At 67.5% G+C, this 226,434-nt stretch carries 194 protein-coding genes and 2 tRNA genes (2 of these 196 running past the window's edge); 128 read left to right on the top strand and 68 right to left on the bottom strand.

All coding sequences use genetic code 11. The features are described from left to right. The 3 genes in view from gmhB to AC3WR5_RS06935 are tightly spaced (at most 34 nt apart) and all read left to right on the top strand, a layout consistent with a single transcriptional unit that may run on beyond the window. Positions 1-53 carry the final stretch of a D-glycero-beta-D-manno-heptose 1,7-bisphosphate 7-phosphatase gene (gene gmhB, locus AC3WR5_RS06945; protein WP_141291433.1) on the top strand. 586 nt of this gene lie to the left of the window's left edge, so only the last 53 of its 639 coding nucleotides appear in the window; its start codon lies off the left edge, out of view; its stop codon occupies positions 51-53. Positions 54-87: 34 nt separating this feature from the next. Further along, positions 88-846 carry a lysophospholipid acyltransferase family protein gene (locus AC3WR5_RS06940; RefSeq protein WP_492483016.1) on the top strand — a complete coding sequence of 253 codons (759 nt, stop codon included), beginning with the start codon at positions 88-90 and terminating at the stop codon, positions 844-846. Positions 847-865: 19 nt separating this feature from the next. Further along, positions 866-1,804 (top strand): M48 family metallopeptidase, encoded by a 939-nt coding sequence (locus AC3WR5_RS06935; protein ID WP_492483014.1) that lies wholly within the window; start codon positions 866-868, stop codon positions 1,802-1,804. Here AC3WR5_RS06935 and AC3WR5_RS06930 read toward each other — a convergent pair whose 3' ends face one another. After that, positions 1,805-3,637 (bottom strand): sigma 54-interacting transcriptional regulator, encoded by a 1,833-nt coding sequence (locus tag AC3WR5_RS06930; RefSeq protein WP_492483012.1) that lies wholly within the window; start codon positions 3,635-3,637, stop codon positions 1,805-1,807. Between the two features lie 293 nt (positions 3,638-3,930). Between AC3WR5_RS06930 and AC3WR5_RS06925 the strand changes: the two genes are divergently transcribed. The 8 genes from AC3WR5_RS06925 (at position 3,931) to AC3WR5_RS06890 (ending at position 15,065) form a co-directional block, all read left to right on the top strand. Further along, positions 3,931-5,394 carry a benzaldehyde dehydrogenase gene (locus AC3WR5_RS06925; protein ID WP_492483568.1) on the top strand — a complete coding sequence of 488 codons (1,464 nt, stop codon included), beginning with the start codon at positions 3,931-3,933 and terminating at the stop codon, positions 5,392-5,394. Positions 5,395-5,425: 31 nt separating this feature from the next. After that, on the top strand, positions 5,426-6,193 hold the full coding sequence (locus tag AC3WR5_RS06920; RefSeq protein ID WP_141290435.1) for a coniferyl-alcohol dehydrogenase: 768 nt from the start codon (positions 5,426-5,428) through the stop codon (positions 6,191-6,193). Between the two features lie 96 nt (positions 6,194-6,289). Further along, positions 6,290-8,029, top strand: coding sequence for a DUF1302 domain-containing protein (locus tag AC3WR5_RS06915; protein WP_492483010.1), 1,740 nt, complete (start codon positions 6,290-6,292; stop codon positions 8,027-8,029). A gap of 23 nt (positions 8,030-8,052) precedes the next feature. Next, positions 8,053-9,417 carry a DUF1329 domain-containing protein gene (locus tag AC3WR5_RS06910; RefSeq protein ID WP_492483008.1) on the top strand — a complete coding sequence of 455 codons (1,365 nt, stop codon included), beginning with the start codon at positions 8,053-8,055 and terminating at the stop codon, positions 9,415-9,417. Then, positions 9,417-10,442, top strand: coding sequence for a WD40/YVTN/BNR-like repeat-containing protein (locus tag AC3WR5_RS06905; RefSeq protein ID WP_492483006.1), 1,026 nt, complete (start codon positions 9,417-9,419; stop codon positions 10,440-10,442). The genes AC3WR5_RS06910 and AC3WR5_RS06905 overlap by 1 nt, the downstream gene beginning before the upstream one ends. 15 nt (positions 10,443-10,457) lie before the next feature. After that, positions 10,458-12,974 (top strand): efflux RND transporter permease subunit, encoded by a 2,517-nt coding sequence (locus AC3WR5_RS06900; protein ID WP_492483004.1) that lies wholly within the window; start codon positions 10,458-10,460, stop codon positions 12,972-12,974. 10 nt (positions 12,975-12,984) lie between these two features. Further along, positions 12,985-14,112 carry an ABC transporter substrate-binding protein gene (locus AC3WR5_RS06895; RefSeq protein WP_492483002.1) on the top strand — a complete coding sequence of 376 codons (1,128 nt, stop codon included), beginning with the start codon at positions 12,985-12,987 and terminating at the stop codon, positions 14,110-14,112. 17 nt (positions 14,113-14,129) lie between these two features. Beyond that, positions 14,130-15,065: an alpha/beta hydrolase gene (locus tag AC3WR5_RS06890; RefSeq protein ID WP_492483000.1), complete on the top strand. Its 936-nt coding sequence runs from the start codon at positions 14,130-14,132 to the stop codon at positions 15,063-15,065. Here AC3WR5_RS06890 and AC3WR5_RS06885 read toward each other — a convergent pair. Continuing rightward, positions 15,062-16,054, bottom strand: coding sequence for a PDR/VanB family oxidoreductase (locus tag AC3WR5_RS06885; protein ID WP_492482998.1), 993 nt, complete (start codon positions 16,052-16,054; stop codon positions 15,062-15,064). The two genes, AC3WR5_RS06890 and AC3WR5_RS06885, sit on opposite strands and share 4 nt — an antisense overlap. Before the next feature lie 8 nt (positions 16,055-16,062). Further along, on the bottom strand, positions 16,063-17,106 hold the full coding sequence (locus tag AC3WR5_RS06880; protein ID WP_492482996.1) for an aromatic ring-hydroxylating dioxygenase subunit alpha: 1,044 nt from the start codon (positions 17,104-17,106) through the stop codon (positions 16,063-16,065). Positions 17,107-17,220: 114 nt separating this feature from the next. Here AC3WR5_RS06880 and AC3WR5_RS06875 point away from each other — a divergent pair, with 114 nt between their 5' ends. Then, positions 17,221-17,907, top strand: coding sequence for a GntR family transcriptional regulator (locus tag AC3WR5_RS06875; protein WP_492482994.1), 687 nt, complete (start codon positions 17,221-17,223; stop codon positions 17,905-17,907). A 193-nt stretch (positions 17,908-18,100) separates the two neighbouring features. Here the strand turns inward: AC3WR5_RS06875 and AC3WR5_RS06870 are convergent, their stop codons facing one another. Further along, positions 18,101-18,829, bottom strand: coding sequence for an aspartate/glutamate racemase family protein (locus tag AC3WR5_RS06870; protein WP_492482992.1), 729 nt, complete (start codon positions 18,827-18,829; stop codon positions 18,101-18,103). 155 nt (positions 18,830-18,984) lie between these two features. Between AC3WR5_RS06870 and AC3WR5_RS06865 the strand changes: the two genes are divergently transcribed. The 5 genes from AC3WR5_RS06865 to AC3WR5_RS06845 all read left to right on the top strand — a co-directional run bounded on the left by AC3WR5_RS06865 (position 18,985) and on the right by AC3WR5_RS06845 (position 24,147). Beyond that, positions 18,985-20,004 (top strand): ABC transporter ATP-binding protein, encoded by a 1,020-nt coding sequence (locus AC3WR5_RS06865; RefSeq protein WP_492482990.1) that lies wholly within the window; start codon positions 18,985-18,987, stop codon positions 20,002-20,004. 81 nt (positions 20,005-20,085) lie between these two features. Beyond that, positions 20,086-21,399 carry an ABC transporter substrate-binding protein gene (locus AC3WR5_RS06860; protein WP_492483566.1) on the top strand — a complete coding sequence of 438 codons (1,314 nt, stop codon included), beginning with the start codon at positions 20,086-20,088 and terminating at the stop codon, positions 21,397-21,399. Positions 21,400-21,415: 16 nt separating this feature from the next. Continuing rightward, entirely contained in the window at positions 21,416-22,321 is a 906-nt protein-coding gene (locus AC3WR5_RS06855; RefSeq protein WP_492482988.1) for an ABC transporter permease, read from the top strand. A gap of 118 nt (positions 22,322-22,439) precedes the next feature. Then, complete coding sequence (locus AC3WR5_RS06850) at positions 22,440-23,291, top strand: ABC transporter permease (protein WP_492482986.1); 852 nt, start codon at positions 22,440-22,442, stop codon at positions 23,289-23,291. A gap of 64 nt (positions 23,292-23,355) precedes the next feature. Then, positions 23,356-24,147, top strand: coding sequence for a GntR family transcriptional regulator (locus AC3WR5_RS06845; RefSeq protein WP_492482984.1), 792 nt, complete (start codon positions 23,356-23,358; stop codon positions 24,145-24,147). Here the strand turns inward: AC3WR5_RS06845 and AC3WR5_RS06840 are convergent. Then, positions 24,072-25,196, bottom strand: a complete 1,125-nt coding sequence (locus tag AC3WR5_RS06840) for an MBL fold metallo-hydrolase (protein WP_492482982.1) — start codon at positions 25,194-25,196, stop codon at positions 24,072-24,074. The two genes, AC3WR5_RS06845 and AC3WR5_RS06840, sit on opposite strands and share 76 nt — an antisense overlap. 160 nt (positions 25,197-25,356) lie before the next feature. Here AC3WR5_RS06840 and AC3WR5_RS06835 point away from each other — a divergent pair, with 160 nt between their 5' ends. The 9 genes from AC3WR5_RS06835 to AC3WR5_RS06795 all read left to right on the top strand — a co-directional run bounded on the left by AC3WR5_RS06835 (position 25,357) and on the right by AC3WR5_RS06795 (position 33,736). Beyond that, a complete protein-coding gene (locus AC3WR5_RS06835; RefSeq protein ID WP_492482980.1) occupies positions 25,357-25,854 on the top strand; it encodes a MerR family transcriptional regulator in 498 nt (165 codons plus the stop codon). A gap of 135 nt (positions 25,855-25,989) precedes the next feature. Next, positions 25,990-26,754, top strand: a complete 765-nt coding sequence (gene can / locus AC3WR5_RS06830; RefSeq protein ID WP_492482978.1) for a carbonate dehydratase — start codon at positions 25,990-25,992, stop codon at positions 26,752-26,754. Positions 26,755-26,796: 42 nt separating this feature from the next. Beyond that, positions 26,797-28,617, top strand: a complete 1,821-nt coding sequence (gene aceK, locus AC3WR5_RS06825; protein ID WP_492483564.1) for a bifunctional isocitrate dehydrogenase kinase/phosphatase — start codon at positions 26,797-26,799, stop codon at positions 28,615-28,617. A 43-nt stretch (positions 28,618-28,660) separates the two neighbouring features. Beyond that, entirely contained in the window at positions 28,661-29,839 is a 1,179-nt protein-coding gene (locus AC3WR5_RS06820; protein ID WP_492482976.1) for an acetyl-CoA C-acyltransferase, read from the top strand. A gap of 1 nt (position 29,840) precedes the next feature. After that, complete coding sequence (locus AC3WR5_RS06815) at positions 29,841-30,503, top strand: LysE family translocator (protein ID WP_492482974.1); 663 nt, start codon at positions 29,841-29,843, stop codon at positions 30,501-30,503. Between the two features lie 31 nt (positions 30,504-30,534). Then, positions 30,535-31,209, top strand: a complete 675-nt coding sequence (locus tag AC3WR5_RS06810) for a phosphatase PAP2 family protein (protein ID WP_492482972.1) — start codon at positions 30,535-30,537, stop codon at positions 31,207-31,209. Position 31,210: 1 nt separating this feature from the next. Beyond that, positions 31,211-31,909, top strand: coding sequence for an SDR family oxidoreductase (locus AC3WR5_RS06805; RefSeq protein ID WP_492482970.1), 699 nt, complete (start codon positions 31,211-31,213; stop codon positions 31,907-31,909). A gap of 31 nt (positions 31,910-31,940) precedes the next feature. Beyond that, positions 31,941-33,071 carry an acyl-CoA dehydrogenase family protein gene (locus AC3WR5_RS06800; RefSeq protein ID WP_492482968.1) on the top strand — a complete coding sequence of 377 codons (1,131 nt, stop codon included), beginning with the start codon at positions 31,941-31,943 and terminating at the stop codon, positions 33,069-33,071. Between the two features lie 32 nt (positions 33,072-33,103). Further along, positions 33,104-33,736 carry a chorismate--pyruvate lyase family protein gene (locus tag AC3WR5_RS06795; RefSeq protein WP_492482966.1) on the top strand — a complete coding sequence of 211 codons (633 nt, stop codon included), beginning with the start codon at positions 33,104-33,106 and terminating at the stop codon, positions 33,734-33,736. A 2-nt stretch (positions 33,737-33,738) separates the two neighbouring features. On the opposite strand, the gene AC3WR5_RS06790 is transcribed toward AC3WR5_RS06795, so the two are convergent. Further along, a complete protein-coding gene (locus AC3WR5_RS06790) occupies positions 33,739-35,148 on the bottom strand; it encodes a serine hydrolase domain-containing protein (protein WP_492482964.1) in 1,410 nt (469 codons plus the stop codon). Between the two features lie 112 nt (positions 35,149-35,260). Here AC3WR5_RS06790 and AC3WR5_RS06785 point away from each other — a divergent pair, with 112 nt between their 5' ends. From AC3WR5_RS06785 to AC3WR5_RS06730, 12 genes are all read left to right on the top strand, one after another. Beyond that, entirely contained in the window at positions 35,261-35,947 is a 687-nt protein-coding gene (locus tag AC3WR5_RS06785) for a 2-hydroxychromene-2-carboxylate isomerase (protein ID WP_492482963.1), read from the top strand. Then, positions 35,934-37,118, top strand: coding sequence for a YbfB/YjiJ family MFS transporter (locus AC3WR5_RS06780; protein ID WP_492482961.1), 1,185 nt, complete (start codon positions 35,934-35,936; stop codon positions 37,116-37,118). The genes AC3WR5_RS06785 and AC3WR5_RS06780 overlap by 14 nt, the downstream gene beginning before the upstream one ends. Before the next feature lie 23 nt (positions 37,119-37,141). Then, entirely contained in the window at positions 37,142-37,657 is a 516-nt protein-coding gene (locus tag AC3WR5_RS06775; protein ID WP_141287571.1) for a YbaK/EbsC family protein, read from the top strand. A gap of 50 nt (positions 37,658-37,707) precedes the next feature. Beyond that, complete coding sequence (locus AC3WR5_RS06770; RefSeq protein WP_492483562.1) at positions 37,708-37,944, top strand: DUF1289 domain-containing protein; 237 nt, start codon at positions 37,708-37,710, stop codon at positions 37,942-37,944. A 36-nt stretch (positions 37,945-37,980) separates the two neighbouring features. Beyond that, positions 37,981-38,634 carry a hypothetical protein gene (locus AC3WR5_RS06765; protein WP_492482959.1) on the top strand — a complete coding sequence of 218 codons (654 nt, stop codon included), beginning with the start codon at positions 37,981-37,983 and terminating at the stop codon, positions 38,632-38,634. A gap of 13 nt (positions 38,635-38,647) precedes the next feature. Continuing rightward, on the top strand, positions 38,648-39,628 hold the full coding sequence (locus tag AC3WR5_RS06760; protein ID WP_492482957.1) for a hypothetical protein: 981 nt from the start codon (positions 38,648-38,650) through the stop codon (positions 39,626-39,628). 82 nt (positions 39,629-39,710) lie between these two features. Beyond that, the gene (locus tag AC3WR5_RS06755; RefSeq protein ID WP_141287574.1) at positions 39,711-40,028 is read left to right on the top strand and encodes a hypothetical protein; all 318 of its coding nucleotides are present in this window, start codon (positions 39,711-39,713) and stop codon (positions 40,026-40,028) included. Between the two features lie 264 nt (positions 40,029-40,292). Continuing rightward, a complete protein-coding gene (locus AC3WR5_RS06750) occupies positions 40,293-42,071 on the top strand; it encodes an MFS transporter (protein WP_492482955.1) in 1,779 nt (592 codons plus the stop codon). A 155-nt stretch (positions 42,072-42,226) separates the two neighbouring features. Continuing rightward, positions 42,227-43,555: a hypothetical protein gene (locus AC3WR5_RS06745; protein ID WP_492482953.1), complete on the top strand. Its 1,329-nt coding sequence runs from the start codon at positions 42,227-42,229 to the stop codon at positions 43,553-43,555. Position 43,556: 1 nt separating this feature from the next. Then, the gene (locus AC3WR5_RS06740; protein WP_492482951.1) at positions 43,557-44,708 is read left to right on the top strand and encodes a hypothetical protein; all 1,152 of its coding nucleotides are present in this window, start codon (positions 43,557-43,559) and stop codon (positions 44,706-44,708) included. A gap of 178 nt (positions 44,709-44,886) precedes the next feature. After that, positions 44,887-45,030 carry a hypothetical protein gene (locus AC3WR5_RS06735; protein WP_170200855.1) on the top strand — a complete coding sequence of 48 codons (144 nt, stop codon included), beginning with the start codon at positions 44,887-44,889 and terminating at the stop codon, positions 45,028-45,030. Positions 45,031-45,189: 159 nt separating this feature from the next. After that, positions 45,190-46,566 carry a chloride channel protein gene (locus AC3WR5_RS06730; protein ID WP_492482948.1) on the top strand — a complete coding sequence of 459 codons (1,377 nt, stop codon included), beginning with the start codon at positions 45,190-45,192 and terminating at the stop codon, positions 46,564-46,566. On the opposite strand, the gene AC3WR5_RS06725 is transcribed toward AC3WR5_RS06730, so the two are convergent. After that, on the bottom strand, positions 46,542-47,624 hold the full coding sequence (locus AC3WR5_RS06725) for a substrate-binding domain-containing protein (RefSeq protein ID WP_141287575.1): 1,083 nt from the start codon (positions 47,622-47,624) through the stop codon (positions 46,542-46,544). The genes AC3WR5_RS06730 and AC3WR5_RS06725 overlap by 25 nt on opposite strands. Positions 47,625-47,797: 173 nt before the next feature. Between AC3WR5_RS06725 and AC3WR5_RS06720 the strand changes: the two genes are divergently transcribed. From AC3WR5_RS06720 to fdhD, 6 genes are all read left to right on the top strand, one after another. After that, positions 47,798-49,483, top strand: a complete 1,686-nt coding sequence (locus AC3WR5_RS06720; protein WP_492482946.1) for an OFA family MFS transporter — start codon at positions 47,798-47,800, stop codon at positions 49,481-49,483. Between the two features lie 260 nt (positions 49,484-49,743). Then, positions 49,744-50,214: a formate dehydrogenase subunit gamma gene (locus tag AC3WR5_RS06715; protein ID WP_231012002.1), complete on the top strand. Its 471-nt coding sequence runs from the start codon at positions 49,744-49,746 to the stop codon at positions 50,212-50,214. Beyond that, a complete protein-coding gene (locus AC3WR5_RS06710; protein WP_492482944.1) occupies positions 50,211-51,809 on the top strand; it encodes a formate dehydrogenase beta subunit in 1,599 nt (532 codons plus the stop codon). Before AC3WR5_RS06715 ends, AC3WR5_RS06710 begins: the two co-directional genes overlap by 4 nt. Before the next feature lie 54 nt (positions 51,810-51,863). Beyond that, on the top strand, positions 51,864-54,755 hold the full coding sequence (gene fdhF / locus AC3WR5_RS06705) for a formate dehydrogenase subunit alpha (protein WP_492482942.1): 2,892 nt from the start codon (positions 51,864-51,866) through the stop codon (positions 54,753-54,755). Positions 54,756-54,818: 63 nt separating this feature from the next. After that, positions 54,819-55,055, top strand: a complete 237-nt coding sequence (locus tag AC3WR5_RS06700; protein WP_141288157.1) for a formate dehydrogenase subunit delta — start codon at positions 54,819-54,821, stop codon at positions 55,053-55,055. A 64-nt stretch (positions 55,056-55,119) separates the two neighbouring features. Next, complete coding sequence (gene fdhD / locus AC3WR5_RS06695; RefSeq protein WP_492482940.1) at positions 55,120-55,962, top strand: formate dehydrogenase accessory sulfurtransferase FdhD; 843 nt, start codon at positions 55,120-55,122, stop codon at positions 55,960-55,962. Positions 55,963-55,990: 28 nt separating this feature from the next. On the opposite strand, the gene AC3WR5_RS06690 is transcribed toward fdhD, so the two are convergent. The 3 genes from AC3WR5_RS06690 to AC3WR5_RS06680 form a co-directional block, all read right to left on the bottom strand. Continuing rightward, positions 55,991-56,431, bottom strand: coding sequence for a hypothetical protein (locus tag AC3WR5_RS06690; RefSeq protein WP_492482938.1), 441 nt, complete (start codon positions 56,429-56,431; stop codon positions 55,991-55,993). Positions 56,432-56,555: 124 nt separating this feature from the next. Beyond that, positions 56,556-60,113 (bottom strand): AfsR/SARP family transcriptional regulator, encoded by a 3,558-nt coding sequence (locus AC3WR5_RS06685; RefSeq protein WP_492482936.1) that lies wholly within the window; start codon positions 60,111-60,113, stop codon positions 56,556-56,558. An 84-nt stretch (positions 60,114-60,197) separates the two neighbouring features. Then, positions 60,198-61,529, bottom strand: a complete 1,332-nt coding sequence (locus AC3WR5_RS06680; protein ID WP_492482934.1) for a DEAD/DEAH box helicase — start codon at positions 61,527-61,529, stop codon at positions 60,198-60,200. Positions 61,530-61,692: 163 nt separating this feature from the next. Between AC3WR5_RS06680 and AC3WR5_RS06675 the strand changes: the two genes are divergently transcribed. Both AC3WR5_RS06675 and fghA read left to right on the top strand, forming a co-directional pair. Next, positions 61,693-62,793 carry an S-(hydroxymethyl)glutathione dehydrogenase/class III alcohol dehydrogenase gene (locus AC3WR5_RS06675; protein WP_141288326.1) on the top strand — a complete coding sequence of 367 codons (1,101 nt, stop codon included), beginning with the start codon at positions 61,693-61,695 and terminating at the stop codon, positions 62,791-62,793. 2 nt (positions 62,794-62,795) lie between these two features. After that, on the top strand, positions 62,796-63,689 hold the full coding sequence (gene fghA / locus AC3WR5_RS06670; protein WP_492482933.1) for an S-formylglutathione hydrolase: 894 nt from the start codon (positions 62,796-62,798) through the stop codon (positions 63,687-63,689). A 9-nt stretch (positions 63,690-63,698) separates the two neighbouring features. On the opposite strand, the gene AC3WR5_RS06665 is transcribed toward fghA, so the two are convergent. Both AC3WR5_RS06665 and AC3WR5_RS06660 read right to left on the bottom strand, forming a co-directional pair. Continuing rightward, the gene (locus tag AC3WR5_RS06665) at positions 63,699-64,679 is read right to left on the bottom strand and encodes a hypothetical protein (RefSeq protein WP_492482931.1); all 981 of its coding nucleotides are present in this window, start codon (positions 64,677-64,679) and stop codon (positions 63,699-63,701) included. Between the two features lie 142 nt (positions 64,680-64,821). Continuing rightward, a complete protein-coding gene (locus AC3WR5_RS06660) occupies positions 64,822-66,483 on the bottom strand; it encodes a vanadium-dependent haloperoxidase (protein WP_492482929.1) in 1,662 nt (553 codons plus the stop codon). On the opposite strand from AC3WR5_RS06660, the gene AC3WR5_RS06655 reads away from it, so the two are divergent. Further along, the gene (locus tag AC3WR5_RS06655) at positions 66,482-67,189 is read left to right on the top strand and encodes a response regulator (RefSeq protein WP_492482927.1); all 708 of its coding nucleotides are present in this window, start codon (positions 66,482-66,484) and stop codon (positions 67,187-67,189) included. The genes AC3WR5_RS06660 and AC3WR5_RS06655 overlap by 2 nt on opposite strands. On the opposite strand, the gene AC3WR5_RS06650 is transcribed toward AC3WR5_RS06655, so the two are convergent. Beyond that, positions 67,179-69,482, bottom strand: coding sequence for a hybrid sensor histidine kinase/response regulator (locus AC3WR5_RS06650; protein ID WP_492482925.1), 2,304 nt, complete (start codon positions 69,480-69,482; stop codon positions 67,179-67,181). The genes AC3WR5_RS06655 and AC3WR5_RS06650 overlap by 11 nt on opposite strands. A 45-nt stretch (positions 69,483-69,527) precedes the next feature. Then, entirely contained in the window at positions 69,528-70,523 is a 996-nt protein-coding gene (locus AC3WR5_RS06645; protein ID WP_492482923.1) for an ABC transporter substrate binding protein, read from the bottom strand. 151 nt (positions 70,524-70,674) lie between these two features. Here AC3WR5_RS06645 and AC3WR5_RS06640 point away from each other — a divergent pair, with 151 nt between their 5' ends. The 7 genes from AC3WR5_RS06640 to AC3WR5_RS06610 all read left to right on the top strand — a co-directional run bounded on the left by AC3WR5_RS06640 (position 70,675) and on the right by AC3WR5_RS06610 (position 89,748). Continuing rightward, the gene (locus AC3WR5_RS06640; RefSeq protein ID WP_492482921.1) at positions 70,675-71,838 is read left to right on the top strand and encodes a phosphatase PAP2 family protein; all 1,164 of its coding nucleotides are present in this window, start codon (positions 70,675-70,677) and stop codon (positions 71,836-71,838) included. A gap of 57 nt (positions 71,839-71,895) precedes the next feature. After that, positions 71,896-72,669, top strand: a complete 774-nt coding sequence (locus tag AC3WR5_RS06635; protein ID WP_492482919.1) for an SDR family oxidoreductase — start codon at positions 71,896-71,898, stop codon at positions 72,667-72,669. A 192-nt stretch (positions 72,670-72,861) separates the two neighbouring features. Continuing rightward, positions 72,862-75,669: a hypothetical protein gene (locus AC3WR5_RS06630; RefSeq protein WP_492482917.1), complete on the top strand. Its 2,808-nt coding sequence runs from the start codon at positions 72,862-72,864 to the stop codon at positions 75,667-75,669. 243 nt (positions 75,670-75,912) lie between these two features. Next, the gene (locus AC3WR5_RS06625) at positions 75,913-81,828 is read left to right on the top strand and encodes a beta strand repeat-containing protein (protein ID WP_492482915.1); all 5,916 of its coding nucleotides are present in this window, start codon (positions 75,913-75,915) and stop codon (positions 81,826-81,828) included. 185 nt (positions 81,829-82,013) lie between these two features. After that, a complete protein-coding gene (locus AC3WR5_RS06620; RefSeq protein ID WP_492482913.1) occupies positions 82,014-84,740 on the top strand; it encodes a beta strand repeat-containing protein in 2,727 nt (908 codons plus the stop codon). 227 nt (positions 84,741-84,967) lie between these two features. Next, on the top strand, positions 84,968-88,282 hold the full coding sequence (locus tag AC3WR5_RS06615) for a beta strand repeat-containing protein (RefSeq protein WP_492482911.1): 3,315 nt from the start codon (positions 84,968-84,970) through the stop codon (positions 88,280-88,282). A 65-nt stretch (positions 88,283-88,347) separates the two neighbouring features. Continuing rightward, on the top strand, positions 88,348-89,748 hold the full coding sequence (locus AC3WR5_RS06610; RefSeq protein ID WP_492482909.1) for a hypothetical protein: 1,401 nt from the start codon (positions 88,348-88,350) through the stop codon (positions 89,746-89,748). A gap of 12 nt (positions 89,749-89,760) precedes the next feature. Here AC3WR5_RS06610 and AC3WR5_RS06605 read toward each other — a convergent pair whose 3' ends face one another. The 4 genes from AC3WR5_RS06605 to AC3WR5_RS06590 form a co-directional block, all read right to left on the bottom strand. Continuing rightward, on the bottom strand, positions 89,761-91,536 hold the full coding sequence (locus AC3WR5_RS06605; protein WP_492482907.1) for an MFS transporter: 1,776 nt from the start codon (positions 91,534-91,536) through the stop codon (positions 89,761-89,763). Between the two features lie 111 nt (positions 91,537-91,647). Beyond that, the gene (locus AC3WR5_RS06600) at positions 91,648-92,157 is read right to left on the bottom strand and encodes a DUF3016 domain-containing protein (RefSeq protein WP_170201019.1); all 510 of its coding nucleotides are present in this window, start codon (positions 92,155-92,157) and stop codon (positions 91,648-91,650) included. 92 nt (positions 92,158-92,249) lie between these two features. Continuing rightward, positions 92,250-93,320 carry an AI-2E family transporter YdiK gene (ydiK, locus tag AC3WR5_RS06595; protein ID WP_492482905.1) on the bottom strand — a complete coding sequence of 357 codons (1,071 nt, stop codon included), beginning with the start codon at positions 93,318-93,320 and terminating at the stop codon, positions 92,250-92,252. Between the two features lie 121 nt (positions 93,321-93,441). Next, a complete protein-coding gene (locus AC3WR5_RS06590) occupies positions 93,442-95,223 on the bottom strand; it encodes a methyl-accepting chemotaxis protein (RefSeq protein WP_492483561.1) in 1,782 nt (593 codons plus the stop codon). A gap of 270 nt (positions 95,224-95,493) precedes the next feature. Between AC3WR5_RS06590 and AC3WR5_RS06585 the strand changes: the two genes are divergently transcribed. Both AC3WR5_RS06585 and AC3WR5_RS06580 read left to right on the top strand, forming a co-directional pair. Further along, positions 95,494-98,424 carry an adenosylcobalamin-dependent ribonucleoside-diphosphate reductase gene (locus tag AC3WR5_RS06585; RefSeq protein WP_492482903.1) on the top strand — a complete coding sequence of 977 codons (2,931 nt, stop codon included), beginning with the start codon at positions 95,494-95,496 and terminating at the stop codon, positions 98,422-98,424. A 145-nt stretch (positions 98,425-98,569) separates the two neighbouring features. Next, on the top strand, positions 98,570-99,364 hold the full coding sequence (locus AC3WR5_RS06580) for a DUF6250 domain-containing protein (protein WP_492482901.1): 795 nt from the start codon (positions 98,570-98,572) through the stop codon (positions 99,362-99,364). Positions 99,365-99,407: 43 nt separating this feature from the next. Here AC3WR5_RS06580 and AC3WR5_RS06575 read toward each other — a convergent pair whose 3' ends face one another. Beyond that, complete coding sequence (locus AC3WR5_RS06575) at positions 99,408-99,743, bottom strand: type II toxin-antitoxin system RelE/ParE family toxin (protein ID WP_492482899.1); 336 nt, start codon at positions 99,741-99,743, stop codon at positions 99,408-99,410. Beyond that, the gene (locus AC3WR5_RS06570; RefSeq protein WP_492482897.1) at positions 99,740-99,991 is read right to left on the bottom strand and encodes a type II toxin-antitoxin system ParD family antitoxin; all 252 of its coding nucleotides are present in this window, start codon (positions 99,989-99,991) and stop codon (positions 99,740-99,742) included. The genes AC3WR5_RS06575 and AC3WR5_RS06570 overlap by 4 nt, the downstream gene beginning before the upstream one ends. A 169-nt stretch (positions 99,992-100,160) precedes the next feature. Here AC3WR5_RS06570 and ahpC point away from each other — a divergent pair, with 169 nt between their 5' ends. Next, complete coding sequence (gene ahpC / locus AC3WR5_RS06565; RefSeq protein WP_141287820.1) at positions 100,161-100,724, top strand: alkyl hydroperoxide reductase subunit C; 564 nt, start codon at positions 100,161-100,163, stop codon at positions 100,722-100,724. Between the two features lie 241 nt (positions 100,725-100,965). After that, on the top strand, positions 100,966-102,540 hold the full coding sequence (gene ahpF, locus AC3WR5_RS06560) for an alkyl hydroperoxide reductase subunit F (protein WP_492482895.1): 1,575 nt from the start codon (positions 100,966-100,968) through the stop codon (positions 102,538-102,540). Between the two features lie 51 nt (positions 102,541-102,591). Here the strand turns inward: ahpF and AC3WR5_RS06555 are convergent, their stop codons facing one another. After that, positions 102,592-102,843 (bottom strand): cysteine-rich CWC family protein, encoded by a 252-nt coding sequence (locus tag AC3WR5_RS06555; RefSeq protein WP_492482893.1) that lies wholly within the window; start codon positions 102,841-102,843, stop codon positions 102,592-102,594. Between the two features lie 123 nt (positions 102,844-102,966). On the opposite strand from AC3WR5_RS06555, the gene AC3WR5_RS06550 reads away from it, so the two are divergent. After that, positions 102,967-105,561 carry a chemotaxis protein CheW gene (locus tag AC3WR5_RS06550; RefSeq protein WP_231011946.1) on the top strand — a complete coding sequence of 865 codons (2,595 nt, stop codon included), beginning with the start codon at positions 102,967-102,969 and terminating at the stop codon, positions 105,559-105,561. Between the two features lies 1 nt (position 105,562). On the opposite strand, the gene AC3WR5_RS06545 is transcribed toward AC3WR5_RS06550, so the two are convergent. The 4 genes from AC3WR5_RS06545 to AC3WR5_RS06530 form a co-directional block, all read right to left on the bottom strand. After that, positions 105,563-106,012, bottom strand: coding sequence for a VOC family protein (locus AC3WR5_RS06545; RefSeq protein WP_231011947.1), 450 nt, complete (start codon positions 106,010-106,012; stop codon positions 105,563-105,565). 68 nt (positions 106,013-106,080) lie between these two features. Continuing rightward, a complete protein-coding gene (locus tag AC3WR5_RS06540; protein ID WP_492482891.1) occupies positions 106,081-106,956 on the bottom strand; it encodes a helix-turn-helix domain-containing protein in 876 nt (291 codons plus the stop codon). A gap of 18 nt (positions 106,957-106,974) precedes the next feature. Continuing rightward, on the bottom strand, positions 106,975-109,545 hold the full coding sequence (gene cphA / locus AC3WR5_RS06535) for a cyanophycin synthetase (protein WP_492482889.1): 2,571 nt from the start codon (positions 109,543-109,545) through the stop codon (positions 106,975-106,977). Between the two features lie 65 nt (positions 109,546-109,610). Next, positions 109,611-111,821 (bottom strand): cyanophycin synthetase, encoded by a 2,211-nt coding sequence (locus AC3WR5_RS06530; protein ID WP_492482887.1) that lies wholly within the window; start codon positions 111,819-111,821, stop codon positions 109,611-109,613. A gap of 301 nt (positions 111,822-112,122) precedes the next feature. Between AC3WR5_RS06530 and AC3WR5_RS06525 the strand changes: the two genes are divergently transcribed. After that, positions 112,123-114,426: a cyanophycin metabolism-associated ABC transporter gene (locus AC3WR5_RS06525; RefSeq protein WP_492482885.1), complete on the top strand. Its 2,304-nt coding sequence runs from the start codon at positions 112,123-112,125 to the stop codon at positions 114,424-114,426. Positions 114,427-114,436: 10 nt separating this feature from the next. After that, complete coding sequence (locus AC3WR5_RS06520) at positions 114,437-114,931, top strand: cyanophycin metabolism-associated DUF1854 family protein (protein WP_492482883.1); 495 nt, start codon at positions 114,437-114,439, stop codon at positions 114,929-114,931. A gap of 50 nt (positions 114,932-114,981) precedes the next feature. Here AC3WR5_RS06520 and AC3WR5_RS06515 read toward each other — a convergent pair whose 3' ends face one another. Beyond that, complete coding sequence (locus tag AC3WR5_RS06515; protein ID WP_492482881.1) at positions 114,982-116,097, bottom strand: ProQ/FINO family protein; 1,116 nt, start codon at positions 116,095-116,097, stop codon at positions 114,982-114,984. 115 nt (positions 116,098-116,212) lie between these two features. Beyond that, entirely contained in the window at positions 116,213-117,460 is a 1,248-nt protein-coding gene (locus tag AC3WR5_RS06510) for a tetratricopeptide repeat protein (RefSeq protein WP_492482879.1), read from the bottom strand. A gap of 241 nt (positions 117,461-117,701) precedes the next feature. Here AC3WR5_RS06510 and AC3WR5_RS06505 point away from each other — a divergent pair, with 241 nt between their 5' ends. Beyond that, complete coding sequence (locus AC3WR5_RS06505; protein WP_141285157.1) at positions 117,702-118,079, top strand: ribonuclease HepT family protein; 378 nt, start codon at positions 117,702-117,704, stop codon at positions 118,077-118,079. A gap of 60 nt (positions 118,080-118,139) precedes the next feature. Here the strand turns inward: AC3WR5_RS06505 and mobA are convergent, their stop codons facing one another. Both mobA and apbC read right to left on the bottom strand, forming a co-directional pair. Next, positions 118,140-118,763: a molybdenum cofactor guanylyltransferase MobA gene (gene mobA, locus AC3WR5_RS06500; RefSeq protein ID WP_492482877.1), complete on the bottom strand. Its 624-nt coding sequence runs from the start codon at positions 118,761-118,763 to the stop codon at positions 118,140-118,142. A 25-nt stretch (positions 118,764-118,788) separates the two neighbouring features. After that, a complete protein-coding gene (gene apbC, locus AC3WR5_RS06495) occupies positions 118,789-119,880 on the bottom strand; it encodes an iron-sulfur cluster carrier protein ApbC (RefSeq protein WP_492482875.1) in 1,092 nt (363 codons plus the stop codon). Positions 119,881-120,108: 228 nt separating this feature from the next. On the opposite strand from apbC, the gene AC3WR5_RS06490 reads away from it, so the two are divergent. Further along, on the top strand, positions 120,109-120,819 hold the full coding sequence (locus AC3WR5_RS06490) for a peptidylprolyl isomerase (RefSeq protein ID WP_492482873.1): 711 nt from the start codon (positions 120,109-120,111) through the stop codon (positions 120,817-120,819). A 6-nt stretch (positions 120,820-120,825) separates the two neighbouring features. On the opposite strand, the gene ilvA is transcribed toward AC3WR5_RS06490, so the two are convergent. After that, complete coding sequence (gene ilvA / locus AC3WR5_RS06485) at positions 120,826-122,364, bottom strand: threonine ammonia-lyase, biosynthetic (protein WP_492483559.1); 1,539 nt, start codon at positions 122,362-122,364, stop codon at positions 120,826-120,828. A 427-nt stretch (positions 122,365-122,791) separates the two neighbouring features. On the opposite strand from ilvA, the gene AC3WR5_RS06480 reads away from it, so the two are divergent. Further along, positions 122,792-123,220 (top strand): OsmC family protein, encoded by a 429-nt coding sequence (locus AC3WR5_RS06480; protein WP_492482871.1) that lies wholly within the window; start codon positions 122,792-122,794, stop codon positions 123,218-123,220. A gap of 15 nt (positions 123,221-123,235) precedes the next feature. On the opposite strand, the gene coq7 is transcribed toward AC3WR5_RS06480, so the two are convergent. Beyond that, on the bottom strand, positions 123,236-123,859 hold the full coding sequence (coq7, locus tag AC3WR5_RS06475) for a 2-polyprenyl-3-methyl-6-methoxy-1,4-benzoquinone monooxygenase (protein WP_492483557.1): 624 nt from the start codon (positions 123,857-123,859) through the stop codon (positions 123,236-123,238). 262 nt (positions 123,860-124,121) lie between these two features. Here coq7 and AC3WR5_RS06470 point away from each other — a divergent pair, with 262 nt between their 5' ends. From AC3WR5_RS06470 to cyaY, 3 genes are all read left to right on the top strand, one after another. Continuing rightward, a complete protein-coding gene (locus tag AC3WR5_RS06470) occupies positions 124,122-125,108 on the top strand; it encodes a porin (protein WP_492482869.1) in 987 nt (328 codons plus the stop codon). A 186-nt stretch (positions 125,109-125,294) separates the two neighbouring features. After that, positions 125,295-126,242 carry an IS1595 family transposase gene (locus AC3WR5_RS06465; protein ID WP_492482867.1) on the top strand — a complete coding sequence of 316 codons (948 nt, stop codon included), beginning with the start codon at positions 125,295-125,297 and terminating at the stop codon, positions 126,240-126,242. A 368-nt stretch (positions 126,243-126,610) separates the two neighbouring features. Further along, the gene (cyaY, locus tag AC3WR5_RS06460; RefSeq protein WP_492482866.1) at positions 126,611-126,970 is read left to right on the top strand and encodes an iron donor protein CyaY; all 360 of its coding nucleotides are present in this window, start codon (positions 126,611-126,613) and stop codon (positions 126,968-126,970) included. An 82-nt stretch (positions 126,971-127,052) separates the two neighbouring features. On the opposite strand, the gene AC3WR5_RS06455 is transcribed toward cyaY, so the two are convergent. After that, complete coding sequence (locus tag AC3WR5_RS06455; protein ID WP_492482864.1) at positions 127,053-129,449, bottom strand: penicillin-binding protein 1A; 2,397 nt, start codon at positions 129,447-129,449, stop codon at positions 127,053-127,055. A 270-nt stretch (positions 129,450-129,719) separates the two neighbouring features. Between AC3WR5_RS06455 and AC3WR5_RS06450 the strand changes: the two genes are divergently transcribed. The 18 genes from AC3WR5_RS06450 (at position 129,720) to AC3WR5_RS06365 (ending at position 150,078) form a co-directional block, all read left to right on the top strand. Then, positions 129,720-130,799: a pilus assembly protein PilM gene (locus tag AC3WR5_RS06450; protein ID WP_231011952.1), complete on the top strand. Its 1,080-nt coding sequence runs from the start codon at positions 129,720-129,722 to the stop codon at positions 130,797-130,799. After that, positions 130,796-131,416 (top strand): PilN domain-containing protein, encoded by a 621-nt coding sequence (locus tag AC3WR5_RS06445; RefSeq protein WP_492482862.1) that lies wholly within the window; start codon positions 130,796-130,798, stop codon positions 131,414-131,416. The genes AC3WR5_RS06450 and AC3WR5_RS06445 overlap by 4 nt, the downstream gene beginning before the upstream one ends. Before the next feature lie 9 nt (positions 131,417-131,425). Next, complete coding sequence (locus AC3WR5_RS06440; protein ID WP_492482860.1) at positions 131,426-132,130, top strand: type IV pilus inner membrane component PilO; 705 nt, start codon at positions 131,426-131,428, stop codon at positions 132,128-132,130. Further along, the gene (locus AC3WR5_RS06435; protein WP_492482858.1) at positions 132,127-132,660 is read left to right on the top strand and encodes a pilus assembly protein PilP; all 534 of its coding nucleotides are present in this window, start codon (positions 132,127-132,129) and stop codon (positions 132,658-132,660) included. The genes AC3WR5_RS06440 and AC3WR5_RS06435 overlap by 4 nt, the downstream gene beginning before the upstream one ends. Beyond that, the gene (locus AC3WR5_RS06430) at positions 132,657-134,828 is read left to right on the top strand and encodes a type IV pilus secretin PilQ (RefSeq protein ID WP_492482856.1); all 2,172 of its coding nucleotides are present in this window, start codon (positions 132,657-132,659) and stop codon (positions 134,826-134,828) included. Before AC3WR5_RS06435 ends, AC3WR5_RS06430 begins: the two co-directional genes overlap by 4 nt. A gap of 76 nt (positions 134,829-134,904) precedes the next feature. Next, positions 134,905-135,600 carry a hypothetical protein gene (locus tag AC3WR5_RS06425; protein WP_492482854.1) on the top strand — a complete coding sequence of 232 codons (696 nt, stop codon included), beginning with the start codon at positions 134,905-134,907 and terminating at the stop codon, positions 135,598-135,600. Between the two features lie 19 nt (positions 135,601-135,619). Continuing rightward, positions 135,620-136,162, top strand: a complete 543-nt coding sequence (locus AC3WR5_RS06420; protein ID WP_492482852.1) for a shikimate kinase — start codon at positions 135,620-135,622, stop codon at positions 136,160-136,162. 22 nt (positions 136,163-136,184) lie between these two features. Then, on the top strand, positions 136,185-137,294 hold the full coding sequence (gene aroB / locus AC3WR5_RS06415; protein WP_492482850.1) for a 3-dehydroquinate synthase: 1,110 nt from the start codon (positions 136,185-136,187) through the stop codon (positions 137,292-137,294). Further along, on the top strand, positions 137,291-138,475 hold the full coding sequence (locus AC3WR5_RS06410; protein WP_492482848.1) for a deoxyguanosinetriphosphate triphosphohydrolase: 1,185 nt from the start codon (positions 137,291-137,293) through the stop codon (positions 138,473-138,475). Before aroB ends, AC3WR5_RS06410 begins: the two co-directional genes overlap by 4 nt. Positions 138,476-138,544: 69 nt before the next feature. Further along, positions 138,545-139,258 carry a transposase gene (locus tag AC3WR5_RS06405; protein ID WP_492482846.1) on the top strand — a complete coding sequence of 238 codons (714 nt, stop codon included), beginning with the start codon at positions 138,545-138,547 and terminating at the stop codon, positions 139,256-139,258. A 120-nt stretch (positions 139,259-139,378) separates the two neighbouring features. Then, the gene (locus AC3WR5_RS06400; protein ID WP_492482844.1) at positions 139,379-144,124 is read left to right on the top strand and encodes a glutamate synthase-related protein; all 4,746 of its coding nucleotides are present in this window, start codon (positions 139,379-139,381) and stop codon (positions 144,122-144,124) included. A 31-nt stretch (positions 144,125-144,155) separates the two neighbouring features. Beyond that, positions 144,156-145,622, top strand: coding sequence for a glutamate synthase subunit beta (locus AC3WR5_RS06395; protein ID WP_492482842.1), 1,467 nt, complete (start codon positions 144,156-144,158; stop codon positions 145,620-145,622). Positions 145,623-145,919: 297 nt separating this feature from the next. After that, positions 145,920-146,762, top strand: coding sequence for an ABC transporter ATP-binding protein (locus tag AC3WR5_RS06390; protein ID WP_141285342.1), 843 nt, complete (start codon positions 145,920-145,922; stop codon positions 146,760-146,762). Next, positions 146,762-147,541: a lipid asymmetry maintenance ABC transporter permease subunit MlaE gene (gene mlaE / locus AC3WR5_RS06385; RefSeq protein WP_141285340.1), complete on the top strand. Its 780-nt coding sequence runs from the start codon at positions 146,762-146,764 to the stop codon at positions 147,539-147,541. The genes AC3WR5_RS06390 and mlaE overlap by 1 nt, the downstream gene beginning before the upstream one ends. 49 nt (positions 147,542-147,590) lie before the next feature. Then, the gene (gene mlaD / locus AC3WR5_RS06380) at positions 147,591-148,076 is read left to right on the top strand and encodes an outer membrane lipid asymmetry maintenance protein MlaD (protein WP_141285338.1); all 486 of its coding nucleotides are present in this window, start codon (positions 147,591-147,593) and stop codon (positions 148,074-148,076) included. Beyond that, positions 148,073-149,059: an MlaA family lipoprotein gene (locus AC3WR5_RS06375; RefSeq protein WP_492482839.1), complete on the top strand. Its 987-nt coding sequence runs from the start codon at positions 148,073-148,075 to the stop codon at positions 149,057-149,059. The genes mlaD and AC3WR5_RS06375 overlap by 4 nt, the downstream gene beginning before the upstream one ends. Positions 149,060-149,163: 104 nt before the next feature. After that, the gene (locus AC3WR5_RS06370; protein ID WP_492482837.1) at positions 149,164-149,796 is read left to right on the top strand and encodes an MlaC/ttg2D family ABC transporter substrate-binding protein; all 633 of its coding nucleotides are present in this window, start codon (positions 149,164-149,166) and stop codon (positions 149,794-149,796) included. 6 nt (positions 149,797-149,802) lie between these two features. Further along, positions 149,803-150,078 (top strand): STAS domain-containing protein, encoded by a 276-nt coding sequence (locus AC3WR5_RS06365; RefSeq protein ID WP_141285332.1) that lies wholly within the window; start codon positions 149,803-149,805, stop codon positions 150,076-150,078. 73 nt (positions 150,079-150,151) lie between these two features. Here AC3WR5_RS06365 and AC3WR5_RS06360 read toward each other — a convergent pair whose 3' ends face one another. Beyond that, positions 150,152-151,018 (bottom strand): MurR/RpiR family transcriptional regulator, encoded by an 867-nt coding sequence (locus AC3WR5_RS06360; protein ID WP_141285352.1) that lies wholly within the window; start codon positions 151,016-151,018, stop codon positions 150,152-150,154. Positions 151,019-151,090: 72 nt separating this feature from the next. After that, a complete protein-coding gene (zwf, locus tag AC3WR5_RS06355; RefSeq protein WP_141285330.1) occupies positions 151,091-152,536 on the bottom strand; it encodes a glucose-6-phosphate dehydrogenase in 1,446 nt (481 codons plus the stop codon). Between the two features lie 213 nt (positions 152,537-152,749). On the opposite strand from zwf, the gene tal reads away from it, so the two are divergent. The 4 genes from tal to AC3WR5_RS06335 all read left to right on the top strand — a co-directional run bounded on the left by tal (position 152,750) and on the right by AC3WR5_RS06335 (position 156,865). Continuing rightward, entirely contained in the window at positions 152,750-153,703 is a 954-nt protein-coding gene (gene tal / locus AC3WR5_RS06350) for a transaldolase (RefSeq protein ID WP_492482834.1), read from the top strand. Beyond that, on the top strand, positions 153,700-155,304 hold the full coding sequence (pgi, locus tag AC3WR5_RS06345; protein WP_492482832.1) for a glucose-6-phosphate isomerase: 1,605 nt from the start codon (positions 153,700-153,702) through the stop codon (positions 155,302-155,304). The genes tal and pgi overlap by 4 nt, the downstream gene beginning before the upstream one ends. Before the next feature lies 1 nt (position 155,305). Continuing rightward, on the top strand, positions 155,306-155,977 hold the full coding sequence (locus tag AC3WR5_RS06340; RefSeq protein ID WP_492482830.1) for an HAD family hydrolase: 672 nt from the start codon (positions 155,306-155,308) through the stop codon (positions 155,975-155,977). Positions 155,978-156,106: 129 nt separating this feature from the next. Then, positions 156,107-156,865 carry a glycoside hydrolase family protein gene (locus AC3WR5_RS06335; RefSeq protein WP_492482828.1) on the top strand — a complete coding sequence of 253 codons (759 nt, stop codon included), beginning with the start codon at positions 156,107-156,109 and terminating at the stop codon, positions 156,863-156,865. On the opposite strand, the gene AC3WR5_RS06330 is transcribed toward AC3WR5_RS06335, so the two are convergent. The 3 genes from AC3WR5_RS06330 to AC3WR5_RS06320 form a co-directional block, all read right to left on the bottom strand. Next, entirely contained in the window at positions 156,850-157,893 is a 1,044-nt protein-coding gene (locus AC3WR5_RS06330; protein WP_492482826.1) for a GlxA family transcriptional regulator, read from the bottom strand. The two genes, AC3WR5_RS06335 and AC3WR5_RS06330, sit on opposite strands and share 16 nt — an antisense overlap. Before the next feature lie 8 nt (positions 157,894-157,901). Further along, a complete protein-coding gene (locus AC3WR5_RS06325) occupies positions 157,902-158,585 on the bottom strand; it encodes a DJ-1/PfpI family protein (protein WP_492482824.1) in 684 nt (227 codons plus the stop codon). Positions 158,586-158,736: 151 nt separating this feature from the next. Next, positions 158,737-159,345, bottom strand: coding sequence for an isochorismatase family protein (locus tag AC3WR5_RS06320; protein WP_492482822.1), 609 nt, complete (start codon positions 159,343-159,345; stop codon positions 158,737-158,739). 295 nt (positions 159,346-159,640) lie between these two features. Between AC3WR5_RS06320 and AC3WR5_RS06315 the strand changes: the two genes are divergently transcribed. Further along, positions 159,641-160,030 (top strand): hypothetical protein, encoded by a 390-nt coding sequence (locus AC3WR5_RS06315; RefSeq protein WP_492482820.1) that lies wholly within the window; start codon positions 159,641-159,643, stop codon positions 160,028-160,030. Positions 160,031-160,045: 15 nt separating this feature from the next. Here the strand turns inward: AC3WR5_RS06315 and AC3WR5_RS06310 are convergent, their stop codons facing one another. Beyond that, entirely contained in the window at positions 160,046-161,248 is a 1,203-nt protein-coding gene (locus AC3WR5_RS06310) for a M20 aminoacylase family protein (protein ID WP_492482818.1), read from the bottom strand. 72 nt (positions 161,249-161,320) lie between these two features. After that, entirely contained in the window at positions 161,321-162,487 is a 1,167-nt protein-coding gene (locus AC3WR5_RS06305) for an ABC transporter substrate-binding protein (RefSeq protein WP_492482816.1), read from the bottom strand. 241 nt (positions 162,488-162,728) lie between these two features. Between AC3WR5_RS06305 and AC3WR5_RS06300 the strand changes: the two genes are divergently transcribed. The 4 genes from AC3WR5_RS06300 to AC3WR5_RS06285 all read left to right on the top strand — a co-directional run bounded on the left by AC3WR5_RS06300 (position 162,729) and on the right by AC3WR5_RS06285 (position 166,928). Then, positions 162,729-164,807 (top strand): molybdopterin-containing oxidoreductase family protein, encoded by a 2,079-nt coding sequence (locus AC3WR5_RS06300; protein WP_492482814.1) that lies wholly within the window; start codon positions 162,729-162,731, stop codon positions 164,805-164,807. A gap of 19 nt (positions 164,808-164,826) precedes the next feature. Then, entirely contained in the window at positions 164,827-165,978 is a 1,152-nt protein-coding gene (locus tag AC3WR5_RS06295) for an aminopeptidase (protein WP_492482812.1), read from the top strand. A gap of 92 nt (positions 165,979-166,070) precedes the next feature. Next, on the top strand, positions 166,071-166,391 hold the full coding sequence (locus tag AC3WR5_RS06290; protein ID WP_492482810.1) for a polyhydroxyalkanoic acid system family protein: 321 nt from the start codon (positions 166,071-166,073) through the stop codon (positions 166,389-166,391). Between the two features lie 57 nt (positions 166,392-166,448). Next, complete coding sequence (locus AC3WR5_RS06285) at positions 166,449-166,928, top strand: hypothetical protein (protein WP_492482808.1); 480 nt, start codon at positions 166,449-166,451, stop codon at positions 166,926-166,928. A gap of 92 nt (positions 166,929-167,020) precedes the next feature. On the opposite strand, the gene AC3WR5_RS06280 is transcribed toward AC3WR5_RS06285, so the two are convergent. Next, positions 167,021-167,275, bottom strand: coding sequence for an acyl-CoA-binding protein (locus tag AC3WR5_RS06280; protein ID WP_141284925.1), 255 nt, complete (start codon positions 167,273-167,275; stop codon positions 167,021-167,023). A gap of 183 nt (positions 167,276-167,458) precedes the next feature. Between AC3WR5_RS06280 and AC3WR5_RS06275 the strand changes: the two genes are divergently transcribed. The 6 genes from AC3WR5_RS06275 to hisD all read left to right on the top strand — a co-directional run bounded on the left by AC3WR5_RS06275 (position 167,459) and on the right by hisD (position 172,889). Beyond that, on the top strand, positions 167,459-168,397 hold the full coding sequence (locus tag AC3WR5_RS06275) for an ABC transporter ATP-binding protein (RefSeq protein ID WP_492482806.1): 939 nt from the start codon (positions 167,459-167,461) through the stop codon (positions 168,395-168,397). Beyond that, the gene (locus AC3WR5_RS06270; RefSeq protein ID WP_492482804.1) at positions 168,394-169,188 is read left to right on the top strand and encodes an ABC transporter permease; all 795 of its coding nucleotides are present in this window, start codon (positions 168,394-168,396) and stop codon (positions 169,186-169,188) included. Before AC3WR5_RS06275 ends, AC3WR5_RS06270 begins: the two co-directional genes overlap by 4 nt. A 38-nt stretch (positions 169,189-169,226) precedes the next feature. Continuing rightward, positions 169,227-169,511, top strand: a complete 285-nt coding sequence (locus AC3WR5_RS06265; protein WP_492482802.1) for a BolA family protein — start codon at positions 169,227-169,229, stop codon at positions 169,509-169,511. Between the two features lie 104 nt (positions 169,512-169,615). Then, the gene (murA, locus tag AC3WR5_RS06260; protein ID WP_492482800.1) at positions 169,616-170,914 is read left to right on the top strand and encodes a UDP-N-acetylglucosamine 1-carboxyvinyltransferase; all 1,299 of its coding nucleotides are present in this window, start codon (positions 169,616-169,618) and stop codon (positions 170,912-170,914) included. 1 nt (position 170,915) lies between these two features. Then, entirely contained in the window at positions 170,916-171,554 is a 639-nt protein-coding gene (gene hisG / locus AC3WR5_RS06255) for an ATP phosphoribosyltransferase (RefSeq protein WP_141284916.1), read from the top strand. A gap of 15 nt (positions 171,555-171,569) precedes the next feature. Beyond that, complete coding sequence (gene hisD / locus AC3WR5_RS06250; protein ID WP_492482797.1) at positions 171,570-172,889, top strand: histidinol dehydrogenase; 1,320 nt, start codon at positions 171,570-171,572, stop codon at positions 172,887-172,889. Positions 172,890-172,913: 24 nt separating this feature from the next. Here the strand turns inward: hisD and AC3WR5_RS06245 are convergent, their stop codons facing one another. Both AC3WR5_RS06245 and AC3WR5_RS06240 read right to left on the bottom strand, forming a co-directional pair. Then, positions 172,914-173,324 carry a type II toxin-antitoxin system VapC family toxin gene (locus tag AC3WR5_RS06245; RefSeq protein WP_211361281.1) on the bottom strand — a complete coding sequence of 137 codons (411 nt, stop codon included), beginning with the start codon at positions 173,322-173,324 and terminating at the stop codon, positions 172,914-172,916. Continuing rightward, a complete protein-coding gene (locus tag AC3WR5_RS06240) occupies positions 173,321-173,581 on the bottom strand; it encodes an antitoxin (protein WP_141284912.1) in 261 nt (86 codons plus the stop codon). Before AC3WR5_RS06240 ends, AC3WR5_RS06245 begins: the two co-directional genes overlap by 4 nt. A 110-nt stretch (positions 173,582-173,691) precedes the next feature. Between AC3WR5_RS06240 and AC3WR5_RS06235 the strand changes: the two genes are divergently transcribed. The 6 genes from AC3WR5_RS06235 to hisA all read left to right on the top strand — a co-directional run bounded on the left by AC3WR5_RS06235 (position 173,692) and on the right by hisA (position 177,616). Then, positions 173,692-173,925 carry a CopG family transcriptional regulator gene (locus AC3WR5_RS06235; RefSeq protein WP_141284910.1) on the top strand — a complete coding sequence of 78 codons (234 nt, stop codon included), beginning with the start codon at positions 173,692-173,694 and terminating at the stop codon, positions 173,923-173,925. Further along, the gene (locus AC3WR5_RS06230; protein ID WP_492482795.1) at positions 173,922-174,407 is read left to right on the top strand and encodes a PIN domain-containing protein; all 486 of its coding nucleotides are present in this window, start codon (positions 173,922-173,924) and stop codon (positions 174,405-174,407) included. The genes AC3WR5_RS06235 and AC3WR5_RS06230 overlap by 4 nt, the downstream gene beginning before the upstream one ends. After that, on the top strand, positions 174,407-175,492 hold the full coding sequence (gene hisC, locus AC3WR5_RS06225) for a histidinol-phosphate transaminase (RefSeq protein WP_141284906.1): 1,086 nt from the start codon (positions 174,407-174,409) through the stop codon (positions 175,490-175,492). Before AC3WR5_RS06230 ends, hisC begins: the two co-directional genes overlap by 1 nt. Positions 175,493-175,505: 13 nt before the next feature. Next, a complete protein-coding gene (hisB, locus tag AC3WR5_RS06220) occupies positions 175,506-176,117 on the top strand; it encodes an imidazoleglycerol-phosphate dehydratase HisB (protein WP_492482793.1) in 612 nt (203 codons plus the stop codon). Next, positions 176,117-176,776, top strand: coding sequence for an imidazole glycerol phosphate synthase subunit HisH (gene hisH / locus AC3WR5_RS06215; RefSeq protein WP_492482791.1), 660 nt, complete (start codon positions 176,117-176,119; stop codon positions 176,774-176,776). Before hisB ends, hisH begins: the two co-directional genes overlap by 1 nt. A 93-nt stretch (positions 176,777-176,869) precedes the next feature. After that, positions 176,870-177,616: a 1-(5-phosphoribosyl)-5-[(5-phosphoribosylamino)methylideneamino]imidazole-4-carboxamide isomerase gene (hisA, locus tag AC3WR5_RS06210; protein WP_141284898.1), complete on the top strand. Its 747-nt coding sequence runs from the start codon at positions 176,870-176,872 to the stop codon at positions 177,614-177,616. Here hisA and AC3WR5_RS06205 read toward each other — a convergent pair. Then, positions 177,550-177,987 carry a ribbon-helix-helix domain-containing protein gene (locus tag AC3WR5_RS06205; RefSeq protein ID WP_492482788.1) on the bottom strand — a complete coding sequence of 146 codons (438 nt, stop codon included), beginning with the start codon at positions 177,985-177,987 and terminating at the stop codon, positions 177,550-177,552. The genes hisA and AC3WR5_RS06205 overlap by 67 nt on opposite strands. Positions 177,988-178,112: 125 nt before the next feature. Continuing rightward, entirely contained in the window at positions 178,113-178,691 is a 579-nt protein-coding gene (locus tag AC3WR5_RS06200; protein ID WP_141284894.1) for a DJ-1/PfpI family protein, read from the bottom strand. Between the two features lie 135 nt (positions 178,692-178,826). On the opposite strand from AC3WR5_RS06200, the gene hisF reads away from it, so the two are divergent. Genes hisF through AC3WR5_RS06180 form a run of 4 tightly spaced genes read left to right on the top strand, consistent with a single transcriptional unit; the run spans position 178,827 to position 181,130 of the window. Beyond that, complete coding sequence (hisF, locus tag AC3WR5_RS06195; RefSeq protein ID WP_492482786.1) at positions 178,827-179,609, top strand: imidazole glycerol phosphate synthase subunit HisF; 783 nt, start codon at positions 178,827-178,829, stop codon at positions 179,607-179,609. Next, positions 179,606-180,259 carry a 16S rRNA (guanine(966)-N(2))-methyltransferase RsmD gene (gene rsmD / locus AC3WR5_RS06190; RefSeq protein WP_492482784.1) on the top strand — a complete coding sequence of 218 codons (654 nt, stop codon included), beginning with the start codon at positions 179,606-179,608 and terminating at the stop codon, positions 180,257-180,259. The genes hisF and rsmD overlap by 4 nt, the downstream gene beginning before the upstream one ends. 30 nt (positions 180,260-180,289) lie before the next feature. Then, a complete protein-coding gene (gene coaD / locus AC3WR5_RS06185; protein ID WP_141284888.1) occupies positions 180,290-180,796 on the top strand; it encodes a pantetheine-phosphate adenylyltransferase in 507 nt (168 codons plus the stop codon). 43 nt (positions 180,797-180,839) lie between these two features. Next, positions 180,840-181,130 (top strand): YfhL family 4Fe-4S dicluster ferredoxin, encoded by a 291-nt coding sequence (locus AC3WR5_RS06180; protein ID WP_492482782.1) that lies wholly within the window; start codon positions 180,840-180,842, stop codon positions 181,128-181,130. 4 nt (positions 181,131-181,134) lie between these two features. Here the strand turns inward: AC3WR5_RS06180 and AC3WR5_RS06175 are convergent, their stop codons facing one another. The 4 genes from AC3WR5_RS06175 to AC3WR5_RS06160 form a co-directional block, all read right to left on the bottom strand. After that, positions 181,135-181,650, bottom strand: coding sequence for a hypothetical protein (locus tag AC3WR5_RS06175; RefSeq protein WP_492482780.1), 516 nt, complete (start codon positions 181,648-181,650; stop codon positions 181,135-181,137). Between the two features lie 61 nt (positions 181,651-181,711). After that, a complete protein-coding gene (pth, locus tag AC3WR5_RS06170; protein WP_492482778.1) occupies positions 181,712-182,368 on the bottom strand; it encodes an aminoacyl-tRNA hydrolase in 657 nt (218 codons plus the stop codon). After that, a complete protein-coding gene (locus AC3WR5_RS06165) occupies positions 182,365-183,336 on the bottom strand; it encodes a LysR family transcriptional regulator ArgP (protein ID WP_492482777.1) in 972 nt (323 codons plus the stop codon). The genes pth and AC3WR5_RS06165 overlap by 4 nt, the downstream gene beginning before the upstream one ends. A 93-nt stretch (positions 183,337-183,429) precedes the next feature. Then, a complete protein-coding gene (locus tag AC3WR5_RS06160) occupies positions 183,430-184,854 on the bottom strand; it encodes a pre-peptidase C-terminal domain-containing protein (protein ID WP_492482775.1) in 1,425 nt (474 codons plus the stop codon). A gap of 231 nt (positions 184,855-185,085) precedes the next feature. Here AC3WR5_RS06160 and ald point away from each other — a divergent pair, with 231 nt between their 5' ends. After that, positions 185,086-186,198, top strand: a complete 1,113-nt coding sequence (ald, locus tag AC3WR5_RS06155; protein ID WP_492482773.1) for an alanine dehydrogenase — start codon at positions 185,086-185,088, stop codon at positions 186,196-186,198. An 83-nt stretch (positions 186,199-186,281) separates the two neighbouring features. Here the strand turns inward: ald and AC3WR5_RS06150 are convergent, their stop codons facing one another. From AC3WR5_RS06150 to AC3WR5_RS06125, 6 genes are all read right to left on the bottom strand, one after another. After that, the gene (locus tag AC3WR5_RS06150) at positions 186,282-186,902 is read right to left on the bottom strand and encodes a 50S ribosomal protein L25/general stress protein Ctc (protein WP_141287958.1); all 621 of its coding nucleotides are present in this window, start codon (positions 186,900-186,902) and stop codon (positions 186,282-186,284) included. A 151-nt stretch (positions 186,903-187,053) separates the two neighbouring features. Further along, positions 187,054-188,016: a ribose-phosphate pyrophosphokinase gene (locus AC3WR5_RS06145; protein WP_141287959.1), complete on the bottom strand. Its 963-nt coding sequence runs from the start codon at positions 188,014-188,016 to the stop codon at positions 187,054-187,056. Between the two features lie 137 nt (positions 188,017-188,153). After that, positions 188,154-188,230: transfer RNA gene (locus tag AC3WR5_RS06140), tRNA-Gln, on the bottom strand. Between the two features lie 39 nt (positions 188,231-188,269). Then, complete coding sequence (gene ispE, locus AC3WR5_RS06135) at positions 188,270-189,244, bottom strand: 4-(cytidine 5'-diphospho)-2-C-methyl-D-erythritol kinase (RefSeq protein WP_492482770.1); 975 nt, start codon at positions 189,242-189,244, stop codon at positions 188,270-188,272. 13 nt (positions 189,245-189,257) lie between these two features. Next, positions 189,258-189,794 carry an outer membrane lipoprotein LolB gene (locus AC3WR5_RS06130; protein WP_141287961.1) on the bottom strand — a complete coding sequence of 179 codons (537 nt, stop codon included), beginning with the start codon at positions 189,792-189,794 and terminating at the stop codon, positions 189,258-189,260. 77 nt (positions 189,795-189,871) lie between these two features. Continuing rightward, a complete protein-coding gene (locus tag AC3WR5_RS06125) occupies positions 189,872-191,794 on the bottom strand; it encodes a tetratricopeptide repeat protein (RefSeq protein ID WP_492482768.1) in 1,923 nt (640 codons plus the stop codon). 70 nt (positions 191,795-191,864) lie between these two features. Here AC3WR5_RS06125 and mutM point away from each other — a divergent pair, with 70 nt between their 5' ends. The 3 genes from mutM to mutY all read left to right on the top strand — a co-directional run bounded on the left by mutM (position 191,865) and on the right by mutY (position 196,065). Continuing rightward, on the top strand, positions 191,865-192,755 hold the full coding sequence (gene mutM / locus AC3WR5_RS06120) for a bifunctional DNA-formamidopyrimidine glycosylase/DNA-(apurinic or apyrimidinic site) lyase (protein ID WP_492482766.1): 891 nt from the start codon (positions 191,865-191,867) through the stop codon (positions 192,753-192,755). A gap of 220 nt (positions 192,756-192,975) precedes the next feature. After that, positions 192,976-194,988, top strand: a complete 2,013-nt coding sequence (locus AC3WR5_RS06115) for a dynamin family protein (protein ID WP_492482764.1) — start codon at positions 192,976-192,978, stop codon at positions 194,986-194,988. Positions 194,989-195,006: 18 nt separating this feature from the next. Then, entirely contained in the window at positions 195,007-196,065 is a 1,059-nt protein-coding gene (mutY, locus tag AC3WR5_RS06110) for an A/G-specific adenine glycosylase (protein ID WP_492482762.1), read from the top strand. Between the two features lie 21 nt (positions 196,066-196,086). Here mutY and AC3WR5_RS06105 read toward each other — a convergent pair whose 3' ends face one another. From AC3WR5_RS06105 to AC3WR5_RS06090, 4 genes are read right to left on the bottom strand one after another with little or no spacing between them, the layout of a single operon-like run. Beyond that, positions 196,087-196,719, bottom strand: coding sequence for an LON peptidase substrate-binding domain-containing protein (locus AC3WR5_RS06105; RefSeq protein ID WP_492482760.1), 633 nt, complete (start codon positions 196,717-196,719; stop codon positions 196,087-196,089). 20 nt (positions 196,720-196,739) lie between these two features. Then, the gene (gene rapZ / locus AC3WR5_RS06100) at positions 196,740-197,627 is read right to left on the bottom strand and encodes an RNase adapter RapZ (protein WP_141291520.1); all 888 of its coding nucleotides are present in this window, start codon (positions 197,625-197,627) and stop codon (positions 196,740-196,742) included. 58 nt (positions 197,628-197,685) lie between these two features. Beyond that, positions 197,686-199,398: a DNA repair protein RecN gene (gene recN, locus AC3WR5_RS06095; protein WP_492482758.1), complete on the bottom strand. Its 1,713-nt coding sequence runs from the start codon at positions 199,396-199,398 to the stop codon at positions 197,686-197,688. A gap of 2 nt (positions 199,399-199,400) precedes the next feature. Beyond that, positions 199,401-200,276, bottom strand: a complete 876-nt coding sequence (locus AC3WR5_RS06090; RefSeq protein WP_141290084.1) for an NAD kinase — start codon at positions 200,274-200,276, stop codon at positions 199,401-199,403. A gap of 94 nt (positions 200,277-200,370) precedes the next feature. Here AC3WR5_RS06090 and hrcA point away from each other — a divergent pair, with 94 nt between their 5' ends. The 4 genes from hrcA to AC3WR5_RS06070 all read left to right on the top strand — a co-directional run bounded on the left by hrcA (position 200,371) and on the right by AC3WR5_RS06070 (position 204,977). After that, positions 200,371-201,399, top strand: coding sequence for a heat-inducible transcriptional repressor HrcA (gene hrcA / locus AC3WR5_RS06085; protein ID WP_141290085.1), 1,029 nt, complete (start codon positions 200,371-200,373; stop codon positions 201,397-201,399). Between the two features lie 139 nt (positions 201,400-201,538). Continuing rightward, positions 201,539-203,602: a secretin GspD/PilQ domain-containing protein gene (locus tag AC3WR5_RS06080; RefSeq protein WP_492482755.1), complete on the top strand. Its 2,064-nt coding sequence runs from the start codon at positions 201,539-201,541 to the stop codon at positions 203,600-203,602. Positions 203,603-203,649: 47 nt separating this feature from the next. After that, positions 203,650-203,726, top strand: a tRNA-Ile gene (locus AC3WR5_RS06075). Positions 203,727-203,876: 150 nt separating this feature from the next. Continuing rightward, on the top strand, positions 203,877-204,977 hold the full coding sequence (locus AC3WR5_RS06070; RefSeq protein WP_492482753.1) for a PDDEXK nuclease domain-containing protein: 1,101 nt from the start codon (positions 203,877-203,879) through the stop codon (positions 204,975-204,977). A gap of 135 nt (positions 204,978-205,112) precedes the next feature. On the opposite strand, the gene AC3WR5_RS06065 is transcribed toward AC3WR5_RS06070, so the two are convergent. The 4 genes from AC3WR5_RS06065 to AC3WR5_RS06050 form a co-directional block, all read right to left on the bottom strand. After that, positions 205,113-205,634 carry a hypothetical protein gene (locus AC3WR5_RS06065; RefSeq protein ID WP_492482751.1) on the bottom strand — a complete coding sequence of 174 codons (522 nt, stop codon included), beginning with the start codon at positions 205,632-205,634 and terminating at the stop codon, positions 205,113-205,115. Between the two features lie 127 nt (positions 205,635-205,761). Next, positions 205,762-205,917, bottom strand: a complete 156-nt coding sequence (locus tag AC3WR5_RS06060; protein ID WP_492482749.1) for a hypothetical protein — start codon at positions 205,915-205,917, stop codon at positions 205,762-205,764. Between the two features lie 297 nt (positions 205,918-206,214). Then, positions 206,215-207,150, bottom strand: a complete 936-nt coding sequence (locus AC3WR5_RS06055; protein WP_492483554.1) for a 2-hydroxyacid dehydrogenase — start codon at positions 207,148-207,150, stop codon at positions 206,215-206,217. Next, the gene (locus tag AC3WR5_RS06050) at positions 207,150-208,343 is read right to left on the bottom strand and encodes a GNAT family N-acetyltransferase (RefSeq protein ID WP_492482747.1); all 1,194 of its coding nucleotides are present in this window, start codon (positions 208,341-208,343) and stop codon (positions 207,150-207,152) included. The genes AC3WR5_RS06055 and AC3WR5_RS06050 overlap by 1 nt, the downstream gene beginning before the upstream one ends. 142 nt (positions 208,344-208,485) lie before the next feature. Here AC3WR5_RS06050 and AC3WR5_RS06045 point away from each other — a divergent pair, with 142 nt between their 5' ends. From AC3WR5_RS06045 to AC3WR5_RS06030, 4 genes are all read left to right on the top strand, one after another. Further along, positions 208,486-209,970, top strand: coding sequence for an NAD-dependent succinate-semialdehyde dehydrogenase (locus AC3WR5_RS06045; RefSeq protein ID WP_492482745.1), 1,485 nt, complete (start codon positions 208,486-208,488; stop codon positions 209,968-209,970). Positions 209,971-210,402: 432 nt separating this feature from the next. Beyond that, entirely contained in the window at positions 210,403-212,544 is a 2,142-nt protein-coding gene (locus AC3WR5_RS06040; RefSeq protein WP_492483552.1) for a TonB-dependent siderophore receptor, read from the top strand. Between the two features lie 227 nt (positions 212,545-212,771). Then, positions 212,772-213,125 (top strand): cupin domain-containing protein, encoded by a 354-nt coding sequence (locus tag AC3WR5_RS06035; RefSeq protein ID WP_141287476.1) that lies wholly within the window; start codon positions 212,772-212,774, stop codon positions 213,123-213,125. Between the two features lie 14 nt (positions 213,126-213,139). Beyond that, a complete protein-coding gene (locus AC3WR5_RS06030) occupies positions 213,140-214,465 on the top strand; it encodes an NAD(P)/FAD-dependent oxidoreductase (protein WP_492482742.1) in 1,326 nt (441 codons plus the stop codon). 15 nt (positions 214,466-214,480) lie between these two features. Here AC3WR5_RS06030 and AC3WR5_RS06025 read toward each other — a convergent pair whose 3' ends face one another. Further along, positions 214,481-215,398 (bottom strand): LysR substrate-binding domain-containing protein, encoded by a 918-nt coding sequence (locus AC3WR5_RS06025; protein WP_492482740.1) that lies wholly within the window; start codon positions 215,396-215,398, stop codon positions 214,481-214,483. A gap of 107 nt (positions 215,399-215,505) precedes the next feature. On the opposite strand from AC3WR5_RS06025, the gene AC3WR5_RS06020 reads away from it, so the two are divergent. The 4 genes from AC3WR5_RS06020 (at position 215,506) to AC3WR5_RS06005 (ending at position 218,988) form a co-directional block, all read left to right on the top strand. Next, a complete protein-coding gene (locus tag AC3WR5_RS06020) occupies positions 215,506-216,639 on the top strand; it encodes a DSD1 family PLP-dependent enzyme (RefSeq protein ID WP_492482738.1) in 1,134 nt (377 codons plus the stop codon). A gap of 47 nt (positions 216,640-216,686) precedes the next feature. Continuing rightward, positions 216,687-217,658 carry an ornithine cyclodeaminase family protein gene (locus tag AC3WR5_RS06015; protein ID WP_492482736.1) on the top strand — a complete coding sequence of 324 codons (972 nt, stop codon included), beginning with the start codon at positions 216,687-216,689 and terminating at the stop codon, positions 217,656-217,658. 230 nt (positions 217,659-217,888) lie between these two features. Next, entirely contained in the window at positions 217,889-218,485 is a 597-nt protein-coding gene (locus AC3WR5_RS06010) for an Xre family toxin-antitoxin system antitoxin (protein ID WP_492482734.1), read from the top strand. Beyond that, positions 218,482-218,988, top strand: a complete 507-nt coding sequence (locus AC3WR5_RS06005; RefSeq protein WP_492482732.1) for an RES family NAD+ phosphorylase — start codon at positions 218,482-218,484, stop codon at positions 218,986-218,988. The genes AC3WR5_RS06010 and AC3WR5_RS06005 overlap by 4 nt, the downstream gene beginning before the upstream one ends. A gap of 43 nt (positions 218,989-219,031) precedes the next feature. Here the strand turns inward: AC3WR5_RS06005 and AC3WR5_RS06000 are convergent, their stop codons facing one another. The 5 genes from AC3WR5_RS06000 to AC3WR5_RS05980 all read right to left on the bottom strand — a co-directional run bounded on the left by AC3WR5_RS06000 (position 219,032) and on the right by AC3WR5_RS05980 (position 223,784). Continuing rightward, positions 219,032-220,219, bottom strand: coding sequence for an amidohydrolase (locus tag AC3WR5_RS06000; protein ID WP_492482730.1), 1,188 nt, complete (start codon positions 220,217-220,219; stop codon positions 219,032-219,034). A 19-nt stretch (positions 220,220-220,238) separates the two neighbouring features. After that, a complete protein-coding gene (locus AC3WR5_RS05995; protein ID WP_492482728.1) occupies positions 220,239-220,661 on the bottom strand; it encodes a helix-turn-helix transcriptional regulator in 423 nt (140 codons plus the stop codon). Positions 220,662-220,792: 131 nt separating this feature from the next. Further along, complete coding sequence (locus AC3WR5_RS05990; RefSeq protein ID WP_141284217.1) at positions 220,793-221,293, bottom strand: Lrp/AsnC family transcriptional regulator; 501 nt, start codon at positions 221,291-221,293, stop codon at positions 220,793-220,795. Between the two features lie 76 nt (positions 221,294-221,369). Next, positions 221,370-222,782, bottom strand: a complete 1,413-nt coding sequence (locus AC3WR5_RS05985) for an aspartate aminotransferase family protein (RefSeq protein ID WP_141284218.1) — start codon at positions 222,780-222,782, stop codon at positions 221,370-221,372. Between the two features lie 129 nt (positions 222,783-222,911). Next, the gene (locus AC3WR5_RS05980; RefSeq protein WP_492482725.1) at positions 222,912-223,784 is read right to left on the bottom strand and encodes a GNAT family N-acetyltransferase; all 873 of its coding nucleotides are present in this window, start codon (positions 223,782-223,784) and stop codon (positions 222,912-222,914) included. A 330-nt stretch (positions 223,785-224,114) separates the two neighbouring features. Here AC3WR5_RS05980 and AC3WR5_RS05975 point away from each other — a divergent pair, with 330 nt between their 5' ends. Together AC3WR5_RS05975 and AC3WR5_RS05970 are read left to right on the top strand one after the other, a co-directional pair. After that, entirely contained in the window at positions 224,115-225,398 is a 1,284-nt protein-coding gene (locus AC3WR5_RS05975) for an NAD(P)/FAD-dependent oxidoreductase (RefSeq protein WP_492482723.1), read from the top strand. 162 nt (positions 225,399-225,560) lie between these two features. Continuing rightward, positions 225,561-226,434, top strand: partial view of an ABC transporter substrate-binding protein gene (locus AC3WR5_RS05970; protein ID WP_492483550.1) — the 5' portion only. Its footprint extends 644 nt past the window's final position; only the first 874 of its 1,518 coding nucleotides appear in the window; it begins with the start codon at positions 225,561-225,563; the stop codon falls past the right edge of the window.

The following is a 226,434-nucleotide window of genomic DNA, read 5'->3' as shown; positions in this document are numbered from 1 at the left end:
CCGGCACGCACGGCCAGCGGGCGCCCGCCGCGGGCCTGAAGCCCAGCGTTTGAAATTAGAACCCGCAAGGCAGGAGCCTGAAAGTACATGCAACGTTTGGGATGGATGATTCGATCGGCCCTGTTTTTCCTCTGGATGACCGTCACGGTCATCCCCTGGGCGCTGGCCGTGGTGCTGGTCTCGGTGGTGATGAAGGGCACGCCGCTGTACTGGATGTGCGCCGGCTGGCTGAGCACCGCGATCTGGGGCGCCAAGGTGATCTGCGGCGTGAAGTACCGCATCACCGGCATGGAACACGTGCCGACCGCGGCCGACAGCAAGGCTGCCGTGATCCTCGCGCCCAAGCACCAGTCGACCTGGGAGACCTTCGCCTTCCCGGCGATCATGCCGCACCCGCTGTGCTACGTGTTCAAGCGCGAACTGCTGTGGATTCCGTTTTTCGGCTGGGCCATCGGCAGCCTGGACATGATCCACATCGACCGCAGCAAGCGCAACCAGGCCTGGAGCAAGGTCGCCGAGCAGGGCCAGCAGCACATGGCCAAGGGCAACTGGGTCATCATGTTCCCCGAAGGCACCCGCTCGGAGCGCGGTGAGCAGGGCGACTACAAGACCGGCGCCTCGCGGCTGGCCATCACCGCCGGCGTGCCTGTCGTGCCGATCGCCGTCAGCTCGGCCAAGTGCTGGCCGCGCAAGAGCTTCCTGCTGCGCCCCGGCATGATCGACGTCTCCATCGGCCCGCCCATCCCCTCCGCAGGCCGCAAGCCTGACGAACTGATGCGCGAAGTCGAGGCCTGGATCGAGGCCGAGATGCGGCGCATCGATCCCGAAGCCTACGCAGCGCGCTGAATCACTAGAATCGCCGCTCATGGCCCCTCGCCGTGACGCCGCCTTGCCGCGCCAGATGTCCTTGTTCGACCTGATCGACGCGGCGTTCCCGTCGCTGACCGGTGCGTTCACCGCACCGCCGACCCCAGCACCAGCCGTGCTGACCCAGCCGCCTGCTGCCTTGCCCCCGGCGCCCGCACCGGCCCCCGGCCCGCGGCCGTTCGATTACACCCATGCCAAGGCCGACCGCGAGATCCGGCTGGGCGACTGCCGGGTGGGCTACCTGCTGCGCCGCGCGCGCCGCAAGTCCATCGGTTTTTCCATCGGGCCGGACGGGCTGGCCGTCAGCGCGCCGCGCTGGGTCGGCATTGGCGACATCGAGCAGGCGCTGCGCGACAAGTCCGGCTGGATCCTGCGCAAGCTGGCCGAGCAGCGCGAGCGCGGCCGCCGGCTGCAGGCTGCGCGCATCGAATGGCATGACGGCACCAGCCTGCCTTACCTCGGCGAGACCTTGATCGTCGTGCTGGACCCGCGCGCCACCGGTGCCCGCCTGAACAGCGACGCCCAGGCCTTGCCCGGCGTGCCGCGGCTCACGCTGCACCTGGGCCTGCCGCACAACGCCAGCGCCGAGCAGATCCGCGACACGGTGCAGGCCTGGCTGCAGCGCGAAGCCCGCAAGCTGTTCGAGGAACGCTGCGCCCACTTCGCGCAACGCCTGGGCGTGCGGGTCACGCGCATGCGGCTGTCGTCTGCACAGACGCGCTGGGGCAGCGCCTCGGCCGATGGCTCGATCCGCCTGAACTGGCGGCTGGTGCACTTCGGCCTGTCGGTGATCGACTATGTCGTGGCGCACGAACTCGCCCACCTGCGCGAGATGAACCACAGCCCGGCCTTCTGGGACGTGGTGCGTTCGGTCATCCCGGACCTGGATGAGCGCAAGGCGCAGTTGCGCTCGCCGGTGGTGCCGCTGCTGGACTGATCAGCCGGCGGCGGGGTCGCGTGCCCGCTCCAGCCGGTAGGCAAACTGCGCGCGGGTCAAGCCCAGCCGGCGCGCCGCCGCTGCCAGGTTGCCATGTTCTGCCTCGGCGGCCTCGTTGAGCAGCCGCCGCTCCAGCGCCTCGAGCGAAAACGGGCCGCCGCCTGCGCCGTCGCCGGTGCTGCCATTGAGCGCGCCGCTGAGCAACGCCAGCAGTTGCCGCGGTTCGCCGCCGTCCTTGGCCGTGGTCAGCGTGCCATGTGCGCCGATGGCCAGCAGGGCCGCGTCGCTGAGCTGTTCGCGGCGGAACATGTGGGCCACGTCGATGGCGGCGCCGTCCTCGGCCGAGATCACGCCCCGCTCGATCAGGTTCTGCAGCTCGCGGATGTTGCCGGGAAACGCGTAGTGCAGCATTGCGCGCACGGCGCGCTGCGTGAAGCCGGTCGGGTGGCGGCCGTGGCGCGCGGCTTCGCGGCGCAGGAAGTGGTTCATCAGCAGCGGCACGTCGTCGCGCCGCTCGCGCAGCGGCGGCAGGTGGATCGGGTAGACGTTCAGCCGGTAGTAGAGGTCTTCGCGAAAACGCCCGCCGCGCACCTCCTCCTGCAGGTCGACATTGGTGGCCGCCACCACGCGCACGTCCACGCGCAGGGTGCGGGTGCCGCCCACCCGTTCCACCTCGCCCTCCTGCAGCGCGCGCAGCAGCTTGCCCTGGCTGACCAGGCTCAGCGTGCCGATCTCGTCGAGGAACAGGGTGCCGCCATCGGCGCGCTCGAAACGGCCGGGGCGCGACTGGCTGGCGCCGGTGAAGGCGCCGCGCTCGACCCCAAACAGCTCGCTTTCGATCAGGGTTTCGGGGATGGCGGCACAGTTCACCGCGACAAAGGGCTGCTCGGCGCGCGCGCTGATGCGGTGCAGCCGGCGTGCAAAAGCCTCCTTGCCGACGCCTGACTCGCCGGTGAACAACACCGTGGCGCGGGTGGCGGCCACGCGGGCGAGTTGGTGGCAGGCCGAGTTGAAGGCCGAAGACGCGCCGACGATCTGGTGGCGGTCGTCGCCGGTGGCTGCGGCCGGCGCCTGGCTGGCCATCATGTTGGCCAGCGGGCGCGTTTCGTCGGCCGAGCCAGCTTGCGCGGCGCCCAGCCGGCGGAAGTCCTTGGCCTCCAGGTAGCGCAAGTCTTCGCTGACGTCGCCCCAGGCGGCGGCATGGCGGCCCACCACGCGGCAAGCGCTGGCGCCCATCGAGCGGCATTCGATCTCGCGGAAGACCACCAGCTGGCCGAACAGGCTGGTCACATAGCCGGTGGCATAGCCCACCTGCGACCAGCAGGCCGGCTCGGTGCCGATGCCGTAGGCGCTGATGTGCTCGTCGTCCTCGCTGGAATGCTCCCAGAGGAATTCGCCTTCGTAGGTGCCGCCGTCGATGTCGAAGGCAAAGCTCAGCGGCGTGACCTTGACCGCGCCTTCCAGCGCATGCAGCCGGGTGCCGGCCATGAAGACATTGGCGGCTTCGCCCTGCGGCCAGCGCTCGCGTACCAGCTGCGCGTCGCGGGCGCCGGCCACGTAGCCCGCGCGGGTCAGCAGGCCGCGGGCCCGCTCGGTGCCCAGCGTGTCGATCAGCTCGCGCCGCATGTGGCCCATGGCCGAGCTGTGCATCAGCAGCATGCGCTGATCGTTCAGCCAGATCCGGCCATCGCCGGGTGAGAAGAACAAGGACTCGGTCAGGTCGGCGAGCGTGGGCGCCTGGTCATCGGCGTAATGGCCGCTGTCGCCGCGCCGCAGCATCGCGCCGGTCTGCCGGGCCACCTCGGCGAGGGAAATGCGCGGGGGCTTGGCCATGCTTGCCTGTTCATCAAATCATCAATACCGCGGGTTGCGGCTAGCTGAAATTGTTTTCATTTCATAAATATTCAGCCTCCGGTAAAACCCTTTGATGCGACGCAATACTGGGTACAAGGGTAAGTGCCTGGTTGGGCAATGGTTTCACTGTGAAAACAAAGCGTGGTGGGGCGGCCAGGCCGGCGCTGCGGCTGCCGCAGCGCAGGTCCATGGCACAGGCGTTGCAAATTGGGCTTGAGCGAGCCGTGCCTCGCCTGCACCAGCCAAGCGCCAGGAAGCCCCAACCCATGACCATGACGACGACCTCTCTTCTTCAAGCTGCGCCGTGGCGCGAGCATGTGTTCAGCGGTGGCTGGCGCGAGGCCTCGGCGGCGGCCGACGTGGTCGAGCCGGCCACCGGCGAAACCCTGGTCCGTGTCGGCCTGGCCTCGCCTGGCGACGTGGCCGGTGCGGCACAGGCTGCCGCAGCCGCCCAGCAGTCCTGGGCCGCGATGGCGCCGCGCGAGCGCGCTGCGGTATTCCACCGGGCCGCGGCGCTGTTCCAGCAGCATTTTGATGAGCTGGCGCTCTACGTGACCCGCGAAACCGGCGGCATCCTGCCCAAGGGCCAGCATGAAGTGCGTGAAGCAGTGGCCTTCTGCCAGATTGCCGCTGCGATGCCGCTGCAGGCCCAGGGCCAGGTGCTGCCCGCCACGCCAGGCCGCCTCAGCCTGGCCCGGCGGGTGCCGCACGGTGTGATCGGCGTGATCTCGCCGTTCAACTTCCCATTGGTCCTGACGCTGCGCGTGGTGGCGCCAGCGTTGGCCGCGGGCAATGCGGTGATCGTCAAGCCGGACCCGCGCACGCCGGTCAGCGGCGGCTTCCTGATGGCCCGCATCTTCGAGTTGGCCGGGCTGCCAGCTGGCGTGCTGCATGTGCTGCCGGGCGGGGCCGAGGTGGGTGAAGCGCTGGTGACCGATCCCCAGGTGGCGATGATCTCCTTCACCGGCTCGGTCGGCGTGGGCCGCCACATCGGCCAGCTGGCGGGGCAGCACCTGAAGAAGGTGTCGCTGGAACTGGGCGGCAGCAATTCGCTGATCGTGCTGGACGACGCCGACCTGGACATCGCCGCCAGCAACATCGCCTGGGGCGCCTGGCTGCACCAGGGCCAGATCTGCATGGCCAGCAACCGGGTGCTGGTGCACGCCGCCATCGCGCCTGCCATTGCGGAGCGCCTGGTGGCCAAGGCCAGGCACTTGCCGGTGGGCAATGGCGCCACCGGCCAGGTCGCCATCGGCCCGCTCATCGATGCCCGCCAGCGCGACCGGGTGCATGCCGCTGTGATGGCCAGCGTGCAGGCCGGCGCCCAGTTGTTGGCCGGTGGCCAGTACGAGCAGCTGTTCTACCAGCCCACGGTGCTGGCCGGCGTGCGGCCCGGCATGCCCACCTTCGACCACGAAACCTTCGGCCCGGTGGTCAACCTGGTCAGCTTCCAGACCGACGAAGAGGCGGTGGCCTTGGCCAACCTCGGCCAGGGCGGCCTGGCGGCCGGTGTCATCTCGGCCTCGGTGGGCCGGGCACTGGCGCTGGGCCGGCAACTGCGCGCCGGCATGGTCCACATCAACGACCAGACGGTGAACGACGACGCGGTGAACCCCTTCGGCGGCCCTGGCATCGCCGGCAATGGCAGCTCGCACGGCGGCCCTGGCGACTGGGAGCAGTTCTCCACCTGGCAATGGCTGACGGTGAAGGACGCCGCCACGCCGTTCCCGTTCTGATGCCTCGCCCACACATTCCAAGGAGACAGCCGTGAATTTCCAAGGCAAGACCATCGTCATCACCGGCGCCTGTTCCGGCATCGGCGCCGAGACCGCCCGTTTGATGCGTCTGAAGGGCGCCCGCGTGATCGGCATGGACCGCAATGCGCCCACCCTCACGCTGGACGGCTTCATCAAGGTCGATCTGGCGGAGCAGGCCGCGATCGATGCGGCCTTCCGGCAACTGCCCGAACGCTTCGACGCGCTGTGCAACGTGGCCGGCGTGCCTGGCACCGCGCCGGTCGACCTGGTGGCGCGCGTCAACTACCTGGGCCTGCGCCACCTCTGCGGCCTGGCGCTGGAGCGCCTGCCGGCCGGCGGAGCCATCGTCAACATCGCCTCCATCCTCGGCGCCGAGTGGCCTGCGCGGCTGGCGCAGCACAAGGCGCTGGCCGAGGCCACCAGCTTCGAGGCCGGCCTGGCCTTCCTGGCCCGGCATCCGGTGCCGCAGGAAAGCTGTTACCAGTACTTCAAGGAAGCGCTGATCGTCTGGAACGCCGTGCAGTCGCAGCCATGGTTCCTGAGCAAGGGGGTGCGCATGAACTGTGTCGCCCCCGGGCCGGTGATGACACCCATCCTGGGCGATTTCGTGCAGATGCTGGGCGAGGAACGGGTGCAGAAGGACGCGCACCGGATGAAGCGCCCGGCCCTGGCCGACGAGATCGCGCCGGTGGTGGCCTTTCTGTGCGCCGATGAATCGCGCTGGGTCAGCGGCGTCAACCTGCCGGTCGACGGCGGCCTCGCCTCGACCTACCTCTGATCCCAGGCCAGGGACGGAACAAGGCCGGCGCACCAGCACCCGGCCGAAGCAAGCGGCGCACCAGAAGCCGTTCGACTCAAAACCACGGAGACTCCCATGCAACCCACCCGTCGCGTGATCGCGGTGGCGGCCGCGCTCGCGCTGCCCGCTGCCAGCCACGCCTTCCAGATCGACATGCCGGACGACAGCGAGCTGAAGCTGCGCCTGGACCTGACGCCAAAGTACAGCGCCGGCTACCGGCTGAAGGACCCCTCGGCCGCGCTGACCCGGTTCGACGTGGCGGCCGATCCAGGCACCGTCAACGAGGACGATGGCGACCACAATTTCAAGAAGGGACTGATCTCCAGCCGCTGGGATCTGCTCGGCGAACTGGACCTGACCGGGCCGAGCTACGGCATGCGGCTGTCGGGCAGCGCCTGGCACGACAGCGTCTACCTGCGCCCCAGCAGCTACGGCGGCACCCCGATCTATGCCGGCGGCGTGCCCATTGGCGCCAGCACCTCGAGCTCGAACAACTTCAGCGACCAGGCTGCCAACGAATTCCTGCCCGACACGGTGCGCCAGCACGGCCGCGGCAGCGAGCTGCTGGACGCGTTCGTCTATGCCAAAGGCGACCTCGCCGGCATGAAGGCCACGCTGCGTGTCGGCCGCCACACGCTGCAGTGGGGCGAGAGCGTGTTCTTCGGCCAGAACGGCATTGCCAACGCCCAGGGGCCGGTGGACGTGGCCAAGATCGTCTCGGTGCCGGGCTGGCAGTTCAAGGAAGTGCTGCTGCCGGTCGAGCAGGTCTCCGGCTCGCTGCAGGTGGCCGAGGGCGTGTCGCTGGGGGCCTACTACCAACTGCGCTGGCGGCCCAGCAGGATTCCCGGCGTCGGCAGCTATTTTTCCAACCAGGACTACGTCGGCACCGGCACGGTGAACTTCGGCGTCGATGGCAATGGCAACCCCATCCTGCTGGCCTACGACAAGCACCAGGACCTGCGGCCGCGCAACAACGGCCAGGGCGGCCTGCAGCTGCGCTTCAGCCCCACCGGCAGCGACTACGAGTTCGGCCTGTACGCTGCGCAATACCACGACAAGACGCCGGCCGTGCCGGTGTTCGACTTCGCGGGCGGCAATGTGCACCTGGCCTATGCAGAGGACGTGCGCACAGTGGGCGCCAGCGTCACCTCGTCGCTCGGCCAGCTGAACTGGGCGGCCGAGACCTCGCTGCGCTGGAACGCCCCGCTGACCAGCGACCCGGCGGTGCTGGGCCTGGGGCCGGTCGCCAGCTGCGGCAGCACCAGCGCCGATCCGTGCTTCGCCGTCGGCCGCACCGCGCATGCGCAGGTTTCCGGCATCTACGTGCTGCAGCCGGGGCCGCTGTGGGGAGGCGGTGCGGTGGTGGCCGAGCTGGCCTACAACCGCACCCTGGCCGTCACGCGCGACATCTTCGCGGCGGCCGACGGCAGCAGCCAGGGCATCGGCGGGCTGGACCCGAACACCACCAAGGGCGCCTTCGCCTTGCGCATGCTGTTCGAGCCGCAGTACTTCCAGGTGCTGCCGGGACTGGACCTGTCGATCCCTGTGGGCGTGGGCTACAACTTCGGCGGCCGTTCGTCGGCCATCTTCAACTTCGCCGGCGGTGCCAGCAGCGCGGGCGACTACAGCATCGGCCTGAAGGGCACCTACCAGAACGACTGGAAGCTGGCGCTGACCTACACCGACTACTTCGGTACCGCCAAGACCTTCACCGAGACGCTGGTCGCCGGCAGCGGCACGCCGCGCCAGCTCAGCTTCGGCCAGTCGCTGAAGGATCGGGCCTACCTTGCCTTCAGCGTTTCGCGCACCTTCTGAACCGCGCTCCACGGAGTATTCGCATGATCCGCAAGCAATTCCACGCATCCCTACTGGCCGCCGCTGTGGCGCTGGCCTGGGCCGGCAATGCCGGCGCCGCCGTTTCGGCCGACGAAGCCGCACGCCTCAAGACCACGCTGACCCCGCTGGGGGCCGAGCGCGCCGGCAACAAGGATGGCAGCATCCCCGCCTGGGACGGCGGCGTGACCAAGGCACCCGCCGGCTACAAGCCTGGTGAACCCCGGCCAGACCCCTTCCCCGGCGAGAAGCCGCTCTACGCCATCAGCGCGAAGAACATGGCGCAATACGACGCGCGGCTGAGCGACGGCGTCAAGGCGCTGATGAAGCGCTACCCCGACTTCCGCATCGACGTCTACCCGACGCACCGCAGCGCCGCAGCGCCGCAATGGGTCTACGACAACACCTTCAAGAACGCCACGCGGGCCAAGCTGGTCGACGATGGCCAGGGCACCGAAGGCGCCTATGGCGGCACGCCATTTCCCATTCCCAAGGATGGCGACGAGGTGTTCCAGAACCACCGCCTGGCCTGGACCGGCACCTACATCCAGGCACCGGTGCGGGTCTGGGTCGTCACCGCCGATGGCCGCCGCGCCATGGCCTCCGGGGGCACGCAAAGCTTTCGCAAGCAGTTCTACGACCCCGAGGGCAGCCTGGAGAAATTCGACGGCTACTCCCAGCTCGGCAAGTTCTCCGTCAGCGAGCCGGGCTCCAAGGCCGGCGAGGCCATCCTGGCGCACGACAACCTGAACGCCAGCAACCCGCGCGGCCTGTGGCAATACCTGGTGGGCCAGCGGCGCGTGCGCAAGGCGCCCTCCGTGGCCTATGACACGCCCGATTCAGTGACCTCCGGCATCGGCCTGTTCGACGAAGCCTTCATGCTCTTCGGCCCGAACGACAAGCACAAGCTCAAGCTGGTCGGCAAGCGCGAGCTCTACATCCCCTACAACAACAACCGCGCTGCCTCCGCCAAGGTCGCGGATCTCGTCACGCCCAACACGCTCAACCCGAGCCTGGTGCGCTGGGAACTGCACCGCGTGTGGGAGGTCGAGGCCACGCTGGCCGAGGGCAAGCGCCACGTGGTGCCCAAGCGCAAGTACTACGTCGACGAAGACTCCTGGCAGATCATCCTGTTCGACGGCTGGGATGCCAAGGGTGAACTCTGGCGCACCAACTACACGCTCACGCTGCTGGCGCCCGACATTCCGGCGCTGGTGGGCAACATGTTCTGGGGCGGCTACGACCTGCAGACCGGTGCCTACTACCTGAACATGGCCAGCAACGAACTGCCTGCGCAGTACAAGCCGGTGCCGCCACTGCCGCGCTCGTTCTTCAGCCCAGAAGAACTGGCCAACGAAGGAGCACGGTGATGAAGCAGCGCGTGCTGACCATTGCGCTGGCGGCGTGCGCTGCGCTTGCGCAAGCTGCCCCGCCGGCCGCGCTCACCGAGCCGGCGCTGGTCACGCCCAAGGCGCTGGGCGCGGCGATGCTGGCGGTGACGCGGGCCGGCGAGCGGCTGGTGGCAGTGGGCGAACGCGGCACGGTGCTGTGGTCCGACGACGGCGGTGCACGCTGGCAGCAGGCCAAGGTGCCGGTGCAGGCCGCGCTCACGGCGGTGCGCTTTGCCGATGCGCGGGCGGGCTGGGCCGTGGGGCACCTGGGGGTGATCCTCAAGACCGAGGACGGCGGCCGCAGCTGGGCCAGGCAGCTCGATGGCGTGCAGGCTGCCGCGGCCTTGCAGGCCGCCGCGGGCGCCGACGACCGTGCGCAGCGCCAGGCCCAGCGCATGGTGGAGGAGGGGCCCGACAAGCCCTTCTTCGACCTGGAGGTGATCGATGCGCAACACGCCGTGGCGGTGGGCGCCTACGGCCTGGCCTTCGCCACCTCCGATGGCGGCGCGCACTGGGCGCCGCTGCCCACCGCATCCGCCAACCCCAAAAGCCTGCACCTCTACGGCGTGCGGGTACAGGGCGAGCGCTGGTTCATGGCCGGTGAGCAAGGCCTGCTGCTGCACTCGACCGATGGCGGCGCCAGCTTCGCACCGCTGGGCTCGCCCTACAAGGGCAGCTTCTTCGGCCTGCTGGCCGCCCGCACAGGCAGCCTCATCGCCTACGGGCTGCGCGGCAGCGCCTGGCGCTCGGCCGATGCCGGAAACAGCTGGGACAGGATCGAACTCGGCAGCGCCGTGACGCTGCAGGCCGGCATCGAGCGTGCGCCGGGCCAACTGGTGCTGCTCGGCCAGACCGGCGAGCTCTTCGCCAGCCAGGACGACGGCCGCAGCTTCGCTTCGCTCAAAACCCCCGCAGGCCCCTTGCCCGCCGCCGGCCTGGCCACTGCGCCTGACGGCGCCTGGGTCATCGCCAGCCTGCGCGGCATCCGCCGCGCCGCGCCCTGAACAACGGACACCCTCATGCACGCCCCCGACACGCTGGCCGCCCCACCGGTGGTGGCCCGGCTCGAAGACTTCGACACCGCCTCCGGTTCAGCCCCTGAGCGGCTGCTGTTCAACCATCGCCCCTGGGTGATGCTGGTGTGCCTGTTGGCCACGCTGCTGCTGGGCTGGCAGGCCACCCGCCTGACGCTCAGCGCCAGCTTCGAAAAGACCATCCCCACGCAGCACCCCTACATCGCCAATGCGCTGAGCCACCAGGCCGACCTGGGTGGGCAGGGCAATGCGGTGCGCATCGTGGTGGAGGCCAAGGCCGGCACCATCTACGACCCGCACTACCTGGCCGTGCTGCAGAAAATCAGCGACGAGCTCTACGTGATGCCGGGCGTTGACCGGCCGTTCATGAAATCGCTGTGGACTCCCAACACCCGCTGGGTGGCCGTGACCGAAGACGGGCTGGACGGCAACACCGTGATGGCCGACAGCTACGACGGTTCGCCCAAGGCGCTGGCCGAAGTGCGCGCCAACGTCGAGCGCTCGGGCGAGATCGGGCAACTCGTGGCCGGCGACGCCAAGTCCAGCATCGTCTTCGTGCCGCTGCTGGACCGCAACCCCAAGACCGGCCAGGCGCTGGACTATGGTGAACTCGGCCGCCAGCTCGAAGCGCTTCGGGCCAGGTACGACAGTGATGCCATCGGCATTCACATCACCGGTTTTGCCAAGGTGATGGGCGACCTGATCGAAGGCCTGAAGCTGGTGCTGCTGTTCTTTGGCGTGGCCCTGGTGATCTGCGCCGGCGTGCTCTACGGCTACACCCGCTGCGTGCGCAGCACGGTGCTGGTGGTGGCCTGCTCCCTCATTGCCGTGGTCTGGCAGGCCGGCCTGCTGGCGCTGCTGGGTTATGCGCTGGACCCGTACTCGGTGCTGGTGCCGTTCCTGGTCTTTGCCATCGGCATGAGCCATGGCGCGCAGAAGATGAACGGCATCATGCAGGACGTGGGCCGCGGCACGCACCGCGTCGTGGCCGCGCGCTACACCTTCCGGCGCCTGTTCGTGGCGGGCCTGACTGCACTGCTGTGCGACGCGGTGGGCTTTGCCGTGCTGGCGCTGATCCGCATCCAGGCCATCCAGGAGCTGGCGCTGGTGGCCAGCATCGGCGTGGCGGTGCTGATCTTCACCAACCTCGTGCTGCTGCCCATCCTGCTGTCGTACATCGGCGTGAGTCCCAAGGCGGCGCTGCGCAGCCTGCGCGACGAAGTCGGCGAGGCCGGCAAGGCAGCCGGCGATGGCCCCGCCCCGGGGCGGCTCTGGTCGCTGCTGGACGCCTTCACCCGCCGCGGCCCGGCGCTGGCCGCCCTTGCCGTGGCCGGCGGGCTGGCCCTGGCGGGCTACGCCGTCAGCACCCGGCTGCACGTGGGTGACCTGGACCCAGGCGCACCCGAGCTGCGGGCCGACTCGCGCTACAACCGCGACAACGACTACGTCACCAGCCACTACGCCGCCTCCAGCGACATCCTGGTGGTCATGGTCTCGACGCCCGAGGACCAGTGCACCCGCTACGGCACGCTGGCCCAGGTGGACCGGCTCGCCTGGCGGCTGGAACAGCTGCCCGGGGTCGAGTCCACAAACTCGATGGCCGCGCTGTCCAAGCTCGCGATGGTGGGCTACAACGAAGGGCAGCTGAAGTGGTTCGAGCTGATTCCCAACGACAGCGCGCTGGGCGGCGTGCAGACCCGCGCGCCGCGCGAGCTGTTCAACCAGGCCTGCTCGTTCCTGTCGCTGTACGTCTACCTGAAGGATCACAAGGCCGAGACGCTGAGCAGCGTGGTCGAAGAAGTCGAACACTTCATCGCGAACGACGCCGCGGAGGCGGGCCGCCGCGCCGGGCCGCCCCAAGCAAGGCCCGATCCCCTCGGGGGATCGCCCCGCGTATTCGCGGGGCAAGGGGCGCCACCTGAACGCTTCATGCTGGCCGCGGGCCCGGCGGGCATTGCGGCGGCCACCAACATCGTCGTCAAGCAGGCCATGCGCGAGATGCTGTGGTGGGTCTACGGCGCGGTGGTGCTGCTGTGCTGGGTGACCTTCCGCTCGTGGCGGGCGGTGGTGGTGGCGGTGCTGCCGCTGGTGCTCACCTCCATCCTGTGCGAGGCGCTGATGGTGGGCCTCGGCATGGGCGTGAAGGTGGCCACGCTGCCGGTGATCGCGCTGGGCGTGGGCATTGGCGTGGACTACGCGCTGTACGTGCTCAGCGTGATGCTGGCGCGGCTGCGCGCAGGCGAGACGCTTTCGTCGGCCTACCTGCACGCGTTGCGCTTCACCGGGCGCGTGGTGATGCTGACCGGCGTCACGCTGGCCCTGGCGGTGGGCACCTGGGCGCTGTCGCCCATCAAGTTCCAGGCCGACATGGGCATCCTGCTGGCGTTCATGTTCGTCTGGAACATGGTGGGTGCCCTGGTGCTGCTGCCGGCCCTGGCGCACTTCCTGTTGCGTCCCGCTGCTCGCGCCGTGGCGGCGCTGCCCGCTTGTGCCGCGGCCTGAAGTGCACGCCATGCGGATGCGCTGTTTCCGCCTGCTGAGCCTGCTGTTGCTGTGGGCCGTCGCTGCCTTCACGGTGGAGGCCGTGCAGGCGGCATCGGCCATCGTCGTCGGCCAGTCGCTGCCGCTGACGGGGCCTGGCTTTCCGGTTGCCAACCGGGTGCAGGCCGGCGCCAAGGCGCTGGTCGACCGGGTCAACGCGACCGGGGGCATCCACGGCCGCAGGCTGGAGCTGTTGACGCTCGACGATGGCGGAGACCGCCGACGCCTGGCGGCGAACCTCGGCAAGCTGGTGCGCGAACAGGGCGCCGTTGCGGTCGTGAACTGCCTGGGCGAGCGCGCCTGCCTGGAGGCCGCCGCGGCGACCCGCGAACTGGGCGTGCCCTTGATCGGGCCGTTCTCCGGTGCGGCGGCCCTGCGTGCGCCGATGCTGCGCCATGTCTTCACGCTCAGGCCCGACGACCGCGCCGAGGCCGATGCACTGGTGCGCCAGCTGCGCTCCGTGGGCATCGGCCGCGTGGCCCTGCTGGTCGATGGCGACGAGCCGGCGCGCGAGCAGGCACTGGCCGACGCGCTGCAGGCGGCCGGCATCGTTGCGCAACGCCTGACCATGACGCCCCAGCGCGCCGCTCTGCTGACCGCGCTGCATGACCTGGCCGATCTCGGCCCACAGGCGCTGGTTCTCAACCTTGGCCCGGCCTCGCTGGAACTGCTGGCCAATGAGCAGGAGGCGGCGCGCCAGGCCATGCCCGGCACCCTTGCGGCGCTGTCGTCGCCGGGCCTGACCCAGCTCACCCGGCTGCTGCGCGACCGCGTGATCGGCTTCACCAGCGTCGTGCCCGTGCCGGAGTTGTCGCAATTGCCGCTGACACGCGAATTCGAGCGTGACGCAGAAGCCTTCGTCGGCCCGGAGGCGTTCAGCTTCGAGGGCCTGGCGGCCTACCTGACCCTGCGTGTCTGCGCGGAAGCCCTGCGCCGCGCCCGGCCGCCTGCCGACGGTTCGGGCCTGCCCGAGGCCATCGAGTCGCTCGGCCATGTGGACCTGGGGGGCTGGCCGCTGCATTTCGGCCCTGGCCAGCACCAGGGATCCGACCGCGTCGAGATCGGCCTGCGTGGCCGTGACGGCAAATTGAGACGTTGAACAAAGGAAAGAACCCCATGCTTGATCTTCAACTCGGCGCCATGATGGCGCAGGCCCAGGCCGCCGGCATGCCGGACCTGTGCGATCTGCCGGTACAGGCCGCGCGCGGCCTGTACCGGCAGATCCTGGCGTCCGCCGATGTGGCGCCGGCCGATGTGGGCGTGAGCGAGTTTCGCGACCAGCTCGGTGACTCGCCGGTGCACCTGCGCGTCTACACGCCGCACGGCGCCACCGCCGCGCTGCCAGTCGTCGTGTACTGGCATGGCGGCGGCTATGCGCTGGGCGATCTTGATGGATACGACGCCGTCTGCCGGCAGCTGTGCCACGACACCGGCGTGATCGTCGCCTCGGCTGCTTACCGTCTCGCCCCCGAGCACCCCTTCCCGGCGGCGCCGGAAGATGCCTGGGCCGCGTTGAACTGGGTGGCCGAGCACGCGCATCGCTTCGGCGGCGACGCCTCCCGCCTGGCCGTGGCCGGCGACAGCGCCGGTGCCGTGCTGGCCACGGTGGCGGCGATCCGGGCACGCGATGCCGGCGGCCCCGCCATCGCCTACCAGGCCTTGATGTACCCAGCGGCAGCCGGTGGCCACGATGGCGACTTCCCGTCGCGCGAGGCGCACGCGGCCGGCCCCACGCTGACGCTGCGCACGGTGGCGTTCTTCAACGAGCTGTACTTCGGTGCCGCGGCCAAGGCGTCCGACTACCGCGGCGCGCCGCTGCTGGCGCCCAGCCTGGCCGGCCTGCCGCCAGCGCTGCTGCAGCTGGCCGCCCACGACCCGCTGCGCGACGAAGCCATGGCCTATGGCCAAGCCTTGCTCGCGGCCGGCAGCGCGGTGAGCATCGTCGAGTACCACGGCCTGGCCCACGGCTTCGTCAGCATGGGCGGCGGCGTCGCCGCGGCGCGGCTGGCGCAGTTGCAGCTGGCAGCAGCGCTGCGGCAGGCATTGCCCTAAAGCGCCAGCACCAGGCAGGCCGATTTCGAGCGCGAGCAGCAGATCAGCATCTGGTCGTTGGCGGCCTGCTCTTCGGGTGTCAGGTAAGCGTCGCGGTGGTCCGGCAGGCCGGCCTTGACGCCGGTTAGGCAGGTGCCGCAGACGCCTTGCTCGCACGAGACCATCACTGGCACGCCCGCGGCCGTCAGGGCCTGCGCAATGCTCTGCCCCTTGGGCACCTGCACCACCCGGCCGCTGCTGGCCAGTTCAACCTCGAAGCCGGCATCGCTGTCGCGCGGGCCGGCATCGGCGCTGAAGAACTCGCAGTGCAGCTGGGCCTCGGGCCAGCCTTGCGATCGTGCGGTGCCCAGCACCGCGTCGATGAAGCCCTTGGGTCCGCAGACGTAGAGGTGGGTGCCCGGCGGCTGCTCGGCCAGCAAGGCTGGCAGCTGCAGCCGTTGCGCCGGCGCTTCGTCGTCGAAATGCAGCGCAACCTGGGCCGCATGTCGTGCGCTGTCCAGCCGGTCGAGGAAGGCCGCGCGGCTGCGTGAACGGGCACAGTAGTGCAGCGCGAAGGCTTCGCCTGCGGCCGCCAGATGTTCGGCCATGGCCAGCATGGGCGTGATGCCGATGCCGCCGGCCAGCAGCAGGCTGTGGCTGGCCTGCGGCGCCAGCGGGAAGTGATTCCTGGGCGCGCTGATGCTCAGCAACTGGCCTTCGTGCACTTCATCGTGCAGGGTGCGTGAACCGCCGCGCGAGCTGGCCTCGCGCAGCACGCCGATCTGGTAGCGGTGGGTTTCGCCCGGTGCGTTGCAAAGCGAATACTGGCGCACCAATGCGCTGGCGCTGGCGCCGGCCGGGGCCAGGTGCACGTCGATGTGCGCGCCCGCACTGAAGGCCGGCAGCGTGCCGCCGTCCAAGGGCACCAGGTCGAAGGCACAGATGTCGGCCGCCACGGTCTGCTTGCGGGTTACCCTGACGCGCAGCAGCGGCAGATCCGGGGTTTTCATCGCGGCGCTCATCCGGCGATCGGGGCCGGTTGCTCGGCTGCCAGCAGGCGCTCGATGACTCGGCGCGACTGCACGCCGCCAGCGTCGATGTTGAGCATCAGCAGCTTGCGCTCGGGCCAGCGCAGCAGGTTGGCCTGCTGGCGCTCCAGGATTTCCTGGTCTTCGGCAAAGATGCGGCCCTGGCCCTCGCGCACCTGTGCAGTCAGCGCCTCGTCGTCGGGCCGGAAGTGGCGGGCCATGCCCCAGAAATACCAGTGCGAGTGATCGGTTTCGGGTGTGATGAAGTCCACCACGATGCTGGAGGCCTTGCAGTCGTCCGGCGCGTCGTAGCCGCCGCGGCCGGCCAGCGCCACGCCGACCTCGATCATCACGTGCGAGGGCGGCGTGAAGTGGCAGATCTGCCAGCGGTCCACCGGTTGATCGTCGGGCAGTCCATTGGACCGCAGCGCCATCTTCCAGAAGGGCGGGGCTTCGATGCCGTGCATGAATCGGCTGGTGATGACCTCGTCGCCTTCGACCCGGGTGGTGCAGGGCGACTCGTCGATCTCCTTCTGGCCGATGCTGGTGGCATGCACATAGGTTTCGTGCGTCAGGTCCATCAGGTTGTCGATCATCAGCCGGTATTCGCAGCCGATGTGGTACAGCCCGCCGCCGTAAGCCCAGCCCGGGTCTTCGGCCCAGTGCAGGTGAGGGATCTTCGCCGGGTCGGCCTGGGCAGCGTCGCCGGGCCAGACCCAGACGAAGCCGTGGCGCTCGGTCACCGGGAAGCTGCGGATCGCCGGGAAGCCGCGCACCCGCTGGCCCGGCATGGCCACGGTCTTGCCATCGCAGCCCATCTCCAGTCCGTGGTAGCCGCAGACCAGCTTGCCTTCGCAGACCCGGCCCAGCGACAGCGGCGCCCCGCGATGTGGGCAGAAGTCCTCCAGCGCATGCACCTGGCCTTGCTCGCCGCGATAGAACACCAGGCGCTCGTTGCAGATCATGCGGCCCAGCGGCTGCCCGGCCAGCTCGGCCGAGGTGGCGGCCACATACCAGGCGTTTTGAGGGAACATGGCGGTCTCCTGTTCAATTGGATCCATTCGAATGGATCCAATTGTGCAGAATCGATGGGTTGGCAGCAAGGTAAAAGGCTTTCGATGGATCCAATTGAGACTCGGGATTTACCCTTGGGTGGCGCGCCCAGCGTGGTGGCCTCGCTGCGCCAACTGATCATGGCGGGGCGCTATGCCGCCGGCACGCGTCTGGCCGAGGTGGCGGTGGCCGAGCTGCTGGGGGTCTCACGCACGCCCGTGCGCCTGGCCTTTCGCACGCTGGCGCAGGAGGGCTTGCTGCAGCCTGCGGGCAAGCGGGGTTTTGTCGTGCGGGCGTTTTCGGAAGCCGACGTGCTGTGCGGCATCGAGGTGCGCGGGGTGCTGGAAGGGCTGGCGGCGCGCCGCCTGGCCGAGCGGGGATTGGATCCCGTCACCCGCGCGACGCTGGAGGCCTGCCTGGCCGAGGGCGAGGCGGTGCTGGCTGGCGGTACGCTGGGCGAGCCCGAGATCGACCGCTGGTCCCGTCTCAACGAGCGCTTCCATGGCGCCATCGTGCATGCCGTCGGCAGTCAGGTGATTGCCGATGCTATTGCCCGCAACAACCACCTGCCGTTTGCCTCGGCCGACTCCATCGTCATCGATCGCTCGGCGCTGGCCGGCGAATACGAAAAGATCCGCCTGGCACAGGTGCACCACCGCTTGATCGTGGATGCGCTGGCGCGCGGCGAGTCGGCCCGGGCGGAGATGCTGATGCGCGAGCATGCCTATGTCGGCCTGCGGTACGCGCCACTGTTCGGCCTGCAGGGCGCCTCGGCTGCGTGAGCTCGCTGAAATGCGCTGCCATCCTCGAGTGTGAGGATTACCGAACCCTCCAAAGGGGGATGGTTCGCAACAGGTCTTACAGGCAAAGTACAAACATCGCTGTCAACCGCGAATAAGCGTGATCAGGGAAGGTCGCACTGAGTCAGGCCGGTCAGGTTTCTGACCGGCCTATTTTTTCGCCCGGCTTTTTCTCTCACCAGCCCAGCGGTGCTGCCCAGCCGGTGTAGGCCTTGGGCAGCGGCGGTGCATAGTCGCCCACCGCGCTGGTCTTCAAGCCCAGGCCATGCAGCGCCTGCGCCAGTTGCACTGCGGCGGCCACGCCGTCGATCACCGGCACGCCCAGCTTCTGCTGCAGCGCGGCGCACAAGCCCGCCATGCCGGCGCAGCCCAGCACGATGGCGCCGCTGCGGTCGCGCGCCAGCGCCTCGCGCGCGCAGGCCTCGATCTGCGCCATGCTGCCCAGGCCGCCGTCTTCCAGCGCCAGCACCGGGATGTCGGTGCCGTGCACGCCGCGGCAGCGCCGCTCGAAGCCGTACTTGTGCAGCAGGTGTTCGGCGATCACGCAGGTGCGGGTCATCGTCGTCACGACAGAGAAGCCGGTCGAGATCATCGAGGCGACGTGGAAGGCCGCCTCGGCAATGCCCAGCACTGGCGCGCGCGTGGCCTCGCGCGCGGCGTCCAGGCCGGGGTCGCCGAAGCAGGCGATGACGGCTGCGTCTATCGTGTCGCCGGCCAGCCGCATCTGCTCAGCCACGCCGGCTGCGGCAATCGCCTCGTCGAAGAAGCCTTCGATGGACGCCGGGCCGAAGCTGGGCTGCACCGCCAGCACCTCGGTGCCCGGCGAAGCGGCAGCGCGCGCCGCCTCGGCAATGTTCGCGGTCATCGCCGCGGTGGTGTTCGGATTGATCAGCAGCAGCTTCATGGTGGTGCGATTTTGCATACAAAATGAGGACGACGCACCAAACCGGCTGGCGCTGGTGCGGGCCGGGCCGTGGCCCTTGTCTCACTGCCCTGGTGCAGCAAGACATGGGCCGGGCGGTGCACAAGCTGGCACACGCATTGCATACAAAGTGGCACATGAATGCACGCACCGACTTGGAACTCGTGGGCCTCGTCAAACACTACGGCGATGCCGTGGCGGTGGCAGGCATCGACCTCAAGATTGCCGGCGGTGCCTACTGCTGCCTGCTCGGGCCCTCGGGTTGTGGCAAGACCTCGACGCTGCGCATGATCGCCGGCCACGAACTGCCAACCGAAGGCAGCGTGCTGCTGGCCGGCCGCGAGATCACCGAGCTCTCGCCGGCCGAACGCGGCACCGCGATGATGTTCCAGAGCTACGCGCTGTTCCCGCACCTCACGGTTGTGCAGAACGTGGCCTTCAGCGCGCAGATGAAGGGTGTGGCCAAGGCCGAGCGCGAAGCCAAGGCCGGCCAGCTGCTGGAGCTGGTGGCGATGACGCCTTATGCCCAGCGCCTGCCCGCCGCGCTCTCCGGCGGCCAGCAGCAGCGCGTGGCGCTGGCCCGCGCGCTGATGACGCAGCCGCGCGTGCTGCTGCTGGACGAGCCGCTGTCGGCACTGGACCCGTTCCTGCGCATCAAGATGCGTGCCGAGCTGCAGCGCTGGCACAGGGAACTCGGGATGACCTTTGTCCATGTGACGCACTCGCAGGAGGAGGCGATGGCGCTGGCCGACCTGGTGGTCGTGATGAACCACGGCCGCATCGAGCAGGCCGGCCCGGCGCGCGAAGTCTTCGAGCGCCCGCGCACCGAATTCGTGGCCCGCTTCATCGGCGCGCACAACGTCATCACCACACCCGGCGGCAAGCTTGCGGTGCGCAGCGACCGCTGCGAACTCTCGGGCGGCGAAGCGTCGGCCGGTGGCCTGCCGGTGGTCGTGCGCGCCATCGAATACCAGGGCAACCATGTGCTGGTGCACCTGGTGCAGCCGGGCACCACCGAGACCGCGGACGACGACGCGCCGTCTGCCGCCTGGGTCGCCAGCCTGCCCGATGCCAGGTTCCACCAGCAGCCCATCGCCCCCGGCCAGCAGCTTTGGCTGCACTGGACCGAGGCCGACGCGCACCTGCTGGCGGCCTGATTCGCCTGGCGCCTGAATTCAGATCCCTCTTTTCCGTCCCACCCACACACAGCCTGTTTGCTGGAGAACCCGATGAGCGATATGGACCAGACCCCGCCGCAGCCCGTCACGCCGTCCGTCGACGCGACGCCCCAGACCGGCGAGGCCTCGTCGTCCGCCCGCCGCAGTTTCCTGAAGAACGCCAGCGTTGCAGCGGTCGGCATCACCGGCTTCCCCTACGTGCACGCGCAGGAAAAGATCACGCTGCGCTACCTGGGCACCGCGGTGAACCAGGACAAGAAGATCGCCGAGAAGTTCGAGGCCGACACCGGCATCAAGATCCAGTACATCCCGGTCACGACCGATGACGTGACCAAGCGCGCCGTCACCGCGCCGAACAGCTTCGACCTGATCGACACCGAGTACTTCTCGCTGAAGAAGATCATCCCCACCGGCAACCTGCTGGGCATCGACGTCAAGCGCATCAAGAACGCCGACAAGATCACCTCGCTGTTCACCAAGGGCGAAGTCGCCGGCAAGAAGGTGGGCGACCAGGGCACTGCGCCCAAGAAGGTGATGTACCTGGAGAAGCCGGACAGCAAGACCTTCGCGAAGGACGCGACCGGCTTCATGACGCTGATTCCCACCGTCTACAACGCCGACACGCTGGGCATCCGCCCGGACCTGATCAAGCGCCCGATTGACTCGTGGAAGGAGCTGCTGAACCCCGAGTTCAAGGGCAAGGCCGCGATCCTGAACATCCCGTCCATCGGCATCATGGACGCGGCGATGGTGGTCGAGGCCATGGGCCTCTACAAGTACCCCGACAAGGGGAACATGACCAAGAAGGAAATCGACCTGACTATCAAGACCCTGATCGAGGCGAAGAAGGCCGGCCAGTTCCGCTCGCTGTGGAAGGACTTCAACGAGTCGGTCAACCTGATGGCCTCGGGCGAGGTTGTGATCCAGTCCATGTGGAGCCCCGCCGTCACGGCGGTGCGCACCAAGGGCATTGCCTGCACCTTCCAGCCGCTGAAGGAAGGCTATCGCGCCTGGGCCGCTGGCTTCGGCGTGCCCAAGACGGTGACCGGCAAGAAGGCTGACGCCGTCTACGAATTCATCAACTGGTTCCTCGACGGCTGGGCCGGCGCCTACCTGAACCGCCAGGGCTACTACAGCGCCGTGCTGGACACCGCCAAGGCCAAGATGGAGGCCTACGAGTGGGCCTACTGGATGGAAGGCAAGCCGGCCACGCAGGACATCAAGTCGCCCAACGGCGACGTGCTGGCCAAGGCCGGTGCTGTGCGCGACGGCGGCAGCTACGAGGCTCGCATGGGCGGCATTGCCTGCTGGAACGCGATCATGGACGAGAACACGTACATGGTTCAGAAGTGGAACGAGTTCGTGGCTGCCTGACGGCCTGAGGACCGAGATGACTCGCACACGCCGCTCTTCGTCCCGCAGCCTGCTGGCCTGGCTGCAGGCCGCGCCGCTGGCGGCGGTGTTCGTCATCTTCTTCGTCGTGCCGCTGGCGCTGATCGCGATGGTCAGCACCTGGCAGGCGACCGACTACGAACTGATCCCGGCCTTCACCGGCCAGAACTACCTGGACGTCTTCAATGGTTGTGGCCACAGCCTGGTCACCGCCGGTGAAGACGTCTGCGTCACGCTGAAGACCTATGGCTCCACGCTGAAGTTCAGCCTGCTGACCTGGCTGATCACGGCGCTGCTGGGCTTTTCCATCGCCTATTTCCTGGCCTTCCACGTGAAGAGCCAGCTGATGCAGACGGTGCTGTTCATCGTCTGCACCGTGCCCTTCTGGACCAGCAACGTGATCCGCATGATCTCGTGGGTGCCGCTGCTGGGCCGCAACGGCCTGATCAACAGCACGCTGGTCGCGATCGGTGTCATCGAGCAGCCCATCGAGTGGCTGCTGTTTTCCGAATTCTCGGTGGTGCTCGCCTTTGTGCACCTCTACACGATGTTCATGATCGTGCCCATCTTCAACTCGATGATGCGCATTGACCGCGCGCTGCTGGAAGCCGCACGCGACAACGGCGCCAAGCCCTGGCAGACGGTGCTGCACGTGGTGCTGCCGCTGTCCAAGACCGGGCTGATCATTGGCTCCATCTTCGTGCTGGCGCTGGTGATGGGCGACTTCGTCACCGTGGGCGTGATGGGCGGCCAGCAGATCGCCTCGGTCGGCAAGGTCATCCAGGTGCAGACCAGCTACCTGCAGTTCCCGCTGGCCGCGGCCAACGCGATGATCCTGCTGGCGGTGGTGCTGATGATGATCGTCGCGCTGATGCGCTTGGTGAATCTCCGAAAGGAACTGTGAAGTCATGACGACCCCCAGTCCATCTTCGATGGCCAGCCCCCCGAGGGGGCGCGGGCCGGCTTGGGGCGGCCCAGCGCTCGGCCCGCTTGCCGCTGTTCCCCGTCGCGAAACGCGCCCCTTGAGCTTCTGGCTGCTGGGCGCCGTCTTCGCCGCCTTTGTGCTGTTCCTCTACGGCCCGATGTTGGCCATCTTCGTGCTCAGCTTCCAGGGCCCCGAAGGTGGGCTGACCTTCCCGATGCGCGGTTGGTCGCTGCACTGGTTCGCGCAGCTGTGGGAAGGCATTGGCGTGATCGACATTGGCGCCGCGCTGCGCCGCTCGCTGGCGCTGGGCCTCACGGTCATGGTGCTGACGGTGGTCTGCTCGCTGCTCGCGGGCCTGGCCTACCGCAAGAAGCTGCCGGGCGGCAGCGCGCTGTTCTATGTCGTCGTCGCCAGCCTGATCATGCCCAGCATCATCGTCTCGCTGGGCGTGGGCCTGATGTTCCGGCTGCTGGACACGGGCATCAAGACCGTGCTCGAAGCCCATGCGCCCAGCCTCCTCGAAGGCTTCACCAGCACGCTGGGCATGTTCAGCTCCGGCCTGGGCGCGCAGCTGACCTGGACGCTGCCGTTTGGCCTCTTGATCATGTTCGCGATCTTCAACCGCTTCAACCCGGCCTACGAAGAAGCTGCGCGGGACCAGGGCGCCACGCCCTGGCAGGCGCTGCGCCACGTGGTGCTGCCGCTGATCGCGCCCAGCCTGGTCGGCATCGGCATGTTCGGCTTCACGCTGAGCTGGGACGAGATCGCCCGCAGCTCTCAGGTCATGGGCGACCTGAACACCTTGCCGCTGGAGCTGCAGGGCCTGACGACGACCGTGACCACGCCGGTGATTTACGCACTCGGCACCGTCACCACGGTGATCTCGTTTGCGGTGATGGGCCTGACGCTGCTGCTGGTCGCGCTTTGGCGGCGCCGTGGCGCGGCCTGAGCCGGCCTTGCGCGCCACCAGCCAAGCGCTGCGCCGGGCGCTTGTGATTGAGGACAATGCCGAGATGCCCACCCATGTCGCCCATGGCGCCACGCGCCGCCGCCAGGCCGGCAAGGCAGAAGCTGCCGACACGGCGACCCAGCGGGTCTACCAGGGCATCTATCAAGCCATCATCGAGCACCGGCTGGCGCCCGGCGCGCGGCTGCGCGAAGAGGAGCTGGCCGAGAGCTTCAGTGTCTCGCGCACCGTCGTGCGCCAGGCGCTGCAACGCCTGGCGGCCGACCAGATCATCGTGCTGCAGCACAACCGCGGCGCGCAGGTGCCGCATCCGGACCTGGCGCATGCGGCGCATGTGTTCGATGCGCGCCGCGTCGTCGAATGCGACATCGCGCGCCGCCTGGCCGGCAGGCTCAGCGCTGCCCAGGTCAGCGAGCTGAACGGTCTGGTGCAGGCCGAAGCCGCGGCCCATGTGCGCGGCGACGCAGCCGCTGCCATCCGCCTGTCCGGCCGCTTCCACCAGGCACTGGCCGAGCTGGTTGGCAATCCTGTCTTCATCGACCTGATCGACGAGCTGCTGCCCACCACCTCGCTGCTGATCGCGCTCTACCAGCGCGGGGACCGGCCGGGCTGCGTCACGCACCGGCACCAGGAGCTGATCGCCGCGCTCACCGTCGGCACACCCGCCCAGGCCGCCGCCGAGATGCGGCGCCACCTGACCGAGCTGGAGAAGTCGCTGGTCGGCGGGCAGGGTGCCGCGGCCTTGCGCGATGTGTTCGCGCCTTATCGAGAAGCGAGCAACACCTCGGTGCCAGCCGGGGAAGGCGTGGCGGGCGCTGCAGGCAGCACTGGCACGTAGCGCAGCACGCCGTCCTCGTCGCTCGGCAGCGCCCGCAGCCGGCCGGCCTCCTGCAGCGCGTGCAGGTGGGCAATCGCCTCGCCCATCGCGAAGCTGGTCTGGTGCACGTCCAGCGTGCGCTTGAACAGCACCGGCAGCAGCTCGGCGGCCGAGCGCGGCGCTTCTGCACAGGCGGCCACCAGCAGGTCGAACTGCAGCGCATGGTGGGCCTGCAGCTGGTCGATGCGCTGATGCGCGCCGGTGAAGGGCTTGCCGTGCGAGGGCAGCACCAGCGTGTCCGCCGGCAGTGGCCTGAAGCGCTCGATGGACTGCAGGAACAGCGGCAGCGGGTTGGCCTCCGGTTCGTGGCCGTAGACACTGATGTTGGTCGAGATGCGCGGCAGCAGCATGTCGCCCGAGATCAGCAGGTTCAGCGCAGGACAGTGCAGCGCGATGTGCTCGGGCGCGTGGCCGTGGCCGACGATGCAGTGCCAGTCGTTCGAGCCAATGCGCAGCGTCAGCCCGTGCAGCAGCCGGCGGTATTCATCGGGCAGCTGCGGCACCAGGTGCGCGTAGCCGGTGGCATGCGCGCGCACGGCGGCCAGGCGCTGCGGGTCGGTCAACCCGTGGCGCGAGAACAGCTTCTCGGCCTGCGCGCGCATCAGCTCGGGGTCGTTGCGGCAGGCCTGGCCGGCGGCGTAGAAATCGGTGGCGCTGATCCACATCCTGCACCCCCATTGCGCGCACAGCCAGTGCGCCAGGCCCAGGTGGTCCGGGTGCATGTGGGTGACGATCACGCGCAGGATGGGCAGGCCGTCCAGCCCGTGGGCGAACAGCCGGGTCCAGGCTTCGCGCGCCTCGGGAATGTCCAGCCCGCAGTCGACCACGGCCCAGCCGGGGCTGCCGTCCTCGGCCTCGTCGCGCAGCAGCCAGAGGTTGATGTGGTCCAGCGCAAACGGCAGCGGCATGCGCAGCCAGCGCACCCCGGGCGCTACCTCCATCGCGTGGCCGATCTCGGGCAGGGTGTCGCCCCAGGGGTAGCGCAACTGGGCTTCTAGGGCATTGGCCATGGCAGGGAATCCGACAAAGAAAACTTGGAGACGCGACCACGACGGCAAGGCCCCGGCGCGGTAGGCGATGGTCGGCCAACTTTGCCAGCCTGCCTGTCGCCTGCGAGACGGCAAGTCGCGTAGACTTCGGTTCACGTTAACGTAAACGTCAATCCACGTCATGCCTGCTTCCGATCGTCCCTCCCGCGCACGTGCCCAGGCCACCGGTGGCGACGGCCGCGCGGAAGCCGCTGCGACCTTCACCATCACCGAGCTGGCGCAGGAGTTCGACATCACGCCGCGCGCGATCCGCTTCTACGAAGACGTGGGCTTGATGACCCCGGCGCGTGCCGGTCGCAACCGCGTCTACACGCTGCGCGACCGCACCCGGCTCAAGCTGACGCTGCGCGGCAAGCGCCTGGGCCTGTCGCTGCAGGAGATCAAGCAGCTGGTCGACATGTACGACTCCGGCACGGACGCCCGCCCGCAGCTGGAAGCTTTCCTTGGCGTGCTGGCCGAACATCGGCGCCAACTGGCCCAGCAACTGGAGGACATCCAGGTCACGCTGGCGGAAATCGAGCAGCATGAGGCCCGTTGCCGGCAGTTGCTGGCAAAGCCCGAGCCGGCGGCGAAACCTGCTGGCCGTGCCAAGGCCGCGCGCCGTGCTGCGGCTGTTTGAGTCCTGATGCTTTCCAGAGGCCCTCGTGCTTACACTCGCGTCCGGCGTTTGGTGCAATGCAGCAAACGTGGTGGCCCAGCCGGCGCCGTCCCGCTGGCGCCTTGTACCCGAATCGCCTTTTGAAGCCGTCCTGCCATGAGCCAACACCTCGAAGAACTCTTTGAAAGCAACCGTCGCTGGTCCGCCGCCACCGAGGCGCGCGAGCCCGGCTTTTTCAGCCGCCTGCTCAAGCAGCAGACGCCGCAGTACCTGTGGATCGGCTGTGCCGACAGCCGGGTGCCGGCCAACGAACTGGTGGACCTGCTGCCCGGCGAGCTGTTCGTGCACCGCAACGTGGCCAACGTGGTTGCGCACTCGGACCTGAATGCGCTCTCGGTGATCCAGTTCGCGGTCGACCACCTGCGCGTGCAGCACATCATCATCGTCGGCCACTCCAACTGCGGTGGCGTCAAGGCCGCACTGATGGACACCCGCAACGGCCTGGTCGACAACTGGCTGCGTCACGTGAAGGACGTTCGCCGCATGCACCAGGACTTCCTCGAAGGCCTGCCTGCCGAGTACCGGGTGGACGCCTTGTGCGAACTCAACGTGCTGGAGCAGGCCCGCAACACCTGCTACACCACCGTCGTGCAGGACGCCTGGGCGCGCGGGCAGGAAGTGGTCGTGCACGGCTGGGTCTACGGCCTGCACAACGGCCTGCTGGACGACTTGCGCATGACCGTCTCCGGCACCACTGACGTGGGCGAGGCTTATGCCAAGGCGCTGGCCGGCATCCACCGCCGCTTCCTCGGCGCGCCGCTGGCGGCAGAGTCAGCGCAGGCCGCTGCCGCGCCCTTGTCGCCCGCATTGCCGGCAGACAGCAGCGCCGCGCCCGACATGGCCGAACAGCCCGCGGGCTGATTGCAACTTCAGTCGTGCATGCGCCCGCCTGTCCGTCAAACCCTGTTCCCGCAGCAGCTTGACGACAGGCGCGGCTACGGGATCGCCTGCGCGCTGCTGGACGGGTTCGACAAGCACTACCGGCTGTTCCGCGAAGCCAGTGCCAGCGCCAAGCGGCGCTTCGAGCAGGCAGACTGGCATGGTCAGCAGCGTGCGCAGCGCGAGCGCATCGAGTTCTACGACCTGCGCGTGGCCGAGGCTGCCGAGCGCTTGCAGGCCGAGTTCCAGGCTGGCAGGCTGTCGATGGCGATCTGGCAGCAGGTCAAGCTGCACTACATCGGCCTGCTGACGCATCACCACCAGCCCGAGCTGGCCGAGACCTTCTTCAATTCGGTCACCACCAAGATCCTGCACCGGCACTACTTCCACAACGACTTCATCTTCGTTCGCCCTGCGATCTCGACCGAATACATCGAGAACGACGAGCCGGCCGCCACGCCCACCTACCGCTGCTACTACCCGACGCGCGAGTCGCTGCGCGACACGTTGATGCGCGTCATCACCAACTTCCGCTTGCAGGTCGCGTTCGAGGACCTGGCGCGCGACGTGGACGCGGTGCTGGCCGCCATGCTGCTGCGGCTGGACCAGGACGGCCCGTTCCGTGCGCGGGCCAACTTCCAGATCCAGGTGCTGTCCTCGCTGTTCTACCGGAACAAGGGCGCGTATGTGGTGGGCAAGGTGGTCAACGGCTACAGCGAAGCGCCGTTTGCGCTGCCCATCCTGCACCTGGACCGGCCGGAGGGCGCCGCGCCGCAGCTGGTGATCGACGCCGTGCTGTTCGGCGAGGACGACCTGCAGATGCTGTTCAGCTTCGCGCGGGCCTATTTCCTCGTCGACATGGAAATTCCCAGCGCCCATGTGCAGTTCCTGCGCTCGCTGATGCCGCGCAAGCCGCGTGCCGAGCTCTACAACGCGCTGGGCCTGCAGAAGCACGGCAAGAACCTGTTCTACCGCGATTTCCTGGCCCATCTGCAGCACTCCAGCGACAGCTTCCGCATCGCGCCCGGCATCAAGGGCATGGTGATGCTGGTGTTCGACCTGCCGAGCTTCCCGTTCGTTTTCAAGCTCATCAAGGACTTCTATCCCGAGCAGAAGGACACCACGCGCGAGCAGGTGCAGCGCAAGTACCTGCTGGTCAAGCAGCACGACCGCGTGGGTCGCATGGCCGATACGCTGGAGTTCTCCAACGTGGCCTTCCCGCTCTCGCGCTTCGACGAAGCGCTGCTGGCCGAACTGCGCCACTTCGCGCCCAGCCAGCTGGAGTTTTCCGAGCGAGCGTCCGACGGAGGTCATGGAGGCCCGCGCGAACTGGTCATCAGGCACGTCTACATCGAGCGCCGCATGGTGCCGCTGAACATCTACCTGCAGGACGCCACGCCCACCCAGCTCGAAAACGCGGTGATCGAATACGGCAACGCGATCAAGGACCTGGTCGCGGCCAACATCTTTCCCGGCGACATGCTGTGGAAGAACTTCGGCGTGACCCGCGCGGGCAAGGTCGTGTTCTACGACTACGACGAGATCGAGTACCTCACAGACTGCAACTTCCGCCGCGTGCCCGCGCCGCGCAACGAGGAAGAGGAAATGTCAGGCGAGGTCTGGTGGCCGGTCGCGCCGCGGGACGTCTTCCCCGAAACCTTCGCGCCTTTCCTGCTGGGCAACCCGCAGGTGCGCGAAGTCTTCATGAAACACCATGCCGACCTGCTGGACGCCGCGTTCTGGCAAGGTCACAAGCAGCGCATTGCCGCCGGCCATGTGCACGACGTTTTTCCCTATGAGCCGGGCAAGCGCTTCGCCGTGCAGCGCGCCCAGGCGGCAGCCTGAGGCCGCAGCTCTTTCATCACGGCAATCACAGGAGACTCGAAAAATGGCCGATCCCATCGTCATCGCATCCGCTGCCCGCACCCCCATCGGGGGCCTGTTGGGCGACTTCTCATCACTGGCTGCCTGGGAACTGGGTGCCGTCGCGATCAAGGCTGCCGTCGAGCGCGCCGGCGTGCCGGGCGACGCCATCGACGAAGTGCTGATGGGCAACTGCCTGATGGCTGGCCAGGGCCAGGCGCCCGCGCGCCAGGCCCTGCGCAAGGCCGGCCTGCCGGACAGCACAGGCGCCGTCACGCTGAGCAAGATGTGCGGCTCGGGCATGCGCGCGATGATGTTCGCGCACGACATGCTGGCCGCCGGCTCGGCCGAGCTGATGGTGGCCGGTGGCATGGAAAGCATGACCAACGCGCCGCACCTGATGTTCGCGCGCAAGGGCGTGAAATACGGCGCCACCGCCATGTACGACCACATGGCCCTCGACGGCCTGGAAGACGCCTACCAGCGCGGCCAGGCCATGGGCGTGTTCGCCGAACAGTGCGTGGGCAAGTACAGCTTCACCCGCGAGGCCATGGACCAGTTCGCCATTGCCTCCACGCAGCGCGCCAAGCAGGCCAACGAAGACGGCAGCTTCGACTGGGAGATCGCCCCGGTGGCGCTGGCCGGCAAGGGCGGCGAGACCCTGTTCAAGCGCGACGAGGCCCCGTTCAAGGCCAAACTGGACAAGATCCCCGGCCTGAAGCCCGCGTTCAAGAAGGACGGCACCATCACCGCCGCCACCTCGTCCAGCATTTCCGACGGCGCCGCCGCGCTGGTGCTGATGCGCGAGTCCACCGCCAAGGCGCGTGGCCTCACGCCGATTGCCCGCATCGTCTCGCACGCGGTGCATGCGCAGGCGCCGGAGTGGTTCACCACCGCACCGGTCGGCGCGATCCAGAAGGCCTTGAAGAAGGCCGGCTGGACGGCCGAGCAGGTCGATCTGTGGGAAGTCAACGAAGCCTTCGCCGCGGTGACCATGGCCGCAATGGCCGAGTTCAAGCTGCCGCACGAGATCGTCAACGTGCACGGCGGCGCGGTCGCGCTGGGCCACCCGATCGGCGCTTCCGGCGCGCGCATCGTCGTCACGCTGCTGGGCGCGCTGAAGAAGCGGGGCTTGCAGCGCGGCGTCGCGGCGCTGTGCATCGGCGGCGGCGAAGCCACCGCGATGGCCATCGAACTGCTGTGACATGAGCGAACTCGCCGCCGCGCTGGGCCTGCACAGCCTGGGCCTGTTCTCGCTGACGGTGCTGGTGCTGAACGCCACGCCAGGCGTGGACATGCTCTACACCGTCTCGCGCACGCTGACCGGCGGCGCCCGCAACGGCGTGGCCGCGGCGCTGGGGGTGTCGGCTGGCTGCGTGGTGCATGCGTTGCTCGCGGCGTTTGGGCTGGCTGCCTTGCTGGCCGTCTCCAGCCTCGCGTTTGCGACGCTGAAGTGGGCCGGCGCGGCCTACCTGGCGTGGGTGGCGCTGCAAATGTTGCGCAGCGCAGCCCGGCCCGCCGAAACCCAGGCCGCGCAGGCGGCCGAGGCGCGGCAGCGCTCGTTGCCCGCGGTGTTCCGCCAGGGCATGGTCACCAATGTGCTGAACCCCAAGGTGGCGCTGTTTTTCCTGGCCTTCCTGCCGCAGTTCATCGCGCCGGACGCGCCGCACAAGACGCTGGCCTTTCTCGCGCTGGGCGCCTTGATGGTCACGCAGGGCACGTTCTTTTTGCTGGCGCTGGTGGTCGTGTCTGCACGGCTGCGCCGGCTGGGCGGCTCGCCCACGCTGTCGCGCTGGCTGAACGGCCTGGGTGGCGCCTTGTTCCTCGGCCTGGCGGCGCGGCTCGCGCTGGTCGAGCACCGGGCCTGATCCGGTCGAGAATCGCACCCTTGCTGCACTGATGGACCCCGCTTTGAACGCCTGGCATTTCGTGACCCGCTTCGGTGAAGCCCAGATCCTGCTGCCGGCCGCGCTGCTGGTCGGCCTGCTGCTCGCCAGCCGCCCGGAGGGCCGGCCGGCCGCATCACGCTGGCTGGCCGGGCTGGTGCTGGCCACGGGGCTCACCACCTTGACCAAGATCGCCTTCATCGGCTGGGGCATCGGCTCGGCCAGCCTGAACTTCACCGGCGTGTCCGGACATTCGATGTACGCCTCGGCGATCTACCCGGTGCTGCTCGCCGCCTGCGCCGAGCTGCTGATCGGCCGGGGCCGCATGGCCGCTGCGCTGCTGGGTGCGGTGGTGGCGCTGGTGGTGGGGGTGTCGCGACTGGCGGTGGACGCGCATTCGGTCAGCGAGGTCATCGCCGGCTTCATGGTCGGCGGGGCCGTGAGCCTGGCGGTGCTGTTCGCCGAACACTGGCACACGCCGCGGCTGCAGCGCTGGCTGCAGGGCGGCGCGCTGGCGGCCATCGCGCTGTGGCTGTTCGGCGCTTCCGCCTGGTCCCCTCCATCGCCCACGCATGCGCTGGTGACGCGCATCGCGCTGCGGCTCTCCGGCCACGAACATCCCTACACCCGGGCCCAGCTGCTGCACACCCAGCATCAGCGGCTGGACACCTCGACCGCCAGGCTCTGACATGACCGCTGCTGCTGCTTCAAACTTCTCGCCACGCTCGGTGCTGGTCATCGGCGCCTCGCGTGGCATCGGCCTGGAACTGGTGCGCCAGTACAGCCAAGATGGCGCGCGGGTGGTGGCCACCGCTCGCGACGACATTGGGCTGGCCGTGCTGGAGTCTGTGAATGCCAAGGCGCTGAAGCTGGACGTGACCTCGGCCGTGAGCGTTTCGAGCCTCGCTTGGCAGATCGACGGTGAAAGCTTCGATGTGGCCATCGTCAATGCCGGCGTCTACGGCCCGCGCCACAGCGGCCTGCAGTCGCCCACCGCAGCCGAGTTCGATGAGGTCATGCACACCAACGTGCTGGGCCCCATGCAGGTGCTGCCGCAGATGCTGGACGCGCTGGCGCCCGGCGCGCGCGTGGGCGTGCTGTCCTCGCGCATGGGCTCGATCGGCGCGCGCGCGAGCAACGTGGGCTGGCTCTACCGCGCCTCCAAGGCGGCGGTCAATTCCGTGCTGGCCGACACCGCGCTGGCGCTGAAGGGCAAGGCCTTCTGCTGCGCGCTGCATCCCGGCTGGGTGCGCACCGAGATGGGCGGCGAGGGCGCCGACATCTCGCCCGAGCAAAGCGCCGCCGGCATCCGCCAGGTGCTGGCCGGGCTGGACGAAACACGCCACGGCGGATTTTTCGATTACAGCGGCGCCACCATCCCCTGGTGAGCGCAGCACAACACATCCGGAGACAAGAACCATGCTGCTGAGCGAAGAGCACCAGGCGGTGCGGGAGGCGGTGCGCGCCTACGTGCAGGACAAGATCGCCCCGCACGCCGCGCGCTGGGACAAGGAACACCACTTCCCCGCCGAAGAACTGAAGGGTCTGGCCGCGCTGGGCTGCTACGGCGTGGCGGTGCCCACCGATTACGACGGCGCGGGCCTGGACTACCTGGCGCTGTCGCTGATCCTGGAAGAGGTCGGCGCCGGTGACGGTGGCACCTCCACCGTGGTCAGCGTCAACAACTGCCCGGTCTGCTCCATCCTCATGAGCTTTGGCAACGAGGAGCAGAAGCAAAGGTTCCTCAAACCGCTGGCGCGGGGCGACATGCTGGGGGCCTTCTGCCTGACCGAGCCGCACGTGGGCTCCGAGGCCGGCGGGCTGAAGACCATGGCCGTGCGCGATGGGGACGACTACACCATCAACGGCGTCAAGCAGTTCATCACCAGCGGCAAGAACGGCGACGTGGCCATCGTGATGGCGGTCACGGACAAGGCCGCCGGCAAGAAGGGCATCAGCGCGTTCCTGGTGCCGACGAACACACCTGGCTATACGGTGGCCCGGCTCGAAGACAAAATGGGCCAGCACAGCTCCGACACCGCGCAAATCCTGTTCGAGAACTGCCGCGTGCCGGTGGCAAACCGCTTGGGCGAAGAGGGCCAGGGCCTGAAGATCGCGCTGGGCGGGCTGGAGGGCGGGCGCATCGGCATCGCCTCGCAAAGCCTGGGCATGGCGCGCGCCGCACTGGAAGCCGCGCTGCGCTATGCCAAGGAGCGCGTGGCCTTTGGCGTGCCGATCTACGAGCACCAGGCCGTGCAGCACAAGCTGGCCGATTGCGCCACCCAGCTCGAAGCCGCGCGCCAGCTGGTCTGGCATGCCGCGACCTTGAAGGACGCCGGCCTGCCCTGCCTGAAGGAAGCCGCGATGGCCAAGCTGTTCGCCAGCGAAATGGCCGAGAAGGTCTGCTCCGCGGCCATCCAGGTGCACGGCGGCTACGGCTATGTCAGCGACTTCCCCGTAGAGCGCCTGTACCGCGACGTGCGCGTCTGCCAGCTCTACGAAGGCACTTCCGAAGTGCAGAAGATCCTGATCGGGAGGGCACTGGTCTGAGCGCTCGCGATCCGGTCGAGACCTGGACGGTCGTGCCGCTTCGCCGCCTGCGCGCGGCAGCGCCTGCCGGTCGCGCCACGCACGGCCAAGCCAGCGCGCGTGCCACGCGCGGCACGGACCAGCGCTGGCTGTCTGCTCAGGGTTCGCTCACGGTGCACTTGCGCACCGCGCGCCCGCCGCTGTCGGTGAAGGTGCTGGCGCAAGGCCTGCGCCCCTGCAACGCGGGGGACGCGCAGGCGCTGGGCCTGCAGCGCGGCGCGGCGGTGCATGCGCGGACCGTGCTGCTGATCGGCGCCGGCCAGCCGATGGTGTTCGCGCACTCGGTCACGCCGGCTGCGGCCGCCGCGCGTGGCCCGTGGAAGGCCTTGCGTGGCTTGGCGCAGCGGCCGCTGGCCGAACTGCTGTTCACGCGAGGCGACGTGCAGCGCTCGCCGCTCTCGCAGCACTGGCTGCCGGCCGCGCATCCGGTGGCGCGCGCCTTGTGCCGCGCCTGGGCCGAGGCCACTGGCCAGCCTTGCCCGGCGCGCGGCGTCTGGCAGCGCTGGTCCACTTTCAACCGCCAGGGCCAGGCGCTGCTGGTGGGCGAATATTTCGTGCCCGGCCTGATGGCCGGCTGGCCGGCGCGCCAGGCGCAGCGCGCATTGCGCTACCACCGGGCGGACTGAGATCACTCCGGCGTGATCGTCGCGGCGCGCAGGGCGCCGCCGGCTGCGCGGCTGAAATCGAAGTGGAACCACTGCGCGCCAAAGCGCAGCAGGTAGCGCCGTTCGCCATCGCTGCGCTGGCCGCGGTACACCAGCGCTTCGGGCCGGCCGTAGTTGTCCAAGGTGTTCTGCAGGGCTTGCCGCTGCGCTGGCGCGAGCGCGATGTCGGCGCTTGGCGTGCCCTGCTTCAGTGCGGCCAACCAGGCCCGCAGCTGCTGCGTCAAGGCCGGGTCTTCGCCCGGCACCGGCGCGTGCGCGGCGCGGGCTTCGGGGTGCAGCACCTCGAACAGCGAGGCCGACAGCGCCGACGCATTCAGCGCTTCGTGGTTCACCAGCACGACGATGGTCAACTGCTCTGCCGGATACCGCATCAGGCTGGACGAAAAGCCCAGCGTGCCGCCGCCGTGCCACAGCCGTGCATGGCCGGCCTGGCGGTCGACGAAAAGGCCGAAGCCGTAGCCATCGGGCTGGCCGTTGTTCAGCACGGCGGGCGTGGCCATCGCCTGATACGACGCGGGTGAGACCACGCGGCCGCCGGCCAGCGCCTCGGCCCAGGCCAGCAGGTCATCGGCGGTCGACACCAGCTCGCCGGCACCGCGGATCCAGCTTGGCTGGAAGCGGGGCGCGCGCTGCACCTGGCCGGCTTCGGTGGTGTGGCCGCTGGCCAGGTCCGGCCTGCGCAGCGCGCTGTCGCTGGCCCCTGTGTGGGCCATGCCGGCAGGGGCCAGCACCTGCTCGCCCAGCCGGTTCGCAAACGGCTGGCCGCTGACGGTCTCGACGATGCGGGCCAGCAGCAGGTAGTTCGTGTTGCTGTAGCGAAAGCGGCTGCCTGGTGTGAACTGCAGTGGCGCGGCCTGTACCGTGGCCAGTACCTGCTCGAAGCGGGCTGGCGTCTGCGTCGCGTTGGCGGCAAAAGCCTCTGTGCCGGCGAAGTCCGGCAGCCCGCTGGTCTGCTGAAGCAATTGCCGCACGCTGACCTGCGCGGCGGCTGGGAATGTGGGCACGAACTTGCCCACCGCGTCGTCCAGCGAGAGCCGGCCGGCCTGCACCAGCTGCAGCACCGCGGCCGCGGTCATTTGCTTGGTGATGGAGCCGATCTCGAAGGCCGTGTCCTCGTGCATGGCCCGGCCGCTGGCGATGTCCGCCAGGCCATAGGCGCGGCGCAGCAGCAACTCGCCGCCGCGGCGGATCGCTACCACAGCGCCGGGCGCCTGCTGCGTGCGCAGCGCCTCGCGCACGGTGGTGTCGATGGCGGACTCCTCGGCGGCGGAGAGCGGGGCTGCATGCGCTGTCGGCAGATTCAGCGCCAGCAGGGCCGAGAGAGCCAAGGCTTGGAAGTGCCGGCGCGCGGCATTGACGGAAAGGTGCGGCATGGCGCCATGCTAGGCAAGACCTTGCCGCATGCGGTACTGCTGCGACGAAACTGCGCAACCGGGGCATGCACTGTCGCCACGCGCGACGGATCGGTCTATCGTTTGCACGATCATGCCTGCCGCCATCGACTTTTTCTTCGACTTCTCGTCGCCCTATGCCTACATCGCCAACGAATGGATCGACGCGCTGGCCGCGCGTCATGGCCGGCCAGTGCGCCGCCACGCCATCCTGCTGGGCGTGGCTTTCCAGGCCGCCGAATCCACGAGCGCCCCCAGGGCCGGGCTCGCGCCCAGCCCGCCCCCCGAGGGGGTCAGAAACCTTGGGGCGGCCCAGCGGTTTCTGGTGAGCCCGGTATCGCATCCGGTCAAGCGCGAGTACACGCTGCTGGATTTCGAGCGCTCGGCGCGTTTCGAGCGCGTGCCGTATCGCCAGCCCGCGCCGTTTCCCATCGCCACGCAGAACGCCGCCCGCGTGTTCTGGTGGCTGCACGACACGCAAGGGCCGGACGCTGCCGCCGCATGGTCCCGCGCCGGCATGCGGGCCTACTTCACGCGCGGCGTGCCGCTCGACGAGCCGGCCGCGCTGAAGGCACTGGTGGCGGAGACCGGCCTGGACGCCGAGGCTGCGCAGGACGCCTGGGGCGACCCGGTCTGGAAGCACCGGCTCAAGCAGGCCAATGACGACGCACTGGCGCTGGGCGTGTTCGGCGCGCCGTTTTTCATCATCGACGGCGAGCCCTTCTGGGGCAATGACCGCAAGCCGCAGATCGAACGCCGCCTGGCCGATGGGCGGATCTAAGCCTCTCCAACCCTGGCAAGTCATCACCGGCGGTCTCAGCGCGCTGGTGCTGACCGTCGGCCTGGCGCGTTTTGCCTACACGCCGCTGCTACCCGAACTGCAGGTGCAGACGGGGCTGTCCGACCGCAACGCCGGCCTGCTGGCCGCGGTGAACTATGCCGGCTACATGAGCGGCACGCTGCTGGCCGCATGGATAGACGATGCGCGCTGGCGCCATCGGCTCTACAGCGCCGGGCTGCTGCTGGCCGTGCTCAGCACCGCGGCCTTCGGCCTGGGCGACTGGTGGCCCGGCTGGCTGATGCTGCGCTACCTGGGCGGGCTGTGTGGCGCGGCCGGCATGCTGCTGGGCTCGGGCCTGGTGCTGAACTGGCTGATGCGCGCCGGCCGCCGGCCCGAGCTGGGGCTGCACTTCATGGGCATTGGCGTGGGCGTGGCGGTCTCCGCGCTGGCGTGCTGGGCCTTCACGCGCTGGTGGCCGGGCTGGCAGGCGCACTGGCTGGCACTGGGCGGCGTGGGGCTGGTGTTCCTGTTGCCGGCCTGGCGCTGGCGCCCTCCAGTGCCGCCGGCCGCGCCGCCCGCGCACGCCGCGAGCGATGGGGGCGGCCCTTCACTGCGCTGGCTGCTGCTGATGTCGGCCAGCTACTTCGCGGCGGGCTGGGGCTTTGTCGTCAGCGCCACCTTCACCGTCACCATCGTCGAGCGCGAGCCGGCGCTGGCCGGGCATGGGCCGCTGGCCTGGGCGCTGGTGGGGCTCACCGCACTGCCCACGGTGTTCCTGTGGGATCGCATCGCCCGTCGCATTGGCGAGCAGCGTGCGCTGCTGATCGCCTTCGGCGTGCAGGCGGTGGCGGTGTTGCTGCCCGCACTGTCCGGCACGCTGGCCGCGGCGCTGCTGAGCGCCATCGGCTACGGCGCGACCTTCGTCGGCATCGTCAGTCTGACACTGGCGCTGGTGGGCCGCCGCTCGCCGCACAACCCGGGCAAAGCCATGGCGCGGCTGACGCTGAGTTACGGCGCGGCACAGATCGCAGCCCCCGCGCTGTCTGGCGCGATGGCGCAGGCCAGTGGCAGCTTCCATGGTGCGCTGTACCTGACCGCCGCAGTGCTGGCGATGGGCATGGTGCTGCTGGCCTGCCTGCCGAAGTCCGGCGACTTCCCGACCGGGCGCTGAGCGCTTGCCGCCACAATCGCGGCATGAGCGCCGAGATCGAACTTTCATCTTCCGCTGCCGAAGCCCCGCACGAGGGCTTTGCGCTGGTCACCCGCCTGCTGGCCGAGCGTGGCCACCCGCACCTGCCGAAGTGGCTGGACGTGCCGGCCCGCACCTGCCAGGAGGCGGCAGAGGCCTTGGGGCTGGCGACCGGGCAGATCGCCAAGAGCGTGATTTTCCGGCGCAAGTCCGACGAAGTGGCGGTGCTGGTGGTGGCAGCGGGTGACCAGCGGGTGGACGAGAAGAAGGTTGCCGCGCTGGTCGGCCCCATCGGCCGGGCCGACGCGGCCTTCGTCAAGTCGCGCACCGGCTTCTCCATTGGCGGCGTTTCGCCGGTCGGCCATGCCACGCGACCGGTCACGCTGATCGACCGCACGCTGTTCCGCTTCGACGAGGTGTGGGCCGCTGCCGGCCACCCGAACGGCGTGTTCCGCCTGCACCCGGACGAGCTGGTGCAGCTCACCGGCGCGCCGGTGGCCGACGTGGCGCAGGAAGGCTGAGCCCGGTGGACCGCGCCGTCCCCGCCTTCTTGCTGGACGCGCCACCCGTCCTGCCCGCGGATTGGTCCGCTGGCCAGCCGGTGCCGTCGCCTTGCATCTCCGTCTGCCGCATGGATCCGGCCACGGGCTGGTGCGAAGGTTGCCTGCGCAGCATCGATGAAATCATCGCCTGGTCGCGCCAGGACGAGGCCGGCAAGCTGCAGGTCTGGGCCCGCTTGCCCGGGCGCTGGCAACAGCAGCAGGAGGCCTTGTTCGGCTCTTTGCCCCCGTCGCCCGGCGCCAGCTGACCCTGTTCCTCCATTTCCGTCACCCGAGGCCAAAGCATGCAGTTGAATGACCCCGCGCCGTGGCGTGAGGCAGCCCAGGCGTTCTGGGCCTGGCTGTTCGAGCACCAGGCCGAGCTGGACGCCTTGCGCAGTCCCGACGATGTCTTCTGGGACGAGCTGCTGCTGCGCCTGCAGGCACTCGACGACGGCCTGTGGTTCGAGGTCTCGTCGGCCGAGGTCTCGCCGCGCGAACTGGTCATCACCGCACAGGGCGATGTGGACCTGTTCGACAAGGTCGAAACCCTGGTGGCGCTGGCCTCGCCGCTCACCGGCTGGCGGGTCGTCGCGCTGAAACCACCGCTGGGCTTCGACTTTGGCATTCGCTACCAGGGCATCGAGCTGCAGCCGGCCGAGCTGTGGTTCCAGCCGCTGCTGGACGAAGACGCGCCGCACATGCTGGGCCTGCGCATTGCCGTGCCCGGCTTCATTCCCGAGATGGAAGAGGAGTTCGACAGCGGCGTGCTGATCGTGCTGGACACCGCCCTGGGCGAACGCACCGCTGCCACCGAGGTCGAGCTGCTGGAAGTGTGCGAGCTCCCGGCCCATCCACCGGAAGAAGGTTTTTTCCCGCTGCCCGAGCTGCTGGGCTACCTGGCCTGGCGCCAGCAGCAGATGCGGCCAGGGCAGGGTGGCAGCGGCCAGGTCCATTGAGCTGTCTGTCCAGATGATCGTCCCGAGCTTCTGGGCCGAAGGCCGCGCACAACACAAGGCCGAAGGCAGCCAGCACACGCTGCGCCGCTTCGGCTGGTCCGACATCAGCCAGGAAGCGGCTCAGCAGCACGCCGACCAGCGCGCGCAGGAGGCGCTGGCCCGCGCCCTGTCCGGCGAGAAGCTGCCGCCGCGCGACTTCAAGCGGCCGTACAACGGCGCCCAGGGCCTGCCGATCCGCGAGGAAATCGTCAGCCGCCATGGCGAGGACCTGGTGGTGACCCGCAACAGCTACGGCGCGCGTTGCCTGAACACCGCCAAGGCCTTGTTCGTCGACACCGACTTTCCCACCGACGTCGACAAAGGCCTCAAGCGTGCGCTGCTCGGCCTGTTGTGGGGCCTGGCGGCGGTGTTCGGCCATCAGCGGCACTCATGGGTGGCGTTCTTTGCAGCGGCGCTGGGGGCCTGGCTCTTCAGCAGCGTTGTGTCCGCCCGACTGGCGAAGCACCGCATGCGCCATCCGGGGGCGGACGAATGGCGCGCGCGGCAACGCATCGACGCTTTCCTGCTGGCCCACCCCGAATGGCACCTGCGCCTCTACCGCACACCGGCCGGCATGCGCCTGCTGGCCATGCACCGCGGCTTCGACGCCCACGAGCCCGAGCTGCCGCAGCACTTCCAGGCACTGGGTGCCGACCCGCTGTACGCACGCATGTGCCTGAACCAGGGCTGCTTCCGCGCCCGCGTCAGCGCCAAGCCCTGGCGCATCGGCTGGACGGAGCGCCTGCGCCCGCGGCCCGGCGTTTGGCCCGTCAAGCCCGAAAGGCTGCCGGAGCGCGAAGCCTGGATCGCTGCCTACGAAGCGCATGCGGCCGGTTTTGCGGCCTGCAGCTTTGTGACGGCGTTGGGCAGTTCGGTCGTGGACCAGGACTTGCTCATGGTGCAGCAACTGCACGATGAGCTCAGCCGGGCGCACGCAGTCTTGCCGTTGGCCTGAGCCGTCAGCGCCTGGTGCCAGCGCCCGGGCGTGGCGCTAGCATCAGGGCATCGGGCGTGGAAGCAGGGAAGGAGGCGTCGCCATGGGGGTGTTTGTCATCGTGGCCTACAAGCCCAGGCGGGGCCAGGAGCAGGTGCTGCGCAGCTTGATCGACAAGCACTTGCGGGTGCTGGCCGAGCAGGGGCTGGTGAGTGACCGCCCGGCCTATGTGATGCAGGCAGCGGAAGGCACGCTGGTGGAGGTCTTCGAGTGGCGCTCGGCGGAGGCGGTGGGCGCGGCGCATGGCAACCCCGCGGTGCTGGCGCTGTGGGCCGAGTTCGCCGAGGTGTGCGACTACGTGCCGCTGGCCAGCCTGCCGGAGTCGCACACGATGTTTGCCGAGTTCACCGCCCTGGCCTGACCGGGCACCGCAACGCACCAAAGGGCCAAAGCCGCTCGGCGGCGGTTCCGGGCCTTGCACAGCAGGGGTTTGCACCGACGCCATCGGCCCCTGGGACTTTCCCTCGCTAGGCGCCCGTTTTCCGCATGCCGGAACGTGACCCCAGGGTTGGACCTGAGTTTGTCAGTTTCCATTCAGCCTCGCGTCAGAAGCGGGTCAGCGCCAAGGCCAACAGTGCGCAACAGCGAGGCCGTTGGGGCAGCGCTCGGTCATCAGGAGACAAACATGGCAACAGTGGCAATGACACCGACGGTGTCGACCGCGCCGATGACAGCGGAGGAGAAGAAGGTCATCTTCGCGTCCTCGCTGGGCACGGTGTTCGAGTGGTACGACTTCTATCTCTACGGCACCTTGGCCGTGATCATCGGCAACCAGTTCTTCTCGGCACTGGACCCGGCCTCGCGCACCATCTTCTCGCTGCTGGCCTTCGCTGCCGGCTTCATCGTGCGGCCATTCGGTGCGCTGGTCTTCGGCCGGCTGGGCGACATGATCGGCCGCAAGTACACCTTCCTGGTGACCATCCTGATCATGGGCCTGTCGACCTTCATCGTCGGCGTGCTGCCCAACTATGCGTCCATCGGCATCGCTGCACCGATCATCCTGATCGCGCTGCGCATGCTGCAAGGCCTGGCGCTGGGCGGTGAATACGGCGGTGCCGCGACCTACGTCGCCGAGCACGCGCCGCACGGCAAGCGCGGCGCCTACACCGCATGGATCCAGACCACCGCAACCATGGGCCTGTTCCTGTCGCTGCTGGTGATCCTGGGCACCCGCACCGCCATTGGCGAAGAAGAGTTCGCCAAATGGGGCTGGCGCATCCCGTTCATCGTCTCCATCCTGCTGCTGGGCATCAGCGTGTGGATCCGGCTGTCGATGAATGAATCGCCTGCCTTCAAGAAGATGAAGGCCGAGGGCAAGACCTCCAAGGCGCCGCTGACCGAATCCTTCGGCCAGTGGAAGAACCTGAAGATCGTGATCCTGGCGCTGGTCGGCCTGACCGCCGGCCAGGCCGTCGTCTGGTACACCGGCCAGTTCTACGCGCTGTTCTTCCTGACCGGTGCGCTGAAGGTGGACGGGGCCACGGCCAACATCCTGATCGCGCTGTCGCTGCTGATCGGCACGCCGTTCTTCATCGTCTTCGGCACCCTGTCGGACAAGATCGGCCGCAAGCCCATCATCATGGCCGGCTGCCTGATCGCCGTGCTGACCTACTTCCCTGTCTTCCGCATGATCACCGAGTCGGCCAACCCCGACCTGGCGCGTGCGCAGGCCAGCGCCAAGGTCACGGTGACGGCCGACCCGAAGGAGTGCTCGTTCCAGTTCAACCCGACCGGCACCGCCAAGTTCACCAGCTCGTGCGATGTGGCCAAGCAGAAGCTGGCCGGCGCCTCGGTGAGCTATGACAACCTGGAGGCACCTGCCGGCACGCCGGCCTTGATCAAGATCGGCGAAACCGAGATCAGCACTGCCATCACCCCGGAAGACGTCGCCACCGCCAAGGCCGGCGCCGAGAAGAAGCTGGCCGACCTGAAGGCCGCCGCCACGCCGGACGCCAAGGCCATCACCGCCGCAGAAGGCAGCCTGAAGACCTTGAGCGACGACAAGACGGCCAAGGACGCCGTGCTGACCGGCAAGATCAAGGGTGCGCTGAAGGCCGCGGGCTACCCGGACAAGGCCGACCCGGCCAAGATGGACAAGGTCAAGCTGGTCGCGCTGCTGACCTTCCTGGTGATCCTGGTGACCATGGTCTACGGCCCGATTGCCGCGATGCTGGTGGAGATGTTCCCAACCCGCATCCGCTACACCTCGATGAGCCTGCCGTATCACATCGGCAACGGCTGGTTCGGCGGCCTGCTGCCAGCCACCGCGCTGGCCATCGTGGCCCAGACCGGCAACATGTACAACGGCCTGTGGTACCCGATCATCATCGCCGGCGCCACCTTCGTCATCGGCATGCTGTTCGTGCGCGAGACCAAGGACGTGGACATCTACGCGGGCGACTGAGCACGCCGCTTCCCGTCAAGACAAGGCGGCCCTGCGGGGCCGCTTTTTTCTTTCGCGAGCCGATTCAAGGCGAGCTCCTTTCAAGATTCATGAGCCGGCCGGCCAGTGCGCAAAGGCCCATAATTTGGCTGAACTCCCGTTGGGACCTCCCGCACATGACCGAACCCAGCATCTGGTCGTTCCAGGATAACTTTGACTTTCGCCTCGATGTCGACGCGAAAAGTCCCTTCCATTACCCGCTGGAGCAGCATCGGGGCGCCTACAGCCGGCAGCGCATGTTGACGGCCTTCCACCTGGACCCCGCCGGCCAGTTGCGCCCGGGCACCAAAGCCAAAACGGCCGAGGCGGTCTTGTTTGGGGGCCATGTCGGGTGTGGAAAATCTACCGAGCTGCGCGATTACGCCGGCCTGTTCCGGCATGCTTACACGGTGCACCAACTGGAGCTGACCAAGCAGTTGGACATCAACAATTTGCGCTTCAGCGACTTGCTGATCGCGTTGGCGCAAGCGTTGGTGAAAACCTTCGAGGATGCGCAGTTGTCGCTGCGACCTGACCCGGTGTTCATCAAGCCCGTGGTGGACTGGTTCGAGACGCGCATCCTGAAGCAGGAGCGTTTCAAGGACATCGAAGGCGAGGTCAAAGCCGAAATCAAAGCGCAGGGCGGCGTTCCATTCCTGGCCAGTTTGCTGGCGACCATGACGGCCAAGGTGCGCGGGGGAGCAAGCTATCGCGAGGAACTGCGGCGCGAAGTGCGCGATGGTTTCCTGCAGTTGTCGTTGCATTTCAACGCCTTGATTGCGCACGCCAATGGGCTGCTGAGCCATCAGGGCCACGGGCCGTTGCTGTTCATCATTGACGGCACCGACAAGCTCTCGAAAGAAGATGCGGATGCGTTCTTCCATGCGGACGTCAATCAGCTCAGCCAGATCCAGACCAACCTGATCGTTTGCGCGCCGATTTCAGTGCTGCTGGAAGTCTCGGTCACAGCGCAGCGGTTCACGCGTGTGCAGTTGCCGATGGTGAAGATCTTCAATGAAGATGAGACGACACGCGGCGGCGAAGAAGATGCGCTGATCGCACTGGTGTGCAAACGCATGCCGCTGGTGTATTTCGACGATGAGGAAACCGTGCGCTACCTCGTTCAGTGCAGCGGCGGCCACGTGCGTGACCTGCTGCGACTGGTACGGGCAGCGTTCTCGCGCATCACGCAGGACCGCATCACGCGCAAGGTGGCGGAGCAAGCCGTGCGCGACGTGGCCTCCGAATACCAGCGGCTGGTGCGGCAGAGCGATTGGGCCGAATTGGCCCGCATCGACCTGTCGCGTGGCGAGGAAAAGGATCGCACCGACGACCGGCTGCGCATGCTCTACGACCTGGTACTGCTGGAGTACAACAACTACTGGTGGCGCAGCCATCCGCTGGTGCGTTTGCTGCCGCCTTACGCGAAGGCGCGCCAATCTGCCGCGGCAGACGGCGCGGGTTGAAATGAATGCCGACGGCGCCCCAAGCGATGCTGCTCAGGCAATGCCGGATGTCCGCAGCGAGCACGCGGGCAGTTTTGTTCGCCTTGCCGGCCTCTGGACGCGCCGTGACCATTTCAGCCTGGTGCTGGCTTCGGTGGACGCCCCTGCTTACCGTGATGCACTAATCGGAAGACTCAGGCAAATCGCACCGGCGGAGCGCATTGAGTTGGGGTCGGAACTGGGGCCTCACGAATGGTTGATTGGGGCCGAGCGCGCGCAGCTTGCCGGTTCAGGCAGGCTTCATCTGTGTTTCCCGCTGGACAGGCCGCGGGCCGCCTTGTGGTGGCAGCAGGCCAACGTTCTTCGCGAGCGTCTGGCCGACGCGCTGCCTGGCATCCAGGTGCTGTGGCTGTCCGATGCCGACATTGATGCCATGGCGCACCATGCGCCCGATTTGTGGAACTGGCGTGAGATGGTGGTGTCGTTCACGGCCGTTGTCACGAGGACCGCAGAACCTGTTGCGGGTTCGCGTTTCGAGCCGGCTTCAGGCAGCGAGGCTGTCGAAGTCATGGCGCGGGTGCATGCCATCGAGCAATACCTTGGCAGATCGGCCGCGGATGACGCCGGTTCGGCCAACCTGCACCTGGAGGCTGCCCAGGCCTACTGGCGGCTGGGTCAGATGGATCAGAGCACCGATCACGCGAGACGCGCTGCTCTGGCGTTTTCGAATGGCGGTGACGAGTTGCATGCGGCTCAGGCAAAGGCCCAACTGGCGGAAGTCTTCCACCTGCAGGGGCAACCGAACGAGGCTTTGCGATTGCTCACCCGGGAAGTGTTGCCCGTCTTTGATCGATTGGGCGACCTGCGCTCGCGAGCGGTGACGATGGGCAAGATTGCCGACGTGCTGCAGGCACAGGGTGATTTGGAAGAGGCGCTGCGGATCCGGCGCGAAGAACAGTTGCCGGTCTTTGAAAAGCTGGGCGACGTGCGCTCGTTGTTGGTGGGGCGAGCCAAGCTTGCCATCGGCCTGTACGTCCGCGGACAGCAGGCCGACCGCGCCGAGACGAAACAGCTTTTGGCGCAGGCCTACCAGGCCGCGCAGCAAATGCAATTGCCTGAAGCACAACAGGTGGCTCAGCTCTACAAAGATTTCTTTGGGATACCGCCGCCATGAGGCTTTGAATTCAGCTGAGTCATGCGATGTTGGCTCATCGGAGGAGCGCTTGCTTGTGGCCGTGCGCGTCATTCTTGAGCCTCCCCCAGGCTGTCAGCCTCGCGTCGGCTGGTGTTGGGGTGGTGTCAGCGCCGGGCGATAGCCTGCAGGCTTCAAACAACTGACGGAGACAAGGGCGATGTGGAAGCTGGCTTTGGGTTTTGTGGTGTTCGCTGCGCTGGCGCTTTTCGTCGTGATGAAGGCCGGAGATTCGGTCGACATGAGCGGCGAGAAGCACGGGATCGAGTCCCACGCACCGGAGGCCTCGGGCACTGCGCCTTGAGCCCCCCGAGGCCACGCTCCGAGCGGGCCTGCCAACCGCGAAAGAGGCGTGAGGGCCGCCTATCATCGGCGGATGCGGTTGCCGAATAGATTGCCAACCCTCTGGCTGGCCTGGCTGGGGCGGATGTTGCGCGCTGGCCAGTCCCGTGCAGAGGCCGCCGTGCGCAGCGTGCATGGTGTGGCGCCGGACTTCTGGGGCAATCTCCAGCAGGAACTGGTGGCTGGCCGGCAGTGGGTGGACCGCGCGGTGGTGCTCGTCTATGCGGTCCTGACCGGACTGCTGGTGGTGGGCTCCACACTGCTGGCCGAACATGCGTATCAAGCCTTCCTGCTGTTGCGCGGCACGGTACCGGGCGGGCGCTGGTGGGCACTGGCCTGGACGCCTGCGGTCACGGTGCTGGTGCTGTGGTGCACTCGCCGCTGGGCGCCTGGCGCCTTGGGCTCGGGCATTCCGCAGGTGGTGCGGGCCTTGGAAGACGACCTGACGCCGTCGCAGCGCAGCGCGCTGGTCTCGCTGCGGCTGTCGCTGGCCAAGGTGGTGCTGGTGGCCGGTGGCATGTTGGCCGGCCTCTCCATCGGCCGCGAGGGGCCGACGGTGCAGGTCGGCGCAGGCGTGATGGACCATGCGCGGCGCTGGCTGTCGCCGCTGTCGGGCATCGACAGCCATGACCTGATGGTGGCGGGAGCCGCGGCTGGCATTGCCGCGACCTTCAACACCCCGCTGGGCGGCGTGATCTTTGCGATGGAGGAACTGTCGCGCCGACGCGGCATTTCGCACAGCGCGCTGGTGATCGCGGCCATCGTGCTGGCCGGCCTGGTGTCGGTCTCGGTGTTCGGCAACCACACCTATTTCGGCGAGCTGCCGGTGCAGCAGCTGTCCTGGCACCTGTTCTTTCCAGGGCTGCTGGTGGCGCTGGTGGCCGGGCTGGGCGGCGGGCTGTTCTCGCGCCTGGTGGTGGTGTCGATGCGCGGCCTGCCGGACCGTTTCAGCGCCTGGCGGCGCGAGCATCCGCTGCGCTTCGCCGCGGGCTGCGGGCTGGCGGTGGCCTTGATCGGCCTGGTGACCGGCCAGGCCACGGCAGGCGCAGGCTATGCGCCGACGCGCGACATGCTCGAAGGCGAGGCGCAACTGCCCGGCGTGTTCACGCTGCTGAAGTTCTGCGCGACCTGGCTGTCGGCCTGGTCCGGCGTGCCGGCGGGGGTGTTTGCGCCGTCGCTGGCGGTGGGCGCGGGCGTCGGGCGGGACATTGCCTTGCTGACCGGCATCACCGGCGACGCGGCCATTCCGCTGATCGCGCTGGGCATGGTCGGCTTCCTGGCCGCGGCCACGCAGGCCCCGCTGACGGCCTTCATCATCGTGATGGAAATGGTTTCCGGCCATGCGATGGTGCTGAGCCTGATGGCCAGCGCGATGCTGGCCAGCGGCGTGTCGCGGCTGCTGGCGCGGCCGATGTATGAAGAGCTGGCCGGCCTGCTGCGCATTGCCCCGGCCACGCCTCAAGCGGGCCAGCCTCAGCCCAGTGCTGCTGGTTCCTGAAAGGCCTCGACCAGCGGGGTGACCCGGCCTGCGTGGCGGGCGTCGTAGCCGGGCAGGGCGTCGAGCTGGGCGCGCATCGCCGGGTCGCGCAGCCGTGCCAGCAACTGCTGCATGGCCGGGCGTTCCAGCGTCTGGGCATGGCAGAGCAGGAAGTAGCGCTCGTTGGCCTGCGGCATGAAGTCCAGCCCGAAGCGGCGGGCCGGCGGCTCCAGGCCGAAGCCAACGTCGGCCATGCCGCTGGCCACGTAGGCGGCCACCGCTGCATGGGTGAACTCACCCTGCTCAAAGCCGGAGATGCGACCGGCGTCCAGCCCCTGCGCGGCGAGCAGCCGCTCCAGCAGGAAGCGGGTGCCGGAGCCGGCCTGGCGGTTGATGAAGCGCAGGCCCGGCCGCAGCAGGTCTGAGAGTTCGTAGACCTTCGCTGGATTGCCGCAGGCGACCATCAGGCCCTGGCGGCGGGTGGCGATGTCGATCACGCAAAGCGCCGGCTCGGCCAGCCAGCGGGCGTAGTGGGCGAGCGTGGCCGTCGCCAGCGGCCCCAGCGGCACATGAAAGCCGGCGGCATCACAGGCGTGGTCGCACAGTGCGGCGACGGCCTCGGTGCTGCTGCCGTAGCGTCGTTCCACCGCGAGGCCGTCCTGGCTCAGCGCGCTGACCAGCGCCTCGATCGCAAAACCATGGCTGGCATGCAGCCGCAGCATGGGTGGCGTGTGAACGGCTAGGCGGCCGATCTCGGCCGCCAACTCCGAGGCCAGCGAGTCAAGCGCCGGCTTGAGCCGCGCGGCAATGCGATGGTCCGCCCAGACCAGCTTCTCGCCGAGGGCGGACAGCTTGGAGCCCTTGCCGCGTGTCATGTGCAGCAACGTGGCGCCGAGCTGGGCCTCGCCCTGGTGCACCAGGTCCCAAGCATGGCGGTATGACAGGCCCATTTGCTGGCAGGCGGCCAGCAGGCTGCCATGGGCATGAACTTGCACCAGCAATGTCAACAGGCGCGGCGGTAGTGCGCCGCCATCGGTTGTCTGAATTGTCCAGACGGGATGGATCGAGATCTTGTCCATGCGGGAAAGCTATTTATGCGGTAACCAGCATAAGTGCACTGCAGTGCCATTCATATTGCGGATGTCCGTGTCGATTGAGACCATTCCGCAGCGCCAGTTGCCGGTGCGGGGCAAAAGGTCGTGGGGATCGGTTCGAATTGCCCCTGTAGTCACAAAAAAAGGAGTATCGAACGATGTCCACCACAGTAATAGGCGGCATGCCGAACGCGGCGCCATCTTCCTCTGGCTTCTTGTCCAAGGAACGCATCATCGCCGGGCCAGGTTTCAACCGCTGGCTCGTGCCCCCGGCGGCACTCGCGATCCATCTTTGCATCGGCATGGCCTATGGCTTTTCCGTGTTCTGGCTGCCGCTTTCAAAGGCGTTGGGCATCAAGGAAGCCATCAAGTGCGGCCCGGAAGTCGGTTTCTGGCAGGAGCTTTTTGTCACCAATTGTGACTGGAAGGTGTCGACGCTGGGTTGGATGTACACCGCCTTCTTCGTGTTGCTGGGCTGCTCCGCAGCGCTGTGGGGCGGCTGGCTGGAACGGGCCGGGCCGCGCAAGGCCGGCGTGGTGGCCGCGGTCTGCTGGTGCGGTGGCATGTTGATGTCGGCCGTCGGGGTGATGCAGCACCAGTTCTGGATGATGCTGCTGGGCTCCGGTGTGATTGGCGGCATTGGGCTGGGGCTTGGCTACATCTCGCCCGTCAGCACTTTGATCAAGTGGTTCCCTGACCGCCGTGGCATGGCCACCGGCATGGCCATCATGGGTTTTGGCGGCGGCGCGATGATCGGCTCGCCGCTGGCAGCCGAGCTCATGAAGACCTTTGCCACGCCCACCGATGTCGGGGTGGCCCAGACCTTTGTCGTGATGGCCCTGGTCTATTTCGTCTTCATGATGGGTGGCGCGCTGGCCTACCGTGTGCCGGCCACCAACTGGAAGCCGGAGGGCTGGACGCCGCCGCCGACGCAGACCGGTAACGCGATGATCACCCAGCACCATGTGCACGTGAAGAAGGTCTGGGGCATTCCGCAGTTCTGGCTGGTGTGGATGGTGCTGTGCATGAACGTGTCGGCCGGCATTGGCGTGATCGGCATGGCCAGCCCGATGCTGCAGGAGATCTTCGGCGGCAGCCTGATCGGCCTGAGTGGTGACGCGGCCAAGTTCACCGCGCTGGACAAGGGCCAGCTGACCGCCATCGCCGGCGTCGCCGCCGGTTTCGCGGCGCTGATCAGCCTGTTCAACATCGGGGGCCGCTTCGTCTGGGCCAGCCTGTCGGACAAGATCGGCCGCAAGATGACCTATGTGGTCTTCTTCGTGCTGGGCGCTGCCATGTACGCCAGCATCCCGGCCAGTGCTGCAGCCGGCTCCAAGCTGCTGTTCGTCGGCGCGGTCTGCATCATCCTGAGCATGTACGGTGGCGGTTTTGCCACCGTGCCGGCCTACCTGGCCGACCTGTTCGGCACGCAGATGGTGGGCGCCATCCACGGCCGCCTGCTGACCGCCTGGGCGACAGCCGGCATCCTGGGCCCGGTCGTCGTGAACTACATGCGCGACTACCAGCTGGGCTTGGGGCTCCCGCGTGAGCAGGTCTACAACCAGACCATGTACATCCTGGTGGGCATGCTGGGCATCGGCCTGATCTGCAACCTGCTGGTCCGCCCGGTCGACAAGAAGCATTTCATGAGCGATGCCGAGCTGGCCGAGGAAAAGCGGCTGGCGCATGACAAGGCGACGGTGGCTGCGCAGGGTGGTGTGGGCCATGCGGCTGCGCAGGTCAGCAACCCCGTCTGGGTGGTGCTGGCCTGGGCGGCCGTGGGCCTTCCGCTGGCCTGGGGCATTTACCGCACCGGCCTGAGCGTGATGAAGTTCTTCAATTGATGGGCCGAGCGAGGTCGGCGGTGTGCCGCCGGCCTCGCGAAGGCGCAGGCTATCGCGGCGCGGCTGGAGCGCCGCCAGGGCCAGGCAGTTGCCGGGCCCCCAAAGGTTCTTTGTTCGAGCCCTGTCTCGAACCTGCTCTTGATTCAGAGGATGCCAGCATGAAGCCAGATCGTCCCTTGTCAGTTGCCGGTACGCCGGTGGTGGCCCCTTTGGTCTTCGTGCCGCGCACGTCCAAGATCCCCGGCGCCGGGCCGGAGCCGATGGCGCCCGCGCTGGCCGCGCAGGTCAACCCACTGATCGCCGCCCACCGCGAGCGGGCCGGCGCGCTGCTGCCGCTGCTGCACGCTGTGCAGGAACGGCTGGGCCATGTGCCGCCGATGGTGGTGCCGGCGATTGCCGAGGCGTTGAACCTCTCGCGTGCCGAGGTGCATGGGGTGATCAGCTACTACCACTTCTTCCGCAGCACGCCGCCGGGCCGGCATGTGGTGCAGGTCTGCCGGGCCGAGGCCTGCCAGGCCTGCGGGGCCGACGAGTTGCTGGCCGAGGCCGAGGCCTTGCTGGGCTGCAAATCCCATGAAACCCGCAGCGACGGCGCGGTGACGCTGGAGCCGGTGTTCTGCCTGGGCCTGTGCGCCTCCTCGCCCGCCGTGCAGGTGGACGACCAACTGCATGCCCGCATGACCCCCGCCCGGCTGCGCCAGCTCGGCGAGCAACTGGAGATCCTGGCATGAACACCGCAGTCGCTCCTGTCACCGTTCCTGTCACCGTTTACGTGCCGGCCGATTCGGCGGCGCTGGCCGCTGGCGCCGACGCTGTCGTCACCGCGCTGCAGACCGGCTGCGCCCAGCGCGGCCTGGCCATGGCGCTGGTGCGCAACAGCTCGCGCGGCATGTTCTGGCTGGAGCCCTTGGTCGAGGTGGCTACGCCGGCTGGCCGCGTGGCTTATGGCCCGGTCACGCCGGAAGACGTGCCCGGCCTGCTCGATGCCGGCATGCTGCACGGCGGCGCCCATGCGCTGCGCCACGGCATCACCGAGCAAATTCCCTTCTTGGCCCTGCAGGAGCGCCTGACCTTCCGCCGCATGGGCGTGACGGACCCGCTCTCGCTGAGTGACTACGCCGCCCACGAGGGCTGGGCCGGCCTGCGCCGCGCAGTGACGCTGGACAGCGCCGCGCTGGTCCATGAAGTCACCCATTCGGGCCTGCGCGGCCGAGGTGGTGCCGCCTTCCCGGCCGGCATCAAGTGGAAAACCGTGGCGGGGGCGGTCTCGGTGCAGAAGTACGTGGTGTGCAATGCCGACGAAGGCGACTCCGGCACCTACTCCGACCGCATGACGATGGAGGGCGACCCCTACATGCTGATCGAGGGCATGACCATCGCCGCGCTGGCGGTGGGGGCCACCATGGGCTACGTCTACATCCGCTCCGAGTATCCGCACGCGGTGGCCGTGATGAGCGAGGCCATCGCCCGCGCCACCGCGGCCGGCTTCCTGGGCGACGATGTGCTGGGCAGCGGCAAGCGTTTCCACCTGGAGGTGCGCAAGGCCGCGGGCGCCTACGTGTGCGGCGAAGAGACGGCGATGCTGGAAAGCATTGAAGGCCGGCGCGGCATCGTGCGCGCCAAGCCGCCGCTGCCGGCGCTGCAAGGCCTGTTTGGCCAGCCCACGGTGATCAACAACGTGATCACCTTCGCCAGCGTGCCCATCATCTTCGCGCGGGGTGCCGATTTCTACCGCGGCTACGGCATGGGCCGCTCGCACGGCACGCTGCCGTTCCAGCTCGGTGGCGACATTCGCCAGGGCGGCCTTGTCGAAAAGGCCTTCGGCCTGACGCTGCGCGAGCTGCTCTACGGCTTCGGTGGCGGCACCCGCAGCGGCCGGCCCATCAAGGCGGTGCAGGTGGGTGGCCCGCTGGGCGCCTACGTGCCCGAATCGCAGTGGGACGTGCCCATGGACTACGAGGCCTATGCCGCGATGGGCGCGGCGCTGGGCCACGGCGGCATCGTGGTGCACAGCGACAAGGCCGACATGGCCAAGCTGGCGCGCTACGCGATGGAGTTCTGCGCGCTGGAGAGCTGCGGCAAGTGCACGCCATGCCGCATCGGCTCCACCCGTGGGGTCGAAGTGATCGACCGCATCCTGGTGGGCCGCCATCGCGAGCAGCAGGTCGAACTGCTGCGCGAGCTTTGCGACACGATGCTCCACGGCAGCCTGTGCGCCATGGGCGGGATGACCCCTTATCCGGTGCTGTCTGCCCTGAATCACTACCCTGAGGACTTCGGTCTGGTGCCGGCCACTGCCGCCGCGCCCGATCCGCAGCTCGCCTGATCCGCGCTGCCGGATCACCCGCCCCATCATTGCCTGCACCCGAGGACCGCCATCATGCTGAACCACCTCAAGACAGAGATCGATTTCGGAACCCCTGCGCGCGAGTCCGCGCAAGAGGTCACGCTGAACATCGACGGTTACCCGGTCAAGGTGCCCAAGGGCACCTCGCTGATGCGGGCTGCCGTGGAGGCCGGCATCCAGGTGCCCAAGCTCTGCGCCACCGACAGCCTGGAGCCCTTCGGCTCCTGCCGGCTGTGCCTGGTGGAGATCGACGGCCGGCGCGGCTTCCCCGCCTCCTGCACCACGCCGGCCGAGCAAGGCATGGTCGTGCGCACCCAGACGCCCAAGCTGCAGCAGCTGCGCAAGGGCGTGATGGAGCTGTACATCTCCGACCATCCGCTGGACTGCCTGACCTGCAGCGCCAATGGCAACTGCGAGCTGCAGGACATGGCCGGCGTCACCGGCCTGCGCAATGTGCGCTACGGCGTGGCTGGCAAGGAGGTCGACGGCATTTCCGGCGCCCACCATTGCGACACGCCGCAGGACACCTCCAATCCCTACTTCACCTACGACGCCAGCAAGTGCATCGTCTGCAACCGCTGCGTGCGGGCGTGTGAGGAAACCCAGGGGACCTTTGCGCTGACCATTTCCGGCCGGGGCTTCGAGAGCCGCGTCTCGCCGGGCCAGGACCAGCCCTTCATGGACAGCGAGTGCGTGTCCTGCGGGGCCTGCGTGGAAGCCTGCCCGACGGCCACGCTGCAGGAAAACAGCATCATCGAGCTCGGCCAGCCCGAGCACAGCCTGATCACCACCTGTGCCTATTGCGGCGTGGGCTGCGGCTTCAAGGCCGAGATGAAGGGCAACACCGTGGTCCGCATGGTGCCCTGGAAGGACGGCAAGGCCAACGACGGCCACAGCTGCGTCAAGGGTCGCTTCGCCTGGGGTTACGCCACCCATGCAGACCGCATCACCACGCCGATGATCCGCAAGAAGATCAGCGACCCGTGGCAGCCCGTCAGCTGGGACGAGGCCATCGGCTACGCCGCGTCGGAGTTCAAGCGCATCCAGGCCGCGCACGGCAAGGATTCGGTGGGCGGCATTACCTCCAGCCGCTGCACCAACGAAGAAACCTACCTGGTGCAGAAGCTGATCCGCGCGGCCTTCGGCACCAACAACGTCGACACCTGCGCCCGGGTCTGCCACTCGCCCACCGGCTACGGCCTGGGCCAGACCTTCGGCACCTCGGCCGGCACGCAGACCTTCAAGTCGGTCGAGCAGTCGGACATGATCCTGGTCATTGGCGCCAACCCCAGCGATGCGCACCCGGTCTTCGCCTCGCGCATGAAGCGCCGCCTGCGCGAAGGCGCCAAGCTGGTGGTGGTCGATCCGCGCAAGATCGACCTGGTCAGCTCGCCTCACGTGCGGGCCCAGCATCATCTGGCACTGCGCCCCGGCACCAACGTGGCCATGATCTCGGCGCTGGCCCATGTGGTGGTCACCGAAGGCCTGGTCAACGAAGCCTACGTGGCCGAGCGCTGCGACACCAAGAGCTTTGCCGAATGGCGCGAATTCGTCGCCCGGCCGGAAAACTCGCCCGAGATGCTGGAAGCGGCCACTGGTGTGCCGGCTGCCGAGGTGCGGGCTGCCGCGCGGCTGTATGCCGCCGGCCCGAATTCGGCCATCTACTACGGCCTGGGCGTCACCGAACACGCGCAGGGCTCGACCATGGTCATCGGCATTGCCAACCTGGCCATGGCCTGCGGCATGGTGGGCCGCGAGGGCGTGGGCGTGAACCCGCTGCGCGGCCAGAACAATGTGCAGGGCAGTTGCGACATGGGCAGCTTCCCGCATGAGCTGCCGGGCTACCGCCACATTTCCGACACCACGGCCCGCAACCTGTTCGAGGCGGCCTGGGGCGTGGAGCTCAGCCCGGAGCCCGGCCTGCGCATTCCGAACATGTTCGACGCCGCCCATGAGGGCAGCTTCCTGGGCCTGTACTGCCAGGGCGAGGACATCGTGCAGTCCGACCCCAACACCCAGCACGTGGCCGATGCGCTGAGCCGCATGGAATGCATCGTCGTGCAGGACATCTTCCTGAACGAAACCGCCAAGTACGCCCACGTGTTCCTGCCCGGGTCTTCGTTCCTGGAGAAGGACGGCACCTTCACCAATGCCGAGCGCCGCATTTCCCGCGTGACCCAGGCCATGCCGCCGCTGCCAGGCCTGGCCGACTGGGAGGTCACCGTCAAGCTCTCGAACGCCCTCGGCTACCCCATGGCTTATGCATCGCCCGAGCAGGTGATGGACGAGATCGCGATGCTCACGCCCAGCTTTGCCGGCGTGAGCTACGAGAAGATCGAGCGCCTGGGCAGCGTGCAGTGGCCCTGCAACGACAGCACCGAAGAAGCCGGCACCGCCATCATGCACCGCGAGAAGTTTGTGCGCGGCAAGGGCAAGTTCATCGTCACCCAGTACGTGCCCAGCGAGGAAAAGGTCACCCGCAAGTACCCGCTGCTGCTGACCACCGGCCGCATTCTGAGCCAGTACAACGTGGGTGCGCAGACCCGCCGCACGCCCAACAACCAGTGGCATGACGAGGACAGGCTGGAGATCCACCCGCACGACGCCGAGGAGCGCGGCGTGCGCGCTGGCGACTGGGTGGGCGTGGAAAGCCGCGCCGGCCACACGGTGCTGCGCGCGGTGCTCAGCGAGCGCATGCAGCCGGGCGTGGTCTACACCACCTTCCACTTCCCGGAATCCGGCGCCAACGTGATCACCACCGACGCCTCCGACTGGGCCACCAACTGCCCAGAGTACAAGGTGACGGCGGTGCAGGTGATGCCGGTGGCGCAGCCCTCGGAATGGCAGCGGGGCTACGCCGAGTTCAACCAGACCCAACTGGACTTGCTGGACCAGGCGCGGCGCGCGGAGGTCATCGGCAAATGAAGACCTTCACCGCCGTTTCCCTGTCCGCCGTCCCACCCTGTGGACATTCAGAAAGCGCGCCTCATGGACGTTGAACACCTGGTGCACATGGCCAACCAGATCGGCCAGTTCTTCCAGGCCCAGCCCGACCGGGCCGAGGCGCTGGACGGCATTGCCACCCACATTCGCAAGTTCTGGGCGCCGCGCATGCGCCACGCCTTGGCGCGGCACATCGAGGCCCGGGCCGAAGGCGGCGCGGAAGACGGGCTGCTGCCCATCGTGCGCGACGCCTTGCAGGTGCGCGCAGACGTGCTCGATTGAGAGCCTTGGTGCGCGCACCTGCGCAAGCCGGGGTTGGCGTTTGCGCGCAGAATCTGCCGCCAGCATGAGCGACGATTTCTCTCCCCATCTTCTTTCGCCGGCCGACGATTCCCTGCCGCCTCCCACGGTGCCCGTCACCGTGCGGCGCGTGCGCCAGGGCCGGCTGCTGGACCACGCTGATTCCGATCAGGTGGCCACCGAAACCCCGGTCGCCCTGGTCTTCAACGGCATCTCGCATGCCGTGATGATGGCCACGCCGGCCGACCTCGAAGCCTTCGCGCTGGGCTTTGCGCTTTCCGAAGGCCTGCTGGCCTCACCTTCCGAATGCCGTGGCATGGAGGTGATCGTCGGCGCGCAGGGCTGCGAAGTTCAGCTCGAAGTGGCCACTGCTGCCGAAATGCGCCTGAAGGACCAGCGCCGCACGCTGGCCGGCCGCACCGGCTGCGGCCTGTGCGGCATCGACAGCCTCACGCGCCTGGACCTGCAGCCTGAAACGCTGAGTCCGCCCGCCTGGCTGTCTTCGCTTGCGCCCGCCACTGTGCTCGGCGCTTTCGGGCAAATGGCAGCCCTGCAGCCGCTCAATGCCATCAGCGGCGCGCACCATGCCGCCGGCTGGGCCACGCCCGAAGGCGAACTGGTGAAGGTGATGGAAGACGTGGGCCGCCACAACGCGCTGGACAAACTGCTGGGCTGGCGGGTGCAGAGCCGGGCACCGCTGGACGCCGGCTTCATCGTCATGTCCAGCCGCGCCAGCTACGAGCTGGTGCGCAAAAGCGCCCGCCTGGGCGTGCCGCTGCTGGCGACCATCTCGGCGCCGACCTCGCTGGCGGTCGACATCGCCCGCCAGGCCGGGCTGCAGTTGTACGGCTTTTGCCGTGGCGAGCAGGCGGTGCGCTACGTGCCGTGAACGGCCTGTCGCGCACCGGCAAGCTTGCTCAGTGGGTGCTCAGGAACACAGCGGGTGCTTGCACCACGGTGCCGCAGCGGTCCGCCAGCGTGACCGTGACCTTGTTGACACCCGGCTGGAACAGGTCGCTCAGGTCCACCGGATTCAGCGGATAGGCGTCCTGGCAGCCGCCGCTGAAGTCGTACGAATAGCTTTGCTTGGTGCCGTCCGGTCGCACGACGTTGACGGTGATCACATCGTCCACGTAGAAGGTGCCGGTACCGTCGGCAGCGCCTGAGAGCATCACCTTGCCCTGCTGGTAGCCGAAGCTGAAGGTGGTCTTGAAGAAGTTCTCGCCTTGCTTCTTCACCGGGGTGGACGGGATGCCGGCGGTGATGCCGACGCTGGTCAACGGCGTGCTGGCCTGGGCGAGGAGGGGGCTCAGCGCAATTGCGGCAAGCAGGGCGGGAATCGCAATGAATCTGGACATGGGGGTGGGTCTCTGCGTCTGAATGTTGGAAAAGCTGGGTGGCGCGAGGCAGCCGTTTTCATCCGTCACTTCGGGCGCCACTGGGCGATGCCCATGCTAGGCAGCCCGCGTAGTCAAAGCGTAGTCAGCGCGCGAGGCTCGCGCCTTGACGGCGTGCTGCGCGCTGCAGCTCGCGCACGGCTGGCAGCAAGCCGGTGGCGCCCAGCCGCACGGCCAGGGTCTCGGCCTCCATGAGCAGGCATTCGGCGGCTTGGGTCTCGCCAGACTTCAGTTGGCACAGCGCCAGCAGTCGCAGCAGCTCAGGTTCGCAGAAGTGATCCAGCCCACTGCGCGCGTCTTCCAGTGCCAATGTCAGCTCCGCCTGGGCGGCCTGGATTTCACCGGCTTGCAGCAGGGCGCTGCCAAGGATCCAGCGTGCCGTGGTCGAGCCTGCCCGGTAGGCCATGCGCATTTGCTGGGCGGCCTGCAGCCCCTCGGCCGCCACGCCGGGCGCGCCCTGGCAGGCCCGCGCCCACAGCACGAACAGCCGGTTCAAACCGCGCCAGAGCGGGAAACCGAAGCGTTCGGACAGCATGCAGGCTTCACCCGAGACGGCCAGCACCCGCTCGGTGTCGCCCAGGCACCAGTGCACGGCTGCCGCAAGGCTGAGGCTGAAGCACAGCGCGTGGGCCCGGCCGGCTTGGCGGGCCAGGCCCACGGTTGCATCGGCCAGTTGCCTGGCCTCCTCGGGCCGCCCCAGGAACCACAAATTCCAGCTTCGCACGGAGGCGCTGAGCAACGCTGCGTCGTCTTCCATGCAACGGCGGCGTTGCTCGGGTGACAACCCGCTGGCCAGCTCGGCGGCGCGCTGCAGGTGGTGCAGCGCGTCGGCCAGTTCGCCGTGCCAGAACTGGGAGTTGCCCATGGCGAAGCAGGCCATCAGCATTTCGGCTGGGTCCTGCGCCGTGTTGACCAAGCCTCGCGCGTGGGCCAGGCCCAGGCTGCGGCCCTGCGAGCCTGCGCCCATGTACAGCCCCGACAGGGCGCGAAAACGCAGCCGTCGCCTTTCGGCCGTGTCGCCATCGCTGGCCTGCAGGGCCTGCAGGACCTCGCCGTAGGTGGCGTGCGCCAGCGGGGAGCCATAGCCCTGGCACATCATGGTGGCCTGGGCATGCTGCAGGCGAAGGTGAAGCAGCAGGTCTTGCGGCGGGGCGGCGCCCGGCTGCTCGCCGAGCTGCAGGGCCCGGGCGTAGTGGCGCATGGCGTCCTGTGCGAACTCCTGTGTCAGTGCCGTATCGCCGGCCTCGGCCCAGCGGTCTCGTGCTTCGGCCCAGCGCTCGGCGCCTTCCAGGTGCGAGGCCAGTTCGGCGGGCGGGGTCGACGGTTGCATGTGCAGCAAGGCGAGTTGGCGGCCATGCAACTCGCGGCGGGTGGCGCGCGGCAGGCTGTTTTTCGCGGCTTCGTGGATCAGGCCATGCCGGAACGCATAACCCTGTTCGCCCCGCGCTTCTGCCGGTATCAGCAGCTGCAGCGCCAAGGCCTGGGCCAGGACGGGCGCCAGGTCCGGTTCGTCGGGCAGCAGTGCGGCCAGCGCCGTGGCGCTGAACTGCGGCCCGAGCACTGCGGCAGCCTGCAGCACCTGTCGGCCGCGGCCCAGCCGGTCCAGTTCGGCCTGCAGCATGTAGGGCAGGGCCACGCCTGGAGGGGCCGCGCTGCCGCCGGCGTGCTGCAGCGCCAGTCGCTCCGCGAACAGCGGGATGCCGCCGCTGCGTTGCGCCATCTCGTCGAGCTGAACGGGGTCCAGCAGGTCCGCGCCGGCGTGGCGGCGGATCAGGGCCCGGGTATCGGCCGCAGCCAGCGGCCCCAGTGGCAGCAGCTGCGGCGGCCGGCCCTCTTCTGGCAGGGGCGCTTCGGGCCTGCTGGTGCACAGCAGCATCAGGCGCTGGTTGGCGAAGGTGGCGGCGTAGCGGGCCAGGAATTCACGGGTGGCTTCGTCGGCCCAGTGCACGTCGTCGAGCAGCAGCAGGAGGGGCTCGGTGCGAGATGCCTGGTCCAGCCAGTCGAAGGCGGCGTCCAGCAGCTGTGGGCGATTCGGCGTGGCGTCGTCCTTCAGGGCCAGGTGCCGGCGCAGCGGGCCAAACGGGTGCGGCTGCAGCCGCAGCGAGCATGGCCAGCGAACCATTCGCCCGCCTTGGGCTGCGACGGTCTGTGCCAGGTGTTCGGCGAGGGTCGTCTTGCCGATGCCAGCAGGCCCCACCAGCACCAACCATTGCGGCTCGCCACCTTGCGCCCGGGCCCAGGCCTGTTGCAGCTGACGCACTTCGCGTTCGCGACCCAGGACGGAGACGGGGCGATCCGGTGCGTCGCCGGCAGCCTGCTGTGAAGGGCTGGCGGCCGAGGTGGGTGGCCGCAGGCCCAGCACGCGAGCCACGGGCCCGCATGCACCCGCCGGTGGCGGCAGCGCATGGGCTTGCAGCACGAAGCGCTGCGAGATCTGCGCTGCCACATCGGCGCACACCAGCAGGCTGCTGTCTGCCGCCTCTTCGCACAAGGCCTGGCACGCCAGCGGCAGCCGCTCGGGCAGCGCCAGGCCCTGGGGCCCGGAGGCCACCAGTGTGAAACCGGAAACGACTGCGCCGCAGCAGATCAGCGAGGGGGCACTGGCGGCCCGCACAGCCAGTGCGGCCAGCACGGCACGCTCGGCCGCATGCTCCGGATCCGGTCCCGCGCCAAAGCAGGCGGTGGCACTGCGGCCCAGAACCGCCAGCGGTTCACCACCCCACTGGCGCACCAGGCCCTGGGCCTGGCTCAGGGCCTGGACGCATGCCGCTTCGAACTCATCTGGCGGCGCGTTGGCGGCATCCTGCGCCGACGGACTGAACTGCAGTTGCAGCAGCGTGAGCCAGCGCTGCTCGGTGGCCGGGCGTGCCGGTGGCGGGGGGGACACGCCCGGCGCCGGCAATCTCGCCCGAAGCGCGGCCGGCGCGGCCAGGCCCAGTTCGGAGCGCCAGTGGTTGTCGGTCAAGGTCAGCACCTCGCGCGCGCCGCGCAGGTCCGCATGGGCAACCAGCAGATCGATCAACCCGGCAGCGAGGTCTTCGTCCAGCGGCTCCTGCTGCCAGGCGGCGCGGGCGGCAGAAATGGCCGCAGCGGTGCGCCCTTGGGCTTGCAGCCAACGGCTCAGGGTGCGAACGCTGGCCAGGCCCGTCTGCCGCCAGCGTTGACGTTCTGGCCCCAGCCAGTCGTCGCCGGAGGTCAGGGCGTCTGTGGAAAAGCCTTCGAGCAGCGGGCTCAACCAGGTCTGTGCATCCCCCAGGGCCGCAAGGCTGAGCTCTGCGTCGGCAGGGGCTTGCTGTTGCCACTCCCGCAGCAGGTGCAGGTCGACCAGCAACTGCGCGTGCGGTCGCAGCCGCACCTGCTGGCGCTCGACCTCCAGTGCCAGCCCAAGTGCCAGCGACCCCAGGCCCTGGCTCGCATCGGCCAGCAACTGGCGCAGGTTGGTCAGGGCGGCGGCTGCCGGCAGCGCCGGCCAGAGCCGCCCGGCCAGCACGCTGCGTGGCTGCCATTCGGCGGGGTGGCAGGCCAGGCAGGCCAGCAACAGCCAGGTCTTGCGATAGCGGAAACGAATGTCGCGTGTGGGCTCGCCCAGCCAGCTCAGGCGGGGCTGTCCCAGCAGGCGCAGCAGGCAATGGGTAGCTTTCAAGGTACAGCAGGGTTGGCGTGCGCGCCGCAGTATCTCTGCGCTTGGCCCTGTGGACGATCCCCAGGCTTGGGGTTGCGCGGTGCGTCAGCCGGGCTTTTGCGTTTGGCGCTCGCCCTTGGCGCTGGCTGCGGCCTCGCGCAGCTTGTCCTTCTTGCTCTTGCGCTTGCCCTTGATGCCGCCATTCGGGTCCAGCCCGGTGCCGGCGGGCAAGGGCATGTCGCCGCTGTCTTCCTCGGCCGGCGCAGCCGGCGCGGCATGGTGCACGTGCGGCTCGAAACCGGCGATCTGCTCACGTGGCACGCGTTGGCCCTGGCGGTTCTCGATCAGCCGGAAATGCGCTTCGGTGGCCGGCGTGATGAAGCTGATCGCTTCGCCTTCTGCGCCCGCGCGGCCAGTGCGGCCGATGCGGTGCACATGGTCCTCGGACGAGCGCGGCAGGTCGTAGTTGACGACCAGCGGCAGTGCGTCGATGTGCAGGCCGCGCGCGGCCATGTCGGTCGCCACCAGCACCTGCAATTTCGCCTGCTTGAAGGCATGCAGCATGTTCTGTCGCGCGCCCTGGCTGAGTCCTGCGTGGAACGGTTCCGCGGCCACGCCGGCCAGCGCCAGCTTGTGCGCCACCTTCTCTGCCGCATGCTGGCTGGCCACGAAGACCAGCGCCCGCGCGTCCTGCTTCAGTTCGATGCGCTGGGCCAGCAGGTGGCGCAGCAGCGAGGTGCGGCGGGTTTCCTCGACCACCAGCGCGCGCTGGCGGATGTCCGGCCGCGCCGTGGTCAGGTTGCTCAGGCGGATCTGTTCAGGCTCTTGCAGCCACTGCTCCGCCAGCGTGGTGACGGCCGGCGGGAAGGTCGCCGAGCTCAGCACCGTCTGCCGAGGGGTTGGCAGCAGCGCCAGCACCTCGGCCAGCTCATCCTCGAAGCCCAGCGCCAGCAGCCGGTCGGCCTCGTCCAGCACCAGCGTCTTGACCTGGCCCAGCGACAGCGCGTTGTGCCGCACCAGGTCCAGCAGCCGCCCGGGCGTGGCGACGACGATGTCCGCCCCGCCGCGCAAGCCCATCATCTGCGGGTTGATCGACACGCCGCCGAACACCACCGCGATCTTCACCAGCCCCGGCAGGCTGTGCGCCAGTTCGCGCAGCGTCTCGCCAAGCTGCAGGGCCAGCTCGCGCGTGGGCACCAGCAGCAGCGCATGCGTGGGCCGCGGGTGCTGGGCCGCACCGGCCAGCCATTGCTGCAACAGCGGCAGCGCCAGCGCGACCGACTTGCCAGCACCGGTGCGCGCCTGCATCAGCACATCGCGCCCGGCCAGCAGCGGCGGAATCGCAGCGGCCTGCACAGGGGTCGGCTCCGGCAAGCCCTGGTCGGCCAGCGCACGCAGCAGGGCGGGCGCCAGGCCCAGGGATTCAAAGGACGTCATCAAGCGCTTTTCATGGTCTGGCCGGCAGTGTAGGTGGCGCGGCGTCGAGTGCTGGCACGCAAGCCCCTGCATCGTGTGGCATGCCACGGTGGCGCCGGGTGCGTCCGCGGTTTAGCATCGCCGCTCGATTCAAATTTCAAAAGACATCGCAGAGGAAGCAGCAATGAAAACCCGTGCAGCCGTGGCCTGGCAGGCCGGCCAACCCCTGACCATCGAAGACGTGGACCTGGAAGGGCCGCGGGACGGCGAGGTGCTGGTCGAAGTGAAGGCCACCGGCATCTGCCACACCGACTACTACACGCTCTCGGGCGCGGACCCCGAAGGCCTGTTCCCGGCCATCCTCGGCCATGAAGGCGCGGGCGTGGTGCTGGAAAGCAAGGTGCCCTGGCTGAAGGCCGGTGACCACGTCATTCCGCTCTACACGCCTGAATGCCGGCAGTGCAAGTTCTGCCTCTCGCGCAAGACCAACCTGTGCCAGGCGATTCGCTCCACGCAGGGCAAGGGCCTGATGCCGGACGGTTCCAGCCGCTTCTCCATTGGCGGCAAGCCCATCCTGCACTACATGGGCACCAGCACCTTTGCCAACCACATCGTGGTTCCCGGCATCGCGCTGGCCAAGATCCGGCCGGATGCGCCGTTCGACAAGGTCTGCTACATCGGCTGCGGCGTGACCACCGGCGTTGGCGCGGTGCTGTTCAGCGCCAAGGTGGAAGCCGGTGCCAACGTGGTTGTCTTCGGCCTGGGCGGCATTGGCCTGAACGTGATCCAGGGCGCCAAGATGGTGGGGGCCGACAAGATCATCGGCGTGGACCTGAATCCGGCCCGCGAGGCGATGGCGCGCAAGTTCGGCATGACGCATTTCCTGAACCCCAAGGACCACGAGAACATTGTCGATGCGATCGTGCAGCTGACCGATGGCGGCGCCGACTACAGCTTCGAGTGCATCGGCAACACCAAGGTCATGCGCCAGGCGCTGGAGTGCACCCACAAGGGCTGGGGCCGCAGCATCATCATCGGCGTGGCCGAGGCGGGTGCAGAGATCAGCACCCGGCCGTTCCAGCTGGTCACCGGCCGGCACTGGGAAGGCTCGGCCTTCGGTGGCGCGCGTGGCCGCACGGACGTGCCCAAGATCGTCGACTGGTACATGGACGGCAAGCTCAACATCGACGACCTGATCACCCACAAGCTGCCGCTGGAGCGCATCAACGAAGGCTTCGACCTGATGAAGCGCGGCGAGTCCATCCGCGCCGTGGTGGAGTTCTGACCATGGCAGTGCAAGGCAACATGCAGCTGGACGAGCTGAAGCTGGTCAGCCATCACCTGAGCTTTGGCGGCGAGCAGCGTTTCCAGCGCCACCAATCGCGCGAGATCGGCCTGCCCATGGGCTTTGCGCTGTACCTGCCGCCGCAGGCCAAGCCGGGTGCCACGGTGCCGCTGCTGGTCTACCTGGCCGGGCTCACCTGCACCGAAGAGACCTTCACGATGAAGGCCGGTGCGCAGCGCTGGGCGGCCGAGTTCGGCATCGCGCTCTTGATGCCAGACACCAGCCCGCGCGGCGCTGGCGTGCCTGGCGAGGCCGAGGCCTGGGACTTCGGCGTTGGCGCCGGTTTCTACCTGGATGCGACCGAGGCCCCCTGGGCCACGAACTGGCGCATGGAAAGCTACCTGCTGCGCGAACTGCTGCCTGGCGTGCGCGCCGAGCTGGCCGCGCTGGGCATGAACGCTGGCCGCACCGGCATCTTCGGCCACTCGATGGGCGGCCATGGCGCCTTGACACTGGCGCTGCGCCACCCCGGCGAGTTCGCCAGCCTGTCGGCCTTCGCACCCATCTGCGCGCCCAGTCGCTGCGCCTGGGGCCGCAAGGCCTTCACCGGCTACCTCGGGGCTGACGAAAGCCGCTGGACCGAGCACGACGCCAGCGCCTTGATGGCCGCCCAGGCCAGCCCGCCGCACCCGGCCGGCATCCTGATCGACCAGGGCGAGGCCGACCGCTTCCTGCTCGAAGGCCAGCTGCAGCCCGAAGCCTTCGAAGCCGCCTGCCTGAAGTCCGGCCAGCCGCTGGCCCTGCGCCGCCAGGCCGGCTACGACCACGGCTACTACTTCATCCAGAGCTTCATCGAAGACCACATGCGCCACCATGCGGCGGCGCTGTGCGCATGAGGTCCCGCATCAGTCCGTGAGGTCAAAGCCGAGCTGCAAGGCAATCCAGGTGCGGCGATTCTGGTCGTAGGTCACACCTTGCTTGAGTTCGGCATAGTCCCGGCCCACCAGGAAGCCCATTCGAAATGGACTCTTGCTCTTGGCGACCTCGAAAGTGACGCCTACGGCTGCACTGAGCGCGTTGGCATCGGTTGTTCGAAGCTTGCCGGTGCCATCATCGACGGTGCCCTTCACTGAACCGAGCCCGATTGCGGCGATGTAGGAAACAGCGCCGCCAAACATTTCAGAGCGCCGGCCGAAGTAAGGGGCCACCGTGCTGCTGGTGCCGTTCAGCTGGTGATTGTTGGTGTAGTACTTGTAGGGAACCACCAGCGTTCCATACACCCATCCGCGTCGCAGGGCGCCGCTGGTGGTCACGTCGCTGACCTGAATTGGCGAGGGGTCTTTCTGGCTGTCCTTTTTGGGCACGCAGAGCGCCATGCCCAAAACGTTCAGAACTTCCGATGATGGAACAAGCTCTGCTTCCACGACATTCAAGGTGTCGCCGCCCGGTGGGGTTTGCGAGACGACATAGAGATGTTTGGCGTTCGGCGCCCCCTTGATTTTGCTGACCACGGTGAAGCAATCGCCCTGGTAATTGCGGCCGTCGGAGATGGGTACGCTGTCGTCATAAACACACGCGCCCTTCGCCTCTGAAAACGAGACCCGGGGGCCGCCCACGCAGCTGGGTTGCGGCGGCTTGGGAAGCAGGCATTTCTTTGAGGTCTCGCCCCATGTTGCGCCAGCATAGGCTTCGCAAGCAACTTGCGATTGATCCGCCGCCTGCTGTGCGGTGGGCGCCGTCACGCAGGTTTTGGATGTGCCGTCGTAGCTGCTGAATCCGCCGGCGCAGTCCGGTGTGACTTTGGTGGCTGCGGCGAGGGCTACCGTGTGCGGCGCGAGGGCGAGCCAGGCAATTGCCATGAAGCCGAGAATCGTGCGGTTATGCATGTTGAGACTCCTTGAGTCCGGTCGTCGATGAGTCGGGGTAAGCGGCGGGCAAAGCTGCGCTCTTGCGGTGCAGAAACCGTCGCGGCGGGGTGGAGCCGAGGGGCGTCGGGACGCGAGAGGGGCGCCGCAGCGGGCGCTGCCTTCAGCTGGGCGTGGGGCCCACGTCCGAGGCCCACGGCTTGTTGGCGGTCGCAGCGCTGCCAAAGACGCCGAAGATGTCATCCGCGATCTTGAGACCCAGCGGTACGCCGCCGGTCATCTCCCCGAGCTTCGGTGTCTTGCTGTCTTCTTCGAGCGCAAAGGCGTCAAACAGCCAGTGCACGCCCAGATAGACCCGGCTCCAACCGTTTTCCTCGATCATCTGCCGCAGCCCGCCGGGGAAGGTGCGGGCATGGCGAGGCCGGGTCACGCCGGTGTTGCTGGTGGTCTGGCCGTCCAGTTCTTCCGAGACCAAGACTTCGTTCTGGAACACGTCGTTGCCCTTGCCTTGGCCCAGCTTGACGTCGTAGAACAACTCGATCATGCGCAGCGCTGCCGCACCGAAGGTGGCGTGGCCGGACGGGTAGGCGGGGAATGTGGGGGTGCCGTTGGGCTCGCCCGCTTTGGTGCTTGGATTGAAACTGTTGCTGGCAGGCGCGCCCAGCGGCAGCCAGCCGGGGTCGCACAACACTGCCAGACCTGAACCGCCGGCAGCGCTGGGGCCCATGGCTGCCGCGTCGTGCTCCCGCACTCCCACCACAGGGCGCCAAAGGTCGTACTTGTACTTTTGCTCCCAGGCCAGGATGCCGGCGTCGGCCAGGGCGACATTGACCAGCGCGAACAGCTTGGCGTTGTCCGCCGGGCCATTGTTCTGCTGCTTCGCAATCTGACGCAGGATACGGTTGTAAAGGCGCGGCGGCGTGCCAAGCTTGCGCACGCCGTCATAGGCCCAGAACATCCCGATCATGGTTTCTTCAGCCGCGCGGCGACTTGCCGCAGGCACTGCAGCATTCAGTTCGACGGAGGCGCCCTTTTCTTGCACGCGTGCGAGTTCGGCCAGGTACGCGGGAGAACCTACAACCGGTGGTGGCAGCAGCGCGTGTCTCATGCTGACCGCAAAGCAGGCAGAGCGCGCGCCATAGAACGGGGCGTGCGGCAGTTGCCCCGGCTGGGCAGGGTCGGCCCGGTAATGACCGTATGCTTGTGAATAAGCGTAGCCTGCGGCATCGGCATTGGGGTCGTTCTGGCGCCGGGCGCGCAAGGCGCTCGCTACCTGGCGGCCCCACGCCCGGCCATCATTCCATCCTGGGCCCGCGCCAAGGGCGTCAACCAGGCTGCGATCAAAAAGTGCGACCTGTGCGGGGTAAAGCCAGCGCAGCACCTCGTAGGCCGCCTGCGCGACGGCGCCATCCGGGTCGACCGGCGGGGCCGGTGGCGCGATGCCCGGCAGGTAGGGGCTGGCAACGCCCGCGGGAAAGCCCAGCGCGCCGAAGTAAGCGTCGTACATCGCCAAGTGCACCAGCCCCAGTGCACGCGAACTCATGGTTGGCCCGGGTTGCTCCTGCGCGGCTTTGGTGCCGGGCTCGGATGTGAAATCTTGCCGGTTGGCTTCCAGGGCAACTGCGTTCCAGAACAGAATCGGATCGGCCATCGCGAGGCTCCTTGCTTGGTGCGTTAGGTGGGGAATGCGTGATGTGCATTCGATACCGCTGGCTGCGCTGCGTGAATCCGCCCAATGGCTCGCCCAATTGGCTGAGCCTTCGCCGTCGCTGGCGATGGCCGCTGGATGACACCATGCATCACATGACGGACGAGCCATGCCCATGAACGTTCTCCTGATCGACGACCATGCCCTCTTCCGAGAAGGGCTTGCGCTGCTGCTGAGGCCGCTGCAGGCAGATATCGCCGTGTTCGAGGCCGGCAGCTGCGAGGAAGCTCAGGCGCTGCTGGCGACGCACGCGGACATGCGGCTGGTACTGATGGATCTGGGTTTGCCTGGCATGTCGGGATTGGAGGGCATTGCATGGCTGCGCGTGCACTGTCCAGATGCCGCCGTGGTGGCCCTGTCCTCCGCAGACGACAGGGAGACGGTGCTGAGCGCGCTGGATGCCGGCGCGATGGGCTTCATCCCCAAGAGTTCGAACTCTTCCGTTTTGATTGGCGCACTGGGGCTGGTGCTCGCCAAAGGCATCTATTTGCCACCATCAGTCTTCCTGACGGGCCCAGCCGGTGGGCGTGCGCCGACAGGAGGGTCTGGCCAGCCAGCCACGGCGAGCGCGCCGTCCAGCGATGTCCACGTTGCGCAAGCGCCAGTGAGAACACCTGCCGACTTGGGTTTGACGCCGCGGCAAACCGACGTGCTGGACCTGATCCTCCAAGGCAAGTCGGCCAAGCTGATCGCCCGCGAACTGGGCCTGGCGCCCGGGACCGTGAAGGCCCATACCAGCGCCGTACTGCGGGCGCTGAACGCCACCACGCGGACGCAGGCGGTGGTCGCCGCAGGGCGGCTGGGGCTGCGGCTCAGCCGGTGACGATTTCCGGCCGCGTGATGCCTGTGTCCAGCAGGGACTGGATGGCATTGGCCAGCCGGTCTGCTGTGGCGGGCTTGTGCAGCACCAGCACGTCAAGCGCGTTGGCGCGCTGCTGCACGCCCGCCGTGGTTTCCGCTGTGATGAGCACTGCCGGAATGTTGCACCCGGCGGCCTGGCGCAACGCGGCCAGCATGCTCAGGCCGTCCGGGTCCGGGTCCGTGTCCCCGCCCAACCGCAGGTCCGTGAGCACCAGGTCAGGCGTGCGGAGGTGCGCGTCCAGTGCAGCCAGCGCCTGCGCTGCGGAGGCTGCCGTCGCGACCAGGCATCCCCAATGCGTGCACAGGGCTTCGAGGGCATCGCGGTTGTCCTGGTCGTCGTCCACCACCAGCACGAACAGCCCCTGCAGCGCCGCAGGGATCACCCCGGCCTGGGAAGGCAAGGCGTTCTGTGCGGATGGGTTGCGCAGGGGCACCAGCAATTCAAACATGGATCCTCGGCAGGGCGTCGAACGGACGTGCATGACGTGGCCCAGCAGTTCGGCAGTCCGTCGCACGATGGGCAAGCCCAGACCCAGGCCTTTGGTCGAACTGGCCTGTGCAGACGGCAGGCGGACGAACTCCTCGAAGATTGCATCCAGGTGCTCGGGCGCAATGCCGATCCCGGTGTCGTGGACCTGAATCGCCAACTGGTTGCCACGCAGCCTGCAGCCCACCAGCACGCGCCCATGCGGGGTGTAGCGCAGCGCGTTCGACACCAGATTGCTCAGGCAGCGCTCCAGCAGGCCCGGGTCGCTGTGAATGACAGCGTGGCTGCGGCGAAAGCGCAGGCACAGGCCCGCTTCGACCGCGCCTGGGTCGAAGCGTTGTGCGATCCGATCCAGCAGATCCTGCACTACGAAGGTTTCGGGTTGAGGTTGCACCGCGCCAGCGTCCAGCTTGGAGATGTCCAGCAGGCTGCTGAAGAGGCGCTCCATGACTTCGACGGAGATGGCGAGTTTCTGGGCGATCACCAGCAGTTCGGGTGACTCGATGCGGCTGCGCATCACGGTCACCAGCAAGCCAATCGTGTGCATGGGCTGGCGCAGATCATGGCTGGCTGCGGCCAGGAAGCGGGTCTTGGCATGGCTGGCCCGCTCCGCCACCTCCCGAGCAAGCAGCAGTTCTTGGGTGCGCAGTACCACCTGTTCTTCCAGCTCCTGGTAGAAGCGACCCAAGCGATGCGCCATGCCGTTGAGGTCTTGCGCCAGCAGTTCCAGTTCGTCACCGGTGTGCAGTTCGACCGGGGTGCTGAAGTCGCCGCTGGCGATGCGGGCGCTGGCCCGGCGCAACACGAGGATGGGCTGCGCCAGGCGCCCGCCCTGCCAGACACTGGCCAGCGCCGCGGCCAGGGCGGCGAGCAGGACCAGCAAGGTTGTTCGCTTCAAAGTGTCCAGCGCGGGTGCCATCGCAGCGGCGAGCGGCTGTTCCAGGAAAAGCAGCCAGCCGGTTTCGGGCAAGGCCACCGCCGTGGCAATGACGGCTTGGCCGTCGAGGTCGGACGTTTCCATTGCCGCCAGGTCCGAGGCACCTGAGGCCAGGGCGGCCCTGGCCGCACGCACTTCCGGTCGCTGGTGCATGTCGCGCCGACGCAGCATCTCGATCTGCGTGGGGTGGGCGATCAAACGGTCCTGGTCGTCGATCAGGTAGGCACGTCCTGTTCCGCTGAGGCGAGCCAGTGCGTCTGCCACGACGCGCAGATGCACCACGGCGACCAGACTGTCGTGTGGCAGGTGGCTTGGCGTGCCGGTTTCGCGCACGGTCATCTGCACGTAAGGCTCGGCGCCGTTCTGAAAATACGGCCTGCCGTAGGCAACCGTGCCCGTGGCCGCCTGCTGCGTTCCCGGTCTGGCCGTGAGCAAGCCAGGACCCTGCCGGCTCGGTTCGGTTCGGGAAAGAAACAGCAACTCGCGGCCCTGGTCGTCTTGGGTGTGGAGTTCGGCCAGGGCAGGAAACAGCACCATCAGGCGCAGCAGTTCCTCGCGTTGGCGAGCCAGCTTGAACCCTGCATCGCCCCACGGCAGCTTGGCCGTGTCCCGCAGCCCGGCTTCGATGTTGCGCAGGTACTGGCCGATCTCCCGCGCCACCGCGCTGGCCTGCGCCTGCTGCAGCCTTGCGACTTGCGTGCGCGCTTCCTGGTATGAGAACCACATCTCCGTGAGGCCCGACAGCAGCAGCATGCCCATGGCGATCACCGCAACCCGCATTGCCTGGCGGCGCGCCAGCAGTGGCATCAACGGCAGGTGCGGGAGCCTCATCGTGCTGACGTCTGTGCAGGAGTGAACGCAGAACAGGGCATGGACTCAGGGAACGATCAGATCGGCGCGGGCCACAACCGAAGGGGCGATCTTCGAGCCGCCCAGGTCGTACTGCGCGCGAATGCCCAGCATGAAGCGGCGCGGTCGCTCCACGGGAATGGTCTCGGCGGGCTCGCCTCTGCAGATGCGCAGGACAAGATCGGCCAATGCGTCAAACACAAAGCTGGCGTCTTGTGAATAGGCCATCAGGGCTCCCCTTTGCACTTCGCCTTGCGTGGAATGCATGGCCGGCTTGCGCAGTGCCACAGTACGGGCAATGAGCGTCGCCTCCTCAAAGTATGCGATGGCACTGGGGGGATAGTACAAAGCGCCGATGGACGGGCTCGCCGCCTTGCGGAACACTGCATCCAGGTCGGACGTTTTGTTGGCCGTCAGCAGTTCCAGGCGAACCTTGGGATGCTGCTTCCGAAACGCTGCTTCCAATGCCTTGAATTGCTCTCCCGCCCAGGAGTCATCGGAAATCACGCCGATGGCTTTGGTGCGAGGAAACGCTTCCATGAGAAGCGTCAGGCGCAAAAGCGACAACTGGTCGTTGAGCGACACGCCGGTGACGTGGCGATGGCGTGCGCCGCTGGGTTCCAGCAGGCCATGGGCAACGGGGTCGGCATAGGTCGCGAAAACCAGGTTGGCCGGGCCGAGCAGGGGCAGCGCCGATTCGGCAAAGGCCGTGGTGGGGGTCACGAAGATGCTGCGCGGGTCAGACGAGAGTTGTCTCAATTGGCGCGAGAAATCGGCATCAAGCTGGGCTTGTGTTTCGGGGCCGGAAAGGTAGGCCAAGTGGTGAGATGGGCAACCCGACGAGCGAGCCAGCCATGCCTTGGCAAAGCGCTGGTAGCTGGGGTCTTCTTTGCCTGAAGCTGCAGAGCCCAAGATTGCAATGGTAGGCGTCGTGCCTTCGTCGCTATTGAGGATCTCTGTGGCGGACGCGGGACATGGATCAAACAGGCCGACAGCAAGAGCGATGAACAGCGCCGCGGACATAGTGAATGACTCGCTTCGAGTCATTCCTGTGCTCCACCGGTTTGACATAAGTAGTTGGAACGCTGAGGGGAGCATGGACGCGGCTCCTACTTTGCCGTGAACAGGGCGGCCAGCAAGCCGCGTCTGATGACGAAAGAACAGGAGAGTCGTGATGGTTACGCGAGAAAGCAGCGCCGGAAGTTTTTTCTTCTGGGTAAAAGTATGTCCAGTACCGTCTGGAGAAGTTGAAACCTTCGAAGGTGTTGGAAGGGCGGGAGTGAATTTCCATTGGGAGTGGATCACTCGCCCTCCATGTTTGTTGGCTGGGGCAATGGATAAAGAGGTCAAAATAATTCCTTGTCTCCGGCTGGATAGCGATTATCCTGGACTTCCAAGTTCTTCGGTTCAGTATCAATACCATGCGGCGGGGGCGGACAGAAGTCGCGCTGTCAGTTGGTTGCAGCAGGTTGGGGTTGGTGGTGGCCAAGAATGGTTGTCGGGGGCTTTGGAGTACTTCCTCTTTGAAGTTGAACTCCATACTGACGTCGGCGAAGCCAATAGAGTTGTCACGGTTGCCGATGATACCCCCGAGGACTGGACCCCACCAGAGCGCGACCACAACTGTCCCGGATACGGCACGGACTGGATCAAGAGTGTTGAACCATATCCCCCTCTGTATCTGAATTTGGGAAGCGATCTTTCGATATTGAAGGGGCTCAAGGATCAGCTAGCGGCACTTTTGCCTGGCTACCACGGATCGCTCAGAGAATGTGAGGCTTTGAACTCCATTGCAAATCGTTGGAACGACTCGAAGCAGCAGATTTTGGTGCAGTCCGCTAGCTTATGGCGAGCCGTTTCGCCCGTCATCAAGGTTACCGGCGTTGATGACCTTCAGCGAGCGGGGCTGCACGCGACCTTGCACATGCTGGGCGAAGCATTGCGAGACATGGATGCATTGTTATTGCTGTTCAAGGCTTTTTTTAACCGAGGCAGACCTTGGTCCGTTGTGGGCGGGAATGTTCATCGATTGATAGAGGATCCAGGCCATCCCTCCTTCCCATCCGGTCATGCTGCGCAGGCCGCTCTAGTTGCCATCCTGCTTAAGGAGCTTTTCTCCAAGCTTTACGGTATGACATGGGATGATGGCGAGTTTGATGCGAAAGCAGGAGAAGTTGCGAAAAATAGAGAGATTGCCGGTGTTCATTTTGCTAGCGACTCCAAAGCCGGTAAAGCAGTGGCTGCATGGTGCGCAAATAGATTGCTCGGTAACTCAAAATTTACGACCCTTATGGATGGCGCGCGGGCCGAATGTAAACAATATTTCAAGTTCTGGTAGGCTCGCGCAATGCGCATGGCAGACTTACAAACTCAACCCAAGATTTGAGACTTTGTCATGTCTGCCACCTCACCATCTGCTGCGCGCGCTCGCATCGCCCTCGTCACCGGCGCCGGCAGCGGCATCGGCAAGGCCTGCGCGCTGGGCCTGCTGTCGGCCGGCTGGACGGTGATCTTCAGCGGCCGCCAGCAGGGCACGCTGGAAGCGGCGTTTGCCGGCCACCCTCAGGCCGCGAACGCGCTGGCGCTGCCGATGGACGTGACCGACGCGCTGTCGGTGCAGGCACTGTTCGACCAGATCCGCGAGCGCTTTGGCAGGCTGGACCTGCTGTTCAACAACGCCGGCGTGTTCACCGCCGGCGTGCCGCTGGAAGCGCTGCCGCTGGAGGCCTGGCAGGCCGCGGTGAACACCAACCTGACCGGCGTCTTCCTCTGCACCCGCGAGGCCTTCCGCATCATGAAGGCCCAGGTGCCGCGCGGTGGCCGCATCATCAACAACGGCTCCATCTCGGCCCACGCGCCGCGACCGAACTCCATCGCCTACACGGCGACCAAGCACGCCATCACCGGCCTCACCAAGAGCGCTGCGCTGGACGGCCGCGCCTTCGACATCGCCGTCGGCCAGATCGACATCGGCAACGCCGCCACCGACATGACAGCCGCGATGGCCCACGGCATGCCGCAGGCGGACGGCAGCGTCAAACCCGAAGCCCGCATGGACGTCCAGCACGTCGCCGAAGCCGTGGTCCAGATGGCCGCGCTGCCGCTGAACGCCAACGTGCTGAACATGACCATCATGGCGACCGGCATGCCGTTTGTGGGGCGGGGTTGAGCCGCTGTTGGCTTGCCCCAGGATGCGGCTTCACGCATCCTCCACACAGAAGACGATGACTCGCGTTCGCGCGATGGCGGCATTGTCAGCTTCCTGATAGCTTCGTGGCCGCGGATGGGCTTGCAATGCGATGCGGCACCCCATGCCTAGAAGAACCACCCGGGCCATGCCCGGTCACCAGGGAGGAATGTCATGAAATTGCGTGGCTCGCGCAGGGGTGCGAACGGTTGCGTAGGCGCGTCGGCGGCCAACCTGCGGGTTTTGTCGCTGCTGCCCTTGTTGCTTGCGATCAGCATCCAGCAGGCACACGCGGAGTACGTGAGCGAGCAAGGTGCACCGGGCAAGACTGGCCAAGCTGGTTCGGCAGGCGGTGGTGGCGGTGGCACTGGTCAGACCGGCAGGGCCGGCATGGCCAGCGCCACCGGCGGTGACGCGAGCAACACGGCGGATGCCCACGGCGGAAGCGGTGGCGCCGGCGGTTCCGGCGGGGCGGGAAGCGCATCTGTCCAGGGCGGCAAGGCGGGCAAAGGCGGTAATGGTGGCGCAGCCAATGCCACTGTAACGGCTGCGCAGGCGGAGGGTGATGCAACCGCCATGGCCCACGCCGGTGGGGGCGATGGTGGTGCCTCGGGCGCGCCTGGCAGTGATGGCGGCGCTGGCGCCGGGGCCGGGGCATCCGGCGGCCACGGCGGTGTGGCCAGCGGCGTAGCCTCTGCTATCGCCCATGGCGACGGCGCGGCCACGGCATCTACCAGCTTTCACGGAGGCGTTGGAGGCGGCGGCAACGGCCGCGGCAACATCGGTGGCAACGGCGGTGTTGCCAGCAGTGGCAGCGCACATGCCGCTTCTGATAGGGGCGTCGTGACGGTGAGCCTCGAAGCTGATGCGGGCCATGGCGGAGCGGGGGTGAATGGTGCCGGCGGTGGCAAGGGCGGCAATGCTGCGCTTGCCGATGCCGTGAGCGGTGTCACCGAGGGGGCTTTGGTTCTGACTCAGACCGCAGTGGGCGGCAACGGCGGCCACGCTGATACAGGTGTGGCCGGCGCGGGGGGCTCTGCCAACAGCATGCTGAGTTTCAGCGATAGCAGCCTCGGTAGTCGCACCGTGATGGTTACTGCCCACAGCGGCGCTGGCGGTGGTGCCAGTGCTGGTCAAGCCGCCGCCAGTGGGACCGCTAAGGCCGTGGGCGAGATCACTACCGCTGGACCATTGCTCCTCTCCGTTGGAAGCTTTGCCGACAATGGTGGTTCAGCCGAGGCTGATGGCAACGGGGGCAATGGGGGGGCGACCAAGGTCCAAGGCATTGCCCGGACGATTGGTAACAGCGCGGTCTCGGTGGGGATGGGTGCCATCGGTGGCGGCGGTGGCAATGCCATTGGGCCTGGCCATGCGGCGGGTGCCGGGGGCGCGGCTGAGCTGCTGAAGAGCAGTGGTGCGAGTGATACAGGACAGGTGGACATTGCCGCCAATTCATTCGGCGGTTCGGGTGGCAGTGGTCTTAGTGGGGCTGCTGGCGGCCAAGGTGGCAGCGCCAAGATCGAGAATGCCGTGAGTGCTTCGACCAATGGCGCAATCAGCTTCGGCCAAACGGCGCAGGCCGGAAACGGCGGCGATTCGGACACAGGTCGGGCGGGCAATGGAGGTGACGCCGGTCTCAGCCAGACTTACCAGACCAGCCAAGCCAGCGAGCTGCACACGGACGCCTACGCCTTTGGCGGCCACGGCGGCCACACGGACGCCGGTGTGGCGGGCACAGGCGGGGCGGCCAGCCTGGTCCAGACGCTGAGCAATACCCGGGTGGGCGGGACGCTGAACGCCCGAGCAACGGCGCAAGGTGGTAACTCGGCCGGTGGCGCGTCAGGCGGCGCTGCCTCGGTGAACTTGACTGGTACAACCGCGACGTATACAGCCCTGCTCGGCCAAGCATTTGCCGGCGACGGGACCTGGCAGGGCAACGCTTCTGCAACCGTTACCGCCAACACCACGGCGGCGGGCGGCAGCGCTACTGCTTCTGCCTCAGCAGTCGGCTACGTCGCCAATGCAACCGCATTGACCACCGGTCTGGGTGCCGCCAGCCTACGGTCAGATGCCTATGCCACCGGCAACAGCGGCGGCGCTGTCGCCACCAGCACCGTGACCAGCGGCGACACCAGGATCACCGCCAGCGCCAGTGCGACCGCCGAGGGCGGTGTGCACAGCCAGGCCGTCAGCACTTTCAACAGCAGGGCGGGGTTCCTGGGCAGCAGCGAAGGCCTGCAGGCCTTCGCTTACAGCAACGGCAACCCAGGCAAAGGCGCCTTGAACGCTGCACTGAGCGGCCGTCCCAATGTGACTGCGGCCTTGCGTGGCGGTAGCGTGCTGGGACTTGGTAGCTTGGGCGCGAGCTACGGCAACTATGCAAAAGGCAATTGCACCTACAGCGCCAGCGCGACCTACAGCTTCTCTCTCGCCAGCAGCAGCAACCTCACGCTGGGCCTGCTGGGCATGACAGCCCACAACGATGGCTTCACCAGCATGAGCTTCAGCGTGGTCAGTGGCGCGACCACCCTGGTCAGCACCAGCTTCACGACGCTGGCCTCGGCGCAGACCTATTTCACCGACCACCCGTTGTCGCTGGGCAGCTTCACCGCCGGCGCCAACAACCTGGTGCTCAGCTTCAGCCTCACGGCCAGCGCGGCCAAAGGCGCGGACATCGGCTACGTGCTGTCGGCCAAGGCCACCGGTGCGCTGGCGCCGGTGGCAACTACCAGCATCACCGCCGGCACCGACAGCGCGCGGCGGGCACCGCTGCTGGTGGCGCGCACGGACCGCGGCCTGGGCTTCAAGACCAGCCTGGTGACGTTGCGGCCCAGCCTGGACGGTGCCGCCTTTGTCAGTCGGCTGAGCCCGCGGGCGGAAGTGGCCGCCGCGGTAGATGGCGAAAACGGCTCCGCTCGCAAACGGCAGGTATTGCCGGTGTTTTCCGTGGGCGCGGCCTTGCACGGCGCCGACCGGCGCTAGTACGTCATCCCGGCGACCCGAGTGACAACCCGTCCCCGCAACAGGGGACGGTGCAGGGCCAATCCCCACCCTGGGGGTGACGCTTGGCGGGGGCAGGGTGGCAGCATCCCGGCCCGGGCAGGAAAGAGATGGCGGCAGCCAGTTTGGTGAGCCGCGCTGTCATGCCCACGAATCGCCTGAACGAGGATTGCGTCCGGGACCGCCCGGCCGCTTTCGTTTGTTCGCTCTCGACAAGGAATGACCATGTCACGTTGCCCCCTCAGCTCTGCCGGCGCCCCTGCCGGCGCATCTTCGTTTTCCGTCTCTTCGGCCCACCGTGCCTTGCGCCTGGGCTCGGTGCTCGCGCCGCTGGTGCCTTTGCTGCTCAGCGCGGCCATCCAGCAAGCCTATGCGGTGACGGTCAATGACAGCGGCACGGCGGGCACGCCCGGCAGCAATGGCGCCACGCCCGGGGCCGCCGGTGGGGCGGGCGGTGCTGGCGGCAACGCGTCGGCCACGGCTTCGAGCAGCGATGCCAGCAACACGGCCACTGCTTCGGGTGGCGGCGGTGGCAGCGGCGGTGCCGGTGGCGGCGGCACGGCGTCCATCCAGGGCGGCAAGGGCGGCAAGGGGGGCAACGGCGGCAGCGCCTCCGCTTCTGCCACTTCCACACCGGCAGCCGGCAATGCCACGGCAGCGGCCACTGCCTACGGTGGCAGCGGTGGCAGTTCCGGCTCGCCGGGGGCCGATGGCGGGGCCGGCGCGGGCACCGGTTCGTCCGGCGGCAACGGCGCAGGCGCCAGCGCCAGCTCAAGCGCCACGGCCGCAGGCGGCGGCAGCGCCACCGCCAACTCGCTGGCCTATGGCGGCAACGGGGGGGCGGCGATCAGCGCCGGCAACCAGGGCGGCAACGGCGCCGCGGTCACCGGCATCAGCGCGCAAGGCGTGTCCGGCACCGGCACGGTGTCGGTCGCGGCCACTGCTTCGGCGGGCTCCGGCGGCACCGGCTACGACGGCGCCAATGGCGGCAACGGCGCCGCCCAGAGCGTCAGCAATGCGGTGGGTGGCTCGACCGCCGGCACGCTTTACCTGACCCAGAACGCCACCGGCGGCAGCGGCGGCTATTCGTACTACGGCACGGCCGGCGCCTCGGGCAGCGGCAGCAGCAGCCTGACCCGCAACGACACCACCGCCAGCTACCAGAACATCTCGGTCACCGGCACAGGCGGCTCGGGTGGCAGCACCAGCACCGGCACGGCCGCCGCGGGCGCGGCCGGCCAGGGCACGGCCAGCGTCACCGGTGTGGGCACGCTGAGCCTGGCGGCCTATGGCAACGGCGGTGCGGGCGGCAGCGATGGCGCAGGCAGCGGTGCTGCGGCCGGTGCCGGCTCGGCGACCGCCAGCGGCACCGTCACCGGCGGTGGTTCCAGCAACGTCACTGCCCAGGGCATGGGCGGCACCGGCGGCAGCGCCACCGGCGTGGGCGCCAAGGGCGGCAATGGCGGCGGCGCTTCGGCGCAGGCCGGAGGCGGCTCAGGCACCGGCACGGCCAGCATCTACACCCGGGCCTATGGCGGCAATGGCGGCCAGGGCAGCGGCGGTGCGGGCGGCGGCAACGGCGCCAACGTGCAACTCGTCAATGCCACCACCGGCAGCACGGCCGGCGCGCTGACGCTGGACCAGTACGCCGTCGGCGGCACGGCCGGCAGTTCGGCTGACGCCACCGCGGGCACGGCCGGCACGGCCAAGTCCAACCTCAACGTGGTCAACAACGCCGCCAGCAGCCTGCTGGTGCAGTCCAACGCCAACGCCGGCGAAGGCGGCGGCACGACCAGCGGCACGGCCTCCGCAGGCGCGGCCGCCACGGCCACGGGCAGCGCCCAGGGCATCGGCGGGCTGACGGTGAACGTCACGGCCAGCGGCGGCGGCGGTGGCGCCGGCGGCACCACCGCCAACGGCGCCGCTGGCGGCAGCGGCGCGGCCACCGCCAGCGGCACCAGCACCGTGGCGCATGCCGTCAACATCAATGCCACCTCCTACGGCGGCAACGGCGGCTCTGCTTCGGGCAGCGGCAAGAAGGGCGGCAACGGCAGCGCCGCCACTTCCAGCGCCAGCGGCACCTCGGGCACGGGCACGGTCACGTCCACCACCTCCGCCAATGCCGGCAGCGGCGGCACCGGCTACAACGGCGCTGGCGGCGGCAATGGCGCAGCGGTCACGCTGACCGACGCCACCACCGGCAGCAGCAGCGGCACCGTCTACCTGAACCAGACGGCCAATGCCGGCTCGGGCGGCTATTCGTACACCGGCGTGGCCGGCAACGCGGGCAAGGCCACCAACAGCCTGACCACCCACAACACCACCGCCTCGCAGCTCACCACCACCGTCAACACCAACGGCGGCAATGGCGGCGGCACCAGCACCGGCACCGCCGGCAATGCCGCCGCGGCCAGCAGCACGCTGAACAGCACCACCACCGGCAGCCAGACCGCCTATGTCTATGCCACCGGTGGCACCGGCGGCGGGGCCGGCACCGGCAGCGGCACCGTGGGCGGCACGGCCACGGCCAGCGGCGCGCTGCAGGTGGGCGGTGGCAGTGGCAGTGGCGCTTCCTTGTCGCTCAACGCCCAGGGCGGCGCGGGTGGCGCCGCGGGCGGTGCCGGCCAGGTTGGCGGCGCGGGCAACAAGGGCACCGGCACGGCCAGCGCCAGCAGCGCCAACGGCACGGTCTACGTGGCCAACGCGGTGCGCGGCGGCGCGGGTGGTTCGGGAAGCGCGGGGGCCGATGGCGGCGCGGGCGGCGCCAGTACCGTGACCGACGCGACCAGCGGCGGCACCACCGGCAGCCTGACGCTGACCCAGGGTGCCTACGGCGGTGGAGGCGGCAGCAGCGATGCGGCGGCAGCCGGCGCCGGAGGCAATGCCGCCAGCGCGCTGACCATCAACGACGCTGCGGCCAGCACGCTGAACGTCACGGTCAACGCCACCGGTGGCACCGGCGGCGGTTCCAGCACCGGCAGCACCAAGGTGGGTGGCACGGCCACCGCGTCCGGCGACGTGCACTCGGTCGGCAACCTGACGCTGAACGTCTCGGGCGACGGCGGCGAAGGCGGGGCCGGTGGCAGCACCGCCAGCGGCGCAGCCGGCAAGGCGGCCAGCGCCACCGGTGCCGCCGTCACGACGGCGGGCCACAGCGCCAGCAGCCAAGTCACAGCCTATGGCGGCAGCGGCGGATCGGCCTCTGGCGCCGGCAAGACCGGCGGGGCCGGCGCCAGTGCCAGCGTGGCCTCGCAGGTGGGCAGCGGCACCGGCGCAGCCAGCGCCAGCGCGCTGGCCTATGGCGGCAACGGTGGCACCGGCTACAACGGCGCGGCCGGTGGCGCCGGCAGCGCGGTCACCGTGACCGACGCCGTCTCCGGCAGCACCGCAGGCACGCTTTCTCTGACCCAGAACGCCACCGGCGGCAGCGGCGGCTATGCCTACACCGCGGCGGCCGGCAACGCCGGCAATGCCGTCAGCAGCCTCACGCTGAGCGGCCTGGGCGCCGCGCAGACCAACGTCAACACCACCGCCAACGGCGGTGCCGGCGGCGGCACCACCTCGGGCACCACCAAGGCCGGCGGCACCGCCAGCAACACCACCGACATCACCAGCAGCGGCGCGCTGACGATCTACAGCTACGCCGCCGGCGGTGTGGGTGGCGGCGGTGGTGCCAGCGCGGCTGGCCAGCTCGGCGGCAGCGGGGGCGTGAGCACCGCCGGCCATGCCAGTGGCAGCTTCGCCGCCACCGTCAATGCCCAGGCCAGCGGCGGCAGCGGCGGCGCGGCCAATGGCAGCGGCAAGACCGGCGGTGCCGGCGCCAGCGCCACCATGGGCGCCAGTGGCAGCAGCGGCACCGGTACGGTTTACGTCAACGGCCGGGCCGATGGCGGCAACGGCGGTGCCGGCACGGCCGGCGCCAAGGGCGGCAAAGGCGCGGACGTCACGCTGGCCAATGCCGTCAGCGGCACCACTTCAGGCAGCCTGACCGTGAACCAGCTTGCGGCAGCCGGCTACGGTGGCAGTTCGGACAGCGCCGCCGGCGGCGCGGGTGGCGCGGCCAGCAGCACGCTGAGCTTCAGCAACACCAGCGCCAGCAGCCTGGCCTCCAGCGTGCAGGCCAATGGCGGCAGCGGTGGCAACAGCGCCACCGGCACGGCGGCGGCCGGTGGCGCGGCCACTGCCAATGCCACGCTCACCGGCGCTGGCGCCACCACGCTCTACACCACCAGCACCGGCGGTGTGGGCGGTGCCGGCACCAGCGCGGCCAATGGCAATGCTGGCGGCACGGCCAGCAGCCAGGGCGTGGCCACCAGCAGCGGCAGCCAGACCGTCACGCTGCAGACCACCGCCAGCGCCGGCAGCGGCGGCTCGGCCAATGGCGCCGGCAAGACCGGCGGCGTCGGCGGCGTTGCCACGCTGCTCAAGAGCACCGGCACCACCGGCACCGGCGCGGTGTCGGTCTACGCGACCGGCAGCAGCGGCAACGGCGGCACCGGCTACAACGGCGCCAACGGCGGCAATGGCGCCGCGGTCACCGTGGCCAACGCCGTGGCCGGCAACACCAACGGCACACTCACGCTGACCCAGACAGCCAACGGCGGCGCCGGTGGCTATTCGTACACCGGCACCGGTGGCAAGGGCGGCAACGCCACCTCGAACCTGAACTTCAACACCGCCAAGCCCAGCAACCTGAGCGTCACCATCAATGCCAACGGCGGCACTGGTGGCGGCACCAGCACCGGCACCGCCGCCATTGCCGGCGCGGCCACGGCCACCGGCACGCTGAGCGACACCAAGGCCGGTGCCCACCTGACCGGCTACATGGCGGCCACCGCGGGCAACTCGACCAGCAGCGCCACCGGCAGCAAGGCCACCGCCACGCTGAGCGGCAGCACTCAGGCCTACAGCCAGCTCAACGCCACCGCCACCGGAGGCACCAGCAACGGCGGCAACCGCGGCAATGCCACCACCACCGTCACGGCGACCACCACCGCCGCCAACGGCTATGCCCATGCCACCGGCACCGCCACCGGCTACACCGCCAACGCCACTGCCACCAGCGTGGGCGTGGCGGCGGCCGACGCCGGCGCCGATGCCTACGTCACCGGCGAAGCCGGCACCGGCACGGCGGTCAGCACCGTGACCAGCGGCAGCACCAGCATCAGCAACAGTGCCAGCGCTGCCGCCAAGGCCGGCGCCCACAGCCAGGCCAGCAGCACCTTCAACACCGCCACAGGCTTCACCTTCCCGAACCTGAGCAGCGGCAGCAACGGGCTGCAGGCCTTTGCGTACAGCAACGGCTCGCCCAGCGCCGGCACGCTGACCAGCGCGCTCAGCGGCCGGCCCAACGTGACCGCTGCGGTGAGCGGCGGCAGCGTGCTCGGCCTGGGTTCGCTGGGGGCCAACTACTCGGCCAGCGCCACCGGCAACCGCACCTACAGCGCCAGCTCAACCTACAACTTCTCGCTGGCCAGCAACAGCAACCTCACGTTGGGCCTGCTGGGCATGACGGCCTACAACGGCGGCTTCACCAGCATGAACTTCAGCGTCGTCAGCGGTGCCACCACGCTGGTCAGCACCAGCTTCACGACGCTGGCCTCGGCGCAGACCTACTTCACCGACCACCCACTCTCGCTGGGCACCTTCGTCGCGGGCGCCAACAACCTGGTGATCAGCTTCAGCCTGACGGCAGCCGCCGCCAAGGGTGCGGACATCGGCTACGTGCTGTCGTCCAAGCCCACCGGTTCGCTGACAGCCGAGGCGCCGGCAGCCCCCGTGGCCACCGGCACCACCAGCGCCCGCAAGGCCCCCACGCTGATCGGCCGGCTGGCCGGCCTAGCCTTCGGCCGTGGCAAGGCGGACGTCCAGGTCGACACCGACGAAGCCACCAGCCAGCGCACCGCAAGCGCCGCGGTGACCAAGCCTGCGGCACTGGCCGTGGCGCGCGCCCCGGCAGTCAGCTTCAAGGCCGGCCTGGGCTCGCTGCAGCCGACCCTGGGCGGCTCGGCTGTGGTCATGCGGCTCAACCCGCGCGCAGCTGAGGGCGTCGAGGCGGAAGGCGAGGGCGGCCGTGGCCGGAACGCTCGCGCGCTGCCCGTCTTGGGCGGCGCAAGCCTGCGCGGGGTCGAAAGGCGCTGAGTTCGTTGGTGTTTTCCCGGGGCCTGGTCGCAGGTCCTCGCCGTGACCTGGCCGTGCCGCGATGATGCACGGCCGGCGTCGCTCTTTTTTCGGGTGGCGCGATGCCGGCCCCGGGAGAACAAAGGCCTCTCCGGCCTCGCCGCAGTCAGGTGTCCCTGGCTTGCGTGCCGCCGGAAAGGACTGCGATGACTTCCTCCGTCAACCGGGCTGCTGCGCGCGTGGCGTTGCGCATCTCCCGAATTTCCTGTCTGTCACTGCTGCCGTGCCTGCTTGGCACGGCACTCGCGCCTGCCCATGCGGCCGTGGTGACCGGCACCGGCTGCGCCGGCACACCGGGCACGCCCGGCAGCGTGCCGGGTGGCAATGGCGGGGCCGGGGGCAACGGTTGTGCGGGCAGCGCCACGGCCGGCGGTAACGGCGACGCCAGCAACACGGCGCTTGCCACCGGTGGCAAGGGCGGCCAAGGTGGCGAGGGCGGTGCCGGCACCGATGCGACAGACGCTGGCCGAGGCGGGCGCGGGGGCGCCGGTGGCGCGGCCAGTGCGCTCGCGCAAGCCAGCCCTGCCCTGGGTGCGGCCCAGGCCGAAGCCCGAGCCCAAGGCGGCGCGGGTGGCGACGCAGGCACCGGGCCGGCCAGCCCCAGTGGCGAACCTCCGCGCAGCGACAGCGGTGGCGCTGGCGGCAATGCCGCTGCCAGTGCCACCGCGGTGGCCGCGGGCGCTAGCAGCGCGCAGGCCATTGCCTGGGCCCGTGGCGGTGATGGCGGCCTGGGCGGTCCGGCCAACGGCTCCGGCCTGACGGGCGGCGATGGGGGTGGGGTCACCGCCGCCACGGCCAGCGCGTCCTCTACCACCGGCGCGGTCACGGTGAGCAGCACGGCCACCGGTGGCGCCGGTGGCTTTGGCCATGGCGAGGCCGACGCTGGCCGCGGGGCCGACCAGGTGCTGGCGAATGCCGTGAGCGGCAGCACGGCAGGCAGCCTGTCGTTGACGCAGGTTGCCATCGGCGGCCAGGGGGGCGCCAGCGACGGCTCGTTTGGCAGTGCCGGCCAGGGCGGCGCGGCCAGCAGCGGCCTGAGCCGCAGCGACTCGCTGGCGGCCTCGCAAACCATCACGGTTGCCGCCACTGGCGGTCGCAGCGGTGACGCGCTGGCCGGCCTGACCCGGCCCGGCGGCGCGGCCACGGCCAGCGCGGACGTCAGCGGCGTCGGCACGCTGTGGCTGTCCACCACGGCCACTGGCGGTGACGGCGGCAACAACAGCCAGACCAACAGCCACGCGCCGGAAAACGGCAACATTGGCGGTGCGGCATCGGCCATCGTCCACGGCCGCGTGGCAGGCGCTGGCGCGGTGACGGTGCTGGCCGAAGCACAGGGAGGCAAGGGGGGCGCCGTGGTGGGCAGCCAGTCGAGCGTGGCTGGCGGCGCGGCCGGCGTACTGGCCAGCGGCGAGTCGGGCAGCGGCGCGGTCAGTGTGAGCGGCCAGGCCCATGGCGGCGCGGGTGGTGCCGGGTTGAACGGCGCTTTTGGCGGCTCGGGTGCCAGTGTGTTCCTCGCCAATGCTGTGAGCGGCAGCACGGCCGGTGCGCTGAGCTTGTCGCAGCTGGCAACGGGCGGCGCTGGTGGTGATGCGCCCCAGGGTTGGGCCGGCGGTGGCGGCAGTTCCAGCAACCGGCTGGTGTGGGCCGACCCTCAGGCCTCGGCGCTGAACATCACGCTGGCCGCGCGGGGCGGTGCCGGCGGCCGCAGCGCCCTGCAGGCCCGCAGTGGTGCTGGCGGCGTGGCTTCGGTCGAGGCCGAACTCAGCACCGGCCTTGCCAGCGCGCCGCTGGTGGCCAGCTTCGAAGCCACTGGCGGCCAGTCGCCAGGCGGTTTGGAGGGCGGTGCGGCAACGTTGAGCGCCAGCGGCAGCAGCGGCAGCCACACCGTGCTCAGCGGCGTGGCCCAGGCTGGCAAGGGTGGCGCAGGCCGCGGTGCCGCCAGTGCCACGCTGAACGCAGTGACCACGCTGGCAGGCGGCCATGCCCGCGCAAGCAGCAGCGCCGTTGGCAGCGAGGCGCAGGCATTGGCGCAGACGCTGGGCGTGGGTGCGGCGGACCTGCGCTCCGATGCGCAGGCGCAAGGTCAAAGCGGTGCGGCCACGGCCGTCAGTCGGGTTGACAGCACAGCGGGCGGCGCGGCGCAGATCGAGACCCGTGCGGTGGCCGTGGCCGGCGGCGCGGCGCACAGCCAGGCCAGCAGCACCTTCAGCAAGGCCGCCGGTTTCAGCTTCCCGAACCTTGGCAGTGGCAGCAACGGCTTGCAGGCCTTCGCGTTCAGCAATGGCGCGCCCAGTGCCACGACGCTGAATGCCGCGCTGGTGGGCAAGCCGAACGTGGCTGCGGCGGTGGCTGGCGGCAGCGTGCTGGGCCTGGGCAGCCTGGGCGCGAACTACGGCAACCTGCCCACCGGCAGCCGCACCCACAGCGCCAGCACCACCTACGGCTTCTCGCTGGCCAGCACCAGCAACCTGACGCTGGGCCTGCTGGGCATGACGGCCTACAACGGCGGCTTCACCAGCATGAACTTCAGCGTCATCAGTGGCGCCACCACCTTGGTCAACACCAGCTTCACAAGCCTGGCTTCGGCGCAGGCCTACTTCAGCGACCACCCGCTGTCACTGGGCACCTTCAGCGCCGGGGCCAACCAACTGGTGATCAGCTTCAGCCTGACGGCAGCGGCCGCCAAGGGCGCGGACATTGGCTACGTGCTGGCAGCCAAGCCGGCTGGCCTCAGCCGCGCGCCAGGTGCCAGCTTCAAGGCCGGATTGGGTGCGCTGCAGCCGACGCTGGGCGGGGCAGCGCTGCTCAGCCGAACGGCACGCGCTTTGCCCATTTCCGGCGCGGCCAGCCTGCGCCGGGCCGGCCCGCGATGAGCGCATTCCCCTTTCCCCAAGATCGTGGGGAAGGCAGTGCCGCGGGCCGATGGCAGGATGCCGCCGGATGGCGAACAGCGCGCCCCCAAACCTGCCGCTTCGCGTCGGGCCCCCCGCGGGGGATGAGAAAACTTGGGACTGCCCTGCGGTTCCTCACGAAAGCGGCTGCCGGCGCAGGCGCAAACCCTGAAGGCGCACCCGTTCCCTACCTTCAAGGAGAGCCCTTCATGATCTTTCGTTTTCGCGCTGTACGCCCGTTGCTGCCGCTGGTGCCGCTGCTGCTGTCCGCGGCCATCCAGTCGGCCTGGGCCACCACGGTGAATGACAGCGCCACCACCGGCAGCACCGGCACCGCGGGCAGTGCGCCGGGCGGCGCTGGCGGGACCGGCGGTGCGGGGGGCGTGGCCAATGCCAATGCCAGCGCACCGACCGATGGCAGCAACAGCGCCCAGGCCGTGGGCGGCAATGGTGGCAGCGGTGGCAACGGTGGTGCGGGCAGTGGCAATGTCGCCGGTGGCAATGCCGGCAAGGGCGGCAACGGTGGCACGGCCACGGCCAAGGCCACCAGCCAGGCCAGTGTGGGTGACCTGTCCGGCAGCGCGCAGGCCAATGGCGGCGTGGGTGGCGGTGCGGGTCTGCCCGGTGGTGACGCGGGCGCGGGCGCGGGCAGCGGTGCGGCCGGTGGTGCTGGGGGCGCGGCCAGCGCCAGCGCCGTGGCGAGAGGCAGCGCCGGCCAGAACACGACGGCCCAGGCGAATGCCGTGGGCGGGGGCGGTGGTGCGGCCAACGGCGCTGGTTTCCAGGGCGGCGCAGGCGCCAGCGCGAGTGCGCTGAGCAGCGCCGTCAGCGGCAACGGCGCGGCCATGGCCACCTCTTTTGCGATGGGCGGCCAGGGTGGTGCCGGCAATGCCGGTGCCAACGGGGGCGACGGCGGCAGCGTCAAGCTGGTCAACGCGACCAGCGGCAGCAGCGCCGGTTCGCTGACCTTGACGCAGCAAGCCTTTGGCGGTGCCGGTGGCAACAGCGACAGCGGCAGCGCAGGCGCCGGGGACAAGGGGGCCAGCAAACTGAAGCTGACGGACGCGCAGGCCGCATCGGTGCAGGTCTTCCTCAGCGCCGGTGGCGGCACGGGCGGCGGCACAGTCAGCGGCGTGGCCAGGATGGGTGGCGCGGCGAATGCCAGCGGCAAGCTGCGGGCGGCGGGCGATGCCTTGCTGAACGTCAGCGCGTCCGGCGGCTCGGGTGGCAGCGGCAGCCAGGGCGCGAGTGGTGCCGCGGGCCAGGCCGGCACCGCCAGCGGGGACGTGACAAGCGCCGGCGAGCACATGGCCACCGTCAGCGTGGAGGCGCGAGGCGGCAGTGGTGGCGACGCCGCGGGCAGCGGCCACACCGCTGGCGCCGGCGCGGCCGGCACGGTGACGGCGCATGGCGCCAGCGACAGCGGCACGGTCAGCGTCTACGCGGCGGCGGCGGGTGGCATGGGCGGCTCCGGTTATGACGGCGCGGCCGGCGGTGCGGGTGCGGCAGAAAGCGTCAGCAATGCGGTTGCCGGCAGCAGCAGCGGCTCGCTGACGCTGACGCAAAACGCCAATGGCGGCAGCGGCGGCTTCTCCGCCAGCGCCCAGGGTGGCGCGGGGGGGGCGGCGAGCAACAGCCTGAGCCTGTCGCTGGCCGGCAGCGGCCCGGCCACGGTGCAACTCGCCACCTACGGTGGCACCGGCGGCGGCACGATCAACGGCCAGGCCCAGGCCGGTGGCGCGGCCGGCACCACGCTGTCGCTCAAAAGCGCAGCCGACCTGAGCTTGTATGGCGACGCGACCGGCGGCACCGGCGGCAGCGCGGGCGGTGACGGCAACGGCGCCATCGGCGGTGCGGCCACGGTCCAGGCGAGCGGCAAGACCAGCGGCGCGGCCGGGCTGTACATGCAGCACATGGCCGTGGGCGGCGACGGTGGCAACGCGACCGGCCAGGGCCGCGTGGCGGGCACCGGCGGCGCTGCGTCTCTGGCCGTCTCAGGCAAGGCGGACAGCGGCTCGCTGAGCCTCACCGGCGAGGCGCGCGGTGGCAACGGGGGCACCGGTTCCGAAGGCGCACAGGGCGGCAGCGGCGCCAGCGTGGACCTGAAAAACAGCGTGAGCGGCAGCACCCACGGCCTGCTCTCGCTCTCGCAGAGCGCGGTGGCCGGCAGCGGCGGTTCGTCCGACTTCGGGCAGAACGGGGTGGGCGGCGCGGCGAGCTCGAAGCTGAAGCTCACGCAGCACCAGGCGAGCGCGCTGAACGTGGCCGTCAACGCCTACGGCGGCAGCGGCGACATCGGCGGCGAGGCGAGCGCGGGCGCCCAGCTGTCCGACGATGCCACCGGCGCGCAGCTGAACGCCACACTGCTGGCCAGCGGCGGCACCTCGTTTGGCAGTGACCGCGGCGGCAAGGCCACGGCCAGGCTGACCGGCAGTTCGCTGGCCCACACGGTGCTGAGCGCCGAAGCCACCGGCGGCAGCAGCTTTGGCGGCCTGGCGGGCAACGCCAAGGCTGAGGTCACGGCCATCGCCACGGCCGATGGCGGCCTGGCGCAAGCCGTGGCCAATGCCACTGGCGACGGCGCCAATGCCACTGCGACCACGCAAGGGCTGGGCGCGGCGGACCTGTCGTCAGAGGCGAATGCCAACGGCCGAAATGGCAGCGCCACGGCCATCAGCATGGCCGCCATGGGCGGCGCGAGCGTCACCAACACCGCCACTGCAGCGACCAGCGGCGGCGCGCGCAGCACGGCAGCCGGCACCTACAACACGGCCCAGGGCTTCACGCTGCCCAACCTCTCAGGTGGCAGCAACGGTTTGCAGGCCTTTGCCAGCAGCAATGGCCGGCCCAGTGCCGCCACGCTGAACAGCGTGCTCGCGACCCGGCCCAACGTGGCCGCGGCGCTGGGCAGCGGCAGCAGCGTGCTGGGCCTGGGCGTGATGGGGGCCAACTACGGCGCGGCGGCGGTCGGCAGCAAGACCTACGGTGCGAGCGCCAGCTACAGCTTTTCGCTGTCCAGCAACAGCAACCTGACGCTGGGCCTGCTGGGCCTGACCGGCTACAACGGCGGTTTCAGCTCGATGAGCTTCACCGTCGTCAGCGGCACGACGACCCTGGCCAGCAGCAGCTTCACCAGCTTCGCCGCGGCGCAGAGCTATTTCACCGACCATCCGCTGGCGCTGGGCAGTTTCCAGGCCGGCGCCAACAGCCTGGTCGTCAGCTTCAGCCTGACGGCCAGCACGGCCAAGGGCGCCGATTTTGCTTACCTGCTGGCGGCCAAGCCGGTATCGTCGGCGCTGGGCGTGGTGGGCAACACCGGCACCAGCAGCACGCACCGTTCGCCGTTGTTGGCCGAGCGCATGCCGGGCTTCAAGGCGGGCCTGGCCGGCCTGCGGCCGACACTGGGGGGCGCGGCATTGACGGGCCGGCTGGCGCCGCCGATAGAAACCGAAGCCAGCGCCGGCGGCCGCAGCGTGCGCGCGCTGCCTGTGATGGGCGGACCACGCATGGGAGATCGACACTGAGCACGCATCGCATCCGCATCGGCAGTCGCGTCGGCATTCGCATCCTTTGGCGGCCACTGGCCCTGGTGGCCTGCCTGGCCGGCCCGCTGGTCGCCTGGGGCCAGGGCGCCCCCGAAGCTCCCGCGCCCGAAGGCCTGGCGCCCGCGCCTGAGGCCAACCCGCCGGGCCTGGCGCCACCGCTGTACCAGCCGCAGGCCTGGACGGCCGGGCCGTTCCAGATCACGCCGCAGCTGGGCCTGGCCTACGGCACCAACAGCAACCTGCGGCTGCAGCCGACGAAGCCGCTGTTCAGCCATTTCCACGCGTGGATGCCGGGGCTCAGCATCGTGCTGCCCGATGGCGACCAGCGCTACGAGTTCAGCACCCGCGCCGAGCTGACGCGCCAGCTCGACAGCCCGCAGGACAACACCGACAACGCCGAGCTGGCGCTGGATGGCCTGAACCTGCTGGACGAGCGCACCGCGCTGGCCTGGCGCGCGGTGCTGCAGGACTGGCACGACGTGGTCGGTGCCGGCAGTGACGACACCGCCGACCACTTCCGGGCCCACGCGTTGGCCGGCGTGCTGCGCCACGACAGCGAAGACGGGCTGCTGCGCCTGGAAGCCGAGTTCACCCGCTCGGCAAAGCGCTACCTCAATCACCGCGAGCAGACCGCGCAGGCCGACATGCACACCCGCCAGGTGGTGCTGCGCGCCCAGCACCTGGTGGCACCCGGCGTGCGCGTGGGCGCCGAGCTTCGCGACACCCACACCCGCTATCCGCTGGAGGCCTACGCGGCCGACAACGGCGACCGGCGCTGGTATGCCACCGTCAGCTTCGAGCCCAGCCAGGCCGGCATGCCGTGGCCGCTGCCGCCGCTGGAGGGGGCACCCGCGCCGGCGAACCCGGCGGATGCCAGCGACCCGGCCGACCCCGCGCAGGCGGACCCGCAACCGCCACAGCCGCCAGCCCCCCCGCCGTCAGACTGGCCCGGCCTGCCACTGGCCGGCACGCTGAAACTGGGCAGCGAGCACAAGGGCTTCGAGGCCTACGCGCCTTACCAAGGCTACAAGCGCCGCGGTTGGAAAGGCCTGAGCTGGGAGGGCGAGCTGCACTGGCTGTTCGAGGGCGGCCACCAGTTGGACCTCGGCCTGTCGCGCGGCGCCAGTGACGCGCCGGGGGATGCGGTGGATTACCAGGTCGCCAAGCGTGCGCAATTCGGCGGTTCGCTGCGCCTGTCCGAGCGCCAGCGCATGTCGCTGTCGTTCAGCCGGACCGATGCGCGCTACCGCGGCACCGAGTTCCCGCTCGGCTTTGTGCTGAACCGCGACGACCGGCTCGATTCCGCCGACCTCGGCTGGCGCTACGACCTGGCGCGCAACTGGCAGCTGGGCGTCAACCTCGGCTGGGCCCGCCGCCAGTCCACGCTGCCGTTTGCCGCATTCACGCGGCGCATGAACTCGCTGACGCTGACGGCAACCCTGTAGCGCCGCTTTCCGTCAGACCGCGCCGCGCGACGCCAGGTCTGCATCGCTCGTGTCGTCCGCGTCCAACTGCGCCAGCGCCTGCCAGTGCTCGCGGGCCAACTGCAGCAACAACACGGCGGCCAGCACCGGCACGGCGTAGAAGAAGGGCGCGCTCGATGACTGCAGCGTCGCCTCGGTCTGGCCCAGCCAGCCGGCCAGCGTGTCCAGGTGGTTGCGTGCCACCATCAGCAGCAGCAAGGGCGCAAACCACTTGCCCCAGCGCGCCAGCACCGGATGCGACTCGCGCAGCACCATGCCGCCGGCCAGCAGGAACAGCGCCGAGCCAATGAAGATCAGCGAGTAGAAGATCTGCGCGATTGGGAGTGCCGCGCCCAGCAGCGCCTGGTTGGCGAACAGCGGCACCCACAGCAGGTTCATCGCCGCCAGGCCCAGCGCCAGCTTGCGAGCGCGGCCGGAGGCATGGTGGTCGGAGAAGCCGGCCGGGTCGCTGGCGCGGCGCTGCGTGAAGGGCAGCAGCGAGATGAAGACCAGGCCGAAGAAGGCGTCGATCAGCATGGTCTTGGGATAGCCCACGCTTTCGATGGCAATGCCCTGCCAGGTCGCGCTGTACGAGATGGTCAGGTTGAACATCGCCATGTAGGCGGTGAACTGGGTGCCGGCCACGCGCGGGTTGGTCACGTCCATGTAGAGCGCGGTGGAGGCGCTGTACATCAGGCCCTGGAACAGGTTGTAGACCAGCACCGCGGCCCAGTAGGCGCCGATCAGGAAGGGCGTGACCGTGGGATGGGTGGCGGCACCGGCCGTGGCCGGCATGATCCAGCCATGCTGCTGCAGGATGGCCGCCATGATCAGCACCGGTACGCTCATCAGCGCGACGTAGCTGCCCAGCGAGCGGCGGCGGCCCCAGCGGTCGGAGATGTAGCCGCCCAGCAGGTTGCCGCTGGCACCACAGATCATGGAGCTGAGGTTGAGCCAGGCGATCTGGTCGTCGTTCATGCCCAGCTCGACGGCCAGGTTGCTCTGCAGCGCCAGGCCCAGGCACATCGCGCCGGGCGGCAGCAGCGACATCGCCAGCCCGGCGAATGCCCCGCGCGTGCCGAGGAAGGAGCGGAAGGCAGTGACAGAGAAGTCGCGCATCTCGGCGAACGCCGCGGCCATGGCCGAGCCTGCGGCCTTGATGCGGGCCGGGCTGGCGGCTTCCTTCAGCGGCAGCACGACCAGCGCGGTGACGGCCAGGATGCAGGCCGATACGAAGAAGAAGGTGGACTGGAAGCCGAAGTAGCCGGCCAGGAACAGCGAGCCGCTGCCGCCGATCATCTGGCCCACGTTGGCGCCGGCGAACATCATGCCGTTGGCCGTGCCGCGCTCGTTTTCCTTCAGCGTGTTGACGGCAAGCGCGTCAATGGCCACGTCCTGCATCGCCGCGAAGGTGTTGTGCACCAGCAGGATGATGGTGAACAGCGCCAGCTGGTCCGGCAGCTTCAGCGCCAGCAGCGACAGCAGCGTGCCCACCATGATCAGCTGCGTGCCCAGGATCCAGCCGCGCCGCCGTCCCAGGCGCTCGGACGCGAACACGTCGATGATGGGACCGAAGGCCCACTTGAAGGCCCAGGGCAGGTAGAACGAGCCAACGAAGGCGCCGATCTCGGCCGGCCCCACGCCTTGCCGCCGCAACTGCGTGGCCACCGCGGTGGCCGCGAAACCGAGCGGAATGCCCTCGGTCATGTAGAGGAAGAAAAACGCGGCCAGGCGGCCGCGGGAGGTGGCGAAGAGATTGGGCAGGCGCATGGGGGAGCCGGGGTGAGCAACGGGCGACGCGACTCTACCCGCAATCGCCGTGCCGGCAGGCCAGGGTCGGCCCGTGGTGGACAGGCCGCGGACAGCCCCGTCCAGCGGCGATCAGCGTTCGGTGAACTCGCGCATGAACCACTCCTTGAGCATCTGCTTCTCATAGCGCAGCGGGTCGGTGGCGCCGGCCAGGCGGGCGTTGGACAGGTAGTCGGTGTCGATCAGCCGAACTTCGCCGCTGCGCAGGCCCACGCCGTTGGCGTCGCTCAGCTGGTAGCGCAGCTCGATGCGCGGCCAGGTGTGCGAACGCAGCACGCGGATCATTTCCTGCCGCGGGCCGACCGGCTCCAACTGACCGGCCAGGTCCACGTCGATCACGTTGATGACCAGCCGGCGGTCGCCCAGCAGCTTGTCTCCCAATGTGCGCAGGTAGTCGCCCAGCGGCTTTTCGACATCGGCATTGAAGCCATTGGCATCGCGCACGTCGCTCATCGCGCGCGGGTCCGGGAAATAGGCCTCGACCACGCCGGCCTGGGCCAGTGTGAACCAGGCACCGCAGGCCAGGCCGAGCAGGGCGGCGCGAACGGGCCGGGCGGGGGAGCGGGAGTGCGCAGGCGACATGGCGAATCCTTTGTACAGCGGCGAGGTCTGGGAGCAAGGCGCGGGCCGGCTGTTGGGGGCATGGCGCGGCCAGTGTTGGCAACGCGCGAGCATCATGCGGGGTTGTCTTCGTCCGGCACTTCATCGACCCATGCGCCCATCAGGGTGTAGGTGATGGCCAGCACCACCGGGCCGAGGAAGATGCCGATCAGGCCGAAGGCGATCAGGCCGCCGACCACGCCGGTGAAGATCAGCAGCAGCGGCAGGTCTGCGCCCTTGCGGATCAGCCAGGGCCGCAGCACGTTGTCCAGCGTGCCGACCAGCAGCGACCAGACGAACAGCGCAATGGCCCAGCCGGTGTAGCCCTTCCAGAACAGCCAGCCGCAGGCCAGCAGCAGCACCGGGAACGGGCCGATCTGGGCAATGGTCAGCACGAACATGATGGTCGTCAGCAGCGACACGCCTGGCACGCCGGCCACCAGCAGCCCCAGCCCGCCCAGCAGCGCCTGCGCCACCGCGGTGATGACAACGCCCAGCGCCACGCCGCGCACCGACATCGCGGCCAGCTGCACCATTTCCACGCCGCGCGGCCCGGCCAGCCGGCGTGCGAAGCGGCGGCACAGGTCGGCGGCCGATTCGGCATGTGCGTACAGCACGCCGCAGATCAGCATGGTCATCAGGAACTGCAGGCCGATCATGCCCAGTGCACCGGCCTCGGACAGGATGTTGCGCGCCATGCTGCCGGCATACGGGCTGAGCTTGGCCAGCAGCGCACTGGCGCCGGCCTCGGCGGATTCGCGCCACAGCTGGGCCAGCCGGGCGCCCACCACCGGCAGCTCGGCCACCCAGTCCGGCGGCGCGGCCAGCTTGTCCAGCGGCAGTGAGCGCACCCACTCTACCGCCTCGTCCGCGTGGTCCACCAGCGTGACCAGTGCCGCGGTGATGGGCACGAAAAACAACAGCAGCAGGGCGACCAGCATCAGCGCGACCGCGAGGGTGCGCCGGCCCTTGAGCCGCGCTTCAAGCCGCACCATCAGCGGCCAGGTCGAGACGACGATCATCGTGGCCCAGATCAGCGGCGCGATGAAGGGCCGCAGCACCCAGACCCCGGTGGCGATCAAGGCCAGCAGCGCCAGGATGGACAGCAGTTGGCGCGGCAGATCCGAAGAGCGGTGAGCAGGCATGGCGGCGGCAGTCGTTGCAGACGCCGCAGTATCGGCCAAGCGCCAGCCCCCGCATCTCCCGGTGGCAACGGAAGGCCACCATGAAGGCGGCCTCGGGTTCAGGCTGCGCGACAGCGCGCGGTCAGAAGCTCTCCCAATCGTCGCTGGGGCCCGAAGGTGCGGCCGGCGGCGGTGCGGCAGGGCGCGGCGCGGCGGGTCTGGTCACTTCTGCCTTGGCCGGTGCAGCAGGTGCAGTCGGGGAGGCCGTGGTGACCTGCGTCGCAGCCGGCGCCGGGCGCGGCGCGGCGGCGCTGCGGATGGCCTGTGCCGCGGCCACGTGATGGGCCGGCGGCGCGGCTGGCGGCAGGCCGGCGTCACCGCCCAGCCGGAAGGTGCTGACCAGGGTCACCAGCTTGGCGGCCTGCTGCTTCAGGCTGTCGGCCGCGGCGGCGCTCTGCTCAACCAGCGCGGCGTTCTGCTGCGTCACCTGGTCCAGCTGCGTGACGGCGGTGTTGACCTGGCCGATGCCATCGTTCTGCTCGCGGGCGGCGGCGCTGATCTCGCCGATCAGGTCGGCCACGCGGCGCACCTGGGCGACGATGTCGTCCATCTGCGTGCCGGCGCTGCCCACCAGGCGTGAACCGGTCTCGACCTTCTCGACGCTGGCGCCGATCAGGCTCTTGATCTCCTTGGCCGCCTCGGCGCTGCGCTGCGCCAAGCTGCGCACTTCGCCGGCCACGACCGCAAAGCCGCGGCCTTGCTCGCCGGCCCGCGCCGCTTCCACCGCGGCGTTCAGCGCGAGGATGTTGGTCTGGAAGGCAATGCCGTCGATGGTGCCGATGATCTCGCCGATCTTGCGGCTGCTGCTGGTGATCTCGTTCATCGTGCTGACGACCTGGCCCACCACTTCGCCGCCGCGTGTCGCCGAAGCGCAGGCCGCGGTGGCCAGCTGCGAGGCTTGCTGGGCGGTGTCGCTGCTGGCCTTGACGGTCGAGGTCAGCTCTTCCATCGAAGAAGCGGTTTCTTCGAGATTGGCGGCCTGCTGCTCGGTGCGCTGGCTCAGGTCGGCGTTGCCGGTGGCAATTTCGCTGGAGCCGGTGGCAATGCTTTCGCTGCTCTGGCGCACCTGCCTGACCAGTTCGGCCAGGCGTTCGGCCATCGCATTGAGTGCCTGGTTCAGTGCGCTGACTTCGTCGCGGCCATCGGCCGGCAGGCGCATCGTCAGGTCGCCTTCGGCCACGCGGGTGGCCAGGCTCAGCGAGGCCTGCAGCGGCATGGTGATCGAGCGGGTGATCAGCCAGGCCAGCACGCCGGCAATCGCCAGTGCAGCAACGGCAAACGAGATGGTCGCGACGCGCGCAGCCTCGTAGCCCTGCACCGACTCGGCCCGCGCATCGGCTGCGCCCTTGCGGTTGAGTTCCATCATGGCCTTGTGGGTCGCGAGCAAGGCCATCAGCTTGTCGTTCGAGTCGCCGGTGGCGATCACGGCGCTCAGCACCCGGCTGGTTTCGCCGCGCTCGGACGAGGCCAGCAGCTTGTTGTCAGCCGCCACGTAGGCCTTCCACTGCTCGTCGAGCTGCTTCTTCAGCTCGCCTTCTTCGGGCGAAGAGACCAGCTTGTCGTAGGCCGCCAGCAACTCCGGCACTTCCTTTTCGACGGCCGAGTCGCGCATCGCGCGGGCCTTCTTCTTGTTCTCGACGTCGACCACCAGCACATGGCGCAGGCTGGCGGTTCTGGCCTTGGAAATGAGCGCGTCCAGCTCGCTCAGCGTGGTCACGCTGGGCAGCCAGTTGTCAGTCACCTGCAGCACGTTTTCCTGCATGGTGCTGAGCTTGGCCAGCGCCATGCCGCCGGACAGCAGCAGCATCGCTGCCATCAGGCCGAAGGCCAGCCGCAGCCGGGTCCCGATCTTCCAATGTCGCATCTTGTTCACTTCGTGGAACCTCCAAAAAAAGCCGGATGTCTCCATTCGCGTGCATTGCAGGCACGCGCCCCGCCCGGGTGTTGCGGATTCGACCCTGTTTATCGACGCTTTCAATGCGAGGCTGAAGCCGGATCAGTGGCGCAAATCCGGACCTATCTGGCGGCCGCCGCTAAAACCCTCGGGTGCATGCAGACAGGCCCCACGGCAGGCCGCTTTGGTTCATCATGGAGGCTGTGGATTTCCACAGCCTCCGCAGCGCCATTGCCCGCCATGAACAAGACCTCCAGCACCACTGGCCGCCGCCCGCCGGCCGCCCCCAGCCTCGCCAACCTGCCGCCGCAGGCCATCAGCGAAGAGGTGCTGGTCGAGAAGTACGCCAAGGGCAAAGAACGCAGCGTCGACGAAGTGCGTGCTCGCATTGCGAACGCGCTTGCCGCCGCGGAACCCGCTGCACAGCAAGCCCACTGGGCCGCGCGTTTCCTGGACGCCCAGCGCCGCGGTTTCGTGCCGGCCGGCCGCATCAATTCCGCTGCCGGCACCGCGCTCAGCGCCACCTTGATCAACTGCTTCGTGCAGCCGGTGGGCGACTCCATCGCCAGCGAAGAAGACGGCGTGCCCGGCATCTACACCGCGCTGACCGAGGCGGCCGAAACCATGCGCCGCGGTGGCGGCGTGGGCTATGACTTCTCGCGCATCCGCCCGCGCGGTGCCTGGGTCGGCTCCACCCAGTCCAGCGCCTCCGGACCGATCAGCTACATGCGCGTGTTCGACCGCTCCTGCGAAACGGTCGAGTCCGCCGGCTCGCGCCGCGGCGCGCAAATGGGCGTGCTGCGCTGCGACCACCCGGACATTGAAGAGTTCATCCATGCCAAGGACCAGGGCGACCTGAAGAACTTCAACATCTCGATTGCCGTGACCGACGTCTTCATGGAAGCCGTGCAGGCCGGCGGCGAGGTCGAGCTGCTGCACCGCGCCGAGCCCGGCGCCAAGCAGAAAGCTGCCGGCGCCTACCAGCGCGGCGACGGCCTGTGGGTCTACCGCCGGGTGCCGGCCCGCGCGCTGTGGGACCAGGTCATGCGCGCCACCTACGACCACGCCGAACCGGGCGTGCTGTTCCTGGACCGCATCAACCAGGACAACAACCTGAGCTATTGCGAGACGATTGCGGCAACGAATCCTTGCGCCGAACAGCCACTTCCACCTTATGGTTGTTGCTGCCTCGGCTCCATTGACCTGACTCACTTCGTGGTGGAGCCGTTCGAACCCGGTGCGCGGTTTGACGCCGCCGGTTTCACCGAGGTGGTGAAGGTGGCCACGCGCATGCTGGACAACGTGCTGGACGTGACCGTCTGGCCGTTGCCGCGCCAGCAGGAGGAGGCGGCCAACAAGCGGCGCGTGGGGCTGGGCTTCACCGGCCTCGGCAATGCGCTGGCTATGCTGAACCTGCGCTACGACACGCCGGCCGCGCGCGACATGGCGCGGCAGATCAGCGAGATCATGCGCGACGGTGCCTATGACGCCAGCGTGGACCTGGCCCAGGAGCGAGGGGCCTTCCCGCTGTTCAATGCGGACCTGTACCTCTCGCGTGGCACTTTCGCCTCGCGTCTGCCGCAGGCGGTGAAGGACCGCATCCGCAAGCACGGGCTGCGCAACTCGCACCTGCTGTCCATTGCACCTACCGGCACCATCAGCCTGGCTTTTGCCGACAACGCCAGCAACGGCATAGAGCCGGCCTTCAGCTGGACCTACACCCGCAAGAAGCGCATGCCCGACAGCAGCTTCAAGGAATATGCGGTGGAGGACCATGCCTGGCGCCTGTTCCGCCACCTGAAGGGCGCCGACACGCCGCTGCCGGAGGCCTTCGTCACCGCGCTGGAGATGAGCGCCGAGGCGCACGCGCTGATGGTCGCGGCGGTCGCGCCCTGCATCGACACGTCCATCAGCAAGACCGTCAACGTGCCGGCGGACTACCCCTACGTCGATTTCCAGGACCTCTACATGACGGCGTGGAAAAGCGGGCTGAAGGGCCTGGCGACCTACCGGCCGAATGCGATCCTGGGCTCTGTGCTCAGCGTCGAGCCCACGCCCAGCGCCACGCCTGCACCGCTCACGACCCTCACCACCGACGGCGCGAACCAGCGCCTGAAACTGGAAAAGCTGCCAAAGCCGGTGCTCACTTCCTTGCGCTGGCCGGGCCGACCGGAACTGCGCGGTGGCAATCCGGCCTGGAGCTACATGATCCAGCACCCGCACGGCGACTTCGCGCTGTTCGTCGGCGAACTGCCGGCCGAAGCCGGGCCGGACGGCGGGCTGTTCGGCCGCACGCTGCCGTTTGAAGTCTGGGTCAACGGTGCAGAGCAGCCGCGTGGCCTGGGTGCGCTGGCCAAGACGCTGTCGATGGACATGCGCGTCAACGACCCGCAATGGCTCAAGCTCAAGCTCGACGCGCTGGCGACCGTCGCCGAGGAGCGCGCGTTCGAGATGGCCTTCCCGCCCAGCGGGGAGAAGCGGTTGTTTCCTGGCGTGGTCGCCGCGACGGCCAGCGTGATCCGCTGGCGCTGCGAGCAGCTGGGCGCGCTGCAGGACGGGCCGACGCCGGTGCTTGACGCGATGTTCAGCCGCGACGAGCCGCGCACCACCACGGCGGGCACGCTGGCCTGGGCGGTCGACGTGGACAACCCGGCCACCGGCGAAGCCTTCACACTGACCTTGAAGGAAGTGGCGCTGGCCAGCCCGGACGCGCCGGCCGGCTACGTCACCCGGCCGTGTGCGCTCGGCTTCTCCGGCAACTACCCACGCGCGTTCGACGGGCTGGCGCGGCTGCTGTCGCTGGACATGCGGGTCATCGACCCGGCCTGGATCGGCATGAAGCTGCGCAAGCTGCTGAATGTCGGCGAGCCGCTGGGTCACTTCATGGCACCCATCCCTGGGCAGAAACGCCAGCAGGTCTGGCCGAGCACGGTGGCCTATGTCGCCAGGCTGGTGATCCACCGCTACGCGATGCTGGGCGTGCTGGACGAAGAGGGCTTCCCGCTGCGCGAGATGGGCATCCTGGCCTCGCCAGCGCCCCGCACTTCGGTGGCCGACAAGGTCGTGCCGATGGCCGGCAAGCCCTGCCCGGAATGCGGCAACGCGACCATGATCCACAAGGACGGTTGCGACTTTTGCACTGCCTGTGGCTACGTGGGGCAGTGCGGTTGAGGGCAGCGGCTTTGGTCATGAGACGTCATACAACTATCGGCATGCGGGAAACTTCGTAGGGAATCTGGTGGGGCTCTGAAACCATCGCGGCCTGCCGATTTGGCAGGTCACCTGCGTTGCGTTGATGTTGCCCACCTTCCCTTCCTTGTTCTCCTCCGGCGCCCGTGGATTCGCGCCTCGTGTCCTGGCCGGCGCCAGCCTGCTGGCCGTGGCCTTGCTGCAAGGCTGCGGTGGCAGCGACGACGACAAGGTACTGGCCCGCGACGACTTCGCCCACGGCACCAGCCAGTGGCAGGTCGAGCAGCAGGACGCCGCCGGCACCGTGGTGGCCAAGGACGGCGTGCTGGACATCGTGCAGCCCGCGGGCGCGACGATCTGGTTCAAGCAGCAGTTCAGCGGCAATCACGAGATCCGCTTCACCGCCACGCCGATCCCGGTGACCTTCCCCGGCACTGCCTACGTGGACCGCATTTCCGACCTGAACGTGTTTTGGGACGCCACCGTCCCCACCGGCACGAACCCCGACCCGACCGCCGCCGGCCTGGACGGCGTGCTGGCCTCGTACAACGCGCTGCACCTGTACTACGTGGGCTTCGGCGCCAACGGCAACACCAGCACCCGCCTGCGCCGCTACGACGGCACGTCCGCCCGCCCGCAGATCACCGGCTACGCCACGCCAGCGTCGGCCACGGTCGACGACAAGGCTGGCGACATGACGGCCGCGACTAGCCTGACTGCCAACACGCCGGTGGCCGTGCGCATCGTCTCGCGCCAGCCCACTGCGGCGGACCCAGCCAACCTCAAGTGGTACGCCAATGGCCAGCTGATCTTCAGCTACAGCGACGCTTCGCCCTACCTGTCCGGCTGGTTCGCCTTCCGCACCACCACCAGTCACTGGCAACTTCGCGATTTCTCGGTCGTGGCGCTGCCGGCCGATTGAGTCGGCACCGGGCTGTGGCAGCACCGGGCTGTGCGGCCGGCATTCACTCTCTGCCGTCTGCCGGCTCCTGCAATTCAGAAGGAATGTCGCGCAGGCCGTGCAGCACACGCCAGACGTCGATGTGGTCCTCGCGTTCGATGTAGAATACCAGGTGCGGGTAGGCGGTCAGGATCCAGGTTCGCAGACCGGGCAGGCCCAGTTCGTGGGCATAAAGCGGCGAACCTGTCGCTGGATGCAGGCCAATGTGGGTGTACGCGTCTTCCAGCGCATCGATGAAGCCCAGTGCCGCCGATTCAGCGTCTTCGCTGAGATAGTGGGCCAGGGCTTCGTCAACATCCCGATTTGCCTGTTCGCGTGGGATGACCGGTCTGGGCGTCACGCCTGCGGCGCAGGCTTGTCTGCCTGGCGAGCCCGCTTTCGCAGGCTGTCGAAGTAGGCTTGGGTGACCGGTACCGTGGGGGCAGATGCTGCGCCAGCGAGCAGCAGCTCGCGCAACTGCTGGCGGTCCTGGTCGCGGCGAATCAGCTCCCGCATGTATTCACTGCTCGTGCTGTAGCCGTGTTGGCTGACCTGCGCGTCGACAAAAGCCTTGAGGCTGTCCGGCAGCGAGATGTTCATCGTGCCCATGGCGAAAGCTTAAGTGCTTTGGCAAGAAATGGCAAAGTTGGTGCTTCGCAATAGCCTCACTCAATCAGCCACATTCGATCAATCAATCCAAAACATCGCTCGACCGGCCTAATATTCGTCCTGTCGATTGACTGACTTCCACCACCAACTGCCAGAGGAGCTCCAAAGCATGTCCCTGATCAACACCCAAGTCCAACCGTTCAAGACCGAAGCCTTCCACAATGGCAAGTTCATCACCGTCACCGAGGAATCGCTGCTGGGCAAGTGGTCCGTGCTGATCTTCATGCCGGCCGCGTTCACCTTCAACTGCCCGACCGAGATCGAAGACGCGGCTGACAACTACGCCGCCTTCCAGGCAGCGGGCACTGAGGTCTACATCGTGACCACCGACACCCACTTCTCGCACAAGGTCTGGCACGAAACCTCGCCGGCCGTCGGCAAGGCCAAGTTCCCGCTGGTGGGTGACCCGACCCACAAGCTGACCAACGCCTTTGGCGTGCACATCCCGGAAGAAGGCCTGGCGCTGCGCGGCACCTTCGTGATCAACCCGGAAGGCATCATCAAGACGGCCGAGATCCACTCGAACGAAATCGCCCGTGACGTGTCGGAAACCCTGCGCAAGCTGAAGGCCGCCCAGTACACCGCCGCCAACCCGGGCCAGGTCTGCCCCGCCAAGTGGAAGGAAGGCGCCAAGACCTTGGCACCGTCCATCGACCTGGTCGGAAAAATCTAACCACCCCCGAGGCGGCAAGCCGCCTCCCCCTTCGAGGGGGCGCCACCAGCGGACCGGCAGAGCCGGATCCGCGGCGGCTGCTGGACTCGGTTGAGTGTGATGACGGGCTTCGTGTTTGCCCACCTTCTCGCTGAATTCAGGCACTGTTGAAAACCCGTTCCAGCGGTCCGCTGTGGTGGGTTTTCAAGAGGGCCGGGACCAACTCGCCCTGATGAAACAAGTGCCACGAAAGGATCACGCCATGCTGGACAGCAACACCCAAGCGCAACTCGCCACCTACTTCGAACGCATCAGCCAGCCCATCGAGCTGATTGCCAGCCTGGACGATTCCGCTGGTGCCGCCGACATCCGCGAGCTGGTCACCGAGATCGCCGCGATCGCGCCGGACAAGATCAGCGCCCGCTTCGACGGCACCTTCGAGCGTCGCCCTTCGTTCCAGATCACCCGCGTCGGCCACAACATGGGCGTGCACTTTGCCGCCCTGCCCATGGGTCACGAGTTCACCTCGCTGCTGCTGGCGCTGCTGTGGGCCGGCGGCCATCCGCCAAAGGTCGAGCCTGAAGTGTTGGAGCAGATCAAGGCCATCGATGGCGATTTCGCCTTCGACACCTTCATGAGCCTGACCTGCCACAACTGCCCGGATGTCGTGCAGGCGATGAACCTGATGGCGGTCTTCAACCCGCGCATCCGTGCCGTGGCCATTGATGGCGGCCTGTTCCAGAAGGAAGTCGAAGACCGCCAGATCATGGCCGTGCCCAGCGTCTTCCTGAACCAACAGCCGTTTGGCAACGGCCGCATGGAAGTGGGCGAGATCCTGGCCAAGATCGACACCGGCGCGGCCAAGCGCGAAGCCGCCAAGCTCAACGAGAAGGCCCCGTACGAGGTGCTGATCATCGGTGGCGGCCCGGCCGGCGCGGCTGCTGCTGTCTACGCAGCGCGCAAGGGCATCCGCACCGGCATCGTCGCCGAGCGTTTTGGTGGTCAGACCATGGACACCCTGGGCATCGAGAACTTCATTTCGGTGCTGGAGACCGAGGGGCCGAAATTTGCGGCGGCGCTCGAGGCCCATGTGCGCCACTACGGTGTGGACATCATCACGCTGCAGCGAGTGGCCAAGCTGGAGGCTGCGGCGCAGCCCGGTGGCTACGCCAGCGTGGTGCTGGACAACGGCGCCGTGCTCAAGGCCCGCAGCGTGATCCTGGCCACCGGCGCGCGCTGGCGCAACATCAACGTGCCTGGCGAGCACGAGTACAAGACCAAGGGTGTGGCTTACTGCCCGCACTGCGACGGCCCGCTGTTCAAGGGCAAGGACGTGGCGGTGATCGGCGGCGGCAACTCCGGTGTCGAGGCCGCCATCGACCTGGCGGGCGTGGTCAAGAGCGTCACGCTGCTGGAGTTTGCCGACCAGCTGCGCGCCGATGCCGTGCTCGTGGACAAGCTCAAGAGCATGCCCAACGTCACCATCCACACCAACGCGCAGACGCTGGAGGTCACCGGTGACGGCCAGAAGATGAACGGCCTGCGCTACAAGGATCGCGTGGGCGGTGCGGAGCATCACCTGGATCTGTCGGGTGTGTTCGTGCAGATCGGCCTGGTGCCCAACACCGAGTTCCTCAAGGGCACGCTGGAGCTGAGCAAGTTCGGCGAGATCATCATCGACGCCAAGTGCCACACCAGCCTGGCCGGCGTTTTCGCAGCGGGCGACGTGACGACGGTGCCGTACAAGCAGATCATCATCGCCGCCGGCGAAGGCTCGAAGGCGGCACTGTCGGCCTTCGACTACCTGATCCGCACGCCGGCACCGGCAGCTGCCTGACCCCCGGCGCGCCCCACAAAAAATGGCTTCCTTCGGGAAGCCATTTTTGTATCAGGCGCCTGGCAGTGGCTCGATGTCCGCGCCAGCTGCCACGGCCTGCAGGCAGCGCAGGCACAGGCAGCTGCCGTAGCGCTGGCGCAGCGCGGCCAGGGTGCTGTCGCTCAATTTCAGGGTGCTGCAGGCGCATGGGCCTGCGTCGTTCACGCCGCAGTGAAAACCGCCGCCACAGCGCGGGCAGCGGTCGCTGAATCGATTGACAAGGGGCTGGGCGGTGGGCGTCGTCGCCGGGTCAAGCGCTGGCATGCCGGCAGTGTGGCATGGCCTGGGCTTTGCCAAAGATGCACGGTACTTCCCCTGTACTTGGCCGGTTCTGCTCTCCGGGCGCTGGCTAGCATGCAGCAATGCCTCACTGTGAACGGTAAACCCATGACTTGTCCTGAGGACCTCGTCGCGCACATGCGCCGGGTGTTGGTGGCGGAGCGCGACCTGCACGATCTCGGCATGGTCTGGCGCCTGATCGAATCCAGCGCCGCCATCAGCTGCCCGGCCGAAGCCGCCACCATCCTGCCGACCCTGATCGACACGCGAGAACGTTTCGACCAGCTGCAGCGGCGCCTGACCGAGCAGATGGCCGACGAGACCCAGGCCGAGCTGGCCGACGAACTCGCCGCCAAGGCCCAGTGCGCCATCGACATCCTGGTGCGCAACCTGTTCGAGCGCACGGCCGACGTTGGCTTTCTCGCGACCGACGAGGTTGTCGCCCGCTTCTGCGCTGCCGATGCTGCGCAGCGCGCGGCCGACGCGCCCGCGATGCGTGAGCGCCTGGCCGAATACCAGCGCAAGTACAGCGTCTACGACGACGTGCTGCTCTGCGCACCCGACGGCACGTTGCTGATTCGCCTGGACGACGGCAGCACCGACGCCGAACCTGCCGCCCGCCCGGCGCTGCAGCGCAGCCGCGAGCCACTGGTCGCCCAGGCCCTGGCAGCTGCCGGTTTCTGCGAACGTTTTGGCGCCAGCGACCTGGCTGCGACCGGCCAGTCCGCCGCATTGCTGTACGGCCACCGCATTGCCGACGCCGTCGGCCGGCCGGTGGGCGTGCTGCTGCTGCGCTTCCGTTTTGATGACGAGATGAGCCGGATCTTTGCCGACGTGGGCGGTGAGCGCCCACAGATCGCACTGATGCTGGTCGACGGGCAACAGCGTGTCATTGCCAGCAGCGACGTGACCCACGTGCCGCTGGGTGTGCGCCTTGCGCTGGCGGCGCCTGGCGCCACCGCCGGCATGCAGCTGACCCAGTTCGCCGGCCGCGATTACCTGGGCCTGCAATGCCTAGGCACGCCGTACCAGGGCTACCCCGGCCCGACCGGCTGGCGCGCGGTGGCCATGGTTTCGCTGCTGACGGCCTTCGCCAGCCGCCGCGACGCGACCGAAGGCAACCCGGCGACCGACGCGGTGGCTGCCAGCGGCAGCGCACTGGCCGGCATCCGCGACGATGCCGATGCGATCAACCGCGAGTTGCGCCGCGTGGTCTGGAACGGCCGGCTGCTGGCCCGCACGCAGGAAGGCGACCGGCTGCGGCTGACCGCCGTGCTGCGCCAGGTCAGCGCCGCCGGCATCCGCACCCAGGCGCGCGTGGACCAGGCCATTCACGAGATTGGCGGCACCGGCCTCGCGCGCGGACGCCAACGGGCGCACGACATGGCGCGCCTGGCGGCCGACATCCTGGACCGTAACCTCTACGAGCGTGCCAACGATTGCCGCTGGTGGGCCTTGTCGCCGCTGTTGCGTGCCGCGTTGGCCGACGAAGCTGCGTCTGCCAACCCCGCGCCGCTGAACGCGCTGCTGCGCCACATCAACGGCCTCTACACCGTCTACAGCCGGCTGGTCGTGTTCGACCGCCACGGCCGCATCTGCGGCGCGTCGGCCGGGCCGCAGGGCGACGACCCGGGCGATGCGCTGATCGGCACGTCGGTGCCGGCGGCGATGCAAAGCGCGGTCGAAGCCCTCTCCGGCAGCGAGCTGTACGCCGTCACCGGTTTCGACGACAGCGACTGGCATGCTGGCGGCCCGACCTACACCTACCTCGCCGCGGTGCGCGACCCGGTCGACAGCCACCGTGTGGTGGGCGGCATCGCCATCGTCTTCAACGCCGTGCGCGAACTGCAGGCCATGCTGAGCGACATCCTTGCTGGCCGCGACGGCTTTGCCGCCTTTGTCGACCCGCACGGCCGCGTGCTGAGCGTGGCCGGCGACGCGCCGCCCGAGCTGATCGCGCAAGCCGGCAGCGCCACCGCGCCGGTCGACCACGATGGCCAGCGCTACTTGCTGGCGCGCATGGCCGCCGGCGGCTACCGTGAATTCCGAACCAGCGACGGTCATGACGACGGCGTTGCCGCGGTCGTCGGCCTGCGCCTGGGCGCGGCCGAGCGCCGCGACGGCGGCATCGGCCAGGCCGAACTGCGCGCCAGCCACCCGGTGGCAAGCGCGCAGGCCGAGGAGCTGGCCATGTTCCGGGTCGGCAGCGCCTGCTATGCACTGCCGGCGCAGCATGTGCTGGAAGCCGCGACCTCGCGTGGCTTGGTGCGCACGCCCGGTGCGGGTGCTGCCGGGCTGGGTTTGCTCGAAGTGGCGCTGCCGGGTGGCTCGGCGCTGGTGCAGGTCTTGTGCGCGCGCCAGCTGCTGGGCGTGCCCGGCCCGGCGCGGGCGGTGGACGGCACGGTGCTGGTCTTGCGCGCCCAACATGCCAACGGCGCGCCGCTGCACGTGGGCCTGCGGGTCGACGAAGTGGTTTCGGTGCTGGAGCTGGACCCCGCGCGTTACCACCCGGCGCCCGATGGCTTCCAGGGCTTCGCGCCGTGGATCACCGGCCTGGCCGAATGCCAGCGCGACGGCGACGGCGAGCCGCAGCTGGTGCAGCGGCTGGACCTGGCCGCGCTGCTGCAGGCGGGCGGCATGCGCATTGCGGCGACCGAGCCGCAGGTCGCTGTGGCCGAGCCGTTCATCGCCGAGGCCGCCTGATTCAGGACGGCTCGTACATCGCGTCGTAGCGGCGCTGCATTTCGGTGGGTGCCACGGCCTCGATCTCGTGGCCGATCAGCCACTCGTAGCCAAACGGGTCGCGGATGCGGCCACCGCGCTCGCCGTAGAACTGGTCCTGCGGCGCCATCACCAGCGTCGCGCCAGCGGCCACTGCACGCTCGATCATCGCGTCGGCGTTGTCCACGTGCAGGTGCAGCCGCGCGCCGCTGCCTGGTGCGCCAGCGGGTGCATGGATGTCGAACTCAGGGAACTCGTCGGCCAGCATCAACACACGCGGCCCCAGCTGCAGCTCGGCATGGCCGATGCGCCCGGTGCCCGGCTCGGTCAGCCGGAACAGCTCCTCGGCGCCAAAGGCCTCGACGTAGAACTCGATGGCCTTGGCGGCTTCGCGCATCGACAAATAGGCAAACAGGTCATGGACCTTGCTCATGGCGGTCTCCTGATGATGGACTGGCGCCCAGCGTAGGTCCGCGGCGCGGGGCCGTCTTGTGAAAATTTTCAGTGCGCCGGTGCCGGCTCGGCCAGCGAGACCGTGTTCGGGTAACGTTGCGCGCGCAGGTAGTCGCCTGGCGTGAGGCCGGCCATGGCCTTGAACTCGGCGTTGAAGTGCGGCTGGTCGGCATAACCAGCGTCCAGCGCCAGCTCGCTCAGCGGCGAGGCCGCGTCCCGTGCCAGGAGCGCCAGCGCGGCTTGCAAGCGCATCACCCGCGCGTACTGCTTGGGCGTGAGGCCGGTGAGGGCGCGAAAGCGTGCCGGCAGCCGCGTGGTCGACAGGCCGGCCTGCTCGCACAGCGCCCGGATGCCGGCTTGGCCGCCCGTCTCGCGCAGCCGCTGGCAGACCCAGGCGACGCTTGCATCCGGCGGTGCCGCGTTGCGCAACTCGCGCTGCAGCCAGCGTGCGGCGGCCTGCAATTGCGCGGCAGGATGGGGGGCATCCGCCAGCGCGTCGCCCAGCGCGCGGGCCGCTGCGCCCAGCGCCAGTTCCAGGTCCACGGTGCGGTCCAGCGCTTCGGTGTGGGCACCCCTCAGCAGTGCCTGGGCGCCCAGCGGCGTGAGCCGCAGGCCCACGACCTGCACCCGCGCGGCCGGCGCCTCCACAACCTCGGCGCGCAGGCGCTGACCGTTGAAGCACAGGCGCGGAAACCCGTCGCGGTGTTCGCCGCCCTCGGTGCTGCGGTGGCAGGGGCCGAGCTGCACGATCAGCTCGATGCTGCCGTCCGGGAACACACGTTCCCGCGCATGGTTCAGCACGCCGTCAAAGGCCCAGATTTTTTCGACTTGGGCGGCCAGCGCCGGTGGACGCCAGTCAGCACCGATCCAAGTGCCGAGCGGGCCGTCAACTTGCCAGGTTTGGGGCGTGTCTTGCGTCTGCATGTCCACGCCCCTGCAAGGTCACTGAAGTTGGGGTTCCGTGACGCGCTTTGCGAGGTGCGCCAATGATTCTTCGACCTGGTCCACCAGGATCAGGCACAGGTCGCCCGGCTGCAGCTTGGACAAGGCCTTGTCGATGGCGATGAACTCGCCATGGATCTCTTCGACATGCGAGGTGCGCGGGGCGTCCTGCAGGCCCTGGCGCAGCAGCGCCAGCACCTCGCCGTCCTCGCGGCCACGTTGGCAGGCGTCCTGGAACAGGATCACGTCGTCGAAGGCCTTGCCCAGGATTTGCGTCTGCTCGCGGATGTCCTCGTCGCGCCGGTCGCCAGCGCCGGAGATGACCACCGAGCGGCGCTTGCCTGGCATCGCGTTGACGGCGTCGACCAGCGCGCGCATCGCGTCGGGGTTGTGGCCGTAGTCGGCGATCAAGGTGGCGCCGTGGTAGTCCAGCACATTGAAGCGGCCGGGTGCGTTGTCGGCGTCGTTCAGGAAGCTGGCGAGGCCGGCGCGCATCGCGTCCCAGCCCAGGCCGACGGCCCAGCCGGCGGCAATGGACGCCATCGCGTTTTCAACCTGGAAGCCGATGCTGCCGTTGCGCGTCAGCGGGATGTCGCGCAGGCTCACGCTCTCGCGCCAGTTGCCTTCGGCGGCGACGATGTGGCCGTCATCCACGAAGACGCAGCGCTGGCCTTGCGCGCGGTGCGTGGCCAGCACCGGGTGGTGCCGGTCGGCAGCGAAGAAGATGATGCCGCCGGGGCTGGTCGGCGCCATCGCCGCGCAGTGCGGATCGGTCGCGTTCAGGACCGCGAAGCCTGTGGGCGCGACGTTCTGCACGATCACGCGCTTGAGCACCGCCAGGTCCTCGACCGTGGTGATGTAGTTCAGGCCCAGGTGGTCGCCCGCGCCGATGTTGGTGACGACTGCCACCTGGCAGCGGTCATAGCCCAGGCCTTCGCGCAGGATGCCGCCGCGTGCGGTCTCGAACACGGCCACGTCCACGTCGGGGTTCATCAGCACGTTGCGCGCGCTGCGCGGGCCGGCGCAGTCGCCCGAATCGATCTGGCGACCGTTGACGTGCACGCCATCGGTGTTGGTCATGCCCACGCGCAGGCCGGCGGCAGTGAACAGGTGGGCGATCAGCCGCGTGGTGGTCGTCTTGCCATTGGTGCCGGTGACGGCAACCACCGGGATGCGGCCGTCGTCGCCCGGGCCGTAGAGGTGGTTGATGATGGCTTCGCCGACCGGCCGGCCCTTGCCGAACGAAGGCGACAGGTGCATGCGCAGCCCCGGCGCGGCGTTGACCTCGACGATGCCGCCGCTCTGCTCTTCGAGCGGGCGGATCACGTTGTCGCAGACCACGTCCACGCCGCAGATGTCCAGGCCGATCATCTGCGCCGCGGCCACCGCACGCGCGGCGACCTCGGGGTGCACGTCGTCGGTCACGTCGGTCGCGGTGCCGCCGGTCGAGAGGTTGGCGTTGTTGCGCAGGATCACGCGCTGGCCCTTGTCCGGCACCGACTCGGGCGTCATGCCCTGGATCTCCAGCCGTGCCACGGCAATCTCGTCGAAGCGGATCTTGGTCAGCGAGGTCGCGTGGCCGTCGCCGCGTTTCGGGTCGGCATTCACCAGGGTCACCAGCTCGCGCACCGTGTGCTCGCCGTCGCCAATGACCAGCGGGGGGTCGCGCCGCGCGGCGGCGATCAGCTTGTTGCCCACCACCAGCAGCCGGTAGTCGCTGCCGGGCAGGAATTTCTCGACCATGACCTGGCCGATTTCCTCGGCCGCCTTGTAGGCGATCTCCAGGTGCTCGCGGGTCACGATGTTGACGGTGACACCCTTGCCCTGGTTGCCGTCCTGCGGCTTGAGCACGACAGGCAGGCCGATCTCCAGCGCCACCTCCCAGGCTTCGTCCACCGAGTCCACCGGCCGGCCCAGCGGCACCGGCACGCCAGCGGCGCGCAGCAAGGTCTTGGTCAGGTCCTTGTCCTGGGCGATGGATTCGGAAACCGCGCTGGTCGAGTCGACCTCGGCCGCCCAGATGCGGCGCTGCTTGGCGCCCCAGCCGAACTGCACCAGGCTGCCCTGCGTGAGCCGGCGGTACGGCACGCCGCGTGCCACGCCGGCCAGCACGATGGAACCGGTGGATGGGCCGAGGCGCACGTCTTCGTCGATCTCGCGCAACGCGGCGACGGTGCCGGTCAGGTCGAAGCTGCCGCCAGCCAGCGCGGCCTGGATCAGGCCTTCGGCTGCGATCAAAGCCTTGCGGCCCACGTCTTCCTCGCTGTATTCCACGACCACCTGGTAGACCCCGGGTTCCAGCGTCGCGGTCGTGCGGCTGAAGGTCACCGGGCAACCGGCCTGGCTTTGCAGCGCAAGCGTCGCGGTTTCCAGCACATGGGCCAGCGAGGCCTGGTCCGGCTGGCGGCGCAGCGGGCCCAGGTTGGGGAACAGCGCGCGCAGCCGGGCCTCGAACTCGGGAAGCGAAGTCAGTGCGCGTTCTTGTTCTCCGCAGGTGACGATGGCCTCGATGGCGGTGTGGCGGCTCCAGAGGTTGGGGCCACGCAAGGCGCGAATGCGGGAAATGTCCATGGTGCTTTTGTTTTACAGCGAGAGCGGGACGGTGGGTCGGGAAAGGAGACAGGCAGCTGGCCCGCTCAGGCGGCGGTTTGCAGCGCGAAGGTTTCGATGCCGGCGGCGATGAGGTCGGGCGAGATGCCGAAGGCCCAGGCTGCGGCCACTGCAGCCAGCAGCAGTTCCATCAGCTCGGGCGTGGGGGCGTGGCCGCGGCGCTGCACGATGCCGGCCAGGTCCACGCCCGGCAGCTCGACAGCGCCTTGCGCCAGGTGCACCCGGCCGCCCCGCAGGAAAGCCACGCGCTTGCCGGCGGCCTGGTGCTCGACCAGCGGCTCGGGCAGCGTGCCGCCTTCGTCCACGCCGTACATCAGCACCTCGCCGTCGCACAGTTCGGCCATCTCGGCGATGCGCGCGTCGCCCGCGTTCAGCACGCCCACGCCGTCGCCCAGTACCACGTCGATCTGGGTGCGCAGCACCTTGTAGAGCTGGTCGGCCTCGGTGATGTCGTGTCGGCCCAGCGCTTCTGCGCCACCGAAATCGGTGATCAGGCCGACGTGGCAGCGGTCGTAGGGCAGCCCCTCGTCCAGCACCAGCGCGGCGCTGTTCTCGAACACGGCGGCCTGGGCCTCGCGGTTCATCAGCAGCCGGTGGCTGGCTTCCCAGAAGCGAGCGGCCTGGGGGCTGGCCTTTTCGGTGCGGCGGCTGCCGATGAACAGACCGTCCTGGCAGGCGAGCGCGGTCGGCTTGCCGCTGAGGTGGATCAGCCAGGCGACCGCGCGGGCAATGGTGGCCGTGCCGTGCGTGCCCATCACGCCGACGATGGGGATGCGGCCGGCGTGGCCTTCATGTTCTTCCGCCGGGAACAGGTGCTCGACGATGGCCTGGCCCACCGGCCGCGGCGTGCCTTCGGCCGGCTTCAGGTGCATCAGCAGCCCGGGGCCGGCATTGACTTCGACGATGGCGCCGCCCTGCGCTTCCAGCGGGCGCGAGATGTCCTCGCACACCAGGTCCACGCCGGCAATGTCCAGGCCCACGGCGCGCACCGCCAGCGACACGACATGCGCCACCTCGGGATGGACCGCGTCGGTGCAGTCGATCGCCACGTTGCCGTTGCGCTGCACCAGCACGCGCTTGCCCACTGGCGGCACGGTGTCAGGCGTCAGGCCCTGGCGCTGCAGGTCGAGCTGGATCACGCCGTCCGAGCGCACGTTCAGGCGGTTCAGCGGGTGGTCTTCGGTGGTGCCGCGGCGCGGGTCGCTGTTGATCTGCTGGTCGACCAGCGTGGCCACGTCGTGCTGGCCGTCGCCGGTGACCCAGGCGGTTTCGCCGCGCGCTGCGGCCACGACCTTGCCGCCGACCACCAGCAGTCGGTGCTCTTCGCCGCGGATGAAGGGTTCGACCAGCACCTCGCTGCCGTGGCGCGCGGCCACTTCATAGGCGGCTTCGATGTCGGCCTGATTGTTCAGGTCCAGCGTCACGCCGCGGCCATGGTTGCCGTCGCTGGGCTTGACGACCACCGGCAGGCCGATGTCCTCGGCGGCAGACCAGGCCTCGGCCGGGCTGTGCACCACCTCGCCTTCGGGCACCGGCACGCCGCAGGCCTTCAGCAGGGTCTTGGTCAGGTCCTTGTCGCTGGCGATGTTCTCGGCAATCGCGCAGGTCAGGTCGGTCTCGGCCGTCCAGATGCGGCGCTGGCGCGCACCGTAGCCCAGCTGCACCAGGTTGCCGTCGTTCAGGCGGATGTGCGGGATGCGCCGGTCGGTCGCCGCGGCGACGATGCAGGCGGTGGATGGGCCCAGGTAGCAATCGTCGATGGCCTCGCGCACGACGGCCACGGCGGCAGAGGTGTCGAACGGCCGGTCGTTGATCGCGGCCATCAGCAGCGCATGGCCTTGCTGCAGCGCAGCCCGGCCGACCTGCTCGTTGCGGGCGCGGAAGACCATGCGGTAGACGCCGCGCTGGGAGGTGCTGCGGGTCTGGCCGAAGCCCGTCGGCATGCCGGCCAGGTTCAGCAACTCGATCACGCAGTGCTCGAGGATGTGCCCAGCCCAGGTGCCTTCGGTGAGTCGCTGCAGAAAGCCGCCGCGCTCGCCCACGCCGCAGTGGTGTTCCTCCAGCGCCGGCAGCAGCTTGAGCAGCCGCTCGGTGAAACCGGGCAAGGTTTGCGAAGGAGAGTCTTCCAGCTCGCCGAGGTCCAGCCAGACCTCCATCACCGGCCGGTAGGTCCAGATGTTGGGGCCGCGCAGGTAGGTGATGCGCAGCAGCTGGATGTCGTTCTTCGGTTCGCTCATGGGCAGGCAGGCAAGGAAAAGTGTGACCCGTTGCCGGCCGTGGTGGCCGTTTTCGTCGGCCCACCGGCCGCGCGGGCAGTGCTGCTTATTGTGTCGGCAGCTGGCAGCTGCCAGCACGTCGCAATCCCGCGATTTTGCGCTCCTCGCCTTGGCCGGCGGCCGGCGGGGCTGTTGATGCCCGACAGTCCCCGCATCGACCCGCACGCCGTGGGGGCCGGATTCGCGGAAAATCCGCCGCTTCAGCGGCCGGCGGCCGCCTGGCGCGTCCGCCGGGCGGCTGCGCCGGCCGAATGCCTGCCTCATGCCACACCCACATCCGCATTCCGCTGCCACCCCCGCCCTGGCCGCGCCGCTGGCCGCTGGCGAAACCCAGCTGGCCAGCCTCGCGCTGGACCTGGGCGACGACCTGGTCTTTGGCAACGGCCAGCTGGTGCTCACCGAACTCGGCCTGCTGGCCCGTGCGCCGGGCGCGGCCGACTGGACCCGCATCCCGCTGACGCCCGCGCTGCAGCTGCGCCATCAAGATCACGCCGGTGTCGGCACGCTGGAGCTGTCGGACGCCACGGCGCTGCTGGCGCGCTGGCGCTTCACGCTGGGTGCCAACGTGCTGGCGCTGCGCTTCCTCAAGCGCTTCGAGCAGGTGCAGGCCGCGCGCGCCGCCGGCATGGCCGCCGAGGGCGACGACCCGACGCGCTGCCCGTCCTGCCAGGCGCTGCTGCCGCCCGACAGCGACGAATGCCCCGTCTGCGACCGCGAACTGCACACACCGCCGTCCACCTGGGTGCTGCTGCGCCTGTCGCGTTTCGCCAGGCCATACGCAGGCCAGCTGCTGATCGGCTTCATGCTGACGCTGGCGGCCACCGCCGCCACGCTGGTGCCGCCGTACCTGACCATTCCGCTGATGGACAAGGTGCTGATCCCGTTCCAGAACGGCCAGCGCATCGACCCCAGCTACGTGATGCTGCTGCTCTCGGGCCTGTTGGGCGCGGCGCTGCTGGCCTGGAGCCTGGGCTGGGCCCGCACCTACCTGCTGGCGCTGGTCTCCGAGCGCATCGCCGCGGACCTGCGCACCACCGCCTTCGAGCACCTCTTGCAGCTGTCACTGGACTATTTCGGCGCCAAGCGCACCGGCGACCTGATGGCTCGCATCGGCTCCGAGACGGACCGCATCTCGGTCTTCCTGTCATTGCACGCGCTGGACTTCGCGACCGACGTGCTGATGATTGGCATGACCGCGGTGATCCTCACGTCCATCAACCCCTGGCTGGCGCTGGTCACGCTGCTGCCGCTGCCCTTCATCGCCTGGATGATCCACCTGGTGCGCGACCGGCTGCGCACCGGCTTCGAGAAGATCGACCGGGTCTGGGGCGACGTGACCAACGTGCTGGCCGACACGATTCCCGGCATCCGCGTGGTCAAGGCCTTTGCGCAGGAGAGCCGCGAGGCCGGCCGCTTCCGCGAGGCCAACAAGGCCAACCTGGCGGTCAACGACAAGCTCAACAAGACCTGGAGCCTGTTCACCCCCACCGTCTCGCTGCTGACCGACGTGGGCCTGCTGGTGGTCTGGGCCTTTGGCATCTGGCAGGTCAGCAAGGGCGAGATCACGGTCGGCGTGCTGACCGCCTTCATCGCCTACATCGGCCGCTTCTACGGCCGGCTGGATTCGATGAGCCGCATCGTCTCGGTGACGCAGAAGGCCGCGGCCGGCGCCAAGCGCATCTTCGACATCCTGGACCATGTGTCCAACGTGCCCGAACCCTCGAACCCGGTGCCCACCGGCGAGGTGCGTGGCGGCGTGACGATGGAAAGCATCGGCTTTCGCTACGGCAACCGTTCGGTGATCCGCGGTCTGAACCTGGAGATCAAGCCCGGCGAGATGGTTGGCTTGGTGGGCCACAGCGGCTCGGGCAAGAGCACGCTGGTCAACCTGCTGTGCCGCTTCTACGACGTGACCGACGGCGCGATCAAGGTCGACGGCGTGGACATCCGGCGCTTCGCCGTTTCCGACTACCGGCGCCACATCGGCCTGGTGCTGCAGGAGCCGTTCCTGTTCTTCGGCACCATCGCCGAGAACATCGCCTACGGCCGCCAGGATGCGACGCGCGAACAAATTGTTGCCGCGGCGCGCGCCGCGCATGCGCACGACTTCATCCTGCGCCTGCCGCAGGGCTACGACTCATTGGTCGGCGAGCGCGGCCAGGGCCTGTCGGGCGGCGAGCGCCAGCGCATCAGCATTGCCCGCGCGCTGCTGATCGACCCGCGCATCCTGATCCTCGACGAGGCCACCTCCAGCGTGGACACCGAGACCGAGAAGGAGATCCAGAAGGCGCTGGACAACCTGGTCCAGGGCCGCACAACGATTGCGATCGCGCACCGCCTGTCCACGCTGCGCAAGGCCGACCGGCTGGTGGTGATGGACCGCGGCGTGGTGGTCGAGGTCGGCCCGCACGACGAGCTGATGGCCAAGCAGGGCGCCTACTGGCGGCTCTACGAAGCCCAGGCCCGCCGGGCCGATGCCGACGAGGACGGCGAGACCGACCACGAAGCGGCGCTGCTCTCCAGCGCGCTGCCGCAACCCTCGGCGCATGGCGCCCAGGTGTCATGAAGCCAGTCCAATGAAAGCCGCGTCGATGAACCCGTCCGAACCCACTTTCACGCTTGGCCGCAACGCGCTGGGCCGGCTGATGCTGACGACCGCGCAGGGCGTGGTGCACGAGGCCGTCACGCCCGTGCGCGCGTTCCCCATCACCGCGCCGGACGACGGCCTGTCGCTGGTCAGCGCCGAGGGCCGCGAGCTGGCCTGGGTGCCACGGCTCTCGGCCTTGCCGGAGGCGCCGCGCCGGATGCTGGAAGACGAGCTTCGCGGCCGAGAGTTCGTGCCGGAGATCCGCCGCATCGTCTCGGTCTCCACGTTTTCGACGCCCAGCACCTGGGTGGTGGAGACCGACCGCGGCGCCACCGAGCTGGTGTTGAAGGTCGAGGAAGACATCCGCCGCCTGGCCGAGCGTGGCCGGCTGCTGATCACCAGCGGCCACGGCATCGTCTTCCTGGTGCCGGACCTGACACTGCTGGACCGGCATTCGAAGAAGCTGCTCGAACGCTTCCTGTGATCGCCGGCCGCCCATGAAAAACGGCGCCTGAGCGCCGTTTCACCTCGCGATCAGGCCGCGTTGCCGCCGCCTTCGCTGCCGGGCGGCTTGCCGCCGGCCGGGCCGCGCGGACCTTGCGGCCTGTCGTCATGGCGGCGCGGGCCGCTGTTGCGCGGGCCACGTGCGCCGGCGCCATCGCGGCGCGGGCCACCGCCTTCGCGGCGCGGCGGCGGGCCGTCGCCACGTGGACCATCCGTGCGCGGACCGTCTGCACGTGGGCCATCACCGCGGCCCGGGCCGCGGCCTTCGCCACGCGGGCCGGCGCCACCAGGGCCGCCAGGACCGCGCGGACCGCCGCCGCCACCGGGCCGGCGGTCGTCGCGGAACTGGCCGTCGCGCGGTGGGCGGCGGTCGAACTCGCGCTGCGGCGGGGCTTCGGTCAGCTCCTGCCGGGCTTGGGCCAGCGTGGCATGCAATTGCTCGGGCGTCAGGCCCTTGAGCGCGCAGAAGTTCGGCTCGGTCAGCGTGGTGTGCTCGAAGTCGCGCAGCAGGTTGAAGCGATCGCGGCGCTGCTGGTCTTCGGCCTCGCGGCGCTGCTGCGTGACACCGCGGCGGCGCGTCAGTTCATCCACCGCCGCTTGGCGGTGCTCGTCGCTCAACTCGTCGGCCGGCTGGCCGTCAAGGTCGAAGCGGGTCTTGGCCCGGCTCAGCGCGATCAGGTAGCTGGTGCTGCCGGTGTGGCGGCGCAGGAAGGCCGACAGCGACTGGCGCGTGAACACGCCGGGCGCGCGGGCCTGGATGTCGGCCTGGATGCGCAGCTTCAGCGGCTTGGGCGCGCCAGCGAACAGCGCCGGGAAGCGCGACTTCAGCGCCTGGGCGCATTCGGCTGGCGACATGGCCACCGGCGCTGGCTTGGCGCCAGCGGCGGCCGGTGCAGCGTCTTCGGCCGGGGCTTCTTCGCCTTTGGTGGCGTCAGCGTCCACGGCCTCGGTTGCTGCGGCTGCGGGGGTTTCTGCCGCCTCGTCGCCACTGGCTTGCACGGCCTCGGGTTCAACGACGGCAGCGGCCTCAGGCGAGTCGCCCGCCTCCGGGCTGGTGGATTCGATGCCGGGCGCGGCGGCGGCCTCTGGCGTCTCGGCCGAAGGGTCCAGGGGCGCCGGGTTCGGCAGCGAAGGGGTCGATGACATGAAGATTCAGAAAGCGCGAGAAAGGCGCGATTGTGCCCATGCTGAGCGGCTTTGCGCGCACAGCCCTTTCAAGCGCTTTGTTACGTGGGGTCGAAGCTTCTCTCATGCGCCCGGTTCAGCGGCTGGCGGCGACCTGCGACACCGCACGCAGATGCTCCAGCTTGGCTGCGTACAGCGCACGGTTGCCAGGTGTGCTGCCATTTTTCGCGGCCAGCGCGAGGTGGCTGCGCGCATTGGGCAAATCACCCAGTTCGAGGTAGACCTGGGCCAGCCAGGCCTGGGCGTCCTGGAAGGTCGGGTCACGTTCGAGTTCGCGGGTCAGTTCATCGCGGGCTTGCAGCCAATCATGCCGCTGCGCCGCGGCCAGGCCGAGGCGGAAGTGGTGGAAGGGCTGCTGCGGCATCAACTTGGCAATCCGCTGGTCCAGCGGGGTGGCTTCGCTGTCTCGGCCCTCGCTTCGCATCAGGCCGGCCAAATTGGCCAGCGAGCGCAGGTCGGCGGGTTCGAGTGCGAGCGCTTGCCGATAGGCCTGCTCGGCCATGGCGGGAAGTTGGCGGCGTTGGTAGATCACGCCCAGTGTGTTGACGGCCGAGGCGGCGGGTTTTTCATGCGACACCGCGGCTCTGGCCCACCAGTAGGCAGTGTCGAGGTCGCCCTGGGCCATGGACTCGACGGCGCGGTTGTTCTCGAACATCGCGATCACCACGTCTTCGCTGACCAGGCGGGCGCGCCGGCCTCTGACTGCTTCGGTTGGCAGGAAGTCGACGACCAGCGACTGGCTGTCGTCGCCCCAGGCCATCGAGTTGCGCTGGCCCAGCACCACGTTGACGTGGCCGCTGGCAACCACCAAGTCGCCACTCAGACCCCAGCTGTCCTCGTTCAGCACCTGCTGGAAACTCACCTGCAAGCCGAGCTTGCGGCCCAGCGAGGCGGTCAGGATGACAAGAGAGAGGCAGTTGCCTGAACGCGCCTGGAAAGCCTGGGCGGCCGTGCGGGTCCGGGCGGTGTCGTAGTCCAGCTTCAGGTATTGGTTGCTCTGCAGTGCTTCGTAGAGGCCGCGCTGTTTGCCCTGGGCGCGGATCAACGGCTCCAGGTCGCTGCGCAGGAAGTGCAGCATGTCGCTGTTCACGGCGAACAGGTCTCTGGTGTCGATGGTTTCCCGCGGCGCGGCGAACAAGCCATCGGCCAGCAAAGTCTGGATGGCCGGTGTGGCCGCGCCCATGCCGTCGACCGCTGGGATGGACGGGGCTGCAGGTTGTGAAAGCGACCGCGCAGGATCTTGCGCACAGCCGGCCAGCATGGCGGTCAACGCCATTGCAGCCGTGCATGCGGCGACGAAACGGGCTTGACCTTGCGTGTGCATGAAACCTCCTGCTGCGCATGGAAGCTGCGGGCCAATGGCCGGCAGCGATGCTTCATCGTAGAGCGGAACCGCTGGCGTGGGAATGGCGCCTTGCCGCATGGGCAGACGTTTTGGTGTGATGTGCCGCAGCGACTTCTTGCATGCCCTTTTTGTAACTCGGCGGCCCCAATGGGAATGGTTACGCTTGCTGCGCCGGGTGGCTGGCCCGAATCATGCTGAAGCAGCGGGCATGAACGGGGATATGACAAGACAAAACCGGCCGACCGACACGGCGGCCGTGCTGGGTGCGATTCAACAGGCAGGCGAAGCGGTACTGGGCTTGACCCACGGGCTGGCCGAGGTCGAATTGCTGGCTTCGGGTACCAAGCGGGGAGAGGTGGCGCGGCAGTTGGGGCTGCTGGCCACGGCCTTGCGCCATTTGCCGCGGGATGCCATGCGCAGCATGCCGGAGATTGACTGGGCAGGCTGGCGCGGCATGGCCAGTTCGCTGGATCAGCTCGGCGGCCTGGCGCGGGACGAGGCCTTGTGGTTTGGCGCGCATTCGCTGGTGCCGGCCACGCTGAGCACCTTGCAGCAATACCGGGCCACTCGGCCGGAGCTGTTCAACTACTGGAACTGAGGCGGGGCAGCCGCGAGCGTGCGCCGGTTTGGTGAATGCCGCGCGGCCGCAGCGGCCAGCTCAGCCGCCCGGCAGGCTGCGCAGACGACCCAGGTCGTCAGGCGTGTTGACGTTGAAGAAGGCGTCGCTGTCTTCAAAACCGACGAAGGCGCAAGTGTGCTGGCGTGCCCAGTGTTCGACCTGGCGCTGGCCTTGCGCCAGATAAGCCTGCAACGAAGCACGCAGATGGCAGCGCAGGAGGCAGAACACCGGTTCGGGGCGCAGTGCCTCGGCGTGATCGGGGGATCGCGTGGCGGCCATCGCGATCTCGCAGTCTTGCGTGATCGCGGCATTCGCCAGTCGGGCGACCAGGTCCAGCGGGAAATTTGGCGTGTCGCAGGGCACTGTGACCAGCCATGGCGTGGTCGCGGCCGACAGGCCGGCCAGGAAGCCGGCCAGCGGGCCGGGGAAGCCGCCCTCGGCGTCGGCCAGCACGGGCATGCCCAGCGCCGCGTAGTCAGCCAGATGGCGGTTGGCGCTGATCAGGCAGGTGCTGACCTGGGGTGCCAGGCGCTGCAAGGCCCATTCGGCCATCGGCCGGCCGTGCCAGGTCTGCAAGCCCTTGTCGACCCCCCCCAGTCGCCGGCCGCGACCGCCGGCCAGCAGAAGGCCGGTGACCTGCTCGCGCGGGATGCTGGCGGTCATGTTCAGGACCCTTTTGCCCAGAGGATCAGGTGCTCTTCGAGATGCTGATGCTGGGGAACTTTGACGAGAAGTCCTTGGCGCGCTGCGCGACCTGCACCGCGACCTGGCGGGCGATGGCGCGGTAGAGGCCGGCTTCTTCGCTGTCGGGCCGACTCACCACGGTGGGTGCACCAGCATCGGCCTGTTCGCGGATGGCCAAGCTGAGCGGCAATGCGCCCAGATAGTGCACGCCGTGGGTCTCGGCCATGCGCTTGCCGCCCTCGGCACCGAAGATGTGGGCCGTGTGGCCGCAGTTCGGGCAGCAGTAGACGGCCATGTTCTCGACCAGGCCGAGGATCGGCACGCTGACCTTCTCGAACATCTTCAGGCCCTTGCGCGCGTCGATCAGCGCCACGTCCTGCGGCGTGGTGACGATGACGGCACCGGTCAGCGGCACGCGCTGCGAGAGGGTCAGCTGGATGTCGCCGGTGCCGGGCGGCAGGTCGACGATCAGGTAGTCGAGCTCGCCCCAATTGGTCTGGCGCAGCAACTGTTCCAGCGCCTGCGTGGCCATCGGGCCGCGCCAGATCATCGCGTCGCCCGGGTCGACCAGGAAGCCGATAGAGTTGACCTTGATGCCGTGGCCCTGCATCGGCTCCATGCTCTTGCCGTCCAGGGTTTCCGGACGGCCGGAGATGCCCAGCATCGTGGGTTGGCTGGGGCCGTAGATGTCGGCGTCCAGCAGGCCGACCGATGCACCTTCTGCCGCCAGCGCCAGCGCCAGGTTCACTGCAGTGGTGCTCTTGCCGACGCCGCCCTTGCCCGAAGCGACCGCGACGATGTTCTTCACACCCGGCAGCAAGGCCACGCCGCGCTGCACCTGGTGCGCCACGATGTGGCTGTTGACCTGCACGTCGACCTGTGTAACTTCGTGCAAGGTCCGAGCAGCCGCTTCTAGGGCTGACTGCAGCAGTGCGACCTGGCTGCGCGCCGGGTAGCCGAGCTCGACCTCGAAGCTGACCTTGCCGCCATCGAGGCGCAGGGCTTTCAGCTGGCGGGTGGAGACAAAGTCCTTGCCGGTGTTGGGGTCGACGACGGTTTGCAGTGCCGCGAGAACGGCTTGTTCGGTGAGGGCCATGGGCGTGGAGAGCAGGGAAGGGCGGGGCCGGCGCGGAAGGCGCCAGGAGGCAGCCGGGCGCGCAGTGTCGGTCAGCGGCGGCGCTGCGCGTGGATGGAGAATGCGCTGCAGTCTACCGGCTGCGCCCTTGGTGCATGGGCGCAGCCCACAGGAGCCCTGGTTCGCAGTGGTCCATCTGACGACGCTTTGCGAACTTTTCACCGGGGCTTGGCAAACCGGAGCCGTTGAATGATGAACGCAAACCATGGTTTTCTTCGCCGCAGGCTGTGCGGGTTCTCGCTGGCATGGGTGCTGGCTGGTTGTGCCGGTACGGCCGGGGCCGCCACCGCGCCGCCAACCCCGGCGGCCACTGCACCCACACCGCCGGTGCAGGTCCGCTTGGTGACCGAGCAGGGCACCATCGTGGTGGCTGTTGACCTGGCGCACGCTCCTGTGTCCGCTGGCGATTTCCTGCGCTACGTGGACCGTGGGCTGTACGCGGGCGCCAGCTTCTACCGCACGGTGCGGCGAGACAACGATCACGGCACGCCGCAGATCGAAGTCATTCAGGGTGGCGTGGCGGGCGACGACACGCCAGCGCCGCCGGTGGCCCACGAGACCACGCAGGCCAGCGGGCTGCGGCACCATGACGGCACGCTGTCGCTGGCGCGTGGTGCGGTGGGCACTGGCTCGGCCGCGGCATTTTTCATCTGCATCGGTGAGCAGCCGGGGCTGGATTTCGGCGGCCAGCGCAACCCGGATCGCCAGGGCTTTGCCGCCTTTGGGCAGGTGCTGGAAGGCATGGACGTGGTGCGCCTCATCCACGGCGCGGCGACCGATCCGGCCCAGGGCGAGGACTATGTGCGTGGGCAGTTGCTGGCCAAGCCGGTGCGCATCCTGCGGGCCGAGCGAGTCGAGCCCGCGCCGCAGGCCGTACCGCCCGGTGTGGCGCTGCGCTGAAGCTGCTCAGCGCAGGAACAACTGATAGACCGGGTTGTCGGTCTCGTCCACGCAGGGGTAGGCCAGGCCGGCAATGAAGTCCTTGAAGGCCTGCTTGTTGCCCTTGGGCACCTGCATGCCAACGAGGATGCGACCGTAGTCTGCGCCCTGGTTGCGGTAGTGGAACAGGCTGATGTTCCAGTCCGGATGCATGGCCGACAGGAAGCGCATCAGTGCGCCCGGGCGCTCGGGGAACTGGAAGCGGTAAAGCCGCTCGTCGCGCGCCAGCTCGCTGCGGCCACCCACCATGTGCCGCACATGCTCCTTGGCCAGCTCGTCGTCGGTCAGGTTGACGGTGGCGAAGCCGTGGCGGGTGAAGCTGCGGGCGATTTTGTCGGCCTCGTCGCGCTTGCTGATGGACACGCCGACGAAGACGTGGGCGATCTTGGCGTCCGAGATGCGGTAGTTGAACTCGGTGACGCTGCGCGAGCCAATCAGTTCGCAGAAGCGCTTGAAGCTGCCGCGCTCCTCGGGGATCGTCACCGCGAACAAGGCTTCGCGTTGTTCGCCAAGCTCGGCCCGCTCGGCGACAAAGCGCAGGCGGTCGAAGTTCATGTTGGCGCCGCAGGTCACGGCCACCAGCGTCTGGCCCTTGAGCTTGTGCTCGGCGGCGTACTGCTTCAGGCCGGCCACGCCCATCGCGCCGGAAGGCTCGACGATGCTGCGGGTGTCCTGGAACACGTCTTTCATCGCGGCGCAGACGGCGTCGGTGTCGACGACCACGAAGTCGTCGACCAGCTCTCGCACCAGGCGGAAAGTCTCTTCACCGACCAGCTTGACGGCAGTGCCGTCGGCGAACAGGCCGACATCGGGCAGCGTCACGCGCTTGCCCGCCTTGACCGAGCGCAGCATCGCGTCGGAGTCGACCGTCTGCACGCCAATGACCTTGATCTCGGGCCGCACTGCCTTGATGTAGGCCGCGACACCGGAGATCAGCCCGCCGCCGCCGATGGCGCAGAACACCGCGTGGATGGGGCCCTGGTGCTGGCGCAGGATTTCCATCGCGATCGTGCCCTGGCCGGCGATGACGTCCGGGTCGTCGAACGGATGCACGAAGGTTAGGCCCTGGGCATTTCCCAGTTCGACGGCGTGTCCGTAGGCGTCGGAATAGCTTTCACCATGCAGCACGACCTCGCCGCCCCAGCCGGCCACGGCGTCGATCTTGACCTTGGGTGTGGTGACAGGCATCACGATGACGGCACGGCAGCCCATGCGCTTGGCGCTCATGGCCACGCCCTGGGCATGGTTGCCTGCCGAGGCGCAGATGACGCCGCGCTGCAGCTTTTCCGGCGACAGGTGCGCCATCTTGTTGTAGGCGCCGCGCAGCTTGAAGCTGAACACCGGCTGCAGGTCTTCACGCTTGAGCAGCACCTGGTTGCCCAGGCGCTTGCTCAGCGTGCGGGCCGGGTCCAGCGCGGTTTCTTCTGCAACGTCATAGACCTTGGCGTTCAGGATCTTGCGCAGGTAGTCGTTGGCGCTCGGCGGCGTGGCCGCTTGGATCGCCATGCTGGTGCCGGACATGGAACGACTGGATGCCGGGCGCGCCGCAGGGCGGGCCGGACGGGCGGCGCCTGCCATGGCGTCTCTCCTCGGTGCAATGCTGGTTGAAATGACTTCGCACGCATCGCCCGGAGGGTCTGCCACGCAGAAGCGCTGCATGGTAAAGCAGCGCGCTGTGACCTACGCCAGATGTCGCCAGACAGAAAAAAGCCCGGAGCTTTGCAGCTCCGGGCTGAATCCACCAATGGAGGAGGTGGAGGAGACAACCGGGGCATTGATCGATAGATCCATCAATGCGATGAATAGAGTTTAACCGCACTTGTGTTGCGCCGCAATATGCTGCTAGCCGTTCGTTACCGGTGACTGGCGCGAGATAATTCACAGTGGCGGCCCAGCGAGGCCGCAAAGCCGCTTTCAAACGAGGAAGAAGTCGATGGAATGCACGATCCACTGGGTGCCGGAAACCGGCATGTCGATGCTGGCGGAGACTGGCAGCGGCCATTTGCTGAACATGGACGGCGCACCGGAGGGTGGTGGCCGCAATCTGGCCCCGCGTCCGATGGAGACGCTGTTGGCCGGTGCGGGTGGCTGCACGGCCTATGACGTGGTGCTGATCCTGCAGCGCGGGCGACACGAGGTGAGCGGCTGCACCGTGTCCCTCAAGGCCGAGCGTGCGTCGGTCGACCCGAAAGTCTTCACCAAGCTGCACATGCATTTCGTGGTGACCGGCAAGCAGCTTCCGGAGGCCGCGGTGGCGCGGGCCGTGGCGCTGTCGCACGAAAAGTATTGCTCGGCGACAGCGATGTTGGGCCGCACGGCGGAGATCAGCACCAGCATCGAAGTGCGCGAGGCTGGGGCCTGAGGCCGCGCGGCATTGTCAGATGTAGTGTGCGGTGGTCGTCATGACCTTGGCTGCCACCCGCATCAGGCCGCGAACGGGGGCCGGCAGCCGATGGGCCCCGGCGGCCTCAGCCTGTTCCGCATGCCGGACTTCGTCTGCATGCATCTGCGCCACGATGGCGCGTGACGCATGGTCCTCGGTGGGCAGGCGCGCGAGGTGGCTGGCCAGATGCCGGGCCACCTGCCTCTCCGTCTCCGCGACAAAGCCCAGGCTCCAGCGGTCTCCGGCGCGGCCGGCCAGCAGGCCCAGCGAGAAAGCGCCGGCGTACCAGAGCGGATTCAGCCAGCTGGCGTGGCTGTTCAAGGCCTTCAGGCGTTCCGCTGTCCAGGCCAGGTGATCAATCTCCTCGTCGGCGGCTTGTTGCAGATCCCGCCGCAGCGCGGGATCACGTGTGCCCAGCGCCTGTGACTGATAAAGCGCCTGCGCACAAACTTCGCCCACATGGTTCACACGCATCAGTGCGCCGGAAAGTCGCTTCTGCGACGCGCTGAGTGCCGTCGCGCCAAGCTCGGGCTGCGCAGGGCTGGCGCGGTTGGCTCTCGCGCCGCCTGAGAGCGTGCGCAGCGCTTGATCTGCGTTGATCAACAAGGTGTCGAGCATCCTGGGTTTCTCCCGATTGCTGGCGTTATGTGAATTTCGCAAGACGCCATTGTGACGCGCTCGTTTTTTGGCCACCCGTTGTCCATAGGCAACGACCCTGGGCCGGATGTGCCTGAAAGTTTGCCTCCTTGGCGGGGCTCTGGTGCAATCACGCTCAGCTTCCGCATCAGGGTTTGCCTTTAGTGCGCTCCGGACCAGCCGCTCAATGAAGCGGCCAGGCCAACCCTCCGGATCTCTCGTACCAATCTTGGAGATAGTTGCAATGAAAAAAACTCTGCTCGCTCTGGCAGTTCTGGGTGCTTTCGCCGGCGCCGCTTCCGCTCAATCGTCGGTGACCGTGTACGGCAAGCTGGACCTGGCGCTGGCCAAGACCGTGGCCTCCAACGACAAGCAAGTCGCTGACAACAACGGTAGCCGCATCGGCTTCAAGGGCAGCGAAGACCTGGGCAATGGCATGTCGGCCATCTTCCGGATCGAAAGCCAAATTTCGGCTGACACCGGCGCTGCACAAGGCGGAACCACTTTCTGGAATCGCTGGTCCTCCGTGGGCCTGAACACCAAGTTCGGTTCCCTGCAACTCGGCCGCATGGAAAACGGCGCTTGGGATGTGGTGAGTGCCAGCGATCCGTTCGGTGGCGACACCATCGCTAACCTGCGTGACATTGGCGCGACCCTGCGCACCAACAATTTTGTGGGCGGCCCTGTCGGCTCCTTCATCGACGTGCGTCGCCTGGACAATTCGGTTCGTTACGATGGCGCTTTTGGCGGCTTGAAGCTGTCGGCTTCCGTTGCTGAAACCTACGGTGCCGGCACCAAGAAGCCTTTCGCGGTGGGCGCGTCCTACACCTGGAACTCGCTGGTGGTTGGTGCTGCATACGAAGCCACCACGTTTGAGAACCAGAAGCTGACGACCGTGATGGGTTCGTATGACTTCGGTCTGGCCAAGGTGTCTGGTTCGTACTCTGACGGCAAGACCGCGCTGGACCAGGACGCCAAGGGCTTCCTCGTTGGCGTAGTGGTCCCTTACGGCGCGCTGAACCTGAAGGCGGGTTACGCCCAGTCCAAGGTTGATTTGGCAGCTGGCGACCAGACCCTGAAGAAGGCTGGCCTGGGCATTGAGTACAAGCTGTCCAAGCGTACCAAGATCTACGCCGACTACGCCCGCATTGGTGGTGACGTTGGCCCGGATGGTAGCCTGGGCGAAAAGAACAAGAATGGCTACGATTTCGGTCTCAGCCACTCGTTCTAAGTCTCTCCAGGCATTCGCGCAGTTCTTCTGCGCGAATGCCGTGTGAGCAAAAGCCCGACAGGCCATGCCTCTCGGGCTTTTTTTTATTGGCGCTTTGCGCGTTAGGTAGTGACGCTGGCTCGCGCTGTGAGCCAGCGGACTGCCAGACTGCCTCGAACGGCCCCAAGTGGGGCGTCGAGGATGAGCATGAGGAAGAAGGACATGCAGCGCCTGTGGGCGCTGGTTGACCGGCTGAGCCGGGCTCAGCGGCAGGAAGTTATCAAGAGGCTGAAGGCGCAGGCAACGGCAGTCGAGTCGATTGAGTTGGTCGAGTCGGCTCGCCATCAATCTAGAAGCTGCCCACACTGCGGCGAGCACCGCATCGTGCGCAATGGCGTGGCAGACGGGCTGCAGCGGTACAAGTGCCGCGCCTGCGGCAAGACCTTCAACGCATTGACCGGCACGCCCTTGGCCAGGCTGCGCCACAAGGGCAAGTGGCTCGACCAAGCCCAGGCGCTGGCCGATGGACTGACGGTCATGCGTGCCGCCGAGCACTTGAACGTGGCCCCGAGTACGGCGTTCCGCTGGCGACACCGGTTCCTCGCGGTGCCTCGGAGCGTCAAACCCAACGCCCTGGCCGGCGTCGCCGAGATTGACGAGACCTACGTGCTGGAGTCATTCAAGGGGCAGAACGTCGTGGGGCGCAAGGTCCGAAAGCGCGGCGGCAGCGCGGCCAAGCGAGGCCTGTCCCGCGAGCAGATTCCCGTCTTGGTGGCTCGGGACCGCTCCGGCACCACGACGGATTACGTGCTGTCGGACAGTCGCAAAGCCGCCGTCATGGCCGTTCTCAAGCCGCTACTGCCGTCCGATGCCGTGGTCTGCACGGATGGTGGCGGCTCAATCGGCCAGGCCGTCAAAGACTTGGGGCTTGAGCATCACCGGGTCGTGACCTCCTCGGGCACTCACGCCATCGGTGCTTGGCACATCCAGAACGTCAACTCGTACCACGGGCGGCTCAAAGGCTGGATGCGCCGATTCAACGGCGTCGCCACGGCCTACCTGGAGAACTACCTCGGCTGGTTCCGCGCGTTGGACCGGACGCCGCGAGGTCCTCGGCAACCCGCGCAGTTACTCAACTTGGCTATCGGCGCGTAGCCCCATCACCAGCTAACGCGCAAAGCGCCTTTTTATTTCTGTCACATCGGCTCTTGCCAAGGCGCGACTCACGTTGTTGAGTCGGCCTGCGTCACTCAGGGCTGGCTTGCGCTCGCTGCCGGCGCCGCGGTGGAGGCCGGAGAAGTTGCTGAGGCGCGAGACGGCTTGGTTGATGCCTGATCGGGTAGCACCAAATTGGCCCGTTGGCCGCAGCCAGCGCACAGCAGTGCCAGGGCCAGCCCTGCAGCCAGCGTTGCAGTTCGCGGCAGGCCACAGAAGGCATGCGACGAAGAGGTCTTCAAAGGTGCTCGCTTTTGCGGCGCCACTACACTGAACATCACGCAATGCGGCATGACTGAATTTTAGCGATGACCACGACAGCTCCGACCCTGACCGACGCGCAATACCACGAACTGGCTCACTTGGCGCTCGCCAGCGTCGAAGCTCAGATCGACCAGTGGCTGGACCGGGATGTGATCGACATCGACACCCACCGTACCGGCGGCCTGCTGGAGTTGTCGTTCCCCAACGGCAGCAAGATCATCCTGAACACCCAGCCGCCGCTGCACGAGATCTGGCTGGCGGCGCGAGGTGGCGGTTTTCACTACCGACGTGACGTGGCGGCTGGCCGGTGGGTCGATACGCGCGATGGCAGTGAACTGTTCCACAGTCTTTCGCATCACGCCAGCGCGCAGGCTGGCGTGGCACTGCTGTTCACTGGCGCCTGACTGACGGCGGCGCGGTGCCTCGGGCGCTCGCTTGACGCCAGTTCACACGGTGGCAAGCGAGCTAGGTCGGGATGGGGGCTACCTACCGGAACAGGTCCAGGATGCCTTTCTTCTCGTCCTCATTTGGCGGCGTGGGCAGGTGTTCTTCCGTGTTCAGGCTGCTGACGCCCTGGCTACCACTGAACTCGTCGTAGTACCACTCGCCCGCCACGTTGACCACACCTGGCGTGGGCTGCACTTCGGCCACCGGCACACCTTTGAGCGCCTGGCCCATGAACTCGATCCAGACGGGCAATGACAGTCCACCGCCGGTTTCGCGGTCCCCCAGCTTGCGTGGATTGTCGTAGCCGATCCAGACGACGGCTGCCAGCGAAGGCTGGAAGCCGGCGAACCAGGCGTCCATGGAGTCATTGGTGGTGCCGGTCTTGCCGTAGATGTCCGGCCGCTTCAGTGTGGCCTGCGCGCGAGCCGCCGTACCGGAGCGTGCGACTTCCTGCAGCAGGCTGCTCATGATGAAGGCGTTGCGTGGTTCGATGACGCGCAGCGATTCATCAGGCGGTGCAAGCCGGGTTTCATGCAGCACGCGGCCGCGGGTGTCGGTCACCCGCGCGATCAAGACCGGGTTGACGCGGTAGCCGCCGTTCGCAAACACGCTGTAGCCGGTCACCATCTGCATTGGCGTGACCGAGCCCGCCCCCAGTGCCATCGTCAGGTAAGGATCGTGGCGCTCCTTCTCGAAGCCGAATCGGGTGATCCATTCGCGCGCATAGGGCACGCCAATGGCCTGCAGCACGCGGATCGACACCATGTTCTTGGACTTCGCCAGTGCACGCCGCAGCGACATGGGGCCGTCGAAGGTGCCGTCGTAGTTCTTCGGCTCCCACGGTTGGCTGCCGGTGCTGCCGGCGTCGAAGAACAGCGGTGCGTCATTAACCACCGTGGCTGGCGTGAAGCCTTTTTCGAGTGCCGCCGAATAGATGAAGGGCTTGAAGCTGGAACCCGGTTGCCGCCACGCCTGTGTCACGTGATTGAACTTGTTCTTGCCGAAATCAAAGCCGCCGACCAGGGCGCGGATGGCGCCGGTTTGCGGCTCCATCGATACGAACGCCCCTTCGACCTCCGGCTGCTGGGTCAGTGTCCAGTCACCCTTGACCGTCTTCAGTACCCGCACGATGGCGCCGCGTCGCACTTGCACCTTCGGGTCTGCGCGGTCTGACAGGCCGGAGGTCGCCGGCTTCAGGCCTTCTCCAGTGATCGTCAGCGCCTCGCCGGATTGCAGTGCTGCAATGACCTTCTTTGGCGACGCCTCCAGCACCACGGCGGCCTTCAATTCGTCGTTATCCGGATGGTCTGCCAGCGCTTCCGCAATGCGTGCGTCCAGCGCCTTGGGGTCTGCCGGCAGGTCCACATAGGCTTCCGGGCCGCGGTAGACCTGCCGCCGCTCGAAGTCCATCAGACCCTTGCGCAGCGCGTGGTATGCGGCGGCCTGATCGGCGGCTTGCACCGTCAACTGCACGTTCAGCCCGCGGGTGTAGGTATCAGCGCCGTATTGGGCAAACATCAATTGCCGCGCTGCTTCCGCGAGGTATTCCGCATGCACTGGCACCTCGGTTGGCGTGCGGTATTTCAAGGTTTGTGCGAGGGCGGTCTCGCGCTGCTCGGCGGTGATGAAGCCGTTATCCAGCATGCGGTCCACGATGTAGCGCTGCCGCACTGTTGCCCGGCGCGGGTTGGCGATCGGGTTGTAAGCTGACGGCGCCTTCGGTAGCCCGGCGAGCATCGCCGCCTCCGCCACGGTCAGCTCCCGCAATGGCTTGCCAAAGTAAATCTCGCTGGCGGCCGCGAAGCCGTGCGCGCGCTGCCCCAGGTAGATCTGATTCATGTAGATCTCAAGGATCTGGTCCTTGCTCAGAGCGCTCTCGATCTTCAGCGCCAGAAGCACCTCGTAAAGCTTGCGAGTGATCGTCTTCTCGGTCGACAAGTAAAAATTACGCGCAACCTGCATCGTGATCGTCGATGCGCCCTGGCTGCCTGCGGCACCGAACTGCGCAACGCCAGCTCTCAGCACGCCCAGGTAGTCCACGCCACTGTGTTGATAGAAGCGGGCGTCTTCGATCGCCAGCACCGCGTGTTTCATCACGTCTGGAATCTCGGCAATGGGTGTGAACTGCCGCCGTTCGTCGCCATATTCGCCCAACAGGACGCCATCCGCGGAGAAGATTCGCAGCGGCAGCTTTGGGCGGTAGTCCGTGATCGCGTCCAGCTCCGGCAGATTCGGGTAGGCGACCGCCAACGCAATGCCGCCGCAAATCAGGCCGGCCGCTCCCAGTGCCAAGGCCGTGCCAAACAGCGCCGCCAACACTCGCAACAGTGCAGCCACCGCCCGCGAAGCGGGGGCGACGGCCGGGTTCGAACTGGAGTGCTTGCCGGGACCTTTGGATGAGGAAGAGGCGGGATCGTTGGGGTCGGCGTCGCTCATGGTTCTCCCGTTGGGCTGCCGATTATAGGAAGTGGAAGTTGCTTCAACTGCCGTTGGCCCAGGCCACCAGCGCAGGGGCGAGCACAGCTTTTGGGGCGGAAGCGCAAAGGTTCCGCACTGGTATCGTTTGCTTACCAATCAGTCGGTCTGGCGCAACGGACACGCGGATTCGTTCCGGGGAAATCCTTGGTTCGTCAACAAGCTTGCTGCTAGCATTGAAGTGCTTTGTTAACTTTGCGCCCGTTCACGGTGTCGCTGGAGCCATCTCCCGTGGGTTTTCTTGATCGCTTTCTGGGCCAGAAACATCCCCAGATGATGGGTCTCGACATCAGTTCATCCAGCGTCAAGCTGGTTGAACTGGGTCAGTCATCGTCCGGCGAATTGGTGCTCGAACGACTGTCCAGCGAGCCTTTTGAAAAAGGCTGGATCGTGGATGGGCAAATCGAGAAATTTGACGAAGTGGCCGATGCGGTGCGGCGCGTCGTGGCCCGTAGCGGCACGCGCACTCGGCACGTCGTGATGGCCATGCCGGCCGCAGCGGTCATCACCAAGCGCATCGTGCTGCCTGCCGGTCTTCGCGAAGAAGAGATGGAACTTCAGGTCGAAACCGAAGCGCATCAATACATCCCGTTCTCGCTGGACGAAGTCAGCCTGGACTTCTGTGTGATTGGCCCGAATTCGAATTCGGCCGGTGATGTGGATGTGTTGATCGCTGCTTCGCGAAAAGACCGCGTGCAGGACCGGCAAGGCCTGGCCGAGGCGGCTGGGTTGACGCCGGTTGTGCTGGACATTGAATCGCATGCCTCCCGTCTGGCCATGACGCGGCTGGTGGCCGCTTTGCCTGACCAAGGCAAGGACGCTTTGGTCGCGCTGTTTGAAATTGGCGCGGATACCACCAGTCTCAAGGTCCTGCGGGAAGACGAGTTGCTGTACGACCGCGACCAATCTTTCGGGGGTGCCCAACTCACGCAGTTGATCTCGCGGCAATACGGTTTTTCGTATGAAGAGGCGGAGCAGAAAAAGCTCAGTGGCGATCTGCCCGAAGACTATGGCCCCACATTGCTGACGCCGTTTGTGGACAGCTTGGCACATGAAATTGGCCGTGCTTTGCAATATTTCTTCACCAGCACACCGCATCACAAGGTGCATTACGTGATGCTGGCGGGTGGCGCGGCATCCATGACCGGGCTGCGCGAACGCGTCAAGGACGTCACCGGTTTCGCCTCGCGCGTGGTGAATCCTTTCGAGAACATGAAATTAGGGCCGGCGGTGCGGGAGGCCAAGCTCAAGCGTGAGGCGCCGTCGTACCTCACGGCCTGCGGCTTGGCCATGCGGAGATTTGTGCAGTGATCCTGATCAACCTGTTGCCCCACCGGGAGGCGCGCCGGCAGGAACGCAAACGGGCATTTTTCGCGGCCCTGGGACTGGCAGCCATTGTGGGTGCCGGTATCGTCCTGCTTTGGTATCTCGTGTTGCAGCAATTGACTGCCGCGCAGAACTCCCGAAACAGCTTTCTGAAGACGGAAATCACCAAGCTCGAAGTCAAGATCAAGGACATCGCGGACTTGAAGGCTGAAATCGAAGCCTTGAAGGCGCGACAAAACGCTGTGGAAAACCTCCAGACGGATCGGAATGTGCCGGTCTATCTGTTGAACGAGCTTGTCAAGCAGACGCCCGAGGGTGTCTATCTGACTGCCGTCCGTCAAAGTGGGAATCAGGTCACTGTCAGTGGCGTTGCCCAGACCAATGAGCGTGTTTCCGAGTTGCTGCGCAACACCGCCTACAACTCCACGTGGTTGGAGCGTCCTGAGTTGGTGGAAAGCAAGTCCGCCAACGTTCTGATTGGCAAGGATCAACGCAAGTTGTTTGATTTTTCCATCAAAGTGTCGATCAAGCGGCCCGCTCCGCCTGCGGGGGCCGCCAGCGGCGCAGCACCGGGCAAGCCTGCGACCCCCAAAGTGTCCTGAGTATTGGCCATGGCGACACAGAAAAAAACCTCTCAAATCGACGTCGGGGCATCGCTGCGTGCGGCGGGCGGTCAGTTCCAGGGTTTGGATCCGAAGGAGCCCGGACAGTGGCCGATACTGCCAAAGGCTGTGGTCTGGCTATTGGCTGCCATCGTGGCTGTGGTGGTGGGCTGGCTGTTATTGATCAGTGATGAAACAGATCGTTTGGCGCAATCCCGAGACCTTGAGCCAAAACTGAAGACAGAATATCGGCAGAAGCTCACCCAGGCTGTCAATCTGGAAGAGTTACGCAAGCAAAAAGAACAGGTTCAGGAGTATGTGACTCAGTTGGAAAAGCAATTGCCAGGCAAGGCTGAGATGGATGCGCTGCTGTCGGACATCAATCAGGCCGGTGTTGGGCGGGGCATGCAATTTGAGCTCTTCCGGCCGGGGCAGGTGGTGGTGAAGGACTATTACGCCGAGTTGCCGATCGCCATTCGGGTGTCCGGTCGCTTCCACGACATTGGTTCATTCGCTGGGGATGTCGCCAATCTTTCGCGCATCGTCACCTTACACAATTTGGTTATCACGCCCACTACAGCCAAGGACAACTCGGGTGCCTTGGTCATGGAAGCCACAGCGCGGACCTACCGCTATCTGGACCCAGCCGAAGTGGCTGAGGTCAAGCGAGAGGCTGCTGCAAAGGTGAGCGCAAAGAAGAAGGGCAAGTCATGAGTCGGCAGTTTTTGACTTGGCTTGGGTTGGGACTGATCCTGTTGATGGCTGGCTGTTCTGGTGACAACCAGGAGATTCAGGCCTGGATGGATCAACAGGCGAAAGAGGTTAAGCCGAATGTGCAACCGATTTTACCGCCGCGGAAATTCGAGCCGGAGCCTTATGTTGGCAGTGCTGCGCCGGAGCCGTTTGGTGCGGGCAAGATGGTGGCGGGGACACGACTTGATGCGAGAGGCTCAAATGCGATCCTCACGGCTGAAATGCGCCGCCGGAAGCAACCGTTGGAGTCGTTTCCTCTGGATGGCATGAAGATGGTCGGCAGCGTGAATCGAGGGGGCCAGCCTCATGCATTGCTGAAGGTTCAGGGGCTGCTGCACTACGTGAAGGCGGGCGATTATCTGGGTCAGAATTTCGGCAAGATCACCAAGATTTCCGAAACCGAGCTTGAGTTGCGTGAAATCGTGCAAGACGCCTCTGGCGAGTGGATTGAACGCACCAGTACCCTCCAGCTTCAGGAGTCGGGGCAATGAACAACAGGTTGGAGTCACGCAAGATGCGCAGTTGGTACGCGGCAGCCCTGGCGCTGTCGATCGGGATGATGGCGCCGGGCCTGGCTGTGGCGCAAAACGTCATTCGCTCGGTCACCGGTTCGCAACAGGCCAATGGCGAAGTGATTCGGGTTGAACTCAGCCAGCCTTTGGCGTCTGCACCCACCGGGTTCGTGGTCCAGGCGCCGCCTCGGGTGGCCATCGATCTGCCGGGTGTCACCAATGGCTTGGGGACATCTAGCGTCGAGGTGAACCAGGGTAATGTTCGGTCTGTCAACGTTGCCAATTCTGGTGATCGCACCCGGCTGGTAGTGAGCCTGAAACAGGCAACTTCCTACAAGACAGAGATTCAAGGCAAAACGCTCTTGATCCTGTTGGATTCGCAGGCTTCAGCAGGTGCTGCCCAGGATGCGGTGCATTTCGCCACCAACCAGAATTCCGAACAGCTGGCGCTTCGGGACATTGATTTCCGGCGTGGCCCAGATGGCGCTGGGCGCGTCGTAGTGGGGCTGGCCAACACCCAAGTCGGCGTAGATTTGCGGCAGCAGGGCCAGAATTTGGTGGTGGAGTTCCTGCATTCCACCCTGCCAGAGAGTCTGCGTCGCAAGTTGGATGTTTCCGACTTCGGCACGCCTGTGCAAGGCATTTCGGCTGTGCAAAATGGTGACCGAGTTCGTCTGTTGATCGAGCCTCGCGGTGCCTGGGAGCACAGTGCCTATCAGACCGATACGCAATTCGTGTTGGAAGTTCGTCCGGTGCGCATGGATCCGAACAAACTGGTGCAGGGTCCCGGCTTCCAGGGTGAGAAGCTGTCGTTGAACTTCCAGAACATCGAAGTCCGCGCGCTGCTGCAAGTCATCGCCGACTTCACCAATTTCAACGTGGTTACCAGTGACACTGTCACCGGCAGCGTTACGCTGCGCCTGAAGGATGTGCCCTGGGATCATGCGCTGGATATCATCTTGCAGGCCAAGGGTCTGGGCATGCGCAAGTCTGGCAACGTGCTTTGGATTGCGCCCAAGGAGGAGTTGGCGGCCAAGGAGCAGGTTGACCTTGAGGCGAAAAAGAAGATCACCGAACTTGAGGCGGTGCGTACCCAGTCGTATCAACTCAACTACACCAAGGCGGAGGAGATTGCCAAAGCGTTGATCGGCCAGACCAGCGGCTCAGGTGGAGGTTCTGCCGGTGGGACAGGTTCCAACGCGACGCGAATTCTTTCGCCTAGGGGTTCCGTGCTCGCTGAATCGCGAACCAACCAACTATTTGTGTCGGACATCGCTTCCAAATTGGAAGAGGTTACGACGATGATTTCGAAGATTGACATCCCGGTGAGACAGGTGCTGATCGAGGCTAGGATTGTGGAGGCCGATGACAAATTCGGTCGTGCCCTTGGTGTCAAGCTGGGTGCGACTGACCTTCGTGGCGTCAATGGCGGTGTGCCTGGGTATTCGGTCGGGGGCAGTAACTATGTGACTGTGGGCGGTAATTACAATCAGGTCGGGTATCAGACCAATCAACAGAGTACCGACACCGCTTACTCCAACAGCCAATTCGTAAGTCTGCCGGCCAATACCAGTGCCATCAGCACTGCGTCTGCAGCCACCATGGCACTCTCACTTTTCAGCGCCTCGGCCAATCGATTCCTGAACTTGGAACTGAGCGCATTGGAGGCGGAAGGCAAGGGCAAGATCGTGTCCAGCCCGCGGGTGATCACCACCGACCAAGGCAAGGCCGAAGTCGAGCAAGGCGTCGAGATTCCTTACCAGATCGCTTCGTCAAGCGGCGCCACCGCGGTGTCCTTCAAGAAGGCGAGTCTGCGTCTGGAAGTGACGCCGCAAATCACGCCTGAAGGTAATGTGATTCTGGCTCTGGAAGTCAATAAAGACAGTCGAGGCGACAACACAACCGCAGGCCCGGCGATCAACACCAAGCACGTGAAAACCCAGGTGTTGGTAGAGAACGGCGGTACAGTTGTGATCGGTGGCATCTTTACGCAAGAAGAGCGTGATGAGGTCAACAAGGTCCCGCTGCTTGGTGACATTCCCTATCTTGGCGTGCTGTTCAGAGACACTGTGCGCTACAACAACAAGACGGAATTGCTGATGTTCATCACGCCAAAGATCATTACGGACAGATCGGCCGCGCGCTGAAGTTTTCGAAACTCGGCTCACGGTCTAGAGGAATTGAGGGGAAATGATGGTTCGGAGAAAACTCGCTGCAGCCTGGATGCTTGCGGTTGTGGCGTCATTGCAAGCTTGCGGTGGCGGCGGGAGTGGTAGCGCCGGAACGCCAGTCGTTGGCGGTGGCGATGGAACAAGCGGTGGATCTGGGTCGAGCGGCGATGCCGGTTCGCCGATCTCAGTTTCCGTTGGCGCGAGTGACCTGATCGTTGACGGCGATACTTCCGAGACCTATGTTCAGGAATTCACTGTTCAAGTGGTCGACAGCGCTGGTTATCCAGTGAAGGGCGCCAGTATCACCCCGACGGTGACGCTGCCTTATTTTCTGAAGGGCGCTTGGGGCCTGGATGCGGATAATGCTTGGCAGCAATATCTGTCCTCTGGTGCTAGTCCCTGCGCCAATGAAGATGCGAATGCCAATGGAACCCTCGACGCTGGCGAAGACTTGGACCTCGACGGGCAGTTGGCGCCTCGTGCGGCCGATGTGTCGGTCAGCTACATTGATTCGAAGGTCACCGATGTCAATGGGCAGATGAAAGTGCGAATCCAGTATTTGCAAAGCTCTGCTTCATGGGTTGCCTATACGCTGAAGGTCGCGGCTAAGGTTTCGACCAGCGAGGGGGTCGGCACGTACAGTAGCTGGTTGAGTTGGCCAGCCGAGCAAACGGCGGATACATCTACTGATCTTCCATTCACCGTGAGTCCTTACGGAACAGGCGCGTGCGTGGCGACTTCGAATTAATTGCCGAGTCTTGCCTTCCATGATGGTAGGCTTGGTTGGCCTGCCGGGTAGCGGAAAGTCCACCATCGGCCGGCAATTGGCACGTCACCTTGGTTGGCGTTTCGCTGACGCCGACCATGAGATAGAGCAGCAAATCGGTTGCTCCATCTCTGCGTATTTCGAACTGCATGGCGAGGTAGCGTTTCGGGATGTCGAAGAGGCGGTGATTACGCGCCTTAGCTTGGAACAGGACGTGATTGTGGCCACCGGAGGGGGGGCCGTTCTGCGCGTGGCCAACCGTCAGGCGCTCAAAGGTGGAGGCAACCTTGTCGTTTACCTGCGAGCACAGGTGGAAGATCTTGCCCGGCGACTGCAGCACGATACACAACGCCCTTTGCTGAAGGGTGTGCCCCCTTTGGTTCGCCTGCGCGAACTCTTCGCCCAGCGGGACCCGCTCTACCGAGAGATTGCTGACTTCTCTGTCGACACCGGCCGCAGTTCTGTTGTGACCTTGGCCCATCTGGTGGCCATGCAACTTGAACTGGCCCGGCCGGATCTGTTCAGGGGAAGATCGGGCGGCTGATGCGGCCGCATACACTGGCGGCATGCCAACGAATTTGACTTTGAGTTCGCCAACGGTGCGTGTGCCCGTTAGCTTGGGCGAGCGCGCCTATGAGGTGGTGATCGGGTCGGATCTGCTTCGGAGCGACGAGTTTTGGGCGGACCTGCCCCGGGCTGCAGTTGCCGTGTTGGTCACCAACGTCACTGTGGCGCCGCTCTACGCGGCAGCAGTGCAGGCCCGACTGCAAGGCCGATTTGCAAAGGTTCACCTTGTGACCTTGCCGGAGGGCGAGCATCACAAGACGTGGCAGACGCTGAACCTGATCTTCGATCAATTGCTGGGCCACGAATGTGACCGCAAGACCGTGCTTGTTGCGCTCGGCGGCGGCGTGATCGGGGACATGACCGGCTTTGCAGCTGCGTGCTACATGCGTGGCGTGCCGTTCGTGCAGGTGCCGACCACGCTGCTGGCACAGGTGGACTCTTCCGTCGGGGGCAAGACCGCCATCAATCACCCGCTTGGCAAGAACATGATCGGCGCGTTTTATCAACCGCTGCGTGTCTTCTGCGATGTGGACACCTTGCAGACACTCCCGCCTCGCGAGGTGGCTGCCGGGTTGGCGGAAGTCATCAAGTACGGGCCGATTGCCGATGCGGCTTTCCTGGGGTGGCTCGAAGATCACATCGACGATCTGGTTGCCCTCAAGCCGGATGCGCTGATGCATGCGGTGCGTCGCAGCTGCGAAATCAAGGCGGCTGTGGTGGCGGCCGACGAGCGGGAAGGCGGGCTGCGTGCCATTCTCAACTTTGGCCATACCTTTGGCCACGCCATCGAGGCCGGTCTCGGCTTTGGTGTCTGGCTGCACGGCGAAGCTGTTGCCGCGGGCATGGTGATGGCCGCGGACTTGTCCGAGCGACTGGGGTTGATGCCGGTAGGATTTCGGGTCCGGTTGTCGGCGCTGTTGCAACGAGCCGGCTTGCCCGTGCTTGGCCCCAAGCTGCCGGTGGACGAATACATGCGGCACATGCGCGTGGACAAAAAGGCCGAAGACGGCGACATCCGTTTCGTGTTGATCGACCGCATCGGCTCGGCCGTCGTGCGGCCAGCGCCGGAGGCATTGGTGCGCCAGACCTTGGAGGCTTGCTCCGCGTGAGCGTTCCGGACAGCCGGGGTTCGCCGCTGTGGGTGGTTTACGCGGTGCCTCCGACCAGTCCGGGTGGTCGGCGCGTCGCCGAGCCACCCGCGCCGACACGCAGCGACTTCCAGCGTGACCGGGATCGCATCGTGCATTGCACCGCGTTTCGTCGGCTGGTCTACAAGACGCAGGTGTTCCTCAACCACGAGGGCGACCTGTTCCGCACGCGCCTGACGCATTCGCTGGAGGTTGCCCAGCTCGGGCGCTCCATTTCGCGCAGCCTCGGGCTGAACGAAGACCTGGTGGAGGCCATTTCGTTGGCGCATGACCTGGGCCACACGCCGTTCGGTCATGCAGGGCAGGACGCCTTGAACGATTGCATGGCCGAGCACGGTGGCTTCGAGCACAACCTGCAGAGCTTGCGGGTGGTGGACGCGCTGGAACAGCGCTACCCCGGATGGGATGGTCTGAACCTGTGCCTGGAGACGCGCGAGGGCATCCTGAAGCGCTGCCCGTTGCCATTGGCCCAGCAGATCGAAGCCCGCGAACCATCGGGTGTCGCGCGCCGGTTCCTGGACGGCACGCAACCCAGCCTGGAGGCGCAGCTGTGCAACCTGGCCGACGAGATTGCCTACAACGCGCACGACATTGACGATGGCGTGCGCTCGGGTTTGCTGAGCCTGGCCGCCTTGCGAGAGGTTCCGTTGTTCGCCCGTTTCGACGAGGAAGTCCAGCGTGACCATCCTGGTCTGGCAGGCAAGGCGCCACGCCGCCTGCTTGCGGAAATCATCCGACGCATGCTCTCGGCCCAGGTCTATGACGTGATTGCCAGTGCGTCGGCATCGCTCGCAACCGCGGCGCCTGCTTCCTGCGACGAGGTGCGCCGGCATCCTGCCCTGATCCGCTTCACGACCGACATGCGCCATGCCAGCGCCGAGCTCAAGCGCTTCCTCTTTCGTGAGCTGTACCGCCACCCGCAGGTCATGGACACCACCGAGCGGGGTCGCCGCATCATTGCCGAGCTGTTCGCCGCCTACCTCGACGACCCCCGCCAGTTACCGGAAGAGTACCGCGAGCCTGAGACCACGGAGGGCATCAGCCCCCGGCGCGTTGCCGACTACATCGCCGGCATGACCGACCGCTTCGCCACCCGGGAGCACCAACGCCTCACCGGCAGGCAAGTGTTCCTGGAGCGCTGACACCAGCTTGTGCCGCAGACACTCCGACCCCAAAAATGGGGTCGGAGTCGATTTGTTTACACTGCCGGCATGGCTCGCCAACCTCGAATGTCGGTCGCGGGATACCCGCATCACCTGATCCAGCGCGGGCACAACCGCGCTGACGTCTTCATCGACAGCGCTGACCGTCAGCGCTATCTGGACATCCTGCGAGACGTGGCACATGAGCACAAAGTGGCCGTGCATGCCTACGTGTTGATGAGCAACCACGTGCACCTGCTGGCCACGCCCGAGACAGTCGAGGGCCTCAGCCGCATGATGCAAAGCCTTGGCCGTCGCTATGTGGGCTGGTTCAACCACAAGCATCAGCGCTCAGGCACGCTCTGGGAAGGCCGCTTTCGCTCCCAACTGGTCGACGCGGACACCCACTTGCTGAGCTGCCTGCGCTACATCGAGCTCAACCCGCATCGTGCCGGGTTGGTCTCCGGCTTGCTTGACTATCCGTGGTCCAGCATGGCGCACCACCTTGGGCAGCGCCGCGATCCGCTGGTGACTGACCATCCCGCGTTTTGGCAGCTCGGCAACACGCCTTTCGAGCGAGAAGCGGCTTACAGGCGATGGCTGGAAGAGGGGGTTTCCGAATCCGAGCGGCAACGCCTGACGAGCAGCCTTTTGAAGGCGCAGCCGCTCGGCAGCCCACGTTTCATGCAGCAGTTGGCACAGGATCTGGCGCGGCCTTTGGTCCCCAAGTCGCGTGGTCGGCCACGAAAGCCAGCTGTCACAGATGACTCTGTCCCCATTTAAATGCTTGCATCGGGTTTGTGGCTCATTTAATTGACTCTGACCCCAATTTATAGAACTTGAAGGGCGAGGCGTTATTGCGCACACTAGGGGCATTCCCCAGCTACCGTCGAGGATTGCGCCATGACCCAGGCCGCCACGGGACCTACCCGCCAAGAAATCGAAGCGCTCGCCGAAGGCGGCTTGTATGACCCGGCGCAGGAGCATGACGCTTGCGGTGTCGGCTTTGTGGCCCACATCCAAGGGTTGAAAGCGCACCACATCGTCGAGCAGGGCCTGAAGATCCTGGAGAACCTGGACCACCGCGGCGCGGTGGGTGCGGACAAGCTGATGGGCGACGGCGCCGGCATCCTGATCCAGATCCCGGACGAGTTCTTCCGCGCAGAAATGGCGGCGCAAGGCGTGGCGTTGCCACCGCTGGGCGAATACGGCGTTGGCATGATCTTCCTGCCGAAGGAGCATGCTTCGCGCTTGGCCTGCGAGCAGGAACTGGAGCGCGCCATCAAGGCCGAAGGCCAAGTGCTGCTGGGCTGGCGCGACGTGCCGGTGGACCGCGACATGCCGATGTCGCCCACCGTGCGCACCACCGAGCCGGTGATCCGCCAGGTCTTCATCGGCCGCGGGCAGGACGTGATCGTGCCGGACGCGCTGGAACGCAAGCTCTACGTCATCCGCAAGACGGCATCGGCCGCCATCCAGCGCCTGAAGCTCACGCACAGCCGCGAGTACTACGTGCCCAGCATGAGCTGCCGCACCATCATCTACAAGGGCCTGCTGCTGGCCGACCAGGTCGGCAAATACTACAAGGACCTGGCCGATCCGCGCACCGTCTCGGCCCTGGCGCTGGTGCACCAGCGTTTCTCGACCAACACCTTCCCGGAATGGCCGCTGGCGCACCCGTACCGCATGGTGGCGCACAACGGCGAGATCAACACCGTCAAGGGCAACTTCAACTGGATGCGGGCCCGCGAAGGCGTGATGAAGTCGCCGGTGCTCGGCGACGACCTGCAGAAGCTCTACCCGATCAGCTTTGAAGGCCAGTCCGACACCGCCACCTTCGACAACGCGCTGGAACTGCTGACCATGAGCGGCTACCCGCTCGCCCAGGCCGCGATGATGATGATCCCCGAGGCCTGGGAACAGCACGAGAAGATGGACCCGCGCCGCCGCGCGTTCTACGAGTACCACGCCTCGATGATCGAGCCCTGGGACGGCCCGGCCGCCATGGTGTTCACCGACGGCAAGCAGATCGGCGCAACGCTGGACCGCAACGGCCTGCGCCCGGCGCGCTACATCGTCACCGACGACGACCTGGTGGTCATGGCTTCCGAGAGCGGCGTGCTGCCCATTCCCGAAAACCGCATCGTCAAGAAGTGGCGCCTGCAACCGGGCAAGATGTTCCTGATCGACCTGGAGCAGGGCCGCATCGTCGACGACGCTGAACTGAAGAACCAGTTCGCCAGCGCCCGCCCGTACCGGCAGTGGATCGACAACGTGCGAGTCAAGCTGGACGACGTGCCGGCCAGCGCTGCGGCCCCCACCAGCTTCGCCGAGGCGCTGCTGGACCGCCAGCAGGCTTTTGGCTACACCCAGGAAGACATCAAGTTCCTGATGGCGCCGATGGCCATTGCCGGCGAAGAAGGCATCGGCTCGATGGGCAACGACTCGCCGCTCGCCGTGCTGTCGGACAAGAACAAGCCGCTCTACAGCTACTTCAAGCAGCTGTTCGCCCAGGTCACGAACCCGCCGATCGACCCGATCCGCGAAGCCATCGTGATGTCGCTGAACAGCTTCATCGGCCCCAAGCCCAACCTGCTGGACATCAACGCGGTGAACCCGCCGATGCGCCTCGAAGTGGCCCAGCCCATCCTGGACTTCCAGGACATGGCGCGGCTGCGCGCGATCGAGGCGCACACCAGCGGCAAGTTCAAGCCCTACGAGCTGAAGATCACCTACCCGCTGGCCTGGGGCAAGGCCGGCGTCGAGGCCAAGCTGGCTTCGCTGTGCGCCGAAGCGGTGGACGCGCTGAAGAGCGGCCACAACATCCTGATCATCACCGACCGGGCGATGGACCGCGAACACGTGGCCATCCCCGCGCTGCTCGCGCTCTCGGCCGTGCACCACCACCTGGTGCGCGAGGGGCTGCGCACGACGGCCGGCCTGGTCGTCGAGACCGGTTCGGCGCGCGAGGTGCATCACTTCGCGGTGCTGGCGGGCTACGGCGCGGAAGCCGTGCACCCGTACCTGGCGCTGGAGACGCTGACGGCGATGCACGCCGACCTGCCGGCTGATCTTTCGACCGACAAGGCGATCTACAACTACGTCAAGGCCATCGGCAAGGGCCTGTCGAAGATCATGTCCAAGATGGGCGTGTCGACCTACATGTCCTACTGTGGCGCCCAGCTATTCGAGGCCATCGGCCTGAACCGCGACATGGTCGCCAAGTACTTCCGCGGTACGGCCACGCAGGTCGAAGGCATCGGTGTGTTCGAAGTGGCTGAAGAAGCGCTGCGCAATCACCGCGCCGCGTTCGGCGAAGACCCGCTGCTCGAAGGCATGCTGGAGACCGGCGGCGAATACGCCTGGCGCACCCGCGGCGAAGACCACATGTGGTCGCCCGACGCGATTGCCAAGCTGCAGCACAGCACCCGCTCGGGCAAGTTCGACACCTACAAGGAATACGCCCAGCTGATCAACGACCAGAGTCGCCGCCACCTGACGCTGCGTGGCCTGTTCGAGTTCAAGTTTGACCCGAGCAAGGCCATTCCGCTGGAAGAGGTCGAATCGGCGGCCGACATCGTCAAGCGCTTCGCGACCGGCGCGATGTCGCTGGGCTCCATCTCCACCGAGGCCCATTCGACGCTGGCCATCGCGATGAACCGCATCGGCGGCAAGAGCAACACCGGCGAAGGCGGTGAAGACCCTGCGCGTTATCGCAACGAGTTGAAGGGCATCCCCATCAACGCTGGCACCAAGGTGTCCGACGTGGTGGGCGCCGACGTGATCGAGTCCGACTACACGCTGAAGGACGGCGACAGCCTGCGCTCGCGCATCAAGCAGGTTGCTTCCGGCCGCTTCGGCGTCACGACCGAATACCTGGTCTCTGCCGACCAGATCCAAATCAAGATGGCCCAGGGCGCCAAGCCCGGCGAAGGCGGCCAGCTGCCGGGTGGCAAGGTGACCGAGTACATCGGCCGGCTGCGCCACTCGGTGCCAGGCGTCGGCCTCATTTCGCCTCCGCCGCACCATGACATCTATTCGATCGAGGACCTGGCGCAGCTGATCCATGACCTGAAGAACGTGAACCCGCGCGCCAGCATCAGCGTCAAGCTGGTGTCGGAAGTCGGCGTGGGCACGATTGCCGCGGGCGTCACCAAGTGCAAGGCCGATCACATCGTGATCGCCGGGCATGACGGCGGCACCGGTGCATCGCCCTGGTCGTCCATCAAGCATGCCGGCTCGCCGTGGGAACTGGGTCTGGCCGAGACGCAACAGACCCTGGTGCTGAACCGGCTGCGCGGCCGCGTGCGCGTGCAGGCAGACGGCCAGATGAAGACCGGTCGCGACGTCATCATCGGCGCACTGCTGGGTGCCGACGAATTCGGCTTCGCCACCGCGCCGCTGGTGGTCGAAGGCTGCATCATGATGCGCAAGTGCCACCTGAACACCTGCCCGGTGGGCGTGGCCACGCAGGACCCGGTGCTGCGCAAGAAGTTCGCTGGCAAGCCTGAGCACGTGGTGAACTTCTTCTTCTTCGTTGCCGAAGAAGCGCGCAGCATCATGGCGCAGCTGGGCATCCGCAAGTTCGACGAGCTGATCGGCCGCGCGGACCTGCTGGACACCAAGAAGGCCATCGGCCACTGGAAGGCCAGGGGCCTGGACTTCAGCCGCGTGTTCCACCAGCCCAAAGTGCCGGCCGATGTGCCGCGCTTCCATGTCGAGTCGCAGGACCATGGCCTGGACCGCGCGCTGGACCGCAAGCTGATCGAGAAGTGCCGTGCTGCCATCGAGAAGGGCGAAAAGGTCCAGTTCATGGAGGACACGCGCAACGTCAACCGCACGGTCGGCGCCATGCTCTCTGGTGAGCTGATCCGCCACCGCCCCGAAGGCCTGCCGGACCACACCGTCTTCATCCAGATGGAAGGTACCGGCGGCCAGAGCTTTGCTTCTTTCCTGGCGCCCGGCATCACGCTGTACCTGATCGGCGAGGCCAATGACTACACCGGCAAGGGCCTGTCTGGCGGCCGGGTCGTGGTGCGCCCCAGCATCGATTTCCGCGGCGACGCCAGCCGCAACATCATCGTCGGCAACACCGCGCTGATCGGTGCCACCAGCGGCGAGGCCTTCTTCCGCGGCGTGGCCGGCGAGCGCTTCGCGGTTCGCCTGTCGGGCGCCACAGCAGTGGTCGAAGGCACGGGTGACCACGGTTGCGAGTACATGACGGGCGGCACCGTCGCGGTGCTCGGCGTGACCGGACGCAACTTCGCGGCCGGCATGTCCGGTGGCGTGGCCTACGTCTACGACGAAGATGGCAAGTTCGCCGAACGCTGCAACACCGCGATGGTGGCGCTGGACAAGGTGCTGCCTGCTGCCGAGCAGGAGGCCGGCACCGACAAGGCGCTGTTCCACCGCGGCAAGACCGACGAAGCCACGCTGAAGAAACTGATCGAGGACCACCACCGCTGGACCGGCAGCCTGCGCGCCCGCGACATCCTGGACCACTGGGCCGAATCGCGCGCCAAGTTCGTCAAGGTCTTCCCGCACGAGTACAAGCGCGCGCTGGGCGAGATGCATGCTAAGCAACAAGCCAGCGAAGTGGTGACCAAGGCAAAGGCTGTTGAAGCCTCCAAGTCTGTCCCCGCCAAATAAGCCAGCCGCAGCAAGCTAGGAATCAAACATCATGGGAAAAGTCACTGGCTTCATGGAGTACGACCGGCTCGAAGAGGGCTACCTGCCGGTCGAGTCACGCCTGAAGAACTACAAGGAATTTGTCATCGGCTTGAAGAGCGATGACGCCAAGGTCCAGAGCGCACGCTGCATGGACTGCGGCACGCCGTTCTGCAACAACGGCTGCCCGGTCAACAACATCATCCCGGACTTCAACGACCTGGTCTTCCGCAACGACTGGCGCAATGCGATCCGGGTGCTGCACAGCACCAACAACTTTCCCGAGTTCACCGGCCGCATCTGCCCGGCGCCCTGCGAAGCCGCCTGCACGCTGAACGTGAATGACGACGCGGTGGGCATCAAGTCCATCGAGCACGCCATCATCGACCGGGCCTGGGCCGAAGGCTGGGTGGCGCCGCAGCCAGCCAAGCACAAGACCGGCAAGCGCGTGGCGGTGGTCGGCTCCGGCCCGGCTGGCCTGGCCGCGGCGCAGCAGCTCGCGCGTGCCGGGCATGACGTGGTGGTGTTCGAGAAGAACGACCGCGTGGGCGGCCTGCTGCGCTACGGCATTCCCGACTTCAAGATGGAGAAGACGCACATCGACCGCCGCGTCAAGCAGATGGAAGCCGAGGGCGTGGTCTTCCGCACCGGCGTGATGGTCGGCGCGCTGCCCAAGGGTAGCAAGGTCACCAACTGGGCCAAGGAGACCGTCAGCGCCGAGCAGCTGAAGGCCGAGTTCGACGCGGTGCTGCTGGCCGGCGGCGCCGAGCAGAGCCGCGACCTGCCGGTGCCCGGCCGCGACCTCGAAGGTGTGTACTTCGCGATGGAGTTCCTGCCTCAGCAGAACAAGGTCAACGCCGGTGACAAGCTCAAGGGTCAACTGCGCGCCGAAGGCAAGCACGTCATCGTGATCGGTGGCGGCGACACCGGCTCCGACTGCGTGGGCACCAGCAACCGCCATGGCGCGGCCAGCGTCACCCAGTTCGAGCTGATGCCCACGCCGCCGGAGCAGGAAGACCGGCCCCTGACCTGGCCGTATTGGCCGTACAAGCTGCGCACCTCGTCCAGCCACGAGGAAGGCTGCCAGCGCGAGTTCGCCATTGCCACCAAGGAGTTTGTCGGCGAGAAGGGCAAGCTGACCGGCCTGAAGACGGTTCGTGTCGAATGGCAGGGCGGCAAGATGGTCGAAGTGCCGGGCAGCGAGCAGTTGCTGAAGGCTGACATGGCGCTGCTGGCCATGGGTTTCGTGAACCCGGTCGGCACCATCCTCGAAGCCTTTGGCGTGGACAAGGACAACCGTGGCAATGCCAAGGCCACCACTGAGGCGCACCACGGCTACCGCACCTCGGTTGAGAAGGTGTTCGCCGCAGGCGACATGCGCCGCGGCCAGTCGCTCGTGGTCTGGGCCATTCGCGAAGGCCGGCAGGCCGCGCGCTCGGTGGACGAATTCCTGATGGGCCACAGCGAACTGCCGCGCTGACCAGAGTCGCTTTTCCCACTGAGAAGACCCTGCCGACCGATGGTTGGCGGGGTCTTCGCGCTTTCAGCGCCGCCGAGGTATTGCATTGGCAACGGGACTTGCGTGCGACGCCAACGACAGAGGCTCAGCAGCCGGGCATTTCAGGTTGAACCCGGTATCACACGCCGGAAACCCCCGCGCCACAGGCGAAACGCCAAGATCCGGTATCCTACGCATTGACTTTCCGGTCCCCAGCCATTGGCTGCGCGTGGCCCCTCTTGTCTTCAACCCCTTTGAGTCCGGTCCTGGTGGCCGCGCTTGCCTTTGTCCCAAGCATTGATCGAGATCGACCACGTCACGTTTGGCTACGACCCGAGCCGGCGCATCCTGAACGACGTGTCGCTGAATTTCCAGCGTGGCCAGGTCACCGCCATCCTGGGCGGCTCGGGCTGCGGCAAGACCACGCTGCTGCGCCTGATTGGCGGCGTGCATGCCGTCGACAGCGGCCGGGTGGTGTTCGACGGCGAAGAAGTCAACGTGCGCGACAAGGCCCAGCTGTACCGGCTGCGCCGCAGGCTGGGCATGTTGTTCCAGTTCGGCGCCTTGTTCACCGACCTCAGCGTGTTCGAGAACGTGGCCTTCCCGCTGCGCGAGCATGGCGGTTTGAGCGAAGAAATGATCCGCGACATCGTGCTGATGAAGCTCAACGCGGTGGGCCTGCGCGGCGCTGCGGCGCTGCGCATCAGCGAGGTGTCGGGCGGCATGGCGCGGCGCATCGCGCTGGCCCGCGCGGTGGCGCTGGACCCGGAAGTCATCATGTACGACGAGCCGTTCGCCGGGCTGGACCCGATCTCGATGAGCGTGACGGCCAACCTGATTCGCAAGCTCAACGACGCCACCGGCGCGACCACGCTGATGGTCTCGCATGACGTGCAGGAGTGTTTCCTGATCGCCGACTACGCTTACCTGATGGCCGCTGGCGGCCGGGTCGTGGCACATGGCACGCCGGCCGAGCTGAGTCAGTCCGAAGAGCCGGAAGTGCGCCAGTTCATCCGCGGCGAGCCCGACGGGCCGGTGCGCTTCCACTACCCGGCTGCGCCCTTGGCCGAGCAGCTGGGCCTGGCAGCACCGGCCGCCGACACGCAGGGGGCCACGCTGTGATGGACCTCGTTGCGCGCCTGGGCGCCGCCACGTTGCGCGTGCTGCAGTCGCTGGGTCATGCGACCTTCTTCCTGTTCGACCTGATCCGCTTCCTGCCGGCGGCGCTGCGACGCTTCGGGCTGGTCGTCACGCAGTTGCACGCCATCGGCAACCGTTCGCTGGTCATCATCCTGGCCTCGGGCATGGCGGTCGGCTTCGTGCTGGCGCTGCAGATGTACTACGCGCTGGTGACCTACGGGGCGGCCGAGTCGCTGGGCCTGATCGTCAACCTGGCACTGGTTCGCGAGCTGGGGCCGGTGGTCGCCGCGCTGCTGTTCGCTGGCCGGGCCGGCACTTCGCTGACGGCCGAGATCGGCCTGATGAAGGCCGGCGAGCAACTGGCGGCGATGGAGATGATGGCGATCGACCCGCGTGCTCGCGTGCTGGCGCCGCGTTTCCTTGGCGGCATCATCTCGATGCCGCTGCTGGCCGCGCTGTTCTCGGCCATCGGCATCCTCGGCGCCTATGTCGTTGCGGTGTTGCTGATCGGCGTGGACGCTGGCAACTTCTGGTCCATCATGCAGTCGCGGGTGGACGTGTTTCGCGACGTGGGCAACGGCGTCGTCAAGTCCTGCGTGTTCGGCTTGATCTGCACTTCGGTGGCGCTGTACCAGGGCTATGAAAGCCAGGCCACGCCTGAAGGCGTGGCCCATGCGACCACGCGCACCGTCGTGATTGCTTCCCTGGGTGTGTTGGCGATGGACTTCCTGCTGACCGCCCTGATGTTCTCCACCCCTTGAGCTGCATGTCGAATCCCATGCCCAAGGCGGGAGCACGAAAGAACTGTTTATGAACAAGAAAAGCATCGAAATCCTGGTTGGCCTGTTTGTGCTGCTTGGCGCCGCCGCCATCGTTTTCCTGGCCCTGAAGGCGGCCAACCTGGCCAGCTTCTCCAGCACCGAGGGCTACCAGGTCAAGGCCCGCTTTGACAACATCGGCGGCCTCAAGCCACGCGCGCCTGTGCGTTCGGCCGGCGTCAACGTCGGACGGGTCAAGTCCATCACACTGGACCCGGCCACCTACCAGGGCCTGGTGACGCTGGAAATCAACAAGGGCGTGCAGTTCCCCAAGGACTCATCGGCCAAGATCCTGACGGCCGGCCTGCTGGGTGACCAGTACGTGGGCATCGAGCCGGGGGCAGATGACAAGAACCTGGCCGCGGGTGACGTGATCAAGCAGACCCAGTCAGCCGTGGTGCTGGAAAACCTGATCGGACAGTTCTTGTTCAACAAGGCGGCCGATGCGGGCGCCGACAGTGCAGGGGATTCCAAATGAGCATGACGACACGCCGCAGTGGCCTTGCCGCCGCGCTGCTGGTGTTGAGCCTGGCCGCGCATGCGGGCGAGGACGACATCGCGGTTGCCGCCGAGCCCTCCGAAAGCCAGCAGTCGCAGGACATTCAGGCCACGCCCGCAACGGACACGCAGCAGGTCGCGCCAGCCGAGGCGGACGCACAGCAGACCGCACCGGCGCCAGCACCAGCTGCATCCGACGCCGCGGCGGCGCCCGCTGCGGAGCCGGCGAGTGCGGTTCCCGCGGAGGCCCAGGCTGACCGTGACACCGAGCCCGGTGACAAGCCCTCGGCACCGACCCCGAACAAGCGCGACCCGTTCGAGTCCTTCAACCGCGGCGTGTTCTCGTTCAACGAAAGCCTGGACGCGCACCTGCTCAAGCCGGTGGCCGAGGGCTACAAGAAAGTCGTGCCGGAGCTGGTGCGTACCGGCGTCGAGAACGTGCTGGGCAACCTGGGCGATGTCTGGTCCACGGTCAACAACCTGCTACAGGGCAAGATCGAGGGCACGGCGCGCATGACGATGCGGGTGCTGAGCAACTCCATCATCGGCATGGGCGGCATCTTTGATCCGGCCACTGACATGGGCCTGGAGCGGCAGAGTGAAGACTTCGGCCAGACGCTGGGCCGCTGGGGCGTGCCGCCGGGGCCGTACCTGGTGCTGCCGCTGCTCGGCCCGTCGACCGTGCGCGACGCGGCCGCGACGCCGGCCAACATCTACTTCGGCCCGACCTATTTCATCGACGACTCGAACGTGTCGCTGGGCGTCGGCGTGTTGAACGTGATCAGCACCCGCGCGTCGCTGCTGGACGCGGGCCAGATGCTGGACTCGATCGCGCTCGACAAGTACAGCTTCCTGCGCGACGCCTACCTGGCTCGCCGTCGCAACCAGGTCTACGACGGCAACCCGCCGGAAGAGCCGGACGACAGCGACGCCGATGGCGCACCTGTGCCGGCCAAGCCCTGAGGCACACACAACTCGTCACGTCTCTCGCGTCGGCTGGAAGCCGGGCCCGGGCGTTGACTGCAAGCACTGACCGGGCTGTCCGCCCGCTGAAAGGAAATCCAGGCATGTCGTTCGCTCTGTTCCCGCGCGCCGCAATCGTGATCACCGTGGCCGTCTCGGCCCTCGTCTCCACCGCCGTGTTCGCTCAAGCCACCGCGCCCGATGCGCTGATCAAGGATTTGTCCACCGAGGTCATCGACACGGTGAAGTCAGACAAGGCGATCCAGGCTGGCGACGTCAGCAAGATCGTTGCCCTGGTCGACGCGAAAGTGATGCCCAACGTCAACTTCCAGCGCATGACCGCCTCGGCCGTGGGCCGCCACTGGCGCACCGCCACGCCGGAACAGCAAAAGCGCCTGCAGGACGAGTTCAAGATCCTGCTGGTGCGCACCTATGCTGGCGCGCTGACCCAGGTCAGGGACCAGACCGTGGGCCTGAAGCCTTATCGCGCTGCGGCCGAAGACACCGAAGTCGTCGTGCGCACCGAGATCAAGGGCAAGGGCGAGCCGATCCAGCTGGACTACCGGCTGGAGAAGACGGCTGCAGGCTGGAAGATCTATGACGTCAACGTGCTGGGCGTCTGGCTGGTCGAGCAGTACAAGAGCAGCTTCGCGCAGGAAATCGGCACCAGCGGCGTCGATGGCCTGATCGCCAAGCTGGCCGAGAAGAACAAGGCGGCAGCCGGTTCCAAGGGCTGATCTCGCATGATTGCCTTGCCCGCCCACCTGACGCTGCGTGAAGCGCGCGCCACGCTGGCCTCGCTGACGCCCGCGATCGCAGCCAGCACCGAGCCGGTGATCGAGGTGGACGCCGCTGCGCTGACGCACATCGATTCAGCCACGCTGGCGGTGCTGCTGGCCTGCCGGCGCAGTGCCGAGGCCCAGCAGCGGCGCTTCGCGGTGCTGAACGCGCCGGCCCGGCTGGTCGAGCTGGCCACCTTGTACGGCGTGCAGGACCTGCTGGGGCTGCAGGCGCACTGAGTTTGCTGTTCCAAACGGCCAACGGCCGCGCGAACCTCAGGTTCGTGCGGCCGTTGTGCCTTTCGGGCCTGGGCTATTCCGGCTGCGCGTAGCGCCGCATGCGCAGGTTACGCTTGATCTCCTGCAGCACCGGCCGCTGGGCCTGGCCCAGGCGCAGGGCCACGCCAGTGGTCAGGATGTCGATGATCATCAGGTGCAGCATGCGCGAGACCATCGGGCTGTAGCGGTCGTAATCTTCCGGATGGTCGGCCGCCAGCAGGATCTGGTTCTGGTTCTGCGCCAGCTGGGCCAGCGGCGAACTGCTGGCGGTGATGACGATCAGCGTCGCACCCTTGCGCAGCGCGATCTCGGCCACGTCGATCAGGTCCTTGCTGCGGCCCGAGTTGCTGATGATGACGGCGCAGTCCTCGGCCTTCAGCATCGTCGCGCTCATGATCTGCACATGACCGTCACTCATCGCCACGGCGTTGACGCCCAGGCGGAAGAACTTGTGCTGCGCGTCCTGGGCTACGATGCCGGAGTTGCCCACGCCGTAGAACTCGACCCGGCCCTTGGCCTGCGCCGTCGTCGTCAGCGCGACCAGTGCGCGCTCGAAAGCGTGGCTGGTCGCGTCATTGCGGTACTTCAGCATCGCCGCCACGGCGTTGTCGATCACCTTGACGATCAGGTCACCCGGCTTGTCGTCCTCGTCCACCGAGCGGTGCACAAACGGCACGCCTTCATTGACCGTGCCGGCCAGCTTCAGCTTGAAGTCGGCCAGCCCGTCATAGCCCACGCTGCGGCAGAAGCGCACGACGGTCGGTTTGCTGACATGCGAGCGCTCGGCCAATTCGCCCACCGGCATCGACGAAAAGCTGCGCGGGTCCTGCAGCACCAGCTTGGCCACGCGCTGCTCCGCAGGCGGCAAGGCGGGAATGGAGGCTCGGATGCGGTCCAGCATGATGGGTGACCTGGTTGGCTGTGGCTCGGGCTGGGCGAGGTTCATCGGCATGTCCTCACCTCTTTTTTCAGATCACTGCTCTTCGGCCCAGGCGAAACCGTCTCGCGCGACCAAGGCGCTGGCGGCCGCAGGCCCCCAGCCACCGGCCGCGTAGGTCTTCAGGTCGCTGGGGTTGCCTTCCCAGGCATCCAGGATGGGTTCGACCCAGCGCCAGGCCTGTTCCTGCTCGTCGCTGCGCACGAAGAGGTTCAGCCGACCGGCAATCGCGTCCAGCAGAAGGCGTTCGTAGGCGCCCACTCGCTCGGAGGGAAAGGCCTTGTCGAAGTCCAGGTCCAGTGACACCGGCGCCAGCTGCTCGGCCGGGCCGGAGCCCTTGGCGGCCAGCAGGTGCAGCTCCAACCCGTCTTCCGGCTGCAGGTTGATCACCAGCTTGTTCGCGCGGCCGTTGCTGGCAAAGATCGGGTGCGGCACCGGGCGGAAGTTGACGACGATCTGTGCGTCCCGTGCGGCCAGCCGCTTGCCGGTGCGCAGGTAGAAGGGCACGCCGGCCCAGCGCCAGTTCTGCACCTCGGTGCGCAGCGCAACGAAGGTTTCGCAGCTGCTGTTTTTCGGCACCTTCACTTCGTCCAGGTAGCCGGGCACCGGCTTGCCGTCCACCGTGCCGGCCTTGTACTGGCCGCGCAGCACGTCGCGCGTCACGCTGTCGGGCGTGAAGGGCTTGAGGGACTTCAATACCTTGAGCTTCTCGTCGCGGATGGCGTCGGCGTCGTTGGTCGACGGCGGCTCCATTGCGATCATCGTCAGCAACTGCAGCGCATGGTTCTGGATCATGTCGCGCAGCGCACCGGTGCGGTCGTAGAAGTCCCCGCGCGTGCCCACGCCGATGGACTCGGCCAGCGTGATCTGGATGTTGGCAATGCTCTCGCGGCGCCACAGCGGCTCGAACAGCGCATTCGCAAAACGCAGCGCCATCAGGTTCTGCACCGAAGGCTTGCCGAGGTAGTGATCGATGCGGAAGGCCTGGCGCTCGTTGAACACCGAGCGCACCACGCGGTTGATTTCCTGCGCGCTCGCCAGGTCGTGGCCCAACGGTTTTTCCAGCACCACGCGCACCCGTTCTTCGTTCAGCCCGGCAGCGCCCAGCTGTTCGCAGATCACCGGGAACAGGTACGGGCTGGTCGCCAGGTACAGCACCACGGTTTCGGCACTGCGCGCGTCCAGCCATTGCTTCAGGCCGGCGTAGTCCTCGGGCTTGGACAGGTCCATGCGCCGGTAATGCAGCAGGTCGGCAAAGCGGGCGAACTCCTCGTCGCTCGGCCGCTTCGAGCTTTCGACTTCGGCGAAGCGCTCCTTGATGAAGCTGCGGTAATCGTCGTCGCTGCGTTCATCTCGCGCCACCGCCAGGATGCGGCCGCCGGCTGGCAGCTTGCCATGACGGAAGGCCTGGAACAGCGCGGGCATCAGCTTGCGCCAGGTGAGGTCGCCGGTGCCGCCAAAAAACACGAGGTCGAAAGACATGGGAGTGGATGTGTAATTTAATTACCTGGTTCATGATGCATGAGTTTCTTGGACCGGTCAATCCGGCCTGCCAGGGAGGCCAGGGTCGGCTGGCGGCACCTGTCTTGCATGCGTCCACAGCGTCGGAACGTAACCGAAACGTACTTGCCGCGTCACGCAATCGCGGTCTAATTGCAGCTGCCGTGGCGCGCCCTTCGCGCGTCGGCCCTTCTGATGAACCAGCTCGACCAACTCAAGGCTTTCACCACCGTCGTTGCCGACACCGGCAACTTCAAGCAGATGGCGCAATACGCGCCACGCGACGCGACCACCAACCCTTCGCTGATCCTGAAGGCCGTGCAAAACGCGGACTACGCGCCGCTGCTCCGCGACACCGTCGCCGCGCACCGCGGCGAGCCGCTGGACCGCATCGTCGACCAGGTGCTGGTGCGCTTCGGCCTGGAGATCCTGAAGGTCGTGCCGGGCCGGGTCTCGACCGAAGTCGACGCCCGCCTGTCCTTCGACACCGCGGCCACCATCGCCCGTGCCCACTACCTGATCGGCCTGTACGAGGCTGCCGGCATTGCCCGCGAACGCGTGCTGATCAAGATCGCCGCGACCTGGGAAGGCATCCAGGCGGCCAAGGCGCTGGAGCAGTCCGGCATCCATTGCAACCTGACGCTGCTGTTCAGCTTCTGCCAGGCCGTGGCCTGCGGCGAAGCCGGCATCCAGCTGATCTCGCCCTTCGTCGGTCGCATCTACGACTGGTACAAAAAGCAGGCCGGAGCCAGCTGGGACGAGGCCGCGATGGCTGGCGCCAACGACCCCGGCGTGCGCTCGGTCAGCCACATCTACCGCTACTACAAGAAGTTCGGCATCAAGACCGAGGTCATGGGCGCGAGCTTCCGCAACGTCGGCCAGATCACTGCGCTGGCCGGCTGCGACCTGCTGACCATCAGCCCGGACCTGCTGGCCCAGCTGCAGGCCAGCGACGCGCCGCTGCAGGCCGCGCTCACGCCGACCCTGGCCGAGGCTGCCACCGATCTGCACGCCGTCAGCTACCAGGAAAGCAGCTTCCGCTACGCGCTCAACGAGGACGCGATGGGCACCGAGAAGCTGGCCGAAGGCATCCGCGCCTTTGCCGTGGACGCTGCCAAGCTCGACCAGCTGATCGTGGGCCTGCAATGAGTGCAGCCGCCGCCCCCCGCTGCGACCAGACGATTGCCTGGACGGCGCTGCAAGGCCACTTCCAGGCCCATGGCCGCGGCCTCGACCTGCGCGAAGCCTTTGCCCGTGACGCTGGCCGCTTCGCAGGGTTCAGCGTGCAGGCGCCGGAGGTGTTTGCCGACCTGTCCAAGAACCGGTGGGACGCGACCACGCGCCGCTTGCTGGTCGAACTGGCCGAAGCTTGCCAATTGCCCGCGCGGCGGGACGCGATGCTGGCCGGCGAGCCCATCAACAGCACCGAAGGCCGGGCCGTCTTGCACACCGCGCTGCGCGCCCCGCGTGGCCAGGGCCTGTTCAGCGCCGAGGTGCATGAGGTGCTGGACCGCATGCTGGCCTTTGCCGAACGCGTGCGCGACGTGGCCAGCAGCGGCATCACCGACATCGTCAACATCGGCATCGGCGGCTCGGATCTCGGCCCGCAGATGGCGATGCCGGCGCTGCAGGCGTATTCGCACCCGGGACTGCGGCTGCACTTCGTCTCCAACGTCGATGGCCACGACATCACGCCGGTGCTGTCCCAGCTGCGCCCCGAGCGCACGCTGTTCATCATCGCGTCCAAGACTTTCACGACGCAGGAGACCATGGCCAACGCCGCGGTCGCCCGCGAATGGTTCATCGCCCAGGGCGGGCAGGACATCGCAAAGCACTTCGTTGGCGTCACCACCAACCTCGAAGCCGCGGCCAAGTTCGGTATTGCCGAAACCTTCGGTTTCTGGGACTGGGTCGGCGGGCGTTATTCGCTGTGGAGTGCGATCGGCCTACCCATCGCCATCGGCATTGGCAGCGAAAACTTCCGCGCCTTCCTGGCGGGCGCGCATGTGATGGACCGCCACTTCGCCGAAGCCCCGCTGGTCGACAACCTCCCGGTGCAGCTCGGCCTGCTGGACGTCTGGTATCGCAACTTCCACGGCTTCACCAGCCGCTCGGTCGCGCCCTACCACCAGGGCTTGAAGCGCTTTCCGGCCTACCTGCAGCAGCTGGAAATGGAGTCCAACGGCAAGTGCGTGGACATGGCCGGCCAGGCCTTGCCCTATGGCACCAGCCCGGTCGTCTGGGGCGAGCCTGGCACCAATGGCCAGCACGCCTACTTCCAGATGCTGCACCAGGGCACCGATGTGATCCCGGTCGAATTCATCGCCGTGAAAACGCCCAGCCATCCGCACGCGGACCTGCACACCAAGCTGCTGGCCAACTGCCTGGCCCAGAGCCAGGCGCTGATGCTAGGCAAGACCGCGGCCGAAGCGGCCACCGAGTCCGCCCCCACCGCGTCCAAGACCTTGGACCGCGAAGTCCTCTCCCATCACCGCAGCTTCCCCGGCAACCGGCCCAGCAGCACGTTGATGCTGGACGCCTTGACGCCCAGTGCCCTGGGCGCGCTGATCGCGCTGTACGAACACCGCGTGTTCGTCAGCGGCGCGATCTGGGGCATCAACAGCTTCGACCAATGGGGTGTTGAACTCGGCAAGGCCTTGTGCAGCCAACTGCTGCCACGTTTTGGCACGGGTGATGCGGCTGGCCTTGACGGGTCCACCGCCGGACTTCTAGCGAAATTACGAGGATGAAATGAGCGAGAGCAAGCCCGCCGTCATCTTCGACTTCGGCGGCGTGCTGTTCCGCTGGAACCCGGCCGAACTGCTAGCCCTGGTGCTGCCGGACCGGATTCGCAATGCCGCCGATGCCGAACACTGGAAGCTGCAGTTCTTTCAGCAGTACGAGGGCGACTGGGGCGCGTTCGACAGTGGCCTGATCGACGTTGCCGAGCTTGTTCGGCGCATCGCGGCCCGCACCGGACTTGCCGAGTCCGAGGTCAGGGCCGTGGTGGATGCCGTGCCGGCCTACCTGGCGCCGCAGGGGGAGACTGTCGCCGTGTTGCGTGCCCTGAGGGATGCCGGCCACCGCCTGTTCTTCCTGTCCAACATGCCCGCACCCTATGCCGAGCACCTGCGCTGCACGCACGAGTTCCTCGGCTGGTTCGAGAATGGGGTGTTCTCGTCCGAGGTCAAGCAGGGCAAGCCGGCTGCGGCGGTGTTCCAGTGCGCACTGGGCCGGTTCGGCCTGCAGCCCGAGCAGGCACTGTTCATTGACGATCATCCCATCAACATCGCCGCCGCCGCCGCGCTGGGCTTGCCTGCGGTGTTGTTCACCAGTGCCCAGCAGCTGGTGCTGGACTTGCGGGCGCGCGGCCTGCTGGCGCCGGGGCAGCGGTCAGCCTACGAGGGCCGTGAACTTTCGTGAACGCCGCAGGTCCCATCCCCTGGCCGCCCGGCCATGCGCTTCGTCCCCATCCCTCTGCCAGGTAAACCCATGCTGCCTTCTCTCGCACGCTTGAGCCGGCTGGCTCGCCTCGGAACCCTGGTGCTGGTGATGGCCAGCACCGCAGCGGTTGCCTGGGCCGCAGACAAGCGAGGCATCGGTCTGGCCGACCGCAGCGCTGCCGACCGGGTCCAGCAACTCAAGGTGAGCTGGTACTACACCTGGTCGCCGTCCCCGATGCAGGATCCTGTGAACGCGGAATTTGTGCCCATGGTGTGGGGGGGCAACCGGTTGAAGGATCAGATGGCCGAGTTGGAGCGCGGGCCGCGGGCGCGGGTGTTGCTCGCGCTCAATGAGCCGGACAACGTCACGCAGGCCACCATGTCGGTGCAGGACGCTGTGGCCGTCTGGCCGCGCCTGTCCGCTGCGGCCCAGCGCATCAGCTCGCCGGCCACCACCAGCGTGGACAACGGCTGGTCAAAGCGTTTCGACCAGCAGGTCAAGGCCAAGGGACTGCGCGTCGATTTCGTGGCAGTGCACCTGTACACCCCGCCGGATGTCCGGAAGTTCCTGCAACGGCTGGATGCCATCCATGCGATGTATGGCAAACCGATCTGGATCACCGAGTTCGCCGTGGCCGACTGGCAGGCCCATGGCAAACCTGGCGCCAACCGCTACAGCGAACAAGAGGTGGCCCGGTTCGTCCGTGAATTGCTGCCCGAACTGGACCGCCGGGACTATGTCGAGCGTTATGCCTGGTTTGGCGCGGGCAAGCTTCGCCGGGACAGCAACGAGGCGACCCGCACCTCCCGGCTTTTCGACAGCCAGGGAAAATTGACGGATGTCGGGCGTGCCTATGCTGGCCTTTGAGGGCGTTTCGGGTCGCAGGGCGAGGTGCTGCGCTGCCTTGCCCTGCGCCACTGCCGTTCCGAACTGAAGCCGCCCAGCGCGGCCGCCTGCTTGCCGGCCAGGCCGGCGGCCCTGGCTTCCACTGCCAGCGCCAGGCGCACTTGCTCCACGTGCTCGCGTGGCGAGAGTCCCGCATGCTGTTGAAACAGCCGCGACAGGTGGCGAGGCGTGACATGGGCCAGGGCGGCCATGCGGTCCAGGGTCCAGTCTTCGCCGGGGGCGTCGACCACTGCGTTTTGCACCGCGTGCACGGCGGGATGCAGGTGGCGGCGGCCAGCCAGCAGTGGCGAGCGTTCCGGGTCTTCGCTGCCGCGGCGGTGGAACACCACCATGACTTGCGCGACGGCCGAGGCCAGGCCTTCGCCCTGGCGTTCGGCGATCAGGTGTAGCGCCAGGTCAATGCCGGCGGTGATGCCGGCGCTGCTCCAGACCGGGCCGTCGCACACGAACACGCGGTTGGGCAGCACGCGGGCGCCGGGTGCCATCAGCGCCAGGTCGGCCAGCAGCTCGTGATGGGTGGTGACCTGGCGCTCGGTGAGCAGGCCGGCATCGGCCGCCAGCAGCGCACCCACACAAACGGTCAACAGCCGGTGTTCACTGCCCGGGACGGCCAGCGCAGGCGCGAGCACGCGGCCCAGCCAGTCCCGCGTGGCCAGCCAGGCGCCCTGGTGGCGCACGACCTGCAGCGCGTCGCCTGGCCGGCCCAGCAGCACGACCCAGGTGGGCGAGGTGAGTTGCTCGGGCAGTGGCGACAGTGCGGCCAGCCCGAGGCCGACCGATGAGGTGACCGCCGCTTCGGGCCCCGCGAAACGCATGTCGAACCCCGCTGGCAGGCCGCGCCTGGCGAGTTGCTGGTTGGCCAGGCGGAAGGCCTCGGCCGGGCCGGCGAGGTCCAGCAGCAGCGTGTCCGGCAGCACGATGAACAGCACCTGGACTGACGGTGCACCGGGCAGGCCGATGGTGGGCGGGCGTGGTGCGGATGGGGTCATGTGGTGCTTCAGGACAGCAGCGGATCGTCGCGCCACGGCGTGTCGAGCTGGCGCGCGGTGCGGCGAGCCCACACGGTGCCGGCACTGTCTGGCCCAAGGCCCGCCAGCGCGGCATCGCCGGCGCGCCGCACGAGATGCAGGCTCAGGTCGATGCCTGCGGCAATGCCCGCCGAGGTCAGCACCCGGCCGGTGTCGACCCAGCGCAAATCCGGCCGCAGTGTCAGGTCCGGTTGCAACCGGGCCAGGTCGGCCAGGTCTTCCCAGTACGTGGTGGCTTCACAGTGCTGCAACACGCCTGCGGCGGCCAGCACCAGTGCGCCAGTGCAGATCGAGGCCACGCAGCTGGCCGCGCCCGCGCGGCGCTGCAACTCGACCAGCAGCGGCGCGTCGGCCAGCAAGGCACCCACCACGCCGCCGGGCACCAGCAGCCAGTCGCAGGCTGGCGCGTCGACCAGGCGGTGTTGCGGCTGCAGCGGCAGGCCCGCGCGGGCCTGCACCGGCTTGCCGTCTGGCGAGGCCGTCACCAGCTCGAAGCGCGGCAGCCGCAGCGGCCGGGATCGACCGTCGACAAGCGGCGCTTCGCCGGCTGCCAGTCGGTCGGCCATGCGGTTCGCGGTGGTCAGCACCTCATAAGGCCCGGCGAAGTCCAGCAGCTCGACCTCGTCGAACATCAGCAGCAACACGCGGATCATGACTGCCCCTCGGCCGTCGAATACGTCGGCCGATCCCCCGAGGGGGCGAGTGCGGCCGTGATTCGTCCGGTGGACGAATCACGCCAGCGAGCGGCCGGCTTGGGAGCGGCCCGGCGCTCGGCCCGCGTGCTGCAGGTTGGCGTGGGCAGTCTCATGCAGCCCTCGCTTCTGCGTTGCGTGCTGCCTGGGCGGCGCGGGCCAGGGCCTGGTCCACGCTGCAGATCGTCGCGAAGCGGCCGGCCAGGACGGTCTCGGTGCGCTCGTAGATTGCCGCGGCGCTCAGCACGGTGCCAGCGGGGGTTTGCATGTCGAAGGTCAGCGTGGCCTCGGTCACGTAGTCCACTTCCCAGCCTTCGTCGCTGGCGTGGCGCGTCGTGGTTTCGCAGCACTGTTCGGTGCGGATGCCGGCAACGATCAACCGGCCAATGCCTTGCGCGCGCAGCCAGTCGCTCAGCCCGGTGCCGACCAGCGCGCTGTGGCGGTGCTTGTCCACGCGCAGTGCCGGGGTGTAGGCGGGCAGGCCGTCCAGCGGACGCACCAGACCACTGGCGTGCGCGAACGGGTTGTCGGGGCTCTCCGGGCCGTCGCTGTGGAAGACCTGCACCACCGGGATGCCCTGGGCCTGGCAGCCGGCCAGCAGGCGGCGGGTGGCGTCCAGGTAGGCCGGCAGTTCACGATCCTGCCAGTAGGGCCGTGCGGGGAACGAGGCCTGCACGTCGATGAGCAGCAAGGCGGTTCGGGTGGTGTCAAAAGAAGACATGGGATGTTTCTCCGTGGGAAGCGTACATCCGAATCTTCCATTCGTCACGGAAGGCAACCAAGGCCGCCGCTGGACCTGTTGCGGTCATTTCAGGACTTCAGATGGCACGCGGTTTGTTCTTCGAGCCGCATTGCCGGCTTGCTGGGAGCTGTCGGCAGCCTGTCTGTGACGAACTGACCGGCGGAACACGGCCTGATCTGCGCTTTGGTGCCCGCGAGCCCGCCGATAGTCAAGGTCTGGCACGTCTTGGCATTGCCCGCCGGGCGGTGAGGCTGTGCCACGTTGGGAGTCCAAGATGAATCTCTCCTCGATCGGCACTGGCGCTGCAGCGCAAGCCCTTTCTGCCGCCGGCGTGTCCGGCAAGACCGCCATGAGTTTCCACGAGCTCGGCAAGTCGCTACGCAAGGGCGACATCGAAGGCGCCAAGCAGGCCTATGCCGACATCCTGAAGAACCCGCCCGAAGGCGCCACCTGGGACCCGAACAGCGCGTTTGCGCAGTTGGGCAAGGACCTGGCCAAAGGCGACATCGACGGCGCCAAGGCCATCGCGGCCGATGCGATCAAGTCGGCTCGCGAGCAGCGCAGCCATGGCTCGACCACTGGCGGTCCGATCGTGAACCAGGACCCGACGCCGCCGGACGCCGAATCGATGGCCGTCAGCGGCAGCATTTCGCTGACCGCCTGAGGTCGACCAGCTCGGTCAGCGGGCGGCCAGCGCCCGCTTGGCCAAGTTGACCCACAGCGCTGCGCCCTTGGGGATCAGCGCGTCATTGAAGTCGTAATTCGGGTTGTGCAGCGTGCACGGCCCGAGGCTCAGGTCGTGGCCTGCGTAGCCGCGCCGGTGCTCGCCTTCACCATTGCCGATCATGAAATACGCGCCCGGCTTTTCCATCAGGAAAAAGCTGAAGTCTTCCGCGCCCATGGTCGGGTCGAAGTCCAGCGTGTTTTCGGCCCCCACCGTCTCGCGCATGGCTTCGCGCAGCTGCGCCACCTCGGCCGAATGGTTGATGGTTGGTGGGTAGTTGCGGTGGAATTCGAACGCAGCCTTCGCACCGAAGGCTGCGGCGGTGTGCTCGCTGATCTCGCGCATGCGCTGCTCGATCATGTCCAGCACGCCGACCGAGAACGTCCGCACCGTGCCCTGGATCTCGCAGGTGTCCGGCACCACGTTGGTGGCCTCGCCGGTGTGGATCATCGTCACCGAAATCACCGCCGCATCGGTCGGCTTCTTGTTGCGCGTCACGATGGTCTGGAAGGCCTGCACCATCTGGCAGGCGACCGGTACCGGGTCGATGCCGTTGTGAGGTAGCGCCGCGTGCGAGCCCTTGCCGGTGATGACGATCTTGAACTCGTTGCTCGAAGCCATGATGGGCCCGTCGCAGACCGAGAAGCTGCCTTCGGGCAGGCCCGGCCAGTTGTGCATGCCGTAGATCGCATCCATAGGGAAGCGCTCGAACAGCCCGTCCTTGATCATTTCACGCGCACCGCCGCCGCCTTCTTCCGCTGGCTGGAAGACCAGGTAGACGGTGCCGTCGAAGTCGCGGCTGCGGGCCAGGTGCTTGGCCGCGGCCAGCAGCATGGCGGTGTGGCCGTCGTGGCCGCAAGCGTGCATCTTGCCGGCGTGCCTGCTGGCATGCGCGAAGGTGTTGTGCTCGGTCATCGGCAGCGCGTCCATGTCGGCGCGCAGGCCGACGGCGCGTGTGCTGCTGCCGTTTTTCAGGATGCCGACGACACCGGTCTTGCCCAGGCCGCGGTGGATGGGAATGCCCCAGGCGGTCAGGTTGCGCGCCACCAGGTCGGAAGTGCGTTCCTCGTGGAAGCACAGCTCCGGGTGCGCATGGATGTCGCGTCGCAGCGCGGTGAATTCGTCTGCATCTCGCAGCAGGTCGGAGATCAGGGGCATGGCGCGTTCCGCTGTCAGGGTTCACGCGATGTTAGCCCTGTGACGCATACCCGACTTGCCGTGGCGGGTGCCCTATCTTCGGACGGACCCGTTCTCGGTCAGCATCGAAAGCTCGACGAATTTCGAGGCGACGTGGTCGCGCGCGCCAAGGTTCAGGTTGAAGCCACCGAAGTTGACGTTCTGCAGCGATTCCAGGCCGGTGGTCAGTCCGTCGCGGGTGTTGGCGCGGCCGCGCTTCAGGCCTTCGACGAACACCCGTGCCGCCAGGAAGCCTTCCATGCTGGAGTAGTTCGGCTTTGCGTCATTGCCGGCGGCTTTCACGGCGTCCAGGTACTCGCGGGAGATCGGCGTGGTGGTCGAGAAGGGGAAGGGCATGACCTGGCTGACGACCACGCCCAGTGCTTCCTTGCCCAGTTCGTCCGCCAGCGCCTGCGTGCCGACGAAGGAGACGTTGTAGAAGGTGCCACCGTAGCCGGCCTTGCGCGCGGCGCGGATGAAGGCGGCGCAGCTCTTGTAGGCGCTGATCTGCACCACGCCGTCCGGCTTGGCGGCGACGATGGCCTTGACCGCGGCGTCCACGTCCACGCTGTTGCGCTCCACCGTGCCCACCGCGACAGGCTGCAGGTTGTGTGCCTTCAAGGCTTTGTTCACGCCGTCCAGTCCGGCCTGGCCGTAGCTGTCGTTCTGGCGGAAGACGGCGATCTTGCTCAGGCCAAACGAGGTCATCTGCTTGACGATCAGGGCCGTCTCGTCGTCGTACGAAGCACGCACGTGGAAGACGTTGCGGCTGAACGGCTCGCGCAGCGCCGGGGCTCCGGTGAACGGTGCGAAGAACGGCATCTTCGATTCGTTGACCAGGGGCATCGCGGCCAGCGAGGTCGGCGTGCCGACATAGCCGAACAGTGCGAACACGTTGTCGGCGATGAATTTTTCGGTGTTGGCCTTGCAGCGAACCGGGTCGTAGGCATCGTCCAGCATGCGCAGCTCGATGGTCTGGCCATTGACGCCGCCGCTGGCGTTGACCTGGTCGAAATACAGCTTCGCGCCCAGGTTCATCTGCGTGCCCAGTTGCGCGGCTGGGCCGCTGAACGCGGCCGATTGGCCGAGGATCAGGCGGTTGTCCTTGTCGGCGCGCGCCGAGGGCAGCAGGGTGGCGGCGGGAAAGGCGGCCAGCGATTGCAGCGCATGCCGGCGCGACCAGCCGTGCAGGCGCGGCTTGACAGATGAATCGGAATTCATGTTTTGTGCTCTTTGAGCTGAGGAATGGGCAAGGCCCAACGAAAAAGACATCGGCCGGTGCAATCCCGGATTGACAGGCTCGATCAATGACTGCTGCATTGTTACAAGAGTGAGCCGGACTTATTGCGCGGAAAAGCGGTTTTTCCATCGCCGCTTCAGCGGCCGCGTGACCTGGTTGACCCTGGCTTTGCCTGCGTGGCGACCTTCGCGGCCCTGGTGAGGCCTGTGACATGATTCAAGAATGAGCGATCAGACGACTGCCACCCACCCGGCCGCCGCAGTGCGCGTGGTGCATGCGGCCTGCCCCCACGACTGCCCGGACACCTGCGCGATCCGCGTCACGCTGGAAGGCGAGCGGGTCGTGCGCCTGCAGGGCGACCCGGACCATCCCACCACCCACGGCGCGTTGTGCACCAAGGTTTCGCGTTACGTCGAGCGTGTCACGCACCCGGAGCGTGTGCTGCGGCCGCTGCGTCGCGTCGGCGCCAAGGGCGAAGGCCGTTTCGAGCCGGTCAGCTGGGATGAGGCGCTGAGTGACATTGCCGGTCGTCTGAAAGCGATTGCCGCGCGCGACCCCGAAGCCATCCTTCCCTACAGCTATGCCGGCACCATGGGCCTGGTGCAGGGCGAGAGCATGGCCTCGCGCTTCTGGCACAGGCTCGGCGCGTCCCGCCTCGACCGCACCATCTGTGCGGCCGCCGGTGGTGAGGGACTGCTGCAGACCTACGGCGCCAAGATGGGCATGCACCTGGAACATTTCGCCGAGAGCAGGCTGATCCTGATCTGGGGCAGCAACTCCATCGCCTCCAACCTCCATTTCTGGACCTACGCGCAGGCAGCCAAGCGCAACGGCGCCAAGCTGATCGCCATCGACCCGCGCCGCAGCGAAACCGCCGAGAAATGCCACCAGCACATCGCGCTGATGCCCGGCACCGACGGTGCGCTGGCGCTGGGCCTGATGCACGAGCTGATCGTCAACGACTGGCTGGACCATGACTACCTCGCGAAACACGTGGAGGGCTGGCCCGAGCTGCGCGAGCGCGCGCTGCAGTGGCCGCCCGAGCGCGCGGCCGAAACCTGCGGGCTGACGGCCGACGAAGTGCGCGGCCTGGCGCGCGACTACGGCACCACCGCGCATGCGGCCATCCGCCTGAACTACGGCATGCAGCGCGTGCGAGGCGGTGGCAATGCGGTGCGCCTGATTGCGCTGCTGCCCTGTCTCACCGGCGCCTGGAAGCATCGCGCCGGTGGCCTGCTGCTGTCTGCCTCGGGCTGGTTCAAGCGCGTGCGCAACGATGCCGTGCTGGAACGCCCGGACCTGCTGGCTGGCCGCCAGCCGCGCACCATCAACATGAGCACCATCGGCGACGATCTGCTGAACCCCGGCTCGGCCGCATTTGGCCCGAAGGTCGAGGCGGTCATCGTCTACAACAGCAACCCGGTCGCGGTGGCGCCGGACTCGGCCAAGGTGGTTGCCGGCTTCCAGCGTGAAGACCTGTTCACCGTCGTGCTCGAGCACTTCCTGACCGACACCGCCGACCAGGCCGACTACGTGCTGCCCGCCACCACGCAGCTGGAGCACTGGGACGTGCACACCAGCTACGGCCACACCTATCTGCTGATCAATGAGCCCGCGCTGTCGCCGGCCGGCGAGTCCCGCTCGAACGCCGAAATCTTCCGCCAGCTGGCCGCGAAGATGGGCTTCGACGAACCCTGTTTTGCCGACGACGACCTGACCCTGGCCCGGCAGGCGCTGGTCCCTTCGGTCGATTTCGAGCGCCTGCGCCGGGACGGCTGGCTCAAGCTGGACCTGCCCGAGGCGCCGTTTGCCGAAGGCGGTTTCGCCACGCCCAGTGGACGCGCCCGCGCCACCGCGCCTGGCCTGCCGCTGCCGGATTTCGTGCCCAACCATGAGAGCGCGCGCAGCACCCCCGAGCTGGCCGCCCGTTTCCCGCTGGCGATGATCTCGCCGCCGGCGCGCAATTTCCTCAACTCCACCTTCGTCAACGTCAAGAGCCTGCGCGCCATCGAAGGTGAGCCGCTGCTGGAGATGCACGCCGGTGATGCCGCGGCGCGCGGCCTCGCCGACGGTTCGATGGTCAAGGTCTTCAACGACCGCGGCGAGCACCACTGCCTGCTGAAGGTCAGCCCGCGCGCTCGGCCTGGGGTCGTGCATGGCCTGGGCGTGTGGTGGCGCAAGCTGGGTCGCAACGGCACCAACGTCAACCAGCTGACCCACCAGGGCCTGACCGACCTGGGGGGCGGCCCGAGCTTCTACGACTGCCTGGTCGAGGTCGCCGCGCTGCCCGTGGCGGCGTGAGCGCCCAGGCAGCTCAAGGATGCGCTGGGGCAGGTGGCTGGCGGTGAGCACGGCTTCTTTGGTGGGCGTGGTCGTGCTGGCGGCCGGCACGGTCTGCGTCACCAGCGGCTGCAGTTCCATTGGCTACCTGCTGCAGTCGGCGCAAGGCCACGTCTCGCTGATCACCAGCGCGCGGCCGGTGGGCGACGTGATCGCCGATGCGCAGACTTCGGCGGCGCTGAAGGAGCGCCTGGCGCTGACCCAGCGCCTGCGCGACTACGCCGTCTCCGAACTCAAGCTGCCGGACAACCACAGCTACCGCAGCTATGCGGACCTGAAGCGGCCGGCCGCCGTGTGGAACGTGGTCGCGGCGCCCGAGCTGTCGCTGAAGCTGCGCACCTGGTGTTTCCCCATCGTCGGCTGCGTGGGCTACCGCGGCTATTACGCACAGGACACGGCCGAGGCCGCGGCGCAGCCGCTTCGCGATGATGGTTTGGAAGTGGCGGTCTACCCGGTGCCAGCGTATTCCACGCTGGGCAAGACCGAGTGGCTGGGCGGCGACCCGCTGCTGAACACCTTCGTGCAATGGCCCGAAGGCGAACTGGCGCGGCTGATCTTCCATGAACTCGCGCACCAGGTGGCCTATGCGCCGGGCGACACCTCGTTCAACGAGGCCTTCGCCACCTCGGTCGAGCGCCTGGGCGGCGAGCGCTGGCTCAGCACGTACGCCAGCCAGCAGGCGCGCGACCAGTACGCCACGCTGAACAGCCGTCGCGAAGACATGCGGGCCATGGTCAACCGTACCCGCCAGGCGCTGGATGCGCTCTACAAGAGCAGCCTGGACGACGACGGCAAGCGCGCCCGCAAGGCCGAGCTGATGGCCGCGCTGCGCGCCGAATATGCGCAGGCCAAGGCCGAGCGCTGGCATGGCTACGCGGGCTACGACCTGTTCTTCGAGAAGCTGAACAACGCCTCGCTGGGCGTGCAGGCGGCTTACTTCGGGCTGGTACCGGCCTTCGAAGCCTTGTTCGAGCGCGAGGGGCGCGACTTCCCGCGCTTCTACGCAGCCGTCAAGGTCTTGGCCAAGCAACCGCGCGCCGAGCGCGACGCGGCCATCAAGGCGTTGCTTCCGCCGGGCCAAGCCGTGCCGGATGCCACGCCAGAGCAGGGCGCAGCAAGCGAGCCTTCGTGACGCTTGCGTTCCCAAAGGGGCCGCAGCGGTGACAATCCGGGCTGTTGTGCGCCGCCTGGCGCGCCCCGCTACGTCAAGACTTCGCCAACGCCATGTCCGATTTGAAGATTCGCCGCGAACACCAACTGGGCCTGGCCCGCGCCCGCGCCGTGGCCAAGAAATGGGCCGAACACGCCGAGAAGAAGTTCGACGTGAAGTGCGAGCTGGCGGCTGGCGAGGCGCAGGACGTGCTGCGCTTCAGCCGCGCCGGCGTGAGCGGCGAGATGCTGGTCAGCGGTGACGCCTTCGAGCTGAACGCCAAGCTCGGCTTCCTGTTCAAGCCCTTCGCCGGCCAGATCGAGGCCGAGGCCTGCAAGCAACTGGACACCGCGCTTGCGCGCGAGTTGGCCAAAGATGCGAATTCTGGCCGGTAGATGTTTAATCTGGCTGGTTTGATGAGGAATCAAGCCGGCTTGTTTGGATCATATTCGATGATGAAATTTTCAATACTCAGGCATCTTGTTTTTCTCGCGTTGAGCGTGCTGCTTTGTTCCTGCGCAGCTGATTTTCCATCCATCCATGTAGGCTCTGAGAGCGCGCCTACGGCCCATCTTGCAAGCGTGGGTGTGACTGGCGGTAGAGTTGCGGTTTTTGCTGTTAATGGCACTGGTATCGAAGGGCTTCCGGGTCGAGATATTGTGATGCCAGCAGGCAATGTGAATCTAAAAATCCATTACCTCAACGGGGTGCTGGTGAATACCACTGAGATGCGCTATAATTTTGAGGGCGGCGGATATTATTTGCTCAATGGGGACGAAAATATGGAGATGAAAACCGTCCGCTATAACGTAAAATCTGTCTCCCAGCAGGAATTCCAGCTGGCGCTGTGTAGCGTACAGCGGGCATATCAAGCATCGTTGGCTGGCTTAAAGTCGGTAAAGGCGCCGGCTTGTGAAGTTTTCAAGCAGTAGCACGCACTTTGTCGGCCGATAAAGTGCGTGCTTGGACGCGAGATCTATTCGTAGTTCGATCAGCGAAGTCGTGACGCTAAATGCGTCAAACTTTATTTCAGCGATTCGATCAGGTCGATGTAGGCCTGCATCGCCTGCTCGGGGGTCTGGCCCTTGAGGTTGTGCCACGCATCCCACTTGGCGCGGCCGACGAAGTCGGTCATGCCGGGGCGGTCGCCATCGGCGTCGCCGCTGCTGGCCTGCTTGTACAGCGCGTAGATCTTCAGCAGCGTCATGTTGTCCGGCTTTTCCGGCAGTTGCTTGCTTTCCGCCACCGCGGTTTCGAATTCGGTCTTGAGATCGGACATCGGGTTCTCCTTTTGGCTGGACCGCCGGCGATTTTTCGCAGGCGTTGGACGGGTCGGATCTTAACGACGCAGCCCTCGCGGCCCGGTGACCGAAGCGGCCAAATTCCGGGCCGCGCGGCTTGCACAAAAGCCGGCCCCCTGCCGGACGCGGGCCTTTGCCGCCGCTCCCTACAATCGCGCCCCATGCCAGCTGTCTCCTTCCAGGGCGTCGCGAAGACCTACCAAGGCGCCCGCGGTGCATTTCGTGCGCTCGACGGGGTGTCTTTCGACATCGCGCAGGGCGAATTCTTCGGCCTGCTGGGGCCCAATGGCGCCGGCAAGACCACGCTGATCAGCATCCTTGCCGGTCTGGCCCGCGCAACCGAAGGCCGGGTCAAGGTCATGGGCCACGACGTGGTCGACGACTATGCGCGGGCGCGCCGGGCGCTGGGCATCGTGCCGCAGGAACTGGTGTTCGACCCGTTTTTCTCGGTGCGCGAATGCCTGCGCATCCAGAGCGGCTACTTCGGCGTGAAGGACAACGACGACTGGATCGACGAGCTGCTCGCCGGCCTGGGCCTGGCCGATAAGGCCCATGCCAACATGCGCCAGCTCTCGGGCGGCATGAAGCGCCGGGTGCTGGTGGCGCAAGCGCTGGTGCACCGGCCGCCGGTCATCGTGCTGGACGAGCCGACGGCTGGCGTGGACGTGGAGCTGCGCCAGACGCTGTGGCACTTCGTTGCGCAGCTGAACCGAGAGGGCGCCACGGTGCTGCTGACCACGCATTACCTCGAAGAAGCCGAGGCGCTGTGCCACCGCATCGGCATGCTGAAGACTGGCAAGCTGGTGGCACTGGAGCGCACGACCGACTTGCTGGCCGCCACGGCGGTCACCATGCTGCGTTTCAAGACCGACGACGCGATGCCGCCCGAGCTGGCGACGCAGGCGCGTGTGACCGGCCGCATCGCGCAGATCGCCGCGCGCGACGCGAGCGAAGTGGAAACGGTGCTGGCCCGGCTGCGTGCTGCGGGCGTGCGGGTGGAAGACCTGGAGATCGGCCGCGCCGACCTGGAAGACGTGTTCCTGAACATCATGAAATCCGATGGCGTGCCGAGCGCCCAGGCGCTGAAGGTGTCCGTATGAAGCCGGTCGACACCTCGCCGCCGCGGCCGCACCTGCTGGACGGCACCGGCACGCTGTTCCGCAAGGAAGTGCTGCGCTTCTGGAAAGTGGCCTTCCAGACCGTGGGTGCGCCGGTGCTCACCGCCGTGCTGTACCTGCTGATCTTCGGCCATGCACTGCAGGACCATGTGCTGGTCTACGGCCGTGTCGGCTACACCGCGTTCCTGATTCCCGGCCTGGTGATGATGAGCGTGCTGCAGAACGCCTTTGCCAACACCTCGTCCAGCCTGATCCAGAGCAAGATCTCCGGCAACCTGGTGTTCCTGCTGGTCAGCCCGCTGTCTCACTGGGCCTGGTTCCTGGCCTATGTCGGCGCGTCCATCGTGCGCGGCCTGGCCGTGGGCCTGGGTGTGCTGGTGGTGACCGTGTGGTTCTCGCCGCCGGGGCTGGTCAACGGCCTGTGGGTGCTGGTGTTTGCGGTGCTGGGTGCGGCCTTGATGGGCGCACTGGGGCTGATCGCCGGGCTCTGGGCCGAGAAGTTCGACCAGATGGCCGCCTTCCAGAATTTCCTGGTGATGCCCATGACCATGCTGGCCGGGGTTTTCTATTCGGTGCAGTCCTTGCCCAGCGTGTGGCTGGTGATCAGCCACTTCAACCCGTTCTTCTACATGATCGACGGCTTTCGACATGGCTTCTTCGGCGTCAGCGATGTTTCGCCGTGGATCAGCCTGGCCGTGGTGGGCGGCGCATTTGTCGCCGTCTCGGCCCTCACGCTGCGCTTGCTGAAGTCCGGCTACAAGCTCCGCAACTGAACCGTGTTGATCCTGCCTCGGCGATAATCGCGCCCATCATGGCCAATCCTACCCCCGCCCAGTTGCACGAGTACATCGCCGCCGGACTTGGCTGCGAGCACCTGGAAGTGCAGGGCGACGGCCAGCACTTCTACGCCACCATCGTGTCCGCCGAATTCGACGGGCTGCCCCGCGTGCGCCGCCACCAGCGCGTGTATGCGGCGCTGGGGGACCGCATGCGGGCGGAGATCCACGCCCTGTCGATGAAGACCCTGACCCCCGCCGAATGGGCCGCACTTGGCCCCGCAGCCGGGCTGCAAGCGCCCGCCGAACACCGCCATTGAACCTGCCCGCGGGCCAGCTGGCCGCGGGCAGACGTTGGTGGCGTCGCGCAGGCGATGCGGCCGGTCTGCCCCAGCAGCGCGCCCGCCTTACGAGACCCACCATCATGGACAAACTTCTGATCCGCGGCGGCCGCCGCCTGCAGGGCGAGGTGCTGATCTCCGGCGCCAAGAATGCTGCGCTGCCCGAGCTGTGCGCCGCGCTGCTGTCGCCCGAGCCGGTGCTGCTGACCAATGTGCCCAAGCTGCAGGACGTGGCGACCACGCTGAAGGTGCTGCGCCAGCTGGGCGCCACCGCCGAACGTTCGGACACCGCCACCGACCAGGTGCGCATCGACGCCAGCCAGATCAGCACCACCGTCGCGCCCTATGAGCTGGTGAAGACCATGCGTGCGTCCATCCTGGTGCTGGGCCCGCTGCTGGCGCGCTTTGGCACCGCCACCGTGTCGCTGCCGGGCGGCTGCGCCATCGGCTCGCGGCCGGTGGACCAGCACATCAAGGGCCTGCAGGCGATGGGCGCGGAGATCGTCGTCGAGCATGGCGACATCAAGGCCCAGGCGCCGCTGAATGCAAATGGCCAGCGACGGCTGCGTGGTGCCCGCATCACCACCGACATGGTCACCGTGACCGGCACCGAGAACCTGCTGATGGCCGCCGTGCTGGCCGAAGGCGAGACGGTGCTGGAAAACGCCGCGCAGGAACCGGAGATCCCCGACCTGGCCGAGATGCTGATCGCGATGGGCGCGAAGATCGAAGGCCACGGCACCGCCCGCATCGTGATCCAGGGTGTGGAGAAGCTGCATGCGCCCATCGTCAACGGCGTGCCAGGCCACCGCATCATCCCGGACCGCATCGAAGCCGGCACCTTCCTCTGCGCCGTGGCCGCCACCGGTGGCGACGTGACGCTGAAGAGCGCCCGTGCCGACCACCTGGGCGCCGTGATCGACAAGCTGCGCGAAGCTGGCGCCACCATCACGTCTGGCCAGGATTGGATCCGCGTTCAGGCCGATGCTCGGCCCAAGGCCGTGAGCTTCCGCACCAGCGAATACCCGGCCTTCCCGACCGACATGCAGGCCCAGTTCATGGCCGTGAACTGCGTGGCCGAAGGCGCTGCCAACATCAGCGAAACCATCTTCGAGAACCGCTTCATGCACGTCAACGAGCTGATGCGGCTGGGCGCGAAGATCACGGTCGACGGCCACACCGCGATGGTCACCGGCGTCGCTCAGCTCTCGGGCGCCGCCGTGATGGCGACCGACCTGCGCGCCTCGGCCAGCCTGGTCATCGCCGGCCTGGTGGCCGATGGCGACACCACGGTGGACCGCATCTACCACCTGGACCGCGGCTACGACCGCATGGAAGCCAAGCTTCGCGGCATCGGCGCTGACATTGAACGAGTGTCCTGACATGCTGACCCTCGCACTCTCCAAAGGCCGCATTTTCGAAGAGACGCTGCCGTTGCTCGCCGCCGCCGGCATCCGGGTCACAGAAGACCCTGAGAAAAGCCGCAAGCTGATCCTGCCGACCAACCGCGACGACGTGCGCGTGGTGCTGGTGCGTGCCACCGACGTGCCGACCTACGTGCAGTACGGCGGCGCCGACCTGGGCGTGGCCGGCAAGGATGTGCTGCTGGAGCACGGCGGCGAAGGCCTGTACCAGCCGCTGGACCTGAACATTGCCAAGTGCCGCATGAGCGTGGCCGTGCGCGACGATTTCGACTACGCCAGTGCGGTGAAGCAGGGCTCGCGCATCCGCGTGGCCACCAAGTACACCGAAGTCGCCCGCCAGCACTTTGCCGACAAGGGCGTGCACGTGGACCTGATCAAGCTCTACGGCTCGATGGAGCTTGCGCCGCTCACCGGGCTGGCCGACGCCATCGTCGACCTGGTCTCGACCGGCTCGACGCTGAAGGCCAACCACCTGGTCGAGGTCGAACGCATCATGGACATCTCGTCGCGCCTGGTCGTCAACCAGGCCGCGCTGAAGTTGAAGCGCGACCTGCTGCGCCCGCTGATCGACACCTTCGCCGCTGCCATTCCTGCCTGATCCTCTTCCGCCGCCATGTCTGCCTTGAACCTGCGCCAACTCGCCACCACCGCCGCCGACTTCGAAACCGAGTTCGCCCGGCTGCGCCATTGGTCGGCCGATGCGGATGCGGCCATCGAGCAGCGCGTGGCCGAGATCCTGGCGGACGTGCAAAAGCGGGGCGACGCCGCGGTCCTGGAATACACCGCGCGCTTCGACGGCGTGCAGGCCGCGTCAGTCGCCGAACTGGAACTCACGCGCGAAGAGCTGAAGGCTGCGTTCGAGGCCATCACGCCCGCGCAACGCAGTGCGCTGCAAGCTGCCGCAGCACGTGTGCGCCGCTACCACGAGCGTCAGTTGCAGGCCTCCGGCCAGAGTTGGCAATACCGCGACGAAGACGGCACGCTGCTGGGCCAGAAGGTCACGCCGCTGGACCGCGTGGGCATCTACGTGCCGGGTGGCAAGGCGGCCTATCCGTCGTCAGTGCTGATGAACGCGATTCCCGCGCACGTGGCGGGCGTCGGCGAAATCATCATGGTCGTGCCCACGCCCAGAGGTGAGAAGAACCCGCTGGTGCTGGCCGCTGCCTACGTGGCCGGCGTGCACCGCGCGTTCACCGTGGGTGGCGCACAGGCCGTTGCGGCGCTGGCTTATGGCACCGCGACGATCCCCGGCGTCGACAAGGTCACCGGCCCCGGCAATGCGTATGTGGCCAGCGCCAAGCGTCGTGTGTTCGGCCAGGTCGGCATCGACATGATTGCCGGCCCAAGTGAGATCCTGGTGCTGGCCGACGGCTCGACGCCGGCCGACTGGGTCGCGATGGACCTGTTCAGCCAGGCCGAACACGACGAACTCGCGCAATCCATCCTGCTGTGTCCGGACGCCGCCTACCTGGCCCAGGTGCGCGCCGCCATCGAGCGCCTGCTGCCCGAAATGCCGCGCCAGGCCGTGATCCGCGCCAGCCTCGAAGGCCGTGGCGCGCTGATCCACACCCGGTCCATGGAAGAAGCCTGCGAGATCAGCAACCGCATCGCGCCCGAGCACCTGGAAGTGTCGAGCGCCGACCCGCACCGCTGGGAGCCGCTGCTCAGGCACGCCGGCGCCATCTTCCTCGGCGCCTTCACCAGCGAAAGCCTGGGCGACTACTGCGCCGGCCCGAACCACGTGCTGCCCACGTCCGGCACCGCCCGCTTCTCGTCCCCGCTGGGCACCTACGACTTCCAGAAGCGCAGCAGCCTGATCGAGGTGAGCGAACAGGGCGCGCAGGTGTTGGGCGTGATCGCGGCTGAGCTGGCCTATGGCGAAGGGCTGCAAGGCCACGCTCGGGCGGCGGAGATGCGGCTGATCAAGCGCTGATGCGTTGATCGGCCAGCGGGCAATTCAAGCCGCCCAGTTCTCCAGCGTCAGGCCTTCGACGCGCTCGAACTCGCGCAGGTTGTTGGTCACCAGCGTGGCCTTTTCGCTCAGCGCATGGCAGGCAATCCACAGGTCATTGGCACCAATCGGCGTGCCTGCAAGCTTCAGCCGCAAGGCCTGGGTCGCGTAGTGATCGCAAAGGCTGGGCTGCAAGCCCAGCAGCACCGGCACTTCCCGCGCCAGGGCCTCCAGCCGCTGTCGCACCTCGGCCGCGCGCTGGCTACCTGCGGCCCCCTTGAGCAATTCGGCCCAGGTGACGAAGGACATGCACAGGCTGTCTTCGCTCGCCAAGGCATTGACCCGTTCCACCACCGACGCAGGTTTGTGCTTGATCAGGTAGATCAGGATGTTGGTGTCCAGCATGTAGCGGGTCACAGTGGTTCCCGCTCCTGCACGGGTTGCGGCGTGTCGTCCGCCACGGCAGCGGCGAGGGCATCTGCCATGTCGGCGTCGAAGCCATCGAGCGCCCGCAGCAAGGCCTGGCCCCTCGCTTCGGGAAGCGGATGGATCAGCAGGTCGCCATTGGCGGTGCGGGTGATTTCCACACGCTGCGTGTCGAGCCGGAACTCCTGCGGGATGCGCACCGCCTGGCTGTTGCCATTCATGAAGACGCGGCTGGCCAAGGTGCTCATGATGTTTGTGTGTACGGGGGTGTGTGTATTCTGATCCTTGCCAGGTGTTCTGGCAAGTTGAGCGCCACGAAGTTCGTGCAACACGAACTTCGTGTTATTCTTTGTGCGCGATGAAAAACGTGACCGTCACGATGGAAGACGCGGTGGCCGACTGGGCGCGCATGGAAGCGGCCAGGCGTAACACCAGCGTCTCTCGCCTGATCGGCGAGATGCTGGCCGAGAAGATGCGGCATGACGACGCCTATGTGCGGGCGATGCGCGAGGTGCTGGACTTCGAGAGCTTCGGCAAGTCGGACGGCGAGTACCCGAAGCGGCAGGCGCCGGTGGACCGGGGTGCTGAATGAGCAGCCCGCCGCCGGTCACCGTGCTGATCGACAGTCACCTGCTGCTGCACGCGGTGGATGACCTGGACCCGGCCAAGCGCGACCAGGCGCGCGCCTGGATCGCCGCCTGCTGGACGCGGCGCTGCGGCCGCGTCAGCACCCAGGTGCTCAACGAGTTTTATTTCCATGCCCGCAAGAAGTTCTCGTCGGCCAATGCGGCCGGCGATGCGCGTGCCGTGGTGCGCCGCTACCAGCACTGGAAACCCTGGGCGGCCGACCAGGCCACGGTGGAAACCGCCTGGGCCATCGAGAGCCGCTACGGGCTGGGTTACTGGGACGCCTTGATCGTCGCATCGGCCCAGCACCAGGGCTGCCGCTATGTGCTGTCCGAAGACATGCCGCAGGATCAGTTGATCGACGGCGTGATGATCGTCAACCCTTTCCTCGTCGGCCCCGAGCTGCTGGATGCGCCAGCCCCCGCCTGGGCCAAGGACCTTGCCTGATGACCGCTTCCCTGCCCAACCGCATGACCCGCTACCTCCGTGCCGACGTGCAAGGCATGCATGGCTACGCCGTGCAGCCCAGCGCCGGCATGGTCAAGGTGGACACGATGGAGAACCCGTTTGGCCTGCCGGCCGATCTGCGCCGCCAGTTGGGCGAGCGCCTAGCCGAGGTCGCGCTGAACCGCTATCCGGCCGAGCGCGGCGAGGTGCTGCGGGCCGAACTGGCGCGCCATGCGCAGATGCCGGCCGGCAACGACATCATGCTGGGCAACGGCTCGGACGAGCTGATCAGCCTGCTGACGCTGGCGGCCGACGTGCCGGGCAACGTGGTGCTGGCGCCGCTGCCGGGCTTCGTGATGTACGAGATGAGCGCGAAGCTGCAGGGGCTGAAGTTCGTCGGCGTGCCGCTGACGGCCGACTTTCAGCTCGACGGCCCGGCCATGCTGGCCGCCGTGCGAGAGCACCAGCCGGCGCTGGTCTGGCTGGCCTACCCGAACAATCCGACGGCCAGTCTGTGGGACGACGATGTCATCGAAGCCATCATCGAGGCCGCGCCCGGCCTGGTGGTGATGGACGAGGCCTACCAGCCGTTTGCCTCGCGCGATTCGCTGGACCGCCTCAAGCGCCATGACCATGTGCTGCTGATGCGCACCATGAGCAAGTTCGGCCTGGCCGGCGTGCGCATCGGCTACCTGATCGGCCGCCAGCCGCTGATCGCCGAGATCGACAAGCTGCGCCCGCCGTTCAACATCAGCGTGCTGAACTGCGAGGCGGCGCTGTTTGCGCTGGAACATGCCGACGAATACGCGCGCCAGGCGGCGGTGATCCGTGCCGAGCGCGAGATGATCTTCGCGGCGCTGGGCGCGATGCCCGGCCTGCAGCCTTTCCCCAGCGAGGCCAACATGGTGCTGGTGCGCGTGCCGGATGCGAAGAAGACCTTCGACGGCCTGAAAGCGCGCAAGATCCTGGTCAAGAACGTTTCGGCGCTGCACCCGCTGCTGGCCAACTGCCTTCGCATCACCGTGGGCACGCCGGAAGAAAACCAGTTGATGCTGGCGGCCTTGCGCGAAGCACTGCAAGATTGACCCCTCCAAACCCATGAGCCCGATGAGCGACACCCCCGCCCGCATTGCCGAGGTCCAGCGCAACACCAAGGAAACCCAGATCCGCGTGCGCGTGAACCTGGATGGCTCCGGCCAAGCCACGTTGAACACCGGCATCGGCTTTTTTGACCACATGCTGGACCAGATCGCCCGCCACGGGTTGATCGACCTGGACATCGAAGCCAAAGGCGACCTGCACATCGACGGCCACCACACGGTCGAAGACGTGGGCATCACGCTGGGCATGGCGGTGGCGCAGGCCATCGGGGACAAGAAGGGCCTCACCCGCTACGGCCACAGCTACGTGCCGCTGGACGAAGCGCTGTCGCGCGTGGTGATCGACTTTTCCGGCCGCCCGGGGTTGGCGATGGACGTGCAGTTCACCTCGGGCAGCATCGGCGCCTTCGACACCCAGCTGGCCTTCGAATTTTTCCAGGGCTTCGTCAACCATGCGCTGGTCAGCCTGCACGTGGACAACCTGAAGGGCCACAACGCGCATCACCAGTGCGAGACCATCTTCAAGGCTTTCGGCCGCGCGCTGCGCATGGCGATGACGCTGGATCCGCGCTCGGTCGGCGTGATCCCGTCGACCAAGGGGAGCCTGTGATGGGCAAGACGGTCGTGGTCGTGGACTATGGGATGGGTAACCTGCGCTCGGTTTCGCAGGCGGTGCAGCATGTCGCTGCCGACAGCGGTTTCGACGTGATCGTCACCTCGCGTCCCGAGGACGTGCGTGCTGCCGAGCGCGTGGTGCTGCCGGGCCAGGGGGCGATGCGCGACTGCATGCGCGAGCTGCGCGACTCGGGCCTGCAGGAAGCCGTGCTGGAAGCCGCGCGCAGCAAGCCTTTGATGGGCGTGTGCGTGGGCATGCAGATGCTGCTGGACCATTCCGACGAGCAGGACACGCCGGGCCTGGGGCTGATCCCCGGCCAGGTGCACCGCTTCGAGCTGGCCGGCCGTTTGCAGCCGGACGGCAGCCGCTACAAGGTGCCGCAAATGGGCTGGAACCAGGTCTGGCAGCAGGCGCATGACGGGGCGGCGCACCCAATCTGGGCCGGGGTGCCGGACGGTGCGTACTTCTACTTCGTGCACAGCTACTATGCGGCGCCGTCAGCCTCGCGCCACATCGCGGGTGCGGCCGATTACGGCGAACGCTTTACCTGCGCCGTCGCTGACGATAATATTTTTGCCACGCAGTTCCATCCAGAGAAGAGCGCGGCCCACGGGCTGGCGCTTTACCGCAATTTCCTGCACTGGATCCCCTGACCGGCCTTTGGGCCAGTCCCGGTCCGCACCCGGAGGTGGCCATCCTGCGCCCCCGGGATCCCGCTTCGATTCTTCACTCGTGCTCACGGAGCCATGCTGCTGATCCCCGCGATCGATCTGAAAGACGGTCAATGCGTTCGCCTTGAACAAGGCGACATGAATGTTTCCACCACCTTTGGCGAAGACCCGGCCGCAATGGCCAGACGCTGGGTGGAGGCCGGCGCCCGGCGCTTGCACCTGGTGGACCTGAACGGCGCATTTGCCGGCAAGCCAATCAACGAGGGCGCGATCAAGGCCATCCTGAAAGAGGTGGGCGCCGACATCCCCGTGCAACTCGGCGGCGGCATCCGCGACCTGGACACCATCGAGCGCTACCTGGATGACGGCCTGAGCTTCGTCATCATCGGCACCGCCGCGGTGAAGAACCCCGGTTTCCTGCGCGACGCCTGCTCAGCCTTCGGCGGCCACATCATCGTTGGCCTGGATGCCAAGGACGGCAAGGTGGCGACCGATGGCTGGAGCAAGCTGACCGGCCACGAGGTGGTGGACCTGGCGAAGAAGTTTGAGGACTACGGCGTCGAAGGCATCATCTACACCGACATTGGCCGCGATGGCATGCTCACCGGCATCAACATCGATGCCACGGTGAAGCTGGCGCAGGCGCTGACCATCCCGGTCATCGCCTCCGGCGGTCTGGCTGGCATGGCCGACATCGACGCGCTCTGCGCCGTCGAAAGCGAAGGCGTGGAAGGCGTGATCTGCGGCCGCTCGATCTACACCGGTGCGCTGGACTTTGCCGCCGCGCAAGCCCGGGCCGACGCGCTGAAGGACGTGGCCTGAACATTCACCGCTGAGCTGCTGCCGCGCCAGTGCGGTGGCAGGGCCTGCAGCACCTGCTGCGGGTTCAGCGTGCGGATCGGCACGCTGGTGTCCGCCGGAATGCCCTGGTGCGCCAGCAGCGCCTCGTAGCGCAAGGCGCTGACCCGCAGGAACGACGCGAAGTTGCCGGCTTCGCCGCGGGCGGCGATCAGCTCGTCATAGAGCTTTTCGATCAGCTGCACCACGCCCATGCCGTCGCGCCCGGCAATCTCTTCCAGCACGTCCCAGAACAGGTTTTCCAGCCGGATGCTGGTGACCACGCCATGCAGCCGCACCGAACGCGTGCGGCTGCCATAGCCCTCGGGATCGGCGCCGATGAAGATCTCGCACATCGAAGAACCCTTTGTTGAAGCGCGCCAGGCCATGAAGGGCCGGCAAGAAGCACTCTACGCCGGCCGCCGCATCGCTTCAATCGGGTCCCTTCCGGCCGGCGGGTCAGCAGGCCGGCAGCTCGTTTTCACAGGCTGATGCGGGTGCCCAGAACGGTGAGGAACTGCGAGATCCAGGCCGGGTGTGCCGGCCAGGCTGGTGCGGTGACCAGATTGCGGTCGGTGACGGCCGCGTCCATCGCAATGCCCTTGTACTCGGCGCCGGCCAGTTCCACTTCCACCTGGCAGGCCGGATAGGCCGAAATGATGCGGCCCTTGATCATGCCGGTGGCGGCCAGCAGTTGCGCGCCGTGGCAGACCGCGGCGATGGGCTTGTCGGCCTTCAGGAAATGGCGGGTGATCTCGACCACGCGGGCGTTCATGCGCAGGTACTCAGGCGCACGGCCGCCGGGAATCACCAGCGCGTCGTACTGCTCGGGCTTCACGTCGGCGAAATTCGCGTTCAGCGCGAAGCGGTGGCCAGGCTTTTCGCTGTAGGTCTGCGCGCCTTCGAAGTCATGGATCGCCAGGATCACCGATTCCCCGATCTTCTTGTCCGGCGCCACCGCGTGCACCGTGTGGCCCACGGCCTGCAGTGCCTGGAAGGGCACCATGGTTTCGTAGTCTTCGCCGTAGTCGCCGCACAGCATCAGGATCTTCTTGGCCATTGTCGTCTCCTAGGAATGAGGGGCCAGCCGGTGGCTGGTGACGGCCATTTTCGCGCCCGGAAGCAGCTGCGGGTAATAGCCGGTTGTGTCGCCGCCCGGCCGCCGGTTTGCGAGGCATCGGCGACAATCCGGCCCATGCTCGCCAAACGAATCATTCCGTGTCTCGATGTCACCGGCGGCCGTGTCGTCAAAGGCGTCAACTTCGTCGAACTGCGAGATGCCGGTGATCCGGTCGAGATTGCTGCGCGCTACAACCAGCAGGGCGCCGACGAGCTGACCTTCCTGGACATCACCGCGACCAGCGACGGCCGGGATCTGATCCTGCCCATCATCGAGGCGGTCGCGTCCCAGGTCTTCATTCCGCTGACGGTGGGTGGCGGTGTGCGGGCGGTCGAAGACGTGCGGCGGCTGCTGAATGCCGGCGCCGACAAGGTCAGCTTCAACTCGGCGGCCATCGCCAACCCGCAGGTCATCCGCGACGCGTCCGACAAGTACGGCGCGCAGGCCATCGTCGTGGCCATCGACGCCAAGCGCCGCGTGGGCGAGGATTTGGCTGCCAAAGGCCCGGGCTGGGACGTCTACAGCCATGGCGGGCGCAAGAACACCGGGCTGGATGCCGTCGAATGGGCCAGCCGCATGGCGGTGCTGGGCGCGGGCGAGATCCTGCTGACCAGCATGGACCGCGACGGCACCAAGAGCGGCTTCGACCTGGCGCTGACCCGCGCAGTCTCCGACGCCGTGCCTGTGCCGGTGATCGCCTCCGGCGGCGTCGGCGCGCTGGAGCACCTGGTCGAAGGCATCCAGATCGGCGGTGCCGACGCGGTGCTGGCGGCCAGCATCTTCCATTACGGCGAGTTCACCGTCGGCCAGGCCAAGGCCCAGCTGGCGCAGGCCGGCGTGCCGGTGAGGCCCGCATGAAGCCCCCGGTGACCAAGTCCGCTTCAAAGGGCGGCAAACCGCCTGCCGCATCCCCCAAGCGGGCGGCTGCCAAAGGCGCGCCGAATGCAAGGCACGAGGTGCGCATCGTCGGCGGCCAATGGCGGCGCAGCCTGCTGCCGGTGGCCGACAAGCCCGGCCTGCGGCCCACGCCTGACCGCGTGCGCGAGACCCTGTTCAACTGGCTGGGCCAGGACCTGAGCGGCTGGCGCGTGCTGGACGCTTTTGCCGGCACCGGCGCGCTCGGTTTCGAGGCCGCGTCGCGTGGCGCAGCCGAAGTGCTGCTGATGGAGCAGGACGCGGCGCTGGTCACCTCCTTGAATGCCTCGCGCATCCGCCTCAAGGCCGAAGCCGTGCTCCGCGTGCAGCGCGGTGACGCGCTGGCCTGGCTGCGCGGCGCGGCGCCGCAAAGCCTGGAGCTGGTGCTGCTGGATCCGCCGTTCGACAGCGTGCTGCTGGCGCCGGCCATGCTGGCCGCGGCACGTGTCGTGGTGCCGGATGGTTTTGTCTACGTCGAGTCCGGCGAAGCCTTGGCCGAGCCGCTGCCGGACGGTCTTGTGCTGTACCGCCAGGGCCGTGCCGGCGCGGTGCACCATGCGCTGCTGCAGCGTGTCGCCGAGCAGCCCGCCTGAAGCCGTCTTTTGCCTTGAAGGACTGACCCGATGAGCGCTACCCCCCCCGTCACCGCCGTCTACCCCGGTACCTTCGACCCGATGACGCTGGGCCACCAGGACCTGATGCGCCGGGCCAGCAAGCTGTTCGACCGGCTGATCCTCGCGGTCGCCGCCGGCCACCACAAGCGCACGATGTTCTCCGCCGAAGAGCGGCTGGACATTGCAACCGAGTTGGCACGGCCGTATCCCAACGTCGAAGTGATTCCCTTCAGCGGGTTGCTGCGCGACTTTGTCGTCGACAAGGGCGGCCGGGTCGTCGTGCGCGGGCTGCGTGCGGTCAGCGACTTCGAATACGAGTTCCAGATGGCCGGCATGAACCGCCAGCTGATGCCCGACGTCGAGACCCTGTTCCTCACGCCCAGCGACCAGTACCAGTTCGTCAGCGGTACTTTTGTGCGCGAGATTGCCACCCTCGGCGGCGATGTCTCCAAGTTTGTGGCACCTTCGGTGCTGGAGCGGCTCAAGGAACGGGTCGCCCGAACGAAGGACGCATGAAACCGCACAAACACTTGCATGACGACTGCCAGGGAGCGCTGAGATGGCGTTGATGATCACCGACGAGTGCATCAACTGCGATGTCTGCGAGCCCGAATGCCCCAACGAGGCGATCTCGATGGGCGAGCTCTACTACGTCATCGACCCGGCCAAGTGCACCGAATGCGTCGGCCACTTCGGCGAGCCGCAGTGCGTGCAGGTCTGCCCGGTCGAGTGCATACCGGTCAACCCCGAGCATGTCGAAACCCAGGACCAGCTGCACCGCAAGTACCTGAACCTGGTGGCGCTGGCGCTGCGGCCCGGCGAGCCACTGCCGGCGGGCTCGCAGGGCTGAAGATCTACTTCTTCTTGGGCGCAGGCTGCTGTGCGACCACGGCAGCCGAAGCCGCGGGCTTGGCCGGTGCCGGTACGTAGATGACCGCCGGGCAGCCTGACTTCGACTTGCCTGCCTTCTTTTTCTCGCCTGGGGCGAGTTCCACGTAGACCGGGCTAGGGCAGGCCAGCACAACTTGCTCGCTGGCTTCGGCGTCCTTCCTGGCGGACTTGGCGGCGGCTTTGCGCTCACGCTCGGCGGCGGCTTCGTCCTTCGCGCGGGCCTTGGCGTCCGCGGCTTCCTGGCGGTGCCTGTCCTCGGCCATGTCGTTGGCCAGCCGCTGCTCGGCGTCTGCGCGTTCCTGCGCCTGGCGGCGCTGTTCCTCGCTGGGCGCCGGCGCGGTGTTCAGGGCCCTGCCGCCTTCGCAAGGCACTTGCTGGTAAGTCTGGCCACAGCGGTAAATCATCGCGGCCTGGCTGCCGCCTGCAACTGCCAGCAGGCTGGCCGCCAGGGCCAGCGCCTTCAAGCATCTGGTGTGCATCTCTGTCCTCCCTTTTTTGACATCCCTCAGCGACCGATTCTTTCGTGGCGCCGGCGGGCTGTCATTCACCCACAGGTGGGGGTGCGGCCAGTTCGGGTTTCGGTGCGGCCGGTTCGGGGCGCGGGGGTTTGGGCCGGGGCGGCTTGGCGTGGATCTTGGCCATCGCCTTGTCCATGCTGCCGGCCAGCATCAGCGGCAGCGTGGCCAGCGAGTCGTCGATCATCTTTTCGATGCCTTCGCGCTCGGCCTGCGGCGGCTTGCGCAGCACATAGGCCGCGACCTCGCTTTTCACGCCCGGATGGCCGATGCCCAGCCGCAGGCGCCAGAAGTCGCCGCTGCCGAGCTGGGCCTGGATGTCCTTCAGCCCGTTGTGGCCGCCATTGCCGCCGCCCAGCTTCAGCTTCATCTGGCCGGGCGGAACGTCCAGCTCGTCGTGCACGACCAGGATCTCGCCGGGCAGGATCTTGAAGAAGCGCGCCAGCGGCGCGACCGACTTGCCCGAGAGGTTCATGTAGGTCATGGGCTGCAACAGCCACACGGGGCTGCCGTCTGCCGCCGCGCCGTTCACCCGCGCGACCATGCCGTGGTAGGCCCGGTCCGGCTGCAGGCTGCCGCCCAGCTGGCGCGTGGCTTGGTCCACCCACCAGAAACCGGCGTTGTGCCGGGTGTCTTCGTATTCCGGCCCAGGATTGCCCAGGCCCACGATCAGTCGAATCATGGGGAGGCATTATCCGGTGGTGCCAGCACGGCGCCCGCACCCTGCAGCAGCGCATGGCCGATCTGGTCCATCAGGCTGGCAGGGGAGCGCCCCCAGGACTGGTCTGCGCCCGGCTCCAGGCCTTGCTCGGCGCTGAGCTTCCACTGGTGCCAGTACAGCGCCACATCCAGTGTGATCTCTGGCTTCAGCGGTGTGAGCCGGCCGTCGTCCATCATCGGCCTGGCCAGCAGCTCCGGCAGCACCGCAATGCCCCAGCCCATGGCCGCGGCGCGTGCGCCGGCTTCGCTGCTGGGCACGTAGCGCTCTTGCAGCCGCGGCTCGCGCACGCCGAAGGCCTGCGAGACCCACTGCGCCTGCATGTCATCCTTGCGGTTGAAGACGATGAAGGGCAGGTGGGCGAAGTTGCCGGCGTGCAGCCCGTCCGGCAGCGCCTTGGCAATGAAGGCCGGGCTGGCTGCGGCCACATAGCGCATGCGCCCCAGCGGCAGGCAGGCGCAGCCGCGCAAGGCCTGCGAGACGGTGCTGACGCAGCCCAGCACCTCGCCCTGGCGCAGCCAGTCGTGCGTGAAGTCCTGGTCGTCGACGATCAGCTCCACGCCGTAGCCCTGGCGCTGGCCGGCGCGCACCAGCGGGTCCAGCGCGGGCAGCACCCAGGTGGCGAGGCTGTCGGCGTTGACGGCGATCGGCAGCCGTTCCTCGCGGCCCAGCGTGGCGCCCAACTCCCGTGCCGCGTCGGCGCGCAGCGCCTGCATCTGCCTGGCGTAGCGCAGCAGCACCTTGCCGGGCTCGGTCAGCCGCAGTGGCCGGGCCCGCACCACCAGCAGGTGGCCAACGTGGCTCTCCAGCGAGCGCAGCCGCTGCGACACGGCCGACTGGGTGATGGCCAGCAACTGCGCGGCCTTTTCGAAGCTGCCGGCCTCGGCCAGCGCGGCCAGGCAGTCCAGGCCGGCAGGGTCCAGGACGTTCATCTCAGGCGGGGCAGGGCGTTCATCAGTCTGGCTAATGTAGCGGCGCCGCTGCCGCGCCTGCAGAGGTGTTGCCCGCAGTGCCGGGCGCGGGACTCAGGGCGCCGGTGCGGTGCCGCTGATCTTGTACTGGCCGATGCTGGCGTAGTCGCTGTAGCCGTTGGTGAGCGGATCGCCAAAGCCGATGCCGTCGATCAGCAGGTAGTAGGTGCCAGCCGCCGGCAGCGTGAAGCTCAGCGTCGCGCCCAGCGCGTCCGCGGGGTTGGACTTCAGCAGCAGCGTGCCATTGGCGTCTATCAGCTTGGCCAGCACGTCCAGGTTGGGCGCGCGGCTGTCCGGCGAGACGGTGATGGACATCGGACCGGCACCGGCGGTGAACGAGAACACGTCCTTGTCGCCACGCTGCTCGATCACCCCCTGGCCGGACACGGTCAGCGTCACACCATTGGCGGTGACGGTCAGCGGCGTGGCCTTGGCGGTGGTGTTGCCGTGGTCGTCCTTGCGCAGCGTGCCGCCGTTGGCCGCGATCACCGCGAGGTCGTCCTCCTGGTTGTTGGCGCTGCTGTATTCGCCGATGCTCCATTGCGTGACCGGCTGGTAGTAGCCGACACCCATGATGGGGGCCCAGCCGGTGGCGCCGCTGCCGTGGCCGGTGTCGTAGCCGCTGGTGGCATTGCCGTCGTGGCTCAGGCCCAGGTTGTGGCCGGCTTCGTGCGAGATGGCCTCGGCCACGTACTTCTCGCCACTCGGGCCCAGCATGTTCCAGAACACCAGCGCCGGCTTGTAGAAGTCGCCCACGTTGTCGAACACGCCCACGTAGGCCACGCCGCCGCAGGAGCAGTTGTAGACGCCACTGTTGTTCGTGATGACCACCGTGCTGCCGTAGATCTGGTCGTCGGTGCTGGCGCGGGTCAGCTTGTCGGCGGCCGGCTCCTGGGTCGTCACGTCAATGCCGAAGGGGGCGTAGTCTTCGGCCACGCGCTGCCAGATGTACTGGATGCGTTCCAGCTCGGCATCGGAAAACGTGCCCGGGTTGCCGTCCATGTCGAAGGGCTGGGCGGTCAGTGTGTTGCCGTTGCTGTTCCAGGCGGTGCCGGTCAGCGTGGCGCCGTTGAAGTCCAGGTACAGCATGCGCTTGGCGCCTTTCAGGCTGTGCAGCTTGAAGGTCTTGTCCAGCGTGGTGGGCGTGGCGGTGGCGGCGAGGCTGGCTTCTTCCGCCGGTGCGATCAGTGGGGCTTCCAGCTCGTCAACGGCGTACAGCCGGCCGTGGCGGTCCAGGCGCATCAGCGGGTCGCGCAGCAGCATTTCGCGGAAGGCCTGAGGGCTGCGGCGGTACCAGGCGGCCACTTCATCCAGCCTGGACCCGAGCAGGTCGATGGCGCGCTGGCCGGAAGCATCGGCTTCGGCCAGCTCCAGGCGCGGGAAGCTGGTTCGCTCTGCCGTGGCGGCCGCTGCCGGCTGGATCAGCCAGAGCAGGGCGGTGGCCGTCAGGGCGGCGGAGCGAAGGGTCGGGCGGCGCATGCAATGTCCTTGTCTTGTGTGGGGTGGATAGGTCGGCGATGCTAGCCACCGCAGCGCCTTGCGCAGCCCCGCATCGCGAGGGAAATTTGCATCGAAGAGAAACAGCGCCGGAGCGCGCAGCGCTGCATCAGCGCCGCTAATGCGGCTGGAGACTTGGCAATGCCGCTGGTCAAGCGCGCCCGGCTGTTTCCAAATGGGCCTTCATCCCAACACAAACATAGGAGACAAGCCATGCGTGTCGGTGTACCCAAGGAAATCAAGAACCATGAATACCGCGTCGGCCTGACGCCGGCCAGCGTGCGCGAGTTCGCGGCCCGCGGGCACGAGGTGTTCGTGCAGAGTGGCGCGGGCGCGTCCATCGGCCTGGCGGACGAGCACTACGCTGCCGCTGGCGCCACGCTGCTGAAGGACGCGGCCGAGGTCTTTGCCCGGGCCGAGATGATCGTCAAGGTCAAGGAGCCGCAGCCGGCCGAGTGCGCGATGCTGCGCGAAGGCCAGATCCTCTACACCTACCTGCACCTGGCGCCGGACCCGGAGCAGACCGACGCGCTGCTGCGCTCCGGCGCCATCTGTATCGCCTACGAGACCATCACCGGCCCGCAAGGCGGCCTGCCGCTGCTGGCGCCGATGAGCGAGGTGGCTGGCCGCATGAGCATCCAGGCGGGTGCTGCGCACCTGGAAAAGTCCAAGGGCGGCATGGGCGTGCTGCTGGGTGGCGTGCCGGGCGTGGAGCCGGCGCACGTGCTGATCATTGGCGCCGGCGTGGTCGGCACGCACGCGCTGCAGATGGCCGTGGGCTTGGGTGCGCGGGTCACGGTGCTGGACAAGAACGTCGAGCGGCTGCGCCAGCTGGATCTGGTGTTCGGCAACCGCATCAAGACGCTGTATTCCAGCGCCCAGGCGCTGGAGGAAAAGGTGCTGGAGTCGGACCTGGTGATCGGCGGCGTGCTGATCCCGGGCGCTGCGGCGCCCAAGCTGGTCACCCGACCGATGGTGCGCTGCATGAAAAAGGGCGCGGTGCTTGTGGATGTGGCCATCGACCAGGGCGGCTGCTTCGAGACCTCCCATGCCACCACGCATGCCGAGCCGACCTTCGTGGTCGACGACGTGGTGCACTACTGCGTGGCCAACATGCCCGGCGCCGTGGCGCGCACCTCGACCTTCGCGCTGAACAACGCCACCATCGGCCACGGCCTGGCGCTGGCCGATCTGGGCTGGCAGCAGGCGATGCGCGAGAGCCCGCACCTGAAGGCCGGCCTGAACGTGGCCGCTGGCAAGGTCACCTGCGCACCAGTGGCCGCAGCGCTGAACCTGCCGATGACGCATGCCGATACGCTGCTCTGAGTCAGCCGGCCGCCCATGAAAAAAGCCCCGCAGTGCGGGGCTTTTTGTCGGCGAACCGAAGAAGTTGCGGATCCCGCGGGGGATCACTTCTTCTTCTTGCCCTTCTTGTCTTCGACCACCACGGGGGCGACGATGATTTCTTCTTCGACCTTGGGCTCGGCGACGGACACCAGGACCGGGTCCTTCTTGCCGTGCGTGACGACCTTGACGCCGGTCGGCAGGACCAGGTCAGACACGTGCAGGCTCTTGCCCTTGACCAGACCGTTCAGGTCCACGGCGATGAATTCCGGCAGCTGAACGGCCAGGCATTCGATCTCGACTTCGGTCAGGACGTGGCTGACCACGCACTTGTCGGTCTTCACAGCCACCGAGTTTTCTTCGCCCGAGAAGTGCAGCGGCACCTTCTTGTGCAGGCGGGTGGTTTCGTCCACGCGCTGGAAGTCCACGTGCAGGACTTGCTGCTTCCACGGGTGCATCTGGAAGTCGCGCAGCAGGACCTTGGTGGTCGCGCCGGCCAGTTCCATCGTCAGGATGGACGAGTGGAAGGCTTCCTTCTTCAGGGCGAAGTACAGGGCGTTGTGATCGAGTTCGATCATGGTGGGAGTGCCGGCACCAAACACGATGCCGGGAACCTTGCCAGCGCTCCGCAGGCGGCGGCTCGCTCCGGTCCCCTGCAGATTGCGCTCAAAAGCGGTGAATTGCATGAATCTCTCCAATGAGTCGGGGCGCCCGCGACCAGGCTGCCCCATTCGAAAAAGGCAGCCCGGGGGGCTGCCACGAAACGGATCGAAGCCCGGAGGCTGCGATCAGAAGTTGTTGTTTTGTTCAGTTCGCGCAAAGCGCGCGGAGCCCAGATCAAAAATTATTGTTCTGCTCCGAGAACAGCGAAGTGACTGACTCGCCGTCCGAGATGCGGCGGATGGTCTCGGCAAACAGGAAGGCCACCGACAGCTGGCGGATCTTCTTGCAGGCCTGGCCGGCTTCGCTCAGCGGAATGGTGTTGGTGATGACGACTTCGTCCAGGTGCGAGCCCTTGATGCGCTCGATGGCCGGGCCGGAGAACACCGCGTGCGTGCAGTAGGCGAACACGTGCTTGGCGCCGCGGTCCTTCAGCACTTCGGCCGCTTTTACCAGCGTGCCGGCGGTGTCGATCATGTCGTCCATGATCACGCAGTTGCGGCCATCGATCTCGCCGATCACGTGCATCACTTCCGACACGTTGGCCTTCGGGCGGCGCTTGTCGATGATGGCCAGGTCGCAGCCCAGCTGCTTGGCCAGCGCACGGGCGCGCACCACGCCACCAACGTCCGGGCTCACGACGACCAGGTCGTTGTAGTTCTTGGACTTCACGTCGGTCAGCAGGACCGGCGAGGCGTAGATGTTGTCGACCGGGATGTCGAAAAAGCCCTGGATCTGGTCGGCGTGCAGGTCCATCGTCAGCACACGCTCGACGCCCACGGTTTCCAGCAGGTTGGCCACGACCTTGGCCGAGATCGGCACGCGCGTGGAGCGTGGGCGGCGGTCCTGGCGGGCATAGCCGAAGTAGGGGATCACGGCGGTGATGCGGCGCGCGCTGGCGCGCTTCAATGCATCGACCATGATCAGCAGTTCCATCAGGTTTTCGTTCGTCGGCGCGCAGGTGGACTGCACGACGAAGACGTCCCGGGCGCGCACGTTCTGCTGGATCTCGACGGTGACTTCACCATCTGAGAAGCGGCCGATGGACGCCTTGCCAAGCTCCGCACCCAGGTGCGTTGCGATCTCCTTGGCCAGGACGGGATTGGCGTTGCCAGTGAAGAGGACGGTGTTGAACAGCACGTCATTGGCTCCAGGGTGGGCAGGCGGCACGGGCAGAAGAGATGCTGGCAAGACCTGCGCGGACGCAGGCTCTGAAAACACAAACTGCGCCCGAAGGCGCAGTAGGCATCCGCGGCGTTCGCGGAACAAGCAATATTTGGCAGGGGAGGAAGGACTCGAACCCTCGCATGTCGGAATCAAAATCCGATGCCTTGACCAACTTGGCGACTCCCCTACACAGGACATGACCTGACGGTCACACCCTCAAACCTTTTCAGTCTGCCCACCCGACCAGCGGATGATGCGGCAAACCGCGGCACATTCGACCCACCCAACCGTTTGGCAAATCCTGAAAGACATCATCTCCCAGAACCTGGCCATTCAGCCCGGTCGCCACAGGTGAATTTCCTGCGCCTTTTCCAAAATTCTCGTACTTGCCGGCCTGCGCAAACACTGCGCTGCCTGAACCCGTCATCCGGCTGTTGCCGAAGCGCTGATCCAGCCAGCGGCCTGCGCTTCCCACGTCCGGGCACAAGGCCTCGGCCACAGGCTGCAAGTCGTTGCGGCCGAAAAATGGACTCGCAGTTTGCTGGTTGCCCAGCTGACTTTCGTCTGTTTTTCGTCGCTGCTCAATGTCAGCAAGTAAGCCCGCTACTGTAGCAGTGTTTGTATCGCGTGTCAGCTCAGGGCTGGAAAAAATTTCTGGGGTCGCGATGGATGCGCTTGGTTTGACCACGGCCCAGTGGGCATTTTCCAGTTCCGGCAGGGCGATGGGCGTCAGCAGCTCGCCAATGCCTTCGACCCAGGCGTTGTGCCCGCCAACGAAAAACGGGACGTCGGCGCCCAGTGTCGCGCCCAGTGCCAGCAGTCGCGCACGCGACCAGCCGAGCTGCCACAGCCGGTTCAGGCCCAGCAGCACGGTGGCGGCGTCCGAGCTGCCACCGCCCATGCCTGCGCCCGAGGGCAGCTGCTTGGCAACCGAGATGTCGGCGCCCAGCGTGCAGCCGCTGGCCTTCTGCAACGCGCGTGCGGCCTTCAGGCACAGGTCGTCCGCGGGCAGCGGTGTGGTCAGGTCATGGCGCCGCAGCAGGCCGTCAGTGCGGCGTTCCAGGTGCAGCGTGTCGGCCCAGTCGATCAGCAGGAAGACCGACTGCAGCAAGTGGTAGCCGTCGGCACGCCGGCCGACGATGTGCAGGAACAGGTTCAGCTTGGCCGGTGCCGGCAAGTCGTAAAGCGATTGGAGGCTCATGCGAAAACGGGGGTCAGCGGTCCAGCTTCACGCGCAATTCCAGCGCTGGCGCGGCCGGGCGACGGGCCAGCAGCAGGCCTTCGTTGGCCAGCGCCGAGGTGTCGATCAGCCAGCCGGCCTGCTCGAAGCCTTGCGCGGTGGGCTGGGCAGGTGCCTGCGGCCAGGGTTTGCCGGCCAGCCAGTGCAGCAGCGCACCGAGCGGAATCGCCTCGCCCAGCGTTTCGCTGGCCAGCGCTTCCATCGATTCGAACTGGCGCGTGCCGTCGCCGGTCTGCAGCGTGACCTGGCCGGCCTGCCAGTGCGCATCGGCCACCACGGTGCCCAGCGGGCTCAGCAGCTTCAGCTGGCCTTGTTGTTCGGTGCCAGCCAGCTCGAAGGCGGCGTTTTCGGCCTTGGCGATCTGGTTGGCCGTGGCGGCCACTCGCACCACCATGCGGCCGGTGGTGATGGGCCCGAGATCGGGTGGCGCGGGCGGGGCGCTCACGCAGCCCGCCAGCACCATCGCGGCCAGCAGGCATGCGCGGCGCAGCCCGGAGGGTGCCGGGCTCACAAGGAAACGAAGGGCCGTTCCCGAGTTTTCTTGACCCCCTCGGGGGGCCTGACGCGAAGCGGCAGGTCTGGGGGCGCTCACAAAGAGGCCTTGAGCCGCTGCAAGGTGTCGCGCAGCACTTCGTTGTCGCTGCCGTTGCGCGAGCGGCCTTCGCGCCAGACGCGGGTCGCTTCGTCGCGCTGGCCGGCGGCCCACAGCACCTCGCCCAGGTGCGCGGCCACTTCCACGTGTGGCCGGGCGTTGTAGGCCTGGCGCAGCAGGCGCAGCGCGCTGGCGGTGTCGCCGCGGCGGAAGGCCACCCAGCCCAGGCTGTCGGTGATGAAAGGATCGTCCGGTGCCAGCGACGCGGCCTTGTCGACCAGGGTTTGGGCCTCGTCCAGCCGCACATTGCGCTCGGCCAGCGAGTAGCCCAGCGCGTTGTAGGCGTGGGCATCGTCCGGCTTGATCGTGATGACGCGGCGCAGCAGCGCTTCCATGTCGTCGTAGCGCTTGAGGTGCTCGGCGGTCATCGCCAGTTCGTAGATCAGCACGCTGTCTTCCGGCGCGGCGCGCACGGCGCCCAGCAGCAGGTCGTACGACGCCTGCCAGCGATTGCCTTCCTGCAGCAGCTGCGATTCGGCCAGCACGCGGGTGCGCGGCTCCAGCGTGCCGCGCACCGGCGCTTCGCGCACCAGCTTGCGGGCGGCGTCGAGCTGACCCTGGTGCACCATCAACGAAGCGCGGCGGCTGACCAGTGCGAGGTCGCTGCGATCCGGGTCGACCTTGTCCAGCCAGCCCAGCGCCTCGGGGTACTGGCGCAGCTGTTCGTTGGCCTGGGCCAGCAACAGGTAGGCGTAGTCGATGCGGCGCTGTGCCCGGTCTTCGTGGTCCTCGTCATCGTCGCCGACGGCGGGCGCTGTGGCGGCTTGCTGGCCGGCGTTGGCGGCGCGCTCGGCTGCATCGCGTTTCACGTCGGCGCTGTCCAGGAAGCGGATCAAGGCCTTGATGGCTTCCTTCGGTTCACCGAGCTCGACCAGGTAGGCACCCAGCGTCAACCAGGCCTGTGAGGTTTCGGGTTGCTGGGCCAGTGCCAGCTTCAGCTGGTCGACTGCCTCGCCAATGCGCTGGCGCTGGTCCAGCGCCTGCACATAGGCCAGGCGCAGCGCGGCCAGCGCGTCCGGCCGGGCCAGGTAGGCACGCACCACGGCCTCGGCCGGCGGCTGGCTGGCCATCAGGTCCAGCGCCAGCAGGATGGGGCCGGGGGCGCTGGGGTCGTCTTCATTGGCGCGGCGCATCAGGCCCAGCGCTTTTTCGGATTGGTCCGCAGCCAGCGCCAGCCGGCCCAGCGCGGTGCGCGATGCCGTGCGGGTGCCCTCGGCGTTGACGAACGGCGCCAGCGCTGTTTCGCTCAAGCCCAGCACCGCGGCCTTGTCGTGCGCGCCACCGAGGAAGCGCGGCACACCGGCAATCACCGCCGAGCGTTCTTCCGGCGGCACCTGTTCGACCAGCAGCTTCAGCGGCTCGGCCAGCTCATCCAGCCGCTCCAGCGCCACCAGCAGCTGCACCTGCGTGCGCACCGCCTCGGTGGAGCCTGGCAGCGTGGCGCGCCAGGCTTCCACTGCGACCAATGCACGGTCGCCTGAGCGGCCTTGCACGGCGATCTCGATGGCCCGCTGGAACAGCACGCTGTCCTTGGAGCGCCGCGCGGCGTCCAGGATCACCTCGAAGGCATTGCCGCCGCGCCCGGCCTGGGCTTCCATCTCGCCGATCAGCAGCTGGTAGAACATCGGCGCGTCGAGCAGCGAGTTGTTAACCGGCTCGGGCTGCGCCGCGGCTTCTTCGGGGCTGGAGGCGGGTGCCGAAGCCGGCGGTGGTGCATCGGCCGGCACGTTGCGGTTCTGCGCCAGCGCTGGCAGGGCAGCCAGCAGCCCGGCACCCAGCCAGGCCCAGGCATGCAGACCAGGAGAGGCCGGAACACCCGTAGAGGGACGGGAAACCGGGCGGGCAGGACGAAGCTTCATCTTTTCTCCAAAGTCCGAAGGATTCTAGTGTCGGCCTGTCAAGCCCGGATTGCTGCCGATAATGGCCCCCATGCCGGAATTACCTGAGGTGGAAGTCACGCGGCGCAGCGTGGTCGGCATGGCCGGCGCCCGCGTGTTGGCCATGCAGATGGGCAAACCGCTGCGCTGGCCGCTGGGCGTCGCGCCCGCCTCGCTGGTCGGCCTCATTGCCGGCACCTGGCAGCGGCGCGGCAAGTACCTCTGGCTGCCGCTGACGCAATCTGACAGCCCCCAGGACCGGGCGGGGGATGGGGAAACTTCGGGCGGCCCTGCGCTTTCCCGGGATGGCGCCAGCGCCGGCGGGCTGCTGTGGCACCTGGGCATGTCCGGCTCCCTGTCTTTCACCGAGGCACCCGGCCCGGCCGGCAAGCACGACCACGCCGAAATCACCACCGAACGCGGTGTGCTGCGGCTGACCGACCCGCGCCGCTTCGGCGCCGTCGTCTGGTCGCCCGCGCTGGACATGGCGCCGGCCGCCAAGCTGCTGGCCGGGCTGGGCGTGGAACCTTTTGACACCACCTTCGGCCCCGCGGATTTCCACGCCGCGCTGCGTGGCCGGCGCACGCCGATCAAGCAGGTGCTGCTGGCGGGCGACATCGTCGTCGGCGCCGGCAACATCTACGCCAGCGACGCCTTGTTCGAAGCTGGCATCGACCCCCGCACGCCCGCCGCCCGCATCGGCCCGCTGCGCGCCGGGCGGCTGCTGGCGGCTGTGCGCCAGGTGCTGGCCGAGGCGATTGACGCTGGCGGCTCCACGCTGCGCGACTTCAAGGACGCCCACGGCAGCACTGGCCAGTACCAGGGCCGGGCGCGGGTCTATGGCCGGGCCGGTGAGGCCTGCAGCCGCTGCGGCGGCATCATCCAGCGCATCGTGCAAGGCCAGCGTGCCACCTATTTCTGCGCCGGCTGCCAACGCCGCTGAATCTGCCGCAGACCGCCGCAGACTGCCGCTGAGGCGCCACCGCCTACCGCCGGGCGACCCGCCCGCGAGAAACTGCAGCGCCAGCCCGGTGTTGCAAGGCAGTTGCCGGGCATTTCGCGCTAGCATCCCAAAGCTACCGTCGCCACCGCCGTCACACCGACGCAAGACTGCCCGCCCCAAGCCGATGCTCACCTCCGCCACTCCCTCCCAGCGCCTGGACATGCAACCGTCGCTTGTGCCCGGGCTGGACGCACTGGCCGACTGGCGCCTGGCGCTGGAAGGCGAGCTGGCCCGGCTGGAAAGCTTCCTGGCCCACAGCGACCTGCTGGCGCCTTCGGCGGCGGCGGCTTCGGTCGCGCTGCGCCGGCGGCTCACCACCGACAAGCTGGTGGTCGCCTTTGTCGCCGAGTTCTCGCGCGGCAAGAGCGAGCTGATCAACGCCATCTTCTTTGCCGACGCCGGCCGCCGCATCCTGCCGGCCACGCCGGGTCGCACGACGATGTGCCCGGTCGAGCTGTCCTGGGACGGCGCCGAGCTGCCAACGCTGGACCTGCTGCCCATCGCGACCCGGCGCCACAAGGCTACGCTGGCCGAATGGTGCGACCAGCGCGACAAATGGCACCGCGTCCCACTGGACCCGAGCAACCCCGACGCACTGGCCGCCTCGCTGCAGCAGGTCACCTACACCCAGAAGGTCAGCCGCGACGAGGCGCAGGCGCTGGGCCTGTGGTCCGAGGAGCACACCGCCGACAACCCGCCGACCACCGAAGACGGCTTGGTCGAGATCCCCGCCTGGCGGCACGCCGTCATCAACTACCCGCACCCGCTGCTGCAGCGCGGGCTGGTGGTGATCGACACGCCTGGCCTGAACGCCATCGGCACCGAACCCGAGCTGACGCTGGGCCTGCTGCCCAGCGCCCATGCCGCGCTGTTCGTGCTGGGGGCAGACACCGGCGTGACCCGCTCCGACCTGGACATCTGGACCGACCACCTGGGCGGCCAGGGCCTGGCCTGCTTCGTCGTGCTGAACAAGATGGACACGCTGGCCGACCCGCTGGCCACGCCCCTGGAGCAGCTGGCCATCATCGAGCGCCAGCGCGTGAGCACCGCACAGACGCTGGGCATTCCGCGCGAACGCGTGTTCCCGGTCTCCGCCCGCCAGGCCTTGAGCGCCCGCCTGCAGGGTGACGCCGCCGGCCTGGAAGCCAGCCGCCTGCCCATCCTGGAAGCCGCGCTGAATGCCGACCTGCTGCCGCAGCGCCAGCGTGTGCTGGCCCGCGCCGTGATCAGCGGCGTGCAGTCGTTGCTGGAACACTCTACTCGCCGCCTGCGCGACCAGCGCCGCCACAACGCCGAGCAGATGCTGGAACTGCGCGGCCTGCGCGGCAAGAGCGCCGGCCGTGTGACACAGATGCTCGAACGTGTGCATGCCGACACGGCAGAGTTCGAACGCTGCACCGCGCGCCTGACCGCCTTGCGCACGGTGCACGCCCGGTTGCAGCGCAGCGCGTTGAAGGCACTGGACGCAGACCGCGTGCGTGACGCTGTCGCCGAGCTGCAGCAGGCCATCGGCAGTGGCTGGTTCAACCTGCGCGCCCGCGCGGCCTTCGCCAAGCTCTGCCAGCGCCTGTCGGCCCAGCTGGACCAGGCCACGGCCTTGTGCGCCGAAGCCGGCCAGATGCTGAACGCATTGTTCAACCAGCTCAACACCGAGTTCGGCTTTTCGCTGGTGCCGTCGCCTGCGCCCGAGCTGTCGCCGTTCAAGCAGGAGCTGATGCTGATCGAGCGCAGCTATGGCCGCTACTTCAGCGTCACCCGCTCGATGCGGCTGAACTCCACGGCCTTCAGCGAACAGTTCCAGCGCATGCTGGTTTCCAAGCTGCGCGTGATCTTCGAGAACGCCAGCGGCGAGATCGAGGCCTGGAACCAGGCGGCCTCCGGCCAGATCGACGGCCAGTTCCGCGAGCGCCGCCGCAGCTTCAAGCGCCGCCGCGAATCGCTGGAGCGCATCCAGAGCGCTGCTGGCGAGCTGGAACAGCGCCTGCTCGAAGTGGAGAACCAGGATGCCAAGCTGCTGGAGCTGGTGGACCGTGCGTATTCGCTGGCTTCGGCGCTGCGCAGCCGCGCCGAGCAAGGCCCCAGCTTCGAGCCTGAAGCGGCCGAGGACCATGCCGGCATGCAGATGATCACGACCGACGGCTGGCAGCCCGGCGCTGCGGCAAGAGCCAACTGATCCGGACTGATATCTCCCTTGCCTGACGTCAACGATGCCGCGGCGCTGGCCCCTGCGCTGATCCACTGGCAGCGCCAGCACGGCCGCCACCACCTGCCCTGGCAGCAGACGCGTGACCCCTACCGCGTCTGGTTGTCGGAAATCATGCTGCAGCAGACCCAGGTCAGCACCGTGCTGGGCTACTACCAGCGCTTCCTGGACCGTTTCCCCGACGTGGCCGCACTCGCCGCCGCGCCGCTGGACGACGTGCTGACACTGTGGGCCGGCCTGGGCTACTACAGCCGCGCCCGCAACCTGCACCGCTGCGCCCAGGCCGTGATGCGCGACTTCGGCGGCGCTTTTCCGCCCACCGCTGCGCTGCTCCAGACCTTGCCCGGCATCGGCCGCAGCACCGCTGCGGCGGTGGCTGCGTTCTGCTACGGCGAGCGCGTGTCCATCATGGACGGCAACGTGCGGCGCGTGCTGAGCCGCGCGCTGGGCTTTGGCGAAGACCTCTCGTCACCGCGCAACGAGCGCCTGCTGTGGACCGAGGCCGATGCCATGCTGCCCGCTGCCGGCGAAGACATGACGGCCTACACCCAGGGCTTGATGGACCTGGGCGCCACCGTCTGCACGCCGCGCGCGCCGGCCTGCCTGCTGTGTCCTTGGGAGCCGCTGTGCGTGGCCCACCGCGAGGGCCGGGAGACGGAGTACCCGGTCAAGACCCGCAAGCTCAAGCGCAGCAAGCGTGCGCATGCGCTGCTGTGGCTGCAGCAGGGCAACGCAGTGTGGCTGCAGCAGCGGCCGGACACGGGCGTGTGGGCGGGGCTGTTCAGCCTGCCGGAATTCGAGGACGTGGCCACGCTGCAAGCCTGGTTGGCGGACGGGCCTGGCGAGGGCGAGCCGCTGCCCACCATCTCGCATGTGCTGACGCACTTCGACTGGGCACTGAGCCCCGTGCGCGCCAGCCTGCCCGAGCGCTCGCCGCTGGCCCAGGCCTTGCCGCTGAAGTGGCCCACCGGGCGCTGGGTGGCGATGGAAGAGCTGCCCAGCTATGGGCTGCCAACGCCGGTGCGCAAGTTGCTGCGGCCGGATTGACTTCCGGTCAGATCGCGCGCTTCAGATCACTTTCTGCTTGCGCAGGAAATCGTCCACCAGGCCCAGCCGGGTCAGCGGCTCGTCCAGTTCCATCAGCTTCTGCTTGGCCACGCGGCTGATGGGCAGCAGCTCGCACCAGCGGTTGGCCACCCAGCCGGCATCGTCCAGCCGGCGCGGGGTTTGGGCCAGCGCCGGCACCGGCGGCTGCATGGCCTCCAGCGCGTCCAGCGCGCGGCCCAGCGCGGCGGCGGCTTCGGCGAATCGATCGCCCGGCGGTGTGGGCAGGTCATCGTCCAGCCAGGCCACCTGCGGCGCCACCCACAGGCCTTGCTGCTGCACCGCATCGCCCAGCAGCTTGAAACGCGGGCCGCCTTCGCACCAGATCTTCAGCAGGTTGGTGCCTTCGGCCTCGGCCGCCTGCAGCCGTGCCAGCACGCCCACGGGCTCGAAGCGCACCGGCTGCCCGGCCTGACTTGGCTGGAGCACTTCGCTGCCCTGGCTGAGGCCCACCACGCCAAAGCCGGTGCCCTCGCGCAGGCAGCGGCTGATCAGGTCCAGGTAACGGGCCTCGAAGATCTTCAGGGCCAGCCGGCCCCCGGGAAACAGCACGGACTGCAGCGGGAACAGCGGCAGGTCCTGGGTCGGAAAAGGCATTGGTTCTGTTTTGGCGCTTCTCAGCTGCGCGCGTCAAGTTCACGGTGGCGCTTGAGCGTGGCCACCTGGTCGGCGAAACGCTGCGCCAGCGTCTCGACAAAAAACACCGAGCGGTGCTGGCCGCCGGTGCAGCCAATGGCCACCGTCAGGTAGCTGCGCTGGTCCTGCTCGAAGGCCGGCAGCCAGCGCCGCACAAAGGCCTCGATCTGGCTCATCATCTCCAGCACTTCGGGCTGCTCGCGCAGGTAGGCCGCCACCGGCGCGTCCTGGCCGGTCAGCGGCCGCAGCTCGCGCAGGTAAAACGGGTTGGGCAGCACGCGCACGTCGAACACCAGGTCGGCGTCCAGCGGCACGCCGTGCTTGAAGGCAAAGGACTGGAACACCAGCGTCAGCCGGCTGCTGGTCGCGCCCACCAGGTCGCGCACCCACAGCCGCAGCTGGGCCGGGCGCAGCTCGCTGGTGTCCAGCACGGTGGACTGCTCGCGCAGGTCGGCCAGCAGGTTGCGCTCCAGCTCGATCGCGTCGACCAGCGCACGGTGGGGGTCGTCACCGCCTTCCAGCGGCTTGCTCAGCGGGTGCGGCCGGCGGGTCTCGGAAAAGCGCTTCACCAGGGCCGTTGTGTGCGAATTCAGGAATACGCTGCGCACCCGCACGCCTTCGGCTTTCAGTGCCGACAGTGTGGGCAGCAGCACCGGCAGCGAATTGGCTGAACGCACGTCGACCGCAATCGCCATGCGCCGCACGCCATGGCCACGCTCGACGCGGATGAAGTCGCGCAGCAGCTCGGGCGGCAGGTTGTCCACGCAGAAGTAGCCGGCGTCTTCCAGCGCATGCAGCGCGACCGACTTGCCAGAGCCCGAGATGCCGGTGACCAGCACCACCTCGCGCTCTTCCAATGCCGGTGGCATGACCGGCACCGGCACCACATCGTCCTCGGACGGGTCGGGCAAATCGTTCATGGCCATCTCAGCGGGAGCGCGCCGCGCGCGGTGCCGCCTCGACCACCGCCTGGTTGATCAGCTCCTGCGCATGCGCCAGGCTGGTGCCGGACTGCTTGTCGCCACCCAGCATGCGCGCCACTTCGGCCACCCGTGCCTCGCCGCTCACGGGCGTGACCTGGCTGTGCGTCCTGCCCTGGCGCGTGGCCTTGGCGACGACGAAGTGCTGGTCCGCGCATGCTGCCACCTGCGGCAGGTGGGTCACTGCCAGCACCTGCACGCTTTGGCCCAGCTGCTTCATCAGCCGGCCCACCGCATCGGCCACCGTACCGCCCACGCCGGAGTCGATCTCGTCGAAGATCAGCGTGCCGGGGTTCAGGTCCGTCGCGGCGGCCTTGGGCGCGCTGCCGCGGCGCTGCGCCGTGGTCACCGCAATGGCCAGCGCCAGCCGCGAAAGCTCGCCGCCCGAGGCCACCTTGGCCAGCGGCCGCGGCGCGCTGCCTGCGTGGCCGGCGACCAGGAATTCCACCGTCTCCAGGCCGTAAGCCTGCGGCGTGTCCTGCGGCTGCAGCGCCACCTCGAACTTGCCGCCGGCCATGCCCAGCTGCTGCATGGCCGCCGTCACGCGCTGGCCCAGCGGCCCGGCGGCCTGCTGGCGGGCGCGGCTCAGCGTGCTGGCCTGTTCGCGCCATTGCTGCTCGGCCTGCTGCACACGCTGTTCCAGGCCTTGCAGGTCGGCTGCGGCTTCCAGCTGTGCCAGCGCCGCGCGCCATTCCTCGCGCAGTGCGGGCAGGTCTTCGGGCTGGCGGCGAAAGCGCCGGGCCAGGCCCATCCAGGCCGAGATCCTGCTGTCCAGCTCGCCCAGTCGCGAAGGGTCCAGCTCGGCGCGGCCCAGGTAGGCCTGCAAGGTGTGCGTGGCGTCGTCCAGCTGCACGCTGGCGCTGTGCAGCCCTTCGATCACCGGCGCCAGCCGCTCGTCATAGTCGCTGACGGCTTCCAGCGCATTCAACGCCTTGCCCAGCAGCCGTGCGGCACTGGCCTCGTCTTCCTCCAGCCACTGGCCGGCCTGGTGCGCAGCCTCGATCAGCGCTTGGCCGTGCGCCAGCCGCTGGTGCTCATGGTTCAGCTCCGGCCACTCGGTCTCGCCGGGCGAGAGCTTGTCCAGCTCGCCGAGCTGCCACTGCAGGCGTTCGCGTTCGTCCTCGCGCTCGCCCTGGTGTTCGCGGGCTTGCGCCAGTGCGTCGGCCGCGGCTTTCCAGGCGGCGTAGGCGCGGGCGACAGGCGTGGTGTCGGCGCCGGCCTGCTGGTCCAGCAGCGCGCGCACCGAGGCGGGCTTGGTCAGGCCCTGCCAGGCGTGCTGGCCGTGGATGTCCACCAGGTGCTCGGCCACTTCGCGCAGCTGGCTGGCGGTGGCCGGGCTGCCGTTGATGAAGCCGCGGCTCTTGCCCTGGGCGTCCACCACGCGGCGCAGCAGCAGGTCGTCGTCCTGCTCGAAGCCGGCTTCGTCCAGCCAGGCGGTGAGCGAGGCGGGTGAGTCGAAGCCGGCGGTGATTTCGGCGCGCGAAGCGCCTTCGCGCACCATCTGGCTCTCGGCCCGGGCGCCCAGCGCGAGCTGCAGCGCGTCGATCAGGATGGACTTGCCGGCGCCGGTCTCGCCGGTCAGCACGGAAAAACCACCATCGAACGCGAGGTCCAGCTCGCTGACGATCACGAAATCCTTCAGGGTCAGGTGCTTGAGCATGATCAGACCGTGCCTTCGTACCAGCGCAGCTTGCGGCGCAGCGTGGCGTAGTAGCTCCAGCCACGCGGGTGCAAGAAGCGCACCATCTGCGACGAGCGGCGCATGCGCACCTGGTCACCGTGCAGCAGGCTGGCCAGGCTTTGCATGTCGAAGCTGGCGCTGGCGTCCCGCCCGGCCACGATGGTGATGGTCACTTCCTGAGAGTCCGGCAGCACGATGGGTCGGTTCGACAAGGTGTGCGAGGCAATCGGCACCAGCACCCAGCCGCCAATGGACGGATGCAGGATGGGCCCGCCGGCCGACAGCGAATAGGCGGTGGAACCGGTGGGCGATGCCAGGATCAGGCCATCGGCCCGCATGTTGGCGACGAAGTCGCTGCCCACGTCCACCCGCAGCTCGACCATGCTGGAGGTGGCACCTCGGCTCACCACCACGTCGTTCAGCGCCAGGCCTTCGAAGATGGTCGCGCCGTCGCGCCACACGGCGCCTTCGATCATCGCGCGCCGCTCTTCTTCGTAGTCGCCCTGGATGATGGGGCCCAGTGCCTCGGCCCAGTCGCTCAGGCGCACGTCGGTGATGAAGCCCAGCCGCCCCTGGTTGATGCCGACCAGCGGCAGGTTGTGCGCTGCCAGTTCGCGGGCAATGCCCAGCATGGTGCCGTCGCCGCCCACCACCACCGCAATGTCGCACTGCGCGCCGATCTCGGCCGGGCTCAAGGCGGTGTGTTCGGTCCAGTCGGTGTTGTGCGCGGTCTCGTGGTCGATCGAGACTTCCAAGCCCTGGCGCCCCAGGAAGTCGGCAATGGCTTCGAGCATCGGTCGGATGCCCTGGGCCTGATACTTGCCTATCAGCGCGGCGTGGCGAAAACGGGTTGGCATGGTGCGAAGAATTACACCACACGCCCTTCTGTGAGACCCCCTGGGCTGCCCTCGTTGGCGCCCTGCACAAGTGCATGTCCGTACAATGAAAAACATGCTCGACGATCGCGCCCGATCACTGCTGAAAACCCTGGTTGAACGCTACATTGCCGACGGGCAGCCCGTGGGCTCGCGCACGCTCTCCAAAGCCTCAGGTCTGGAGCTGTCGCCCGCGACCATCCGCAACGTCATGTCCGACCTGGAAGACGCCGGCCTGATCATCAGCCCGCACACCTCTGCCGGCCGCATTCCCACCGCCCGCGGCTACCGGCTGTTTGTCGACACCATGCTGACTGCCCGCCCGCTGGACCTGGCCGGTAGCGCCTCCGAATTTGCCGCCGCCCGCGGCCAGCTGCAGCCGGACCAGCCGCAGCGCGTGATCGCCCAGGCCGCGCAGCTGCTGTCCAACCTGTCGAGCTTCGTCGGCGTGGTCACCGCGCCGCGCAAGGCCAGCGTGTTCCGCCACGTCGAGTTCATGCGCCTGGGCGACAAGCGCGTGCTGGTGATCCTGGTCGCACCGGACGGTGACGTGCAGAACCGCGTGCTGTTCACCGCGCACGACTACAGCCAGGGCGAACTGATAGAGGCCACCAACTTCCTCAACGCCCACTACGCAAACCTCAGTCTGGAGGAAGTGCGCGAGCGGTTGCAAGGCGAGGTCGAGGTGTTGCGCGGCGAGATTGGCGTGCTGATGCATGCGGCAGTGAAGGCAGGCTCCGAGGCGCTGGCCGAAAACGAGGACCAGGTCATCGTCAGCGGCGAGCGCAACCTGCTGGGTGTGCAGGACTTCGGCCACGACATGGGCTCGCTGCGCAAGCTGTTCGACTTGTTCGAGCAGAAGACCCAGCTGATGCGCTTGCTGGACACCTCCAGCCGCGCCGAAGGCGTGCGCATCTACATCGGCGGCGAGAGCCGGGTGGTGCCGTACGAAGAGCTGTCGGTGGTCTCCGCGCCGTACGAGGTCGACGGCCACGTCGTCGGCACGCTGGGCGTGATCGGCCCCACCCGCATGGCCTACGACCGCATGATCCAGATCGTCGACATCACGTCCAAGCTGGTCGGCAACGCCCTGAGCCAGCGCTGAACAGCCAGCACTGAGCAAGACGGCGCAGCCATGTTGCTGCGCACTTACCGGCGCCACAAGCGCGCTTGACACAAGGCTTCCAGCATCGCGGCCTGCGCTGTTCGGCGCTGTCCCGTCCTGCTCTGCTGAAGTCCTTGCTGTGAACCTTTCTGGAATGACGCGGCCCGCGTGCCTGCGCGCCTGGTCGTGCCTGCTGGCCGCTTGCCTCCTCGCTGGCGCCGCCGCCTCGCATGCCGCGTCCACCAACCGCGCCTCGTCCAAAGTGGCCGCACATGCGGGCGGTGCCACGCTGAACTTCCCAGACATCGAAGTGGAGGCCGCCGCCCGCGTGATGGCCGACCTGCTGAACCGGCCCATCCTGGTGGACCCGCGCGTCAAGGGCAGGCTCACGCTCTACACCGAGCAGCCTGTCAGCCAGGCCCAGGCCTTGTCCATCTTCGTGGCCGGCCTGCGTGGCCTGAGCCTGGCCATCATCGAGTCCAACGGCATGCTGAAGATCCTTCCCGAGGCCGATGCCAAGCTGCAGAGCGGCACCGTCTCCGTGGAAGGTGCGTCGCGCGCCGGCGACACGGTGCAGACGCAGATCTTCCGCCCCACCTACGAAAGCGCCGCCAACCTGCTGCCGGTGCTGCGCCCGCTGATCACCGCGAACAACACCATCAACGTCAGCGCCGGCAACAACGCGCTGGTCATCACCGACTACGCCAGCAACCTGCAGCGCCTGGGCCAGATCATCACCGCACTGGACCAGCCCAGCGCCACCGACGTCGAAGTCATCCCGCTGCAGCACGCGCTGGCGGTGGACATGGCCGTGCTGGTGCAGCGACTGAGCGAAGAGGCTGGCGGTTCATCATCCGCCAGTCCAACCCCCGGCCCGCAAGCCCAGCGCAGCAACGCCAGCGCGGGCGGGGGCAGCGCCGGTTCCGCATCCATCGTCGCCGACAGCCGCATCAACGCCTTGCTGGTCCGTGCCGCCAACCCCGCCCGCCTGGCCGCCATCCGCGCGCTCGTCGCCCGGCTGGACCAGCCCGGTGCCGCAGGCCTGGCCGGCAGCAACGTGCACGTCATCTACCTGCAGCACGCCGAAGCCACGCGCCTGGCCACCGTGCTGCGCGCCGCCTTCAGCAGCGACGCGACCGGGCAGGGCGCCACCAGCAGTGGCGGCGCCTCGTCCCAGTCGCGCAGCAGCGGCCCCAGCAGCAGTGGCTCGTCCAGCCTGAACGCCAGCACGCCATCGAGCACCAGCTCAAGCAGCGGCGGCAGCACCAGCACGGCCGCCACCACGCCGCTCAGCAGCACCGCCGCACCGGCCACCGGCGGCAACATCCAGGCCGATCCGGCCACCAACTCGCTGATCGTCACCGCACCCGAGCCGCTGTTCCGCCAGCTGCGCGCCGTCGTCGAGCAGCTGGACACGCGCCGCGCCCAGCTCTATGTCGAATCGCTGGTCGTCGAGGTGGACGCCAGCAAGGCCATGGACGTGGGCATCCAGTGGAAGCAGATCTTCAACATCGCCGCCACCACGACGGACATCACGCTGGCCACCGTCGCACAGGCCATCCAGTCCACCTCCGGCACCAACATCCTGTCCACCGCCAACCTGATCACGCTGGACAACGAAGAAGCCAAGATCGTCGTCGGCCAGAACGTGCCTTTCGTCACCGGCTCGTACACGTCCACCACCAGCTCCAGCCCGTTCCAGACCATTGAGCGCAAGGACGTGGGCCTCACGCTGCGCATCCGCCCGCAGATCGGCCCGAACGGCGCCATCCGCCTGACCATCCTGCAGGAATCCTCGTCCGTCTCCAGCACCACCACGCCTGGCACCACCAACGCCGGCCCGGCCACCAACAAGCGCTCCATCGAATCGACGGTCATGGTCAACGACGGAAAGATCATCGTGCTTGGCGGTCTGATCGAAGACACGTACACCAGCGACGCCGACCAATGGCCAGTCCTCGGCGACATCCCCTACCTCGGCGCCTTCTTCCGTACCCTCAGCCGCACCCGCAAGAAGACCAACCTCATGGTCTTCCTGCGCCCGGTCGTCATGCCCGATGAAGACAGCAGCACCAAGCTCTCGCTGGACCGCTACGACCTCATTCGCGCCCACCAGCAAGCCCTGCCCGAAGACGTCAGGCAAGTCCTCCCCGGCCCCGAAATGCCGCTGGTCCCAGAGGCAAGCCACTGGCGCATCGAGTGACCCGCCAACCGCCCACCGCAGCTTCTACAATGCGCCCCTTCGGTAGGGGGCCGTTAGCTCAGTTGGTCAGAGCAGAGGACTCATAATCCTTTGGTCGTTGGTTCAAGTCCAACACGGCCTACCACTCACACCAGCGCTTGGACTGTGGCGTGCGGCCATGGCAGTTCGGTTGCCATTGCTTGAAAGCATTCATGCGGCCGGTGCGCATCCGCATCGGAGGCGCGCCGCGAGATGTGGCGAGGAAGCCGCAAGGGCGGCCGTGCAAAGGGATGAGATGAGCACACGCAAAGCAGCCGAGCCTCCAAAGCCTCGTGTGACTACCTTTGTCCCAACGGCGGCAATATCGGATGCAGCCGTGCTGCTGGCTGAGCTTCGGCAGTTCATTGACGAGGCTCGTCGCACGGCTGTTGCCGCGGTCAACGTTGGCCTGACCCTGATGTACTGGCGGATCGGCCAACGCATCGGCCGCGAGGTGCTGGGTGGCGCGCGGGCTGCCTACGGAGAGGAAATTGTCGCCACGCTGTCGCGACAATTGGTGCAGGACTATGGCCGCGGTTTTGAGGAGAAGAACCTGCGACGAATGGTGCAGTTCGCGCAGACCTTTCCGGATGAGGCGAAAGTCGCCACGCTGTGGCGACAGTTGAGCTGGTCACATTTTCGCGAGTTGCTGCCGCTGAAAGATCCGCTGGCCCGTGAGTTCTACGCCCAGATGTGCCAGTTGGAAGGCTGGAGCGTTCGCACGCTGCATGAGCGCGTCGCGTCGATGCTGTTTGAACGCACGGCGCTGTCGGCCCAGCCTGAGCAACTGATCCGCCACGAGCTGGACAGGGTCGGCTTGGCCCAGCAGCGCGAGTTGGCGCCCGCGTTGGTGCTGAAAGACCCGTACGTGCTGGACTTCCTGGGCCTGCAGGACCGTTACCTGGAGAAGGACCTCGAAGACGCCATCTTGCGCGAGCTGGAAACCTTTTTGCTGGAGCTGGGCGCAGGCTTCAGCTTCGTGGCGCGGCAGCGGCGCATCCAGCTCGACCACGACGACTTCTACCTCGACCTGCTGTTCTACAACCGCAAGCTGCGCCGGTTGGTGGCGGTGGAGCTGAAGCTGGGTGACTTCAAGGCCGAGTACAAGGGGCAGATGGAGCTGTACCTGCGCTGGCTGGCCCGGTACGACCAAGAGCCGGGCGACGGGCCGCCGCTGGGCATCATCTTGTGCACAGGCAAGAAGCGCGAGCAGATCGAGCTGCTGGAGATGGACAAGGCAGGCATCCACGTGGCCGAGTACCTGACGGTGCTGCCGCCGCGTGAAGTGTTCGAGCAGAAGATTCAAAGTGCGCTGCAGGCCGCCCAGGCGCGGATGCAAGCCAAGGCCGACGAATGAACATCCTCCCTGATCTGAAGGTCCTGAGCCGCTGAACATTCATACGAGATCCCATCTTCCGGAAATCGATGCTGCGGGCAATGGCGCGCCAGCGCTGCGGGTGTGTGGCGCTGGCGAAACGCGCTTGGAGTCTGGTCAGCGACCGTCGCGGTCCGAATCGCCCGGGATGGCGCGTTCCACGCCGTTGCTGACGCGTTCCCACGCGTCGCGGGTGGCGTGCTTGGCCTTGTCCCAGCTCAGCGAGGAATTGCCGCGGTAGCGTTCGTCCCAGTCGCGGCCGAGTTGGGGCTCGATGTCGTCGAAGCTGGCGTCCGGGTATTGGCTGTAGTACTGGTGGCCCAGGCTGTAGGCGGGGGCGTACTCGTCATAGGCGAGAGCCGAGTCCAGATAGGGCCGGTCGCGGTAGTTCTCGCGCCAGTAGGCGTCTTCGCGGGTGGGGTCTACCTGTTCGGCCACGCCCTTGCCAGCCAGGCCGCCGATGATGGCGCCGGCTGCTGCACCGATGGCGGTGCCGACAGGACCGGCCACCGTGCCCATCGCAGCGCCCGCGGCCATGCCGCCGACTGCAGCGCCTACGCCGGTTCCGATGGGGTGGGCACCGGGTGCGCCGGTGATCGGGTCGCGATTCGCCTCGGCAAGCGGATTCGAAGTCGTCATGTCAGTCTCCTTGTTGGCCGGGTGCCAGTGATGGGCACCACGGAACCCATGTTCCTCGCGACGCCTCTGCGCCCACGTGGGACTGCAAAGCGACTGCGGGTAGGAGACCTGGCTGCGCGCCGTAGGCTCAGAAGACGAACAGCACCGCCATCAGTGCGGCCATGCCGAAGGGCGCCAGGCTGAGCATGCGCAACTGCCGCGCCTTGTCCGGCTGCTTGCTGGCTTGATAGAGGGCAAGCCCACCGGCACAGAGGCCGGTGACCATGGAAATCATTGCGAGCATGGGTGTCCTTTCGATGGCGTTGACAATGGACGAGGCGCGAGACGGCCTCCATTGCTGAACGTGGTCGAGCGCTCGAATGCGACATGGAAAGGCGCAGTGCGGGCTGCGCTGGCCGCCGCCTGGACATTGCGCCAATGCAAGAGACACGCGACGACTCTCCCCACGCCGTCGTCCGATTGCGCGCCGCTTGCATGGTGCAAAGCGGTACGTTGCCCCGACTGGACCGCAGCGCGCAAATCACGCATGTCTCCGCAGCCGGCTCGTTCTCAGGCTATCAAGAGCGCGCGCAATGCGGAATCAATAGCCCCGAATGCGATCCACCAGCCCGTCCATGGGCTGCCCATTCTCATGGCGCCTCAGGTTTTTCATGACCGCTTCCGCTGAGGTCAGCGCCTGCGTTTCGCTGGCCACATGCGGCGTCATCCAGATCTTCGGGTGATGCCAAAAAGGGTGCTCCGGCGCGGGTGGCTCGGGTTCGCAGACGTCCAGGACGGCCGCGCGCAGATGGCCGCTGTCCAGTGCATGGATCAAGTCGTTGTCGACCACATGACCGCCTCTGCCGGCATTCACGAAGGCTGCACCGCGAGGCAGCTTCGCCAGCAGGGAGGCGCTGATCATTCCCCGGGTCTGTGCAGTCAGCGGAAGCAGGCAGATCAGGATGTCGGTCTGCGCGACAAGCGCCGTCAGCCCTTCGGTGCCAGAGAGGCATTTCACGCCCTCGATGGCATGCTGTGAGCGGCTCCAGCCGGCGCAGTCGAAGCCGAAGTTGCCCAGCGCTGAAAGGACTGCGCGCCCGAGAGATCCGAGGCCGAGCACGCTGACGCGGCGACGGCTTGCGGGCAGGCGGGGCCGGGCTTGCCAAAGCGCGGCGCGCTGCTGCTCGAGGTAGGCCGGCAGGTCGCGATGCAAAGCCAGCACGGCCAGCGTGACGTACTCCATCATCCCGGCCACGATGCCCGGCTCGATCATGCGAACGACGGATAGCGTGGGCGGCAGTGCCGCCAGATCGAACTGGTCGATGCCCGCGCCAACCGAGAACAGCACTTCCAGCGCGGGGAAGCGGCTGGCCAGGTCCGGCGGTGGCTCCCAGGCGGCCAGGAACCTGACCTCGGCGGGGTTGCCGACCTCGGGCCACTGGCGAAACTCGATGCCCGGGAGGTTCTCCTCGAAGCATTGTTTCCAGATCGCGCCGCGAGCCGGATCGGACTTGTACAGGAACGCCGGCCTGGCCATCATCCCAGCGCTTGGTTGATCAGGGCGTACAGGCCAGAGGCGGGGCCGCGCCTGGGCGGCGTGCCGCGCGTCATCATCTCGACGCTGCCCGCGCGATGCAGGCCCTGGTCCTCCAGCCAACCACCGAGACCGCTGCTGGCCTCGACGTCGATGCGCAGGAACCTGCCGGCGCATTGGCTTGTCCAGTGCGCGATCAAGGCCCGCGCCCCGGAGGCATCCGGCGCGACCACGGGGCCGATCGCGTACCCGCGTCCGAACCGCCGCAACAAAGAGAAGCCGACGGGCTCGCCATCCCGGTCGAGCACGATGCCTTGGGCATCCGCGATCAGCGCGCGAACCGCTTCGCCGCGTGCCATCCCGCTTGCAGCGGCATCCAGTTCGACGAGTCTGTCCACGTCGGCCCGACCCAGCGGGCGTAGCCGCTGTCCCGGCGTCATGGCGGCAAGAGGGGCCGGATGCGCCATTCCCTGGTGTTGTCGCACTTCCCCGAGGGCGACGAATCCGAGCCGTTCATAGAGTGCCCGGCCCTCGGCCGTGGCATGCAGCGAGACGTCGAACTGCGCCAGGTCATCCAGCAGCGCGCGCATCATCTGCGCGCCGATGCGGCGCCCCTGCATGGGCGGTGCCACGATCACCATGCCGAGCGTCGCACGGCGATCCGGCCACTTCCAGCAGTGGGCCGTGCCGACCAGTTGCCCCCTGCATTCCGCAACCACGCCCGCGCCCAGCGCGGAGACGAAACGCCAGTCTTCAGGACGATGCGGCCACTGCACTTCCCTGGAGAGGGCTTGCGCCGCTTCGAGGTCGGCCGGAGTGAAGGGCCGGAGGTGAACGGCGTCGACCTCGGGGTCGACCGCGCCAGTTGTCTGCGCCACCGTGCGCTCCGAATTGCTGTTCATGACGACCGAATTGTGGAGCGCGCGCGCTGGCAATTGGCATCGAAACAGACCGCGGACGAAATTCGACAGCATGTTCTGTGGATGGCGGCTCAACGACGGGGCGCTGCTGCCGAATGCGGTGCGCTCGAAACCATCTGCCGAGCCGTGGCGCCGCGCAGGGGCTTCCGTCGGCCGGCTCCGAAGACCGCTGGGCGCGGGCTTGGCAGGCCGTGCTGTCGCGGTGCGCCAGAACGGCAGATCGCGTGTCTTGCGCAGACCGAGGGCCGACGACGCTGCTGCACGATCCTGCTTCAATCGAACAGGATCGTCGAATGAGCCTCCCACAAGATCGCCCTCATTCCGGGCCGCGCACGCGCGACCTGGGGGCGCGCCGTCCACCACCGAGAGGGGACCTGCCATCGCCGACCTCGTCCCGCAACCCCGATTCCAAACCAAGATGTCCCTGCTCACGCTTCAAGACTCCTCGCTGCTGCGCTCCGCCAACCTGATCGACGGCCGTTGGTCCGAGTCGGCGAGCGGCGCCGCCTTCGATGTCAGCGATCCGGCCACCGGGCTCGCATTCGCTCGTGTGCCCGACAGCAATGCCATCGACGCCGCCGCCGCGGTGGACGCCGCGCATCATGCGTTTGCGGCCTGGCGCGCGCGAAGCGCACGTGAGCGCGCGCAACTCCTCAAGCGCTGGCATGCCCTGATCCTGGCGCACCAGGACGACCTGGGCCGGTTGGTGTCGCGCGAGCAAGGCAAGCCGCTGGCGGAAGGGCGCGGCGAGATCGCCTATGCGGCCAGCTACGTGGAGTGGTTCGCCGAGGAGGCCACCCGCGCCTACGGCGACCTCATTCCCGAGCCGGTGCGCGGCCGCAAGATGCTGGTGCTGAAGGAGCCGGTGGGGGTCGTCGCCGCGATCACGCCGTGGAACTTTCCTGCGGCCATGATTGCGCGCAAGATCGCGCCCGCCCTCGCCGCCGGATGCACCGTGGTGGCCAAGCCCGCGGAGGACACGCCGCTGACCTCGCTGGCCCTGGCTGCGCTGGCCGAGCAGGCGGGCATTCCGGCCGGTGTGATCAACGTGGTCACGGCGTCGCGCGAGAGAACGCCGGAAGTCGTTGATGTGTGGCTCGCCGATGACCGTGTGCGCAAGATCACGTTCACCGGGTCGACGCCGATTGGCAAGCACCTGGCGCGCGAGTCTGCCGCCACGCTGAAGAAGCTCTCGCTGGAACTGGGCGGCAACGCGCCCTTCATCGTGTTCGACGACGCCGACCTGAGCGCAGCCGTCGACGGGCTCATGGCCGCCAAGTTCCGCAATGGCGGGCAGACCTGCGTGTGCCCGAACCGCGTCTACGTTCAAGCCGGTGTCCATGACCGCTTCGTCGAGCTGTTGACCCGCCGGGTGGCTGCCCTGTGCGTCGGACCCGCGTCGGCGTCCGAATCCCAGATCGGGCCCATGATCAACGGGCGGGCTGTGGACAAGATCGCACGGCATGTTGACGATGCCGTCGAGAAGGGCGCGCGCGTGGTGCTGGGCGGTGAGCGCCTGGCGGGCGGCGCCTGGGCCAGCCCGAACTACTTCGCGCCCACCGTGCTCACCGGCGTGACCGCGGACATGGCATGCGCGTGCGAAGAGACCTTCGGGCCGGTCGTGCCCATCTCCAGCTTCGCCGACGAGGCGCAGGTGCTCACGCTGGCCAACGGCACACCGTTCGGCCTGGCGGCGTATTTCTACACGCAAGACATCGCGCGAGCCTGGCGCGTTGCCGAGGCCTTGCAGAGCGGCATCGTCGGCCTCAACGAAGGTGCGCTGGCCGCGGAGGCTGCCCCTTTCGGGGGCGTCAAGGAGTCCGGCTACGGCCGGGAGGGCTCGCGCTACGGCCTCGATGACTACATGCAGACCAAGTACGTCTGCCAGGGCGGACTGGGGTAGGAGGCGCGCGCGGTGCTCACCGTGCCGGTGCGTTCATTGCACCATGCTCGGCCGACCCGCACCACGGCGCGTTTTTCGGCAGCGACAGCTCGCCGCAAGCCACCGAAAGACACGAGATTGTGGCTGCCCGAGCCTCAACAGCAGACTCTGCGCGCAGCGTGATTTCATAATTTCGACATGGCCCATCCCCCTGTCCCCGCTCGCTCCCTGCGTCTCGATGCGGCCAGCGTCCCCCACCCGGCCGGCAGTGGCCGAAGGCGGCGCTTCACGTACCTTGCCCGACGCTGAGTCGCGGTCGATTCCAGCCCCTTTCCTGTTTCAAGGCCTGTGTCCACCCGGACGCAGGCCGGGAGCGGTCACGCCTGTGCGAGCCAGGTGATGCTGCCGTGCCGTTCGGTTTCCAGATCAACGACCCTGAGGAGTACCCACGTGATGAACAATCGACGCTTCGCTCTCGCTGCAGTGCCTGCTGCCGCGCTCCTGGCCTGTTGCGGATCTGCCAGTGCGCAGGATGCTGCTGCCGCGCCGGCAGCCGCTGCCAGCCAGCCCGCCGATGTCCCGGTCACGTCCGTGACGATCTCGGCCGTCAAGCAGCCGTACCGCAACCTGTCGGCGACCGGTGCCACCAAGACCGACACGCTGCTCAAGGACCTGCCGCAGAGCGTGCGCGTCCTGACCTCCGACCTGCTGCAGGACGTGGGCGCGACCAAGATGGCCGACGCGCTCGAACTCACCAGCGGCATCTCCAAGCAGAGCAACCTCGGTGGTCTGTGGGACAGCTACTCGATGCGCGGCTTCACGGGTGACCCGAACTTCGGCTCGGACTACATGGTCAACGGCTTCAACTACAGCCGCGGCTACAACGGCGTGCGCGACTCGGCCAACACGGCCACGGTGGAGATTCTCAAGGGCCCGGCCTCCGCGCTCTACGGACGCGGCGAGCCGGGTGGAACGGTCAACATCACGACCAAGAAGCCGCTGTTCCAGCCGTCGCAGACCGTCAGCCTGTCCGCCGGCAGCCACAACACGCGTCGCCTGACCGCGGACGTGACCGGCCCGATCGGCGAGGAAGTCGCCTATCGACTCAATGCGGCTGGCGAGCGCGGCGACAGCTACCGCAACGATGTCGGCTTCGACCGCTACATGATCTCGCCGTCGTTCATCTGGGTGCCGTCGTCGGACACGACGATCTCCTATGAGCTGGAGCTCTCCAAGCAGCGCGCAACGTTCGACCGCGGCGTGGTCGCCGTCAACGGCAAGCTGGGCCTGGTGTCGCCTTCGAGCTTCTACGGCGAGCCCGGCGACGGCAAGACGACCATCAAGACGACTGGCCAGCAGCTCTTCGTGCAGCACTACTTCAACGACGACTGGTCCGTTCAGTCGGGCGTGAGCTACCGGGAGAGCTCGATCAACGGTGCCTCGACCGAAGCGCGTTTCCTGCAGTCAGACGGGCGCACGCTGGTTCGCCAACACCGCACACGTGACAACTCGGCCACGGATCTTTCCGGCCGCCTGGAACTGCTGGGCAAGGTCCCGACGGGCCCGGTCGTCAACAATTTCCTGGTCGGCATCGACGCCTACTCCTTCACCGACAACCGACTGCAGTACCGACTGGCCAACGCCGGCAACATCGACATCTACGAGCCGGTCTATGGCAACGTGTCCAGCGCCATGACGAAGAACACCGACACGAAGGAACACCAGCGTTCGAAGGCCTTCTACCTGCAGGATCAGATCGACCTGAGCGCGCAGTGGAAGCTGATGCTGGGCGCGCGCCGCGATTCCTACGACCAGTCGCTGGACAACCACATCGCCGGCACCAGGGTCAGCCAGACGCTGACCGCGACCACCCCGCGCGCCGGTCTCGTCTTCCAGCCGACCAAGACCATTTCCTTGTACGCCACGGCCTCCAAGAGCTTCCGCCCGAACAGCGGCGTCAAGAGCGACTTCACGTCCTTCCCGGCGGAGAAGGGCAAGTCGTACGAAGTCGGTGCCAAGTACGACTCGGCGGAAACCGGCATCACCAGCACGCTGGCGCTCTACAAGATCACGAAGAACAACGTGCTCACGCCAGACCCGGCCGATCCGAACAACTTCTCCGTCGCCGCGGGTGAAGTCGAGAGCAAGGGTGTCGAGTTCGACGTGTCCGGCCAGATCGTCTCGGGCTTGCGCCTGTCCGCGGCGTATGCCTTCACTGACGCGAAGGTGACCCGCGACAACAACAGCTTCCTCGTCGGACGCCAGTCGGCCAACGTGCCGCGCAACAGCGCCAACCTGTTGCTGGTGAGCACCTTCCTCGCGGACGGACATGCCGCGTCGCTGGGCGGCGGCATCAACTACGTGGGCGAGCGCGAAGGCGCGGTGGCGCCGACGGTGGCGAGCGATGACTTCAAGCTGCCTGCCTACACCACCTTCAAGCTGATGTCCTCGTACGATTTCAACCGGCACCTCAAGCTGTCGATCAACGTCGACAACCTGTTTGACAAGGTGTACTACGCGAGCTCGTACAGCCAGGTCTGGGTCTACCCCGGCAGCACGCGCACCGTCACGGCCACCGTGCAATACAAGTTCTGACGCGTACCGGCGCCCCGTCTGGACGGGGCGCCTTCCCCGCGAGAGCCCTCCCGCACGCCCTTCTCATCGCTCCCCTGCGGCCCACGAAATCCGCCGGCAGATTGCGCTGCGGCCCGGACGTGAATCGCACGTTTGTGTCCTTTGCGAGGGGCGCCTTCGGCAGCAAAGAAGAGGCCCTGGCCCTAGCATCTTTGCGTACCTGTTCCACTCAGCCGCCACATCTCTCCATGTCCAGACTGCTCGTCAACTTCGACTTCGCCAAGCTCGGCGAGCCACGCGAATACCGCCCGCCCGCAGATCGGGTGTTGGAGGGCGACATCGTGTGCCGCAACTGGGACATCGACAGCGCCAAGGACGGCCAGGTCCGCGCGGGCGTTTTCGAGTCCACTGTCGGCATGAACCGCTCGATCAAGGGCGAGACCTGGGAGTTCTGCCTGATCCTCTCCGGCGTGGCGGAGATCACCGAGGACGGCCATGCGCCGGTCACCTACCGCGCAGGCGACTGCTTCATCATGAAGCCGGGCTACGTGGGCACCTGGCGCACTCTCGAGACGGTGCGCAAGGTGTGGGTCGCGGCCTGAGCGGGAAACAGACGATGCCCGCTCCGCTCACCCTGGTCGAGACCACGCCCGACCTGCCCGCTGCCGCCGACGTGGTCGTCATCGGCGGCGGCATCATCGGCTCGTTCACGGCCTACTACCTGGCCCGCCGCGGATTGAAGGTGGCGCTGCTCGAAAAGGGTCGCATCGCAGGCGAGCAGTCCAGCCGCAACTGGGGCTGGTGCCGCCAGCAGAACCGCGACGAGCGCGAGCTGCCGATGGCGACGAAGAGCCTCGATCTCTGGGAGCGCTTCGCAGCGGACGAAGGCGAAGACACCGGTTTCCGTCGCTGCGGCCTGCTTTATCTGAGCAACGACGAGTCCGAGCTGGCCGGCTGGGCGCGCTGGGGGGCGTTCGCGCGCACCGTCGGCGTGAAGACCCAGATGCTCAGTGCCGACCAGGCCGCGCAGCACGGGCGCGTCACCGGCAAGGCCTGGCGCGGGGGCGTGTTCTCGCCCACCGATGGCATCGCCGACCCGTCGCGCGCCGCCCCCGCGGTGGCGCGAGCCGTCATGCGCCATGGCGGAACGGTCCACCAGGCGTGTGCCGCGCGTGGGGTCGAGACCGAAGGCGGCAGGCTGTCGGCCGTCGTCACGGAGAAGGGCACGATTCGAACCCGCATCGCCGTGCTCGCGGGCGGCGCCTGGGCCTCGTCGTTCTGCCGCCAGGTCGGCATCCGCTTTCCCCAGGCCACCATCCGCCAGACGGTGCTGTCCGTGGCGCCGGGTGCCAGCGAGCTGCCCGACACGCTGCACACCGCCGGCGTGAGCATGACGCGCCGCAGCGACGGCGGCTACACGCTGGCCGTGAGCGGCCGCGGCCGCGTCGACCTCACCCCGCAATTCTTCCGCTTCGCGCCGCAGTTCCTGCCGATGTTCCTGCGGCGCTGGCGCAACCTGGCGCCCGGCCGGCTGGACGGCATGAGCTCCGGCCGGGAAGGGCTGGGGCGCTGGCAGCTCGACAGGCCCACGCCGATGGAGCGCCTGCGCATCCTCGATCCCGCGCCGGACCAGGCCCTGGTTCGCCTCACGCTGCAGCGAGCCGTCGAGCTGGTGCCGGCGCTCAAGGAGCGCGCGATGACCGCGGCCTGGGCCGGCTATGTGGACAGCACGCCCGATGGCGTGCCCGGCATTGGCGAGACAGCGACCTTGCCCGGGCTGGTGCTGGCCGCAGGCTTCAGTGGCCATGGCTTCGGCATTGGCCCCGGCGCGGGGCACCTCATCGCTGATGTGGTCAGCGGCAGTGCGCCGCTGGTCGACCCGACGCCGTATCACCCCGACCGCTTCCGGTCATCGGCCTGGGGCAAGGTGGCAGATTTCTAGCGGCCACATCACCGCTCAGTTCCCCTCGGGACGCAGCGCCTGCGTCAGGAAGGCCAGCAGCGCCTGCAGTCGGGCCGGGCGTCCCTTGCGCGAAGGCAGCAGCAGCACGACGTCCGCGCTGTCCAGCCGCCAGTCGGGCAGCAGGCGCACCAGCGTGCCACGGGCCATCGCCTCTGCCACGTCCCATTCCGAGCGCAACACCAGCCCCAGTCCCTGCTCGGCCCAGCCACGCGCCACCGTGCCGTCGTTGGTGAGCAAGGCTTGCGGCACGCGAAGCGTCTCCCGCGCCGCAGGCCGTCCGGCCTGATCGCCTGCGTGGCGGTGGAAGTGCCACAGCGTCGCATCCTCGTCGTTCTCGCGGATGCAGATGCATCGATGGCGCAGCAGGTCCTGCGGCGTTGACGGGACGCCGTGGCGATCCAGGTAGGCCGGACTGGCGCACAGCCAGCGCTCGTTCGAAGCCAGCTTGTGCGCGACCCAGGAGGAGTCGCGCAGCCGGCCGATGTGGACGATGGCGTCCACATCGTTGCGGTCCGGCCATGGCGCCTCGCCCAGCGTGAGATGGACTTGCAGCTCGGGATGCGCCTGCGAGAACCGGCCGATCAGTGGCGCGATGCGGCACCGGCCATACCCGAAGGGCGCCGCCAGCCGGAGCACGCCGCTGAGCCTGCCGTCGTCGAGGCGGAAGCGCCCTGGCAGATCCTCGATCTGCTTGAGCAGGGCGGCGGCCTCCCTGGCGAAGTTCTCGCCTTCGGGCGTGAGGCGCAGTTGGCGCGCGTCGCGCAGGGCCAGCACCATGCCCAGGCCCGCCTCCAGCTTGCGCAGGCGCATCGACAGGGCCGGCGGCGTCACGTTCAGCGTGCGTGCCGCTGCACTGAGGGAAGGCGAGGCGGCCAGCGTCGCGGCCAGGCGCAGGTCATCGATCTGGATCATTCAATTGAAGTTAAAGATTGATGGTTTGAAGATTAAGCGTCGCTTATCAAAAACTCAATAGAGTGGCGCCATTCCACACCTGACTCGCGTTGCACGCGCCCACTCGCATGGCCCATCTCAGCGACCTCGACACGCCCGCCGCCGTCATCGACATCCGGCGCATGCAGCGCAACATCGAGCGCATGCAGCGCCGCATGGACGAACTCGGCGTGGCATTCCGTCCGCACGTCAAGACCAGCAAGTCCATGCCCGTCGTCCGGGCCCAGCTCGCCGCAGGCGCCACGGGCATCACCGTCTCCACGCTCAAGGAAGCGGAGTTCTTCTTCTCCGAGGGCGTTTCGGACATCCTCTACGCCGTCGGCATGACCGCCCGCAAGCTGCCGCAGGCCCTCGCGCTGCGCCGCCGCGGCTGTGACCTCAGGATCCTCACCGACAACGCCGGCTCCGCGCTTGCCATCGCGGACTTCGGGCGCGAACGCGGCGAAGTCTTTGACGTGCTGATCGAGATCGACACCGACGGACATCGGTCAGGCATCAAGCCCGACGAGCCGGCCCTGCTGGACGTTGCGACGGCCTTGGCGGACGGCGGGATGCAGATCGCGGGCGTGCTGACCCACGCCGGCTCCAGTTATGACCTCGACACGCCGGCCGCCCAGCAGGCCATGGCCGAACAGGAGCGCGCCGGATGCGTGCAGGCCGCTGAGAGGCTGCGCGCGGCCGGCTTCAGCTGCCCCATCGTCAGCGTCGGCTCCACGCCGACCGCGCTGGCCGCCCGCCACCTGGCAGGCGTGACCGAGGTGCGCGCGGGCGTCTATGTGTTCTTCGACCTGGTGATGGCAAACGCGGGGGCTTGCGCCACCGACGAGCTCGCGTTGAGCGTGCTCGCTACCGTGATCGGCCACCAGGTGGAGAAGGGCTGGGCCATCGTGGATGCAGGCTGGATGGCCATGAGCCGCGACCGCGGCACGCAGAAGCAGAAGAAGGACTACGGCTACGGCCAGGCATGCACCCTGGATGGGACCGTGCTGCCCGGCTATCTGCTCACGGGTGCCAACCAGGAGCACGGCATTCTTTCGCGCGAAGGCGAGCGCGACCCGAACATCGCCGAACGCTTACCCATCGGTACGCTGCTGCGCATCCTGCCCAACCATGCTTGCGCGACCGGGGCGCAGTACCCCGCCTATCAGGCGCTCTCCGAGAACGCGCAGGTCGAGCCCTGGAGCCGGCTGCACGGCTGGTGACGCGGTTCCTGCGCAAGGTCCCACTCGATTCCGGAAAGCCCACCGCCATGCCCTGCGACGCCACCTTGCTCCTGCTCGACAAGCACCACGTGGAGGCCTTGTTGTCCAAGGACGCCGTGCTGGCGGCCGTGCAGGAGTCGTTCGAGCTTCACAGCGACCGGCTCGGCCGCGTTTTCCCGTTGGTGCGCGAAGCGCTGCTCACCGGCGGTGTCTTCGGCATCAAGTCGGGCGACGTGCCGTCCCAAGGCCTGCTCGGCTTCAAGGCAGCGGGCTTCTGGCCTGCCAACCGCGCCGTGGGTGGCGAGCCGCACCAGGCCACCGTGGTCCTCATCGACCCTGGCACCGGCCGGCCCACCTGCATCATCGACGGCAACGCCATCACCACCGCGCGAACCGGTGCCGCTGGCGCGCTGGGACTGCGCCTGCTGGCGCGTCCCGACACGGCCTCGGCCTGCGTCTTCGGCACGGGGGTGCAGGCGCGCGTCCAGCTGGACTTCGCACTGGACACGCTGCCCGGCATCACGCAGGTCCGCTACGTGACGCGCGACGGCAGGCGCGACCCGGCGTTCGAGGCGGCGTTCGCGGATCGCTGTGCGATCTCGCTGGCGGCGGACAGCAATGCGGCGGTCGCCAGCAGCGACCTGGTCATCACCGCCACCCCTGGCCGCGAGGTGTTGTTTGACGTGAGCGCGGTACAGCCGGGCACCCACCTGAATTGCGTTGGTGCGGACACGCGCGGCAAACGCGAACTGCCCGAAGGCTTGCTGGCGCGCGCCCGCATCGTCGTGGACGACCTGGCCCAGGCCAGGCAGATCGGCGAGTGCCAGTGGTCCCCCGAGGCCGCCCGCATCGAACTGGGCGACCTCCTCTGCGGCAAGGCGGCGCTCCAGCGCGAACCCGCCGACATCACGCTCTTCGACATGACCGGCCTGGCCTTGCAGGACCTCACCGTGGCTCGGCAGCTTCAACGTGCGGCATTGGACGCTAGGCAAGGGACGCTGCTGCCCTGGGCCTGGTGAGTGGATGCATCGCCGCGCGTTTGGCGAGTCCGTGTCGCTTCTCTCACGAGGTGTCCGGGGGTGAGGCAGGCCGACAGCACCTTGGCCTGAAGCGTGCCGCGGCAGTCTGAGCCTGTGTTTCACTCAATACTGAACTTTGGCAAGCTCGTTTCGGTGAAGACTGAACCTCGCCTGCGGCGTGCGGTTTGCCATGTGGCGTATGATGTTTGCCAAATGGCAGGAGCAGCAGCATGAAGCCGTCCAGCGAACATTCGACCGCCAAGCCCAAGAAGGGCGCCTCCCAGACTGCCGCAGCAGCAACCCTCGCGGAGGACGCGCTCACCACTGCGGATATGAAGGTCCATGGGGTCCGAGGCAAGAAGGCCGCGAACGTGAAGATCCTCACGGGCCGAAAGCCTGGGCGAAACATCCAGGTGTTCGATGGGTTCATCGACGCTTTCGAGGGCTCCAGAGTCATGGCCCACGATATGGTGATGAAGGGCGTGTCAGGCCGGGCGCTGACCAGCATATGGGAAACCAAGTTGGATACCCTGCCCACCGATGCCATCCTGAAGGCCATTGGCGTGAGCGCGCGAACCGCCCACCGCATCAAGTCCGATCCAGACAAGCTGTTGGATGCGCGCACGACGGACGGGATCTACCGGCTCGAGTCTGTGCGCGCGATGGCAGAAGAGGTGCTTGGCAGCGCGGAGGCCGCCAACGAGTGGCTGAACACCGAGGCGATGGGTCTGGAGTTCAGGAAGCCGATCGATCTGCTGAGCACTTCGCCGGGTGCCGAAGCCGTCAAGACCTTGCTGCAGCGAATGAAGTACGGGGTCTACGCTTGATCCCGCTGCCGGCGTCCTTGGGCGGCACTGGCACCCTCGCAGGGTGGACGCTCCAGGATGCGCGCTATGCCGCCACCTGGAACTCCGGCATCGGCTCGGCTACGCACGGCGGCCGCTGGAATTCGATCGGCAAGCACGTGATCTATGCGGCCCTGGACCCGGCCACCGCCATCCTGGAGGTGGCCGTGCACAAGGGTTTCAAAGTGCTGAACACCGTCGCTCACAACCTCATCTCGTTCACTGTCACCGATCCGACCCGGGTCCGCGTCGTGCAGCCGGGCCACGTGCCCAATCCGCACTGGCTCCACCCGATTCCCCCGAACAAGGACCAGCAGGAGTTTGGCGACCAGTTGATCGACGCCCACCCTTTCGTGCTGCTGCCCAGTGCCGTGAGCGGGCACTCGTGGAATCTGCTTGTCAACGTCGCGACGGCGCTGCCACTGGTGACCGACATCCAGTTCGAGCGCTTCGCCCTTGACCCGCGGCTGCGTGCCAAGCCCTGACGCATCAACGGCTCTGGTTTCAGACTCGAACGAAAACCGACAGTCAGGCTGTCGCCAGCGCGCGCGCTGCTACCTCGCACAGCCACGAAACGCCCAGCGGCAGGGCTGCGTCGTTGAAGTCGTAGCAGGGGTGGTGCAGCGGACGCTCGCCTTCGGCACCCGGGTCGGGTCGTGCCTGGCCCAGCCAGAGGTAGGCGCCGGGCTTGCGTTGCAGCATGAAGGCGAAGTCCTCGGACGTGAAGGCGCCGCGCGGTGCCACGTCTGCCTGCAGGCCAACGGCGCGCGCTGCCGCCAGGGCGATCTCTGCCTGCGCCGGTGAGTTGACGGTGGCGGGGTAGTAGCGGTCGTAGCTCACGTCGACTTCGATGCCGTGCGCCACGGCCAGGCCGGCCGCCGCGGCGCGCAATGCGGTTTCGATGCGGTCCTGCGTCGCCGGGTCGAAACTCCGCACCGTGCCGGTGATGCCGACCTCCGCGGGCAGCACGTTGTGGCTCTGGCCGCCGGCGATGCGCGTGACGGACAGGACCGCGGACTCGTTTGGGTCGATGCGGCGCGCGACGATGGTGTTGAGCTGGCCGACCAACTGGCTCGCGGCCAGGATCGCATCCGGCGTGTGGTGCGGCAGCGCTGCGTGGCCGCCCTTGCCGCGAACAGTGATGTCGAAGCGGTCGGCAGCGGCCATGATGGGGCCGGCACGGGTCTGTGCGGTGCCGAGCGGCAGGTCGGGCCAGTTGTGCAGCGCATAGACGCTGTCGCAAGGAAATCGGTCGAACAGGCCGTCCTCGATCATCCGGCGCGCGCCCCCCTTGCCCTCTTCCGCGGGCTGGAAGATGAAGTTCACCGTGCCGTTGAAGTACCGGGTGCGCGCCAACTGGCGGGCGGCACCGATGAGCATGCTGGTATGGCCATCGTGGCCGCAGCCATGGTGCGCGCCGGCATGCCGGCTGGTGTGGGGCGCGCGCCCGAGTTCCGTCATCGGCAGGGCGTCCATGTCCGCCCGCAGCCCGACCGTCCGGGGGCCGTCTCCGCATCGCAGCGTCCCCACGACACCGGTTCCCCCGATGCCTTCGGCGACCTCTATGCCCAAGAGGCGCAGTGCCTGGGCGACGATGCCGGCCGTGCGGCGTTCTTCGTAGGCCAGCTCCGGGTGGGCGTGCAGGTCACGGCGCATCGCCACCAGTTCTGGCAGCAGGTCCGCGATCGCGGGGAAGTCATTCGCTTGCAGTGGCATGGTGGGTCTCTCGCCGCGATCAGCAGGCGTGGCGGGCATCGCCATCCGTGGCGCTGCCAGCCACGGCGGACAGGCGGCGGACGCTGAGCCCCTGGAACTGGCCGGGCGTGAGGCCGCGCGCGCTCTTGAAATGGCGGGCAAGGTGGCTCTGGTCGTAGAAGCCGGTCTCGCTGGCCACCTTGGCTGCGGCCATGCCTTGGCGCAACAGCAACTCGGCCCTGTCGACACGGCGTGCGCAGACATACTGGTGAGGCGAGATGCCCATGGTCTGGCGGAACACGGTGGCGAAGCGCCAGACGCTGAGACCGGCCACCGCGGCAAGTTCCGCCAGCAACAGCGGCTGACCGAGATGGCCTGCGATGTAGGTCAATGTCCGCGCAATGGTCGCCGGCAGAGGCTCGGCGGGCGGAGGTGAGGACGAGGAGAGCTGCAGGTCGGACATCCGCAAAGCTTAATTTTTTCGGACGGCGACATGTGCTGAACGTCGGGGGGCGCGATGCGGCGAATCTGCTGTTTCTCAAGCGGCCGCAGCAGTCAATGCCGAGCCCGTGCCGGCGGACTCATTCCTCTTCGTCATTCGTCCATGGTGAGCAGCTGCTGGATCGGGTAGTGGTTCTTGACGAACGGCGACTTGATGACGATGAAGCTGAAATACTTCTCGATCCCGATGTTGCGCTCGAGCAGGCCCTCGATCAGCGTTTGGTAGTGGTTGACGCCGCGCGTCGTGAACTTGAGCATGTAGTCGTAGCCGCCGCTGACCAGGTGGCACTCGAGGATCTCGGGCACGCTGCGGATGCTGGACTCGAAGCGCACGAAGTCTTCGCGCCGGTGATCGGCCAGCGTGACTTCGGTGAACACGGTGAGGGTGTCGCTCAGCTTCTCCAGGCGGACGTTGGCACCGTAGCCGGCGATGTAGCCAGCCTGCTCCAGGCGCTTGACGCGGATCAGGCAGGGGCTCGGCGAGAGGCCCACGGCGTCCGCCAGGTCCACGTTCGTGATGCGGCCGTTCTGCTGGAGCTGGCAGAGGATCCGGAGATCAAGGCGATCAAGCTTGGGATTCGCTGCAGTCGTCATGGGGGCACCGGTTATGCGGGGAGAGGAGCGCGTCCAAGGTCACTAAGCAATAAGCCTGCCTGCCTCTCGCAGCATTTCATGCTGTCGCGCGCCGCACGTCCGCGAAATCCAGCACATCGTCCAGCGTCTTGCGCAGCCGTGCCGCCATCAGTTCGAACTCTTCGGCCGTGAAGCACAGCGCCGGTGCGAAACCGAGGATGTTGTCGCCGAAGGACCGGAACACCAGCCCGTTGCGATAGCCGGTTGCGAAGACCCGGTCGGCAAGGCCCAGCGCAGGATCGAATCGCGCCTTCGTCTGCTTGTTGCTGACCAGTTCCAGTGCGCCGAGCAGGCCTCGCTGGCGGGCCTCGCCCACCAGCGGGTGGTCGGCCAGGTTGGCCAGGACGCGCGCGAAATGCGGCGCCATGGCTTGCCCGTTGGCCAGCAGGCCGCCTTCTTCATAGAGCCGGATGACTTCGAGGCCCACCGCCGCGCTGACCGGGTGTGCCGAGTAGGTCGTGCCGTGGCCGATCGGCACGCCCGCGGGCGCGCCGTCGGCGATGGTCTGGTAGATCTCGTCGGACATCAGCATCGCGCCCATGGGCACGTAGCCCGAGGTCAGCCCCTTGGCCATCGTCATCATGTCCGGGTCCACCCCCTCGGCCTCGCAGGCGAACATCGGCCCCGTCCTGCCGAAGCCCGTGATGACCTCGTCGGCCACGAAGAGGATGCCCAGTTCGCGGCATGCCTGGCGCATGGCCTTGAGCCAGCCCTCGGGCGGCACGATCACGCCGCCCGAGCCCTGCACCGGCTCGCAGAAGAAGGCGGCCACCTTGTCCTGGCCGATCTGCTGCACCGTGGCGCGCAGTTCCGCCACGGATGCGCTGATGATGGCCAGCGGATCGCTGCCCACCGCACTGCGGTAGGCGTATGGCGAGGCGATGTAGTGCTGTTCCGGCAGTGGCAGGCCGAAGCCGCGATGGAAGGCCGGCAGCGCCGTGAGGCCCGCGCCGAAGAACGACGAGCCGTGGTAGCCGCGCTCCAGCGAAATGAAGTGCCGGCGCTGCGTCTGGCCGCGGGCATGGTTGTACTGCGCGATGAGCCTCACGGCGGCCTCGACCGCGTCGGAGCCGCTCAGCGTGAAGTACACGTGCTGGAGCGACGGTGGCGCGAGGTCGACCAGCTTGGCCGCCAGGCGCGCAGCGGGTTCGCTGCCGAAATGAAAGTACCCGGTGGCATACGGCAGCTTGCGCATCTGCTCGGTCGCGGCCTGCACGACCGATTCCTGTCCGTAGCCGGCGTTCACGCACCACAGGCCCGCGAACGCGTCCAGCAGTTCGTGTCCTTCGGTGTCTCGCAACCAGGCGCCCTTGCCGGATTGCAGCAGCGTGGCACCTCGCTTCTCGTGTGCACGCCAGGACGAAACAGGGTGGATCAGGTGCTCGCGATCGAGCTCAAGGGCGCTGGTTTGGGGAAGGGACAGGTGGGAACTGGAAGCGAGGGCCGACATGCTGCACGCCTTTTGAAGGGATGCAGGAATCGTAGGTCGACCACCGCAGCTTGTGCTGCGGCAATGCGCGGGAAAACCGCTGGAGGAAATCGTTATGGCGACAGCGGCGGCAGATCGTGCCTTGCGGCCTCAGCCGAGCGACTGGCTCAGCAGGGCAAATGACTGGATGGCACCGGAGGCCGCCACTGCGCCTTTGGTCATGGGGATGGCCATGGCCACCCGCCGCAGGCCCAAGCCTTCGACCCACTCGATCAGTTCCCCGTTCGCCCGCACGTCCACGCGCAGGAACTTGCCTGCAGCGAGCCGCGTGAAGTGGGCGATCAGCGCCTTGGCGCCGTGCAGATCGGGCGCGATGACCGGCCCGATCACCAAGCCCCGGCCGAAACGACGCATGACGGCAAAGCCGACCGCCTCCATGTCCCGATCCAGCACGACGATCTCACCTTGATCCAGCAGCATCCGCAAGGCGCGCTCGCGCGGCATGCCCATCGCTTGCAGGTCAAGTGCTGCCAGCCTCGGAGGGTCGTTGCGGCCCGCAGGGCGCAGCCGCTCGCCGGGCAGGAAGCTCATCAGCGGCGCCGGGGAGGCGATCCCCTGGTGCTGGCGCACGTCTCCAGTGCTGACGAAGCCCGAGCGCTCGTAGAGGCCCAGCCCCTCTGTGGTCGCGTGCAGCGAGACATCACGGTCCTCGAGGCCCTCGAGCAGGGTCTGCATGATGCGCGTTCCGATGCGCTGACCCTGGTACCGCTGCGTGACGATGATCATGCCAAGCGTCGCGTGGCGCTCGCCCCACTTCCAGCGCATGCCGGTGCCGATGACCTGGCCGTCGCGCTCGGCGACGAAGCCCTGCCCGAGCGTGGACGCGATGTGCCAGTCCATGGAGCGATGTGGCCACTGCACTTCGACGGACAGGGCGTGCGCCGCATCCAGGTCGTCGACGTGAAGCGGCCGCATCAGGACGCCGTCAGCGACCGCGGGCGATGGGAATGTGCGCAGCGACAAGAAGAACTCCCGCATTTTTCATTGAGCATGGTTTCTCGCACAACGGGTGACAGGAATCTAGGAGATTCTTGGCGCCCACGCTGGCAGAAGGACCACGGCACGAAATGCTGCCCGGACTCGCGGAGAGCATCAAAAAGGTGCCTCAGCATGTTCTGCGGGGCATCTTGGTGCGCGGTGCGCCGTTCGGGGGACGCGCATGCACAGCATGCCGAGCGGGCCGTCACATTCAGCAGTTTTCACCTGGCTCGCTGCGGCAATCGCCACAACCTCCTACGGGCTGCGTGCTCCAATTTCTTCGTTGCCAGACCCTCAACCACATCTTCCCAACGCATGAAGCTGGACTCCTACTGGACGGCCACCGCAACCGCGCATTCCGTGCTGGAAAAGCCCTTGCCCGCGCGCGCCGACGTGGCGATCGTGGGTGGCGGCTTCACGGGCCTGTCCGCAGCGGTGGCCCTTGGCAGGCGCGGCGCGCGCGTGGTGGTGCTGGAGGCCGGCGCGATGGCGGGCGAGGCTTCGGGGCGCAACGGTGGCCATGTCAACAACGGGCTCGCTGTCGACTACGCCACGCTGGCGGCAAGCGTCGGCACTGAGCGCGCGAGCGCCTGGTATCGCGCCTACGACGCAGCGGTCGACTCGGTGGCACGCATCGTGCGGGAAGAGCGCATCGATTGCAATTTCCTGCGGAACGGCAAGCTCAAATTGGCCGCACGCGCTTCCGATTACGACACCCTGGCCAGAGGCTTCGACCGCCTGCACCGCGAAGTGGATTGCGACGTCGAGTTGCTGGATGCCGCAGCGATCCGTGACGAGATCCAGAGCGAGCGCTTCGTGGGCGGGCTGCTGCAAAAGCGCAGCGCGCAGATGCACATGGGTCGCTTCGGCGCTGGCCTCGCGCAAGCGGCGGAGCGTCATGGTGCCGAGTTGCATGCGCAGACCGAAGTGCGCCGCCTGGAGCGGGTGCGCGGGCAGGTGCACAGGCTGCACACGGACCGTGGCGTGGTCGAGGCCGATCAGGTGCTGGTCGCCACCGGTGCCACGATGCATGGCAGCTATCCGTCGTTCGGCTTCTGGCGCCGTCGGATCGTGCCGATCGGCAGCTTCATCATCGTGACCGAGCCGCTGGGGCATGAACTCGCGCGTCGCATTCTGCCGGGCATCCGCACTTACACAACGGCAGCGCACATCCACAACTATTTCCGCCTCACGCCCGATGATCGGCTCGTCTTCGGCGGCCGTGCGCGCTTTGCGATGTCCAGCCCCAACTCGGACGCGAAGAGTGGCCACATCCTGCGCGAGGCCATGACCTGGGTGTTCCCGCAACTGTCGAAGACGCGCATCGACTACTGCTGGGGCGGCATGGTCGACATGAGCCGCGACCGGCTGCCGCACGCCGGCGAGCATGGGGGCCTGTACTACGCGATGGGCTACAGCGGGCACGGCACGCAGATGTCCGTGCACATGGGGCAGTGCATGGCCGACGTGATGGCGGGCGATTCCGCTGCCAACCCGTGGCGCGACCTGGCGTGGCCGGCCATCCCGGGGCACTTCGGGCCGCCGTGGTTCCTGCCGTTGGTGGGTGCCTATTTCAAGCTGAAGGACGCGCTGCGCTGACGCGCGCGGCCGACCTGACGAATCGTTGACCTGAAATCAGTCGAAGGAAATCGCATCGTGAACAAGCCCATTGCTCCGCCGCAGGACCTGATCGGTTCCGAAGACAGTTCGCGCCTGCTCGACGCCCTCCGGCGTGGCGCGACGCGCCGGGACCTGCTGGCGATGCTGATGGGCGGCGGCATGCAGGTGGCGCTGGCGACCACGGCTGCTGGGTGGGCCACCACGGCTCAGGCCGAGACGCCGCGGCGCGGCGGACGACTGCGCGTCGCAGGAGCGTCTTCGTCGATCAACGACACGCTGGATCCAGCACGACAGGCAAGCCAGTCGGACTACATCCGGTGCAACATGTTCTACAACGGCCTGACGGTGCTGGACAACGCGCTCGTCGCGCAGCCCGCCCTGGCGGAATCGTTCTCGCACCAGAAGGCCACGCTGTGGACCTTCAAGCTGCGCAAGGGTGTGCAGTTCCACGACGGCAGGGCACTGACGCCGGCCGACGTCGTGTTCTCGCTGAACCGCCACAAGGATCCCGCGGTCGCGTCGCGCGCGAAGACGCTTGCCGACGAGATCGAAGAAGTGCGCCAGAGCGGGCCGAACGAAGTGCAGGTCCGGCTGAAGACCGCGAACGCCGACTTCCCGGCCATTCTTGGCACCTACCATTTCAAGGTCGTGCCCGATGGCACGACCGACTTCAGCAAGGGCATCGGCACAGGACCGTTCAAGTGCAAGGAATTCAAGCCGGGCGGTCGCTCGCTGGCGGTGCGCAACGAGTCGTACTGGCGGCCTGATCGCCCGTACCTCGACGAGATCGAATATGTCGGCATCGGCGACGAATCGGCTCGCGTCAACGCCTTGCTGTCGGGCGGCCTGGACCTCGTGGCTGCCGTCGATCCGCGTTCCAGCCAGCGCATCGGCCAGACGCCTGGCTACGGCGTGTTCGTCACGCCGTCGGGGCAGTACAGCGACCTGGTCATGCGCCGGGACAATGGACCGGGCAGCAATCCGGATTTCGTGCTGGCGATGAAGCACCTGTTCA

The organism is Ideonella sp. FW305-24, assembly GCF_058788035.1.
The sequence above is the reverse complement of the archived record's forward strand: the minus strand, read 5'-3'. Positions and strand labels throughout refer to the sequence as shown.

Excerpts from the sequence above, each read along its gene's own strand:
- AC3WR5_RS06400 (WP_492482844.1), top strand. The coding sequence starts at position 139,379 with ATGACCCAGGCCGCCACGGGACCTACCCGCCAAGAAATCGAAGCGCTC.
- AC3WR5_RS06745 (WP_492482953.1), top strand. The coding sequence starts at position 42,227 with ATGACCGAACCCAGCATCTGGTCGTTCCAGGATAACTTTGACTTTCGC.
- AC3WR5_RS06760 (WP_492482957.1), top strand. The coding sequence starts at position 38,648 with ATGATCGTCCCGAGCTTCTGGGCCGAAGGCCGCGCACAACACAAGGCC.
- apbC (WP_492482875.1), bottom strand. The coding sequence starts at position 119,880 with ATGGCCCTCACCGAACAAGCCGTTCTCGCGGCACTGCAAACCGTCGTC.
- AC3WR5_RS06590 (WP_492483561.1), bottom strand. The coding sequence starts at position 95,223 with ATGCGACATTGGAAGATCGGGACCCGGCTGCGGCTGGCCTTCGGCCTG.
- mlaE (WP_141285340.1), top strand. The coding sequence starts at position 146,762 with ATGGACCTCGTTGCGCGCCTGGGCGCCGCCACGTTGCGCGTGCTGCAG.
- AC3WR5_RS06055 (WP_492483554.1), bottom strand. The coding sequence starts at position 207,150 with ATGGCCAGGCCGGCGTTCCTGTACAAGTCCGATCCGGCTCGCGGCGCG.
- AC3WR5_RS06910 (WP_492483008.1), top strand. The coding sequence starts at position 8,053 with ATGATCCGCAAGCAATTCCACGCATCCCTACTGGCCGCCGCTGTGGCG.
- AC3WR5_RS06490 (WP_492482873.1), top strand. The coding sequence starts at position 120,109 with ATGATGAACGCAAACCATGGTTTTCTTCGCCGCAGGCTGTGCGGGTTC.
- AC3WR5_RS06455 (WP_492482864.1), bottom strand. The coding sequence starts at position 129,449 with ATGAGCGACGCCGACCCCAACGATCCCGCCTCTTCCTCATCCAAAGGT.
- AC3WR5_RS06430 (WP_492482856.1), top strand. The coding sequence starts at position 132,657 with ATGAACAACAGGTTGGAGTCACGCAAGATGCGCAGTTGGTACGCGGCA.
- ahpC (WP_141287820.1), top strand. The coding sequence starts at position 100,161 with ATGTCCCTGATCAACACCCAAGTCCAACCGTTCAAGACCGAAGCCTTC.
- AC3WR5_RS06845 (WP_492482984.1), top strand. The coding sequence starts at position 23,356 with ATGCCCACCCATGTCGCCCATGGCGCCACGCGCCGCCGCCAGGCCGGC.
- AC3WR5_RS06925 (WP_492483568.1), top strand. The coding sequence starts at position 3,931 with ATGACGACGACCTCTCTTCTTCAAGCTGCGCCGTGGCGCGAGCATGTG.
- AC3WR5_RS06710 (WP_492482944.1), top strand. The coding sequence starts at position 50,211 with ATGAACACCGCAGTCGCTCCTGTCACCGTTCCTGTCACCGTTTACGTG.
- AC3WR5_RS06720 (WP_492482946.1), top strand. The coding sequence starts at position 47,798 with ATGTCCACCACAGTAATAGGCGGCATGCCGAACGCGGCGCCATCTTCC.
- cphA (WP_492482889.1), bottom strand. The coding sequence starts at position 109,545 with ATGGACATTTCCCGCATTCGCGCCTTGCGTGGCCCCAACCTCTGGAGC.
- AC3WR5_RS06000 (WP_492482730.1), bottom strand. The coding sequence starts at position 220,219 with ATGCCACTGCAAGCGAATGACTTCCCCGCGATCGCGGACCTGCTGCCA.
- AC3WR5_RS06940 (WP_492483016.1), top strand. The coding sequence starts at position 88 with ATGCAACGTTTGGGATGGATGATTCGATCGGCCCTGTTTTTCCTCTGG.
- AC3WR5_RS05995 (WP_492482728.1), bottom strand. The coding sequence starts at position 220,661 with ATGTCCGACCTGCAGCTCTCCTCGTCCTCACCTCCGCCCGCCGAGCCT.
- ahpF (WP_492482895.1), top strand. The coding sequence starts at position 100,966 with ATGCTGGACAGCAACACCCAAGCGCAACTCGCCACCTACTTCGAACGC.
- rapZ (WP_141291520.1), bottom strand. The coding sequence starts at position 197,627 with ATGCCACCGGCATTGGAAGAGCGCGAGGTGGTGCTGGTCACCGGCATC.
- AC3WR5_RS06035 (WP_141287476.1), top strand. The coding sequence starts at position 212,772 with ATGTCCAGACTGCTCGTCAACTTCGACTTCGCCAAGCTCGGCGAGCCA.
- AC3WR5_RS06315 (WP_492482820.1), top strand. The coding sequence starts at position 159,641 with ATGAATCTCTCCTCGATCGGCACTGGCGCTGCAGCGCAAGCCCTTTCT.
- AC3WR5_RS06200 (WP_141284894.1), bottom strand. The coding sequence starts at position 178,691 with ATGGCCAAGAAGATCCTGATGCTGTGCGGCGACTACGGCGAAGACTAC.
- rsmD (WP_492482784.1), top strand. The coding sequence starts at position 179,606 with ATGAAGCCCCCGGTGACCAAGTCCGCTTCAAAGGGCGGCAAACCGCCT.
- AC3WR5_RS06515 (WP_492482881.1), bottom strand. The coding sequence starts at position 116,097 with ATGTCATCGACCCCTTCGCTGCCGAACCCGGCGCCCCTGGACCCTTCG.
- hisC (WP_141284906.1), top strand. The coding sequence starts at position 174,407 with ATGACCGCTTCCCTGCCCAACCGCATGACCCGCTACCTCCGTGCCGAC.
- AC3WR5_RS06865 (WP_492482990.1), top strand. The coding sequence starts at position 18,985 with ATGAATGCACGCACCGACTTGGAACTCGTGGGCCTCGTCAAACACTAC.
- AC3WR5_RS06545 (WP_231011947.1), bottom strand. The coding sequence starts at position 106,012 with ATGAGCAAGGTCCATGACCTGTTTGCCTATTTGTCGATGCGCGAAGCC.
- AC3WR5_RS06425 (WP_492482854.1), top strand. The coding sequence starts at position 134,905 with ATGCTTGCGGTTGTGGCGTCATTGCAAGCTTGCGGTGGCGGCGGGAGT.
- ispE (WP_492482770.1), bottom strand. The coding sequence starts at position 189,244 with ATGAGCCTCCAATCGCTTTACGACTTGCCGGCACCGGCCAAGCTGAAC.
- AC3WR5_RS06805 (WP_492482970.1), top strand. The coding sequence starts at position 31,211 with ATGACCGCTGCTGCTGCTTCAAACTTCTCGCCACGCTCGGTGCTGGTC.
- ilvA (WP_492483559.1), bottom strand. The coding sequence starts at position 122,364 with ATGGCGATCCAAGCGGCCACGCCGCCGAGCGCCAACGACTACCTGCGC.
- AC3WR5_RS06520 (WP_492482883.1), top strand. The coding sequence starts at position 114,437 with ATGAAAGCCGCGTCGATGAACCCGTCCGAACCCACTTTCACGCTTGGC.
- mlaD (WP_141285338.1), top strand. The coding sequence starts at position 147,591 with ATGAACAAGAAAAGCATCGAAATCCTGGTTGGCCTGTTTGTGCTGCTT.
- zwf (WP_141285330.1), bottom strand. The coding sequence starts at position 152,536 with ATGTCTTTCGACCTCGTGTTTTTTGGCGGCACCGGCGACCTCACCTGG.
- hisF (WP_492482786.1), top strand. The coding sequence starts at position 178,827 with ATGCTCGCCAAACGAATCATTCCGTGTCTCGATGTCACCGGCGGCCGT.
- AC3WR5_RS06905 (WP_492483006.1), top strand. The coding sequence starts at position 9,417 with ATGAAGCAGCGCGTGCTGACCATTGCGCTGGCGGCGTGCGCTGCGCTT.
- AC3WR5_RS06880 (WP_492482996.1), bottom strand. The coding sequence starts at position 17,106 with ATGTTCCCTCAAAACGCCTGGTATGTGGCCGCCACCTCGGCCGAGCTG.
- AC3WR5_RS06125 (WP_492482768.1), bottom strand. The coding sequence starts at position 191,794 with ATGAAGCTTCGTCCTGCCCGCCCGGTTTCCCGTCCCTCTACGGGTGTT.
- AC3WR5_RS06740 (WP_492482951.1), top strand. The coding sequence starts at position 43,557 with ATGAATGCCGACGGCGCCCCAAGCGATGCTGCTCAGGCAATGCCGGAT.
- AC3WR5_RS06405 (WP_492482846.1), top strand. The coding sequence starts at position 138,545 with ATGGCTCGCCAACCTCGAATGTCGGTCGCGGGATACCCGCATCACCTG.
- coaD (WP_141284888.1), top strand. The coding sequence starts at position 180,290 with ATGAGCGCTACCCCCCCCGTCACCGCCGTCTACCCCGGTACCTTCGAC.
- ydiK (WP_492482905.1), bottom strand. The coding sequence starts at position 93,320 with ATGCCTGCTCACCGCTCTTCGGATCTGCCGCGCCAACTGCTGTCCATC.
- AC3WR5_RS06015 (WP_492482736.1), top strand. The coding sequence starts at position 216,687 with ATGCCCTGCGACGCCACCTTGCTCCTGCTCGACAAGCACCACGTGGAG.
- fdhF (WP_492482942.1), top strand. The coding sequence starts at position 51,864 with ATGCTGAACCACCTCAAGACAGAGATCGATTTCGGAACCCCTGCGCGC.
- aroB (WP_492482850.1), top strand. The coding sequence starts at position 136,185 with ATGCCAACGAATTTGACTTTGAGTTCGCCAACGGTGCGTGTGCCCGTT.
- AC3WR5_RS06020 (WP_492482738.1), top strand. The coding sequence starts at position 215,506 with ATGGCCCATCTCAGCGACCTCGACACGCCCGCCGCCGTCATCGACATC.
- AC3WR5_RS06750 (WP_492482955.1), top strand. The coding sequence starts at position 40,293 with ATGGCAACAGTGGCAATGACACCGACGGTGTCGACCGCGCCGATGACA.
- AC3WR5_RS06775 (WP_141287571.1), top strand. The coding sequence starts at position 37,142 with ATGAGCGCCGAGATCGAACTTTCATCTTCCGCTGCCGAAGCCCCGCAC.
- AC3WR5_RS06780 (WP_492482961.1), top strand. The coding sequence starts at position 35,934 with ATGGGCGGATCTAAGCCTCTCCAACCCTGGCAAGTCATCACCGGCGGT.
- hisG (WP_141284916.1), top strand. The coding sequence starts at position 170,916 with ATGCTGACCCTCGCACTCTCCAAAGGCCGCATTTTCGAAGAGACGCTG.
- AC3WR5_RS06335 (WP_492482828.1), top strand. The coding sequence starts at position 156,107 with ATGGCCAGCACCGCAGCGGTTGCCTGGGCCGCAGACAAGCGAGGCATC.
- AC3WR5_RS06465 (WP_492482867.1), top strand. The coding sequence starts at position 125,295 with ATGAGGAAGAAGGACATGCAGCGCCTGTGGGCGCTGGTTGACCGGCTG.
- mutM (WP_492482766.1), top strand. The coding sequence starts at position 191,865 with ATGCCGGAATTACCTGAGGTGGAAGTCACGCGGCGCAGCGTGGTCGGC.
- AC3WR5_RS06295 (WP_492482812.1), top strand. The coding sequence starts at position 164,827 with ATGCGCTGGGGCAGGTGGCTGGCGGTGAGCACGGCTTCTTTGGTGGGC.
- AC3WR5_RS06840 (WP_492482982.1), bottom strand. The coding sequence starts at position 25,196 with ATGGCCAATGCCCTAGAAGCCCAGTTGCGCTACCCCTGGGGCGACACC.
- AC3WR5_RS06310 (WP_492482818.1), bottom strand. The coding sequence starts at position 161,248 with ATGCCCCTGATCTCCGACCTGCTGCGAGATGCAGACGAATTCACCGCG.
- AC3WR5_RS06540 (WP_492482891.1), bottom strand. The coding sequence starts at position 106,956 with ATGCAGACGCAAGACACGCCCCAAACCTGGCAAGTTGACGGCCCGCTC.
- AC3WR5_RS06690 (WP_492482938.1), bottom strand. The coding sequence starts at position 56,431 with ATGTCCAGATTCATTGCGATTCCCGCCCTGCTTGCCGCAATTGCGCTG.
- AC3WR5_RS06470 (WP_492482869.1), top strand. The coding sequence starts at position 124,122 with ATGAAAAAAACTCTGCTCGCTCTGGCAGTTCTGGGTGCTTTCGCCGGC.
- AC3WR5_RS06755 (WP_141287574.1), top strand. The coding sequence starts at position 39,711 with ATGGGGGTGTTTGTCATCGTGGCCTACAAGCCCAGGCGGGGCCAGGAG.
- pth (WP_492482778.1), bottom strand. The coding sequence starts at position 182,368 with ATGATTCGACTGATCGTGGGCCTGGGCAATCCTGGGCCGGAATACGAA.
- AC3WR5_RS06645 (WP_492482923.1), bottom strand. The coding sequence starts at position 70,523 with ATGTCCGCGGCGCTGTTCATCGCTCTTGCTGTCGGCCTGTTTGATCCA.
- hisH (WP_492482791.1), top strand. The coding sequence starts at position 176,117 with ATGGGCAAGACGGTCGTGGTCGTGGACTATGGGATGGGTAACCTGCGC.
- AC3WR5_RS06725 (WP_141287575.1), bottom strand. The coding sequence starts at position 47,624 with ATGGACAAGATCTCGATCCATCCCGTCTGGACAATTCAGACAACCGAT.
- AC3WR5_RS06375 (WP_492482839.1), top strand. The coding sequence starts at position 148,073 with ATGAGCATGACGACACGCCGCAGTGGCCTTGCCGCCGCGCTGCTGGTG.
- AC3WR5_RS06525 (WP_492482885.1), top strand. The coding sequence starts at position 112,123 with ATGCCACACCCACATCCGCATTCCGCTGCCACCCCCGCCCTGGCCGCG.
- AC3WR5_RS06735 (WP_170200855.1), top strand. The coding sequence starts at position 44,887 with ATGTGGAAGCTGGCTTTGGGTTTTGTGGTGTTCGCTGCGCTGGCGCTT.
- AC3WR5_RS06530 (WP_492482887.1), bottom strand. The coding sequence starts at position 111,821 with ATGAGCGAACCGAAGAACGACATCCAGCTGCTGCGCATCACCTACCTG.
- AC3WR5_RS06655 (WP_492482927.1), top strand. The coding sequence starts at position 66,482 with ATGAACGTTCTCCTGATCGACGACCATGCCCTCTTCCGAGAAGGGCTT.
- AC3WR5_RS06700 (WP_141288157.1), top strand. The coding sequence starts at position 54,819 with ATGGACGTTGAACACCTGGTGCACATGGCCAACCAGATCGGCCAGTTC.
- fghA (WP_492482933.1), top strand. The coding sequence starts at position 62,796 with ATGGCAGTGCAAGGCAACATGCAGCTGGACGAGCTGAAGCTGGTCAGC.
- AC3WR5_RS06680 (WP_492482934.1), bottom strand. The coding sequence starts at position 61,529 with ATGACGTCCTTTGAATCCCTGGGCCTGGCGCCCGCCCTGCTGCGTGCG.
- AC3WR5_RS06305 (WP_492482816.1), bottom strand. The coding sequence starts at position 162,487 with ATGAATTCCGATTCATCTGTCAAGCCGCGCCTGCACGGCTGGTCGCGC.
- AC3WR5_RS06555 (WP_492482893.1), bottom strand. The coding sequence starts at position 102,843 with ATGCCAGCGCTTGACCCGGCGACGACGCCCACCGCCCAGCCCCTTGTC.
- AC3WR5_RS06105 (WP_492482760.1), bottom strand. The coding sequence starts at position 196,719 with ATGCCTTTTCCGACCCAGGACCTGCCGCTGTTCCCGCTGCAGTCCGTG.
- AC3WR5_RS06635 (WP_492482919.1), top strand. The coding sequence starts at position 71,896 with ATGTCTGCCACCTCACCATCTGCTGCGCGCGCTCGCATCGCCCTCGTC.
- AC3WR5_RS06675 (WP_141288326.1), top strand. The coding sequence starts at position 61,693 with ATGAAAACCCGTGCAGCCGTGGCCTGGCAGGCCGGCCAACCCCTGACC.
- AC3WR5_RS06285 (WP_492482808.1), top strand. The coding sequence starts at position 166,449 with ATGATGAAATTTTCAATACTCAGGCATCTTGTTTTTCTCGCGTTGAGC.
- AC3WR5_RS06440 (WP_492482860.1), top strand. The coding sequence starts at position 131,426 with ATGGCGACACAGAAAAAAACCTCTCAAATCGACGTCGGGGCATCGCTG.
- AC3WR5_RS06175 (WP_492482780.1), bottom strand. The coding sequence starts at position 181,650 with ATGCACACCAGATGCTTGAAGGCGCTGGCCCTGGCGGCCAGCCTGCTG.
- fdhD (WP_492482940.1), top strand. The coding sequence starts at position 55,120 with ATGAGCGACGATTTCTCTCCCCATCTTCTTTCGCCGGCCGACGATTCC.
- AC3WR5_RS06330 (WP_492482826.1), bottom strand. The coding sequence starts at position 157,893 with ATGACCCCATCCGCACCACGCCCGCCCACCATCGGCCTGCCCGGTGCA.
- AC3WR5_RS06265 (WP_492482802.1), top strand. The coding sequence starts at position 169,227 with ATGGCCAATCCTACCCCCGCCCAGTTGCACGAGTACATCGCCGCCGGA.
- AC3WR5_RS06860 (WP_492483566.1), top strand. The coding sequence starts at position 20,086 with ATGGACCAGACCCCGCCGCAGCCCGTCACGCCGTCCGTCGACGCGACG.
- AC3WR5_RS06370 (WP_492482837.1), top strand. The coding sequence starts at position 149,164 with ATGTCGTTCGCTCTGTTCCCGCGCGCCGCAATCGTGATCACCGTGGCC.
- AC3WR5_RS06115 (WP_492482764.1), top strand. The coding sequence starts at position 192,976 with ATGCAACCGTCGCTTGTGCCCGGGCTGGACGCACTGGCCGACTGGCGC.
- AC3WR5_RS06650 (WP_492482925.1), bottom strand. The coding sequence starts at position 69,482 with ATGAGGCTCCCGCACCTGCCGTTGATGCCACTGCTGGCGCGCCGCCAG.
- mobA (WP_492482877.1), bottom strand. The coding sequence starts at position 118,763 with ATGACCGCCAGCATCCCGCGCGAGCAGGTCACCGGCCTTCTGCTGGCC.
- AC3WR5_RS06790 (WP_492482964.1), bottom strand. The coding sequence starts at position 35,148 with ATGCCGCACCTTTCCGTCAATGCCGCGCGCCGGCACTTCCAAGCCTTG.
- cyaY (WP_492482866.1), top strand. The coding sequence starts at position 126,611 with ATGACCACGACAGCTCCGACCCTGACCGACGCGCAATACCACGAACTG.
- AC3WR5_RS05975 (WP_492482723.1), top strand. The coding sequence starts at position 224,115 with ATGAAGCTGGACTCCTACTGGACGGCCACCGCAACCGCGCATTCCGTG.
- AC3WR5_RS06090 (WP_141290084.1), bottom strand. The coding sequence starts at position 200,276 with ATGCCAACCCGTTTTCGCCACGCCGCGCTGATAGGCAAGTATCAGGCC.
- AC3WR5_RS06930 (WP_492483012.1), bottom strand. The coding sequence starts at position 3,637 with ATGGCCAAGCCCCCGCGCATTTCCCTCGCCGAGGTGGCCCGGCAGACC.
- pgi (WP_492482832.1), top strand. The coding sequence starts at position 153,700 with ATGAGTGCAGCCGCCGCCCCCCGCTGCGACCAGACGATTGCCTGGACG.
- AC3WR5_RS06765 (WP_492482959.1), top strand. The coding sequence starts at position 37,981 with ATGCAGTTGAATGACCCCGCGCCGTGGCGTGAGGCAGCCCAGGCGTTC.
- ald (WP_492482773.1), top strand. The coding sequence starts at position 185,086 with ATGCGTGTCGGTGTACCCAAGGAAATCAAGAACCATGAATACCGCGTC.
- AC3WR5_RS06360 (WP_141285352.1), bottom strand. The coding sequence starts at position 151,018 with ATGCTGGACCGCATCCGAGCCTCCATTCCCGCCTTGCCGCCTGCGGAG.
- AC3WR5_RS06810 (WP_492482972.1), top strand. The coding sequence starts at position 30,535 with ATGGACCCCGCTTTGAACGCCTGGCATTTCGTGACCCGCTTCGGTGAA.
- AC3WR5_RS06165 (WP_492482777.1), bottom strand. The coding sequence starts at position 183,336 with ATGAACGTCCTGGACCCTGCCGGCCTGGACTGCCTGGCCGCGCTGGCC.
- AC3WR5_RS06070 (WP_492482753.1), top strand. The coding sequence starts at position 203,877 with ATGAGCACACGCAAAGCAGCCGAGCCTCCAAAGCCTCGTGTGACTACC.
- AC3WR5_RS06320 (WP_492482822.1), bottom strand. The coding sequence starts at position 159,345 with ATGTCTTCTTTTGACACCACCCGAACCGCCTTGCTGCTCATCGACGTG.
- AC3WR5_RS06660 (WP_492482929.1), bottom strand. The coding sequence starts at position 66,483 with ATGGGCATGGCTCGTCCGTCATGTGATGCATGGTGTCATCCAGCGGCC.
- AC3WR5_RS06435 (WP_492482858.1), top strand. The coding sequence starts at position 132,127 with ATGAGTCGGCAGTTTTTGACTTGGCTTGGGTTGGGACTGATCCTGTTG.
- AC3WR5_RS06205 (WP_492482788.1), bottom strand. The coding sequence starts at position 177,987 with ATGTGCGAGATCTTCATCGGCGCCGATCCCGAGGGCTATGGCAGCCGC.
- AC3WR5_RS05985 (WP_141284218.1), bottom strand. The coding sequence starts at position 222,782 with ATGTCGGCCCTCGCTTCCAGTTCCCACCTGTCCCTTCCCCAAACCAGC.
- AC3WR5_RS06600 (WP_170201019.1), bottom strand. The coding sequence starts at position 92,157 with ATGTCGCCTGCGCACTCCCGCTCCCCCGCCCGGCCCGTTCGCGCCGCC.
- AC3WR5_RS06715 (WP_231012002.1), top strand. The coding sequence starts at position 49,744 with ATGGCGCCCGCGCTGGCCGCGCAGGTCAACCCACTGATCGCCGCCCAC.
- AC3WR5_RS05990 (WP_141284217.1), bottom strand. The coding sequence starts at position 221,293 with ATGACGACTGCAGCGAATCCCAAGCTTGATCGCCTTGATCTCCGGATC.
- AC3WR5_RS06915 (WP_492483010.1), top strand. The coding sequence starts at position 6,290 with ATGCAACCCACCCGTCGCGTGATCGCGGTGGCGGCCGCGCTCGCGCTG.
- AC3WR5_RS06150 (WP_141287958.1), bottom strand. The coding sequence starts at position 186,902 with ATGCAATTCACCGCTTTTGAGCGCAATCTGCAGGGGACCGGAGCGAGC.
- AC3WR5_RS06340 (WP_492482830.1), top strand. The coding sequence starts at position 155,306 with ATGAGCGAGAGCAAGCCCGCCGTCATCTTCGACTTCGGCGGCGTGCTG.
- AC3WR5_RS06030 (WP_492482742.1), top strand. The coding sequence starts at position 213,140 with ATGCCCGCTCCGCTCACCCTGGTCGAGACCACGCCCGACCTGCCCGCT.
- AC3WR5_RS06275 (WP_492482806.1), top strand. The coding sequence starts at position 167,459 with ATGCCAGCTGTCTCCTTCCAGGGCGTCGCGAAGACCTACCAAGGCGCC.
- AC3WR5_RS06025 (WP_492482740.1), bottom strand. The coding sequence starts at position 215,398 with ATGATCCAGATCGATGACCTGCGCCTGGCCGCGACGCTGGCCGCCTCG.
- AC3WR5_RS06395 (WP_492482842.1), top strand. The coding sequence starts at position 144,156 with ATGGGAAAAGTCACTGGCTTCATGGAGTACGACCGGCTCGAAGAGGGC.
- tal (WP_492482834.1), top strand. The coding sequence starts at position 152,750 with ATGAACCAGCTCGACCAACTCAAGGCTTTCACCACCGTCGTTGCCGAC.
- AC3WR5_RS06815 (WP_492482974.1), top strand. The coding sequence starts at position 29,841 with ATGAGCGAACTCGCCGCCGCGCTGGGCCTGCACAGCCTGGGCCTGTTC.
- AC3WR5_RS06040 (WP_492483552.1), top strand. The coding sequence starts at position 210,403 with ATGAACAATCGACGCTTCGCTCTCGCTGCAGTGCCTGCTGCCGCGCTC.
- AC3WR5_RS06550 (WP_231011946.1), top strand. The coding sequence starts at position 102,967 with ATGACTTGTCCTGAGGACCTCGTCGCGCACATGCGCCGGGTGTTGGTG.
- AC3WR5_RS06785 (WP_492482963.1), top strand. The coding sequence starts at position 35,261 with ATGCCTGCCGCCATCGACTTTTTCTTCGACTTCTCGTCGCCCTATGCC.
- AC3WR5_RS06885 (WP_492482998.1), bottom strand. The coding sequence starts at position 16,054 with ATGAAAACCCCGGATCTGCCGCTGCTGCGCGTCAGGGTAACCCGCAAG.
- AC3WR5_RS06900 (WP_492483004.1), top strand. The coding sequence starts at position 10,458 with ATGCACGCCCCCGACACGCTGGCCGCCCCACCGGTGGTGGCCCGGCTC.
- AC3WR5_RS06230 (WP_492482795.1), top strand. The coding sequence starts at position 173,922 with ATGAGCAGCCCGCCGCCGGTCACCGTGCTGATCGACAGTCACCTGCTG.
- AC3WR5_RS06665 (WP_492482931.1), bottom strand. The coding sequence starts at position 64,679 with ATGCATAACCGCACGATTCTCGGCTTCATGGCAATTGCCTGGCTCGCC.
- AC3WR5_RS06045 (WP_492482745.1), top strand. The coding sequence starts at position 208,486 with ATGTCCCTGCTCACGCTTCAAGACTCCTCGCTGCTGCGCTCCGCCAAC.
- AC3WR5_RS06935 (WP_492483014.1), top strand. The coding sequence starts at position 866 with ATGGCCCCTCGCCGTGACGCCGCCTTGCCGCGCCAGATGTCCTTGTTC.
- AC3WR5_RS06160 (WP_492482775.1), bottom strand. The coding sequence starts at position 184,854 with ATGCGCCGCCCGACCCTTCGCTCCGCCGCCCTGACGGCCACCGCCCTG.
- AC3WR5_RS06605 (WP_492482907.1), bottom strand. The coding sequence starts at position 91,536 with ATGCGCCTGCCCAATCTCTTCGCCACCTCCCGCGGCCGCCTGGCCGCG.
- AC3WR5_RS06420 (WP_492482852.1), top strand. The coding sequence starts at position 135,620 with ATGATGGTAGGCTTGGTTGGCCTGCCGGGTAGCGGAAAGTCCACCATC.
- AC3WR5_RS06300 (WP_492482814.1), top strand. The coding sequence starts at position 162,729 with ATGAGCGATCAGACGACTGCCACCCACCCGGCCGCCGCAGTGCGCGTG.
- AC3WR5_RS06630 (WP_492482917.1), top strand. The coding sequence starts at position 72,862 with ATGAAATTGCGTGGCTCGCGCAGGGGTGCGAACGGTTGCGTAGGCGCG.
- AC3WR5_RS06640 (WP_492482921.1), top strand. The coding sequence starts at position 70,675 with ATGGTTACGCGAGAAAGCAGCGCCGGAAGTTTTTTCTTCTGGGTAAAA.
- recN (WP_492482758.1), bottom strand. The coding sequence starts at position 199,398 with ATGCTCAAGCACCTGACCCTGAAGGATTTCGTGATCGTCAGCGAGCTG.
- AC3WR5_RS06870 (WP_492482992.1), bottom strand. The coding sequence starts at position 18,829 with ATGAAGCTGCTGCTGATCAATCCGAACACCACCGCGGCGATGACCGCG.
- AC3WR5_RS06835 (WP_492482980.1), top strand. The coding sequence starts at position 25,357 with ATGCCTGCTTCCGATCGTCCCTCCCGCGCACGTGCCCAGGCCACCGGT.
- can (WP_492482978.1), top strand. The coding sequence starts at position 25,990 with ATGAGCCAACACCTCGAAGAACTCTTTGAAAGCAACCGTCGCTGGTCC.
- AC3WR5_RS06625 (WP_492482915.1), top strand. The coding sequence starts at position 75,913 with ATGTCACGTTGCCCCCTCAGCTCTGCCGGCGCCCCTGCCGGCGCATCT.
- AC3WR5_RS06855 (WP_492482988.1), top strand. The coding sequence starts at position 21,416 with ATGACTCGCACACGCCGCTCTTCGTCCCGCAGCCTGCTGGCCTGGCTG.
- AC3WR5_RS06480 (WP_492482871.1), top strand. The coding sequence starts at position 122,792 with ATGGAATGCACGATCCACTGGGTGCCGGAAACCGGCATGTCGATGCTG.
- AC3WR5_RS06325 (WP_492482824.1), bottom strand. The coding sequence starts at position 158,585 with ATGATCCGCGTGTTGCTGCTGATGTTCGACGAGGTCGAGCTGCTGGAC.
- AC3WR5_RS06510 (WP_492482879.1), bottom strand. The coding sequence starts at position 117,460 with ATGCACACGCAAGGTCAAGCCCGTTTCGTCGCCGCATGCACGGCTGCA.
- AC3WR5_RS06270 (WP_492482804.1), top strand. The coding sequence starts at position 168,394 with ATGAAGCCGGTCGACACCTCGCCGCCGCGGCCGCACCTGCTGGACGGC.
- AC3WR5_RS06570 (WP_492482897.1), bottom strand. The coding sequence starts at position 99,991 with ATGGGCACGATGAACATCTCGCTGCCGGACAGCCTCAAGGCTTTTGTC.
- murA (WP_492482800.1), top strand. The coding sequence starts at position 169,616 with ATGGACAAACTTCTGATCCGCGGCGGCCGCCGCCTGCAGGGCGAGGTG.
- AC3WR5_RS06800 (WP_492482968.1), top strand. The coding sequence starts at position 31,941 with ATGCTGCTGAGCGAAGAGCACCAGGCGGTGCGGGAGGCGGTGCGCGCC.
- AC3WR5_RS06890 (WP_492483000.1), top strand. The coding sequence starts at position 14,130 with ATGCTTGATCTTCAACTCGGCGCCATGATGGCGCAGGCCCAGGCCGCC.
- hisB (WP_492482793.1), top strand. The coding sequence starts at position 175,506 with ATGAGCCCGATGAGCGACACCCCCGCCCGCATTGCCGAGGTCCAGCGC.
- AC3WR5_RS06585 (WP_492482903.1), top strand. The coding sequence starts at position 95,494 with ATGAACAAGACCTCCAGCACCACTGGCCGCCGCCCGCCGGCCGCCCCC.
- hisA (WP_141284898.1), top strand. The coding sequence starts at position 176,870 with ATGCTGCTGATCCCCGCGATCGATCTGAAAGACGGTCAATGCGTTCGC.
- AC3WR5_RS06895 (WP_492483002.1), top strand. The coding sequence starts at position 12,985 with ATGCGGATGCGCTGTTTCCGCCTGCTGAGCCTGCTGTTGCTGTGGGCC.
- AC3WR5_RS06065 (WP_492482751.1), bottom strand. The coding sequence starts at position 205,634 with ATGACGACTTCGAATCCGCTTGCCGAGGCGAATCGCGACCCGATCACC.
- AC3WR5_RS06240 (WP_141284912.1), bottom strand. The coding sequence starts at position 173,581 with ATGAGCACCTTGGCCAGCCGCGTCTTCATGAATGGCAACAGCCAGGCG.
- AC3WR5_RS06235 (WP_141284910.1), top strand. The coding sequence starts at position 173,692 with ATGAAAAACGTGACCGTCACGATGGAAGACGCGGTGGCCGACTGGGCG.
- AC3WR5_RS06505 (WP_141285157.1), top strand. The coding sequence starts at position 117,702 with ATGACAAGACAAAACCGGCCGACCGACACGGCGGCCGTGCTGGGTGCG.
- AC3WR5_RS06820 (WP_492482976.1), top strand. The coding sequence starts at position 28,661 with ATGGCCGATCCCATCGTCATCGCATCCGCTGCCCGCACCCCCATCGGG.
- AC3WR5_RS06615 (WP_492482911.1), top strand. The coding sequence starts at position 84,968 with ATGATCTTTCGTTTTCGCGCTGTACGCCCGTTGCTGCCGCTGGTGCCG.
- AC3WR5_RS06280 (WP_141284925.1), bottom strand. The coding sequence starts at position 167,275 with ATGTCCGATCTCAAGACCGAATTCGAAACCGCGGTGGCGGAAAGCAAG.
- AC3WR5_RS06180 (WP_492482782.1), top strand. The coding sequence starts at position 180,840 with ATGGCGTTGATGATCACCGACGAGTGCATCAACTGCGATGTCTGCGAG.
- AC3WR5_RS06060 (WP_492482749.1), bottom strand. The coding sequence starts at position 205,917 with ATGCTCGCAATGATTTCCATGGTCACCGGCCTCTGTGCCGGTGGGCTT.
- hrcA (WP_141290085.1), top strand. The coding sequence starts at position 200,371 with ATGCTCGACGATCGCGCCCGATCACTGCTGAAAACCCTGGTTGAACGC.
- AC3WR5_RS06290 (WP_492482810.1), top strand. The coding sequence starts at position 166,071 with ATGTCCGATTTGAAGATTCGCCGCGAACACCAACTGGGCCTGGCCCGC.
- AC3WR5_RS06365 (WP_141285332.1), top strand. The coding sequence starts at position 149,803 with ATGATTGCCTTGCCCGCCCACCTGACGCTGCGTGAAGCGCGCGCCACG.
- AC3WR5_RS06620 (WP_492482913.1), top strand. The coding sequence starts at position 82,014 with ATGACTTCCTCCGTCAACCGGGCTGCTGCGCGCGTGGCGTTGCGCATC.
- coq7 (WP_492483557.1), bottom strand. The coding sequence starts at position 123,859 with ATGCTCGACACCTTGTTGATCAACGCAGATCAAGCGCTGCGCACGCTC.
- AC3WR5_RS06010 (WP_492482734.1), top strand. The coding sequence starts at position 217,889 with ATGAAGCCGTCCAGCGAACATTCGACCGCCAAGCCCAAGAAGGGCGCC.
- hisD (WP_492482797.1), top strand. The coding sequence starts at position 171,570 with ATGTCTGCCTTGAACCTGCGCCAACTCGCCACCACCGCCGCCGACTTC.